The organism is Mycolicibacterium vulneris, assembly GCF_002104765.1.
Lineage (GTDB): Bacteria > Actinomycetota > Actinomycetes > Mycobacteriales > Mycobacteriaceae > Mycobacterium > Mycobacterium vulneris.
In genome coordinates, this window is record NZ_NCXM01000010.1 from 1 (window position 1) to 191494 (window position 191494).

At 64.5% G+C, this 191494-nt stretch carries 176 protein-coding genes, 7 pseudogenes and 1 riboswitch; of the genes and pseudogenes, 57 read left to right on the top strand and 126 right to left on the bottom strand.

Translation table 11 applies throughout. The features are described 5' to 3' along the window. Positions 1–202 precede the first annotated feature (202 nt). Positions 203–430, bottom strand: coding sequence for a hypothetical protein (locus B8W69_RS11195; protein ID WP_085289893.1), 228 nt, complete (start codon positions 428–430; stop codon positions 203–205). A gap of 357 nt (positions 431–787) precedes the next feature. Between B8W69_RS11195 and B8W69_RS11200 the strand changes: the two genes are divergently transcribed. Both B8W69_RS11200 and B8W69_RS11205 read left to right on the top strand, forming a co-directional pair. Continuing rightward, a complete protein-coding gene (locus B8W69_RS11200; RefSeq protein WP_085289894.1) occupies positions 788–1180 on the top strand; it encodes a hypothetical protein in 393 nt (130 codons plus the stop codon). Positions 1181–1293: 113 nt separating this feature from the next. Next, positions 1294–1587, top strand: coding sequence for a hypothetical protein (locus B8W69_RS11205; RefSeq protein WP_085289895.1), 294 nt, complete (start codon positions 1294–1296; stop codon positions 1585–1587). 26 nt (positions 1588–1613) lie between these two features. Here B8W69_RS11205 and B8W69_RS31355 read toward each other — a convergent pair whose 3' ends face one another. The 3 genes and pseudogenes from B8W69_RS31355 to B8W69_RS32220 form a co-directional block, all read right to left on the bottom strand. Next, entirely contained in the window at positions 1614–1811 is a 198-nt protein-coding gene (locus B8W69_RS31355) for a hypothetical protein (RefSeq protein WP_245843198.1), read from the bottom strand. Positions 1812–1876: 65 nt separating this feature from the next. Then, positions 1877–2263: pseudogene (locus tag B8W69_RS32100) on the bottom strand (PPE family protein, SVP subgroup); the annotation flags it as partial. Between the two features lie 164 nt (positions 2264–2427). After that, positions 2428–2511 (bottom strand): annotated as a pseudogene (locus B8W69_RS32220) (PPE domain-containing protein); the annotation flags it as partial. Between the two features lie 684 nt (positions 2512–3195). Between B8W69_RS32220 and B8W69_RS11215 the strand changes: the two are divergent. Beyond that, positions 3196–3464, top strand: a pseudogene (locus B8W69_RS11215) (helix-turn-helix domain-containing protein); the annotation flags it as partial. A gap of 231 nt (positions 3465–3695) precedes the next feature. Here B8W69_RS11215 and B8W69_RS11220 read toward each other — a convergent pair. The 6 genes from B8W69_RS11220 to B8W69_RS11250 form a co-directional block, all read right to left on the bottom strand. Beyond that, positions 3696–4868, bottom strand: a complete 1173-nt coding sequence (locus B8W69_RS11220) for an acyl-CoA dehydrogenase family protein (RefSeq protein ID WP_085289897.1) — start codon at positions 4866–4868, stop codon at positions 3696–3698. Between the two features lie 3 nt (positions 4869–4871). Next, a complete protein-coding gene (locus tag B8W69_RS11225) occupies positions 4872–6023 on the bottom strand; it encodes an acetyl-CoA C-acetyltransferase (RefSeq protein ID WP_085289898.1) in 1152 nt (383 codons plus the stop codon). Between the two features lie 254 nt (positions 6024–6277). Beyond that, complete coding sequence (locus B8W69_RS11230) at positions 6278–7888, bottom strand: PEP-utilizing enzyme (protein WP_245843199.1); 1611 nt, start codon at positions 7886–7888, stop codon at positions 6278–6280. Positions 7889–8066: 178 nt separating this feature from the next. Further along, complete coding sequence (locus B8W69_RS11240; protein WP_085290047.1) at positions 8067–9032, bottom strand: DUF7064 domain-containing protein; 966 nt, start codon at positions 9030–9032, stop codon at positions 8067–8069. A gap of 8 nt (positions 9033–9040) precedes the next feature. Continuing rightward, on the bottom strand, positions 9041–10177 hold the full coding sequence (locus B8W69_RS11245) for an LLM class flavin-dependent oxidoreductase (RefSeq protein WP_085289900.1): 1137 nt from the start codon (positions 10175–10177) through the stop codon (positions 9041–9043). 11 nt (positions 10178–10188) lie between these two features. Further along, positions 10189–11304, bottom strand: coding sequence for a phosphotransferase (locus B8W69_RS11250; RefSeq protein WP_085289901.1), 1116 nt, complete (start codon positions 11302–11304; stop codon positions 10189–10191). A 467-nt stretch (positions 11305–11771) separates the two neighbouring features. On the opposite strand from B8W69_RS11250, the gene B8W69_RS11255 reads away from it, so the two are divergent. After that, positions 11772–13478 carry a phytoene desaturase family protein gene (locus tag B8W69_RS11255; protein ID WP_110881900.1) on the top strand — a complete coding sequence of 569 codons (1707 nt, stop codon included), beginning with the start codon at positions 11772–11774 and terminating at the stop codon, positions 13476–13478. Positions 13479–13623: 145 nt separating this feature from the next. Here the strand turns inward: B8W69_RS11255 and B8W69_RS11260 are convergent, their stop codons facing one another. The 5 genes from B8W69_RS11260 to B8W69_RS11275 all read right to left on the bottom strand — a co-directional run bounded on the left by B8W69_RS11260 (position 13624) and on the right by B8W69_RS11275 (position 18241). Then, positions 13624–15309 (bottom strand): PEP-utilizing enzyme, encoded by a 1686-nt coding sequence (locus B8W69_RS11260; RefSeq protein WP_085289903.1) that lies wholly within the window; start codon positions 15307–15309, stop codon positions 13624–13626. A gap of 2 nt (positions 15310–15311) precedes the next feature. Beyond that, the gene (locus B8W69_RS11265; protein WP_245843201.1) at positions 15312–16376 is read right to left on the bottom strand and encodes a DUF7064 domain-containing protein; all 1065 of its coding nucleotides are present in this window, start codon (positions 16374–16376) and stop codon (positions 15312–15314) included. Between the two features lie 332 nt (positions 16377–16708). Then, on the bottom strand, positions 16709–16867 hold the full coding sequence (locus B8W69_RS30285; RefSeq protein WP_165762595.1) for a hypothetical protein: 159 nt from the start codon (positions 16865–16867) through the stop codon (positions 16709–16711). Between the two features lie 2 nt (positions 16868–16869). Further along, positions 16870–17160, bottom strand: coding sequence for a hypothetical protein (locus B8W69_RS11270; RefSeq protein ID WP_133057993.1), 291 nt, complete (start codon positions 17158–17160; stop codon positions 16870–16872). Positions 17161–17209: 49 nt separating this feature from the next. Then, positions 17210–18241 (bottom strand): hypothetical protein, encoded by a 1032-nt coding sequence (locus B8W69_RS11275; RefSeq protein WP_439330605.1) that lies wholly within the window; start codon positions 18239–18241, stop codon positions 17210–17212. A 220-nt stretch (positions 18242–18461) separates the two neighbouring features. Between B8W69_RS11275 and B8W69_RS11280 the strand changes: the two genes are divergently transcribed. Beyond that, positions 18462–19100, top strand: coding sequence for a TetR/AcrR family transcriptional regulator (locus B8W69_RS11280; protein ID WP_245843202.1), 639 nt, complete (start codon positions 18462–18464; stop codon positions 19098–19100). A gap of 93 nt (positions 19101–19193) precedes the next feature. Continuing rightward, positions 19194–20309, top strand: coding sequence for a phosphotransferase family protein (locus B8W69_RS11285; RefSeq protein WP_165762596.1), 1116 nt, complete (start codon positions 19194–19196; stop codon positions 20307–20309). Positions 20310–20380: 71 nt separating this feature from the next. On the opposite strand, the gene B8W69_RS11290 is transcribed toward B8W69_RS11285, so the two are convergent. The 5 genes from B8W69_RS11290 to B8W69_RS11310 all read right to left on the bottom strand — a co-directional run bounded on the left by B8W69_RS11290 (position 20381) and on the right by B8W69_RS11310 (position 26825). Further along, positions 20381–21271 carry a DUF7064 domain-containing protein gene (locus tag B8W69_RS11290; protein ID WP_085289909.1) on the bottom strand — a complete coding sequence of 297 codons (891 nt, stop codon included), beginning with the start codon at positions 21269–21271 and terminating at the stop codon, positions 20381–20383. Beyond that, on the bottom strand, positions 21271–22782 hold the full coding sequence (locus B8W69_RS11295) for a PEP-utilizing enzyme (RefSeq protein WP_085289910.1): 1512 nt from the start codon (positions 22780–22782) through the stop codon (positions 21271–21273). Before B8W69_RS11295 ends, B8W69_RS11290 begins: the two co-directional genes overlap by 1 nt. A gap of 517 nt (positions 22783–23299) precedes the next feature. After that, positions 23300–24454 (bottom strand): acyl-CoA dehydrogenase family protein, encoded by a 1155-nt coding sequence (locus tag B8W69_RS11300; RefSeq protein WP_085289911.1) that lies wholly within the window; start codon positions 24452–24454, stop codon positions 23300–23302. A gap of 144 nt (positions 24455–24598) precedes the next feature. Next, on the bottom strand, positions 24599–25204 hold the full coding sequence (locus tag B8W69_RS11305; protein WP_085289912.1) for a MarR family transcriptional regulator: 606 nt from the start codon (positions 25202–25204) through the stop codon (positions 24599–24601). Next, a complete protein-coding gene (locus B8W69_RS11310) occupies positions 25197–26825 on the bottom strand; it encodes a pyruvate, phosphate dikinase (RefSeq protein ID WP_085289913.1) in 1629 nt (542 codons plus the stop codon). Before B8W69_RS11310 ends, B8W69_RS11305 begins: the two co-directional genes overlap by 8 nt. Before the next feature lie 431 nt (positions 26826–27256). On the opposite strand from B8W69_RS11310, the gene B8W69_RS11315 reads away from it, so the two are divergent. After that, positions 27257–27994, top strand: coding sequence for a TetR/AcrR family transcriptional regulator (locus B8W69_RS11315; RefSeq protein ID WP_245843203.1), 738 nt, complete (start codon positions 27257–27259; stop codon positions 27992–27994). 19 nt (positions 27995–28013) lie between these two features. On the opposite strand, the gene B8W69_RS11320 is transcribed toward B8W69_RS11315, so the two are convergent. Both B8W69_RS11320 and B8W69_RS11325 read right to left on the bottom strand, forming a co-directional pair. After that, positions 28014–30029 carry an oxidoreductase gene (locus B8W69_RS11320; RefSeq protein ID WP_085289914.1) on the bottom strand — a complete coding sequence of 672 codons (2016 nt, stop codon included), beginning with the start codon at positions 30027–30029 and terminating at the stop codon, positions 28014–28016. Next, positions 30026–31243 (bottom strand): cytochrome P450, encoded by a 1218-nt coding sequence (locus B8W69_RS11325; protein ID WP_085290049.1) that lies wholly within the window; start codon positions 31241–31243, stop codon positions 30026–30028. Before B8W69_RS11325 ends, B8W69_RS11320 begins: the two co-directional genes overlap by 4 nt. Before the next feature lie 186 nt (positions 31244–31429). Between B8W69_RS11325 and B8W69_RS11330 the strand changes: the two genes are divergently transcribed. Together B8W69_RS11330 and B8W69_RS11335 are read left to right on the top strand one after the other, a co-directional pair. Further along, positions 31430–32077, top strand: a complete 648-nt coding sequence (locus B8W69_RS11330; RefSeq protein WP_245843204.1) for an NAD(P)-dependent oxidoreductase — start codon at positions 31430–31432, stop codon at positions 32075–32077. 62 nt (positions 32078–32139) lie between these two features. Further along, positions 32140–32925 (top strand): enoyl-CoA hydratase/isomerase family protein, encoded by a 786-nt coding sequence (locus B8W69_RS11335; RefSeq protein WP_085289916.1) that lies wholly within the window; start codon positions 32140–32142, stop codon positions 32923–32925. A gap of 2 nt (positions 32926–32927) precedes the next feature. On the opposite strand, the gene B8W69_RS11340 is transcribed toward B8W69_RS11335, so the two are convergent. The 9 genes from B8W69_RS11340 to B8W69_RS11380 all read right to left on the bottom strand — a co-directional run bounded on the left by B8W69_RS11340 (position 32928) and on the right by B8W69_RS11380 (position 45086). Beyond that, positions 32928–33584: a TetR family transcriptional regulator gene (locus B8W69_RS11340; protein ID WP_014711274.1), complete on the bottom strand. Its 657-nt coding sequence runs from the start codon at positions 33582–33584 to the stop codon at positions 32928–32930. A gap of 140 nt (positions 33585–33724) precedes the next feature. Further along, complete coding sequence (locus B8W69_RS11345; RefSeq protein WP_085289917.1) at positions 33725–35317, bottom strand: AMP-binding protein; 1593 nt, start codon at positions 35315–35317, stop codon at positions 33725–33727. 21 nt (positions 35318–35338) lie between these two features. After that, a complete protein-coding gene (locus B8W69_RS11350) occupies positions 35339–36376 on the bottom strand; it encodes an LLM class flavin-dependent oxidoreductase (protein ID WP_085289918.1) in 1038 nt (345 codons plus the stop codon). 31 nt (positions 36377–36407) lie between these two features. Further along, positions 36408–37604, bottom strand: coding sequence for an alpha/beta hydrolase (locus B8W69_RS11355; RefSeq protein WP_085289919.1), 1197 nt, complete (start codon positions 37602–37604; stop codon positions 36408–36410). Between the two features lie 101 nt (positions 37605–37705). After that, on the bottom strand, positions 37706–40066 hold the full coding sequence (locus B8W69_RS11360; RefSeq protein WP_085289920.1) for an acyl-CoA dehydrogenase family protein: 2361 nt from the start codon (positions 40064–40066) through the stop codon (positions 37706–37708). A gap of 15 nt (positions 40067–40081) precedes the next feature. Beyond that, entirely contained in the window at positions 40082–41224 is a 1143-nt protein-coding gene (locus tag B8W69_RS11365) for a cytochrome P450 (RefSeq protein ID WP_245843205.1), read from the bottom strand. A 169-nt stretch (positions 41225–41393) separates the two neighbouring features. Continuing rightward, positions 41394–42503, bottom strand: coding sequence for an NDMA-dependent alcohol dehydrogenase (locus B8W69_RS11370; protein WP_085289922.1), 1110 nt, complete (start codon positions 42501–42503; stop codon positions 41394–41396). Between the two features lie 51 nt (positions 42504–42554). After that, on the bottom strand, positions 42555–43769 hold the full coding sequence (locus B8W69_RS11375; protein ID WP_085289923.1) for a cytochrome P450: 1215 nt from the start codon (positions 43767–43769) through the stop codon (positions 42555–42557). 216 nt (positions 43770–43985) lie between these two features. Then, complete coding sequence (locus B8W69_RS11380) at positions 43986–45086, bottom strand: TIGR03857 family LLM class F420-dependent oxidoreductase (protein WP_085289924.1); 1101 nt, start codon at positions 45084–45086, stop codon at positions 43986–43988. Between the two features lie 122 nt (positions 45087–45208). Here B8W69_RS11380 and B8W69_RS11385 point away from each other — a divergent pair, with 122 nt between their 5' ends. Then, a complete protein-coding gene (locus B8W69_RS11385) occupies positions 45209–45868 on the top strand; it encodes a TetR/AcrR family transcriptional regulator (RefSeq protein ID WP_085289925.1) in 660 nt (219 codons plus the stop codon). 34 nt (positions 45869–45902) lie between these two features. Here B8W69_RS11385 and B8W69_RS11390 read toward each other — a convergent pair whose 3' ends face one another. After that, positions 45903–47600: a class I adenylate-forming enzyme family protein gene (locus B8W69_RS11390; protein ID WP_085289926.1), complete on the bottom strand. Its 1698-nt coding sequence runs from the start codon at positions 47598–47600 to the stop codon at positions 45903–45905. A gap of 18 nt (positions 47601–47618) precedes the next feature. Beyond that, the gene (locus B8W69_RS11395) at positions 47619–48482 is read right to left on the bottom strand and encodes an SDR family oxidoreductase (protein WP_085289927.1); all 864 of its coding nucleotides are present in this window, start codon (positions 48480–48482) and stop codon (positions 47619–47621) included. 165 nt (positions 48483–48647) lie between these two features. Between B8W69_RS11395 and B8W69_RS11400 the strand changes: the two genes are divergently transcribed. Next, on the top strand, positions 48648–49214 hold the full coding sequence (locus B8W69_RS11400) for a TetR/AcrR family transcriptional regulator (RefSeq protein WP_085289928.1): 567 nt from the start codon (positions 48648–48650) through the stop codon (positions 49212–49214). Positions 49215–49378: 164 nt separating this feature from the next. On the opposite strand, the gene B8W69_RS11405 is transcribed toward B8W69_RS11400, so the two are convergent. The 3 genes from B8W69_RS11405 to B8W69_RS11415 form a co-directional block, all read right to left on the bottom strand. Then, the gene (locus B8W69_RS11405) at positions 49379–51001 is read right to left on the bottom strand and encodes a class I adenylate-forming enzyme family protein (RefSeq protein WP_245843223.1); all 1623 of its coding nucleotides are present in this window, start codon (positions 50999–51001) and stop codon (positions 49379–49381) included. 65 nt (positions 51002–51066) lie between these two features. Then, entirely contained in the window at positions 51067–51591 is a 525-nt protein-coding gene (locus tag B8W69_RS11410; protein WP_085289929.1) for a pyridoxamine 5'-phosphate oxidase family protein, read from the bottom strand. A 54-nt stretch (positions 51592–51645) separates the two neighbouring features. Then, the gene (locus B8W69_RS11415) at positions 51646–53037 is read right to left on the bottom strand and encodes an aldehyde dehydrogenase family protein (protein ID WP_245843206.1); all 1392 of its coding nucleotides are present in this window, start codon (positions 53035–53037) and stop codon (positions 51646–51648) included. 240 nt (positions 53038–53277) lie between these two features. Between B8W69_RS11415 and B8W69_RS11420 the strand changes: the two genes are divergently transcribed. Next, on the top strand, positions 53278–54915 hold the full coding sequence (locus tag B8W69_RS11420; RefSeq protein WP_085289931.1) for a phytoene desaturase family protein: 1638 nt from the start codon (positions 53278–53280) through the stop codon (positions 54913–54915). A 41-nt stretch (positions 54916–54956) separates the two neighbouring features. Here the strand turns inward: B8W69_RS11420 and B8W69_RS11425 are convergent, their stop codons facing one another. Both B8W69_RS11425 and B8W69_RS31360 read right to left on the bottom strand, forming a co-directional pair. Then, positions 54957–55760, bottom strand: a complete 804-nt coding sequence (locus B8W69_RS11425; protein WP_245843207.1) for a class I adenylate-forming enzyme family protein — start codon at positions 55758–55760, stop codon at positions 54957–54959. Then, entirely contained in the window at positions 55693–56214 is a 522-nt protein-coding gene (locus B8W69_RS31360; protein ID WP_245843208.1) for an AMP-binding protein, read from the bottom strand. The genes B8W69_RS11425 and B8W69_RS31360 overlap by 68 nt, the downstream gene beginning before the upstream one ends. A gap of 96 nt (positions 56215–56310) precedes the next feature. On the opposite strand from B8W69_RS31360, the gene B8W69_RS11430 reads away from it, so the two are divergent. Continuing rightward, entirely contained in the window at positions 56311–57573 is a 1263-nt protein-coding gene (locus B8W69_RS11430) for a cytochrome P450 (RefSeq protein WP_085289932.1), read from the top strand. Between the two features lie 133 nt (positions 57574–57706). On the opposite strand, the gene B8W69_RS11435 is transcribed toward B8W69_RS11430, so the two are convergent. Beyond that, positions 57707–58381: a TetR/AcrR family transcriptional regulator gene (locus tag B8W69_RS11435; protein ID WP_085289933.1), complete on the bottom strand. Its 675-nt coding sequence runs from the start codon at positions 58379–58381 to the stop codon at positions 57707–57709. Positions 58382–58453: 72 nt separating this feature from the next. Here B8W69_RS11435 and B8W69_RS11440 point away from each other — a divergent pair, with 72 nt between their 5' ends. Genes B8W69_RS11440 through B8W69_RS11460 form a run of 5 tightly spaced genes read left to right on the top strand, consistent with a single transcriptional unit; the run spans position 58454 to position 64437 of the window. Continuing rightward, the gene (locus B8W69_RS11440; protein ID WP_085289934.1) at positions 58454–59626 is read left to right on the top strand and encodes a TIGR03857 family LLM class F420-dependent oxidoreductase; all 1173 of its coding nucleotides are present in this window, start codon (positions 58454–58456) and stop codon (positions 59624–59626) included. After that, entirely contained in the window at positions 59623–61041 is a 1419-nt protein-coding gene (locus B8W69_RS11445) for a hypothetical protein (protein WP_085290050.1), read from the top strand. The genes B8W69_RS11440 and B8W69_RS11445 overlap by 4 nt, the downstream gene beginning before the upstream one ends. A gap of 10 nt (positions 61042–61051) precedes the next feature. Continuing rightward, positions 61052–62572 (top strand): acyl-CoA reductase, encoded by a 1521-nt coding sequence (locus tag B8W69_RS11450; RefSeq protein ID WP_085289935.1) that lies wholly within the window; start codon positions 61052–61054, stop codon positions 62570–62572. Further along, positions 62547–63623 carry a phosphotransferase gene (locus B8W69_RS11455; protein WP_085289936.1) on the top strand — a complete coding sequence of 359 codons (1077 nt, stop codon included), beginning with the start codon at positions 62547–62549 and terminating at the stop codon, positions 63621–63623. The genes B8W69_RS11450 and B8W69_RS11455 overlap by 26 nt, the downstream gene beginning before the upstream one ends. A 7-nt stretch (positions 63624–63630) precedes the next feature. After that, entirely contained in the window at positions 63631–64437 is an 807-nt protein-coding gene (locus B8W69_RS11460) for an SDR family NAD(P)-dependent oxidoreductase (protein ID WP_085289937.1), read from the top strand. A gap of 18 nt (positions 64438–64455) precedes the next feature. Here the strand turns inward: B8W69_RS11460 and B8W69_RS11465 are convergent, their stop codons facing one another. From B8W69_RS11465 to B8W69_RS11475, 3 genes are read right to left on the bottom strand one after another with little or no spacing between them, the layout of a single operon-like run. Next, the gene (locus B8W69_RS11465) at positions 64456–65250 is read right to left on the bottom strand and encodes an enoyl-CoA hydratase-related protein (RefSeq protein ID WP_085289938.1); all 795 of its coding nucleotides are present in this window, start codon (positions 65248–65250) and stop codon (positions 64456–64458) included. After that, positions 65241–66275, bottom strand: a complete 1035-nt coding sequence (locus B8W69_RS11470; RefSeq protein WP_085290051.1) for an NAD(P)H-dependent flavin oxidoreductase — start codon at positions 66273–66275, stop codon at positions 65241–65243. Before B8W69_RS11470 ends, B8W69_RS11465 begins: the two co-directional genes overlap by 10 nt. 19 nt (positions 66276–66294) lie before the next feature. Continuing rightward, positions 66295–67407 carry a Rossmann-fold NAD(P)-binding domain-containing protein gene (locus B8W69_RS11475; protein WP_085289939.1) on the bottom strand — a complete coding sequence of 371 codons (1113 nt, stop codon included), beginning with the start codon at positions 67405–67407 and terminating at the stop codon, positions 66295–66297. 226 nt (positions 67408–67633) lie between these two features. Here B8W69_RS11475 and B8W69_RS11480 point away from each other — a divergent pair, with 226 nt between their 5' ends. Both B8W69_RS11480 and B8W69_RS11485 read left to right on the top strand, forming a co-directional pair. After that, positions 67634–68098 (top strand): SRPBCC family protein, encoded by a 465-nt coding sequence (locus B8W69_RS11480; RefSeq protein WP_085289940.1) that lies wholly within the window; start codon positions 67634–67636, stop codon positions 68096–68098. Continuing rightward, positions 68095–68880 carry an SDR family NAD(P)-dependent oxidoreductase gene (locus tag B8W69_RS11485; protein WP_085289941.1) on the top strand — a complete coding sequence of 262 codons (786 nt, stop codon included), beginning with the start codon at positions 68095–68097 and terminating at the stop codon, positions 68878–68880. Before B8W69_RS11480 ends, B8W69_RS11485 begins: the two co-directional genes overlap by 4 nt. Before the next feature lie 131 nt (positions 68881–69011). Here the strand turns inward: B8W69_RS11485 and B8W69_RS31365 are convergent, their stop codons facing one another. Together B8W69_RS31365 and B8W69_RS31370 are read right to left on the bottom strand one after the other, a co-directional pair. Next, a complete protein-coding gene (locus B8W69_RS31365) occupies positions 69012–69377 on the bottom strand; it encodes a hypothetical protein (protein ID WP_245843210.1) in 366 nt (121 codons plus the stop codon). Between the two features lie 5 nt (positions 69378–69382). Further along, on the bottom strand, positions 69383–69862 hold the full coding sequence (locus tag B8W69_RS31370; RefSeq protein WP_245843211.1) for an NAD(P)-binding protein: 480 nt from the start codon (positions 69860–69862) through the stop codon (positions 69383–69385). Positions 69863–69894: 32 nt separating this feature from the next. Between B8W69_RS31370 and B8W69_RS11495 the strand changes: the two genes are divergently transcribed. Beyond that, complete coding sequence (locus B8W69_RS11495) at positions 69895–70521, top strand: TetR/AcrR family transcriptional regulator (protein ID WP_181447373.1); 627 nt, start codon at positions 69895–69897, stop codon at positions 70519–70521. Here the strand turns inward: B8W69_RS11495 and B8W69_RS11500 are convergent. The 4 genes from B8W69_RS11500 to B8W69_RS11515 all read right to left on the bottom strand — a co-directional run bounded on the left by B8W69_RS11500 (position 70514) and on the right by B8W69_RS11515 (position 74441). Further along, positions 70514–71347 carry a mycofactocin-coupled SDR family oxidoreductase gene (locus tag B8W69_RS11500; protein WP_085289942.1) on the bottom strand — a complete coding sequence of 278 codons (834 nt, stop codon included), beginning with the start codon at positions 71345–71347 and terminating at the stop codon, positions 70514–70516. The two genes, B8W69_RS11495 and B8W69_RS11500, sit on opposite strands and share 8 nt — an antisense overlap. 52 nt (positions 71348–71399) lie before the next feature. Further along, positions 71400–72593: a cytochrome P450 gene (locus B8W69_RS11505; protein WP_085289943.1), complete on the bottom strand. Its 1194-nt coding sequence runs from the start codon at positions 72591–72593 to the stop codon at positions 71400–71402. A gap of 142 nt (positions 72594–72735) precedes the next feature. Continuing rightward, on the bottom strand, positions 72736–73836 hold the full coding sequence (locus B8W69_RS11510) for a homogentisate 1,2-dioxygenase (RefSeq protein WP_245843212.1): 1101 nt from the start codon (positions 73834–73836) through the stop codon (positions 72736–72738). Positions 73837–73883: 47 nt separating this feature from the next. Continuing rightward, positions 73884–74441, bottom strand: a complete 558-nt coding sequence (locus tag B8W69_RS11515; protein WP_085289945.1) for a MarR family winged helix-turn-helix transcriptional regulator — start codon at positions 74439–74441, stop codon at positions 73884–73886. Positions 74442–74552: 111 nt separating this feature from the next. Between B8W69_RS11515 and B8W69_RS11520 the strand changes: the two genes are divergently transcribed. After that, on the top strand, positions 74553–75668 hold the full coding sequence (locus B8W69_RS11520; protein ID WP_085289946.1) for a CaiB/BaiF CoA transferase family protein: 1116 nt from the start codon (positions 74553–74555) through the stop codon (positions 75666–75668). Between the two features lie 10 nt (positions 75669–75678). On the opposite strand, the gene B8W69_RS11525 is transcribed toward B8W69_RS11520, so the two are convergent. The 14 genes from B8W69_RS11525 to B8W69_RS11590 form a co-directional block, all read right to left on the bottom strand. Continuing rightward, on the bottom strand, positions 75679–75867 hold the full coding sequence (locus B8W69_RS11525) for a ferredoxin (protein ID WP_181447374.1): 189 nt from the start codon (positions 75865–75867) through the stop codon (positions 75679–75681). 22 nt (positions 75868–75889) lie between these two features. Then, complete coding sequence (locus B8W69_RS11530; RefSeq protein ID WP_085289947.1) at positions 75890–77449, bottom strand: aldehyde dehydrogenase family protein; 1560 nt, start codon at positions 77447–77449, stop codon at positions 75890–75892. A gap of 145 nt (positions 77450–77594) precedes the next feature. Further along, positions 77595–78464: an HTD2 family dehydratase gene (locus B8W69_RS11535; protein WP_085289948.1), complete on the bottom strand. Its 870-nt coding sequence runs from the start codon at positions 78462–78464 to the stop codon at positions 77595–77597. A 61-nt stretch (positions 78465–78525) separates the two neighbouring features. Next, complete coding sequence (locus B8W69_RS11540; RefSeq protein ID WP_085289949.1) at positions 78526–80142, bottom strand: FAD-dependent oxidoreductase; 1617 nt, start codon at positions 80140–80142, stop codon at positions 78526–78528. Positions 80143–80154: 12 nt separating this feature from the next. Next, positions 80155–80346, bottom strand: a complete 192-nt coding sequence (locus B8W69_RS11545) for a ferredoxin (RefSeq protein ID WP_085289950.1) — start codon at positions 80344–80346, stop codon at positions 80155–80157. Then, the gene (locus B8W69_RS11550) at positions 80346–81731 is read right to left on the bottom strand and encodes an aldehyde dehydrogenase family protein (RefSeq protein ID WP_245843214.1); all 1386 of its coding nucleotides are present in this window, start codon (positions 81729–81731) and stop codon (positions 80346–80348) included. Before B8W69_RS11550 ends, B8W69_RS11545 begins: the two co-directional genes overlap by 1 nt. Positions 81732–81748: 17 nt before the next feature. Further along, positions 81749–82540, bottom strand: a complete 792-nt coding sequence (locus B8W69_RS11555) for a coniferyl-alcohol dehydrogenase (protein ID WP_085079841.1) — start codon at positions 82538–82540, stop codon at positions 81749–81751. Positions 82541–82547: 7 nt separating this feature from the next. Then, on the bottom strand, positions 82548–83813 hold the full coding sequence (locus B8W69_RS11560) for a cytochrome P450 (RefSeq protein ID WP_085289951.1): 1266 nt from the start codon (positions 83811–83813) through the stop codon (positions 82548–82550). Continuing rightward, positions 83810–85348: an acyl-CoA synthetase gene (locus tag B8W69_RS11565; RefSeq protein WP_085289952.1), complete on the bottom strand. Its 1539-nt coding sequence runs from the start codon at positions 85346–85348 to the stop codon at positions 83810–83812. Before B8W69_RS11565 ends, B8W69_RS11560 begins: the two co-directional genes overlap by 4 nt. 4 nt (positions 85349–85352) lie before the next feature. Then, entirely contained in the window at positions 85353–85757 is a 405-nt protein-coding gene (locus B8W69_RS11570) for an SCP2 sterol-binding domain-containing protein (RefSeq protein ID WP_085289953.1), read from the bottom strand. 189 nt (positions 85758–85946) lie between these two features. After that, the gene (locus B8W69_RS11575) at positions 85947–87017 is read right to left on the bottom strand and encodes an ABC transporter ATP-binding protein (RefSeq protein ID WP_085289954.1); all 1071 of its coding nucleotides are present in this window, start codon (positions 87015–87017) and stop codon (positions 85947–85949) included. 176 nt (positions 87018–87193) lie between these two features. Beyond that, complete coding sequence (locus B8W69_RS11580; protein WP_085289955.1) at positions 87194–88312, bottom strand: phosphotransferase family protein; 1119 nt, start codon at positions 88310–88312, stop codon at positions 87194–87196. A 9-nt stretch (positions 88313–88321) separates the two neighbouring features. Further along, a complete protein-coding gene (locus B8W69_RS11585; protein ID WP_085289956.1) occupies positions 88322–89968 on the bottom strand; it encodes a phytoene desaturase family protein in 1647 nt (548 codons plus the stop codon). Further along, positions 89968–91014 (bottom strand): DUF7064 domain-containing protein, encoded by a 1047-nt coding sequence (locus tag B8W69_RS11590; RefSeq protein ID WP_085289957.1) that lies wholly within the window; start codon positions 91012–91014, stop codon positions 89968–89970. Before B8W69_RS11590 ends, B8W69_RS11585 begins: the two co-directional genes overlap by 1 nt. Positions 91015–91312: 298 nt before the next feature. Between B8W69_RS11590 and B8W69_RS11595 the strand changes: the two genes are divergently transcribed. Next, on the top strand, positions 91313–91960 hold the full coding sequence (locus tag B8W69_RS11595; RefSeq protein WP_085289958.1) for a TetR/AcrR family transcriptional regulator: 648 nt from the start codon (positions 91313–91315) through the stop codon (positions 91958–91960). Between the two features lie 51 nt (positions 91961–92011). Here B8W69_RS11595 and B8W69_RS11600 read toward each other — a convergent pair whose 3' ends face one another. The 10 genes from B8W69_RS11600 to B8W69_RS11645 are packed head-to-tail and all read right to left on the bottom strand — an operon-like array spanning position 92012 to position 101869. Then, complete coding sequence (locus B8W69_RS11600) at positions 92012–93208, bottom strand: acetyl-CoA acetyltransferase (protein WP_085289959.1); 1197 nt, start codon at positions 93206–93208, stop codon at positions 92012–92014. Further along, entirely contained in the window at positions 93201–94559 is a 1359-nt protein-coding gene (locus B8W69_RS11605) for an OB-fold domain-containing protein (RefSeq protein WP_085289960.1), read from the bottom strand. The genes B8W69_RS11600 and B8W69_RS11605 overlap by 8 nt, the downstream gene beginning before the upstream one ends. Positions 94560–94605: 46 nt before the next feature. Then, the gene (locus B8W69_RS11610) at positions 94606–95817 is read right to left on the bottom strand and encodes an acetyl-CoA C-acetyltransferase (protein ID WP_085289961.1); all 1212 of its coding nucleotides are present in this window, start codon (positions 95815–95817) and stop codon (positions 94606–94608) included. Further along, a complete protein-coding gene (locus B8W69_RS11615) occupies positions 95814–96068 on the bottom strand; it encodes a hypothetical protein (RefSeq protein WP_041297803.1) in 255 nt (84 codons plus the stop codon). The genes B8W69_RS11610 and B8W69_RS11615 overlap by 4 nt, the downstream gene beginning before the upstream one ends. A gap of 7 nt (positions 96069–96075) precedes the next feature. Then, positions 96076–96606: an aromatic-ring-hydroxylating dioxygenase subunit beta gene (locus B8W69_RS11620; RefSeq protein ID WP_085289962.1), complete on the bottom strand. Its 531-nt coding sequence runs from the start codon at positions 96604–96606 to the stop codon at positions 96076–96078. After that, positions 96603–97874, bottom strand: a complete 1272-nt coding sequence (locus tag B8W69_RS11625) for an aromatic ring-hydroxylating oxygenase subunit alpha (RefSeq protein WP_085289963.1) — start codon at positions 97872–97874, stop codon at positions 96603–96605. Before B8W69_RS11625 ends, B8W69_RS11620 begins: the two co-directional genes overlap by 4 nt. Continuing rightward, positions 97871–99520, bottom strand: coding sequence for a class I adenylate-forming enzyme family protein (locus B8W69_RS11630; RefSeq protein ID WP_085289964.1), 1650 nt, complete (start codon positions 99518–99520; stop codon positions 97871–97873). Before B8W69_RS11630 ends, B8W69_RS11625 begins: the two co-directional genes overlap by 4 nt. Next, positions 99517–100302: an enoyl-CoA hydratase/isomerase family protein gene (locus B8W69_RS11635; RefSeq protein ID WP_085289965.1), complete on the bottom strand. Its 786-nt coding sequence runs from the start codon at positions 100300–100302 to the stop codon at positions 99517–99519. Before B8W69_RS11635 ends, B8W69_RS11630 begins: the two co-directional genes overlap by 4 nt. After that, entirely contained in the window at positions 100299–101102 is an 804-nt protein-coding gene (locus B8W69_RS11640) for an enoyl-CoA hydratase/isomerase family protein (RefSeq protein WP_085289966.1), read from the bottom strand. Before B8W69_RS11640 ends, B8W69_RS11635 begins: the two co-directional genes overlap by 4 nt. Next, a complete protein-coding gene (locus B8W69_RS11645) occupies positions 101099–101869 on the bottom strand; it encodes an enoyl-CoA hydratase/isomerase family protein (protein ID WP_085289967.1) in 771 nt (256 codons plus the stop codon). The genes B8W69_RS11640 and B8W69_RS11645 overlap by 4 nt, the downstream gene beginning before the upstream one ends. 294 nt (positions 101870–102163) lie before the next feature. On the opposite strand from B8W69_RS11645, the gene B8W69_RS11650 reads away from it, so the two are divergent. Continuing rightward, complete coding sequence (locus B8W69_RS11650) at positions 102164–102961, top strand: SDR family NAD(P)-dependent oxidoreductase (RefSeq protein ID WP_085289968.1); 798 nt, start codon at positions 102164–102166, stop codon at positions 102959–102961. Positions 102962–103060: 99 nt separating this feature from the next. Here B8W69_RS11650 and B8W69_RS11655 read toward each other — a convergent pair whose 3' ends face one another. From B8W69_RS11655 to B8W69_RS11730, 15 genes are all read right to left on the bottom strand, one after another. Next, positions 103061–103576 carry a hypothetical protein gene (locus B8W69_RS11655; RefSeq protein ID WP_085289969.1) on the bottom strand — a complete coding sequence of 172 codons (516 nt, stop codon included), beginning with the start codon at positions 103574–103576 and terminating at the stop codon, positions 103061–103063. A gap of 192 nt (positions 103577–103768) precedes the next feature. After that, complete coding sequence (locus tag B8W69_RS11660) at positions 103769–104194, bottom strand: hypothetical protein (RefSeq protein ID WP_245843215.1); 426 nt, start codon at positions 104192–104194, stop codon at positions 103769–103771. Continuing rightward, positions 104191–104781, bottom strand: a complete 591-nt coding sequence (locus B8W69_RS11665) for a hypothetical protein (protein ID WP_439330603.1) — start codon at positions 104779–104781, stop codon at positions 104191–104193. Before B8W69_RS11665 ends, B8W69_RS11660 begins: the two co-directional genes overlap by 4 nt. Before the next feature lie 39 nt (positions 104782–104820). Continuing rightward, the gene (locus B8W69_RS11670; RefSeq protein WP_439330604.1) at positions 104821–105399 is read right to left on the bottom strand and encodes a hypothetical protein; all 579 of its coding nucleotides are present in this window, start codon (positions 105397–105399) and stop codon (positions 104821–104823) included. Between the two features lie 87 nt (positions 105400–105486). After that, positions 105487–106203 carry a hypothetical protein gene (locus B8W69_RS11675; protein WP_085289971.1) on the bottom strand — a complete coding sequence of 239 codons (717 nt, stop codon included), beginning with the start codon at positions 106201–106203 and terminating at the stop codon, positions 105487–105489. A gap of 33 nt (positions 106204–106236) precedes the next feature. Next, the gene (locus tag B8W69_RS11680) at positions 106237–107190 is read right to left on the bottom strand and encodes an MlaD family protein (RefSeq protein ID WP_085289972.1); all 954 of its coding nucleotides are present in this window, start codon (positions 107188–107190) and stop codon (positions 106237–106239) included. Beyond that, complete coding sequence (locus B8W69_RS11685; protein WP_181447375.1) at positions 107187–108182, bottom strand: MlaD family protein; 996 nt, start codon at positions 108180–108182, stop codon at positions 107187–107189. The genes B8W69_RS11680 and B8W69_RS11685 overlap by 4 nt, the downstream gene beginning before the upstream one ends. Next, a complete protein-coding gene (locus tag B8W69_RS11690; RefSeq protein WP_085289974.1) occupies positions 108179–109210 on the bottom strand; it encodes an MlaD family protein in 1032 nt (343 codons plus the stop codon). The genes B8W69_RS11685 and B8W69_RS11690 overlap by 4 nt, the downstream gene beginning before the upstream one ends. Positions 109211–109299: 89 nt before the next feature. Continuing rightward, entirely contained in the window at positions 109300–110262 is a 963-nt protein-coding gene (locus tag B8W69_RS11695) for an MlaD family protein (protein ID WP_085289975.1), read from the bottom strand. Further along, positions 110259–111320, bottom strand: coding sequence for an MlaD family protein (locus tag B8W69_RS11700; protein WP_085289976.1), 1062 nt, complete (start codon positions 111318–111320; stop codon positions 110259–110261). Before B8W69_RS11700 ends, B8W69_RS11695 begins: the two co-directional genes overlap by 4 nt. Next, on the bottom strand, positions 111317–112402 hold the full coding sequence (locus B8W69_RS11705; protein WP_085289977.1) for an MlaD family protein: 1086 nt from the start codon (positions 112400–112402) through the stop codon (positions 111317–111319). Before B8W69_RS11705 ends, B8W69_RS11700 begins: the two co-directional genes overlap by 4 nt. A gap of 22 nt (positions 112403–112424) precedes the next feature. Further along, complete coding sequence (locus B8W69_RS11710; protein ID WP_085289978.1) at positions 112425–113189, bottom strand: ABC transporter permease; 765 nt, start codon at positions 113187–113189, stop codon at positions 112425–112427. A 110-nt stretch (positions 113190–113299) separates the two neighbouring features. After that, positions 113300–114256: an MlaE family ABC transporter permease gene (locus B8W69_RS11715; protein WP_085289979.1), complete on the bottom strand. Its 957-nt coding sequence runs from the start codon at positions 114254–114256 to the stop codon at positions 113300–113302. Positions 114257–115802: 1546 nt separating this feature from the next. Next, on the bottom strand, positions 115803–116162 hold the full coding sequence (locus tag B8W69_RS11725) for a YciI family protein (RefSeq protein ID WP_085289980.1): 360 nt from the start codon (positions 116160–116162) through the stop codon (positions 115803–115805). Between the two features lie 213 nt (positions 116163–116375). Beyond that, positions 116376–118007: a 2-oxo acid dehydrogenase subunit E2 gene (locus B8W69_RS11730; RefSeq protein WP_085289981.1), complete on the bottom strand. Its 1632-nt coding sequence runs from the start codon at positions 118005–118007 to the stop codon at positions 116376–116378. 256 nt (positions 118008–118263) lie between these two features. Here B8W69_RS11730 and B8W69_RS11735 point away from each other — a divergent pair, with 256 nt between their 5' ends. Next, a complete protein-coding gene (locus B8W69_RS11735) occupies positions 118264–119034 on the top strand; it encodes a TetR/AcrR family transcriptional regulator (RefSeq protein WP_110881902.1) in 771 nt (256 codons plus the stop codon). Between the two features lie 50 nt (positions 119035–119084). Here the strand turns inward: B8W69_RS11735 and B8W69_RS11740 are convergent, their stop codons facing one another. The 5 genes from B8W69_RS11740 to B8W69_RS11760 all read right to left on the bottom strand — a co-directional run bounded on the left by B8W69_RS11740 (position 119085) and on the right by B8W69_RS11760 (position 124319). Continuing rightward, entirely contained in the window at positions 119085–119621 is a 537-nt protein-coding gene (locus tag B8W69_RS11740) for a chromate resistance protein ChrB domain-containing protein (RefSeq protein WP_085289983.1), read from the bottom strand. A gap of 6 nt (positions 119622–119627) precedes the next feature. Continuing rightward, positions 119628–121340 carry an AMP-binding protein gene (locus B8W69_RS11745; protein ID WP_085289984.1) on the bottom strand — a complete coding sequence of 571 codons (1713 nt, stop codon included), beginning with the start codon at positions 121338–121340 and terminating at the stop codon, positions 119628–119630. Continuing rightward, positions 121313–122605 carry an alpha/beta hydrolase gene (locus B8W69_RS11750; protein ID WP_085289985.1) on the bottom strand — a complete coding sequence of 431 codons (1293 nt, stop codon included), beginning with the start codon at positions 122603–122605 and terminating at the stop codon, positions 121313–121315. The genes B8W69_RS11745 and B8W69_RS11750 overlap by 28 nt, the downstream gene beginning before the upstream one ends. A gap of 22 nt (positions 122606–122627) precedes the next feature. Further along, a complete protein-coding gene (locus tag B8W69_RS11755) occupies positions 122628–123017 on the bottom strand; it encodes an acyl-CoA thioesterase (protein WP_245843217.1) in 390 nt (129 codons plus the stop codon). A 114-nt stretch (positions 123018–123131) separates the two neighbouring features. Further along, on the bottom strand, positions 123132–124319 hold the full coding sequence (locus tag B8W69_RS11760) for an acyl-CoA dehydrogenase family protein (RefSeq protein ID WP_085289987.1): 1188 nt from the start codon (positions 124317–124319) through the stop codon (positions 123132–123134). 187 nt (positions 124320–124506) lie between these two features. Between B8W69_RS11760 and B8W69_RS11765 the strand changes: the two genes are divergently transcribed. The 4 genes from B8W69_RS11765 to B8W69_RS11780 all read left to right on the top strand — a co-directional run bounded on the left by B8W69_RS11765 (position 124507) and on the right by B8W69_RS11780 (position 129485). After that, positions 124507–125475: a VOC family protein gene (locus B8W69_RS11765; RefSeq protein WP_085289988.1), complete on the top strand. Its 969-nt coding sequence runs from the start codon at positions 124507–124509 to the stop codon at positions 125473–125475. A gap of 48 nt (positions 125476–125523) precedes the next feature. Further along, positions 125524–126405 carry an NAD(P)-dependent oxidoreductase gene (locus B8W69_RS11770; protein WP_085289989.1) on the top strand — a complete coding sequence of 294 codons (882 nt, stop codon included), beginning with the start codon at positions 125524–125526 and terminating at the stop codon, positions 126403–126405. 40 nt (positions 126406–126445) lie between these two features. After that, positions 126446–127435: a fumarylacetoacetate hydrolase family protein gene (locus B8W69_RS11775; RefSeq protein WP_085289990.1), complete on the top strand. Its 990-nt coding sequence runs from the start codon at positions 126446–126448 to the stop codon at positions 127433–127435. A gap of 70 nt (positions 127436–127505) precedes the next feature. Continuing rightward, complete coding sequence (locus B8W69_RS11780; protein ID WP_085289991.1) at positions 127506–129485, top strand: heme-binding protein; 1980 nt, start codon at positions 127506–127508, stop codon at positions 129483–129485. Between the two features lie 221 nt (positions 129486–129706). Here the strand turns inward: B8W69_RS11780 and B8W69_RS32225 are convergent. The 7 genes and pseudogenes from B8W69_RS32225 to B8W69_RS11815 all read right to left on the bottom strand — a co-directional run. Beyond that, positions 129707–130103 (bottom strand): annotated as a pseudogene (locus tag B8W69_RS32225) (helix-turn-helix domain-containing protein); the annotation flags it as partial. A 171-nt stretch (positions 130104–130274) separates the two neighbouring features. Beyond that, a complete protein-coding gene (locus B8W69_RS11790; RefSeq protein WP_085289992.1) occupies positions 130275–131693 on the bottom strand; it encodes an FAD-binding oxidoreductase in 1419 nt (472 codons plus the stop codon). A 90-nt stretch (positions 131694–131783) separates the two neighbouring features. Further along, positions 131784–132026: a hypothetical protein gene (locus B8W69_RS11795; RefSeq protein ID WP_014711184.1), complete on the bottom strand. Its 243-nt coding sequence runs from the start codon at positions 132024–132026 to the stop codon at positions 131784–131786. Beyond that, positions 132023–132676, bottom strand: a complete 654-nt coding sequence (locus B8W69_RS11800; protein ID WP_085289993.1) for a VOC family protein — start codon at positions 132674–132676, stop codon at positions 132023–132025. Before B8W69_RS11800 ends, B8W69_RS11795 begins: the two co-directional genes overlap by 4 nt. A gap of 105 nt (positions 132677–132781) precedes the next feature. Beyond that, positions 132782–132976 carry a ferredoxin gene (locus B8W69_RS11805; protein ID WP_085289994.1) on the bottom strand — a complete coding sequence of 65 codons (195 nt, stop codon included), beginning with the start codon at positions 132974–132976 and terminating at the stop codon, positions 132782–132784. A gap of 2 nt (positions 132977–132978) precedes the next feature. After that, positions 132979–134172 carry a cytochrome P450 gene (locus B8W69_RS11810; protein WP_245843218.1) on the bottom strand — a complete coding sequence of 398 codons (1194 nt, stop codon included), beginning with the start codon at positions 134170–134172 and terminating at the stop codon, positions 132979–132981. A 45-nt stretch (positions 134173–134217) separates the two neighbouring features. Continuing rightward, positions 134218–135147 (bottom strand): PDR/VanB family oxidoreductase, encoded by a 930-nt coding sequence (locus B8W69_RS11815; RefSeq protein WP_085290056.1) that lies wholly within the window; start codon positions 135145–135147, stop codon positions 134218–134220. Between the two features lie 702 nt (positions 135148–135849). Here B8W69_RS11815 and B8W69_RS11820 point away from each other — a divergent pair. The 4 genes from B8W69_RS11820 to B8W69_RS11835 are packed head-to-tail and all read left to right on the top strand — an operon-like array spanning position 135850 to position 141248. Continuing rightward, entirely contained in the window at positions 135850–138003 is a 2154-nt protein-coding gene (locus tag B8W69_RS11820) for a thiamine pyrophosphate-binding protein (RefSeq protein ID WP_110881906.1), read from the top strand. A gap of 50 nt (positions 138004–138053) precedes the next feature. After that, positions 138054–139265 (top strand): CaiB/BaiF CoA transferase family protein, encoded by a 1212-nt coding sequence (locus B8W69_RS11825; protein WP_085289997.1) that lies wholly within the window; start codon positions 138054–138056, stop codon positions 139263–139265. 20 nt (positions 139266–139285) lie between these two features. Then, a complete protein-coding gene (locus tag B8W69_RS11830) occupies positions 139286–140182 on the top strand; it encodes a hydroxymethylglutaryl-CoA lyase (RefSeq protein ID WP_245843220.1) in 897 nt (298 codons plus the stop codon). 25 nt (positions 140183–140207) lie between these two features. Then, positions 140208–141248, top strand: coding sequence for an adenylate/guanylate cyclase domain-containing protein (locus B8W69_RS11835; protein WP_085289999.1), 1041 nt, complete (start codon positions 140208–140210; stop codon positions 141246–141248). A 105-nt stretch (positions 141249–141353) separates the two neighbouring features. Here B8W69_RS11835 and B8W69_RS11840 read toward each other — a convergent pair whose 3' ends face one another. From B8W69_RS11840 to B8W69_RS11850, 3 genes are all read right to left on the bottom strand, one after another. Continuing rightward, positions 141354–142244 (bottom strand): hypothetical protein, encoded by an 891-nt coding sequence (locus tag B8W69_RS11840; RefSeq protein WP_085290000.1) that lies wholly within the window; start codon positions 142242–142244, stop codon positions 141354–141356. Between the two features lie 444 nt (positions 142245–142688). Then, entirely contained in the window at positions 142689–143348 is a 660-nt protein-coding gene (locus tag B8W69_RS11845; protein ID WP_085290001.1) for an NUDIX hydrolase, read from the bottom strand. Beyond that, positions 143345–144214, bottom strand: coding sequence for an SDR family oxidoreductase (locus tag B8W69_RS11850; RefSeq protein ID WP_085290002.1), 870 nt, complete (start codon positions 144212–144214; stop codon positions 143345–143347). Before B8W69_RS11850 ends, B8W69_RS11845 begins: the two co-directional genes overlap by 4 nt. Before the next feature lie 343 nt (positions 144215–144557). Here B8W69_RS11850 and B8W69_RS11855 point away from each other — a divergent pair, with 343 nt between their 5' ends. Beyond that, a complete protein-coding gene (locus tag B8W69_RS11855) occupies positions 144558–145220 on the top strand; it encodes a TetR/AcrR family transcriptional regulator (protein WP_245843222.1) in 663 nt (220 codons plus the stop codon). Between the two features lie 955 nt (positions 145221–146175). Here B8W69_RS11855 and B8W69_RS11870 read toward each other — a convergent pair. Both B8W69_RS11870 and B8W69_RS11875 read right to left on the bottom strand, forming a co-directional pair. After that, positions 146176–146562 (bottom strand): hypothetical protein, encoded by a 387-nt coding sequence (locus B8W69_RS11870; RefSeq protein ID WP_085290006.1) that lies wholly within the window; start codon positions 146560–146562, stop codon positions 146176–146178. A 46-nt stretch (positions 146563–146608) separates the two neighbouring features. Continuing rightward, positions 146609–148144: a glycoside hydrolase family 183 protein gene (locus B8W69_RS11875; RefSeq protein ID WP_085290007.1), complete on the bottom strand. Its 1536-nt coding sequence runs from the start codon at positions 148142–148144 to the stop codon at positions 146609–146611. Positions 148145–148944: 800 nt separating this feature from the next. Here B8W69_RS11875 and B8W69_RS11880 point away from each other — a divergent pair. The 3 genes from B8W69_RS11880 to B8W69_RS11890 are packed head-to-tail and all read left to right on the top strand — an operon-like array spanning position 148945 to position 152170. Then, the gene (locus tag B8W69_RS11880; RefSeq protein ID WP_085290008.1) at positions 148945–150171 is read left to right on the top strand and encodes an acetyl-CoA acetyltransferase; all 1227 of its coding nucleotides are present in this window, start codon (positions 148945–148947) and stop codon (positions 150169–150171) included. Between the two features lie 2 nt (positions 150172–150173). Further along, complete coding sequence (locus B8W69_RS11885) at positions 150174–151688, top strand: carotenoid oxygenase family protein (protein WP_085290009.1); 1515 nt, start codon at positions 150174–150176, stop codon at positions 151686–151688. Further along, positions 151688–152170 (top strand): VOC family protein, encoded by a 483-nt coding sequence (locus B8W69_RS11890; protein WP_085290010.1) that lies wholly within the window; start codon positions 151688–151690, stop codon positions 152168–152170. The genes B8W69_RS11885 and B8W69_RS11890 overlap by 1 nt, the downstream gene beginning before the upstream one ends. 4 nt (positions 152171–152174) lie before the next feature. Here B8W69_RS11890 and B8W69_RS11895 read toward each other — a convergent pair whose 3' ends face one another. The 8 genes from B8W69_RS11895 to B8W69_RS11930 all read right to left on the bottom strand — a co-directional run bounded on the left by B8W69_RS11895 (position 152175) and on the right by B8W69_RS11930 (position 160090). Beyond that, positions 152175–152609 carry a hypothetical protein gene (locus B8W69_RS11895; RefSeq protein WP_085290011.1) on the bottom strand — a complete coding sequence of 145 codons (435 nt, stop codon included), beginning with the start codon at positions 152607–152609 and terminating at the stop codon, positions 152175–152177. 46 nt (positions 152610–152655) lie between these two features. Beyond that, positions 152656–153426, bottom strand: a complete 771-nt coding sequence (locus tag B8W69_RS11900) for a VOC family protein (RefSeq protein WP_085290057.1) — start codon at positions 153424–153426, stop codon at positions 152656–152658. An 88-nt stretch (positions 153427–153514) separates the two neighbouring features. Beyond that, positions 153515–153988, bottom strand: coding sequence for a type II toxin-antitoxin system Rv0910 family toxin (locus tag B8W69_RS11905; protein WP_085290012.1), 474 nt, complete (start codon positions 153986–153988; stop codon positions 153515–153517). A gap of 2 nt (positions 153989–153990) precedes the next feature. Continuing rightward, positions 153991–154176: an antitoxin gene (locus B8W69_RS11910; RefSeq protein ID WP_085290013.1), complete on the bottom strand. Its 186-nt coding sequence runs from the start codon at positions 154174–154176 to the stop codon at positions 153991–153993. A 66-nt stretch (positions 154177–154242) separates the two neighbouring features. Then, complete coding sequence (locus B8W69_RS11915; protein WP_085290014.1) at positions 154243–156624, bottom strand: cation-translocating P-type ATPase; 2382 nt, start codon at positions 156622–156624, stop codon at positions 154243–154245. After that, complete coding sequence (locus B8W69_RS11920; RefSeq protein WP_085290015.1) at positions 156621–158204, bottom strand: serine hydrolase; 1584 nt, start codon at positions 158202–158204, stop codon at positions 156621–156623. The genes B8W69_RS11915 and B8W69_RS11920 overlap by 4 nt, the downstream gene beginning before the upstream one ends. Positions 158205–158243: 39 nt before the next feature. Next, the gene (locus B8W69_RS11925) at positions 158244–159353 is read right to left on the bottom strand and encodes an MBL fold metallo-hydrolase (protein ID WP_085290016.1); all 1110 of its coding nucleotides are present in this window, start codon (positions 159351–159353) and stop codon (positions 158244–158246) included. Positions 159354–159358: 5 nt separating this feature from the next. Then, the gene (locus B8W69_RS11930; RefSeq protein WP_085290017.1) at positions 159359–160090 is read right to left on the bottom strand and encodes an enoyl-CoA hydratase; all 732 of its coding nucleotides are present in this window, start codon (positions 160088–160090) and stop codon (positions 159359–159361) included. 27 nt (positions 160091–160117) lie between these two features. On the opposite strand from B8W69_RS11930, the gene B8W69_RS11935 reads away from it, so the two are divergent. The 4 genes from B8W69_RS11935 to B8W69_RS11950 all read left to right on the top strand — a co-directional run bounded on the left by B8W69_RS11935 (position 160118) and on the right by B8W69_RS11950 (position 164713). After that, positions 160118–161608, top strand: coding sequence for a carboxyl transferase domain-containing protein (locus tag B8W69_RS11935; protein ID WP_085290018.1), 1491 nt, complete (start codon positions 160118–160120; stop codon positions 161606–161608). 81 nt (positions 161609–161689) lie between these two features. Next, on the top strand, positions 161690–162538 hold the full coding sequence (locus B8W69_RS11940; RefSeq protein WP_085290058.1) for an endonuclease domain-containing protein: 849 nt from the start codon (positions 161690–161692) through the stop codon (positions 162536–162538). Between the two features lie 115 nt (positions 162539–162653). Continuing rightward, on the top strand, positions 162654–163364 hold the full coding sequence (gene prrA, locus B8W69_RS11945) for a two-component system response regulator PrrA (RefSeq protein WP_007777113.1): 711 nt from the start codon (positions 162654–162656) through the stop codon (positions 163362–163364). Between the two features lie 11 nt (positions 163365–163375). Then, positions 163376–164713 carry a sensor histidine kinase gene (locus B8W69_RS11950; protein ID WP_085290019.1) on the top strand — a complete coding sequence of 446 codons (1338 nt, stop codon included), beginning with the start codon at positions 163376–163378 and terminating at the stop codon, positions 164711–164713. 4 nt (positions 164714–164717) lie between these two features. Here the strand turns inward: B8W69_RS11950 and arfC are convergent, their stop codons facing one another. The 3 genes and pseudogenes from arfC to arfA form a co-directional block, all read right to left on the bottom strand. Beyond that, positions 164718–165197: a channel accessory protein ArfC, sunset domain variant gene (arfC, locus tag B8W69_RS11955; protein ID WP_085290020.1), complete on the bottom strand. Its 480-nt coding sequence runs from the start codon at positions 165195–165197 to the stop codon at positions 164718–164720. A gap of 29 nt (positions 165198–165226) precedes the next feature. After that, a pseudogene (gene arfB, locus B8W69_RS31380) lies at positions 165227–165307 on the bottom strand (channel accessory protein ArfB); the annotation flags it as partial. 11 nt (positions 165308–165318) lie between these two features. Beyond that, on the bottom strand, positions 165319–166218 hold the full coding sequence (arfA, locus tag B8W69_RS11960; RefSeq protein WP_085290021.1) for a channel-forming protein ArfA/OmpATb: 900 nt from the start codon (positions 166216–166218) through the stop codon (positions 165319–165321). Between the two features lie 86 nt (positions 166219–166304). On the opposite strand from arfA, the gene B8W69_RS11965 reads away from it, so the two are divergent. Together B8W69_RS11965 and B8W69_RS11970 are read left to right on the top strand one after the other, a co-directional pair. After that, complete coding sequence (locus B8W69_RS11965) at positions 166305–166568, top strand: DUF2630 family protein (RefSeq protein WP_085290022.1); 264 nt, start codon at positions 166305–166307, stop codon at positions 166566–166568. Next, a complete protein-coding gene (locus B8W69_RS11970) occupies positions 166565–168139 on the top strand; it encodes a phytoene desaturase family protein (protein WP_110881907.1) in 1575 nt (524 codons plus the stop codon). The genes B8W69_RS11965 and B8W69_RS11970 overlap by 4 nt, the downstream gene beginning before the upstream one ends. 17 nt (positions 168140–168156) lie before the next feature. Here the strand turns inward: B8W69_RS11970 and B8W69_RS11975 are convergent, their stop codons facing one another. Continuing rightward, positions 168157–169455, bottom strand: coding sequence for a citrate synthase (locus B8W69_RS11975; protein ID WP_085290024.1), 1299 nt, complete (start codon positions 169453–169455; stop codon positions 168157–168159). A 159-nt stretch (positions 169456–169614) separates the two neighbouring features. After that, positions 169615–170277, bottom strand: a complete 663-nt coding sequence (gene pdxH, locus B8W69_RS11980; RefSeq protein ID WP_085290025.1) for a pyridoxamine 5'-phosphate oxidase — start codon at positions 170275–170277, stop codon at positions 169615–169617. Positions 170278–170348: 71 nt separating this feature from the next. Between pdxH and B8W69_RS11985 the strand changes: the two genes are divergently transcribed. The 4 genes from B8W69_RS11985 (at position 170349) to B8W69_RS12000 (ending at position 174054) form a co-directional block, all read left to right on the top strand. Continuing rightward, positions 170349–171470 (top strand): citrate synthase 2, encoded by a 1122-nt coding sequence (locus B8W69_RS11985; RefSeq protein ID WP_085290026.1) that lies wholly within the window; start codon positions 170349–170351, stop codon positions 171468–171470. 51 nt (positions 171471–171521) lie between these two features. Then, entirely contained in the window at positions 171522–172988 is a 1467-nt protein-coding gene (locus B8W69_RS11990) for a serine/threonine-protein kinase (RefSeq protein WP_085290027.1), read from the top strand. Continuing rightward, positions 172985–173500 carry a hypothetical protein gene (locus B8W69_RS11995; RefSeq protein ID WP_085290028.1) on the top strand — a complete coding sequence of 172 codons (516 nt, stop codon included), beginning with the start codon at positions 172985–172987 and terminating at the stop codon, positions 173498–173500. Before B8W69_RS11990 ends, B8W69_RS11995 begins: the two co-directional genes overlap by 4 nt. 95 nt (positions 173501–173595) lie before the next feature. Then, positions 173596–174054 carry a VOC family protein gene (locus B8W69_RS12000; protein WP_085290029.1) on the top strand — a complete coding sequence of 153 codons (459 nt, stop codon included), beginning with the start codon at positions 173596–173598 and terminating at the stop codon, positions 174052–174054. Here the strand turns inward: B8W69_RS12000 and B8W69_RS12005 are convergent. Together B8W69_RS12005 and B8W69_RS12010 are read right to left on the bottom strand one after the other, a co-directional pair. Further along, on the bottom strand, positions 174051–175739 hold the full coding sequence (locus B8W69_RS12005) for a 4Fe-4S binding protein (RefSeq protein WP_085290030.1): 1689 nt from the start codon (positions 175737–175739) through the stop codon (positions 174051–174053). The genes B8W69_RS12000 and B8W69_RS12005 overlap by 4 nt on opposite strands. Positions 175740–175757: 18 nt before the next feature. Next, the gene (locus tag B8W69_RS12010) at positions 175758–176783 is read right to left on the bottom strand and encodes an AurF N-oxygenase family protein (protein WP_085290031.1); all 1026 of its coding nucleotides are present in this window, start codon (positions 176781–176783) and stop codon (positions 175758–175760) included. A gap of 245 nt (positions 176784–177028) precedes the next feature. On the opposite strand from B8W69_RS12010, the gene serC reads away from it, so the two are divergent. Both serC and sepH read left to right on the top strand, forming a co-directional pair. After that, a complete protein-coding gene (gene serC, locus B8W69_RS12015; RefSeq protein ID WP_110881909.1) occupies positions 177029–178147 on the top strand; it encodes a phosphoserine transaminase in 1119 nt (372 codons plus the stop codon). A gap of 122 nt (positions 178148–178269) precedes the next feature. Continuing rightward, positions 178270–179043, top strand: a complete 774-nt coding sequence (gene sepH / locus B8W69_RS12020; protein ID WP_085290033.1) for a septation protein SepH — start codon at positions 178270–178272, stop codon at positions 179041–179043. Positions 179044–179315: 272 nt separating this feature from the next. Here sepH and B8W69_RS12025 read toward each other — a convergent pair whose 3' ends face one another. From B8W69_RS12025 to B8W69_RS12035, 3 genes and pseudogenes are all read right to left on the bottom strand, one after another. After that, positions 179316–179594: a DUF2537 domain-containing protein gene (locus B8W69_RS12025; RefSeq protein ID WP_085290034.1), complete on the bottom strand. Its 279-nt coding sequence runs from the start codon at positions 179592–179594 to the stop codon at positions 179316–179318. A gap of 10 nt (positions 179595–179604) precedes the next feature. Further along, positions 179605–180463: pseudogene (locus B8W69_RS12030) on the bottom strand (TrmH family RNA methyltransferase). Continuing rightward, positions 180460–180891, bottom strand: a complete 432-nt coding sequence (locus B8W69_RS12035; protein WP_085290035.1) for an Rv0880 family HTH-type transcriptional regulator — start codon at positions 180889–180891, stop codon at positions 180460–180462. Before B8W69_RS12035 ends, B8W69_RS12030 begins: the two are co-directional and overlap by 4 nt. 201 nt (positions 180892–181092) lie before the next feature. On the opposite strand from B8W69_RS12035, the gene B8W69_RS12040 reads away from it, so the two are divergent. Beyond that, complete coding sequence (locus B8W69_RS12040) at positions 181093–181368, top strand: DUF2530 domain-containing protein (protein ID WP_085290036.1); 276 nt, start codon at positions 181093–181095, stop codon at positions 181366–181368. Between the two features lie 20 nt (positions 181369–181388). Beyond that, on the top strand, positions 181389–181844 hold the full coding sequence (locus B8W69_RS12045) for an SRPBCC family protein (RefSeq protein ID WP_085290037.1): 456 nt from the start codon (positions 181389–181391) through the stop codon (positions 181842–181844). Between the two features lie 191 nt (positions 181845–182035). Here B8W69_RS12045 and B8W69_RS12050 read toward each other — a convergent pair. Beyond that, a pseudogene (locus B8W69_RS12050) lies at positions 182036–182821 on the bottom strand (DUF3027 domain-containing protein); the annotation flags it as partial. 142 nt (positions 182822–182963) lie between these two features. On the opposite strand from B8W69_RS12050, the gene B8W69_RS12055 reads away from it, so the two are divergent. Beyond that, positions 182964–184613 carry an MFS transporter gene (locus B8W69_RS12055; RefSeq protein ID WP_110881904.1) on the top strand — a complete coding sequence of 550 codons (1650 nt, stop codon included), beginning with the start codon at positions 182964–182966 and terminating at the stop codon, positions 184611–184613. Next, a complete protein-coding gene (locus B8W69_RS12060; RefSeq protein ID WP_085290040.1) occupies positions 184610–185110 on the top strand; it encodes a DUF2771 domain-containing protein in 501 nt (166 codons plus the stop codon). The genes B8W69_RS12055 and B8W69_RS12060 overlap by 4 nt, the downstream gene beginning before the upstream one ends. Before the next feature lie 17 nt (positions 185111–185127). Here the strand turns inward: B8W69_RS12060 and B8W69_RS12065 are convergent, their stop codons facing one another. The 3 genes from B8W69_RS12065 to B8W69_RS12075 all read right to left on the bottom strand — a co-directional run bounded on the left by B8W69_RS12065 (position 185128) and on the right by B8W69_RS12075 (position 188679). Continuing rightward, positions 185128–186132 carry a glutathione S-transferase family protein gene (locus B8W69_RS12065; RefSeq protein WP_085290041.1) on the bottom strand — a complete coding sequence of 335 codons (1005 nt, stop codon included), beginning with the start codon at positions 186130–186132 and terminating at the stop codon, positions 185128–185130. Between the two features lie 58 nt (positions 186133–186190). Beyond that, positions 186191–188143, bottom strand: a complete 1953-nt coding sequence (locus B8W69_RS12070; protein WP_085290042.1) for an acyl-CoA dehydrogenase family protein — start codon at positions 188141–188143, stop codon at positions 186191–186193. 128 nt (positions 188144–188271) lie between these two features. Continuing rightward, entirely contained in the window at positions 188272–188679 is a 408-nt protein-coding gene (locus B8W69_RS12075; RefSeq protein WP_065030451.1) for a cold-shock protein, read from the bottom strand. 165 nt (positions 188680–188844) lie between these two features. Here B8W69_RS12075 and B8W69_RS12080 point away from each other — a divergent pair, with 165 nt between their 5' ends. The 4 genes from B8W69_RS12080 to B8W69_RS12095 all read left to right on the top strand — a co-directional run. Beyond that, entirely contained in the window at positions 188845–189252 is a 408-nt protein-coding gene (locus B8W69_RS12080; protein ID WP_085290043.1) for a YccF domain-containing protein, read from the top strand. Beyond that, entirely contained in the window at positions 189249–190331 is a 1083-nt protein-coding gene (moaA, locus tag B8W69_RS12085; protein ID WP_085290044.1) for a GTP 3',8-cyclase MoaA, read from the top strand. The genes B8W69_RS12080 and moaA overlap by 4 nt, the downstream gene beginning before the upstream one ends. After that, positions 190324–190614, top strand: a complete 291-nt coding sequence (locus tag B8W69_RS12090; RefSeq protein ID WP_085290045.1) for a MoaD/ThiS family protein — start codon at positions 190324–190326, stop codon at positions 190612–190614. The genes moaA and B8W69_RS12090 overlap by 8 nt, the downstream gene beginning before the upstream one ends. 235 nt (positions 190615–190849) lie before the next feature. Continuing rightward, a riboswitch (cyclic di-AMP (ydaO/yuaA leader) is annotated at positions 190850–191035 on the top strand. A 13-nt stretch (positions 191036–191048) separates the two neighbouring features. Further along, positions 191049–191494, top strand: a 446-nt coding sequence (locus tag B8W69_RS12095; protein ID WP_165762597.1) for a transglycosylase family protein, incomplete at its 3' end; no start/stop codon positions are given.

The window sequence follows — 191494 nt, forward strand, 5'->3', positions numbered from 1 at the left end:
CCGGCGAGGTACGAAACAAACGGGCCCTGCGGACCAGGACCAGGACCAGGACCAGGACCAGGACCAGGACCAGGACCTAAACAAACAACACGAGTGTCAAGGATCAACCGAAACAGAAACGTCAAGAATCAACCGACTCTGAACAGGGGCACGTCAGAGAGGGTTTTCTCGGTTAAACAGCCACGTCGGGTACCCCGAGGTCCTAGGCGACCGCGCTCGGGTCGCCCTCCTCAACTTCCGCGCGAGCCACCAGCAGCGCGCCTGTGAGCCGCTCGAATTGGCAGTCGTGGCACAACACCACATCAATCCCGGGCAACCGGCGGATTACAGCATTTGATTTGGTGGCCACTCGCTGGCAGTGACCGCATTTCAGATACGCGGCGGAGTGTTCGATGATGCGGGCTGCGACGAGGGCGGAGGGGTCGACCATGTAGCGATTCTCCCCCGCGCCTCTTGTCGTCTGCTGAGAGGCAGGCCAGCAATCTCCCAAGAATCAGTTAGGAATCTGCTGAGCGCGGCCACCCTCCAGCCCCAGTCCTCAATCGCGGGATAGAACGCACACGGGTCTCTCATCTCGTCGTGCGGGGGCGGAGGTTGATCTGGCCGTGATGGCGACACCCGTTGCGCGACAACCGATTACGATAACCAACGGCAACCTGGAGTAACTACCGACTCCTGAAGCCGGTGTCGCAGGTTCAAATCCTGCCAAGGTGGCACTTCGCGTCTCTGGCAGGTAGCCGGTCCGTAAGAGCTGTGCATCGACGGCTCGCCAGAAGAGGATGGTCCCATGGCCACCACACCGAACAGCGCCCTCATCCCGACATTCGCCGCACTGCGCTTTGCCACCGGCGTGGTCTCGTGGGCGGCCCCGATCAGAGCTGCCCGCCCGTTTGGACTGGGTTCTGCGAACCAGCCGCTTCTCACCCAGCTCTTCGCGTCTCGCGAACTGACGCTGGCCCTGGCCGTCGCGGATCCCGCATCACCGCGGCTGCGCACCCGCGCATTGCAACTTGGGCTGCTCACCGACGCCCTGGACATCGTCGCGACCCTGCGCGGCATCCGGCACGAGACGCTGCGGCCGGTCGGTGCGATCGTGACCGGTGGCGGCGCGGCGGTGTTCCTCGGAATGGGCCTTACCGCCCTGGCGAACCAGAAACGCGCCGCCGTCCCGGCGCCGTAAGCGGTAGTGAGTTGGGTCACCTCGGGCGCCAGCACGGGCAGCCTTTCGGCCGCTCACGTGTTGCAACGCGCCGTCACTGGTTCAGACGGTGGCCCTCACCCAGCGAGGCTGACATGCGGCAGACCATCATTCGTCAACGCCCGGATGCCCGTTTCCCCATAGCCGAGACGCTGGGGGTCATCGCGGGCATCATCCTGCTGGTCGCCCTGGGAGACGTCGTGATTGTGTTGGCCCTCGCGCTGGCCGTCGCGGCCATCGCGGCCGCGTCGTGGATCCGCCGCATGGCCCTGCGTCGCGCGCTGAGCAGCGAGGTGACCTTGACTTCCGTGTCCCACCTGCCGACCGGGAACCGCGCGCCGAAAAAGGGGTCGGCGCACGCGCCGTGGCATCGCTACAGCGCAGCCTAGGCACCGTCTCACCTCAACCGACACGATTAGTCGGCCAAGGACAGGTGCACGGCGTTTACACCCGGCTTCTTGGCCAGCTGATCCAAGAGGCTTTCCAGATGCGCCTTGTCGGTGTGCCAGTGTTGCACCGCCTCGGGCGCCTGCTGCAGTTCCGCGAGGACGGTCTTGAGCTTCCCCGGGGTTTTGCCGTCGTTGTCCGATGAGCGGCGAGCCGGGTTCCGCACGGCACCTCCGGCAAATCCGCGGGGCACGGCACCGCCGAGCGCGCTTCCGCCAAGCCCGCCAAGGCCATCTCGCCCGAGAGGCCACCCGCCGCCGCGACCGTCGGTGCGGCGCCGGCGCTCGTGTACTCCAACACGGTGGCGGCGAGCTTGACGTCGGGGCCAGCCGCGGCCCAGCCCGGCGGCACGGACAACGCCCCGCGAGACCCGCGCTCCCGGCACTCGCCGATACGGCAGAGGCGCCGGCCGCGCCCACCGCCTGCGTGCTCGAACCCAGGTCGGCGAGCAGCGGCCCCCCAGTTCGACCGCCGTGTCGCTCCACGTCCGCGCCGTCGCCACCATGCCCAGGCTGAGGCTGAGCAACGTGTCGTTGACCGGACTAGTGGCCTTGGTGACGAACTCGACGTTCGAGGCGACCCTCGCCAAACGGCGTGGAATTCAGGTTGTTCAGCCACGTCGCCAATGACGACGCCTGCGACGCCGAGCCCCCGCGGGAGACGCGGCAGGCGAAGCAAGGCCTTGCAGGGTTCGCGGGGTCGTCGACATCAACTGCGATATGGCCGAATGCGCGTTGGTGGGTGCCCTGCCGGCAGCTTGGGCAACCGCCCCCGATTGACGTGCCGCTCCAACGGGATTGGGCCGCCCCCGGACCGGCGTACATCCGGCCGGAGTTGACCTCGGGCGGTAAGACTCCGAAATCCATTGGTGTACCTCGTATTTAATGGCACGGCGATCACACTTACGCCGTGCTCATATTGATCTGCTTAGCCTGTGGTTTGACATTCGCGTTCAGGCACAACGCGGCCCGATGTGCTGTTGGCACCCCAGAGGCGCAATGCCGACGGTCCGGCTGGCGCGCCTAGGTGTGAGCCGGCCCAGCTAGGCGACATTGATGTTGTGACACAAGGCAATTTGACGGGTTGACCGCGCGATTTGCTATTCGGCCACGGCGATCTTCGCCGTGATTGATATGGCGATGTTTGTCGGAGTTGCTGCGCAACGCCGATCACGACACAAGAGGCCCGAAATCGGGGCCTTAAGATCCCCGGTTACGCCACGGCGATCCCGCCGGCGTTGCCGGTAGGACTCGACGCGGCGATTGTGCCAGAGGTGCCCACCGCAAACACCGACGGTGAGCCCTCATCGAGAGTCCTCATTGCAATGCTCCTGCATGCACAGCCCTGTGCCGCAACAGATTCCCCGCTCTACCAGTAGATGACCAACGCGACCGTACTTTTCGTTGTCACGCCCTGTCCAGTTTGCGTTCATCGACCGCGCTCAGCATCGCGGCCCTTCTCCGGCGCCGGCATCCCAGCGACCGGTTCCGTTGGCGGCGGCAGCGCGCTGTCGAAGATTTCGACGCGTTCAGCCGGCGCGCGGGCGACCCGTGTCGGGTTGCGTCCAGCAGAGTGGTGCCGAAAAGGTAGGGGTGTCGCGTCAGACGGTGCACTCCTGGTTAGCCCGCTATGATGGCGCGGGCCTGGAGGGGTTGGTGGATCGGTCGCACGCGGTGCCCCGATGGAGTTCTAGCAGATGGACATCGTCGGGGGGTTCCCACTGGCCGACGGGACCTGCGCCAAAGCGTTGACTGGGATCGATGATCACTCCCGGACGTGTCTGGCGGCGCGGCTGATGGCGCGTCCGATCCGTAGGGCGCGGAATCTCTCTGAGCGCCCCCGAGACTCCGGTCTGGATTGCCGGTCAACGAGATCACCCCAATGGTCAGCGCCACATGAGATCAGCGCGAATCCGTTGTCATTCAAGTGAGGCATTGCCGTAGCGGGGGTTGCGTCACCCCGCTACGGCAAAGTTCGGGCAAACCCGCTGCCGGGCTCGTGTTGCGTTCGCGCTGGTGGACGTCAACAAGCAGATGAGATGCGCGCCATTTCATCTCCGTTTGGAAGTCGGTTCCGAGCCAGCGATCTCGCGGCCGATGAGCTCCTTCATGATCTCCGTCGTGCCGCCGTAGATAGTCTGGGCTCGGGTGTCGAGATAAGCTCGGGCCACGGGGTATTCAAGCATGTAGCCGTATCCGCCGTGTAGTTGCAGGCACCGGTCGATGAGGCGGTGTTGAAGCTCGCTGACGTACCACTTGCCTTTTGCCGCATCAACTGGTGAAAGTTCGCCCGCGTTGAACGCTTCTACCGATTTGTCGACGTAGGCTTCCGCAATATCGAGCTCCGTTGACATCTCTGCCAGTTCGAAGCGGATGTGTTGCTTTGCGGTCAGCGGCTGGCCGAATGTCTTGCGTTGTTGGCAATACTCGACCGTGAAGTCGAATATCGCACGTGTGGTCGAGATCGCTTGTGCCGTAACACCTAATCGCTCGCGCGGCAAATGGCTCATCAAGTATTGGAGGCCACTGCCTTGCTCGCCGAGCAGATTCTCGACTGGAACGCGGGCGTCGTCGAAGAATAATTCGGCAGTGTCTTGGGCCGGTAGCCCGATCTTGTCCAGCTGACGTCCGTGTCTGAATCCTGGGGTGTCGCGCTCGACTACGAACAAGCTGAAGCCTCGCGAGCCCGCCTCCTGATCGGTGCAAGCGGCTACCACGATGAGGTCGGCCATGATCCCACTGGAAATGAACGTTTTCTGCCCGTTGAGAACCCAGTGGTCGCCGTCGCGGCGAGCACTGGTGCGGATCCCTCGGAGATCGCTGCCGGCACCCGGTTCCGTCATAGCGAGGGCGCCGATCAATTCACCGGAGGCGAAGCCCGGCAACCACCGTTGTTTCTGTTCCTCAGAGGTGAGATCGAGGAGGTAGTGCAGCACGAGGTCGTCTTGGAGGCTGATGGTCAAGCCGAACGACAACGCGTTGATTCGGGCGATCTCCTCGCAGACCACCATTCGGTAGCGGTAATCGTGTTCACCGGCACCCCCGTACCGCCCGTCAACCTCCAATGCGTAAATGCCCGCTTTGGCGGCGTGGGCGAACACATCGCGGTCGATCCGGTGGGCTCGGTCCCAATCGTGTTGGTACGGGACAACTTCTCGGGCTAAGAACTCCTTGACCGTTTCGCGGTAGGCCTCATGGTCAGGGCCGTAGAGTGTTCGGCGCACCGCCTATAGCCTCTCGATGATCATGACATTGGCTTGGCCGCCGCCCTCGCACATGGTCTGCAGTCCGTAGCGGCCCCCGGTACGTTCCAGCTCGTGCAGGAGCGAGGTCATCAAGCGGGCGCCGGTGCACCCGAGGGGGTGGCCCAGAGCAATCGCACCGCCGTTGACGTTGACGCGATCCGGGTCTGCCTCGAGTTCTGCCAGCCAGGCAAGCACCACCGGTGCAAAAGCCTCGTTGATCTCAACTAGATCGATGTCGTCGATCGACAGTCCCGTTCGCTTGAGTGCGTGCCGGGTAGCCGGGATGGGAGCAGTCAACATGATCACCGGGTCGGCGCCACGCACGGACATGTGGTGAATCCGGGCCCGCGGTGTCAGTCCGAACCTGTTGACGGCATCTTCCGATGCGATAAGCAGTGCCGCCGCCCCATCGGAAATCTGACTGGCCACGCCCGCGGTCAGCACCCCGCCCTCAATCAGGGTCGGCAGGCTCGCCATCTTCTCCAGTGAGGTGTTGGCGCGCGGCCCCTCGTCCACCGTGACGCCCGCATACGGCGTTATTTCCCTTGTGAATCGGCCGTCGGCAATAGCTGCCACGGCGCGCTGGTGGCTGGTTAACGCAAATTTCTCGTTGTCCTCGCGGCTCAGCTTCCACTGACTGGCGATCATCTCCGCACCGCGGAACTGTGAGATCTCCTGAGTGCCGAACCGGGCCTCCCATCCCCGGCATCCGGTCCATGGATCGCTCGCGCCGAAAGGCTCACCTGCGCCGAAAGCGCACAAGATTGGATACTGGCTCATTTTCTGCACGCCGCCCGCGACGATCAGGTCGGCAGTGCCGCTCATCACGCCTTGCGCGGCGAAATGCAAGGCTTGCTGGGCCGATCCACACTGGCGGTCGATCGTGACGCCGGGAACCGACTCGGGCAGGCCAGCCGCAAGGGCCGCTGTCCGTGCGATGTCGCCGGCCTGGGAACCGATGTTGTCCAGGCAGCCCAAGATGACGTCATCGATCGACTCGGGGTCGATGTCGTGTCGATCGACGACAGTACGAATCACGTGGGCGGCCATGTCGGCGGGGTGCTCGTCAGCGAATCCACCACCGCGCTTGCCCACAGGTGTACGAGCTGCGTCAACGATAAATGCTTCAACCATCCGGTTATTTTAACATAAACTCAAAAATCAATTGACCGTTCCGGGTGTGAGCTTTGGCGGGATTGCAACCGGGCGAGAAACGGGCGCAACACTCTTCGCGCCGGAGATCGCGACTACTTACGCGAGCACGGTCAGCCGAGGTCGCACGACGTGGTCGGCGGATTCAAGGTTCCCAGGGTGTCGCTGCCACGCTGACCGTGACAGGCCACCATCAGTCCGACGAGCGTGATGGCGGGTCCTCGGAAGCGAAACATTCAGCCGATCACTTCGACGGTGCCGACATTGCCGTTGACCCGGAGCAGCGCACCGTCAGATATTCGATGACTGCCGGTCTCGGTACCGCAGACACACGGAATGCCGATCTCGCGGGCGACGATCGGGCCATGACTCAGCATGCCCCCGTGATCGGTGACCACTGCGCCGGCAACCATGAACAGTGACACCCAGGACGGGTCGGTGGTTTCGCACACGAGGATGTCGCCGTCGTCGATGTCCACGTCGCCGGGGTCACGCACCACCCGCGCCCGTCCCTCGACGATGCCGCCGCTAGCGGCCACACCGGCCAATATCCCTCCGACATCGAGCAGTTCGCCGGTAGCCGTTGCGAGTTTGGTGATCTCCGGGCCGCCCGACCATGCCTTAGGCAGCCGAATATCTTGACGTTCGGCGTACTGCGCCACCCGATCGGCGACCGCGGCCCGCTGATCGCCGGATATTCCAGCTACCAGGTCTTGATACGAGAGGTGAAAAACATCCTCGGAGTCGGTGATGATGCCGCGTTCGACGAGCAGCGCACCCAGCCTACGTGCCGTCGCACGGGTGACGTCGTAGGTGAGCAGGTAACCGGCTTTACCCTGTTCTCGCAGAGCCAGGAAACGCGCCGCCAGTTTGACGATCATGGCAGTAAGGCGACGCTTGAATCTAGGAGTCGCGGCCAACAGTTCGGCGAGCGCCCGCTGGCGGGCGGCCGCTTGCGCGGCGCTGCGGTTGCGTGGTGCACGCGGGCTTGCGGCGTCAATCGCCCGATAGTCGTCAAGGCGCGCCAGGACGGGAGCGGGGTTCTCGCGCCACGTGACGCCGATCAACTGCCCCTCGTTTGGGCCGTGGTAGCCGTGCCGGTCCGTGAATTCGCCGACCCTTATCTGGTTGTGCGCCAACGCCCACAGATCGTGTGCGACCTCGTTTTCATCGGAACCGACGCCGGAGAGCAGTTGGGCTTCCAGTCCCGGCTTACCGGCGGCGGCAGCAGCAGCAGCGACTTTCTCGGCGATCGAGGAACTGATCATCGCAACGCCCATGTGAATCTTCATCATGTCCTCGAAGCGGCGCCGCGAGTCGGCAAGCACTGCCAGGCAACCGTTCTCGTCGAGATTGGGGATCCTCGACAGCTGATCGAGCCGCCATCTTCGGAGCTCGGCGAACATCGCGTTATGCCGCTTGGGGGTGCGCAGCATCCAGCGCGGGGCTTTCACCATGATCGCCGGGTAGCGCTTCCGGCTGTTCTCGTCGACGGTCTCAGGCCGCGCATACCCGAAAAGCTGCTGCTCGACGGCTTTTGCGGTAGTCCCCGGCATGACATTGGCGATTTCGCGGAATTTGTCGATATTCCCTGCGCCCCAACCGGAGAACACCGTGAGGAAGCAGTCCTCAACATCTTCGGGCACCCGCAGCTCGTTACGGGCGAAGACCCCCAGGTCGACGAAAAGACGCCGGAATGACATCTCCATCGGCTCAAACGCGAACGTCATGCCGAACAGGGTGAACACGCCGGGAAAAGCCTCGGCGATGTTGCCGGTAGTCCACCGCACTCCCGGACGCGGATCGACCGTGTCCAGCCTCTCGAGCATGTCGCTTACGCGCGTCACCTGGCAATCCCCCGCGCAGCGTGCTGCTGAATTTTTCGCAACGTCAACATACATTTCTCGGTGACGAAACCTGCTGCGGTAGAAGGTATCACCTCAGTCGTAGTGTTCGTGTCCGTGCTAGTCGTCGCCTCGGTCCGGGCGGGCATCCGCGGCGATTTTTGATCGAAGGCGCTCATGGTCATTGCCTTCTCGTCAGGCCGTTGGCGAGCGCAGCGTTGATTGAAGTGCCGACTGGCGCGCTCCCTAATCGAGCGTTGTTGCTGATTTCGAAATCGCAGATCCCCCAACGGTCGCCGCCGTCGGGAAATCGGACGTCGCAGATGGAGTCGACGTAATAGGCGTTGTGCAGATGGGCCACGACGGCGTCGACGGGTTCGGCCCGAAGCTCGAAGACATCTCCGTCGGGCATCCACCAGCGGACTTCGCCGCCTCGGTGCGTCAATCCATCGGGCTCGAGAAACGTCACAGCGTCAACGTCAGACGCGTAGTTGACCTCTCCGTCGCGGACGAGGTAGCCAACCCTGACCATCGTCTCGTCGGCGGCATGCCAGATGATTGAACCGAAAGACAGGTCCGGGCCAAAGGTTCCAGAGATCCACCGGTGGCTCTTCAGGGTCATCGTCTTGCGTAAACCCCACGAGTGGTCGCGATGGTACATCCCGTCAACGTCGAAACTCCGGCCATCGATGCGGGCGCTACCGCGGATACGACCCGACGTCTCGTAGTGGTCCTTGGCGAAATCCTCAGTCATGCTCCCCTTGGGTGGGAAGAAGTCGGTCAGGGAATAGAAGTTGTCCATGCGCAAGTCGACGTGCACGCCGGGTTCATTGATCACCAGCCTGGGTGCTCCAGCGTCGACATGCCACTCCGAGCCGCCAGAGCGAAATCCGCGTGGTGATGCGGCCGGCTCGAAGGGAAGTTGAAAATCGTTGCGACGAAAGCGGATACCGTCGGTGGTGGCCACGAAGCAGTGTAACGCCGACCGACCACCGCCCGGTCGGTTCGGTTCGTGGCCGATCCGGCTGACTCCACCGATCCCGGCGGCGCGGTCATACCAGTGCACGAACACACTTTCCTGCCAGTCCGGATCGTCGCTGGCCGGGTCGTGGCTGCCCTCGTCGTCGTAGGAATACTGCTTGCTTATCCCCCGCGTCATCCGTGTTTCTTCAAACGGGCACAGACTTCGAGGTTCCTGTGCTGTCCGAGTTGTGCGTCCGCGGGATCGAGGATGAGCGGCAGGATGTCGCAGACGCTGACCCAGGTGGCCCCAGCCTCAACGTATTGCGCCACCTGATCGGCGACGGAGGCCGGGGTGCCGTATACGAATGATTTCTGAGCCATCTCATGTGTTGTGCGGCTGAGCAAACCGTCGATCTCGGAGTCGGTCCATTGAACCGGGAGCAGTTTGATGGCGTAATGCCAGTCCCTCGGCAGCGGCGGTTCCATTCCCTCTGCGTCCCATGCGCTTTGGTCGACACGGCCGAAGACTCCTGCCATCCAGCGCATCAGCGGATTGTCTAATGCCTGTTCGAGGAGTTGCTCATCTTCATGGATCAATGACATGAACCAGATGCCGAATTCGAAGGCTTCCGGGTCACGTCCTTTTCGCTCCAAGTCGGTCTTCAGCGTGGTAACCGTTTGAGCCCACGAATCCACGTTCGGAGCGACGCAGGGCACGATGGCAGAAAATCCGTCGGCGTACGTGGTGGCGAGGTCGAGAAGCTTTGGGCCTCCCCCCAACGCCCAGACGGTAGGTCGGTGACCACGCGCTTCACCCAGCCAGGCGTTTTTGAAAGTCCAGTGATTGCCTGCCAAGTTGACGGGTCCGTCGGTATTCCAGAACGCGTCGAAGGCCTTGAACTGATCTTCGAGACGTTCTAGACCCTCTGACCTCCGCCACCCAAAAGGTGTTATCTGTTTGGCCTCGCCCGCTCCGATCATGATCTTCGCGCGACCGTCAGTGAGGTTGGCCAGAGTCATCATGGTTTGGGTCAACTCCGCAGGCCCGCGCCGGATGGCGTCGGTGCTGATCGTCATGCCGAGGCCGGGAGCCTTCGCCGCGAGGTAGGCGCTCATCGCGAACGCGTCGCAGTACGAGTCCAGGTCGGGCAAGACCGACGCCATGGGGGTATTGCCGGGGCACCACAGCTGTCGCGGCCAGAAATTGGTCATCTGATCCCAGACGAGCAGTTCGTCGACGGCGCCGCTGTCCAAAGCGGCCCCGGCCGCCTGCCCGAAAACCGCAGGGGGCGTGTAGCGATCACACGAGAATGCCAGCGCCGTGGTCACAGGTCGGCGGCTCATTTCAGCAGCTCCATCGAGTCCAGGTCGCGAATTTGGTGGGCGTATGCGGCGAACATGCCGGCGAACAGCGCGTCGCCCCGGTCGGATCGCTCGAGTTGGACGGCCATTGCTATCGAGAGCATGAAGCCGTAGAAGGCACACCAGCGATAGCTCGCCCACGCGTCGTCGAAGGAGAAGTCCTTGACACCGCCAGATACCAGCCCGTCCTGGTATCGCTGTAGCAGATCACGCTCGTGCCCTCGCCGATCCTCCAGCGAAAGACAACCGCCTAGGTAGACGGCCACATCTATCAGCGGCGGACCGAGTTGGGCGGCCTGCCAATCGATCACAGCGGCCGGCTGGTGGGGCACCCTCGGGAAGAACACATTGTCCATGCGGTAGTCACCGTGAAGAACCGTCTTGCGCCCCTGATTCGTTCGCTCCGCCCATGAGTTGGCGTGGGGTGCCACCTGCTCGGCGAGAGCCACATCGCGAGAGTCGAGGCGGTCGCCGAAGCGCTCGAGAAAGCTCGGCAGCATCGGCTCGACGCCGGCGAAGAAGTTCTGCAGGCGTTGCGGCTTGGCCAACCACGTCAGTGCGGCCAGGCTGGGGTCAGACCACCTGGGCGCGTGCAGCGTCGTCAGCCCGTCCAGCGCCTGCGCGGCTTGCTCCACGGTGCCACCGGCGATCATGTCTCCGGGTGCAGCGATCGAGCTGAGATCTTCCAGCAGCAGCGTGAAGCGCCCGGTCTCGGGCTCGATGTCAGCCTGGTAAACCAGCGGAACTCGGACGCGGACGGTGGGCGCGATCTGTTTGTAGAACCCCACTTCGGCTTCGTAGAACCCAAGGGTCATGCCGAGGCCTCGACTCCCGGCATCAGTTGATGGCAGCTTCAACATGACGGAGGAAGGTGCATCCGATTCCATGCTGTCGTAGGCGAGATTCAAACGCGCGACCAGTCCCAGTTGACCGACATTCATGAGTTCGCTGGTCACTTCCGTGACCTCGCCCTGGTGCAGCACGCCGGCAGCCTGCAGGGTGCCGGTGAGCCAGGCCGGTGTTGCCTGATCAATAGAATCAATGACGGCTGTGCGTCGGCGTTGCGCATCGACGGTAGTCGTTGGTTTGACCATGGTGGCAGCGCTCCCGGCTTCGGTGACGTGAGTTGACTCGCTTATTAAATCTATATTCAAGTAAAAAGTCTTGTACAGGACGGGGACAAAATTGCCGTTCTGATGCTTCGCGGTTCAACCGGTCGGACGATGCGACCCTGGGCCCCGGGGCCGGCCTCGCGAGGGGCGACGGTGCCGGGCATTCGCCGTTACGTCTCGACCGTGCTGCCACCGCGCCCCAAGTGGGCGTCGGCAGTGGGTTGTGCTCTGGATCGCATTGAGCATACAGTGTGTATGGTGCAACAGAACCGTGGCGATGGCCACGGTGCCGACGACCCTTGTTCGAGTGTTCAGGCAGGCACGCACTTGAGCGGGATTCGGTAGGGCGCCAACCCACTTCGGCCGCAACCGTGGCTCGCGGTGGCAGTATTTAGTATTAGTTAGATTCGCTGAACGCGTCTCGCTCTCGGACGATCGAAGGACTGGTGATGAAGGACGCTCTCCCGCCGCGCGAAGCCGACGTTGTCGTTGTGGGATCGGGACACAACGGGTTGGTCGCCGCGGCGTATCTCGCGAAGGCCGGGCTGGATGTTCTCGTCGTCGAGGCGTCCCCGACCGCCGGCGGTATGACGTCGACGAATTCCTTCGCCCCAGAAGCGCCTGAGTACACGATCAATGAGGCGTCGATTCAGGCGTCGTTGTTCCGCACCACGACGATTGACCGCGATCTTGGGCTGTCGCGTTATTACGGTCTGCGGCAGACGGTTATCGACCCCGCACACTTTCAACTCTCGGCTGACGGCGCATCGCTGGGATTGTGGCGCGACCCCCGCAAGACCGCCGCAGAATTGGAGTACTTCTCGAAGAAGGACGCCCGCGCACTACTCGAGCTCTACGAGGTAATCGACGCGGCCGTCGAGATCGGGCTGCCCATGATGCAGACCAACGTCCGTGAGCCGGAGATCAAGAACATCTTGAAATCGGCACGCGCGGTGCTGAAGAACCGGAAACAGCTCGCAGCGCTCGGTCGGTGGATGTCGAGCTCTCAAATGGAGGCGGTCGAGGAGAGCTTCGAGCACGACATGATCCGTGCACCGATGCTGGCCAGTCTCCCGTTCATGCCTTTCGACGCTGATATGTCTGGCTGGTCGCTAATCTACCTGGGGGTGCTGAGCAAGTACGGCGTGGCCATGTTCCACGGCGGCACCGGATCGCTGCCGAAAGCGCTGATCAGCGTTATCAAGGACAATCATGGTGACGTGATCACCAGCTCCCCCGTCGAAGAGTTGATCATCACCAACAACCGCTGCACCGGCGTACGTGTCAAGGGCGGGGTTGAAATCCGCGCTCGGCGTGCCGTTCTCACCGCATGCAGTCCGAAGACGACGCTGACGCGGTTGCTCCCGCGTGGCGTTCTGGAACCGAAGAAGCAGAACGCCGCCGACCACATCCCGACCCGCAAACGCGGTATCGCCGACGCAAAAGTCAACGTCGCGCTGTCCGGACGCATCGACATGTCCAAGCATGAAAAGTGGCGCGGCGACGGTATCGATATGCGGCAGGCGTGCAACTGCTACCACACGTACGAACAAGCCGTCGAGGCCGCCCGCGCCTGCGTGCGGGGCAAGGTGCCGGAGGCCATCCCGGGCCTGGCCCAGGTGACGAACTCTTTCGATCCGTCGATGTCGCCTCCCGGTAAGGACCTCTGGTGGTTCTGGACCGGCCTCACCCCGTCTTATCCAGAGGACGGCTGGGACGTGGCCCGCAAGAAGATCACCGACAGCATCATCAAAGACGCCGACGAGTACTACAAAGGCGTCGAAGACCTGCAGGTGGCCGTGCGTCCCTTAGTGCTGCCCGACATCGAAGAGCGGTTCTGGGCGATCGACGGCTCGGTCTACCACGTGGATCCAACCATCAGTCGCTTCGGCCCGAACAAGCCGGTCGCCGGATTCGCCGGATACAAGACACCAATCGACGGTCTCTACCTGACCGGGTCCGGCACCCACCCGGTCGCCGGTATCAGCGGCATGCCCGGCCAGAACGCTGCGCGAACCATGCTCAAGGATTTCCACATTCAGAAGAAAGGTGAGCGCATAGCGGGAGTGCTGAAAGAGTTGGTGAGCTCACGCAAGACAGCAGACGCCGACCCCTATTCGAGCGGTCAGAACGACCCGTTCCCGGTAGCGCGTTGATGTGAGGCGCCGTCCCGATCGCTGACGGGACGGCGCCGTCCAAGTGCAGCCAAACCGCAGATTCTGGGATGACGCGCAGATTTGGCCGAAAAGCGAAAAAGCTCTTCATGTTCGGGCAAGGCCGAATTCAGCGAAAGACGGCGCTCTAACCAGTCGGCTGTGCGTCGGCACGCGACGGGTCGTGCAGGATTTCCACGCGGCCAGTCGTGCCGTCAACCCGCACCCGCATCCCGTCACGCAGCGTTGTGGTGCCGGTGCGGGTGCCGGCGACGCAGGGCAGCCCCAATTCCCGGCAGACGATGGCGGCGTGGCTCATCGCGCTGCCGACGTCGGTGACCACCGCTTCGGCGAGCGCGAATAGCGATGCCCAGCTGGGATCGGTCGCACGGCACACCAGGATGGAGCCCTCGTCGATGTCGGCGTCATCGAGATCACGAACGACGCGCACTACTCCTTCGGCGGTACCGGCGCTCACCCCTAGACCTTCCACGACGTCGGGCTGGTGCTCGGGTGCCGGCCCGGTGGCCGCGGCAGGGGCGGCGGCAATCTCGGGCACGCCACGCCATACGTGCGGAAGAACGATCCGGTCGAACGTTGCGTGGTCGGATCGACGTTGACGGACGAGATCAGGCCAGTCGTCACGATCACCACGCACGATCTCATCGATCGTCAGGAACATCACATGCGCGGGATCGTCGAGCACACTCGCCTCGGCAAGATCCCGACCGACGACGCGTGATGCGGCGCGGGCGACGTCGACGGCTTGCAACATGCTGGCTCGGCCGGTTTCGCGCCACGTCGGCGCGTGCGCCGCGAATCGGATGAGCGTGCGTGCCGGGATCGATCGGATCGGGCCGAGCGCCTGCTCCAGCCGGCGGACTGCGGCGACATGCTCGCTCCGCCGTCGCAACACCAGGGCGTCAATGTCTTCACCGCCGCGGCGGGACCGGTAGGCGGCGGCCAGATCGGCGACGGGCTGGGGATTCTCCCGCCATACCGTCGATTCCACCAGCCCCTCGCGAGGGCCGTGGAAGCCGTGCCGATGCAGGAAATCCTGGACCGTGATCGTGTCGGCTGACAGGCTCCACAGATCGCGGACCAAGTCGAACTCGGCAGTCCCCTCATCGCTCTTGATGAGTTCATGCTGCACGCCGTCCAGCCCGGCCTTGGCGGCCAATGCCTCGACGCGGCCCATCAGACCTTGGCACGCCATGGAGAGAACCATGTGAGTGACCAGGATTTCCTCGAACCGCCGGCGCGCCTCGGCCAGTGCCTGCACGGCCGAATTGCCCACCAGCGCCTCGGGTTCGAAGACCGTAGCCCGCCACCAGCGGGCTGTATTCTGCGCGCACGGTTCGAGCTCGCGCATCGCGCGACGCAGTGCGCGGGGAAATTTCGCCGCGACGAATGGATAGCGTCGCATCTTGCGTAGTCCAGTGAGCTCGGGCTCGCCATCGCGCTCGACCGACCCGAACAACTGGGCTTCCATGGTTGCCGCTGAGCCTCCCGGCACACCCGCCGCCATCCGGCCTAACAGATCCACGTTGGCGATGGCATGGCCGTAGGCCACCGAGAGGAAGCGACCGTCGACGTCGTCTGGGATCGGGCGCTGCGATTCCGGCAGCACACCGAGATCCACCCAGCAACCGCGCATGGTGGATTCGGTGGGCGGGAAGTACATGGACCAGGTCAGCGGGGTGATCGTTCCGGGCAGGCCTTCATCGACGTTGGCGGTGGTCCATCGCCGCTTGGCTCCCGGATGATGAACCGGGCTTGCGGCCAGTTCTTCCTCGGACAGGTCTAGGTCGGATTCCGACTGATTCAGTGACACCCTCACCGCTCCTCAGTTGAGGGAAGCGCAGACGGTCGGTAGTCACGCTCGATGACGCCGTAACCGACTTCGCCGTCAGGCGCCACTACACGAACGGTGCTCTGCGTGACGACGAGAGGGTCGGGCTGGGTAACGACGTGGACTCCATTGATGTTCTCGTTGGGCTGTAGATACGTCAACGAATAGCCGTGCAGCCACGTGGCTTTCAAAACCTCGGAGGAATGGTCCGCCCGCTGCAGGGTGATGTCCATCGAACGTGGTTCGTGAGTCGCGACCGAATGTAAACCGGTGACTCGGACATCGGTCCCCACCTCACAGACACCGGCCTCCTGAGTGCAGAAAGTGCGATGGTCGACCCTGCCGTCCTGACGCCAGTTCACCAGGCCGTTGACCACGCGACCACTCTCGGGAAACACCAACAAGAGGAAGTGCAGCCCACCCAACTGCCCGACGTCCCGTGGCCCGCTGGAATGGTCCCGAATTGCGACGCCGTCGACGTCCCAACGCTGCGAGCCCGCGGTCAGCGAGCCCTTCGTGCGGAACCCCTGGTTGTGGTGGAAGGAGGCCCAGCTCAGGCGGTCGATCCCCAACGCGCCGTGCAGGTCCCACACCGGGGCGGCGGCTTCTAATTCCAGGTCGAAAGACAACCGGCGCGCCGGTCCGGCGCCCACCGGGCCTGCCGCCATTGCGCTGAGGTCACAGATAGCCCCAGCCCCGTCAAAGGCCAAGCGCCAGCTGCGCAACGGAGTCGTGCACGTGACTTTGAGGTTTCCCGTCGCCGGACCCCGATTGTCTGTTGCTCGCCCCCACGACCGATCGACCAGCAACTCACCATTGGGCAGCAACGCGATTACCTGAGCCCACCACAGATCGAGGTCGCTCGGCCACCTGCCGGTGTGCACGAATACACCGACATTCTCCCGGGGAGACCATGCGTGGAAGAACATCGTCTCGCTCCAGCCCGGTGCATCAGCCGGCGCTGTATGCAACAGGTCCATTTCGGGTTCGACATTGAAGGGGTTGCTGCCAGTGAGTAACCGGCTTTCAGCGGTTACGGGATGAGCCACAGGCGCCAGATTATAATCTGGATTAAATCTACGCAACACCTTGCCGACTTCGACGGTATGCCTTGACGAGGACGTCAAATAGCTACCAGAACCGACAGAACAAATCAGCAGATAACCTCGAATATCCGCCCAGATCCGTTGGGGCAGAACGTATATCCATGAATTGGGTGCCGATGGCGACGAATACCAACACCGCAACAAAGCGCCGCGGTAATCAATTGCCACACGCCGCCACGACGTCCACCAAGGACATTGTGAGCCTGGGAATGCTCTCGGCCGGCAGTCGATTGTTGTAGGGCGGTCATCTCCGCGATTCGTTTCACGCGGCTTCGTCAGCGGGAATAAGCGCCGGGACGGCGTCGTCGCGCGAGGGTTGCGATACTCACCCACAGTTGCCAGGTCATGACTAGGAACCACACGCCGGAGAACGCCGCGACCAACCAGAACACCAGCAGGCCGCTCCACGCGAAGACCCCGTTTTTGGACAGCACCACTAACTCCCGGCGCGAAGAATTGCCCACCAAGACATTGAAGTATCCCAGCCACCGCGGCTAAACCTCATGCGCCGCAACGAAATCGCGAATCCGATGGCAAGGCATTGGATTGTCGCGGCAGGCCAGTTCATCATGAATGGCAGCAGCAGACCGACCATAATGATCGCCGGAAACAGTAGGAGCACGAACACCGCACCGCAGGCGGCCATCGTTCGCTGCACACCCTGCGTCATCGCAGCATTCCCTTCGATCACCGGCTGAGGAAGCCCGGTTGCGTCAGGCGTGCCCACGGGTCAGTCGTGGGTCGCCCAGGATGACCTGAGCGACCCACGACGACGATCAGACGGCGGTTCTGTCGCGCCCAGGATCCCGGCTCGCGCCGTTCGCGAAGACCAAGGTCGGTCCGACGAGCAGCGCCTGAGTTGGATCTTCCGGGTCGGTGGCAATCCCGTCGCCGGCTCGCACACCGCCTTCCTCGCACATCTTCTGCCACATGGCTTGGCGCATCGCACGGCTGGGCGTGACCTTGCCGTAGGCGAAGATCCGCCACAGTGTCCAGTGTGGCGCCGGCAAGTCGTTCGGCCGACCGACGAGATGATGAAGCACGAACATCCAGCCGACCATCATCGCCATCATGATGGTCGTCGCCACCCAGCGGACCGCGACAGGCAGTGTCGAGTTGCTGGCCAGAATGTGCACCCACCCGACACCGAAGTAGTTGAACATCATGCCGCTCGGCGCCGCCAGCAGCAGCCAGAACTTCTTAGCGCCCTTCAATCGGGGCACCGCATACGCCAAGATTGCGCCGACGGTGACAAACGACGCACCGTTGATGAATCCCCACCAATAAGGGAAGTTCAGAAACTTGTACGGCTGCACGCCGTAGTAGGTGTAGACGCCCAGGTTGATGCCGATCGTCTCCATCAACGCATCTGTGAAGATGCCCAATCCGAGCATCATGACAAAGTGCCGGGCGTGTGCGCCATTGCGGATCACGAAGTAGCAGAAGTAGGACTCCAGGCCGAGGAACGCGACGTAGCAGAGCGGAATCAGGGCCGGCACCGTGATCCCGAAGTTCGTGAACGCCGGCACCAGGTTCTTCGCCCAGTGCAGATGGCCCAACATGTCGAGCATGGGCTCACACAAGCTGCACAACAGGCCGCTACCGATCACCAGCAGTGGGGTGTAATTCCGACTTCGCATCGCCGCGCGGATGGCCCATGGGAGCGCGAAGATGACGACCGCGGCCCCGGCGATGAAAAAGAAGGCGAATTGCGCCGGCGCGCTGCATTCGAAGTCACCCGGGCTCGGCACGATATTGGGTGGCCATCCCTCGTGACCTACCAGCGGCCACGAGCTGACGCTGATCATCGAACTCATCCGAATCTGACCTTTCCGCCTATCCATCGGCATTCTGTGCAACAGCGAGAGACACCCCTGGGCGCCAGTGACGGCGCTGACAGCTCCCCGCAGGTGTGGACCGGCTCACACTAACACAATGTCCATACAGCGTGTATACCTAATTTGAAATTAGCTTAAAATCGCTGTCCGCCACCGCTGAGGTGGGCAAATCGGGAGTAAGGTGGCGGCGATGACCGAAACGACGAGGCGAACGCTCGGTCGACGGAGAGTCGCAGACACCGACAGCGCCTCAGCACCCGAGAACATCCTGGCCGCCACCACGCGCCTACTCGCACGCCAATCGTTGACGGACATCAGCGTCGCGCAGATTCTCACTGAAGCAAAAGTATCGAGGGCGACCTTCTACTTTTACTTCGCCTCCAAGTTCTCCGTCGTCAGCGGCCTGCTCGAGCGCGCGATGGAAGACATCTTCCAGACAGTGCAGCCGTTTCTTGCTCGATCCCCCGAGGACTCGCCAACGGATGCCCTGGAACGCAGCATTCGGGCCGTGACACACGCCTGGCATCGACACCGACCGGTCTTCCAGGCGACCAACCATCACTGGCATGCCGAGCCCGAACTGCGCGATCTGTGGCTGGCGATAGCCGAACGGTTCATCGCCGCCGGCGCGGCCGAGATCGAACGCGAACGCGCCGCCGGAATGATCACCTCGCCGATACCAAGCAGAATGCTTGCGGCAACCCTGTTCTGGGGCACCGAACGAGTGCTGCACATCGCTGGGCTCGGTGTCGAGTCGAGCCTTCGCGACGAGGAGAGCGCGGTCGACGTTCTGGTGGCCATGTGGCGAGGCACCCTGTACGCGGTCTGAATGCCGCCCGCAACTCAGCCCTTTAGTTGGCTATCGAGGTATAATCTAATCCCAGTTAAATTTTGTTGGATCAACATCAGATCGAGGATGATCATGGCGCTGAAGAACAAACTGGACGCGGATGCCGTCGGTGAACACCTTGCCGCCTGGCTGCCGACCGTGTTCGACGCCTCCGGGCCGGTCAAGGTGTCGAACGTGATAATTCCGTCGGCGAGTGGAATGTCCAGTGAGACGGTATTATTCGAGGCCAGCTGGCGGAAGCACGGTGAGCTGGTGGAAGAGGGTTTAGTCGTTCGGATCCCCCCTCAGGACGGCGGATTGTTCGAGACCTACGATCTGGGCCGTGAACTCAGGGTGATGTCACTGCTGTCGGCGCACACCGATGCCCCGATTCCCCGGGTCCTGGCCCACGAGACCACCGGCGACGTTCTCGGTTCACCATTCGCATTGCTGGAGCGGGCGTATGGCGAAGTGCCTGGCGATGATCCGCCCTTTGTGACCGCGGGCTGGGTGGTCGACCTGACCGCCGAACAGCGCGCGACCATGTTCGACGAGGCTCTGAAGGTTATCGCGGACATCCAGCGGGCGGATCCGGTGACGCTCGGCCTGACCGAGCTACTGCACGCCGACCTGGGCGACACGGTCATCGAGCAAGAACTGCAGTACTGGCAACGCTTCTACAGCTGGGCCGCCGGCGACACACTCAGCCCCACCATCGATAAGGCCTTCGAGCTGCTGGCGGCCTCCCGACCGACACAGGACAACCCGCTGGTCGTCTCCTGGGGCGACGCCCGATTCGGAAACCTCATGTTCGGCCCCGACCAGAAGGTCACCGGTGTCTTCGACTGGGAAATGGCCACCCTCGGCCGCCCCGAAGTCGACCTGGGCTACTTCTTGTTCTTCGACCGCGTCTATTCGGCCGGGATCGGGCTGCCGCGCCTGGAGGGCTTTCCGGACCGTAGTGCCGCTATAACACGTTTCGAGCAGCTCACCGGCCGCACAATGCACGACCTCGACTGGTTCGAAGCGTGGGCTGCGCTTCGGGGCGCGATCCTGCTGCTGCGCGTCGGCAAGCAGATGATCGAGCTGGGCCTGCTGCCCCCGGATGCGCCAATGCCGTTCAACAATCCGGCCTCACAGGTCTTGGCCTCCCTGCTCGATCTGCCCGCACCGACCGGCGCGGTCGGGTGGATCACCGGGCACCGCTGACACGTCCTCGGCCCCGTTGCCGGTCGTCCTGGTCGGCGCGGGTGCTCGATGGCTACGCGTAGGACACTCGATCAGAACACTCGGTGCAGGATGCCTTGCTCGAAAAATCCCGCACCGGAACTGTTTTCGCTGTCCAGCGACATGAAGTCGTCATAGGTTCCAAAAGACGGGCCCTCGGAGTCTGCGCCCATTGGCACAAAGAATCCGGCCAGCCTCGAGGACACCGTCACCAGCCGGCTGCGACCCTCCGCGTCTCGCAGACGGGCCAACCGGAATTGTCCGGCAGCATCGCGCCCGAATGCGACGTCGACGATCGTGACCGATCGATTCGCGTTGATAAGGAACCCATCCGACCGTAGCGAGCCGTCTGCTCCCAGAAATTTCATGACGGTGACGAAAGTGTCGCCGATGACGGCCACCAGACCCGCATACTCGATCCACTGCGCGGACTCGTCACGGAAACCCCAGGTGCGGTCGCGCATTCCCTGCGCTCGCACCGGTGACTCGACGCCGTCGAGCACCAGGGTGCCGTTGATCTCGCAGGCCTGCTGGAAGTGCTGCAGCGGCTTGCCGGGCACCAACTCGGGAACAACCCCACTCACCGCATAGTCGGCCGCGACGAACAGCGGAACATTGGCCAAATCGGCCTGTAACCGCTCATGGCGCACTGCGATCCGGCCGTCGAGCCCGAATTTGATTGACGCGCTCTCAAAGCTGCCCGGTGGCAGATCTTCGATGATTTCCAGAACCTTGCCCTGCACGGACACGCTGCACCGGGCCCGCCGGGCGCCCGTTCCGTTGGGTGATGTGGAGACATGGAATGTGCCGAACACCTGGTTATGGGTGTCCCAGAAGGACAGGTAGGCGTTGTCTTTCCAGACCGGGTCGGTGGGTCCGGCGGCGTCGGCGTGGATGGGTTCGGCCAGTGGCCCCCATGCCTTGGTGATTTCGGCAGCGGTCATCAGGTGGTAACTCCTATTCGTTGCAGGATTTCAACGGTTCCGGCGGCACCGTCAATGCGGATCAGGTCGCCGGTCTGCAGAGTGGACGTGCCGCGGGCGGTGTTCATGACGCATGGGATGCCGAGTTCGCGCGCGACCACCGCGGCGTGGCTCATCATGCCGCCGATATCGACGACGAGCCCACTGGCGAGAAACATCAGCGACACCCAGGACGGATCGGTGGTGCGCGCGATCAAGATGTCACCGTCGTTGATCTCGGCATCCGCGGGTTCGTCGACCACCACCGCGCGACCTTCGACGACGCCTCCGGATGCGCCGACACCAGCCAGGGTGGTCACATCCTCGGCCTCTCCGCCGGTCCGCACGACCGGTTGCGGCTGACCCTTCCACGACGCTGGGACCGCGACCTGACGGTACTCGTCTCGAAGCTTTCGGCGCTGAGCCACAATGGTTTTGACGTCGGGCGGCAGGCTGGCGGACAGTTCTTCTGCGGTGAGATAAAATGCATCGTCGCGATCGCCGAGGACACCTTCAGCGACCAACTGGTCCCCGAGATGTCGGGCACAGGCCCGCACCACGTCGAGGCTTTGCAGGTATGAAACTTTCCCGACACCGCGCAGCGGCAGAAATCGGCGGGCGAGTCGCAGGACCAGCCGAGACTTGAGCCGTTGCGCACCCCTGAACGACGCGTAGAAGCGGCTCTCGGCTGGCTTGCCCGCGCGGCGCTGCGCAGCGGGATCGCTGTCGGGCGCCGCCGTATCGTCCATCGCCCGGTATTGCGCGATTAGCTTGCGCACGGGTTCAGGGTTCTCCCGCCATGTCACGCTGGACAACTCGCCCTCCCCCGGACAGTGGTAGCCGTGCCAGAGCAGAAAGTCCGAGAGTTCGAGGCTGCCGCGCGAGACGCTCCACAGGTCGGCCAAAACCCGGGCCTCCTCGTGAGAGCCGTGACCGCGCAACAGTTCAGTGGCATCCACGCCGGCCATGGCGGCCAGGTTGGTCAGTTGCTCGTGCAACGGCTGAATAGCGCAGGCGCTGACCACGGCCTGCACGGCGAGTGTTTGCTCGAAGCGGAAAATCGCCTCTGCCATCAAAGATCGGAGCTGCTCGCCGGACAGCGAATCGATCATGCCGATCGCGCTGCGCCACCAAGCGTCAGTTTCGGTGCGTAGCCGCTCGATTCGCCGCGCGATGTACAGCAGCGTCCGGGGGTAGCGTACGGCGATCCACGGGAGTCGCCGGATAGACGGCCTGCTGACGAAGTCATCGGGAACAAAGCCGAAGAAGTCCCGGGAGAGCGCTTCGCCTGACTGCCCAGGGATCAGATCACCCATCGCGCAGAGGAAATCCACCCGCACAGCCATGCGGCCATAGAAGGCACCAGTGATCCGGTGCTCGTCACGCTCTGGGATGGCCGCCTGATTGGCCGGTAGCACACCCATGGCCACGAACGGGGCACGCAGTCCGATTTCGCTGGCCGGAACCCACACGCTGGCGCACAGCGGCGTCATCACACCCGGGACGGCCTCAGCCAGGTTGACCGAACTCCACGACGCATCCGGAGGCGAAACAGCATGTAGGGCAGACGCCGCCACAACGCCGGCCGCTTCCGCCACGAGAGCCTCCCGTTACTGGAGTATCAGGATTTTTTTATCCGTATTAGAAATATCATATGCGCTCGTCCCGCGGAGGCATAGTGCGAAACCGTTGATTGACGCGGGAAGCTCTTCCATTCCCGTGACGTCGCCCGCGCACTGCTCGCGTCCTCATCCTGCTCGGGGCCCTACGCAGGAGGGTAATGGGGCCCGCCCAACGGAGCTCCAAACACGGCCATCCGGCTGCTGGCGCGCGAGCGCAGGCACTACCGACCGAGGCTACCTGTGCAGACGTTCGTCTTGCCGGATGCGGGCCGCAGCATCAATTACCCGCCCAACGCGCCGTCGTGGTATGACCATGCACAGCAGTGGCTCGAGGCCACCCCTAATGAATCGCCAACGCTGAACGCCGACCGCCAAACCCGGTCGAGTGTCAAATACCGCCGCGCGAAACAAGCTGACCTGCAATGACATTACGCTGAATTTCGTTGGTTCCCTCGCCGACAATCATCAGCGGCGCATCGCGGAAGTACCGCTCGACGTCGAACTCGGTCGAGTACCCGTAACCGCCATGAATCCGGACGGCATTCAACGCGATCTCCATTGCCGTCTCCGATGCGAAGAGCTTGGCCATGCCGGCCTCCATGTCGGTGCGCTCGCCGCTGTCATAACGGTCAGCCGCATAGAGAGTGAGCTGCCGAGCGGCGGTGAGCTTTGTCGCCATGTCGGCCAGATAATGGCCGATCGCTTGATGCTTCCAGATCGGCTGACCGAAGCTCTCCCGCTGCTGGGAGTAGGCGAGCGCGTCCTCAAGGGCGGCGGTGGCCACACCGAGCGCGCGGGACGCGACTTGGATCCGGCCGGTCTCCAGGCCCTTCATCATCTGCGTGAAACCCTTGCCGGGCACTCCGCCGAGGATCGCGGATTCGGCGACGCGGTAGCCGTCGAAGGACAGCTCGCAACTCTCGACGCCCTTGTAACCCAGCTTGGGCAGATCGCGCGAGACCGTGAGTCCCGGGCCGGGTTCAACCAGCAGGATAGAGATGCCGGTGTGCCGCGGCGCCGCCTTCGGATCCGTCTTGCACAGCAGAGCAATCAGACCTGATCGGCGCGCATTGGAGATCCAGGTCTTCGCACCGGTGACCACAAAGTCGTCACCGTCACTGACCGCGGTGGTCGTCATGTTCTGCAGATCTGATCCGCCGCCGGGCTCGGTGAGCGCCATGGTCGCACGGATATCGCCGGATGCCATCGCCGGGAGGTAGGCTCGCTTCTGCTCCTCGGTCCCGAACAGTGTCAGCAATTTGGCCACCACGGTGTGCCCACCCATGGCCCCGGCCAGGCTCATCCAACCGCGCGCCAATTCCTGCGTGACCAGCACATAACACGCCATCGACACCGGCGAGCCGCCGTATTCTTCGGGGACCGCCAGTCCGTATATCCCGATCTGTTTCATTTGTTCGATCCACTTCTCGGGGTACTTGTTGTCGTGCTCGACCTCGCGAACGGTCGGCTTGACCTCCCGATCGATGAACCCGCGCACGGTCTCGACGAGTAGGGTCTCTTCATCGGTCAATACAGTGCTCACGCCATCACCTCTCGGGCCAAATTTTATTCTAGATTAAACCGGACTGGTGCGAGCACTCGACGCTGCCCACCCCTCCCTTTCCGTCGGCCGGAGATGACGTGGGCCAAACGGTGATCGATGGCCGAGCCCGACTACGCGACGCGTTTAGCTGGCGTGCCCGGCGCGTGCCTCATCCTCACGGGTGAGACCTGAGGCCTCGATGAATTCCTGATGCAGTTCAAACCATACGGTGTGGTAGGAGTCGACGATCGGCCTGGCCAACCAACTGGTATCGCCGGCTTTGACCTTCGCCAAGGCCGACTCGAGTTTGTCGGCGTACGCGTTCAGCCGACTCAGATATGTCGCAGCAGAATCGATGACGGGTCGTACCATTCGATGGACGTCATCGAGACGCGCAATCACAGCTGCGTCGTAGTCGAGGTCGTCGTGCGAGTTCGGTTGGCCGTCCTTGATCTGCCAGTCTGTTATGAGAGCTTTGAACTCGTTGTTGGCGTCACGGAAACTGTCGTAGATGCTGGCCAGTACATCTTGGTCGACGCCCGACCGCTCCTCAGCCAGAAGAGCGTTAAGCCGCTCGCGTCCCTCGGGACTGATCCGGACAGTCTTTCCCTCGATGACGAGACCCTCTGAAATCAGCTGCGCCAGAGTCGATGCGACCGCGGCAGGATCTTCACCGACGGTGGCGATCAAATCCGGCTCACGCACCCGACCCTTGAGGCGGATCGCTTGCAGGACAGTCAAATCAGACATCGGTCAGTACCTTTGTGTTGTTGTCGAGTTGGTGCGCGACCAACATGATGATGAGCGGGTGCGGGGAGACGACGTCGGTGAGGCCGGCAGCAAGCGCCTTCGCCACCGCTGATGGAGACGAATCGGTAAGCACCGGGTAATCGCCCACCGCATGGCCGCGAATCGGGCTGACGCGGCGCGCGATCTCGGCTAGCTCAGCAAGATCCGGGGAATCGGTCTCGGACCACGCGGTGAGTTCCAGGATCCCCTCGCGCACCTCACCCTCGGCCCCATCAACCGTTATCAGCTTGCCCTCGAGCTCTGCGACGACCCCGTCTCCGCATCCGACGACGGCCGGTCTGCCTATCTCGCGGCTCACCACCGCGGCGTGCGATGTTGCGCCACCCGTCTCCGTGACGATTCCCCGGGCAGCCAGCATGCCCTGGACGTCGTCGGGGCTGGTGGCTGCACGCACCAGGATCACATCTTCCCCCTCCTCGGCAGCATCGAGTGCCTCGTCGACGTCGGAATAGGCTTTACCCGATACCACGCCGGGGCACGCCGGCAGTCCGCGTGCTAATAGTGGTGCGGCTAAACGGGTTTCAGGGAGAAGCGCCGGTGAGAGAAGCGTCTCGATCTGGCCCGGTGTCACACGGCGCAGTGCCTCCGCATCGTCGATCAGCTCTTCGTGGCGCAACCGCAGCGCCAGCCGTACCGCAGCCTGAGCGGACCGTTTGGCCGCCCGAGTCTGAAGCAGCCACAGTTTGCCCTCCTCCACGGTGAATTCGATGTCCTGGACGTCTGCGGCGAGCCGCTCCAGGGTCTGCGCCGCGATCATGAGTTGGTCGTAGACAGCGGGCTGCTCATCCCGCAACGCCGCAATAGGTTCGACATCGACGTTGCCTGAGACGACGTCCTCACCTTGGCCATTGGCCAGCCACTCACCGAATGGTTCGTCGGCTCCGGTGATTGGATTGCGCGAGAACAGCACCCCGGTACCTGAATCGCGTGCGAGATTGCCAAACACCATGGCTTGCACGACAACTGCTGTTCCTGCGTCGGCATCCAGGCCATGGTGTTTTCGGTACGTGACGGCCCGGGGGCTATTCCATGAGGCAAAGACGGCTTCGATCGCTCCCCGCAGTTGCTCCCACGGATCCGCCGGTACCTCGACCTGTGGGTCTCCTCCCAGCACGATGCGCCGGTACATCTCATTAAAGCGTTGGCGAGTGTCGCGGGCGAATTCAGCGGAAGCGGCGAATGCGAGTGCCTTCTCGACGTCATCGTTGATCCCGAGGTCGAGCACGGTGTCCATCATCCCGGGCATCGATAGAGCGGCTCCGCTGCGCACGCTAACCAACATCGGCCGTGGGCCGCGGCCAAAAGTGCGAGACGTCTGATTCTCGAGCCCCCGGACTTGCTCACATACTTCGGCCCACAGCCGGTCGATGCACTGAGTGCGACCGGCGAAAAATTCCGCGCACACGCTGGTCGTGATACAAAATGCTGGCGGCACCGGCAATCCCTGCCGTCGCATCGCATCGATGCCGTACCCCTTGCTTCCAAGCACCTCACGGCTAAGGCCGGCCCGGCCGTCCAGCGCGACGACCGAGGGACTCGCTCCCTCACCTATTTTTGACATGAGATTAGATTCTAGATTAAAGGCCGGAATTTTGACACAAGATTAGATTTCTAGCGAAGTTCAGGACGCAGTGCATGACTCGGCCACTGGAGCTGGGCCAATCGCGTTGACATCGGCGATTCTTGTTCACGACCAAAATCGTTCGACCAGCATCATTAATCATGATGCGAGCCCTCCCTCGAGTGATGGCGTACTGCTTCGGTCTCACCGATCGATGTCCATATCAGCGGCACATCCGTCGGGTCTCGCGGGGTTGAAGCCAGGCTCCATGTCGTCGCCCAGGCTCTTCAGGCCATCGACTTCGAGACATCCGCTCGTTGCTGCGGTTAGCAAGAAGAGCGCGGCATTGCCGCAGGGTTCTTGCTGATGCTTTGTGCTTGGTGGCCGGAAAGGCGGCGCAACCTACAACTTGTGTTGAATACTATTGAACCGTGCCTAGAAACCCGCCTTCTACGAAGTCCGACACTGACAGCGCAAACTCGAAGTCGCAACGGACGCGTGCGCGAATTCTCGACGCAGCCGCCCGTGTGCTCAGCGTCAAAGGTTTCGCTGGGACGCGGCTGACAGATGTAGCGGATTACGCCGAGATACAGGCACCGGCGATCTACTACTACTTCCCATCCCGGGAGGATCTGATCGAGGAGGTGATGTATTGCGGGATCCACGATATGCGGACGCACCTACGGACCACGCTGGACGCACTGCCGGCCGGCACAGCGCCCCTGGATCGGATCATGGTCGCGGTCGAAGCTCACCTGCGGCACGCGCTCGAACTCTCCGACTACACCACCGCGTCGATCCGGAACTCAGGACAGATTCCCACCCGGCTCAGCAAGCGGCAGAAGAAGGAGGAGGCCGCCTACGGACGGATTTGGCAGGGTCTGTTCGCCGACGCTGTCGCAGAGGGTGAAGTCAATCCCGAGTTGGATCCGCAGTTGGCCCGATTCTTGGTGATGGGAGCGATGAACTGGACTGCGGAATGGTGGGACCCTCGCCGCGGATCCGTCGACGCCATTGTGGCCAACGCGCAACTTTTGGTCCGAAGTGGTCTCACCTCGGCGACCAAGACATCCGCACCGGCAACGCAACGCTCTGCTAAGCGTGCGCCGACATCGGCACGACCGACCGGCGCCCGCGCTCGCTCCAGCGCCCGTCGGCGATCTGAGTGACGCTGCCCGACGAGACCGCTTAAGTGGCACTTCCACCCCAGCCGTATCGCGCGACTGGCCTAATCCAGTCTGGGTGAAGGGAGTCGACGGACTGCCGCCCCTCGACCACCGCCACCTCCAGCCGGCGCGGTGAGCTTGCGTCGCCGATCACCCGAACTATGGGGCAAATTCCGACCAGTTCCTGCTGAAAGGCCCGATCTGGTGTCCCTCCGCTCATGAAGACCACATCGTCGAAAGCAAGTTGCTGCACTCGTTGCGGGGCCTCGAAACAGGCCACCTCGGCAGAACCGGGTGACAGTCGGTGGATCACCGTTCGCGGGAAGAACGTGAAGTCGCCCTTCAAAAGCTTCGCTAGAAGCGGGCTACCAACCATTTCCCACCGCATTTCCAGGTTCGCCGCTACCAGCGAATAACGGCTGACCATGAGGACGCGACGGCCGCTGTCGACGAGCTGTTGTGCGACGTCAGTGCTCTCATAATGGCCGATCTCGTCGAGCATCAACACCGTGTCCCCGAGACTGGCTCCGCGCAGCACGTCCCAACCGGTGTGGACGCTGACCGTGCTGATCCCGGGAAGCGGCAGGCGTGGCTGCAAAGTCTGGAATCCGTCACGGCGGGGCGTGATGCCGGTAGCGACGATCACGGCGTCCGGCCCCATGCGCCGCACCGTCTGGGTGTCAGCAGAAGTCCGTAGCCGCACATCGATGGCATGCAAGCGCATCTGGTGCTCGTAGAAATCGAGCAAACTTGCGATCTCCGGCCGGGTGGACGGCACCAGCCGGAGCTGTCCGCCCAGTGCGTCGTCCCTTTCCAACAGAGTCACGCGGTGACCGGCAATGGCCGCGCTGCGGGCCGCTTCCATGCCGGACGGGCCACCGCCGATCACAACTACCCTCAGGCCTGGCGCGTGGCGCACGATGGTGCCGTCGTCGTGGGTCAGCTCTCGACCGGCAGCGGGGTTGACCGTGCACATGGCGCGACCGCGGGTGTTGAGTCCGCCCGCACAGCTCTGCAAACACGCGATACACGGGCGTATCTCGGCGCCGCGACCGCTTACCGTCTTGGTTATGAGCTCGGGCTCGGCGAGGGTGGCGCGAACCATGGCGACGAGATCTCCCACGCCGGAAGCCACTATCTGATCGGCCTGTCGCAAAGTGGCGATTCGACCGGCGACGATCGTCGGCAGCGTTGTCACTCGGGTCATCCGTTCGCTGACAGGCAGCATGTATCCGGGTGGTTGATGCGCGGCGCCGATCAGCAGGTCGCGCGCGTAATGCGATCCCAGCGACACGTCCCAGAAATCGACCAGGGACTCACGCTCCAGCATCGAGATGAGCGTGATGAGGTGCGACGGTGTCGTTTGGTCCTCCGGACCGTCGGGAGACATCCGCAGTCCAACGGGATAGTCCCGTCCGACCGCGGTACGGACCGCGCGGAGAACCTCCACGAGATATCGGGACCGATTTTCCAATGACCCGCCGTAGTCGTCATCGCGCAGGTTGGTCGCCGGGGAGAGAAAGCTCGAGAAGAGGTAGCCATGTCCGGCGTGCAGTTCGATGCCGTCAATCCCCCCTTCGCGCGCGCGCAGCGCGGACGTGACGAAGGCTTCGGTCAACTCGTCCATCATCATGCGGGTCATCGGCACAGGCAGCATCCCGAGGCCCGGATCGGAAACGTGCGACGCGGCCCACGGCGCTGAGCTATCCAGGGTCAGCTGGGTCGGACCGCCATGCCAGATCTGCTGAAATAGCTTCATGCCCTCGGCATGCACGGCAGTGGTGAGCTTTGTCAGACCCGGCAGGACGCGGTCGCTGGTCAAATCGAGCATTGCCGGCGAACTCCAGTGGATCTGCGCGATATCGGCGAATGCGAGCGCTACCCCACCACGGGCCCGAGCCAGCAAGAACGCGATCATGTCGTCACTCACCAACTGGTTCACCGCCAGCCCGCTGCCCTGGGAGGTACGGACCACCCGATTGCGCAGCAATACGGGCCCGATGTGTGTCGAGCTCAGCACATGCTCGTAGCCGCTCATCGCGGGACCGGCGTGAAGAGCACCTCTAGCTTCGCGGGCCCCCGGGTATTGCCGCCTCCCCGCCATTCAATATCGGTCGGCCCGCCCTCGTCGGACAATCGGTAGTCGGGAATGGTCGCGAGGATCTCCTCGAGGACGATCAACATCTCCGTCACCGCGAGGTGCTCGCCGAGGCACCTGTGACGCCCGGACCCGAAGGTGAGGTGGGGGTTCGGCGTGCGATCGATGTTGAAGGAGAACGGTTCGCTGAATTTTGCCGGGTCGCGGTTGGCCGCACCGAAATTGAGCATCACCTTGTCACCGCGGTGTAGCAATGCCCCCGCTCGATCGTGGTCGTCGACGACGGTGCGGGCCATGTGGATGATCGGCGGGTCGATGCGCAGCGACTCGTGCACCGTGGCTTTCATCAAGGCGGGGTCGCTGACTAGGCGGTCCTTGAGACCGGGCTCGGCGGCAACCCGGAATAACATGCTGCCGATGCCGTGGACGGTCGTCTCGTGTCCGGCCAACACCGTCAGTTGCACCATGCCCAGGGCGATCTGCGGCGGGATCTCTGCACCGTCGATGCGGGCGTTCACGAGTTTGCTGAGTGTGTCGTCGGTCGGGTTGGCACGCCTGTTGCGGATCAGTTCTTCGAGCCAATCTTCCAGCTCCTTGGCCGCCGCTCTTTTCGCCTCGATGCCCACCTTCGCCGTCGACAGGAAATTTCCGGTCAGGCGGCGCGCCATCGACCAATCCTCGCGCGGGAGTCCCAGCGCAAGGCCGATCGCCAGCGACGGCACGATCTCTGCCACAGATTGCACGAGATCGGTATGCCCATCGGCCGAGAACGCCGCTATGCAGTCCCGAACTATCTCGCGTAGCTGCGGCTCCAGAGCCGCGACGGCGGGGGCGGTGAAAAACGGCATGACCAGTTTGCGGTACGGGGTGTGCTCCGGCGGGTCGAGTTCTGCCGGGACGACCGGCATCGATGCACCTGTTGGCGGGATCATGATGCCTGCAGTAGTGGTGTAGCGCTGGTGGTCGCGCGCCACCTCGAGCACATCGTCATAGGTGGCGAGCAGCCAGAAACCACCGTATTGCTCACTCCACCCGACCGGGCAGTTCTGCCGAATCGTCGCAAGGGTTTCATGCAAGTGGGACTGCACGGTTGGGTCGGCGAAGTCGTAGTCGATCGCTGGGCAGCGAACGCTCCCCGGGACATCGGTGGTCATCGAGTACTCCTCACCGCGAGTCATTCAAGGGGGCAGCGCGGAAGCCGACCGAGGCAGATGCCACATTCGCCGCTGTGCGCCCTCGCGGATGTGCGGCCGCGCAGGGGCATTGTGATTCGAGCCATCACTAATCTAACGTCGTTAGGTGAGGATCGCAAGCAATCGCTGGACAGAATGGAGCGTCTGATGCATGTGCTGCTGTTAGGGGCGACCGGGAAGGTCGGTGCGCCGATCCGCGATGAGTTGCGGGAGCGTGGCCACCAGGTGACCGCGGTGGTTCGCGACGGATCGCGACTGCCCCCAGCTGACGCGTCCCTACATCACCGGATCGGAGACGTCTTCGACGGCGCATTCCTCGACGACGCTGCGCAGGGCACCGAAGTCGTGCTCTGCTCGGTGGCGCTGCGTGACGACGCCCAGCGTGAGCGGACACCCGTGACGCTGATACGTCGCGCCGCCCACGCCGCCGGCCGCGCGGGCGCCCGCCTCATTGCGCTCGGCGGTGCGGGTAGCCTCCGAACGGCCTCAGGTGTCGACGTGGTCGACACGCCAAGCTTTCCCGAAGTCGCCAAGCGAGAGTCACTGGGATTTCGTGCGGCGCTGCATGATCTGATCGACGATGCCCCCGAGGACCTCGTGTGGACCGTGGTCTCGCCGCCCCTCGCTATCGAGTTCGACGGGCCGCGCACGGCCAGCTACCGAACCGCCTACGACGATCTCATCGTCGACGAGGCCGGCGCCTCGCGCATCTCCGCCGCCGACCTCGCCGTCGCCGTGGCGGACGAGGTGGAGAAGTCCCAATATCCGCGCCGACGATTCACCGTTGGATATTGAAGGTCCACGCCAAATACCAATCGCTGCTTGATTAGGCGGGGGTACGTCGATAAGCTGCACGGATGACAGTCCGGCACGGGGACCTTCGACTCGAGCGCCACGGCAACGTCGCAGAGATCATCTGGGCAACGCCCAAGCTGAACTTGTTCACCCCACACGTGGCCGAGGCGTTCGAGGCGATCCTCGGCCAGCTGCCCAGCGACATCCGGGCTCTGTTGCTGCGCGCCGAGGGCAAGGTTTTCTGCGCTGGGGTTCGGGTCCAGGAATTCACCGTCATGGACGACCGGGCCGGCACGGATTTCAGCAGGCGCCTACTCACGTTGATCCGCCGGATCGAGCAACTGCCCATACCGACGGTGGCGGTCGTCCACGCGCTCAACCTCACGATCGGTCTGGAACTGGCGTTGGCATGCGACTTCATCTGGTCGGCCGAGAACGTCAGGATGGGCCTGGTCGAGGCTACCGTTGGCATCACGCCGGCGGCGGGCGGCACCCAACGCCTGGTCGCGCGCGCCGGCGTGGCACGAGCCACCGAGATGGTCTGCACCGGACGGACCTACGACTCGTCGCGATTGCGCGAGTGGGGTGTCGTCGACGAGGTCCTGCCATCCGACCAGCTCCTCACCCAGGCCCGCGCCTTCGCCGATGAATTGGCCGCGGGCCCCACCGTCGCGACAGCGATTGCGAAACAGATCATCGCCGTGGCCCGCGATCGCGGCGTGGCCGCCGCCGACGACATCACCCCGGATCTGGCCGGACCCGTTCTCATCAGCGAGGACGCGGCGATCGGGCTAGAGACCATGCTGTCGCAAGGGCCGGGCGCCAAACCCGCATTCGTTGGTCGGTGACGCTAGGCGCGCTTACCGAGCTCGGCGGCAGGCAACCACCGTGCCTGACGTTCCTTCACCGCCGTGTCGATCGCGTCCAGAATGCTGTTGGTGACCAGGTCGTAGATCTCGTCGAAGGACAGTCCACGTTCCGACAATGCTTTGGCCAACGCCGGATATTGATCGGCGTCGATGTCGTGCCGACTCTCGGGCGTGTATCCCTGCGTTTCGTGCAAGGCGCTGCCGATGGCGAAGAGCTCGAGAGCATCGAGCAAGGGCATCACCGCCGCGCCCGGAACGCCCTCCTCGACCAACCGCTGCGCCGAAGTATCAAGCATGCGGGCTCCCATTCCGAGCGAGCGTTTGCCGACGATCAGCGGGACCAACGCGGGGTGCTTGAGTAGCGCGGCACGCAACTTCCGGGCATTTTCGGGCAGCCAATGCCGCCAGTGGTCGTCAGATTCCTCCGGAGCGCGGACATCAGCCAGCGCGAATTCCGCTGCGCCGATGAGGATTTCATCCTTGTTGTCGAAGTGGTGATACAGGGAAGCTCCGTTGACTCCGAGGGCGTCGGCTAACCTACGGATGCTGAGCCCTTCGAGTCCATCTTCGTCGATGATGGCCAGGGCCGTCTCCAAGACTTTCCGCCGCGAGATCAGCGCCACCTTCGGTCGAGCCATGCGTGCTCCTCCCACGATGTTGCTGACAGCTTAACCAAACGCCGTACCTGCTGCTGAGCACCGCAACGGCGGTGTCATCATCATGGCTCTCGCGCTAAGGAGTGGTCCACATTGTCGCGGTGATTCGTTGGACTCGGTCGTCACCGCTGTGCCGACGCCACGGTCGAACGTCCAGAGCCGTACTTCTGCTTCAGCTCGGCCTTCGGGATCTTGCCGGTGACGTTGCGTTCGAACGGCTCCACGACCAGGAAGTCGGCGGGCACCTTGTATTTGGCTAATCGGGTCCGACAGTGTTCGGCGATGGCCGTCGCGTCGAGTTGCACACCGGGCCGCGGCACGATAAGCGCGCGACCGACCTCGCCCCAGCGCTCGTCAGCGATCGAGATGACCGCGGCGTCGGCGACGTCGGGATGCTCCGCAATGACGCGCTCGACCTCGGCCGGATACACGTTCTCGCCTCCGGACTTGTACATGTCCTTATAGCGGTCGACCATCGTCAAATATCCGTCCTCGTCTTGGACGAGGGCATCTCCGGTGCGGAACCATTCACCCGCGAATGCTGAGGTGTCGTCGCGGTCGCGGCGCCAGTAACCCGGGGTGACGGCCGGGCCGTGCGCCCAAACCTCACCGGTCTGGCCGGGCGCGACGTCCTCGCCGTCGGGCCCGACGATCCGAATAGCGGTGTACTGCACGGGAAGTCCACATGAGCCGAACTTCGTCAGCGTGGCCGTGGGCGGAACGATGCTGACGATCGGACCCATCTCGGTGGAACCGTAACCGACACTCAGCGGCAACCCACGATCGTGGAAGGCTTTGGTGACCTCCCAGTTCAGGAAGCCGCCGCCAATCTGACCGTGCACCATGTGGTTGAAGTCAGCGTCGGCGAATGCGGGAACAGCACTCATCATCTGATACATGACCGGCGCCCCGGAGAAATGCGTGAAACCTCTGTCCCGGTCAGCCAGCAACTCGACTACTCCGACCGGATCGAATCTGGGTGCTACCACCACCGTTGCGCCCAGTGCCAGCACCGGATTCGTCATGCTGTTGAGACCGGCCGCGTGAAAGAACGGCAACACCGCCAGATAACGACTGGACGACGACAGTCCGTAGGGCTGCACCGAGTTCAGCAGCTGGTAATGCAACGTCTGATGGGTGCAGATCGCGGCTTTGGGCCGGCCGGTCGTTCCTGAGGTGTAGAGGAGTTGCACCGGATCGGTGATGCGGCTTATCGGGCGGGCGGCTCTCGGTGCGGCGGCCGCGGCGCCGGCGACGATGTCGTACGCGCAATCGGCTGGAACGCCAGACTCGTCGGCTCCGACGACGCCGGGGAAGGATGCCAGCCGCGGGATCCCGGCTGCCGCCGCGATGTCGACAGCCACCTCACGCATGCCGGCGTCGTGGATCAACACGATCGGATCCGAATCAGTGCACAGGAATTCCAGTTCCGGGCGAGCCAGCCGGAAGTTCAGCGGGACGAAGATCGCGCCGAGTCGCATACAGGCGAACTGCACAACTAGCACCCAAGGGTCGTTGTTCGCCAGCACGGCCACCCGATCGCCCTGAGCAACCCCCAGGTCGTCGGCGAGCGCGCCGGCCAGACCTCCAACCACCTCGTCGAGCGCGCGCCACGTCATGACCTCTCCGGTCGTGACGTCCTCGAGCGCGGGTGCGTGGGGCCTGCTGCGGCTGTGATAGCTGACCGCCTCAGAAGCCAGGGGGTGAACGCTCATAATCTCCGTCCTGCGGCCTCGTCAGTCAAGCTGCGGAATGACCGCGCTACCGATGAGTTCGACCATCTCACGGTATTCGCCCGCGGGCTGGCCACCCATGTCGATGTAGATCAGGTTGGTGGTGCTGGACAACAGCTGCGCCCAGGTGTTGAGCCGGTCGGCGACCTCTGCCGGACTACCCACGATCGCGGGGCCACGCGTGGTGAGGAATTCGAAGTCGAACGGCTTGTTGATGAATGGCGGCGGGTCCGGGTTGACCCTGCAGATGATGGTTTTCATCAGCTCGAAGTAGTTGCGGTAGCGCGGTTCCCACCGCTGTCTGGCCGCCTGGCTGGTTTCGGCGACATTGACATGCCAGCAGGCGCCGACCCGGGGCTGACGCGAGTGGCCGCACGAGGCGAACTTTTCCAGGTAGCTTTCGACCACCGGCTTGAACATCTCCGGATTGCCGAACGCCGAGGGCAGCATCAGATCGAGACCGAGTCGGGCGGCCAATTCGAGCGACGATTCCGAGGCGCCACCGCCGATCCACAGCGGTACGGCGCCGACCGGCGCGGGTTGAAGCACGAAGTCCTCGATCGGCGCACGGTGGCGCGATCCGGGCCAGTCGATCTTCTTGCCCGCCCACAGCTGGGTGAGCAGTTCGATGTTCTCGGCGAAGAGCTCGTGGGAGTCGTCCAATCGGTTGCCGAACAGCGTGTAGGTGGAGACGAAGAAATTGCCGCGCCCAGCGACCACCTCGCAGCGCCCTCCTGACAACGCGTCCACGGTCGCATAGTCCTCGGCCACCCGTATCGGATCGAGGTTCGCGGCCAGCGTCACCGCGGTCGATAGTCGCAGGTGCTCGGTGCGCTCTCCGATCGCCGACAGGATCACCGGCGGTGCCGACGTCGTGTATTCCAGTCCGTGGTGCTCGCCGATATGAACGCCGTGGAAACCGACGCTGTCAGCTGCCACGGCAGCTTCGACGATGCCGCGATGCCGTTCGGCCGCGGTCTCGGTTTCACCGGTGACAGGATCGGTGACCACATCCCCCAGCGACATCAAGCTCAAATTCATGTTGGCCTCCTGTAGGAGCAGAAATGGTCGGTCAGGAAGTGGCGAAGCCGTGCCGCCGCATCCAGTCGTGGACATGATCGGCGGCTTTTGACAAGTGCGACCGCTGGTCGTTGCCGGTGAAGTAGTGGTTCGCGTCGACCAGGTCGATGCGTTCCTTGTCCTGGTGGCCGATCGCGTCGAACACCTGCTCTTGATGGCTGGTGGGCACGGCGTCGTCGGTGCCGTTGCACATCATGAGGATCGGGACCGACACCCTTGGTGCGGCGTCGCCTGCGTCGACCTGTGCGGTGTCCAGGCCCCACTGGGATAGCCAACTGCGCGCAGTGGTGAAGCGCATCAGCGCGCCCGGGCTGGTATTGGCGATCTCGGGGTCGCCGAGGTAGCTCCAGCGAGGCCGGCGTCCGTTGGGTTCGATGGTGGGGTCCAGCCAGCGAGGATCGGCCATGGTGCCGTGTACGACAAACGCGTGCTCGGCGTGTGGGCGGCCGGTCAGACGAAATTCATCCAACTTGTCCTGAGCGAACGCGGTGATCCGACGGTTGCGTTCACGTTGCCGGTCCCGGTATGCGGCCAGAAAATTGGCCGAGTATGGCGGTTGGTTCGGGTTGGCCGGATCGTAGAGATCGAACTCGGCGTCTCGGTTTCGCTCGGGCACCAATTCGTCGGTAACCGAGGCATCCAGGAATTCGGTGAGCAGCCGATGGCGACTGCGGGGGGCGGCCAGCAACATCACGCCGTCGGCGTGCGTCAGCGTGGTTTCGGCCAGCGGCGTCGGCTCCCCTGCCGCGGTCTGGGTGATGCTAGGTTTTTCCGCTTCGGCCTGGTAGCCCATCATCGGTGAGCCGCCGCCACTCCACCCGGCCAACACAACCTTGCGGTATCCCAGCCGTTCTCTGGCGTCGCGCACGCAGGCGCCGACATCGAGGAGATGGTTTTCCATCTGCAGCGCCGAGTCGCCCAACGTGTATCGATTCGCGCAGCCGATGACATGCAGGCCGGTCCGCGCCAACTCGGGAAAGAACGGCAGGTAGGCCGGCGAGCCGATCGGGTGCGACGCCACGATCACGGTGTCGGAGTCACGTTCCCCGCGCAGTAGCTGGGCCTGACGCACGACATTGTCGCCGATAGTCCCGTACACGTCCTTGCGCGCCGCCCGTTCTGTCGACACCACCAGATAGGGCGTCCGCCGGTACTTGGACCGCTCAACCGAGACTGGTTCGGCGGTCATAAGTAGCGCACTTCCTGCATGTTGCACATCGCGTCCCTCATTTCTGGTAATGACGACCACAGCATCGTAACCATACATCGTTTGGTTTGTGAAGTCGCGGGTCAGGAACGTCGCGTCTCGCGCCACGGGATGCCAGTGTCGACCCGAGGCTCACCAGGCAGGCCGAGAACGCGCTCTCCGAGGATGTTGCGCAGGATCTCCGAGGTTCCACCCTCAATAGAGTTGGCCAACGAGCGCAGATAGGCCTTGCGGACATCGGCGCCGCCGTACGCCGACGATGCGGTCGGCGCGGTCTCTGCGTAACCGTCGATCAGCAGCCCCGCCGTGCCCGAAATGTCAACGCCGAACTCATATATCGCCTTGTTAAGCTCGGCCATCTGCAGTTTCGCGATCGAGCCCTCGGGCCCGGCTTCCCGGCCGGCCTGCGCGGCCCTGACGTTGGTCAGGCGAGCGGCTTCTGCCTGCACCCACAGCAGCATGAGCCGCTCGGTGGCGACTCCCGTCACCCGTCCGGCCGCCGCCGCCGCACGGTAGGTCGCCACGGCTCGGGCGATCGTCCCGTGTCCGCGGGGCGTGATGCGTGCGCCGATAGCGATCCGCTCACTGGCCAAAGTGGTGATCGCGACCCTCCAGCCCCCGCCGACCTCACCGAGGACATTGGCCGCCGGAATGCGGACGTCCGTCAGGAACACCTCGTTGAACTCGGCCTCACCGGTGAGCTGACGCAGTGGCCTCACCTCGACCCCCGGCGTGTGCATGTCGAGGATGAAGTACGTGAGCCCTTTGTGTTTGGGAACGTCGGGGTCGGTACGCGCGAGCAACAGCCCGAACCGAGCGACGTGGCCGAGCGACGTCCAGATCTTCTGGCCGTTGACGACGAACTCGTCGCCGCCGGACACCGCACGGGTCGCCAATCCGGCCAGATCAGAGCCGGCGCCCGGCTCGGAGAACAGCTGGCACCAGATCTCCTCGCCGGAGAAACAGGGGCGTAAATAGCGGCGCTTCTGCTCTTCAGTGCCGTGCGCGTGAATGGTCGGCAAAGCCATACCCAGCCCGATTACATTGCGCGCCTGATGATCCGGACAGCCCGCAGCAGCGAACCTGCGATCGACGACCGACTGCAGCGAGCTGTCGAGGCCGCGCCCACCATACCCGGGGGCAAAGCTCACGACCGCGAGACCGTCATCGAAGCGAGCTTCACGGAGTGCGCGATCCGATTCGCCGTCAGCCGGACCGGTGACCGGGTGTCGCCGCAGAAAATCAGCAACGGCATCTTCGACCGCGTCGACTTCAGGCGACGGGTCACCGGGCTCCGTCTCCTTGAAGGTGCCTTCAGCGCCCGGCAGTCCGGAAGCGCCAGCAATGTCGAGCAATTCGGCAAGCCGGGCGCGGTGTCTGGACGGGGATCCGAATAACAGCTGAGAGCTCTTGGCGCGCTTGAGATAAAGATGCGCGGGGTGCTCCCAGGTGAACCCGATACCGCCGTGGATCTGGATATTGTGCGTCGCCACTCGCGTATACGCGTCCGAACACACGCTGCGGGCCAGGCTGGCTGCGACGGACAGGTTGGCCACATCGTGCACGGCCGTCCATAAGCCGTGGTAAACCACCGACCTCGCCGATTCGACATCGACGAGCATGTCAGCGCAGCGGTGCTTGATGGCCTGGAACGAGCCGATCGCCCGGCCGAACTGCACCCGGGTGGCGGCGTGCCGCACCGCGAGGTCGAGGGCCCGTGTCGCACCCCCGAGTTGTTCGGCGGCCAGATAGAGGACCGCCAGGTCCGCGCTGCGCTGCAGAGCGTCTGCGGCGCCACCATCGACGCCCAGCAAGTCAGCCCGCGCGTGGTCGAAGGTGACTTCAGCCAGCTTGCGGGTGGTGTCCATGGTGCTCAGCGTCTTGCGCTGGACCCCGTCGGCATCACCACCGACGGCCAGCAGGCATGAGCCCGCTGCACTGCGGGCGGCGACGAACAACACATCGGCCGCGAGCCCGTCGACCACTATCGCGGCGGTACCGGATACCTCCCACTGACCGGCGTGCTTTGCCGCGGCCAATGTACTGTCCGCGGGGCCGGGGCCCGACCACGCCAGGGTCGCGATGGTCGTGCCGCCGGCGATTCCCGGCAACCATCGAGCCGCGGCGGCGGCGTCATCCAGCGCGAGCAGAACGCTCGCGGCCATGCCCACGCTGGACAGGAACGGCCCGCCGAACAACGCGGCGCCCATCTCTTCGAACACCACGCCGAGCTCGACCGCTGTCGCACCGCTGCCATCGAACCGCTCGGGAATTGACAGGCCCTGCAGCCCCAGCTGATCGGCCGCGCGACGCCAGACCGCCGGTTCGAAGCCGATCTCGGTCTCCATGCACCGGCGCACCGACGCTTCATCCGAATGCTTGTCGAGGAAGTCACGCACCACCGCGCGCAGCTCCTCGGCCTCCTCCCCGGGAAGGAAGTTCACACGTCTACCTCCGCGTCAGTGGACCACGTCGAAAACCAACGGCAAACTCTCCGGGCCGTTCGCGATTCCCGCCGCCCAATGGACCTCGGCCTCGGGCTCGGCGAGGCGCAAGTTCGTGATCCGTTTGAAGAGCTCGTCGAAGGCGATCGCGATCTGGATTCTGGCGAAATGGGCTCCCAGGCAACGGTGCAACCCGAGCCCGAACCCGACATGGCCGCCGCGACGCAGATCGAACCTCAGGTGCGAGGCATCCTCGAAGTGCGTCTCGTCGCGGTTCGCCGAGTCGAACCGCACCAGGATCTGCTCGCCCGCTTTGATCTGCAATCCGCCGACTTCGACGTCCTTGGTGGCTGTTCGCCCGAGACAGCCGACCGGCGAGGTCAGCCGGATGAGCTCATCCATGTCCTGGCGGATCCAGGCTGGGTCACGGAGCCGCGTTTCCAACTCGGGATGAATTGCCAACTGATGGGCGATACCGCCAAGCGCACCCCGCGTGGTATCCAGGCCTCCGAGGAACAGCACGGCCACGACGCCGAGTCGCTCCATCTCGGTCAGGTGTCTTCCGCCTTCGACGGTGCCGGTGGAGATGGCGTTCATCACTTCGTTGGCCGGATTGGGGTTTTCTGTCTGTTCGGCGAGGTACTGCACGGACAGCGCGACGAGTAAGCCGTAGGCCTCGTCGGTTCCTTCGACCGCGACGCGGACCACCACGTCTTGGGCGTGCGCCATTCGCACGGGGTCGTCTTCGTTGAAAACAGCGCGCGACAGGGCATTTCCGACGAACGGCCCGGCGAATTCCCGGACGAAATCGAACCGACCGTTGCCAATGAATCCATCGATCAACTCGGCTGCGTTCTTGCGCAGTTCAGGCTCGAACTTTGTCAGGAAGGTGCGAGTGAAAAGCGGGTTGAGAATCTTGCGCAGATCAGGCTGATACGGCGGATCGGCGTCCAGTGGATTCAGTCCTACCGGAGATGGCCGAGGCGCCACACCCTTCGACGAGAAGGTGTACGGATCTTCCAGAATTCGTCGCACATCCTCGTACCGGAAGACGATGTACTGGCCACCGCCGTCGGCATCAGTGTGCGCGACAGGGCATTTTTCGCGGGCGTACGCGAGTACATCCCACTTGATCTTCTCGTGCGCGGGATCCCACATGTCAAAGTGCGGCAGCAATTCTTCGTAATCGATCCCTGGGTTGGACACCATCCACCACGCCCTTCATCGCCAACGTAGTCATCCGCGCAGTTCGCGCGGCAGCGTAAATCAGATGAAACTATCACTGTTTGGTTAGGGCCGCCATGGCGAAATAGTTTTCGCCGAGTCTTCAGAACGTGATCATGCCGCGCATGATGGTTCCGCTGAGCAAATCGTCGTAGCCCTCGTTGACCTGCTCGAGGCTGTAGGTCTTGGTGATGAGTTCCTTGAGCTTGAGTTCGCCCCGTTTGTACAACGAGAGCAGACGGGGCAGGTCGGCGTGCGGGTTGCAGCCTCCGAACACGTTGCCGACGATCTCTTTCTGGCTGAGGATCACGTCGACCAGCACGACGTCGACGTTGGTCACGGTAGGTGGCGCGACGGATGTCAGGCAGGCGCGACCGCCCTTGCGGGTCAGCAGCATGAGGGGCATCAGCATGTCGCCACTCATCAGGCTTGCCGTCATGATGGTTTTGTCGGCCATGACACCTCGGGTCAGCTCGGTGACTAGAGGCATCGCTTCCTCCATCGACGCGACCGAGTGGGTGGCACCGAGCAACTCGGCCTGCTGCCGGCGGAACGGCACCGGATCGACCGCAACGATGACCTCGGCGCCGGCGATCCGCGACCCCTGGATGGCACTCGACCCGACGCCGCCGCACCCCACCACGACGACGGTGTCTCCCGGACCGACCTGTGCACGATTGACCGCCGCCCCGAATCCCGTTGCTACACCGCATCCCACGAGCGAAGCCAGCTCCAGCGGGATGTCGTCAGCGATCTTCACGCACGAGTCTTGGTGAACCACGGCGTACGGGCTGAAAGTGCCCAACAACGACATCCGGGCCAAACCTTGTCCGCGAGCATGGGTGCGCGGTTTGCCGTCCACGATCGGCATTCCGGCCATGATGACGGCACCGTAGTCACACAACACCGAATTACCGCTCGCGCACCACCGGCAGTGCCCGCATGCCGGCATGAAGGCCATCACAACGTGGTCACCCGGGTTGAGCCGCGTCACCCCGGCGCCGACCTCTTCCACGACACCGGCGCCCTCGTGTCCACCCACGATCGGAAGACCAATTGGCATGTCTCCCTTGACACCATGGTCGTCGGAGTGACATAGGCCGCTGGCGGCGAGCCTGACCCGCACTTCGCCGGGCAGCGGGTCGTCGAGTTCGACTTCCTCAACACTCCATTTCTGCCCGACTTCCCACAAGACCGCCGCTGTTGTCTTCACTGGTTCTCCTTCGTGGCTGAAAATGCTAGGGAACCGCGGCAATTCGCGGACTTATCTGATATCGAATTCGATCGGCAATGCGTAGAGAACACGGCTCATTCCAGGTCGCCTCGCAATCTCCGCCCCAGGAGCAAGCCGCAGATTCGTGATCCGTTCCAGGAGCGTGTCGATCGCGATCCGAATCTGCTGACGGGCAAGGTGCATGCCGATGCAGCGGTGCACACCCATTCCGAATGCGACATGCGGGTTACGTTCTCGGTTGAAATTGAGTTCGTCAGCGTCATCGAAGATTTCGTCGTCGCGGTTGGCACTGGCGAAGTGCACCAGTACCCGATCACCCGCGTGGAGCTGGGCACCGTTGAGATCCACGTCGCGTGTCACGATGCGCCCCATGGCGCCCACCGGCGAACTGTAACGGAGAAACTCGTCTAAGATCGTGCGTTCCCAGCCCGGCTTGCGCAGCAACTCCTCGAAGGAGCGGTCGGTAGCCAGCTGTAGCATCATGTCGCCAATGGCGACCTTCGTGGTGTCGAGGCCACCGATGAACAGAACTTGAACCACGCCCACGCGTTCCGCATCGGTCAAGGGACGGCCGGCGACCGTGCCAGTAGTGACTGCCTCGACGATGGCTCCCGGGCCGGAACTGGCAGTGCGCTTCTCGACGAACTGCACCATGAGCTGGTAAAGGTCCAAAACCCCTTGGGGGTCACCGGTGATGAAGCGCTCGTTGCATTCGGCAGCCTCGCGGAAGAGTTCCCCGTCGTCGTCTTCGAAGATCACCGATGCCAGCACGTTAGTGACGAACGGGCCGGCGAAGTCCCGCATGACTTCGCAGCGGCCTGACCCGATCCAGGTTTCCATTGCTGAGCGAGCGATCTCACGGACCCGCTCATCGCTGGCGGCAAGCCGCTTCGGATGGAAGAACGCGTTCAGCAGTTGCCGGAAGCCGTGCTGCAGCGGCGGATCGGTGTCCAACGGAGGCAACGGCACCCCGGCGTTGCCGGCGATGTTGGTGTACTCCGTGGAAGAGAAAGTCTCTGTGTCGGTCAGCACGCGCCGGACGTCGTCGTACCGGGTCACGATGTGATAGCCACCTGTGGCCGAAGTGTGCGGCACGGGACAGTGCCGGCGTGCGTAGCCCAGTACCTCCTCCGCTCGCTCTGCGTGTTCCTTCAAGAAAAAGTCGAAGTTCGGCAAGAGGACCGCGATCTCACGGTCATCGAGCTCCTGGGCGAATTCGGCTTCGCCGCTCGTCGTGTCGTTCATAGATCGGTTCCTCTCGCCGTGCTCCACGGCAGCCTGACGCGACGGCCGACGATCACGCCGTCAGCTTCGGTGCGATCCGTATATCCGGACATGCGAAGTAGTCCAGATCACAATCAGCATTAATCTAACGATGATTGGCTAGCGCAAGCAAGTCTCATCTATGGCCTGTATCCCGGCGGGGTGCCGAGCACGGTCCGCCGCCGGGTCCGGCCAGAGTCAGACCCCAACCGCCGCCGGCTTGGCTGCGCGTTCACGCCAACAACGGATGAGGTCCGCGTTTTCGTCCGGCGTGCTGCCGTAGATCGCGATCTCGTCGACCCCTGCCGCACGGTACTCGGCGAGCCGGTCGGCACAGTGCTCGACGGAACCGATCGCGCACGACTCGGCCATCCACTCGTCGGGCACGAGCCGTGCCGGCTCCATTAGCTCGGCACGGTGGAAATCCTGATCGGCGTTCTTACCCATCAGCTGTTTGTGCGTCCGCAACTTGCCCAGCACCGACTGGCCCCAACCGTTGGAGTTGGTCAGCGCCTCGCCGTGCCCGGGCCACTCGAGGTAGGTGACCGCACGTGCGTGCGCGTAGGCGCGCGTGCTGAACTCGTCCAGCTCGGCGGCCACCACGATCGGGTGGCAGATACGCAGCGAGGCCGGGTCGCGATTGCGGTCGGCGCAGGCGTTGCGCAGCCGCTCCACCACCGTGCGCACCGCATCGACGGTGAGGAAGGGATAGAGCATCACGGCGTCGAACGCGTCGTGGGCGACGGCCTTGGCGAACTTCGGTCGGCCGTACCCGCACGCCCAGACCTCGGGCTTGGGAACATCACCCAGCGCATCGATGGTCCGCAGTTGGGTGCCGTTGTAGTCGACCACGCCGCCTTGCCAGAGTGCTTTGACGGTCTCGGCGTAATGAACGAAGTGGTCGTAGGACAGTTCCGGCATGTCCGGTAGCGGCACGCCGCGCCCAAGTCCGAGCACGAACCGCGGCCCGTAAAGGGCGTTCATCGTCGCGCCGAAGCTCGCTGCCACCATGGGGTGGCGCGAGGACGCCGACCACACCCCGGTGCCGACGCCGAAACGTGTTGTGCGCGCAGCGATGCCGCCGAGAATGGCGCCGGAGTCCTTGAGGTCGAAACGTTCGCTGAGCCAGCCACGGCGAAAGCCGAGGCGCTCGGCGGCCTGCGCATCCGTCAGCGCGGTGCTGATGTGGGTGAAGCCGCGCTCCCGCTTGGTGGTCACCCGCCCGCAGATGAGGTAGATGCTGAGGTCGTCGACGACCGGCGCGAGTTGGCCGCTCGGGTCGTGATCCACGGTATCCATTTGCTGTGCTCCTCGGTGACGTCGGCGCGTGCAGCCGTGATCAATCCCATTGACCACCGGCATCTTTCAATCAATAACAGTAAGAGTACTTGTACGCAACGCGGCAGTGCGACAATTTGCAGATGCCGGCATCGCTGAAAGGTGGAGGCCAACTCACCCGTCGAACCGTAATCGCGACCGCCATCGCGCTGATCGAATCCGACGGCGTCGACACGTTGACCATGCGCAAGCTTGCCCGTGCCTGCGGAGCGGCGCCGATGTCGCTGTACCGGCACGTCGCCACGAAAGAGGAGCTGTTGCACGCCGTCGTGGATGCCTATCTCGCCGACGTCGAACTGCCGTCTACGGACGACCTGCCCTGGGATGAAGCGATTGAACGGGTCGTACTGATCGTCGCGGCGGCATTCGACGCGCACCCACAGCTAGCGGAGATTCTGGCAGTTCAACCGATCGACGCCGCCGCGGTGTTGGACGCGATGGAACGCATCGCCCGAGCCTTAAGGTCCGCGGGATTCGACGACGGCGCGGTCAGAAGCGGATTGGCGACACTGAGTGCCTTCGCCACCGGCTACGCGCACCGGCGTGCCGCGAATCGCCGCGCCCCGGATGTCCGCGCACGCCGTTTCGGTCGCCTCGCCGAGGAGCCGGAACGCTTTTCGGCTCTATTGTCGGTCTCCGCGGGGGAGGGTCTCGACACCCCAGAAAACTTTCGCGCCGGGCTCGGATGCATCATCGACGCCCTGCGGCGTGAGGCGCCGGGCCCACGACGTCGAGTCGGGTAGCCGACAGGCCCCCGCAACCTAAATCGTCACTGCCTCAACGATTGGTCGCGGAACTGAGCTGTTCGATCAGCTTGTGTTTGCGGACTTTTCCGGTCGGTGTGAGCGGCAGGTCCTCGGCGCGGTAGAACACCACCCGCTTGGGCACCTTGAACCGCGCCAGATTGTCTCGGCAGAGGTCGAGGACGTCGTTTTCGGTAATTGTCGCGTCCGGAGCCGGAACGACGACCACCCAACCGGCCTCACCCCAGCGGTCTTCTACCATGCCAACAGCGAAGGCCTGGCTGATCTCGTCGTGGGATGCCAGCAGATCCTCGATCTCCTTGGGCATCACCAGTTCGCCTCCGCTCTTGTACAAGTCGCGGCTGCGACCGGTCACCTGCAGGTAGCCGTCGGCCCGTACCCGTCCGAGGTCTCCGGAGAACAACCGCCCCTGCCGCAGCGTCGCGGCGGTCTCCTGTGGACGATTCCAGTACCCGAGCATCACCGTCGGTCCGGACGACACCAACTCGCCTTCCTCGCCGGGCGGCAGATCCTTATGCGTCTCGGGATGCACTGTCGCGTAATGCACCAGAGCATCGGTGCCTGGAATAGACGCGGCACCGGCCATTTTCGCCTTCCCGGCGGTTTCAGCGGTGAATTCCAACGGGTCTTCGGGTCGTGTCAGCGTCATCGCCCCGCCGCACTCGGTCATCCCGTAACCGGTGACGATCTCGCTGACACCGAGACGGTCTTCGACGTTGCGCCACAACCAGATCGGCGCAGGGGCCGACCCGCAGAGCATCGCCCGCAGCGCGGTGAGGTCGTAATCGCGGCGTGCGGCACTCTCGACCAACGCGACCGCCATGGTCGGCACGCACAGGATGTCACTGGCGCGGTGCCGGTCGACACCGGCGAAGTACCCTTCAGGACTGAACGTGGGCTGCAGAACGACCGCACCACCGACGAACATCGCCGAGAGCAAGCCTTCGATATAACCGAACATGTGATAGCAAGGCAACGAGAACAGGATTCGCCGCCCGTCCTCATAGGCTCGTGTCAACGCCGACGCGTAGGCGGTACGCAACACCGCGTCGTGGGTGACCAGTACGCCTTTGGGTGAACCCGTCGTGCCCGAGGTGTACAGCATGTCGCCGGGATCGGTCGGGTGGGCCGTTAAATCGTCGGCAGCACCGCGGTACTCGTCGCCGAGGTCACCGAGTCCGGGCACCGTCAGGCAGCCGGGGCGTGCCCGGCGGTCGTTATCGAGCAGCACTACATCGAGCGCGAAACCGGACCGCGGTGAATCCCAGCCGGACATGATCTCGTCCAGCATCGACTGATAGTCGAGGCCACGGAAGCCGGTCATGGTGACTAGCACGCGGCACCCGGCGTCATTGAGGACAAAGCGCAATTCGTCCTGCTGGTAGAAGAAGTTGACCGGAACGGCGATGGCTCCGACCCGAGCGATAGCGAACTTGACCGTCACAAACTCTGGGTAATTGGCCATCACCATGCCGACCCGATCGCCCGCGCGGACACCGAGTGCCGCGAGGCCGTCGGCCAGCCGACGTGACTCTGCCGCCACCGCAACGTAACTGAGTTCTGCATCGTCGGTGAGCACCAAGGGCCGCTCGCCGTACTGCGCAGCGCACCAATCAAGCCACTCGGATAGGGTGTGAGATCGCCAAACGGGGAATCGCGCGCGAAGCAGGTCCCGTCGCGCAGCGATGCTCGCGGTCAACGACTTACCCACACCATGTCGGCCGCTTCCCTACCCCACCGGGTTGGTGCCGAGTTTTGCATGAGACATGTCGCTGATTTCGGCCCAGCGCTTGGTTATTTCGTCCAGAGTCGGCGGTGTGCCGAATGTGACGCCGTCGTTTTGGAACTGCGCGACGCGCTGCACCAGGCCGCCGCCGACGACGAAAACCGAACCGGATTCCTGGTTCTCTTCTGAAACCAGGTAACCGACGGCCGGCGCGACGTGGTCGGGGTTCAGCTTGTCGAGCACCTCCTGGGGTGCGACATCAGCGGTCATCCGAGTGGCAGCCATCGGCGCGACCCCGTTCGCGGTGATCCCGTACTTGGCGCCTTCGATCGCCAGGGTGTTGAGCAAGCCGACCAGTCCGAGCTTGGCGGCGCCATAGTTGGCCTGACCGAAATTGCCGTAGAGCCCACTTGTCGACGTCGCCATGACGACGCGGCCGAACTTCTGCTCGCGCATGTGCGGCCACGCCGCACGGGTGACGTAATAGCCGCCGTAGAGGTGCACTTGAATGACCGCGTCCCAGTTCTCATCGGTCATCTTGTGAAACGCGCCGTCGCGAAGGATTCCCGCGTTGCTCACCACACCGTGCACACCCCCGAAGTTATCGATCGCAGTCGCAACGATCGCCTCGGCCCCTTCCCGGGTGGCCACACTGGAATAGTCGGCGACCGCACGGCCACCGGCACCGACAATCTCGTCTACGACCTTGTCCGCCATGCTGGTTCCCGATCCGGAGCCGTCCCTTGCCCCGCCGAGGTCATTGACGACGACGAGCGCTCCGTTGCCCGCCAGGAAGTGCGCATAGGACCGACCAAGGCCCCCGCCGGCCCCGGTGACGATGACAACCTTGTCCTGCAATCCGGGCACTTATGATCCTCCAGTCGGTCTCAGACGCTGACAGCTTGGTTTAATGTAGATTCAAATTTTCACTCAAGTCAACCGGCGTCGGGCAGAGTCGCGAAGATCTGGCGGGTTTCGAATCCCTTGCGCACGCCCACGCACCCCGCGACGCTGCAGCCGACTAAAGTGCCAATGATGGCGAACGGCGTCTCCCGAGGGGCCTACTTCGACACGGGTCTCGACGTCCTGTCCGACCTGGGTTACGGCGGGCTGAAGTTGGCCGAGGTGTGTCAGCGGCTCGGGATCAGCACCGGTTCCTTCTATCACTACTTCGAAAACTGGCCCGCCTACACCCGCGAACTGGTCGAGCACTGGCGCCAGGTCAACACCGTTCGGTTAGTGGAGTGGATCCGGACTGAACCCGATCCGCGCCGACGCATCGACCGCATCATCGACATCGGCCTGAATTTGCCCCACGGCGCTGAGGCGGCTATCCGCGCGTGGAGCAGCACGGATGCCCACGTATATGCGGTACAAGCCGCCGTCGACAAAGAACGCCACCAGATTCTTCGAGAGTGCGCATTCGAGATTCTGCGCAACGACCGGCAGGCGCAATTGTTCGCCGACTGGGCGGTCTACCTGCTGGTGGGCTACGAGCAGGCCACCTTGCCTCCCGACCCCGCCGCGCTCGAGTGGATTGTCAGCCAGTTGCTCGACGCCTTGGACGCCGACCGATTTTCTTCGGTGCCGCGCAGCTGAGCGACGCGCTCATATCGCCAGCGCGGCTTGATGGGCTTCCTTGAAGCTGTCGAAGGCGGTTCGCGGTGCTCCAGTCACGGACCGGTCTTCTCCGGTGTGAACACCATCAGCAACGACTCGACCCCCCACATCCCGAGGATGTTTCGCACCAGCTGTTCAGCGCATCAGCATTTCTCGATTAGCGGCGACTGACATCGTGACTCCCTCTGGTGACTGGAACTGGTGGCCAGGGAGTCGCGGTCGGGTGACCGGAGAGCGACCGCAGCCGAGTGGTAGTGCTCGCGCAACGCCACCTTGGCCACTTTTCCGGTGGCATTGCGGGGCAGCGCATCGACGACGTCGAGGTGTTTGGGGTACTTGTAGCGGGCGATGCGGCCCGCGCATGCCTTTTGCAGACCCTCCAGAGTCACGTCGGCGCCCGGGGTTGCCACCACGACCGCCAGGCCCACCTCGCCCCACTTCGGGTCGGGCACACCGATGATCGCCGCCTCGGCGACCTCGGGCAGGTCGATGAGAACGTTCTCCACTTCGGCCGCATAGACGTTCTCGCCACCGGACTTGTACATGTCCTTGTAGCGCCCGGCGATATAGAAGTAGCCGTCGGCATCGCGGCGGGCCGCATCGCCGGTGCGAAACCAGCCGTCCACGAAATACTGTTCGTTGGGCAGATTCCAGTAGCCAGGCGTGACCGCCGGCCCCTTCAACCACACCTCGCCGACCACGTCATCCGCGACATCGGTCAGTGAGTCGGGATCGACCAACCGCACCGCGGTATGCAGCACCGGCTTGCCGCACGTCCCCGACAACGCCCGCTCCAGTCCCTCCTCGAGCACCAGCGCGGCCGGCCCGGTCTCGGTGCCGCCGTACTGCGGGTGCAGCGCGACACCCTTGGCAGCGAAGGCCCGCAGCTGCTGCGGAGTGGTGGTACCGCCGCCCAGGACGATCTTGCGCATCGTGCCGAAGTCGGTGGTGCCGAATGTCGGATCGTCGACGAGGGTCTGAAGCAGCGACGGCGCGGTGGTCAGATGGGTCACCCCGTTGGTCTGGTCGCCGATGTAAGCCAGGATTGCCGCCGGGTTCCAGCGCGCCATCGTGGTGACCTGCCCGCCATGCATCAGTATCGGGTTGGCCAGCACGTTCAACCCGCCGGCATGGAACAACGGCATTGGGTTGAGCATGTTCACATCCGGGGCCGCGACCCGAGCCGCGGTGAGGATGTTGAATGCGTTCCACATCATCGAGGCGTGCGAGACCAACGCTCCCTTCGGCGTGCCGGTGGTGCCGGACGTGTAGAGGATGTGCGTGATGGCGTCAGGGTCGTGGGGTTGCGGCGGCAGCGGAACGAGTCCATTCCCGGGCTCGGCGCTGGTCAATGTCTCCAGCTCGAGAATGGTCTGCACGCCCGCGGCGTCGGCCACGTCGCGCGCGGGTTCGGCCCAGGTTGCGTCGTGGGTCAGTGCGGACACGGCAGCGTCGATGCACTGGTGCCGCATCTCCGCGGTGACCAGCCGCCAGTTCAGCGGCACCATGACCACACCCGCCCGCATCGCGGCGAACTGCAGCACGAAGGCCCGTGGCGCGTTGTCAGCGACGACGGCGATCCGGTCTCCCGGCCGCAATCCATGTGCCAGCAGCGCGGCAGCGGCCAAGCCCACTCGCTGCTCCAGCTGGGCCCAACTCACCTGCTCGCCTGTGTCGGCGCTGGCCAGCGCGATAGCGTTCGGCCGGACCAAAGCGTGGTGCGCGACCCAATCCGACACCGGAAATCGGAAAGTCCTCGACGGCATTGTCACCACGCACGACCTTCTGAAGTCGGCGTCGTGACAACGATGCACGGACGATGCATACGTCGTCAGCCCGCCCTTCTCCTACGTGCCCGATGGCCATCGAAGGCATTCGTCCGCACGGTGGGGACGAATTTGATCACGACGCGGCCCGGGTGATCGGCTGCGCGGGCATGGGCCTGCTGCGCCTGCTCGTCGTGCGGGTCGTAGCGTCGGGCGATCTCGGCCAGGAACCACAGAATGCGTTCGCGGTCGCGGACGACCTCGCTAATTCCTTTGAAGGACAACGACTTCGAATGACCCATCGATGTGCCCATCGAAGAGATGACCACGCACGAGCGGGGATCGCGCACGATCGCTTTGACGCGAACCCGGGATTCCTCGGCGCACAACCAGATTGCGCCTTCAGCGTGGATGAATGCCTCGGTCAGCGCGACCGGGTCGCCAGCGCGGTTCGTCCAGCAGAAGGTGCACTCGAATTGCTCTGCCAGCAGTTGCGCGACTTCCTCGTCGCTGAGTGTGAACGCGCGGGCATCAGCCAGCGAGTCGACCTGCACGTCGCCACGTGAGGGCGGCGAGGAACTTCGGGTCATCGAGCATGTCCTTCCGTGCGGCTCAACAGGTTTCGTGACACGTCCGACGTGACGTCAGGCCCGTGCGGTATGCACCACTTGAGGCTCGGTGAACGCCAGCAGCCCGTCGACCCCGTTCTCCACACCGATGCCGCTCCATTTGGCGCCACCGAACGGCACCGTCGGCAGCAGCGCCGCGTGGGTGTTGACGAAGGCTGTACCGCACTCGAGGCGCTCGGCCACCTCACGCGCCGCCACTTCGTCGGAGCCCCACACAGAACCGCACAGGCCGTACATCGTCGCGTTGGCCCGCTCGACCGCTTCGTCGACCCGCGAATAGCGCAGGATCGGCAGCACCGGACCGAACTGCTCCTCATCGACGACCGCGACACCCTCGGCGACATCGGCGAGGATGGTGGGCTTGAAGTAGTAGCCCGGCCCGTCGATCGCGTCGCCACCGGCGACGACCCGGGCACCGCTGGCCACGGCGTCCTGCGCCAGACCTTTGACGCGTTCGAATTGCGGTCGGGTGGACAGCGGACCCATTTGCGTGGCCGGATCGGTCGGATCACCGACCGCGATCGCCGACGCCGCGGTTCCGAAGGCCTCGATCGCCTCGGCGTACACCCCGTCCGGCACGTAGATCCGCTTGGGCAGGGCGCATGCCTGGCCGGTATTGAAGAAAGCCACGCCGAGCAGCGCCGGAATCACCGAAGCCAGATCGGCATCGGGCAACAGGATTGCGGCGTCGTTGCCGCCGAGTTCCAATGTCAGCCGCTTGAGGTCGGCGCCGGCAGTGACGGCGACACTCTTGCCGCCGGCGATCGAACCGGTGAAGGTGATTTTGCGGGGTATCGGATGCGCCACCAGCGCCCGCCCTAAATCGTCTCCACCCGAGATCACATTCAGCACGCCGGGCGGCAATACCTCGCCCATGATCTCGCCCAGCAGCAGGGTTGCCATCGGGGTGAAGGGTGAGGGCTTGACGACGACGGTGTTGCCGGCCAACAGCGCCGGCGCGATCTTCCACATCGCCAGACCCAGCGGGAAATTCCACGGCGTGATCGCTCCAACAACACCGACGGGCCGCTGGGCGACTTCGATGAGCGCGCTGCTGTCGTCCTGCAGGATCCGGCGCGGGATTTCCATCTCGGCGAACACCTGCAGCCACGCGACGCAGATCTGCACCTCACTGGCGGACAGCGGGGCGGGCTTGCCCGTCTCCGCGGTCAGCGTGGTCGCGAGTTCGTCGTGGGCAGCAGTAATCGCGTCCGCCAGCCGCAGTAGCGCTTTGCGTCGCTCGGCTTCGTCCAGCCGCCACGAACACCCGGCGGCTTGCGCACCTTCAAGCGTGTCATTGAGTTGCTCTACGGAGCACTCCGGCGCCTGACCCGCCACCTCGCCCGTCGCGGGATTGACCACGTCAAAGGTTGCCTGCGCGCGGACTTTATTCCCGTTGATCGTCATCGCGACCATAGTTCTCGCCGTCTCTTTCTCGAGTGAGGTAGCAGGCAGTCGAATGCGGCCCGGCGATGGCGCCAGGTGACCGCAGTCACAGGGTGTAAAGCTAACACCGATGGGTTTAGTCCGAAAGCGTCGGCGCCGTCCGTAACACTTCCTGCTTCAAAGGCATTGAGTATGCCTAACGTTGTTTGATAACCTCGGCGGCTGGCGCTGCTCGAACACATCGGGGTGAGGAGACAGTCAGTGAGCGGACCCTTGTCCAGAGAGCGCGACGCGGATGTCCTCGTTGTCGGCGGCGGCCACAACGGGCTGGTAGCCGCGTGCTATCTCGCTCGAGCCGGGCTCGACGTCCTGGTGCTGGAAAGCCGCGATGTACTCGGAGGTTGTACGACCACGGAGATCCTGATCCCCGAAGCGCCCGAGCACTGGTTCAGCCCATGCGCCGACGACGTCATATCGCTTCGCGCCTCGACGGTGCCCCGGGATCTCGAGCTGGCTAGGTACGGCTACCACGAGATCGACGTCGATCCCCCATACGTCGCGCTCGCCCCCGACGGCGGGTCGCTCGCGTTCTGGCGCGACGTCGGTCGCACCGTGGAAGAGGTAGCGCATTTCTCCCGGCGCGACGCCCGGATGTTCGAACAGCTCATCGAGCAGCTGATGCCGATATCGGATGCCGCGATCGAACTGATGGCGACCAATCCGACCCGGCCCGATCTGGGTCGCGTGCTGCGCGCCGCGCGCATGCTGCGCCGCCCACGGGGTATCCCCACCCTCGCCTCGTTGGCCACCGTCTCGGCCGCTCAGGCGATTCAGGAGCGGTTCGAACATCCGCTAGTGCAAAGCGGCCTGGCTCAGCTTGCCAACTTCGGTTCGCCGATCACCATGGAGCACACCGGGATCAACTTGCTGATCGTCCCGCTGATCATGCGTGTCGGCATGGCACGCCCGCGCGGCGGGATGGGCATGCTGCCACGGGCGCTCGAACGCTCCCTGGTCGCCGCAGGCGGCCGGGTCCAGACGTCTGCCCGCGTCCAAGAACTGCTGGTCGACGGCGGTCACATCGCCGGCGTGCGGCTGACCACGGGTGCGGAGCTGCGCGCCCGCACCGTGCTGACGGCGACCGAGCCGACACAGGTGTTGAACAAATGGCTACCGGACGGTGCTTTGTCAGAACGCATGGCCGCGCGCGCTTCACACATACCGACGCGTAGCGGCAACTGCGCACACTTCAAGATTCAGGTCGCTTTTCGCGGCAAGCTGCAGTTGAAGCGGCACAACGGCGCGCGCACCGACGGACTCGATTTACGGACGCCCACCCACGTCGTGGGAAGCATCGACGATATCTGCCGGGCGATCACCGACGCGGGCAGCGGCCGACTGCCCGACCCACTGCCCTACGCGAGCATGATCAACACCGCGATGGACTCAACCCTGGCGCCCACCGGGCAGGACTGTCTGAGCTTGTGGTCGGGATGGGTGCCGTTGGAACCCGCCGAAGGGTGGGACGACATGAAGGCCGCCACGGAGAAGGCTCTGGTCGAACATGCAATGAGTTACCTGGACGGCTTCGAGTCTTTGGAGGTCGCCCGCTGGGTCGAGTCACCACCGGAGATGATGGCACGAACCAGCGTGCCCACCGGCAACGTCTACCACGTCGACATGACCATGATGCACCTCGGCCCATTCCGGCCGGCGTGGGGTTTCGGGGGCTACCGGACACCGGTGCCGGGCCTATATCTCAGCGGCGGCGGCACCCACCCGGGGCCCTCGGTATCCGGCCTGCCCGGTCAGCAAGCTGCCCGCACCCTGCTGCGCGACCTGCGCAAAGGGAGAACACGCACGTCGGACAACGCACGACTGGCAGAGCACGCGACCTGATGTCGGCCGTCGGCACGACCGCCGGAGCGGCCGGGCGACTCTCAATTGCTGCCGTAGTCCAACTTGAGCTGCGCCCTGGACACCTTGCCGGTCACGTTGCGTGGCAACTGATCTACCACCGACAGTCGCTTGGGCAGCTTGTAGCGCGCCAACCGCTGCGCGGCAAAGACGTTGAGCTCGTCGAGGGTCACTGCGGTGCCCGGGGCGGGTACCACGACCGCCAGCCCGACTTCGCCCCACGTCGCGTCGGTGACGCCGACAACGGCGACGTCGTGGACATGCGGATGCAGAGCGAGCACCTGTTCGACCTCGGCCGGGTAGACGTTCTCGCCGCCTGATTTGAACATCTCCTTGGTGCGTCCCGACGGGTAGTAGAAGCCGTCGACGTCGCGGTAGGCGGCGTCGCCTGTCTTGAACCAGCCGTCCTCGGTGAAGTATGCGGCCTTGTCCTGCCCCCAGTAGCCGACGGTGATGCTCGGACCGCGCAACCAGATTTCGCCCGTCACCCCGGTTTGGACGTCACGTCCGGCGGAATCGACCAACCTGATCTGGGTGTGTGGTGCCGCGCGGCCCGTCGACCCCTTCTTGGCGACGCCGATGTTCGCCCTTTCGTTGTCCAAAACCGTTGCCATCGGCCCCATCTCGGTGCCGCCGTACTGAGGCTGAAGCGGAAAACCGTGGTCGGCCCACCGCTGTAGCAGCTCCGGTCCGGCGACCGCCCCGGCGATCACCCCGTGCCGAAGGTGTGACAGGTTCGCACTCGAGAAGCCGGGCAGGTCAGCGATGCGCTGGTACATCAGTGGAATCGCGGCGAAATGCGTGATCGGCGGCTGCTGGCTCAGCATCTGCTGCAGTGGTGGCGACCTCGAGAGCGGCCTCTGCCCAGACACCGTCGTAAACAATGATCCGTGGCTGAGCGTCCAGACATATCTCTTCGATCTCAGCGGTATGCAGGCGCCAGTTGAGTGGGACGAACAGGGCCCCGAGGCGCATGCACGCGAATTGCACCTCGAACACCCGGGGATGATTCTCGGCGATCAGCGCAACCCGGTCACCGTGACCGACGCCGAGTCCGCGCAGCGTGGCGGCAAGGCCTGCCACCCGTTGCTCGAGTTCGGCCCACGTCGGTCGGGTTCCGTCTTCGGCGCAGCCGAACGCGAGCGCATCCGGGCGGTGCTGCGCGTGGTAATCCACCCAGTCGGTGGCGAAGAAGGCCAATTTTGCTCCAATTCGCGACGGAGTTACCAAACGACGTATGAATGGTACTAAACGACGCGCATGCTCGCGCCGAAGCCGCACGGCGAGCAGGGTATTCTTGTTTTACCAAACGCTGATCGGTATCGTCCATCCCAATGACGCCGGACGAAGAGGCCCTGTCGATAACCGGAGATCACCATGACGCAGTTCGACCACCATTCCGAAGATTTCGCGCAGAACTGGCGAGAGATTTACGCCAGCATGCGCATCGAATGCCCGGTGGCGCACAGCGACCAGCACGGTGGCTTTTACGTCCTCACCCGCTACGACGATGCGAAGCGGGTGTTGCGGGAGTCCGACACTTTCGTCTGCGGACGCGACCTGACATTTGGTGACACCGTCGTCAAGGGCGGGGTGACAGTGCCGACCAACCCGGTCCGGATGGGGATGATGGAGATGGATCCTCCGCAGTCACAGGCCTACCGACAAGTGCTGGCACCGTGGCTGTCACGCAAGGCCGTGGAGAGATACCGCCCCCGCATGCAGGAGATCGTGTCCTGGATCGTCGACCGGGTGATCGAGGCCGGTGAGATCGATTTCGTCGACGACATCGCCAACCCGCTGCCTGCGATGGTCTCGCTCGACTACTTCGGCTTGTCGCTGGAGAAATGGAGTGACTACGCGACAATTCTGCACAAGGCCGTCTACCGTGAGCCGGGCTCTGCGCGCGACCTCGCCGTGCTGCTAGACGATTTGCGCGCCACCGTCAAGGCGCGACGCGCGACGGCGCACACCCCGGCGACCAATCTCACCGAGGCGCTGCTCAATGCCGAGGTCGAGGGCGTGCCCATCGACGACGAAACCGTCACCGAGATGGTGTTCATGCTGCTCAACGGGGGTGTTGACACCTCCACTGCGCTGATTGCCAGCATGTTCCTGTACTTGGACGAGCATCCCGACGAGCGGGCTAAGTTACAAGCGGACCCCGGGCTGATCCCCGCTGCGATCGACGAGATGCTGCGCTATTTCACGCCCGGTCCCGGAGTCGCCCGCACGGTCGCCCGCCCGGTCGACATCAACGGCCAGCACCTCGAACCGGGCGACCGGGTATGGCTCGCACTTGGTTCGGCGAATGCCGATCCCGACACCTTCACCGATCCCGAGCGGATCAATTTCGACCGCGACCGTGGCAGCACGCACCTGGCATTCGGGTTCGGCATGCACCGCTGCCTCGGCGCGTTTTTGGCTCCGGTGGAGATCGCCATCCTCCTCGAGGAGGTGTTGCGCCGGTTGCCGGACTACCACATAGATCGGGAACGGGTCCGGCACTATCCGACGATTCCGCTGGTCAACGGCTACCTCGCGATGCCGGCAACATTCACACCGGGACCACGGGTGCTGAGCGGCTACGCCGAGGCGCTGCCGATTCGGCTGGAACCCGAGGTCGTGGGACGAGGCTGATCGTCGATGCCTCGACGGCGCACGCTATTCCCGATCTAGCGTCGGGTCGGCGATGACACTCCGATCGAACTCGCTCCGCGCGCCGCGCGGACGGCAGTGGCCGCGCCTCAGCGCCGTCGACCGCCGCCCAGCGTCACCCGCCTTTGGCGAGTTCCGCCTGCAAACCGGCCATCAGCAGTTCAAGACCGAAGGTGAAGGCCTCGTCGTCCAGGTGGATGGCGTAGTCCGTTGCCAGGCCGGACAGGCTGGGAAACTCGGTCTCGGGCAGCTCTCGGATGCGCTCAGGCAAGTCGATCGGCGCCGCCACCGCCTGCGCTTCCGCGAAGCCGAGCGCGTAGTTACACAGCACGCCAAGGGTGTGCAGCGCGGTCACCTCGGTAAAGCCGGCATCCAACAGGGCGGTCAGCATCCGCTCACGCAGATGGAACAAGCCGGGGGTCGCCGAGTGCTGACTCAGCACGATGGTCACCAGGTTCGGGTGGCGGCGGCCGACGCCGTGCAGATGGCGCGCCTCGGCCCGCAGGCACTCATCCCAGGTCGGAGCCGTTCCCGCGGTGGGATGGGCGTCTGACATGAGCTGCGCGACAAGGCCTTCCAGAATTTCTTCTTTGCTGCGTACGTATCCGTACAGGGTCATGACCCCGACGCCGAGATCATCGGCGACCCGACGCATCGTGAAGGCGCTCGGCGGGACCGAGTCGATAACCCGCAGCGCCGCCGCCAGGACATCGTCACGTGTGAGCCGGGGACGCGGGCCTCGCTTTGCGGGCAGGGTCGTCGACTCTCTTGACACTCCCACACCGTACACAGTACGGTCCGAGACAGAAATTCCGTACAACGTACGGTAATATGCTAAATACTCAGCGAGGAGTCCGGACCGATGACCGTTACCGCAGATAAGGGACAGGTGGCCAGCGTCGAACTCCCGCCTGTGACAGACGATTTCAGCGCCTTCATCATCGCCGGCGCGGTGAGTTCGGACGCCAGCAAATTTGAGCGCGAGACCGAAGGCCGGACCCCGGCTCAAGGCATCCAGGACGGGGTCGATGCCGAGCAGATCGGCTTTCGACGCGTCTTCATCTCGGAACGATGGGATCTGAAGGAAGCCGACGTCATCCTCGCCGGGATCGGTGCGCTGACGACCCGCCTCGAGCTGGTCACCGGGATCATCGTGCCGACCACGCGACATCCCTGGATGCCGGCCGCACTCGGGGCCACGATGCACTCGTGTTTCGGGCCGCGATTCGTGCTCGGGCTCGGCCGCGGTGACGCCGGCGCGTTCCGCGGCATGGGTATCCCGATGACCACGACCAAGGCAATGGTCGAAAGCGCCAAGATCACCCGGCAGCTATGGGCAGGCGAGTCGGTGTCCTATACCGGTCAGCTCGGTTCGTTCACCGCGTTGGCTTTCGCCGAGACGTATAACGGACCGCAACCGCCGATCTGGATCGCGGGCTTCTGCCACGAACGCGGGGCGGCGGCTGCCGCCGAGGCGTTCGACGGGGTGATCCTGCCGCCCATGCTGACCCCTGACGCCGTCGCCGACGCGGTCCAGCGCATTCGCACCGCGTGCGAGCGGATTGGTCGCGACCCCGCAGAGATCCGCATCGTCGCCCCGGTCGTGACCGCCCCGGACATGGCCGAGATCGAGACCAAGTCCATATCGGCCGGGAGGCTTGTGACCTATCTCCAGTACCCGCTGTACGGCGACGTCCTTGCCACCGCGAACCACTGGGATCTGGAGACCGTCAACCGCATGCGCAACCACGAGCAGTTCCACAATCTCAACCGCGCCGCGGACCTGACGTTCCATCGGCACGAGATGCTGGGGCCGGCATCGGTGCTGCCGTGGAGCTGGATCACCGACTGCAGCGCGGTCGGCACCGTCTCCGAATGCGTAACGTCGCTGCAGCGTTTCATCGACGCCGGCGCCGACGAGGTCACCACATACGGATCCACTCCCCGGCAGAACGCGGCGCTGCTCGCGGCATGGAGGGAGCGACCACAAGCGACGACCTCGGTCGCGGCGAGCTCTCGGACCCACGCGTCGTGACCGTCGCGGCGGACGCCCGGCAGTTCGCCAACGCCCCGGCCGAGTTCTTCGGCCATTCATGGCACGCGATGCAGCATGTGCCGGTCGACGAGCTCGCTGCTCTGCAGCTGGAGGCATTGCAGCTGCGCTTCGGCGAGCTCCGTCACACCATTGCGACGCTCACCCGGCTCGCCGACGAAGCCGGGATCGACGCGGTCGGTCAGCTCAATGACGTTGTCCCGCTGCTGTTCCAGCATTCGGTGTACAAGTCCTACCCGGCCGCGCTGCTAGTGCGGAGTCGGTTCACCGAACTCACCCGCTGGCTTGATCGGCTGACCACGATCGACCTCGCCAGCGTCGACGTCTCCGATTGCGAGACGATCGATGCCTGGCTCGACACACTGGAGGCTGCTACGGCACTGCGGGCCGTGCACTCCTCGGGCACCACGGGGACGATGTCGTTTCTGCCGCGTTCGACACACGAGTGGGATCAGATGGGCCGGGCGTCGCGGTGCGGGCTGTTCCAATACAGTGACCCGCTCGGCGTGGGGGGCCGACACGACGGCGAATGGTTCGAGCTGATCTGGCCGCTGTGGCGCTCGGGCCGCAGCGCGATCACCCGCTTTCCCGGCATGGCCCTTCCCCACCTGCTCGGTTCGGAGGACCGGCTGCATGCGCTGCGCCCGGGGCGGATGAGCTCGGACGCGGCCTATCTCGCCGGACGGGTACGCGCCGAAGCAGCCCGCGGCGAGCTCGCCAAGCTCGAGATCAGCCCCGCGTTGCGGGCGCGGCGGGAGGAGTTCGAACGCGAGCAGCGCGAGATGGCGGAATCGCTGCCGAAGTTCATCAACGAGATCAGCCGGGATATGCGCGGACGCCGGATCTGGATGCTGGCCACCTGGAACGTGCTGTACAACATGTCCAAGGCGGGACTCGACGCCGGCCTGGAGAACGTGTTCGCCTCCGATTCGCTGATCACCACCGGCGGTGGCGCCAAGGGCAGGGTCGTCCCCGATGACTGGGAGGAGACGGTCCGGCGGTTCTCCGGCGTGAAACACATCCAGCACAGCTACGTGATGTCGGAGATAACCGCGCTCAACAAGATGTGCGAACGCGGCCGCTACCACTTCGAACCGTGGACTATCCCATTTGTCCTCGATCCTGTCGACGGAGCGCCGTTTCCGCGGACCGGCGAGCACACCGGGCGGATGGCGGTATTCGATCTGCTCGCCGCCACCTACTGGGGCGGTTTCGTCAGTGGCGACGAGTTCACCCTCAGCTTCGAGCCATGCGGATGTGGGCGGACCACCGCCCACGCCGCGCCAACCATCGAGCGCTACAGCGACAAGCACAACGGAGACGACAAAATCACCTGTGTCGCCGCTGAGGACGCGCACCGGGCGGCGCTGGAATTTCTCACCGGCGAACTCGTGTGACCGTCCGCCAATGAAAAACACCATGACCGGATTCGCCGCACCCGCGATCATCCGCGGGCAGTTGATCGACGACGACCTCGTAACATTCGGCGGCCGCGGCGGCACCGCCGCCTTTCGGGCACCGGACCCGCACCGCCTGCTGGGTTCTTTGGAGCTGTCGGACCCCAGCCAACTGCGCGAGGTTCAGGACCTGCCGTTCAGCGAGATCGTCGCCTACCTGGCGGCCATCGGTGACGCGCTGGCGCTGCCCCGAAATGCCCACATGCAAGAGGCGCTGGAGCTCTCCGCGCAGTTCTCCGACATGACCCCTCCACTGGTCCGCTCATCGTTCGAGCAGCTGCCGGCTCTGTTCAGCGCCGCCGCGGTGCGCGAACTTGCGGAGACCACAATCGGGATCCCATACCTCGAGGGCTGGGTCCCTCGGGTGATGACCGACGGCCGGACCGCGTCGGTCCGGGCGTTCGGCACCCGCACCGTACACATCATCGCCGGCAACAGCCCACTGATCGCGGCGCTGAGCATCATCCGCAACGCGGTCGGGCGCTCGGACGCGATCATCAAAACCCCGTCCAACGACCCGCTGACCGCGCTTGCGATCGCCCGCACGATGCGCGAGCTCGACCCGGCGCACCCGATCACCCGTCATTTGTCCGTCGCGTACTGGAAGGGTGGGGATACCGGGTTCGAGGAGCGGCTCTTCAAGCCCGCCGGCGTCGAGAAGATCATCGCCTGGGGCGGCCTCGCCTCGGTCACCCATGTGCTGCGCTATGTCCAGCCGGGGCTCGAGCTCATCTCGCTCGATCCGAAGCGCAGCGCGACGATCATCGGGCCGCAGGCGTTCGCGTCCGAGGAGGCGTTCGCCGATGTCGCGTTGCGTACGGCCACCGACATCGGTGCCCTCAACCAGCTCGGGTGCGTCAACGCGCGCACCGTCTACGTGGCGAGTGGCACCGATCCGGACGGGCTCGAGCGGGCGAACCGGCTCGGTGAGGAGATCTACGCCCAACTGCAGCGGCTGCCCGAACACCTCACTACCCCGGCGAAATGGTCGGACCCAGAACTCATCGCCGACATCGACGCACTACGGTCGAGCCCGGATTGGTACCGCGTCTACGGCGGTCGCGACGGCGAGGGCGCGGTGATCGTCTCGCAGCTCGACGAACCGGTCGAGTTCTCCCGCCGGCTGTCGGGCCGGGTCGCCAACATCGTCCCTATCGATGATCCGGCCGATGCGATCCGAGAAATCAATGCCTACACCCAGACCGTCGGAATTTATCCGGAATCCTTGAAATCCGATCTGCGGGAACAACTTCCGCTGCACGGCGCCCAGCGCCTGGTATCACTGGGCTACGCGGCCCACCCGAGTGTCTCGCTTCCTCAAGACGGGATCGAACCGATGCGTCGAATGGTCAAGTGGATAGTTGACGAGAGTTGCGAACCCGATCTGGTCCGGCCCTTGTGGACAAGCAACAGACAAGCAACAGCACGGGCGGCAAGGAGCTGGGATGACGGGGATCGTCGATACAACTGATGGGCTGACCCCCCAGTGGTTCACCCGGGTGTTACAGAGCAACGCCACCCTCGGCGGGCAGGACACGGTCACCTCGGTCGAGGCGGCAGTGATCGGCACCGGGCAGGCCGGGTTCGTCGCTCGCGCACAGTTGGGGTACGCCGGTGGCGCCGCCGGTCCGGCCTCGCTGATCGTGAAACTGCCCTCGGCAGATGCCAGTTCGCGGCAGATGGGTGCGGCGATGGGGATTTACGAATCCGAGGTTCGCTTCTACCAGGAGATCGCGCCCCGGCTCGGTTGCGCCATCCCCGCGATGTACTGGGGCGACGTGGAGCCGGCCAGCGGGCGTTTCACGTTGGTGCTGGAGGACCTGCAGGCAACGTCCAACGTCGGCGACATGGTCGGCGGCGGCACGCTGAAGCAGGCCGAGTTGGCGATCGGCGCGCTGCCCGGACTGCAGGCGCCGATCTGGAACGAGCCGGGGCTGGCCGACCTGCCGTGGGCCGGGCTCGCGCGCACCGAATTGCTGTTCGCTGCCGTCGAGCCGCTGATCGAAGCGTTCATCGCCAGATTCGAAAACCGGGTCGACTCAAACCATTTGGAGCTGGCCAAACGACTCGCTCCCGCGGCGGCGGGCAGCGCGCAGCGGCTGTGGTGCGCACCCTTCGTGATTGCCCACGGCGACTACCGCCTGGACAACATGATGTTCGCCCGCGTCGACGGCGCGCCGCCGATCTCGGTGATCGATTGGCAGGGGGCCCGGCTCGGACCGCCCCTGCTTGACGTCGCGATCTATCTCGGGTCATGCCTGAGCGTCGACGAACGCCGCTCTGAACAGGATCGTCTGTTGCATCGCTACCACGACGGCCTGTGCGCGGCGGGGGTGAACGACTTCTCCTTCGCCCAGTGCGAGGACAGCTACCGCATGAGCTCGCTGTATCCGTTCCTGCTGACGATCGCCGTGTCGATGACGCTCCAGCAGACTGAGCGCGGCGATCAGATGTGGGCCCAGATGTTCACCAACTCGGCGTCGATCGTCGCCGACACCGGCGCTGACGCGTTGCTGGGCTGACCACGACATGGCAATCCCGACTCCACGTCCCGGCGCCGCTGCCCTGATCACCGGTGCCTCCTCGGGTATCGGCGCCGAGTTGGCGCGCGGGCTGGTCGCACGCGGTCACAACGCCATCCTGGTTGCGCGCCGTCAGGACCGGCTGGCGGCGTTCGCCCGCGAGTTGTCAGATGGAGGCCGCCGGCGTATCGAGGTGATCGCCGCAGACATCAGCGACCCCGACAGCCGCGCCGGACTGCTCGCGGACGTTGCACAGTGCGGCCTCGACGTCGACGTGCTGGTGGCGTGCGCTGGGTTCGGCATGGGAGGACCGTTCATCGATGCCGACCCCGACCGGATCCAGCAGCTGATACGCACCAACGTCGAGGGAACTTTCCTGCTCACTCGGGCGCTCGCGCCCGCCATGACGGCGCGGGGCCGTGGGGCGATTTTGTTGGTCTCATCGATGGCCGGCAACCAGCCGATGCCGAACTTCGGGGCGTACGCCGCGACGAAGGCGGCGGTGACCTCGCTGGCCGAATCGCTGCACTGGGAGCTCTCGCGCGACGGCGTGACGGTGACGGCGATGTGTCCAGGCGGTGTGCGCACCGAGTTCTCCGAAGTTGCGGGCATGCTCGGCACCGAAAGCCGCACCCCGAAAGTGCTCATGGCCGAGCCCGCCGAGATCGCCGCGGCCGGGCTGCGGGCGCTTGCACACAACAAACGAGTCGTCATCCCGCGACGAACGGTCCGGGCTTTCGCCTGGGTGGGCGGCCACGCGCCACGGCGGCTGTGGCTGCCGGTGGTTGGCCGGCTGATGGGCGACGGGAGCTGAAGCCCGACCGCCGGTTCATCACGACGTCGTGGCGGTGTCGCCGAGATAACTCTCGCGGTCGCCGTCCAGAAAGGTTTGGCGAGCCTTGCTGCTGTCGCCGAGCATGTTGAGCTCGAAGGTGTAACTCAGTTCTTGCCGGTAGAGCCGGCGCAAATCACGGCCCGCGGTGTTGTTGAGCGCCAACTTCATCGCGCGGATGACCCGTGGCGCCTTTCGCGCGATCGTCGCGGCGACCTCGTAGGTTCTGACCAGCGCGGCGTCGACCGTCGCTTCCACGTGGTACACGCTGCCATAACTGTGCAACTCGGCGATGTCGAACGGCTCGCAGGTGAACATCGCCGAACGCAGCCGGCGTTCCGGCAGCAGGCCCAGCGCCTGCACCGCGCCGGTCGTCGCGCCGTTGTCCGCCTCGGCGAGCACGAATCGTGTTCCCCGGGAACCGATCAGCACGTCGCAGGTGCCGGCCAGCAGCACCCCCAGGCCGACGCAGTAGCCGTGTACGCAGCCGATGACCGGAACCGCGCACTCGGCGATGGCCACGCTAGTGTCCTGGGACCCCCGAGCCTGACCGAGGATGCCGTCGAATCCCGGCAGGCTCTGCACCTCTTTGAGGTCACCGCCGCCGCAAAACCCCTTGCCCTGCGCTCGCAACACCACGGCCCGGACTTCTTCGCGACGCTCGTAGCTGCGCAACAGTTCGGTCAGCTGGGCCAGGTCGCCGATCGAATAGGCGTTGACGGGCGGGCTCTCAACAACCAGTTCCGCGACACCCGCCAGTCGGCCGCTGTCGTGGACGGTCTCGGTTACCGGCACGCAGGTTCTCCCAGCGCCACCCCTGCCTCGCCCAGCAGTCCGCGCGCCTGGGTCACGATCCGCCCGACCAGGTCGGCAACCGTCGGGATGTCGTGTATGGCCGCGGACACCTGACCGGCCACCATCAGGCCTTCGACCACGTCGCCCTCGCGCTGGGCCTTGCGGATCTGCTCTTCCTCCCACACCTGAAAGTCCTCGGGAGACATGGTCTTTCGCACGTCCTCCATGAGCTCCAAACCCTTGTTGCGCAGGCCACGGATCGGGGCGTAGATGCCGCCGTAAACGACATCCTCCCACTCCTTCGCGTCGACGATGCGCTGTTTGTACGCCGCGTGCCACTGGTGCTCCTGGGTGGCGATGAACCGGGTGCCCATTGCGGCGGCGGCGCCACCCATCGCCAGCACCGCGGCCAGCCCGCGGCCGTCGCAGATCCCGCCGGATACCACGACGGGGATGTCAAGCGCGTCGATCACCTGCGGGGCCAGCACCATGGTGTGCACCCCTTTGGCGTGGGTGTGCCCGCCCATTTCGTAGCCCGAGGCGATGATGACGTTGGCACCGCTCTCGGCGGCCTTGAGCGCGTGCCGGACCGACCCGACCTTGGCCATGTGCACCAGGCCGGATTCCCGGATGGCTGCGCCGAACTCACCGGCGAAGCCGGCCGAGGTGACGATGGCCCTAAGCTGGTCACCGGTGCGTCCGCCGTCGCGTTTGACCGCGATGGCCTCGTCGATGCAGATGCGGCTGACCAGCAGGAGCTCGCCGCTGGCCGTCCGGCCGACCGGGACGTTGACGGCAAACGGACGGTCCGTGCTGGACGCCACGTGCTCGATCGCCGCGCGGAATCCCTCGCGGAGGAATTGCTCTGAGCTGTTCACGATGGAAGGACAGCTGACGGTGCCCAGCCCGCCGGCCGCTGACACCGCGCCGGCCAGCAAAGTGGTCGGCGACGGGCCCATGCCGTCCTGCATGATCGGGTACTCGATCCCGACCATGTCCTGAAAACGACGCCACATGGTCGTCATGGGTTCCTCCTGCTCGAAATCAGCGGCCGTCCTGGTCACGGCCAACGGAAACGGTCTTCGGATGGGGCATCGGGTGACGCACGTCTGGCGCCTCGTCCGGGGCCTGGTCTCGCACCCAGCTGACGGCCTGCGTGTAGGCCTCGATCAGTCGGTCCTCGGCCGGGTAATCGAACCTCGCCGGATACAGCGGGTAGTCCTCGCTGGTGACCGGGTGCGCCTCGAGCCACTCGACGGCCTCCACCATCGCGTCGCGGGCGGATATGACCTCGCGGTAGCCCAGCTCGCGCTTCGCCTTGTTGGTGTCCAGCAGGATGTGCGGCCGCCCAGTCGGGGGCAACAGTTCGATCAGCGCCGAACCCGCGAGTTCGCCGGGAATGCCGACGAATTCGAGCTCACCGCCCATGATCTGCGCGATCGCCTCGGCCCACTGACGCACGGTGTATTGGTCGTCGTCGCCGGCGTTGTAGGCCTGGCCGTTGGCGACGTCGGGGTTGTCGACGGCGCCGAGCACGACCTCGGCGGCGTTACGCCCAGCGGCCCGGGAGATGATCCAGAAACCGTTGTCGGGCAGGATCATTCGGGTCCTGCCGTCGCGGATACGGCGCATTACCGACCATTCCCAGGGCACCAGGTTGCGTGGGCCGTAGATCGCGGGGTACCGGATCACCGTGCCGCGGAACGCGCCGGACGCCGCCCGATCCAGGACGGCGCGCTCGGCCGACCGGATCAGCTTGGCGAAACGCGGCACCGGTTCGGTGCCGTCGGCCAGCGGGCCATCCTCGCGCGCGTTGAGCGCCATGCCGTACGGCGTGACGGTTTCGGGCTGCAGACAACCGCGGTAGGCCGGCACCCCGCCGATGCTGATCAGCTGCCCGCACCGTCCGGCGAAGACCTCCGCGATCGCAGCGACTCGCCCGTACATCGCCAGCACCACGTCGAAGGACTGGTCGCCCACCGCCTCGGTGATCGATTCGGCAAAGTGTGGGTCGGCGTGGATGTGCGGAACGTCCGGCAGGTCGGCCGGCTCGTGCACGCCGCGGTGCAGCATCGTCACGTCGTGACCTCGTTGCAAAAGTCCCTGCAGCACCGGGACGCCGGTTGCGCCGCTCCCGCCGATGACGAGCGCCTTCATACCCCACCCACCCTATCTACCGAACCGAACGGCAATTGGTTCTCTATACAACCACACGCCGGGCCGCCTTGCCATCAGCCTCCTCGACGAGGGCGCGGTCGCGGTGCAAGAGGGCCATGTGACGACTCGGCGCAGCGATAGCGTGGGCATTACGCAGGTAGCCCGGTCGACCGCAGATATGATTGAATTTCAAATCATACAATGTTTGGTTTAAGCGGAGGGTCGCATGAGCCTTGCCTACGTCAGCACCATCATCGACACCGACGTCGACACCGTGTGGTCGGTGATCGGCGACTTCCACGGGCTGCCCGCTTGGGTCACCATGGTTCGGTCCAACACGCCCGAGAACGGTGCCGGATCGGGCGCGGTGGGTTCGGTGCGCAACCTCACGCTGGAGCCCGGCGGCGGCACCGCCCGGGAACGGCTGGTGCGCTATGACGCACCCGCCCGCAGCTATTCCTACGATTTCGCCGACGAGATACCTTTTCCGGTGTCTACCTACCGCGGCACCATCCGCGTGCTGCCAGTGACCGACTCGAACACCACGTTTCTCGAGTGGTACGGCGAGTTCGACTGCGAGCCAGCTGTTCTCGACACGATGACCGCGACCTTCCGGGCGATCTACTCGCAATTCATCGAAGATCTGCGCCAATACCTCAAAGGCCGGGATTTGATCGTCCCCCGAGCATGAGCGGCGAGCTCGACGGCCGGGTCGCGCTTGTCACCGGCGCCGCGTCCGGGATCGGCGCGGCAAGCGCGCAGGCGCTGGCCGAGGCGGGAGCGGCAATCGCGGTCACCGACGTCAACATCGACTCCGCCGAAGCCGTTGCCGCAGCCATCGAGCGGACAGGTGGGCGTGCCCTCGCGCTGCGACTCGACGTGGCCGACGAAGAACACTGGGCCGCCGCGATGCCGGCCGTGCGCGCCCGGTTGGGGCCCGTCACAATTCTGCACAGCAACGCCGCCGACGTCTCGATCTTCGACCGCGACAACGACTTATTGACGTTGGAGGTCGCGACGTGGGACCGCGCATTCGCCGTTGCGGCCCGCGGATCCATGCTCAGCGCCAAATACACCCTGCTGGACATGATCGAAGCCGGCCGGGGCAGCATCATCTACACCTCGTCGGTCAAGGGGCGCTCGGGCTCCACCCGCCAGGTCGCGTACTCGTCGGCGAAGGGCGCCATTGAGTCACTGACGCGCATCATCGCGACGACATACGGCCCGTCAGGTGTGCGTTGCAATGCGATCGCGCCGGGCGTTGTAGATACGCCGGCTGCGCGCGCGAACGTCTCTGACGAACTGCGCAGGCTGATCATCGAGGGCCAGGTAGTGGGTCGGCTCGCCGAACCGGCGGATATCGCCCGCGTCGCGGTCTTCCTTGCGTCCGATGCCGCCGCGATGATCACCGGTCAGGTTCTTGTCGTCGACGGCGGGATGACCGGACACATTCCGGCGCTGTCGTCACGGTGACGCAACCGGCCACTGGGCATTGGGGTCAGGCGCGCGTGACGCTTCGCGCCGAGGGCGACATCGCGGCTCGGATTCGCTCGGTCACCAAGCGCGCGGATTGCACGCAGCCGCTCTGGCCTGCCGTGGCCCACTCACGCACGCCGTCTCCGACATTGAAAAGGTTTGCGATCGGGGTGGTTTGCGGCAGATCGCAGCCGGCGATGGCTCGCTGTGCGGGCAGTCCTCTCCTGCGCAGATCTCGACCGACAAGATGCGGGCGGAGTCGAAACCGGGAAATGTTCGTGCAGATCCGCTTTCAGCAACGCGACCTCGTGGTCGGCGTCGAAATCGCCGGTCGCGGGGTGCGGCGTAGAGGCCGCCGCGTACAGGTTCCATCCCGCGGGCGCCATCTTCGGACACGTCGCGGTGAGATTGGCCGCGTAGGCCAGCCGGCGGGTGGGGCCGAAGAACACCAGCCCGATGACCGAGCCCAACGGCTGCTCGCTGGCGAAATTCACGGTGATCAAGGTGCTCGGATTCGACTGTGCCCGAATATGTTCGGCGTAACCACCGGGCAAGTTGGCGTCGCCGCACATCCGTACCGTCGCAACCGGTCCGGCGTTGCTGCGCGGCGAGCGACGGCGCCGACTAGCGCGAGCAGCGCGCGAAAAATCAGGCCCGTCAGCCCGCTCATCATGGGCACATCCCAGCGGCCCAGCCGCAGCACTAGGGGTCGTTTGGGCGTCCGCGCGTTGATGGTAAGGCCGAGATCCTCGAACAGATTGGCGTTTTCACCACCGAGCTCGATGATCAGGGCACCGGTGTTGACCCGGAATCCGTCGACATCAATGGTGGAAGCCCGCCCGCCGACACGGTCGTATCTTTCCACCATGAGGGTCGTGAAGCCGCTCGCGTTCAGCCGGGCCGCGGCGGCCATTCCACCGGCCCCGGCGCCAATCACTATCACGTCGTAGGTCGCCAGGCTCTCTGCGTGGTTGGTCACCAGCGCCTCCCGCAGGTCGTAAAGTTGCTGGGATGACTGAACCTGGCGCTCGCCGCGGGCCCGGCCGTCCGTTGGGCGCCGACGGAGCCGAAACCCGGCTCAAGATTCTGCACAGTGCCCGAGAAGTGTTCAGCACCATAGGATTCGACCGTGCTAGCCTTCGGCAGATCGCCGAGGAAGCCGGCTTCACCCGCAACGCGATCGCCAACTATTACCCGAGCAAGATCGAGTTGTACCGGGCCGCTTTGGCATCCGTGCACGAGGTGGTGATCTCGGAGATCCTCGGCCCGGCGCTGTGCCAGACCGGCTCGATCGACCGCCGGATCGTGGCGGTCTTCGACCGTGCGGTGGCGACCATCCGGATTGACCAGACCTTCGTGCGCTTCTTCGTCACATCGACGGCCGACGCGATCCATCACCCGGATCTGCGGGACCAGGCCATGCAGCCTCTGGTCGCGGTACGCGAGCACTTTGCTGCGGCACTGGCAGCGGCGCAACGCGACGGCGAAGTCGACGCCGGCATCGACACCGAAGCCACCACGCAGGTCCTGGTCGACTTGCTCTGGGGACTTGCAGTCGACGCCGGTTTTTACTCTGACCAACACCGGACCCGTCGAACACTGGAGGCGCTCGAGCGGATCGTCGTGGCACTCACTTGATGGAGGCACCGGCGTCGATCGGCAGCGACACCCCCGTGATGTAGCGAGCTTCATCGCTGGCCAAAAACAGCACCGCATTGGTGACGTCGATACTTTCGATCCACGGAATGGCCAGTGCGTTCATCTCGGTAGCCGGTACCGCGAACTTCTCCCGGGTGGGATTCGGGTCATCGGGCAGGAACACGCGGTATGTCGGCTCATTCTGGATCATGTCAGTGTCGACATTGGTCGGGTGGACGCTGTTGACCCGAATGTTGAACGGCGCCAACTCAAGTGCCAGTGTCTTCATCAACCCAACGACGCCGTGCTTGGCCGAGACATAGTGCGCTAGTCCGGGTTGGGCGATCAGGCCAGCGATGCTACTGGTCAGCACGATGGATCCACCGTTTCCGGCAGCGATCATGTGCGGTATGGCCGCCTTGGTGGTCCGCCACGATCCGCTGAGATTGATGTCGATCATCTCTGTCCAGGTCTGCTCCGTCAGTTCGAATGACGGACCGACAGAAAGGATGCCGGCGTTGGCGGACACGATGTCCAGACGGCCGAGTTCGCTCACCCCCTCGCCGACTGCCGCTGTCAACGCCTCGCCGTCGCGAACGTCGACCTGGCGAGTGACCACGCGTCGGCCTCGAGCTTTGATCTCGCGGGCGGTCTCGTCCAGATCAGCAGGAGTGGCCAACGGGTAGGGCGCAGACTCAACCTGGGCGGCGATGTCGAGCGCGATGATGTCGGCGCCCTCCTCGGCCAACTGCAGGGCGTGGCTGCGCCCCTGTCCGCGGGCGGCGCCGGTGATCAGTGCGACCTTGCCCTCGACGCGTCCGGTCATGGGTTCTCCTCGTTGAGAGATGTTGTGGAATAGAGGGATTGACAGCGAGTGTCTAGACCTTGTCGAAAATCAGCGGTACACGGTCCGGGTAGTTTGCGATGCCGGGCACCCACTTCAGGTCGGCCGGGTCTGCGTCCAGCCGGAAGTTGGTGACGCGAGCGAGCAATTCCTCGAACGCGATGGCGATCTCCACCCGTGCCAGGTGCATGCCGATGCAACGGTGGATTCCCAGGCCGAAACCGGCGTTGCCACCGCGGGGCGGATCGAACTGCAACTGGTCGGCATTGGGGAATTTGACGTCGTCGCGGTTTGCCGAATCGAACCGGATGAGCAGGCGCTCGCCTTTTTTGACCGGGCACCCGGCGATCTCGGTGTCCTTCATCACGGTGCGCCCGAACGTCCCCACCGGCGACGTCAGGCGGATGAACTCGTCCATGTCGTTGCGCACCCAACGGGGGTCTCGGACCCGTTGCTCGAGTTCGGGATTGAGCGCCATGTACATCGCGATGGCGCCGATCGCAGACCGGGTGGTGTCCAGCCCGCCGAGGAACAACACCGAGATCGCACCGAGTGCCTGCTCGTTGGTCAACCGCTCGCCATTGATGGTCCCGGTCGCCAGCGCCCGCAGGATGCCGTCTTCTTCCGGCGGATTCTCGATCGCCGCAAACAAGTACTCCGCCGAAAGCATCCCGAGGTTCATGAACGACTCCTCGGTGCCGTCCTCGGTGACCCGGTACACGATCTCTTTTGCGCGTTCCATCTTGGTCATGTCGTTCTCGTTGAACACCATCCGCGCCAAGATGCGGGAGACGAACGGGCTCGCGAACTCGCTGAGCAACTCGACCTTGCCGTTTTCGATGAATCCGTCAATCAGCTCGTTGGCGGTTTTGCGCATCTCGTCGGCGTAAGTCAGCGCGAACTTGCGGGTCAGGTATGGGCTGAGCAGCGCGCGGAAGCCGGTGTGCTCGGGCGGGTCGGAATCCAGCGGACCCAACCGCACCGGAGCGGGAGCCGGCGATCCGCCCACCGAGGAGAACGTCTCGGGATCCTCGAGCACTCGCCGGACATCTTCGTAGCGCGTGATCATCCACATCGGCCCGGTGAGCTCGGTCTCGGTCCGCACCACCGGACAGTGCCGCCGCGCGTACGCGAACGCGTCGTACTTCCACTCGACGTGGTCGCGATCGAACGGATCGTAAGACTCCAGCAGCGCGGCGAGGTCGCGGTCAGTACGTGCAGAGGTCATCGCATAGCTCCCCAAAGGTCGACAGCTTCGTCACCACCGTCACTGTGTTCAAACACTGTTCGGTATTAATTGGCCACGATGCCATATGTCTTACATCACGTCTAGGCCGGGGTGTGACGTGGATCGTCAAGACGGCGAGAGGTCAGCCCTGCAGCACCGGGTCGAGCTTCAGTGGGCGCGAGGCCTCGACCATGATGATTTCCCACTCGATGCGCGGGTGCTGCTCCCACTCCCGCCGGGACTTGATCCGCGCCCGATCAGGGAAGCCATGGTGGATGCCCTGTGGATCGTGACTGACCAGGCCGGCCTTCAACGGTCGGCCGAGAGACTTGCCGCCGTGAATAAGCGCGATCTCGTCATAATCGGCGTTCCGGTGGAACCACGGGATGCGTTCGACACCCTGCACCGACTCGAACGGTCGCGGCAGCAGATTGATGATGTTGATGCCCTGTGCCACCAGGAAGCAATGCATCGACGGCGGGAGGTGCAGGCTGTCAGACATGATTACGTTCCAGTCGCGAATGTTGAACACGAATGGGAAGTAGTCGCCCTTCCACCCCTCTACATCGCACGGGTGAGAGGCGGCGTAGATCGATGAATATTCGCCGTCGTACTTGACCCTGATCTCGTACTCGTGCTGGTCAGACGTCACCGGCACCGGTTCGGGTACGCGCACGACATCTGGGTCGAATGGAGCGTGCCGGCCCAGGCCGACGTACGTCGGCGCCCGCAACTCGCCGACTGTTTCGATGCCGAACAGCATGGTCTCACCGGGATCGACCACCCAACGATGGGTGACGGCTTTCGGGAGCACGACGTAGTCGCCCTGCGCGTAGCTGACCGGCCCGAATTCAGTCTCGACTGTCCCCGAGCCGCGGTGCACGAACCAGCATTCGTCGCCGTCGACGTTGCGCCGGTAGAAGGGCATCGGTTCGGAACGCCGGGACAGCCAGATCGTCGCGTCGGCGTTGTAGTAGAGCCGCTGCGCTGCGCCCCGGGCGTCGGTGAGGTCGTCGGTCTTGATATCGGTCAATACCGCGGAGGTGGACTTGAAGCGGCCTTCGGTGCGGAAGACCGTCGGGTCGTTGGAGCGATACAGAACCGCTTCACGTCCGTCGAAGCCGTGCCGGGTCAGTTCGTCGTCTTTGAGCAACGTCCCGTTCGAACTCGAGTCCGGCAGGTCGCGATGGGCCTGCCGGCTTGTCTTGCCCTTGCTGTGCTGGATCAGGGTTCGCATCTGCATGCCCTGCAGCATACGAATATGTCAAGTTTTTGACAATCGCTATTTGGTTATGGGGTCCGCCGATCCGCGACGGTGGCCAAAAGGCGGCTGAGCAAGCGCTGTTCGGACGCGTCCAGGACCGAGAGCCATTGCCGCTCGCGGTCGGCCTGTTCGCGGATCGCATCGCGTAGCTCCGTTCGTCCTCGCTCGGTCAACTCCAGCCGGACCAGCCGCCGATCGTGGCTGTCTCTGACGCGGTTCACCAGGCCGTCGCGCTCCAAAGTGTTCAGCGCACTCGAGATCGCTGCGCGCGATCCGCCGGATAGCCGGGCCACGTCGCGTTGCTCAACAGTGCCGAACACCCACAGCACGTTCATGATCCGAAAGCCCGACCATGTCCACCCACGCCGGCGGTGCAAGACCTCGAAGTCCTGCGAGATTCGGGTGTGCAGCCGAGAGAGGTTGAACACCAACTCCGCGTGCTCGGAAGCGTCGGCACCGACCGCGCCTTCCGCACGCAACCGCTGCGTGAGCAGCGCCCGATAGGCCTCGACGCTCATCGGGTTGCTCGCGTCGGACTGCGCCCGGCTGCCCCGGGGATCCTTCGACTCCATCCCAGCCCTCATCGGCGCGAACCTACGCGCTGCCGTCCGACCCCACAACCAAACTTTGTTTGATAGTTTGATCGCGTGACAGGCGATTCCCCAGTTTCGACCGAAGCTCCCCCGCTGAGCGGGGTGCGGGTCCTCGACCTCAGCGCACTCGGGCCGGGCCCGTTCTGTTCCATGTTGCTCGCGGACTTCGGCGCTGATGTCGTCACCGTCGAACGACCGGGTGCCCCGCTGCCCTTCGATCCGGCCTCAAGTCTGTCCCGGGGCAAGCGCTCAGCGGCCATCAATCTGCGCGCGCCCCGCGGTGCCGAGGTGATCGCCCGACTGGCCGACCATGCCGACGTGCTGCTGGAGAGCAATCGTCCCGGCACCATGGAGCGGCGCGGGCTGGGCCCGGACGTATTGTGCGCGCGGAACCCCCGGCTGATCTATGCGAGGTTGACCGGATGGGGCCAGGACGGGCCATACAGCGACCGGGCCGGGCACGACATCAACTACACGGCGGTAGCGGGCACCCTCGGCACCATCGGCTCCGAAAAGCCTGTCGCGCCACTGGCCTACGTAGGAGACCTGGCGGGCGGATCGCTGGTCACCGCCCTCGGCATCATGATGGCGCTCTTCGAACGGAATAGCACGGGCAAAGGGCAGGTGATCGACGGCGCTATCGTCGACGGCGCAGCCATGCTGGCCGCGATCCACCTCGCTGAACTGAATAGCGGGCTGTGGTCCGGTCGCGGCAAGCACCTGTTGTCCGGCGGGGCGCCGTTCTACGGCGTTTACGAATGCGAAGACGGCCGATTTTTCGCCGTTGGCGCGATCGAGCCCAAGTTCTACGCGCAATTCTTATCCGCGTTGGGCATCGAGGACGTCGCCTTAGCCGCTCAACTGGATCCGACCGGCTGGGCGCAGCTACGGGAGCGGATCGCCGAGGCGTTCCGGTCCAAAGCCCGCTCGCACTGGTCGGCGGTGTTCGCCGGCATCGATGGCTGCGGCGCGCCGGTGCTGGACCTGGACGAGTTGGCCGACGACCCACACTTGCGGGCCCGCAACACGATCCTGGCAAACGACGACGGGACAGTCACCGTGGCACCGGCGCCGCGGCTATCCCGCACCCCGGCGCGGCTGCGACCGGCCCCGGCCAGCCGGGGCGCCGACACGTCAGCGGTGCTCGGCGAGGCCGGCTTCACCGCAGACGAGATCCGCGAGCTGCACGCGGACGGCACCATCACCACGGCGGCATGACGACCGACTCTCAGTCGGATAGCCGGATCGCGTTCTCAGGGCAGCTGTAGACCGCTTCGTCGACGTCGGCCGATGACCCGGCCTCGTCGTCCAACACCTTGCCGAAGCCGTCGTCGTCCATGTCGAAATGGGTCGGGGCGATCAGGACGCAGCGACCATGGCCCTGGCATTTGGCGCTATCGATCGTTATTCGTGACACACCTATCTCCGCTCCTGAGAGGTCATTTCGGTCCGCGCAGCCCAAGCCGGCGACGCCAGTCGTGGGCTCCGGTGAGCCGGATCAGCCGCTTCTGCAGGCGACTCATCCGAGGCACGTAGGGATACCAGTGCGGCTCGGACTTGAGCCGGAACCGCTCGGAGACAATCGCCTGTTGCCGGCAGAATTTCAAAATTCCCGCGGCTCCCCCGTTGCGACCACCGACGCCAGAGGACTTCCAGCCGACCATCGGCAACGGGATCAGCATGGTGGCCGTCAGTGCGCTGTTGATGTTGACCGCGCCGGTCTCGAGTCGGCGCGCCACCCGGTCAGCGCGTTGCTCGTCGGCAGTCCAGACACTGGCCGCCAGCCCGTACGGCGAGTCATTGGCGAGGCGGATCGCCTCCTCATCGTCCTTGACCTTCATGACCGGCAGCGTCGGACCGAATGTTTCCTCGCGCATGCACAGCATCGAATGATCGACCCCGGTCAGCACGGTCGGTTCGAAGAACAAACCCTCGTCGTTACGCCGGCCGCCGGTAACCGCGACCGCCCCGCGTTCGACGGCTTCGCCGACGTGGCGCTCGACAATCTGTACTTGGCGTTCGTTGGCCATCGCACCGATCTCGGTGGTGTAGCTGCCGTCGGGATCCATGCCTTGCCGCAGGGCTCGGACCTTGGCCACCAGCTTGTCGACGAACTCGTCGTAAACCCGCTCCTGGACGTAGATTCGCTCGACGGACACGCAGATCTGGCCAGAATTCCACAGGCCGCCCCAGACTGCGCCGCTGGTCGCGCGATCGATGTCAGCGTCGTCCAAGACGATCATCGCGTCTTTGCCGCCCAACTCCACGCTGTGCGGGATGAGGCGTTCGCCGGCACGAGCGGCGATCTTTCGCCCGGTCGCGATCGATCCGGTGAACTGGATCATGTCGACTTCGTCAAGCACTGCGGTTCCGGCCGCTCCACCACCGGTGACACACGCGATCACTGGGGGTGCGCCGAGTTCCTCGATCCAGCCGCGGGTGGCCTCTGACCAGGTTAACGGTGTCACCTCGGACGGCTTGAAGAGCACCGCGGCCCCGGCCATCAGTGCCGGAATGCCGTCGATGATCGGAGTGGCCAGCGGACCATTCCACGGTGTGATGATGCCGACGAGTGGGTGCGGCCGGATGAACACCCGAAGGTTCTTCGTCAACGACATCGGGCCGTCACGCTTCACCGCCCGATCCGCAAGGAAGTCGGCCGCGTGCTTGGTGAAGTAGTTGATGGTGTCGACGGCCACCGCGATCTCCATCGCCGCATCACCCCACGACTTGCCGGTTTCCTCCTGCATGATGCCGACCAGCCGGTTTTCGTTGTCCAATATCCAGTCGAGGAATCGGAGCAGATGCTTCTTGCGGCCGTGCGGCCCGAGCTCCTCCCACGCCGGCTGGGCGGCGCGCAGCCGGGCGGCCACCTCGTGCACCTCGGCTGCCGACATCTCGGGAACACTGCCGACAATTCGTCCATCCGCCGGACAGCGCACCACGATCCGGGCCGCTGCCGTGCCCGGATCCCCGACCTCTCGCGCGGTTGCCGTCATCGTGGACTGTCCTTTCCTCGCGAAACCGTCGAGCGCAGCATCACCGGATCCGAAGAATACCTAACGCTGTTTGGTGGCCGATGGCCAGCATGACATATGTTGCGCGCAACGTCGAGAGCGTCGGAAAGCAGAATGCCGAGCGACTTCAGCGCAATTCAATGTCAACGGTGGCGCGGTCGAAGCCGTCGTCGCCAGTCGCCGACAGGGCGACAGACGTGCTGTCCGACGCCAACCGCTTCAGCTGCGCGGATTGCCCGCAGAACAGCGGCGCCACATTCCGGTGGCGCACGCTGTGCACACCGGCGTCCGGCGTTTCCAACCGCACGATCTCGGCAAGCGCCAACGTCACGAGCGGCCCGTGCACCACCAGGCCCGGATAGCCCTCGACACGGGTCGCGTACGGCCAGTCGTAGTGAATGCGATGGGCATTGGCGGTTGCGGCACTGAATCGCATCAGCAACGACGGATCCGTTACGAACTCCCACTCCCACTCGCCGGTGCGCCGAAGCGGCGACGGTGTCGGAGGCGTGATCGCGGCGTCAGCGGGATCGGAACCGCCGGAGGTCTGCGACGCCGCCTCCCGGAAGATCAGGTTCTGACGCTCAACGACCGCCAGGTCGGAATGGTCGTTGTACAAGTGCGTCGTCACCCGCACGATGACCAGAGAGCCGGACCGGCCGGTCTTCTCCTCAACGCCATTCACCCACGACTCGCGTCGTATGACGCGACCGACCGTGAGCGCAGCGTGAAATTCGATCTCACCACCGGCGAACATCCGCCGTGGCAAGTCGATCGGCGGCAGAAAACTACCGCGTCGCGGATGGCCGTCGGACGACAGCGCAGAGGATGAACACCACTGCGGTAGCGCGACCCAGTGCCAGAGCGGCGGCAACTCGTCACCCGGTAACGGGGCCGGGTTGCTGTCGTCGAAGAGGGCCGACAGGGCCGCCACACGACCAGCGTCCACGACCACGTCCTCGCGGACGGTGTGCGGCTCCCATCGCGAGTCAATCACTAATGCACTATGGCTCATAGTCTTTCGCTACTTGTGTTGAGGCGGTGATCTGCAAGGGAAATTAGCAGGCCGCGTCGCTGGAGTTGGCGGCGCTGAGCAGTTCGGCGATGTCAACGAATTTCACGCGTGGCCGCGAAGTTTCGAGACCCCGTTCGCGTTCGGCGGCGTCGATGGCACGCCAACCCTGCCAGTCGACGGGCTGGGCCCCTCGTTCCGCGAGCAGATCGGCCATGGAGTCCCGGTCTGCGACCTCACGATCCAGCAAGCCCGAATCGTAGTCCTCCCAGAGCTTTTGGACCGTCTGCTCGGCACAGCTCCGATTGGTCCCGATCACGCCGCGGGGACCACGCTTGATCCATCCTGTGACATATACGCCGGGGATGTGCTGGCCGTCCTCGCGAAGTACTCTGCCGTGTTCGTTGGATACCACGCCGTTGGCGTCGTCGAAGGGCACACCGTCGATCGGCACACCCCGCTGTCCGATCGAGCGCAGGATCAGGCGGCTCTCGATCACTTCGCTTTCCCCGCCTGCATGCACCACGCGAAGACTCTCGGCATGCTCTTCGCCACCCACTTCCACGGGTGAGACCATGAAGCGGAACATGATCCGCTTGTTCTGCGGCTGCGCCGGCCGTTGAGTGAACTCGCGCGCGATCTCCAACTTCATGCGTGTCTCGACGTCGTCGTCGTCGTGCGCATCCAGCTCGTCGCTGTCAACGATGACATCGACCCCCGGCAGGTGGCCCAGCGCCAGGAACTCACCGACCGAGAAGGCGGCCTCCCTTAGCCCTCGGCGCGCCAAGATGACCACTTCTTCAATTGCGCTGTCCGACAACTTATCCAACGCATGCTGCGCGATGTCGGTCTTCGCGAGATCCTCCGGGGCCATCAGCAAGATCCGGGCCACGTCCAGTGCGACATTGCCGTTGCCGATGATCACCGCCCGCTCTGCAGACAGGTCGAACGTGGTGTCAGCAAGGTCGGGGTGCCCGTTGTACCAGCCGACGAAGTCCGCGGCGGCATAACTTCCGGGCAGCTTCTCCCCCGGGATACCGAGGTCGCGGCCCTTCGGTGCCCCCACCGCGTAGATCACGGCGTGATGGTGCGCCAGCAGATCTTCGTGCGTGATCGTCTTGCCGACCTCGACGTTGAAGTGGCACTTGAAGCGCGGGCTCGCGAACGCGGGATCGAAGAGCTTGACCACCGCCTTGGTGTGCTGATGATCCGGCGCCACTCCCGTGCGCACGAGGCCGAACGGCGTCGCAAGCCGATCGAACATATTCACTTCCACGCCGGCGACTCGGGTCAGCTCCGCTGCGGCGTAACAGGCTGCCGGTCCTGCGCCGACGATCGCCACCCGTAACGAGCCCTGCTCCACGGCGGGGTGATCGGTACCGGCTCGCTGCGAATCCATCGCCAAGGGATGGTGTTCGAAGTAGCTCGAGTTGATGTCTCTGAACCGCTCCAGCTCCGGCGGCAGCTCCTCCTCATAGTAGATCGCGTCGACGGGACACGCGTCGACGCACGCGCCGCAGTCGATGCACGTGACCGGGTCGATGTAGAGCATCTCGGTGCCGGTGAATTCACCCGTGGCTCCCACCGGCCTGATGCAGTCCACCGGGCACACCGGCACGCAACTGGCGTCCTTGCAGCAACTCTGGGTGATGACGTAAGTCATTGCGAGTGCGTCCTATTCATCGATAGACAGCGCGCCGGTCGGACAGTTGTTCACCGCCTCTTCGACTTCTGCCCTTTCGTCCTGCGCTGGTTCGGAGTTGATGGCGTGCGCCTGGCCGTCGTCGCCGATCTCGAACACCGACGGTGCGGTGACCTCGCACAACCCGATTCCTGAACACTTGGTGGTGTCGACCTTGACTTTCATCAGAACAATCTCCGCATGATGTTGAGGGCGAGTCGGCTGTAGGGCGGGTAGACCAGACGCGGATCGGGTTTCGCCGTTTTGGACAGCACCGCGCGGCGGTGGCTGAGCGTTTCGAAGCCCCACCTACCGTGGTAGGCGCCCATGCCGCTGGCGCCCACACCGCCAAACGGCAGCGACGGCACCAGACAATGCATAGCAACGTGATTGATCACCGCGCCGCCGGATGGGATGCGATCAACTAGGCCGCGGCTAGCGTGTCCAGAGCCAAAAACATACAGTGCCAATGGTTTCGGTCGGCGGTTGACGAAATCGACTGCTTGGTCGACTGACTCGTAGGTGAGGATCGGCAAAACCGGACCGAAGATCTCATCGGCCATGACCGGGTCGCTGGGTGACGGATCAACGATGACGGTTGGTTCGATACGCAGCGTGCTGCTGTCCCAATGGCCGCCGGCGGCCACTTTGCCTTCGGTGCTGCCGATCAGCGAGACCAGCCGGTCGAACTGACGCTGGTTGACTATCGGTACCCCCAGATCACCTTCGTCCGAACGAAAGTCGCGAAGGTTGCCGACGATCTTGCCGACGAGTCCGTTGACGATGCTGTAATCAGCGAGCACGTAATCCGGCGCGATGCACGTCTGGCCGGAGTTCAGCAGCTTGACCCATGCGATGCGACGGGCGGCGACATCGATATCGGCATCGGCCGTGACGATCACCGGGCTCTTGCCGCCCAGCTCCAGCGTGACCGGGGTGAGGGTTGGTGCCGCCGCGGCCATGATCTTCTTGCCGACTTCGGTTCCGCCGGTGAAAAGAGCGTGATCGAAACCCGCCGCCAGCAAGTCTTGGGTGACCGCGGCGTCACCTTCGACCACACGTACAGCCTCGGGGTCGACGTACTGCCCGAGCTGTCGCGCCAACAACGCCGATGTGGCAGGCGCGAGTTCGGAAGGCTTGATCACGGCGCAGTTGCCGGCCGCCACCGCGGCGACCAGCGGCGCCAGACTCAGATACAGCGGATAGTTCCACGGTCCGATGATCAGCACTGCGCCCAACGGGTCGTATTGCACCCATGCCCGACCAGGGAGCTGCGCCATCGGCAATGGTTCCCGTCGCCGGCGCATCCACTTCTTCAGGTGCTGACGCGCATAGACGGCCTCGCCCTTGGTCGAGGCGATATCACCCAGCCACGCCTCCGCAGGACTGCGACCGAGGTCCTCGGCCAATGCCGCAGCGATCGCCGGCTCGCGCTCCTCGACGAACCGCTCGATGCCGCGTAGCTGTTCCAGTCGCCACTGCAAGTCACGCGTTCGACCGCTGTCGAAAACTTTCCGAACATCGGCGAGCACGTTGGCCTCAGCGGTGATCTTCGGTGCCGAGATAGTCACAGATCCTCCTGAGGGGTTCAGATTTCGGGCGCGGGCACTACGCCACTCGCGACCGCTCCGCTGATTCCGCCGTCGACCGCGATAGCCTGACCGTTGACCCAACGAGCGTCGTCGCCGGCCAGAAAAAGCACCACGTCGGCAACGTCGCCCGGATCGGCGTGACGCCCGAGCAGATTCTTCAATCCGTCGAGCGTGTCTTTGCCCATCGATTCTTCGAAGTCGACCAAGATCGGAGTTTCGACCGGTCCGGGCAGCACCGCATTGATCCGAAAACCCATCTCGGCCACCGCCAAACCCATCGACATGGTGTAGACGGTGGAAACTTCCTTCGAGAAATTGTAGGCGTTACCCTGCTGCGGGTTGGCCTTGAACCAGGCCGCACCCTCCTCAAAGGTGTCGGTAGCCAACAGATCCCGGATCAGGTCGAGCCGTTCCGGCCAGCCGAACCCTGCCGTCGACGACACGATGGTGATCGCGGCGCCCGGCTTCAGTCGTTCGAAGAACGACTCCGTCAAGTGACGGACCGCAAGGCTGTTGACGGCCAGCACCAGGTCGGCCGGCGCGGTGCCCGGTATACCGGCGATGTTCATCAAGCCATCGAATTCTCCGTCGAGTTGTTCCACCGCCGTGTCGATGCTGTGGGGGTTAGCCAAATCGACTTCGATGTGTCGGGTCACCGGCGCAGTCGGTTGGTTGCGGTCCAGGCAGTGCACCTCCGCTCCTGCAGACAGCAAACGTTCTGCCACCGCGTGTCCGATGCCTGATGCGGCGCCGGTGACGACGTAGCGTTTCCCGGAAAAGTCGGCCATAGCTCTCCTAGTCGATCGTGTAGGGCAGGGATTTGACTGCGGTGATGAAGTTTCCGGTCAAATACTCGGGCTCGCCAACGCGCAGGCCCGGCGCCCGGAAGATCAGCTCGCGGAAGATCGACTCCAGCTGCATCTTGGCCATGAACGCGCCCATGCAGAAGTGGGGGCCGCCTCCGCCGAATGCGACATGCGGATTGGGTGAGCGGGTGATGTCGAATACGTTGGGGTTGTTGAACACTCGCTCGTCACGGTTGGCCGAGGAGTAGACCATCGTCACCCAGTCGCCCTCGCGGATGTGCTGGCCGTGCAGCTCGGTGTCCTGAGTGGCAGTGCGCCGAAACGTCATGACCGGGGTCGTCCAGCGGACGAACTCGTCCATCGCGACTTTGATCCGCCCGTCGAAATCCTGTTCCAGCAAGGCTTTCTGGTCGGGAAATTCCTGCAACGCAATTGTGGTGAAGGTCGTGGTGGTGCGCGTGGTGTCGTTGCCTGCCACCGAGAGCAGGACGAAGTAAGGCCCCAGTTCGTCGTCGGTGAGCTGCCGTCCATCGACTTCCGCTTGGACCAGGGAGGTCATCAAGTCATTCTGCGGATGCGCCCGGCGCTTCTCGGCGAGACCGATCCCGATGTTGAGCAGCCCGACAAGGGAGTCGGTCAGCACTTCGCCGGGTTCACGACCGGCCGCGACATCGGGATCGGCCCATGCCACCATGCCCTCTGCCAGGTGCGCCGCCTCGTCGCGCTCGTCCTCGGGCAGCCCGAGCATCTCGTAGATGGTCCACATCGGAAGGCGTTTGGCCACCTGTTGTACGAAGTCGCCTTCCTTCGCCTCGATCAGATCGCTGACAATCGATTCCGCCTGGTGCTCGATCTGTTCTTTGATCTTGGCGACCTGACGTGGCGTGAAGACGGAACTGACCAGCCGTCGCAAGCTCGAGTGCTTCGCCCCGTCCATACCCAAGAAGGACTGCGTTGCGTCGAGCATCTCTTCGGGAACGGCCTCAAACGTAATGCCCTGCCCGGAGCAGAAGATCTCAGGGTTTTTGCTGACGTAGCTGAGGTCCTCGTGGCGGGTCACCACCCAGACACCGTCGATTTCGGGCTCCATCATGGAACCTTCGATCGGCCGGTGCCAGCTCACGGGGCGTTCGTCGCGAAGGATCTTGAATGCCTTCTCACGCTCGTCGAAGCTCTGCGCCCAGAATGCTTGTGACGAGATGTTTACCGGGTCGAAGGGCGGGCGGTCGGTTTTGGCTGGTGTCTCAGTAGTCATGCGGGTGCCTCCATGTAGCGGTCCTTGAGACTTCTCTTAGCGAGCTTTCCGGTGGCTGTCCTGGGCAGCTCGTCGACGAAGTCGACGGAGCGGGGTGCTTTGTAATGCGCGATGCGCTCTCGGACGTAAGCGATGATCTCGTCTGCCAATTCAGGAGATGGCGTTGCCTCGGAGCGTAATTGGACGACGGCTTTGACCTGTTCCCCCATCTCCGCATCGGGTACGCCGATGACCGCGACATCGAAGACCTTCGGGTGCAGCGTCAAGACGTTCTCGATCTCCTGCGGATAGATGTTCACTCCGCCGGAGATGATCACGAATGCTTTCCGATCGGTCAGGAACAGGTAGCCGTCGTCGTCGACGTAACCGATGTCGCCGACAGTGGTCCAGTTCTCGTGGGCCGGATGCCTCGACGAAGCGGTCTTTTCCGGATCGTTGTGATACTCGAAGGGCGCCACGTCGCGCTCGAAGTAGACAGCCCCGACACCACCCGGGGGCAACTCACGGCCCTCCTCGTCGCAGATGTGCAGGACACCCAGCGCGGATTTGCCCACCGACCCACGCTTATCTTTCCACTCCGCGGCGGTGATCACTGTGGTGCCGTGTTGCTCTGTCGCGCCATAGTATTCGACCAGCACGGGGCCCCACCAGTCGATCATGGCGTCTTTGACGTCTGGCGGACAGGGCGCTGCCGCGTGCACGGCCAGCCTCAGTGACGAGAGGTCGTAGCGGTTGCGAACTTCCTCTGGCAACTGCAGCATGCGGACGAACATCGTCGGGACCATCTGACTGACTGTCACTCGATACTTCTCGATGGCGGCCAGTGCCTGTTCGGCGTTGAACCGCTCCATCAGAATTACGGTGCCGCCCAATGCCTGAACGCCGCCACACCACTTCAGCGGGGCGGTGTGGTAAATCGGTGCGGGCGAAAGGTATACGTCATCGCTGGTGATCTTGAAGGCCTGGGCCAGCAGCCCCACCAGCGGATCTCCGGGCTCGTCAACCTGAATTGGAAGCAGGTGCGGCCGAATGCCTTTGGGCCGTCCGGTGGTTCCCGATGAATACAACATCTCCGAACCGCGCGGCTGATCCGTGATGGTCGGGTTGGCGCTGGCCAGTAGGTCGTCGTAGGGCAGATAGCCGGCGATCGCATCGCCGAAGGAGTACCAATGTCGTACCCCTGAAGCCCGATCACGCAGGTGATTGGCCAATTCCCGGACCCCGGCCGAGGCGAACACGACGCTCGCGCCGCTGTCCTGCAGGATGTACGCCGCTTCCTCTGGAGCCAGGTGCCAATTGACAGCGGTGATGTACAGGCCAGAACGTAATGCGGCCCAATAGATCTCGAACGCCTCGGCCGCGTTGTCCGAGACCAGCGCAATGACGTCGCCTCTGCGCAGGCCCATTCCGTGCAGCGCCGACGCGAGTCGGGTCGAATGATCGTCGAGTACGCCGTACGTCAGTGTCCGGCCCGACTCAGCCATGATCACAGCCGGTCGGTCAGGGGCAGACTGCGCGTGTGTACCGGGGAACATCGGCCTAGACGAGCAGGTCGTCGCGACCGTCGTTCTTGAGCCGCTCGATGTAGCTCGGATACAGCTTCTTTCCGAGCGGGGCCAGCTTGAGCAGGCTCGCGACGTTGCCGTCGACTTTGATCTTCTTCTTGGCCATTGCCAGTGGCAGGTTGACCTTGCCCTGCCAGTATCCGTTGCCGGTCTCAGCCGTCATGGACATCGTGGCGGTCGGCGGCGCCCCGCCCTCGAGTCCTTCGCGCACGGATTTGTTCGCCATGTCGATGACCACAAGCGCCTCGGGATCGGAGAAGTCGAACGCCACCACGAGTCCGGTGGCAACTAGCTTCGGCCCGATTTCTTCATCCTCGAAGGCCGTCACGAAAATCCCGCCGATGTATTTTGTGACCTCCGCCGAGTCCTTGAACCCCATTGTTTCGCGTCTCCTTAATCTCAGTTTATTTTAATTAAGATTCAAATTGTCGCCGAGTCAGGTTTCGTGCCACGAAATATGCTCAGCACGGTCTATGACCCCCGTCACAGGGACCTTACCATAAGTCGACTTATGGTAAGGCGCTGCTCCTCGTCACCACTAACCCGACATCCACCCTTGCGGCCGGAATCAGGACCCTCGCAGGATCGGGATCGATGCGGTATCGACCTCGTCGTGCTGGTCGGCGTAACTGTCGTAGTCCTGAGCTGCGGCGTGCTTGCCGGCTTTAGCGAACGATTCGAGGATGGCCTCCTGGGCATCCTCGGGCAGCAGGTGCAGGTTCTCCCGAACCCGGGCGTGACGACGGGACACAGCTTTGCGCTCGGGCATGCCCGGAGTACAGGTGATCTGTGGGGGCACGCCCTCGATCTCCTCGACACCACCGTCGTGGTGACCGGCCTCCATTTGGGCCTGCTCCTCGGCCATGGTGGCCTCGTCCTTTTCCTCGGACATGCCGATCGGCCCGATACGACGACCGTTGAGGAACTGCCGCACCACGGGCTCGTCGCTGGTCAGCAGCACTTCGCGGGGCCCGAACATGACCAGCTTGCGGCGGAACAGCATGCCCATATTGTCGGGCACCGTGCGCGCGATGTTGATGTTGTGCGTCACGATCAAGATGGTCGCGTCGATCTGGGCGTTGATGTCGATCAGCAACTGCGACAGGTAAGCGGTACGGACCGGATCCAGACCCGAGTCGGGCTCGTCACACAGAATGATCTGCGGGTCCAACACCAGCGAGCGGGCCAGGCCGGCACGCTTACGCATACCACCGGAGATCTCACCGGGGAACTTCTTCTCATCCCCGCCCAGACCGACGAGTTCCAGCTTCTCCATGACCACGTCACGGATCTCGCCTTCCTTCTTCTTGGTGTGCTCGCGCAATGGGAACGCGGTGTTGTCATACAGGTTCATCGACCCGAACAAAGCGCCGTCTTGGAACAGCACGCCGAACATAGTGCGGATGTCGTAGAGCTCCTTTGGCGAACACTCGGTGATGTCGGTGCCGTCGACCACGATCGAGCCGTGCTCGGGGCGCAGCAGACCGATCAACGACTTCAAGAACACCGACTTACCGGTACCCGACGGGCCCAGCAGCACGCTGACCTCGCCCTCCGGAATGTCCATCGTCACGTCTTCCCAAATTCGCTGAGCGCCGAACGACTTCGTCAGCCCCGTAACCGAAATACCGATACCCACGCCAAACCCCTCCTGTTTCGACACTTGCTCATCGCCGGTTCGCTCGGCGCGCGAGCAAACCGCTCAAGCGTGTCCGCCGGGGCCAGCATAGCTTCGCTGCGTCGACGTGGCAGCAGGATTTTTATCTTAAATAGAAAAACTTCGGGCTGGTGCACGACGCCCGCGATCGCGTCGCCTCACTGGCCACGATTGCCGATGAAGCTGATGCTGACCGCGTCTGGAGCGGTCAAACCGAGCAGCTTCGCGACCAGTTGGGTAGCGGGATTGCTCAGCGCCATCGTGGCATCCGGCGGTAGAAGTCCGGCACCGATCATCAGGTGCGCGGCCCGAACCATCAAGATCGCCAACCGGGTTCCGGCCAAGACCTCGTAATAATCCAGGTTTTGCAGCCGGTGACCCGTGATTTGCTCGTAGTAGTCGACCGTTTCGGCGTGATCGGGAATGCCCTCAGGCAGCGGCAGGCCCACACCGTCGGTGTGATGGCGCTGGAGGAACAGCCACCAGCCAATTTCTTGCTCACGGCTGGCCAGGACGACCATCTCCCAGTCGAGCACCGCCGCGGCCGCCAGGCTGTCGGAGAAGATGATGTTGCCGACCCGTGCATCGCCCCAATTGAGCACCTTCTCTGTATCGGACTCAGGCCGGTTCTCGTCGAGCCATGCAAGGGCGGCTTCGATCGTCGGGTTCGGCTCGCCCTCGGCCGCCCAGTCGAATGTCTTCCGCCAATAAGCCAGGCCGGCGTCGAGACCGCTGTGGTTCTCGGGTGCATCGAGGAACCCCAACCCGGCCCCGAGCCAGTCGACGCCGTGAATGGCGGCCATCGTGTCGATGCCGTTATGCCACATCCGACGTCGCTGCTCAGGCGTCAGGTCGAGCACCCACCCGGCCGCCGTAAACGGTGGGTCGTCAGCCGGGATGCGTCCGTCGATGCGCTCCATCACCAGGAACGGCGAACCGAGAATGGACGGATCTTCTTCGTAGAAGTAGGCCTCGGGGACCGGCACCTTCGTGTGTTTGCCCAATGCCTTGATGACGGCCCACTCCTTGCGCAGGTCGTAATCCCGGAACACTCCGGGGCCGTTGGGCTGCACCCGGGCGACCATGCCTCTCGTTACCGCCGCACCATCCTGCTGCCAATGCACGGTGAACAGTACCGTTTCGTTCGACAACCCGCCTGCACCGGGCACCTGCAAGTCGGCGATCGTGATCTGCTGGGCCTCAGGCATTTTCGAGGACAACCAGTAAGCCAGCTTGGCGGCTGCGACATCGGTGTCGATCACGTTCTTCAGTGCCATGAGATCTCCTTAACGAGAGTTCGAGATTCGCTGCCTGGCGCGACCGACCAAGCCGTTGGACCGCTTCATCTTTTTCAGTAGCCATTTGGCCGATTGCTGACCGGGAATGGCGCTGATACCGCCCGTGGGATGCGTCCCGGCGCCGCTGAGGAACAACCCCGGAACTGGCGTGTCGTAACTGCCGAAACCCGTTGCGGGCCGTAATGGTCCGAACCGCATCCCGGCTGGGTCGACGTGATACACGTTGCCGCCGGGCACATTGAAGCGCGTCGCCAGGTCCGGAATGTTGAACACCCGTCGCTCGATGACCATCGAGTCCAGTCCTTTGTAGAAGTCGGCTGCTGCGCTCAATGCGCGGTCTCCTATCTTGTCCCGGACGACCTCCCACGGCTCGTCCGGATGTGCCGGCGTGATGCCGGACCAGTACCAGAACGTGTCCTTGCCGGCCGGTGCCTGGCTGGGATCCAGGGCTGTCGGAATGATCCCGATGCCGCAGATCGGATCCGGCCAGCGACCGGCAATGGTGTCCTCCCACGCCCGGATATGCTCTTCGAATGTCTGCCAAGCGCAGATCGGTTCGCGCAGATCCAAGCCGTCATCTCGCCAAGCCTGGTGGCGCGGCAGGGACAGCTGACCGTCGAGTGCGACATCGATCTTGAGCGTCGCAGCCTCGACCACATCGACCGGGATGGCGTCCGCGCGTCGTTGCATGGTGTCGTCGAGAACCCCGCGCGGCAAAAGCTCACACAGCGTGAGTTTCGGGCTGCACGACGCCAACACATAAGGCGCGCGCACTACCTCGCCCCCTTCGAGTCGAACACCGCTGATCTGACCGCGGTCGAGCAACAACTCTTCCACGCGTGCGGACAGTCGTACCTTGCCGCCATGCGCCTCGAACGAACGCTGAATGGCCCCCGGCAACGCGCCCGAACCTCCCACCATCCGAGACGAGTTGGTACGCAAGCACATTGCGATATAGATCAATGCCCAACCGGTGCCATCCTGAGTCATCCAGCAAAACGGCGGCATCGACGCCAGTGCGGCGCGCAATAGAGGAGTGTCGAAGCGCTCGGTGATGATCTCGGCATGCGACCGGGTCAGGAAGCTGATCAGAGGCAGCAGATCCTTGCGCCGTCGCATCGCCACGGGTATCGCATTGAGGATCGCTTTACCTGATGGGTGGGTCGGGTGGCCGTTCATAAATGGCAGCGCGAGATCCATTGCCGCGTCCAGCTGTTGGGCGAACTCGAGATAGGCGCGAGCGTCTTTGCGCGAAAAGTACTTCAGCTCGTCAGCCGTACGCGCCGGGTCTTTCCAGAAAGCCAGCGATGGTCCGTCAGGATCGAGGTGCACGTGGAACGGATCGGCGATGACCTGCCGCAGGCCGTGGCGTTGCAGGTCCAGATCAGCCTCGACGGTGCTCGAGCGGAACAGCGAAGCCTGAATACCGCCTTCGTTGATCAGATGCTGTGGTGCATTGTCGAAGATGGCGTTGGTGCCCAGCATGCCGCCAGACGTGGGCGAGGCCTCCAGCACGACCACCCGAAGTCCCGCCCGGGCGAGGTAGGCCGCGGCCGTCAGCCCGTTGTGGCCGGCGCCGATCACTACGACGTCGTAGTCATTGTTCTTCGAATGAAACACTTCCCGCCCTCCCATCACGACTGCCACGCGGCCAGCGCACGGCGTTTCATCAGTTGCTGATACTCGGGAAACCACAGTTCTTGGTACGTCGCGTAGGCGATCCGGCCCTGTTCGTCGGTCCAGCGATAGACGCTGTCGTGGAAGGACGTGTTAGGCCACGCCGGCAGCGACGCGCAGGCGATCGCCTCGCCCTGAAACCGGTACACCTCGCCAAGCTCGTCCTCGGTGGTGATCTCTTGACGCATCGGCAGGTACGTTCGCTGGTGGTACTCGAGGACGTTGCGGCGTACCCACTTGATCGACCGGCTTTCGTCGCCGCGCTGAACCCAGGCGAAGTGGTGTGACGCGCGGTCGCCGACCTCGTAGAGCCCGGCCCACGCGGGATCGGTGTCCAGCGGTTCAAAGCTGATCTGGTTGAAGATCAAATCCGGACCGAAGTACATCGGTGACCAACCGACCGGCGGAACCGGGACTGCGCCGCGGCGTTCCACCCGGATCTGGCGCCACGATCGATCTCTCGGTGCGTAGCAGTTGACCGCATGAACGTCGCCGCGCAGTCGAAGTTCGCCGGTGACGTGCATGAATTGCTCAGTGCCGCCGGGCATCCGCGCCGATTCGTGGTGATCTTCCTCCCCCGGCATCACATGCCCTCTCGCCAGAAGCGGGGTTACCGCCTCGGCGATGACATCGATCGAGGCGGCTCCATCACCGCTGTCGTAGGTGAGCCGCGCGGTCTTTCCGGGCTCGATGAAGTCGATCGTCAGCCCGTTGTCAGTGGTGATCGTGTTTCCCGACACTTTGGGCCACGGCATCGTTATCTCGTAGTCCAGGAAAGCCATGTCGGTGTATTCGATGTTGTCGGTGCCCTGAAAGATGCAGACACCGCCTTGTGATAACGGGAACGCCGGCTGGTAGCGGACGTAGAGGAATACGCCGATCGCCGCCTCGGGAACCGAGAAGCCGAAGTAATGCGTATGGATGAGGTGTGGATCCCACTGCTCCCCTGCTGCGGGCAGCGGTAACAGCAGGTCGGTATCAGCGGGATGGGTGTGCAGCGGCATGAAAACTCCTATGCATCAACAGGTTTGATGGCAGACAGCAGCCGACGGGTGCACCCGCGGTAACCAGATCGAAGCACGCGCGACCGTGCTCCCGACGCCGCCACGCCGGACACCAAGATGTTCACGATTGCCTTGCCGGCGCTGGGCATCGCCGCAAAGACCGGCGGCCCGGGATCGCCGACAGCAGCGCAGAAACCATCAGAATCTTCCTACTCATGCGGGCCAGTTCACGGCGCCACCACTCGAAGCTAACATGGACTTGAATAGGATTTCAAGCATGAATGTGTATTCAGCGCGTATGAATTCGGGCGTGGCCCCTGCTCCCGAAAGCAAGACGCTGACCCGCGTCGAGCGTCAACGTCTCCGCACGCGGCAGTCGCTGATGGAAGCCGCTCGCTCGCTGATCGCAGCGAAAGGCGTTGCACGCGTGCGCATTCAGGACATCACCGAAGAGGCAGATATCGCCTTGGGCGGCTTCTACAACTACTTCTCTTCCAAAGAAGAGTTGCTGGAGGCGGTGATCACCGAGAGCCTGTCCAAACTCGCGCTGGCAACGATCAGCGACATCAACGCGGACACAGATCCGGCGATCGTGGTCGCGCTGGCCAACCTCAGGGTGATCCGACTGGCCTACGACGAACCTGACTTCGCCCGGCTGATCGTGAACATCGGCCATTCGGAGGCCCTGTTCGGCGAAGCGGTCCACCCCCATGCTCGGGTAGCTGTCGAACGCGGTATCGCGAGCGACCGCTTCGTTGTCGCCGACATCGAGGTGGTATTGACTGCCGTGATCGGCGGCGCCTTCGCTCTCATTCGCGAGATCCTCGACGGACGGCACGGTCCAGACGCTGACCGGGCATTTGCCCAGCACGTCCTCGCGGCGCTCGGAGTGCCAGCCAGCGAAGCCGAAACTATCGTTCGCACGGCCGCCGAAGAGCTGCTCTGATTCGGCCTGTCCTCCCGGAGACGAAAGACACGCCCAGCACAGCGCCGCGCTCTAGATCCCTTGAGTCGCGGCTACCACCGAAACAAAAGAGACACAACTGCCCGGACGCCCGCCCAGGTTGTGGGTAAGCGCGGTGTGCGGATCGGGCAGTTGTCGCTGGCCTGCCTCTCCGCGGAACTGCAGCCACGCCTCGTAGAGCATCCGCAGCCCGCTGGCGCCAACGGGATGCCCGAATGACTTCAGGCCACCGTCCGGGTTGATCGGCAACCGGCCGTCAGCGTCGAAGTCACCCGCCAGCACGTCTTTGCACGCCTGACCGGGGTCGGCGAATCCGAGATCTTCCATCAACACGATCTCGGTGGGAGTAAAGCAGTCGTGGACCTCGGCCAGAGAGAATGCGGTCCGCGGATCCACTATGCCCGCCTGCCGGTAGGCGTCCTGGGCCGAGCGCACAACCTCGGGGAAACTGGTGTAGTCGTAACCGGGATCCATCGCGCCGCGGCCCGAGCCGGCCACCAGTGAGAGCCCGAGAACATACATCGGCGTTTCGGTATATTCATGTGCGCGTTCGGCCGGCACGATTACTGCGCAGGCGGCGCCGTCGGACACCCCAGAGCAGTCGAAAACGCCGAGTCGTCCGGCCACCTTCGGCGCCTTGTCGATGGTTTCCCTGGCGACGGCAGAACGGAACTGCGCCTTGGGGTTACGGGCGCCGTTGGTGTGGTTCTTCCAGGCAACGTGAGTCATCGCCGCACGCATCTCGTCAGCGTGGGTGCCGTACTTCGCGCAGTAGGCCGGATCCAGCAGCGAGAAAGCCGCAGGTGCCGTCATCGACAGTTCGGGCGCGGTGCCGTCGTTGGGCGGATCTTGACGTAACAACCCGGAGAAGCCGGAATCCTTGAGCTTTTCCACCCCGACAGCCATCGCCACGTCGTAGGCACCACTGGCGACCGCGTAACAGGCGTTGCGGAAAGCCTCCGATCCGCTGGCGCACATGTTCTCCACCCGAGTCACCGGTTTGTCGCCGGTTCCCAGTGGCCGGCTCAGCGTCAGGCCCGACATCCCCGAGCTCAAGGTGCCCAGCCAATAGGCGTCAATATCGTTTGCCCTCAAGCCCGGAACCGACGCCATGCACTCGCTGTAGGCCTCGAGTAACAAGTCATCGGCAGAGTCGGCCCACCGTTCGCCGAATCGCGAGCAGCCCATCGCCACGACTGCGACCTTGCCCGCTATTCCCCTGCTAGCCATCGCCGCTCCCGTCCAATCGGGCTTTCCAGAAATAGTTGTGCACGTCGCCTGCGGTGAACAGGCGTCGGAAGGTGAATCCCACCGTTGAGCCGACCTGGATGCGTTCCGGCTCGGCATCGGCAACTTGGCAGGCGAATCGACCGCCACCGGACACGTCTACCACGGCCTGCACGACGGGCGGCGACGGTGAGTACGCCAGGTGGTCGACGGTATAGGTAACGACGGTCCCTCGCATGGCCGCAACGGGTATCACGCCCATCTGGTCGGTTGCACCGCAACTCTTACAGACACGGCCCGGTGGGAGATGAACAAATCCGCAAGCCTCGCAGCACGATCCGCTGAGGCCGAACTTCCACGGTGCAGACCGCTGCGCCGCCGGGCCCGAGGGCCGGTCCGGCTCCGGACGGCGCGGGGGTTCCATCTCGACCAACCCGCGCCACGACAGGTACGTCAAGTGCGCGACGGGCAGGCCGTCGGCCCGTTGCTGGGTGACCGGCTGTGGTTGACGGGCGCCCGGCAGCGCGGTCGTCGCCCGCAACAACATCGCGTCACAGCCATCGACTGCCCACAACACAAGGATGGTGTCCCCCGCATCGGCGGTATCGAGCACGCTGCACAGTGCCAGTACGGCATCACAGGCACCCGAGAAGCCTATGGGCGAGGTGACCACCGACTTCTCCCCTTTGACCAAGGTCGCCGCTCGCTTGACGATCGCGCTATTCGGGCAAGCGAGCACGACGTGGTCAACGTCGACTACACCGGCAGCTTTCAGAACGCGTTCGACGGCGGCGGGGATGAGCGCCGCGTAACGCTCGGCACCGAACCGCTCCTCCCATTGCTCGCCAGTCACCGAAGTAACCGCGCGCCAACGATCCAGGAATTCCGCTGTCAGCGATGTGCTTGCGACGACCTCGGCGAGAGCCTCATCGCTGTCTCCGAACAGCAATGCTGCCGCCCCGTCGCCGCCAAGCTTCTCGTCCGCCGACCCGGGCCGTCCCACCCGTATGTCGGCGCTCACCGCGAGGCCGCCGGTGCCCGCGGCGGCCAAGACTGCCGCGAACCCGCTTCGGCCCGTCCCGCAGAAGTCGACGGCCAGGCTGTCCTCGGCCAGACCGAGCGCGGCGTGGATCGCGGTGGCGTTGGTCTTGTCGGCGTAAGCAGGTGTGCTCGTGGCGAAATACAGCGCAGTGGTCATCTGCACGCCGGGTATCGCCGCTGCGGCCGCCACCGCCATCGTCGTGCTGTCCTCGTCGAACCCACCGACTACCCGGTCTCCCCGACGTAACCCGATGTCGTTGCCGGCCAATCGGTAGCGGGGCAGGTATGCCGCGTAGCCGACCAGATCCTTCATCGGCACACAACCTTCGCCTCGACTCGCCGCGCACCCTGGTCGCCGGTCATGACGACGCTCCACGGAATATCGCGGCAATACCCTGCCCGCCACCGATACACATGGTCTCCAATGCCAAACCGCCCCCGCGCCTGCGCAACTCGTGCAACATCGTAGTGAGTATGCGGACCCCGGTGGCGCCGATGGGGTGTCCCAGCGAAATGCCCGAGCCATTGACATTCAGCCGGTCTTCGACGTCGTCGAGCTTGACGCCCCATCCGGCCAGCACCGCCAATACCTGCACTGCGAACGCTTCGTTCAGCTCGATCAGATCCAGGTCATCGAAGTTCAATCCTGTTCGACCGAAAAGCTTTTCCACTGCACCGACCGGGCCGATGCCCATCCGTGACGGCTCACAACCGACGGCGGCCCAGCCCTCGAAATAACCGAGCGGTTCCAGGCCGAGATCGTCTAGCCGATCTTCGGCCACCACCAGGCAGGCTGCCGCGGCATCGTTCTGCTGGCTCGAGTTGCCCGCGGTAACGGTGCCGTCGGGCATCACTGTGCGCAGGCGGCTCAGCGTGTCCAATGTGGTGTCTGGACGGACGCCCTCGTCACGGTCGAAAATCAGCGCCTCGCCTTTACGCTGCGGCACCTGCACCGCGACGATCTCCTCGTCGAACAGGCCTGCCCGCTGGGCCGCCGCGGCGCGTTGATGGCTGCGCGCGGCATAGCTGTCGGCGGCTTCGCGGTCGATGCCGTAATCGGTGGCCAGGTTCTCGGCCGTCTCGATCATGCCGCTGATCGGGCCGAATCGCGCGGGGGGCTGCGATAATTCGCGTCCGCGGTCGAGGCGGTCGTAGAGAGTCTGGTTGCCCGAACGGGATCCCCACCTCGCCGTCGTGGTGTAGTGCTCGATGTTGCTCATCGACTCGACGCCGCCGGCCAGCACGACGTCGGCGGCGCCGGTCTGCACTGTCATCGCCGCGGTGACAACCGCCTGCAGTCCCCCACCGCAGCGCCGGTCGATCTGCAGACCGGGGACACTAATCGGAAGATCGGCATGCAGCGCGGCCCACCGTCCGATGCACGGCGCCTCGGAATTCGCGTAGGACTGCGCGAATATGACGTCCTCGATGGCGGCCGGATCGACGGCGCTGTGCTCGACGACCGCGTCGATCACTCGCGCAGCGAGGTCCTCGGCGCGCAACGGCCGTAGAGTGCCGCCGAAGCCGCCGACGGCCGTGCGCAGCGGGCTGACTATCGCCGCGCGCCTCACGCGTCGCCCCGCCAACGATCGGACGAGGGATTCATCAGGGCGGTCAATCGATCCTCAGGCAGCCAGACGATGGTCTCCAATTCCAACGCATCAAGGTAACGCACGCGACCAGATCGAAGGTCCTCCAACCTCAGCCGCGGAGAATTACCTCTGGTATCGAAATTTACTGACACTTGGGCGAACTCACTGCCGATAACCGGACCCACACCGGCCGCGCTCACGGCACCGCCGTCGCCGAATTCAATCGTCATCAAGGGCTCAGATCAGAAATCCGAGGGTAGGAATCGGCCGGTCTTTATCCACCAGATCCACCTTCTTGTACACCAGTCGTAACTCCCCGTCCAGGCGACGCACCCGGTACGTGACGCGGCCGCCCCACAGGTGATTGCCGCGAGCCCGCGATTCCAGCACCATGAAGTTGGCGCCCACCTCCAAGTCGACTCCGCCGCTGGGATTTAGCTGAGTACCGAGGATTTCGATGTTGGACAGCAGACGACGAAGATTCGACGGCGGCGCCTGGGCATAACGCTTGCCGGTGCGAACCTGCTTGAGGCGAGTCGCGATGCGACTGCGGTTGTCGTAGATCACCGACATCGCGCGCAGCGGATCATCGGTCGAGGCGACCGGAACCCAATAGAGCGCGTCATCGGTCCACAACGCCTCCCAGGCGTCGTAATCGGACTCGTCTGCATAGCGCGCTTCCCGGTACAGGAATTGCTCGACCTCCCAGCGGTCGAAGCCCTCAGGCAGTCGCCCTACGGTGGCGGCGTCATCGCGTGTGCTCGTCACGATTCAGTCTCCATCAGCATCTTGTAATGCGACCAGAACCCGCGCATCCCAGTCTCATCGGTGGCTCCGCCGATAGTGAAGCCGTTCTCGTCGACGCTTTCGCGACTGAGTCCACGACGAACGTCGAGCCATTCTGGCGTCAGGTTCTCCAGGCCCAGTTGGTTACGCTCATACATCTCGGTGTCGTCGGCCAGCAGCATTCCGGCCGGCCCGACCGAACCCATGCACTGCGACACCATTCGCTTGTTCATCTCCGGCGCGCCGGCCAGTTGCACAGCCGTGGAGTACTGGATGCACTCACCCACCGACACCGGCTGGATGTTGAATACCTGGATCTCCGCGATGAACAGGTTGGGGAAGATCATCACGTGCGGCCCACCTTCGATGAGGATTTCATCTGCCGCATCGCCGTATCGCTTGCGGATCGCCGCGACGTAGTTGGGCACCCGGTCCTCGCTGGTGCCGAACCACCGCAATGGCTGGGCGAACTTGCGGAACTCCGGCCGCAAGTCGTTTTCGCTATGACCGTTTCCCAGGTCTCGGGTCACCGCGGTCGACGATTCGCTGTACAGAGCACCGATCGGGCTACCGGTGACGCCGAAGATCGAGCCGTGCACGAACTGGGGGTGGTAACCGTCGGTTTCGTTCTCCGCCAACAATTTCCAGTTGGCACGGGTCTGATGCTGCAACCAGCCAGCGGTGAGCTGGACTTCGCCCTCCGGCGACAGCCTGACCAGCCGGTCTATCTCACCGGCGGCCGCGCCGAGGTGCTCGACAAGGCTGGGGCCGTCGGCGGCGAAGCTGCCGAACACGAACCCGCGGTAGGTATCCATTCGCGGCACCCTGCCCATCGGCAAGTCCAGCTTGCGTTCACCGTAGCCCTTGAAGAACGGGAACCCTACGAGTTCACCGTCGTTGCGGTAGGTCCATCCGTGATACGGACAACGGAAGGTCGACGAGTTGCCCTTTGCGTCGTCGCAGACCTGATTGCCTCGGTGCGCGCAACGATTGAGCAGTAGGTGCAGCTGCCCGTCGCGGTCGCGGGTCATGATGACGTCCTGCAATCCGAGGCGCTTGCGCACATAGTCGCCCGCCTGGGACACCTCGCTCTCGTGACCGACGAAAACCCAGGACCGATACCAAACCTTGCGTAGCTCCTCGGCAAAGATGGTCGGGTCGGTATAGAGCGATCCATGCACCTTATCGCGTTTGATCAACTGGTCGTAGCGACTGCCAGTCGCGGAGGCTGACTCGATCAACGAAGTCATTGTTGGGGCTCCTCTCGGGAGATCTCACGCACGCTACCGTTTGCGATGAGGTCGGGTAAGGCGAACTTGCGCACCTTGCCGGTGGGCGTTCTGGGAAGGTCTTCAGCGATGAACCAACGCTGCGGAATCTTATGCGGCGTCAAGTGTTTACGCGCATGCGCATGCAGCCGATCAACGAGATCTGTCGGCAGCGGATCGTGGGCCTCGATCACCGCGCCCACAACCTCGCCCAGGCGGTCATCGGGAAGACCGAAGACGTGCACCTGGGCGTTCACATCATGCGTGGACAGACATGCCTCGATTTCGGCTGGGGCGACGTTCTCGCCGCCGCGGATGATGAGCTCTTTGAGCCGGCCGGTGATGGTCAGGTAGCCACGCTCGTCCATCGCACCGATATCCCCGGTGTGCACAAAGCCGTCCGCGTCAACCGTCGCAGCTGTGGCCTCAGGATCGTGCAGGTATCCGATCATCTGCTGATAGCCGCGCGCGCAGATCTCACCCGGCTGCCCAACCGGTAAGACCACACCTGTGACCGGGTCGATGACCTTGCAATCAACCTGCGGCAGTGCGCGACCCACGGTATGGAGCTGATCGGCACGTGGGTCGTCGGGCCGCGTTGCAGTGAGAACCGACGCGAGCTCGGTCTGACCGAAGACGGTCACCACTGCCGCGCCGAAAGTGCGTTCGGTCGCCTCGATGAGCTCCGCCGATACGGCAGACGCCCCGCCGAGGCAGACGGACAGCCGGGGTGGAGGATTGGTGGCGGTGCGCTGCGCTGCGAGGAGACTCGACAGAATCGTGGGTACGAAGAACAGCACCGACGCCTGTGCGCGACGCAGGCTCTCCAGCACCGCAGTGGGCTCGAACTGGCCGATCAGCACCTCGGTACCGCCGATCCACAACGGACCCAGCGTGCTGACCACGCAGGCGGCGGTGTGAAACATCGGCAGCGGGTTCACGGTCACCGCGCCGGCGGGGATGCCCGCAGACTGGACAGTTAGCTTCGCGACGTTGATCAGCGAACGGTGCCGCAGCAGTACTCCTTTCGGCGTGCCGGTGGTACCCGAGGTGTACTGCAGCATGACTGCTTCATCAGGGTCGGTTGGAGCTGCGGCGATCACCGCGCCGTCGACAGCGTCAGCTCGCCACTGCAGTCGGGACGACAAGCTGATGGTGCGCAAGGCCGGGAACGACCGGGCGATTTCGGCTACGACGGCGGCACAATCATAGTCGCGGCTGCGGTCAGCATGGATCAGCACCGAGGCACCAGAATGCCGCAGCGCGTAGTGCAGTTCGCTGGCACGCATCGCAGGGTTGAGCGCGACAAGGACCACGCCGGCAAGGGCGGCACCGTACTGAATTATCGGCCACTCCACCACATTCGGCGCCCACAGCGCGACATAATCACCCGGCTGCGTCAACCGGGACAGCGCGGTCGCTACTCGGGAGGCCTCATCCAACAGCTCTCCATAGGTGAATCGCAGCTCCGCTCCATCGCCATGACGCGGGCCGACCAAGGCCTCCACACCGTGGTGGGTGTGGGCCCGCTCGGTCAGCAGGCCACCGACGGTGTGGTCCACCAATTCCGTTCCGGTGTCGGCGTCCAGGTACGACCAGTCAAGGCGCCCATCTAGTTTCGCGCTCACCCCGCCGGCGCTCCGAATTCCGGACGTCGCTTGGTGCGGAAAGCGTCGATCCCCTCGGCGAAGTCGTCGGTGCCGAACAATTGCGCCTGGTGCTGAGCCTCGCGATCCAAAACGTCGAACGGATTCATCGAAGGTCCCTGTGCGAGTAGGGATTTTATTACGCCGTAAGCGTGCGTGGGGCCGGCGGCGAGTCGCTCAGCATCGATTAATCCGGCTTGTAGCGCAGATCCCGGCTCGGCGAGCGCATCAACGAGACCCACGCTCAATGCCTCGGTCGCGTCAAACGGCGTCGGCATCATCAGCATCTGCCGGGCGCGGGCCACACCGACACGGGCCGGCAGCGAGACGAACGTGCCCATGTCGCCCGCCAGGCCCACATTGGTGAAAGTCGTCGCAAAGCGTACGTTTCGGGCGGCGACCACACGGTCGCACGCGGCCGCGAGCGCGACGCCCGCACCGTAGGCGGAGCCTTCCACAGCGGCGACGACGGGCTTTGGGGTTCGCCAAATCGCGCGAATCACCTTTTGTGCCAGCTGAGCCCGTTCCAACGCCGCCTCGGGCTCCATACGCTGCATTGACGTGATGTCGCCACCCGAGCAGAATGCCGGCCCCGCACCTGTGAGCACAATTGCACGGATCGCGGTGTCGGCGTCGGCGCGCTCGAACGCGCCGGCAAGCTCGACTCGGACCCGAAGATCGATCGCGTTGCGCTTGTCGGGCCGGTTCAACGTGATGATCCGCACCGCACCGCGGTCTTCGGTAACTACACAATCGGCGTTCATTGTCCGGTGAATTTCGGCTTGCGGCGTTCGATGACAGCCCGCAGGCCCTCGAGTGCGTCGGCGGTTCCGGACAGTTCGGAGACCGTGCGCGCCTCTTCGGCCAGGCGTTCTTCGACCGACGACCCCAATCCGCTCCACACCAAACGCTTGGTGGCCGACAGCGCCCGGGTCGGCAGCGTCGCCAGCTCGGCCGCCAATTCCTCTGCACGATTGAGCAATTCGTCATCGTCGACGACTTCGGTGATCAACCCGATATCAAGCGCCTCGTCGGCTGTCAGAGTGGGATTCGTCAGCAGGATCCGCAACGCCTGCCGCAGACCGACCAATTGCGCCAGCGTCACTGATGAGCCGCCGTCGGGTGCCATGCCGACCCGGACCGCGCCGGAGAAGAATCTTGCTGATCGCCCCGAGATGACGATGTCGGAAGCGCACACCAATCCCAGTCCCCCTCCCCCGGCAGCGAAGCCCTGCACGGCCGTCACCACCGGCGCCCGAAGCTGGATCAGCGCGGCAGTGGCCAATTGCAGCCATGCCGTGGCCTCGCGCAGATAATCGGGGAGGTTTGCACCCTTGGATTCGAAGGTGTGGATATCGCCGCCGGCACAGAAATTGCGCCCCTCGCCGGTGAGCAGCACCACGCGTACCGCGGGATCCGCATGACACGCCAGCACCTTCTCATGCAGGACCTTGAGGAACTCGACGTTCATCCCGTTGGACGCCTTGGGCCGGTTCAGGCGCAACCTGGCAACGCCGTCCGCGACATCTAGGGCGACCGGCGCCGCAGTTTCTTTGACACTCATCGTTTGACTCCTCGCTGTCTGAACGCGGCCGCCCCGTTCTGTCCGGCACCCTCGCAGATGTGGTTGACCACCGTGTCGATTTCGTCATCCAATCCCAGCGGCGATGCCACCTCGACCCCGGCGTAGACGAGACGCTTGATCGACGTGACAGCCTCTCGGCGCCGCCCGGCCAACTCGGTGACGAACCGTTTCACGCCCTCGTCGAAACCGCCTTGCGGAAAACTTCGATAGGCCAAACCGTGGCGTACCGCCTCGGCGCCAGAGAGTCGATCGCCGGAGAGCAGCAGTCCCAGTGCCTGCTGACGCCCCACCAGCCGGGCCAGCCGCTGGCTGCTACCGCCACCGGGAACCATCCCGAACTTGATGTGGTTGTCAGCGATTTTGGCGTCGTCGCTGACCAGCACAATGTCCGAGGCCTGCATCAGCTCGAAACCGCCGGCCATCGCGACACCCTCGACCGCCGCGATCACCGGAACCTCGACGCGGGCAATGACTTCGCATGCACGCCGGAACCCCACGAAAAGTTCCCGCAGCGCATCAGATCCCTTCGACCGTAGGCGCTCTACTTCCTCGAAATCGCCTCCTGCGCAGAAGTTTCCGTTAGCCCCCCGGATGACGGCAACAGTGACGTCGGGGTTGTCACCTACCTCCAGGATGGTCTGTGTCAATTCCTCGTTCAACCCGACGCTGATTGCATTCAGCTTCTCCGGTCGATTGAGCGTGACCCACGCTATTCCATCGACGACATCGCGTCGCACCAGCGTCATCGCTTGGGCCCTCCGGTGAACTGCATTACGGTAACGGTAAATTCGGCCAGACCAGCGGTACCGCTCACGCGACGCCCTTGTCGGCTATCTTCCTGTGGGCGTCGAGCCCCATCACCGGTCGTAGCGCCGGACGGCCGAAGCCGCTGTCGTTGCCAGTGGTAGCGCAAGCGCACTGGTCGACCAACGACTCAGCCATCATGACCTCTCTCTATCGAATCCATTTACTACTATTTCTAATCCACGTTAAACTAAGATGACGGCGGTCACAACAGCCGCCCCGATGAGGAGCTCGGAATGGACCTTGGACTGAAAGCTGCCCGCGTGGTAGTGACCGGCGGCGCTTCGAACATCGGACGCGGCATCGTGCATGTGTTCGCCTCGGAGGGTGCTCGAATCGTGATTAGCGATATCGATAAAGCCCAGGCGGACCGGGTTCGTCGCGAAGCGCAAGATAGGGGCGCCGCCGAGGTCGAAGTTGCGATAGGTGATCTTACGGCTCCCGACGAAGCCGAGTCCGCAATTGGCGTCTCGGTCGATAGTTGGGGCGGCATCGACGTCTTGGTCAACAATGCCGGTTGGAGTGTGCCCGGTTTCATCGCGACCGACACCGACCGCGAAAAGTGGGAACGCACCATCGAAGTCAACCTGTTCACCGCGATCGCGGCCACGCAGGCCGCGATCGGCCCGATGAAGGAGGGCGGCGGCGGCGCGATCGCGTTCATCGCGAGCGACGCTGCATTCGGTCAGATACGTCAAGGCGTTTACGGTGCATCGAAAGCAGCGATGGTCGCCCTGGCCCGCACCGTGGCGCGCGAACACGGCCGCCACGGGATCAGGTCCAATGTCATCTGCCCGGGCCTGGTCATTCCCGAGGGTCCGGAGGCGATCGGCGAATCGAGTCTGTGGTCCGTCGGCCAGGATGAGGTGTTCAACCAGGATCAAATCGACTACATGATCAAGGGCACTCCGCTTCGCCGCTTGACCAGCGCCGAGGACGTCGCGAAGGCGGTGGCGTGGTTCTGTTCGCCGACGGCGGCGCGGCAGGTCACCGGGCAACTCATCTCGGTCAGCGGCGGCTACACGATCCCGTAACAGCGGCCATCCCGGCAAGGGCGAGCGCCAGTATCGGCGCGCCGGCAGCAGAGCCCGAAAGCAGTCGCGATTTCGGGTTCTAGGTTCGCGAACTCGTCACTACGAGTAGCACGGGCCGCCGCCGGGCGGCGCACACGATGCCGGCCCGAGCTGAACCCAGGCCAGGTCTATCCACGGCGCCGATAGCCAGGTCTTGGTGGGTTCGATGACGAACCTCATTGGGCCGCGCTCACAGTAGGTTCTGTTGTCGCCAGTTGCCGCGCAGCTCGTTCCCTCGTGGTCGATGCGGGAGTGCGGCGGCAACGGTTTGTCGGCTTGGTTGCCGGGAAACCGCGCCGCTACCGACCAGTCATAGTGCACTGCACGGTCTCCCTCGATCCAGCCGATATGGCCGATTCCCGGACCGGTGCCGGGAATATCGCCGGCACAGCCGAAGCTGCCCCGGCGCCAGATCCCACACGTCTGTCCTGTCGGGGACAAGAAAAACACTCCGCCCGGAGATGCGAAATCTTCAGCGTTGACCTCGTCGTAAAACCGGATATCCGGAAAGGGGTCAGGCCCGGCGCCCGGTGCCGGATCGGCCTGCGCCACCCCGGGATCGCCGAGGGCCAGCATGCCTACCCCGACAGCGGCCACAGTGCGGAAGAGGCCATCTCTGATCCCTCGACCGAGTCCGCGTCGGCGTCGAACAGTTCTTGGCTTTGACCTAATCACCAATTTTCCCGACCACCTCTCACGGCCCGCTTAGCGAAACGATGGAAATCTGCTCTGGCTACTAAGGCGATAAGGGTGGGTCTCATCGCGGGCCTACGTAATACGTGGCGTAACGCCGTAGCAAGCGGCATCACCGACATCAAGAGTGTTCTGGCAGAGGAGCTTGCCCTGGTAAAAGATGCGCGCGCTTACCCATTTGGACGGGCCCGCGCTCGGCCGCCAATCCACGCGAACCTGGCTTCCACCCGGTGGCGGAGCTTTTACCGAGGCTATCGTCGCGTCAATTCGCCAGGGCAGCGGCACGTTCGGTATCGCCACCCGTCCTGACGAATCCTCGTATTCGATGTTTGCCACGGTAATCACGTCGGACACGACTTCATAGGTGACGGATTCATCAGCCCGCGCAGTCGATGGGTTTATGAGCGCGGAAATGCTGATCGCCGCTAAGGCGCCGATCGACCCCGCGGCGCGCCGGAGACCGCGACTCCGCCGTTGCGCGCGCTGACCAGCCGGGATCATTTGCCCGCCAGGACGACGACAGCAAGAGAGAGTCCGGTATCTGCATTATGGAGAATGCTGACACCGAAATCGGTGTAGGAGCAATTGGCCAATGGCGCTGGGCCCGTCTCTTCCAGCGTCTTGAACACACCTGGGCTTACATTCAAGCTAACGCCGGCGCCCTGCGTAGTCCCTTCCAGTATCGCGCCTTTGATCGCGTCGGCGTCGCTGTTGTGCCCAGCGCCCTGCAGCGACCACGATTTGCCCGCGCTGCTGCCGAGGTCCTTGAGGATGGGCAGTGCGCCTGTCGGCGAGTCCGCAGGGGAATTCCTTGTCGTGTGGCTGACGTAGGCGTCGGTCGAGCGGTTCACGATCTCCGCAGCGTGCTCGTCGATCGGGTCATACCGCATCGGAGGGCAACTTGTGCCACTGCGCGCCGACATGACGGCTTGTTGGAGCGCGGGAGACGGATCGGCAGTGCTCAGCGGAGCGCACAGTACGGCGCTACTCAAAGCCGCGGCGAGCGCGACCAACGTCGCGCCGACTGCCGGCGCGCGACCTTGACGTGCCGGTGCCGGCACAGCCGTGCCGACATAGATTCTCAGCACGTGTGCCTCCTCATCGAGATGCCGCCCACCAGACCACGTTCAGTCGCAGACATGGGACCGCTGGATCTTGCTGCCGTAGTGCATTACCCGCTGAAACGATGGTCCGGTGAACCAGGTCGGCTGATGGCCCTTGATGCCCGCGCTGACGTTCGACAGGTTCTGCCAGAGAATGTAAAAGCTTTGACCCTCGTAAATCGGGAAATACATATCTCCTGCGTGGTCATAACTCTGAGTCAGCGACTGAGCACGGGGAGCAAGGAAGTCCACCGACTGATCAATATTCTCAGTCATGGCAGCTTGCCGCTCCGGGATCCCATCAGCGTCCCAGTTACCGTTCCTGCGCAATACGCTGTTGTTGAATCTCTCGATCTGGAGCTTCAAATCCGCGTAATCCGCATTGAACCATCCACACATTTCTCGCTCGGCATTGATATCCGCGTCGGTGACGTTCCCCCGAGTCTGGTCGAAGGGGAATGGAAATTTGGGCTGCCAATTTGCCATGGGCTTGACCGCCGCCAACGGCGAAGGCACCGTGTCGCGGCCCGGTGGATCTAGCGGATCAGCGCCGGCGCGAGCCACGAGAGCTGCCGTTCCAGAGAGAACGAGCAGCATGCACATCAACACGAGACTGCTCCGGAGACGAGTTCCGATCCGGCCGGTTGCTACGGATTCCATCCCTCAGCACATCCTTTGAAACATCGCCCGTTATTTCTGTCCAAGAGCTGCGGCGATGCCGCCGACGTCGCTGATTTGCCAGTCTTTGTTGCTGTCGATTGTGAGACTGTATGTCGCGGTCGACTGCAGTCCCTCAGGAGCTTGCATTGTCTTGGTCAGAACGCTGACGAAGGAGTCGACGACATAGGTTCCGCCCACATCTGAGCGAACTTTCGCGGCCAAGGGCCGCGCGGTCGAAACCCATTGCAGCGGAGTAAGGATCTGTTCCATTTCACCCGCGGCCTTGGTGAGCTTTTCCTTCAGTTCCGGGGAGGTGCCCTTGACGAGTTGCACCTTCCAAGCGTTGAGGTCCTGGAAGTTCATCTCGGCGGCATGCACGGCGTAGTCCTGGGCTATTTCTTCCGCATGCTTCTTGTTGCTGGTAGCGCGGGCTTCCGCACTCAATTTGTTCTGCGCGCCGATGTACAGCCACGCCAGCACTCCGATCGCGCTGGCAGCAATGCAAATAACGGCCGCCATCACCAACGTGCGCACCGATATCGACACCCGCGCGCGGGACTCGTCAGAGGCCGTCTTGGACTTACGCTTGACGGTCGCGGCTTCGTCAGGTTCTGAAGTTGTTTCTCCTGGCTTCTCGTCGTTCTTTGCCGGCTTCTTGTCGGCTTCTGGCTTCTCGTTCACTTCTGAATTCTCGTCGTCGACGACGTCGGACGACGCATTCTCGATGTCGTGGTCAGTGATGGACACGGCTTCCCCTCAAAACTTCGATGATTGCCCGGCCTACCGGTCGGGAACGGCAACGTGCAGTGTAATCGCGCCCTCCTTCGGAATGCTCTTCAATATGTTTGAGAGAATTTGTCCACTGTCGAAATTCATCAGAGCTCCGCCGATGCCTTTGAAATGCGGCAAAAGCGTCTCCGTCAGAACTTTGATGTCAGGAGCCCGCGTGTCCAGGAATGCCTGAATTCGGTCCAGGTAATCACCGAACAGCGCCATGTCTCGCGGGTTATTCCATTCCAGGGTATGCATCATGCCTTGATAAGTACCGGCGGCCCCGAGACCCGCCGCTCGAATAGGCGGAATGAGGTCACCGAGCAGGGGTCCAACCCAGCCCGCGTTGCGCAGCAGCGCCTGCAAATTGTCGATCACTTCCTGTCCCCGGCCATGCATGCTGGTCGCCTGACTCCGGAGTAGCGAGCTCGCATGTGCGAGGTTGGGCAGCACCTGCTCAGGCGCGGGCAGAGCAGCGTCGGCCTCGCCCAGAATCCGTTTGAGCTGGCCGGGATCGAGCTGGTTGAGCACACGCACCACGCTGGTGGCCAGCTCCGAGATGGACGGCGGCGCTTCTATCGACTTCGGCGAGATACGTTGGCCGTCCTTGTATACCGGGCCTCCGCTCGTCCGTGGCGCCAGTCCGATGTAGGCCTCACCGAGCGCGGACAGATTGTCCAGCCGCACGTCGGTATCGACAGGAATGTGGTGATCGCCGTCGACGTAGAACTGCACGGTGGCGTCGCTAGTCGCCGTGTTGATTTCGGTCACCTTGCCGACCGGCTGGCCGCGGAGCAGCACATTCGAACCGACAACGAGGCCCTTGATGTCGGGGACCGCCATACTCAGGTTGGTCCGCTGAGCAGGCGGGCCGGTCCGAACACCGAACGACCAGATCACGCTAACGGCGAAAGCGATGATGACTCCGAACATCGCGAACGACAAGGCGCCCTTTAATTTCATGGCGTCGCTCCAAGAATCCGCAGCACGTCCTGCACGTTGTCGATGAGCTCTTTCCCGTCCGGCCCTTTTATCGACGTGATGTTTATCGCCGGGTACTTATCTGCGGGAAGGAAGTAGTCCGTGAGTAGCCGCTGCCACGCGGGCGCTTCGTTCTCGAATGCCCATTTGCTCTCTTTCAGGGCTCCAAGCGCACCGCCGAGCGACTTCAGCAGGGGCACAAGCCAATAGCCACCGCTGTAGATACTGCCGATCGAGGGCAACACGGTAGCGATGTAAGACCCGACTTGGAATGAGCGTTTCCAGCCCAGCATCCCCTCCGTCGACCAGAAGTACTTGTATTCGGGTAGGTGGTTATACATGACTTCGGCTGTTCCGGATACGCCCGTAAGCCACTGATCGACCATGTCCATGTTGTTGCTCAGGTCCGAGAGGTCGGTGTCTACCCGCTTCACCAGGTCGCGGAATTCACCGCTTCGTGCCGGCGTCACCCTGTTGATCCCGATGATGGTGTTTTGGGCACGCTGAATGGATCCGCTGCCGACGAAGTTCGCCAAGTTGGCGATCGTGTCCTCCAGTTGGGGAGGAGACGTGGTCTGTGCCAACGGAACTGTTCCGGCCGGACGCAGTGCCGGCGCCGGCGGACCCGACTCAGGACGCTCGAGCGCGACATAGGTGTCACCGAGCACCGTGGCTTGCTGCAACGTCGCATGCACGTTTGCCGGCACCACCACGTCGGGGTCGATCCGCGTTACGACGTCGACGTGATCGCTCGCCAGATTGATCTTGGTGACCAGTCCCACGGTCGTACCATCCTGCACGACCTTCGCACGGTCGGGCAGGCTCAGGACGTTGGCGAACTGCAGGACGATTTCGTAACCGTCGCCGTAGCTCTTCCCCGGTTGCGGTAACGAGTTGACGGTCATGGAAGCACACGACGGAACCAACATGGCACTTGCCGCGACGGCGACAGCCGACCATATCCGCCGGCTCATCGCTTCGCCGCCTGCTGTAGCACATACTGCAGTAGCGCGACGTCGACGGCAAAGGGCTGACCGTTGACATCAGCGCAACTGCCGGGCATCGACGCGTTCATCATGCCGCAGAGCGCTAGCCCGTCGTGTGTTCGAACCCGATACAGCGGGGGCCGATAGGCGAGGTTAAACGTGTGGAAATCACGCCTGTTGAAGTGATTGGCGATCGTGTTGATCCACCACGGCACCGGGGTGAAAAGATCCGACAACGCGGTCGCGTGGGGAGTCAACTTCCGCACCGTGACGCTGACCGTGTCGAGCGCTTGCTGTGTCTCGTCGCCCAATCTGGTTTGCAGGATCGCCACCAACTCGGCCAGTGGCCCGAGGGTCCCCACTCCCCCGCCGGGACCGGCGAGCCCTGTCGTACCGTCCAGCGCCAACGCCAAGTCCGGCGTCGTCTTGCGCGCGTCGTACATGATCTGCTTCAACGGCGGCATCAGTTCGCGCAGTACACCGGTCAGCTCAGCGGTGTTGCGGATGATCGAGCCGATGTCACTGATCGCTTCGTCCGGGCTGTCAAGTAGCGCGGACGTCCTGGTCACAAGCTGGTTGATCCCGGCACCGTTGTTGTGCGCCAGTTCGTCAAGGCCGCGAACTGTGTCACCGACGTTCGTCGACCCGTTGGGGTTGATCGAGTTGAGAAAGGTGTAGGTCGATCCAACCACCTGCGAAATCGTCTTGGCCGAAAACGAGTGGTCAAGCCGAATGCACTTGCCGGCCTCGAGCCGTGGACCGGAACTGTAGTTGCCGACCAGTTCCAACGAACGGTCGGCAAGGATCGATGGCGACCGGATGACTGCCCTGACGTCGGGCGGGAGTGGCCTGCTCTGTGTGATAGAGAAGTCGACCCGGACCTGGGTGGGGCCAGCGGCGATGGACGTGACCTTGCCGACCTGATAGCCCATCTGGGTCACGGGGTTGCCCACGTACAGACCGATGGTGTCTGGGAACATCGCGCAATAAGCGACGCTCTTCTCGCCGCCCATCATGGCGCACGACGAGGCACCAGCGACGGTTGCAGCGCCCGTGAGTGTAACTACGGCGGCACGAAATATACGGCGAACCATTCGGGAGACCATCAGCACGGACTCCCCGCCATAGGGATGCAAAGATCTGTGGCAAGCAACTCGGGCGGTGCGTTCTGCGCGTCCAGCATCCGCTCGATCTTGTTCCTGATCCGCCGAAGTCTGGGAATGATTCGGCTGTTGTGGTCCTTCCACCGGGTGACTCTGTCCTGCCAGTCGCGAACCTTCTCGATGAACTCTTCGCGGTGGTTCACCCAGAAGTCGCCGAAGGGACGCAGGAACGCATCACCGACGTCGCCCATACCTTTCAGGGCTTCGCCGAAACCCTTGCCGTACAGAACGAGCGTCTCCTCGAGGATGGCAAGCTTGCTCACCAGGACCTTCAATTCCCCGGTGAAATTACGCAGCGCCTCGATGTACTCATCGGAAAGATTGAGGATCGAAGTAACCTGCCCCCGCTGGCGCTCGATCGTGGACGTGAGGGCATTGCCCGCATCGATAACGGCGGAAAGAGTCTGCACGTTTGTGCCGGTGAGTCCCTCCTGGATTTGATCCAATGATTCACGAATCGGCTTCGGATTAACTCGCTCGGTGATTTTTGTCGAATCGGTCAGCGCCCGCATCAGGCTGTATGGCATCGTCACGCGCTCTACCGGGATCGGATTTGCACCCAATGGCTTTCTGCCCAGCGATACCAAATTTACATAATAACCGCCGACCACCGTGAGCATCCGGACCTGAATTTGTGACTGATCACCAACAAATGCGTCGTGGTCCACGGTTGCGCGAACCTTGACCTGATTCGGTTCGATTGACAGATCTTTCACTTTGCCGACCGTGATCCCGGCAATCCGCACGGTATCACCTGGATGGATCGCCGCCGCATCATCGGTGTAGAAAGAGATCATCTTCTGGCCCGGAGGACTGATGTTGATTTCGGCAGCAGTGAGCGCCAGAACGGCGACCAGTACCAGCGCGGCGACACCCCAGAACGTCGAACTCTTGAGAATTTTCATCGATTGCACAAGATCACCCTTTGGCCATTCAAGAGCACGTCCATTGAGTCGGGCAGTTGCGCGCGACCCCGCGAACAGGGCAATGGTGTATCAGGCGCCCCTGGCGGGGGGACGTTATCCCACATCACCGGTATCAGCTTGAGGACGTCGCGACTGTAGTCATCGAAGCGCGTGATTGCCTTGTCGAGACCGTCGGCGATGTCACTCCGCGAGGAGTCGACGACGTCGATTCTGCCGTCGGGTTGCTGCACCCGAGTGGCGGGCCCGAGCGGAAACCCTGCGTTGGCAAGGACTTGGAGAGTGGGCTCGGTGAAGGCAGGGCCATACAGTTCCGACTTACGAAACTCGTCCATGACCGAGATCGCCGCGTCCAACGGCTGATTCAACCACTTCAGGACCTGGACGAAATCTTTCGAATGCCCGCCGAACGTGTCTGCCACAGCGTCGAGGTTGCGCATCACCGTCGCGATGACTTGTTCGCGGTCGGACGCGAACTGGGTCAGCTTTCGGACGCTTTCGAGCATCGGCTTGAGTCCGCCCTCACCCGACAGATACGTCGCGGCATTCTCGGTAAAGGTGTCGATATCGCTGGGACTCAAGGTCGCGATGACGGGCTGCAGCCCGTTGAACAGAGTGGTGATGTCGAACGACGGTTGCGTCATGGTGATCGGAACATGCGACACAATGCTCGCCGCCGGCGCCGTCTCGGACGGATTGACGACATCGACGTAGCGCAACCCGGTGAGCGCCTGGTACTTGATGGCCAACCGCGACGTGGACACCACTGCGTAGCGCTTGTCGAGACTGAACTCGACCGTTGCGACGCTCTGTCCAGCCCTACGCTCGAGCGCCAGCGATTTGACTTTCCCGACCCGCACTCCCCGGACGCGCACGTCAGCGTCGACGTGCAGGCCCGACGCATCCGTGAATTGAGCTGTGTAGGAGCGCGTGGCTGCGGCAACTGGTTGTCGCAGGACATTGACCAGGACGATGAACACCGCAAGTGCGGCGGCGGCGGCCAAAGCAAATCGCCATAATGCGGCCTTGGGCGTGATCACTGGGCTCCTATCGCACCGAGCGGGGCAGCCACACCGGGTAATTCATCGAGCACGATGTGTGTCTGTATCGCCCGCTGTTCAGGGGATCCCGCATACAGATTTTCTAGTCGAGTTCGCAACTCCACCAAGTCAGAGGAGATATTGGCCGGTGTTATCAGACCGGGCACTACATCGGTCAGAGTTTTGACCAGATCAACCGCAGGCATCAAATCTTGCGGGTGGGATGACAATAGCTTGCCCAATGCACCGAAGAATCTATTCGCCAGCAGGTCAAGCGTCGCTATAGACCTCTTGTTCCAATATTCATCTGTTTGATACTGGCCGAGGGAAGGGGCAAGGTTGACAAAATCTTGACCGGGAAGGCAGCCGTCGGCGGTCTGCATGAACCTCACGAATCCAGAGTTGTGATCGAAGTTATAGCCAGCAGAAGTAATCGAGTCCAGCGTGCCTGGGAATGCAACACTCACACCCGTCGTGTTTCTCAAAAGCTGCTCGGTACTTACCGTCTGCACCTTGGTCACCGCCTCGGCCGCGACCACGATTGTCTCGATGAGTGGATTGAGCCCGTCGGTGAACCGCGTGGCGCGGTCCATCACACGCACCAATTGCGGCGTCACTACGCCGCCGGTGATCTCACCCAGACGGTAGAGCAACGCCTGCAGCGTGAAGTTTCCCTTTGGAACGGTGTCGATTCGCGAGCCATTCCGCAGCGGTGCCCCGCCCGTGCCGGCAACCAGGTTGATGGCGGTGACACCGAAATAATTGGACGGCCGGAAGTCAACGTTCATCTTGTCTGTTAAACCGGCAGTAGGTCCCGATCGGACGTCAGCGTTGAGCCGGACACCACCGTTGGCAAGGCTTGACACGGAGGTGACTTGGCCGACGTTGACTCCGTGCATTATCAGCGCGGTACCCGCGGTGACTCCCTGACCCAGATACGGCAGGTCCATGACGATCGAGATACGGTTCGCCGGGCGGCCACGGAATGGATTCACGGCGATCAAAACGCCCGTCACCAACAAGCACAGCGCGAGCACCGCGCCGATGATGGTCAGCCGGCGCGCTTCGGCAGCCTCCGACATCCGGAATAGCAAAGCTTCTCCCCTAGCCCTTGAACTCGAATTTCGGTGTCCAGCCCCAAATCATGACGGTCGTCATAATGTCGAGGACCATGATGGTGACGAGACTCGCGCGAATTGCGCGTCCAGAAGCCTGCCCGACCCCAACGGGCCCGCCTGATGCGAAATAACCGTAGTAACAGTGAATCAACGTGGCGGCGGCGCAGTAAATAATCGCCTTGGCGAGCGAATATGCAATGTCTGTCGGGGAGAGGAATTGAACAAAGTAGTGATTGTATGTTCCGGCTGGTTGATTGTAAGAAATGCGAATCACCAAATCCGAGGTAAAGAACGCGACCATCAACTCGAGCAGAAAGCCGGGTACCACACATATCATCCCGCCGACGAGACGAGTGCCCACAACGAAGGGTATCGATCGCAGCCCCATCGCCTCGGTGGCATCAATTTCGTCCGCGATCCGCATGGAGCCGATTTCGGCAGTCATACGGCAGCCGGCTTGGGAGGCGAACGCGACGCCGGTGACCAGCGGTGCCATCTCTCGGACGTTTCCCCACCCGCCGATGATTCCGGACAGCGCGCCGAGGCCGATCAAATTGAGCGTCGCAAAAGCTTCGATGGCCACCATTGCGCCGATGGTCACACCAAGGATCGTTAGGATGCTGATCACGCCGCCGTCGACGACTATCGAACCCCGGCCCCACGCCAGGCTGTTCATCACTCGCACTGTTTCCCGTGAATACCGCCGAATAGTTGTCGGTAGCAGCCACACGGTCTGGGCGATGAACACCACCCATTGGCCTGCGGTTCTCAGTGTCCCATTAACAAATCTGACCGGTGCCCGGCCAAGATTCAGATACTTTGACGGGACGGCCCGAGCGCCTGGCAGTATCGGCTGCGCCACTATGCCACCGCCATGGGGAAGAACATCGTCTCCAGCTGAGTGATCGCCAGATTTGCGGTCACGATGCAGACGACGTTGAGTACGACAGCGGCGTTGACTGCATCTGCGACACCACGCGGTCCGCCCTTGGCCTCCATGCCCCGCATCGAGGAGATTATTGCGACAAACGCGGCGAAGGTGATGGTCTTGCCCATCGCAAACCAGACGTCGACCATCTTCGCAAACGAACCGAATGACAGCCAGAAGCTTCCGGGCGTCACGTCGTTGACGGTGACGGAGATCGTGAAGGCTGCTGCCACTCCGGATGCGATGACGATGGTGCACAAGATCGGCGCGATGAGTACCAGGGCCAGAAAGCGCGGCACGACCAGACGCTGCACCGGATCGATACCGAGTGTTCTCAGTGCATCGAGTTCCTCGCGGATCGCTCTGGCCCCGAAGTCGGCGGCGATCGCCGAGGCCGCGGCGCCGCCCATCAGCAAACCCGCGGTCATTGGTGCGCCCTGGCGAACCACACCGACCCCGATTGCCGACCCGATAAGTGAGTTTGCCCCCACCTCGTTGACGAGGCCGGACACCTGGACAGCGATCATCGCGCCGAAGGGCACCGCCATCAGCACCGCTGGAACTGCCGTCACCTTGAGCAGGGTCCAGGCCTGCACGATGAGCTCACCGACGGGTAACCGCATCGAAATTGTGTCGATGACGGCATACCGCAAGACCGCGGCCGCCATCAGTACAGCGCGACCCGTGGTCGCCGTGCTGCGCGCCGGAATCGCGCCGACTCGCGATGCAGCCTTGGCGACGCTGGCGCCGGGCTGCGTCAGTACCGCGCGCCAGCCATCCGGCGGGGCGCCGTTGCCGAAAGGTGCGCGATGCAGGGCGCCGCGGTGCCCGCTGTCGCCGTTTGCTGACCCGGCGCGCGTAGTCGCCGCCGTCGGCGTCTCTGTTGCCATCGAAAACTCGCCTCCTCCCCGTCGCGCTGACCGCTGTCGTTTGCCTTGTGCTCCGGCTCACAACGCTGCTCCTGAGGCAAGGTACACCACATCGGAGCATTTTTGAACACAGTCTCAAAAATTCTCGATAGAACTTCCAAGGAACGAGACGGCGCGACGCCGACACGCGTAAAGCGGTTCCCGAGTCGGCCCGCAAGACGAAGTACGGCTGAAGGGCAGATGAGTCGATCCCGTTGAGGCGCAAGGACATTCACGCGATCCGGCGCTCAGCGCGGACATGGGTGTCGTCGACGACGCCGATCGCGTCGCTCTTCGACCACGCCGGACAGGAGGCCTCATCGGGGCGCTCGACAGGCCGCGGCGCCGCCTGGCACGCCCTTGCGGGCGGAATTCCTGGCTGCTTGCGGATCTAGGCGCGGCATAGCCCTACTCCTCGTACGACGGCCCTTGAGAGACACCGCGGTGCCAACGCGAACGCTGACTGTAACCGCTGTCACAGTATATTTCGCCAACGGGGTTGTCAAATAGTCGGCACCATCGTAATCTGGCATTTGGCAGCGTTGAGGTTAGGCCAAATCATCGCCGGTGCGATACACCAACCGCTGGAATGGCAAGTCCCCCATTACCCCGCGGCAGGCAGCGGCCGAAGGTATCGGTGTCGGTAGTGGCTGCGGAATCGAAGTTGGACCCGATGCAGCACGCTCCTTGACAGGAAGTCCGACCTGGTCAGCCCGCCGATCGCCGACGACGTTCCAAGACAATGGCGTCGAGGCGCGCATCAGCTAAGTAGGCTAAGTAGGTTGGCGGCAACCAGCCCCTTGAGCCCACTCCCGATGACCACCACGTCGCGATCGCGTGCCGCCGTCTTGGGGGGAATCGACGCGTCCTTGGCGACACACATTCACTGACTTTCCCCATGGGCGGTGCGTCATCCAACTGCAGCGTGCTCCAACGATGACGCCGACTGGAGCGCGGCAGCCCGATGCCCGTATAGCCATTGACGCGTAGGTCCATAATCGTTGACTTCCGTTGTCGGAGAGTGCATCTAGTTCCGCACCCGCTGAACTCGTCGCATCGAGCTATTTCCATTCATACGTTGCGCGGATTACTGCACGCTTTAGCGAGTTACTGAACAACTGAAATCCCCAGATTGGCGGGCGTCGAGCCGACACCTGTCTCGAGCCTGGCCATTCTCACGGCGTGCACGGCGAAGTAGTTGGCGGTGCGGGTGCCGTGACCGGTCATGGCGAAACTCTTTGTCTCTGTCGGGAATCCGAACCATCTCAGGTGAGGTGAGATGTCTGACCGACCGGCTTCCATGAGCCACTTGCTTGGCCGTCCCCGAGTTCACCGCCATCCGCCAACGACTCAGAGACGAGTGAAAAAGATGGCACGTCGTCCGTCGCATCGAAAGGAGTCGGCGTGACACCTCTTTTCGCCATCGGTCAGCTTCTACCGCGTCGCGTGGCAGCGGAAGGCTCGCGCGCCGAAATGCGTTCGTAGAGCTGATACGGCGCGGAAACCAAAGAGTTCAAGCATCACTGAGTTACTCGGCGCCGGCCGGCTTGACACCGGTTGGGGTCAGATACGAGAAGTCGCCCGCGGTAATCATCCATGGCAGCACGTCGGCGACGACCAAACCCGACTTGGTCGCCGGATCGTTTTCCGCGATGCGGGAAGCCTCAGCCGCGTCGATGTGGGGACTGAGGACCATCAGGCCACCAGCGCCTTGCGCGAGCAGCGGTCCACTCAGCAGGATCGCCCCCGTCTCTTCGAGTTGCTGGATGTATGCGAAGTGTTCGGCGACGCCGTCCTGTTCGGTGGGCGCGACCTCCGGTCGAAAGTTCGGGCCTGGGAGGTGCCTGACTACGAACAGAGTTGGACGGTTGTCGAATTGGTCCGCCATTGCTTCATACCTTTCGCTACCCGATGACGAGGGCGCTCACTATCGGCAGCTGCGCCACCCACCAGACGATGCTACGTTTGTGTTGATAAATCAACTGCATCGTAGATCTCCCAACAATTGTTGCTCAGGTGCTCTGTGGCCAGGCTGTGGCCGTGTCCGATCCTCCGATGAGGCCAGAATTTATGGCTCAGTCCGTAGGCCGCCACAAAGGTGTCACCCGCGCCCCTGCTCTAGATCAAGTTCGTCGGCGAAATCCGCAGCCTCGAGGCGACGCTTGACCGCACTCAAGAAACGGCCGGCATCGGCGCCATCCACCAGTCGATGGTCATAGGTCATTGACAGGTAGCAGACCGACCGCACGCCGATTGACTCATTGCCGATGGCGTCGAGCACCACCCTGGGTTCCTTACGGATCACCCCGGTGGCCAGGATCGCCGCCTGGGGTGTCACCAGGATTGGTGTGTCAAACAGCCCACCCTCACTGCCGATGTTGGTGATGGTGAAGGTTCCACCTGACAATTCGTTTGGAGCCAGGTCGCCAGAACGCGCCCGCGCTGCGACATCGACGATTGCCCGGGCCAACCCGCCCAGCGAGAGGTCACCGGCATTGGACACGACAGGTGCCAGCAGTCCCCTCGCCGTATCGACGGCGAAACCAAGGTGTTCGGCGTCATGGTAGGTGATCGCTTTCGACTCCTCGTCATAGCTTGCGTTGATGTTGGGATGGGTTTTCAACGCATCGATCACGGCGCTCGCGATAAACGGAAGGAACGTCAAGTTAACTCCTTCGCGCTCGGCGAAAGCTTTCTTGGCCCGCGCCCGAAGCGCCACGATCGCCGTCATGTCGACCTCGTGGGTCTGCGTTAATTGCGCTGTGCCCAAAAGCGATTCGTGAGTCTTAACGGCGGTCAGCTGACGGATCCTGCTGGCCTTCTGGACCGTGCCGCGGACCGGCGCATCGGCACGCGACGGTGAAATTTGCTGACTGCGGTCTGCTGGGTGCCTGCGTCCGGCAGTGGTGCGCCCGTCGACAGGTGCCGGCGCGGGCGGTGCGGCGGGCTCGGGGACGAGCCTGGCCGCAGGGTCGGCACCGGACGCGGGGTCGTCACAGGGCTCCGCGTCCGCTACGAACTGCGGTGCCGGCTCTTGTGCCGTCTGACTTTCTCGTTGGGATTGTGGCGGCGGCGCCTCTGATGCTCGCGGCGGCGCGGATGAAAGCGTCCTAGCCGCGCCGATCTTTCCCAGCTCGGCACCGACTTGGACGACCTGGTCTGCTGCGGCGGTGATCGCCAACAGCGTTCCCGCAGCCGGCGACGGGATCTCCGTATCGACCTTGTCGGTGGAGACTTCTACGAGCGCCTCATTCACTTCCACGTAGTCGCCGACGTTCTTCAGCCAGCGAGTCACCGTGCCCTCGGTGATCGACTCGCCCAGCTCGGGCATCGTCACCGACAACGTCTCAGCGTCCTCGCTGGCGGCCTGCTCTGGAGCGTCGAGCTCCGATCCGGACTGCCTGTCGGGAGCGGGCGCCTGGACGGGCTCGGGCGGCGCGGCGACACGAGTCGGCGGCGGCCCGTCGTCGACCATTACGTCGGGGGCTGCGGCGTCAGCTTCGCCGATGAGCGCCAGATCGCTGCCCACCGCGACGGTTTCATCCTCGCGCGCGAGGATTTCTGTGAGCACGCCCGCCGCCGGGGAGGGTATTTCGGTGTCAACTTTGTCTGTCGACACCTCCAGCAGAGGCTCGTCGAGGGCGACGGTGTCCCCCTCCTGCTTCAGCCACCGGGTCACTGTCCCTTCCGTGACGCTCTCGCCGAGCGTCGGCATCTGGACGGTGATGGCCATGTGTCGACTCCTTGAGTTCGAGCAATTCTGAACGAGATGAGTTTACACATACGACTGATAGTTGACTGTAGCGTTGATTCGATCATTGGCGGGACACCACCTTGCGGTTCAGAGACGCCCGACGAAGGGCTGTTCACGGCTCCGCAGGATGACCCATGGCTGCCGCGCGTCTTTGGCCAGCGTGGCTTGGGGACTCTTGGCGCACCACGCGTTCGGATCTCCATAGATTGAGCGTTTCGGCAATTAGGATGGGTCAATGGCGAAAGCGACAGAGACTGCGTCGGGTTCCGGGGCGCGTGAGGCAACCCGGGATGGCAACGCGCAGTCCACGCCTGCAGCCAGCATGCGCAAAGAGCTAGTCGAAAACCAGATGTACGAAACCGCGGCCAAGCTTTTCGCCGAGCGCGGCTTCGCCGGCACCAGCCTCCAAGATATCGCCGATGCCATGGGCATCACCCGTCCGGCTCTCTACTACTACGTCAAGAGCAAGGAAGATCTGCTTTCCAGGCTCGTCACCGAGATCACGGCAGGAAACACGGCGCAGATCCTGCGGGTGACAACCAACAAGACGATTGACCCTGTGCAGAAACTGTCCAAGGTCGCCTATCTGATGGCGCATAACCGTGCCCTGCACCCCACGCGCTTCTTACTGCTGGCTCGTTCCGAAGCCGAATTGCCCGAAGATCTGGCGAAGGTTCACGAGACCACCAAACGCAAGATGTTGCGCAACCTCATCGAAGTCATCCAAGCTGGTATCGACGCAGGCCAGTTTCGCCCGGTGAATCCGCGGATCGCCGCGTTGGCGGTGATCGGTATGTGCAACTGGGTAGCGTGGTGGTTCCACGAAGACGACGCGGCCAGCGCTGATCAGGTCGCCACCGACATCGCCGACATGGCAGTAGCGAGCGTGCTGCAGGCGGAGAACAGGGTGACAGCGGCGACTGGACCGCGAGCCGCGTTGTCGCTGCTCCGTCAGGATGTCGCCTACCTCGAGCGCTTGCTCGACGATGCCGATAAGAAGCGCTGATCCCTACGAGCAACGCCGCCAGCACCGGTACGGTTCGCGATTGGCCGCCGTCAAGCTTGCCCGGAAGACAGTGGAGATTCCTGCTGCCACTGCGATCTGAGCGAGGCCATACGTTCCCAGAAAACTTCTCGACCGCTCCTGGCGTCGAGCCGCCGAGCCCACAACGCGGCGAAAAGCGCGTCGTATGCCTCCATCGACGCATCGATGATCGCTTGGTCGTCGCCGCGCTGAAGCATAAGGCCCTCCGATAAGAGAGCCCATGCAACGCCGAGTTGGATCACCGAGTCCGGGGTATCGCCCTGATCTTCTTGCAGGACGTGGTGCACGCCCGCGCGAATGACAGCGGCCATATCCTCCAGCACCGGTGATTGCAGGCGGTAAGCGCGCAGGATCTTGTCGAAAGTCGTTCCGTCGTGATCATGTATCCCCAACGCTGCGCCCGGCAGTGCGAACGGTGTGGCGTCTTCGGGCCACGGCCCGTCGGCATCGACAAAGAGAAATTGCGCCTCCGGATCCACGAAGCGTTTGATGAGCCACGGTGAGGCGACACGATCGAGGTGCACTGTCTGGCGCGTGACCCATTTCATCGACGATTACCCTTCGTCGGCGAGCAATGTCGCGATCTCTTCGCGAAGAATCGCCTTATTCACTTTGTGGATATTGGTCAGCGGGAGTTCAGTTCGGATCTCAAGGCGCTCAGGCCATTTGAACTTTGCCACGCCTTGATCCGAAAGGAATTGCTTGATGGTCTCGAGCTCGATTGCCTCGGATCCCTGACGTAAAACCACGAAGGCGCAGGCCCGCTCGCCTAAACGCGAGTCGGGCATCGCCACCAGTGCCGCACGCTCGATCCCCTCGTGCCTGAGGAGTAACAGCTCGACCTCTTCGGCGTTGATCTTCTCGCCACCCCGATTGATCAGGTCCTTTATCCGGTCCTCAAGTCGGTAGTAAGACTTGGCGCCGTCGAGAATCTCTGTGACGATGTCGCCCGTACGGTAGAAGCCGTCGGAAGTGAAGGCTTCGGCGTTGCGTTCCGGGGCAGCGAAATAACCGCGGATGGTGTATGGACCCCTGGCGCACAGCTCCCCCGATGTTCCCGGCGGTACCTGTCGCTCACTGCCGGGGTCGAGCACCCGCACCTCGTCCCCGGGAGAGATTGGGGTTCCCTGTGTACCGTGCCGGATCTCCGCTGAAGCATCGCGCGGGGAGAACATGCACATGCCCTCGCCCATGCCGAACATCTGAATGACCTTGCACGCTCCGGTCTCGTACTCGTCGACCACGGCGCTGGGCACTGAGCGGTCGGCCCAGGCGACCGTGCGCAGGCCCGCCAGGGCCGCCCGCAGTCGTGAATCAGCCTCAATGACACGCGCGATCGGCCGTGTCATCAGCATGTGGGTGATGGTTACAGTCGACGCCAACCGCAAGAAGGCCGCGGTGTCCGGGGGGCTGGTGGCAAAACACGCCCCGACTGAATGTGCCGCGTGAAGCGCACAGACGATGCCTGCGTTGTGGATCAACGGAAGCAGATGCACGGCAACGCTGGTCGAGTCCATATTCGTCGCGTCGCCCCACTGAGCGGCGTTGTACCAGTATTCGGTGCTGAGGCGCGGAATGAGTTTGGGCACACTCGTTGTTCCGCCGGAGAGTTGCAGCACCGCCAGACTCTCCGGGGAGAGTTGGCGTTGAACCTGCTCTATGGTGAGACGTCGCTGCTGACCTGTAGATTCGTTGGCTTCGGCCAGCGATTCGATCGAAAGTTCGTCCGAGGCAGGTGCGGTCGTTCCGACCGTGAGCTTGATGCGCAGGCTCGGTTGTGCGTGTGCGATTTCTGTTGCGAGGCTGCGCAAATCATGACCCGTGAACCCGGGCTCGTACAGGTGCGCGGCCGGCGCACACTGCCCGGCGATCGCACTGATTTCGTGCCAACGATGCTGGGCCAGGGTCGCCACCGGAACGAGGCCGGCTTTGAGCACGCCGTACCACCCCAGTACGGCCCAGATGTGGTTGGTCGTCTGGAACAAGACACGCTCGCCGGGCTTCAGACCCGCCTGAAGCAAGCCGGTCGCAATCCGATCGGTGAGATCTCCCAGCTCGGCGTAGGTCATGCTGACACCGGGATCGACCACAGCGAGCCGATCGGAAAAGCGTTCGACAGACTCCTGCAGCTCCTGACACAACGTCCGAGGCCTCCAGAACCCGGCTGCCCGATAGCGAGCGGCCAACGAATCAGGATAGGGAGTTACCTTGTCGGCGACGTCCGCGTCTTCGATTCCGATCATCGCGAAGCCCGTTCGCTGGCCCACGTGGTTATCTTATGTCCCGCCAACGGCATACCGTCAGGCTCGCCATCGGCGAGCGGTCGACCGAAGTGGTCGGCGCGAATCGGATGATGGGTCACGTCGACAGACGCTGCGCTGGCCATCGCCTGGCTGATGTCGCTGGGAAACACCGAGCAGTCACCGGTGAACTCAATGATGAGTACTGGCGCGGATACACCCGCCAGGGAGCGGGCCACCGATGCGTTGGCCGACAGACCAGACCATGTCGACAGCCAGGCCTCGGGTGTGGTCAGCCGACCGAACCCGTTGACGCCGTAATTTGACACTGACGGCTTGGCGCTGATCACTGAACCGTAGGGCCGCTCGGATTTGTCCAGCCGCAGGTCCGTACAGCGGAGGTCCGCGTCGGTGCGGTAGGTGGTGATGACCGGGGTGAGGATGCTACGGCGCTTATCCGCGCGAGTAGCGGTACCGGCCTTGATCTTCTTGCGGGCCGACAGCTGCTCGGCAATCAGTTCGCGCGCCCGCGCGTCGATGCGGGCCACCCGCTCCGCCTGTGCGTCCCGGTAGGCGATAACAAAAGCCTCTGAATACTGTGAGCCGCCCTCTTCAGCGGTTCCAAAGCCATTAGCAGGATCGAAGGGATCCAGGCCCGGATCGACCGAGAAAGGATCGGCTTCGTCGGTAACCGATGGATCGATGGCCGCTTGCAAGAGCTTGCCTTGGCCCGGATGCGGAGCGATGAGTACCAGGCCGTCGGGCGCAGGCATCGGCGCATCCCCGAGCTTCGTTGGCGCGCCGCCCGGGGTACGCGAGATTCGCGAATCCGGTTGCGCTTCTGATTGTTCAGCGTAGTACGAGTAGAGGCCGCCGCCTCCCGAATGGCCGATCAGGAAGATGTGCTCGAAGCCTTCCCGCCGCAGCCACTCCATCGCTGCGGCCACGTCGAGTAACGCGTTTTCGTGCACAAGCCGCAGATCGTTGCCGACATCACGCCCCACCTGTGCCCATACCGCGTTCCCCGATCTCAGTAACTCGGGGATCAGCGGGTGTTGACGAAGGTCTTGACGTGGATGCATCAGGCAGAACACGGTGCGTGTGCGTTCGCGTGGTTGATACAACGTTCCCCGGGTGACTTCGCCGTCGAAGGTAATCAGGGTTTCCGAACGCGCGGATACGCCATCGGGGAGGCGTGCGGGCCAAAAGTCGATCGCTAGCGCCGCACGGCCCCTGCCCGAGGGTTGATAGCCGGCCGGTGCCGGAGCATGCCCGGTGGTGGTTTGAGTCATCTGTCCCTACCTAGTGCTGCTATTACGTCCGTATTGCCGTATTGCTCAGTGCTTCAGATAATTTGGGAAGCAGGCGGACCGATCGGAGACCGGACCCATTGACAGCGGCCTGAACCTGCTTCACACGCACAATCACCGCCGGGTTCGTTTCGCCGACCTTGGTGAATTCGGAACGAAAAGTGACCGATCGTGCGGAGAGCGTGTCGACCCACAATGTGGCCTGCACTCGATCATCGAGCCGCAGCGCCGACGCGTATTCCATTTCGCACCGCACGGCGGGCAGACCATACCCGTTGGCCAACGCGTCGAAGGTTCCGCAGCCGACGTCGGCGAGCCAAGTGGAAACCAGCCGCTCGGCCCATAGCAGCGGGGCTCCGAAGTAAATAACGCGCGCCGCGTCAGTGTCGGCCATCACCACTCGAAATGAGCTGCGTGTCAACAGAGACGAGCTATCGGGGGCTCGGTCTGAAATAGACACGCGGAATTCGCTCCTCGGTGCAACGGCGGTGATCGGTGAGCCGACAGATCAGAAGAACGGCACGTCCGGAGCCAGTCCGCAGCGGACCCGGCCGTGCAGTTCGGCATTTGTGCTGAAGACGAGGAACGAGTGCACCGTAAGCGCTTCGATGTCATCCACGATGCGGCCCATCGGATTCGACAGAGTCAGAGCGCTCGCGCCGGCGGCTTGGCGGATGACCTCGATCGCTTCACGGCTGCGGCGAAAGCACCAGGCTGCATCCGACCGGATTCTCACCCGGCTCGCCACATCGGCGAGGTTCTCAGAGACCTTCAAGGCGGTCTCGACGGCCCGCTCGGCATGGAAACGCGCCTCGTCGATCTTCATGATCGCTTCATCCATCTGCAGATGCGTGACCACCGCGTCGGACTGCTTGGCGTAAGTCGTGTACGTGATACCACGCTTGTGAATTCTTGATGCAAACAAATCCATTGCCGCCCTCGCCATTCCGAGTGGGGCACCGGTGGCTCCGGCAGTAAAGAAAGGGATATGAGGCACCTTGAAGTAGCTATCGGAGGCAAGTGATTCAGAACGGGTGTCCGCCATGGCGGCAACCGCGATCGGCTGCACCATGTGCTCAGGAACGAACAAATCCTCAACCGAGAGCGTGTTGGATCCCGATCCGCGCAGACCACTGACGTGCCAGTCGTCAGCGGCCACCATGTCGGAGCGTCGGATGATGAAAGTGGCGGGCTCGGGATCTTGACCATCGCGAACGATCATCGAGGCCATCAGGCCCCAGTCAGCGTGATGCTGGCCGCTGCAGAACCGCCACGAGGCCGTGATGCGATAGCCGCCATCGGTGGGAATGGCCTGCCCTGAGGGTGTGAAGTTCGAACACATCAAAGGCGCACCATCGGCGAACACCTCGTCTAGCGCCCGGTCGGGGAAGGTGCAGCTCATATAGATGCCGCCGTTGTAGATGCTGGTGACCCACGACGTTGATGCACACCCACGCGCCAACTCTTCGCCGATCCTGATGAAGGTCTGCAGCGACACCTGGTAGCCACCGCGTGATCGAGGCGTCGTCAGCTTGAACATGCCGGCGTCACGAAGCGCCTCGATGACCGTGTCAGCTGGCCGGGTCAGTTGCGACGCTTCGTCGGCGTGCTCGGCGAGCAGCGTGGACAACTGCGCCGCCTTGGCGATCAGCTGCTCCTCTGTATCCGGTTCCAGGGCCTCGTCAGTGGTGGTCATTGCGGACACAGAATTCCTCCCAGGCGATGGTCTTGTGCGCGAGAATCGCTGTAATGCCAGTCACGTTAAGGGCACCCAACGCTATTGTCAAATAGTCGGCGTCACCGTAAGCTGAGACCTGCCGGCTGGTGGCAACACCGAATAAATCAGCCGCGTTGCGACATCAACCCGACATCAGGAGGCAGCGTTGTCACCGATCGGCATCGAGCGTGTCAACTACATCGCACTGAACGCTAAAAACCCGGAAACGGCCGCGGCATTCGCGGCTGAAAGGATGGGATTCTCGCTCGTCCACGCCGATCCCGACGGTACTCACTATCTCAGTGCGCACGGTGTCGATCGATACTCCCTGGTCTACAAACCCGGCGACGATCACGGGCTACACCACGTGAGTTATCTGGTGCACGATGCCAAGACACTCGACGCCGCGGTCAGCCGCTTGGAGGCAGCGGGCGCCAAGGTATCCAAACTTGAATCGGCCGGGTGGGAGGGAGCGCCCGCGGTCAGGGTTTTGACGCCGGCCGGTCACTGTCTCGAGTTGACGACAGGCGTGAGCACTGCAATTCCGGTTGCCCATCTCATCGAGGCACCTGAGACCGGCGGCCCCGAACCAGTTGTCGCCGATCATCTCGGACTTGGAGCCGCCGATTTCGAGGCCGAGGAAGCCTTCATGCTCGACACGCTCGGTCAGCTGTACTCCAGCCGCATCATGGGCCCTGGCGGAGTACAGGTGATGGGTTTCATGCGGTCCCCTGGCCGCTACCTTTATCACGATGTGGTCTTGGTGAGGACACCGGACACTGCGCTGCACCATTTGCAGTTCAGCATGAAGAATGTCGATTCCTTTTACGCCACCGCAGAAGCTCTGCAAGCCAACGACGTACGCATCGAATGGGGCCCGTTGCGGCACGGTCCAGGACACAACATCGCTCTCTACTTCCGCGACGCCGAGGGCTACTGGTTCGAATACTCGGTGGAAGAGGAGATCATCCTCCACGACCCGACCTACGTGCCGCGCACCTGGACTGTCGCCGATTCGCACGCCGTCGATGAATGGAACACCGGCGCACCCCCGGCCGAGCTGATGGGACCGCCCCCACCCGATGCGTTGCTGGGAGCGGATCTCAACGAGACCTTTGCAGTCACCGACAGCTGATACCGGAGCGGCGGGTCTTCGTCGTGGTCTTGATCAGAGGAGTTTCACATGAGTGCGCTCACCGTGGGTTTCATCGGCGTGGGTCGGCTGGGCTTACCCTTGGCAAAGGGGTTGCTTGACAACGGGTTTCGTGTCATCTCCACCAAGCGCGGCCGATCCGAGGAATTGATTGCCGCCGGCGGCGCTGTTGCAGGGGACGGCTCGCCCCGCGACGTGGCCGAAGCCGCCGACGTCATCGTGACCTGCATGCCGTCCGCAGCGGCGTTTCAGGACGTCATCGACGGCCCAGACGGAATTCTTCGCGCCAGCGCGGTCCCAACCGTCATCGAGTGCAGCACCCTGCCCTTGGATGTCAAGCAAGGCACACGAAAGCTATTGATCGACAGGCATTCTCAATTTATCGATGCACCAGTGAGCGGTACGCCACCGATGGTGGCTATGAAGATCGCGATGATCTATGCCAGCGGCGACCGGGACGCGTACCTCACTTACGAAGCGGTACTGCAGGCCATGTGCCCTAAAGTCACCTATGTCGGGACCGAATTCAACGGTTCGAAGATCAAGTTCGTCGCCCAGTTCTTGGCGACCATCCATGTCACGGCCGCCGTCGAGGCGATGGTGTATGCCCAACGTGCCGGCCTCGATCTCAGCCAGGTCGCCGAACTCATCTCAGCGAGCCCCGGCGCCACCTCGGGGCAGTTTCAGATTCGCGCCCCGATGATCGCCGCCGGTAACTTCGACGCAACACTTGTCACCGTCGACATGACCTTGAAGGATGTCGACGAGGTCATTGCGTTCGCCCGAGAAATCGGTGCTCCCACTGACTTGTCGCAGATCGTCGCCGATCGCTATCACCGGCTCAGCGATGCAGGCCGCGGCAACGCTGAGCCGGCTGCGCTGTTCCGCGCTCTGTGTGACGGCGAACAATGACCCCCTCCCGACGGCTCGCCGACGATCGAGGCGAGCGAGGATGAGGCTCGTCCGCGCACATGGTGGCGCCACCGGCCTGATACTCGAGGCCAATGGGCGCCTCGAGGTACTCGACATCTCTGCAGCCGGCGAGACGCTGCGCGCTGCGAAGCCCCACATCGCCGACGAGGTTCAGGCTTTGTTTGATGACAAGCGGCAGAGCTGGCTGCCGATGATCGAGCGGTGGACCGAGGCGCGCGAGACGCTTCGGTTGCTTGCCGAGCATGCTTTTGGGTGTTGGGACAGCAGAACTCATGATCTCCCGCTGACACCCCTGGATGAGTTGGAGCTCGAACCCCCGTTGCCCGATCCGGGCTCTCGGATCTTTGCGATGGGCGGTAACTTTCCGGCCCACGCCTCGAAGATGTCCGGAGTGCTGAATCTGCCGGAATCCGTGACGAATTCAGCTGCCCACGATGCGCCGCCCTGGGGGTTCTACGTGATTCCTGGCACGGTGGTCGGACCGAACCGCACAATCGTACCTCCGTCAGGAACCAAATTCCTGGACTACGAAGCTGAAGTGGCCGTGGTGCTCGGCAGCGATGCGCACGACGAGCTATCCGCTCGTTTCTGGGGATATACAGCATGGAACGACTTCAGTATCCGCGACACAGCCCTCGGCGCTTCACAAACTGACCATGGACCCTTGACCTGGTCGTTGACTAAAAACTTCCGCACCGGGAATAGCTGCGGGCCCTGGATGGTCGTCAACTACCCGCCCGTCGACAATCTTTCGATCACCTGTCATGTCAACGACGAGTTACGACAGTCGGGCAGCACCGCCCAGATGGCCCATTCGTTCGGCCGAATCGCCAGCTACATCAGCGAATTCGTTCCACTGAGCGCTGGCGACATGATTCTGTCCGGCACCCCCGCCGGCACCGCGATCGAAGGCGGAGTTGACGGCGCATTCCTGCAGGCCGGCGATCACGTTGATGTTCGGATCGATGGGGTCGACACGTTGCGCAACGTGATCGGCGCCGGTGACTGATCGTCTTCGCTTGATCGGAAGCCTCTTCCCATCACCTGCACAAATCTTCTGACGGAGGCATAGAGACACCATGCTCGTAAAGATCATCGGCGGTGGGCCCGCCGGCGCATTAACCGCCAGATTGGCAGCCTTGCGTCACCCCGACTGGACGATTGCGGTTTTCGAAACGCTGCCGCCCGATGATACTTTCGGATTTGGCGTCGGTCTGACCAGAGCTCTGTTGCACGCGGTGCAAGTAGCCGATCCGGTGGTCTTTGATCGCTTGATGGCGGCTACCTTCCCCTTCTCTTCCGCCAGCTTCCGCCTTCCCCAGGGCACAACGCAATTCGGGCAGTTCCATAGCGGTGCCATCAGGCGCTCGGAACTGCTGCGGATACTGCTCGAAAGTGCCGCAGAGGCCGGCGCCGACGTCAATATCGGCAAGAGCGTACATGTCGACGATTTGACGGAAGAAGCCGATATCGTCGTCGGAGCCGACGGGCTATCGAGCTCAACCCGCGCACGATTCGCGCCGCAGCTGGGCGTCCACCAGTCCAACGGCCGCGGCGCCTTCATCTGGTGCGCCGCTGACATCGAGTTGGACGGCACGGTCTTTCATCCGGTGCAGACGTCGGCTGGGACTTTTGTGGCGCATGCCTACCCCTATGCCCCCGGTCTTTCGACGTTCGTCGTCGAAGCCAGCGTTGACACCCTAGAGCGCGCCGGGTTCGTCAACCGCACGTGGGAATCGGAATCCTCCTCCGATGAGGAGGCTTTGAAGTATCTCTCCGAGGCCTTCGGCGCGTTGCTCAAGGGCGGCCACTTCTTCGGTAACCGCTCACGCTGGACACACTTCACCACGTTGGCATGTGACCGTTGGTCCTACCGCAACGTCGTGCTGTTGGGTGACGCGGTGGCGACCGTGCACCCGTCGCTGGGCTCGGGCACCAAGGTTGCCCTCGAAAGTGCCATCGCACTTGTCGACTACCTGGACACCGTCGAGGGCCAGCCCGTCTCTGATGCCCTAGCCGGGTTCAGTCGCAGTCGGCGGCCCAGTGTCGCACGCCTGCAAGAGCGAGCGGCACGAAGCCAACTCTGGTGGGAGTCCTTTTCCCAGCGGCTGCACCTCTCGCCATCGCGCGTGGCAGTGGCCTATCTAAGTCGCGCCGGCGTGGTATCGCTGGACAGCTTGGCCAAGACAGATCCGGCGTTGGCGGCCAACGCAATTGCGGACTTCGCTGACATTCCTGTCAACGATGTACCCGATTCCAACTTGACAGACTGGGTTTTGAATCTCCCGCTGCATACTGAGGCGATCAAGCTCGACGACCGCAGATTGCCGCCGCCGTCCGGACACGACGCGGCGTCGGGCGTGGCGACGATCGAGGTCAACTCCGGGGACGCCTGGGGGCCGCACGGCGAAGACTATCTAGATCTAGCACGCGAATACTTGCGGTCCGGCGCCACCGTTATCGCGTTGCACGGTGGCGATACACGCTCCGATGTGATGGATCGGTTAGCCGTCGCAGAGCGCATCCGCAGGGAAACGGGCAGCGTTGTCGCCGTCCGAGCTCGCCGAGACCACCAAGACATCGTCGCGGACGGCATTGTCGCCGGGCGAACAGACCTCATTCAACTCGAGGAAGTAAGGAGCCGTCCCGTGTCGAAGTTCAACAGCAATTCTCTGCTTCCCGAAGGATCGGTGCTGGCGATGCTCAAGGCGGCGGTCAACGCGGCGCGCGAGCTCGAGGCGCCGTCGGGTGTGGCAATCGTGGACGCTACGGGTCTGTTGCGAGCCTGGGTGCTGATGGACGGAGCCACCCCGCTCGCCGTGGAAGTCGTGCCGAAAAAAGCACGCACTGCCGCGTTCAGTGGCCTACCCACCGGCGATGTGCCGGCCGAAATCTCAGCCCAGCTCGCCACGGCGTCGCAAACATACGTCGCGTTGCCTGGCGGATTGCCGATCGTCATCGACGGCGCCATCGTCGGTGGAATCGCCGCCGGAGGTGAATCGGCGGAAAACGACGTCACGATCGCTCAGGCCGGGCTCGACGTCCTGGCAACGCTTTAGCCCCGTAACGAGAGCCGAATCGGTCCAGTTCGGGCTTATCGCAAAGCATCCCGGGACGGTTTTCCTCGGCGACGCACGGCCGGGGCGATCGCGACGCGTCACCGGTGAGGGGAACGCGCATCTGAGGCGGTTGCCGCCGCATCGGGCGCGGTCATCGAATGCGTTCAGCCAGGCGGTTTCAAGGTTTGGTTGCAACAATGGTTCCTGTCGGGGATGGCAGTAGCCGAGTGCCCCGACTTAACGTCCCAGCCGGCCCGGCGGGCCCCGAAGCGATACCGGGCCCGATAACGGCCTACACACCTTCGCACGACACCGTTGTGGGCAATCTTGCGCATGATCGTCGATGGGGCCCGGCCCAGCGGGGATGCCATCGAGCGGATCGACTCACCTTAAGCGGTGCCGATCATGATCTGTTCGCGTTCATCAGCCGACAACCGCAGCCGTTTCTGCCCGTGGGGTACTGACGATTGCGGATTCACATCACCAGACCGGCGAGACCGCTTGCTATCAAGCGTCGCCAACACGCCGCCGCATCCCCGGCATCCTTAGAAGGCACCCGGCTGCGGTCAACTCCCAATGCCGACGTTGCTCCGACAACAGCTGAGGCTGGCCCGTCATCAACACCCCTGACTACGAAGTGTTGCAATCACCCATTGAGCCCATGCCAGCGCCAATCGTAGGGTTCACCGACCCTGACCGGTAGCCATGACTGGCCACGTCGTTCACCAGGCGGCGACGCGTCGATGCGGGGGTTGGCCTTACCTGTAGCGACGGCCATCAAAAGGACGGTCAAACGGCACTAGTTGGGGTCGGATCGATATTCTTGTTGTATCGCAGCATGTTCTGCGGATCCCATTTGATCTTCGCATCGACTAGGCGGCGATATTTTTCGGGTGATCCCCACGCACCTTTGCGCCACGCGGAGCCGAGGTCGGTTGTGAGATTGATGTAGCAGTTATCCCTGAACTCAGGCCGCAGTTCAGCATCGAGGGCGTCAGCCCACGCCATGAACGTGGCGTCGTCGGAAGGGTCATCCCATTGCGTCGCCACTTCCCAGAACCAGGTGGCGCCCTCTCGGGAGAAAGCGCAGGAATCTTCCTCGAAGTCGTCGCTGATCGCACCGCCGAGGGCCCAAAGGTTCTGCACGGTGCTGGGCGTCGGAGGTGCCGTGGGAGCAGGGGCGATCCCCGCGTGCTTGATGGTCGCGTCGATCGCACTGTCGGAAAGCTCGCTCAGGTACCCGCCCTTGGTGTACACACGTCGCCCGTATGGCGCGATAACGTCGAGCATCGAATTGGCTGCGGGCCACGGAACCGGTTGCACAGCAACGGTAGCCGGCCTACCCAAACTTGCTAGTTGTGCCATCACCCGATCGGAGTCGCTTTGTGGACCGGTGAACACGACGACGAACATGAGAACGTCAGTGCCGTGTGCTTCGACCGGCACCGGCGGCAGGGGGGGACACTGGGTGAGGGCAGCAATCAGCGCCAATTCCCTTGGCGCCGTGGGCATATACTCGCGGAGAGACTGAAGGACCTCGGATGCCTGATCCAGCGAGAACGGGATCATGCCGGCTGACACCATCTGCGGTATGGGATGGGCCTGGAACTCGAAGTTGACCACCACGCCGAAGTTGCCGCCTCCACCGCGAACCGCCCAGAACAAGTCTGGGTTCTCGTCGGCGCTCGCACGTACTAGGCGCCCGTCGGTCGTGACGATCTCGCATGCGAGAAGGCTGTCTACAGTCGCGCCGCGGGCGCGCATGTTGTAGCCCACGCCTCCGCCGATTGTGAGCCCAGCGACCCCGGTGGTGCTCACCGTCCCGGCGGGCACCACTAGACCATATTCGGCGAGCGCTCCATCCATCTCGCCCAGCAGCACACCGGCGCCGAGTCGCACCCGACGCGAGTCGGGTTCGACGGAGATCTGCTTGAACTCACTGAGGTCGACAACCAGTGCATCGTCGGGCATCGCGCTTCCGTCCACCCCGTGCCCGCCGGCCCGGATCGCAAGACCGCGCCCCTGCTCGGCAGCGAATCGCACGGCGGCGATGACGTCATCGGCGTCCAAAGCACGTGCGATAGCCGATGGCTGTTGATCGCCCATCCGGGTGTTGTAAATGGCGCGCGATCGCACGAACATTTCGTCGCCGGGCGTATATACCGGTCCCCGAAAGTTGGAAAGGCCTTTCAACACAGGCACCGACATGTCACTCCTCCGAAATGTAATCGCGGTTGATGGCCAAAGACCTGCCGAGGTGCAAGTTGTTCTCTCGTCAGATCGATTGGTTGCCGGTCGTCACTCCGGCTGGATATGCAGCTGGTCGCTGTCGAACTGGGTCACCTTGCCGTTGCTCAGTGCGCCGATCGCGCTGAACCAGACTGCGCGTCGCGCACGCGCTTTCTTTCGGTCGATGATCAACGAGCCTTCACTGCTGATCTCGACATAGTGGCCGATCACCCGCGCATGGTCGGCGACGGCGCTGCCCTCGTCGATGACGGGTTTGAATTCGGGCACGTTGAGCACATACAGGCGGATCACCGAATGAGCTCCGCGGCCGGTGAGACATCCTCGCTGTGTTCCAGGATAAGTTCGGCTTTGCGCGCCCACAGCGCCGCCAGCGAAGGCTTTTCCGACGACGCAACCACATCGAGCAAAGCTTGCACGGTCAACTCGGCATCATCATCGTCGGCAACGGTGGTCGCCCTCGTGGGATAGGTGAATTCGACCAGATACCCGTTGGGGTCATGGGTGTAGATCGACTCGATCGTCTCGTGCTTGACCCGCATTTCGACACGCCAGTCGTTGGACTGCAGACGGCGTTGGTATTCCTCGAGGACGTCAACCGAATCCACATGGATCGCCAAGTGACGGGAATCTCGGAAGAACCCCGGAATCTCCGGCCCGTGGGTGGCGTACGCGTCGCCGTCGGGACTGAACCGCTCTACCCCGAAGTAATAGAAGAACGCGATTCGATCGCCTTTGCCGATGTCAAAGAAGAAGTGTACGAAATCCGGGTGGTCCGCTGGACCCCAGCCCACTGCGCAGACCGAGTGCACGATCGGAAAACCCAAGATGTCGTGGTAGAAGCGGACGGTGCCTGCGGGGTCGAACGTCGGGAATGCCGCGTGGTCAACGCCGCGCGCCAAGTGCTGAAGCCCCGTGGGCGTGCTGTCAGCCACGTGTTCCACCTTCCTCGATCCAGGTGCCGCTGTCGTCCAGCCTAGGCGGCACTGGACCGCTCGTCAACACCATCGTCAACTATTAGTCTTATCCGTAAACCCCCTGTTGCGCGCTTATCCGTCGATGATGACCGCTTTGGTTGGGCACAGCTTTTGTGCGAATTCGACTTCTCCTCGCATGCTCGCGGGGGGGCTTTCCAGTACAACGTGTGCGTATTCGTCGGAGTCCGCCATGTCGAAGACCTGCGGTGCTGCGCTTACGCACTGCCCGTGGCCCTCACAGAGTCCGGTATCGATCCTCACCTTCATGGTCACGACTTGAACACCGCGGGAAGCGATGGGATCGCCGCGGTTTCGGTCCCGCGGAACTCGTAAACCGCAGACGCGGGATCGACCAGGGCGATTTCGGGAGCCCGCGTCAGAAGCTCTTCGAGCGCCACCTTCATCTGCATGCGGGCAATGGGCGCTCCTGGGCAGGCGTGGATGCCGAAGCCGAAAGTCAGGTGCCTGCTACGTCGAGACTGCTTGCGATCGAGGGAAAAAGCATCGGGATCGTCGTAGACCTTCGGATCACGGTTAGCCGCAGCCCAGCACAAGAGCACCGACTCGTTCTCGGCAATGTCAACGTCACCGATGGTCGCCGGCTTGACCGCACGCCGGAATAACCCGAAGAAGGGGGGGTGTAGACGCAGTGTCTCTTCGATGGCTACGGGAATAAGGTCGTGGTCAGCACAGAGCCGAGCTTTCACTTCGGGTGCCGATAGAACGTCGCACAGCAGACTTGACAGAGCCGCCACGGTGGTGCCGTGACCGGCCACGAGGAAACTACTCATGGTCATGGCGATCTGCTCGACACTGAGCAACTCGCCATCGATCTCGGCGGTGGACAACTCGGTGAGGAAGTCATCGCGCGGCTGGTCGCGTCGCGCGAGGACCTCTTCGACACCCAATTGAGCCAGGGCCATGAAAGTGGCGCCCGCAAGCTCTTGGTCGCCCAGGCTGCCCACCATCTCTAGTGCCTTTGCGCGGACGGCATCCCGCTTCTCGGCGTCGAATCCGAGAAAGTGACACAGCGCCAACAAGGGCAATTCTTCGGCGAAGTCCGCGACGAGATCGAAAGTGCCACTCTCGCGCAGCCGGTCGATCAGTGCGACGACATCGGACCGGACAAGAGGTTCGATCTGGGCGGCGGTCTCGTTGTTCAATATCCGGCTGAACAGCTCGCGCCATGAGGTGTGTTCGGGTGGATCCTGCTCCAGCGGTGGAAAGGCGGGTCGTTCGGCGAACGGGCGCGTCACGCTCGGTGACGATGCGTAGGTCTTCCAGTCACCCTGGACAGCCTTGACGTCATCGTAGTTCACCAGGAGCCGGAAGCCGCCTTGCTTGTCACTGCGGCCGACAGGGCAGGCTTCTCTGGCTTCGGCAAACAGTTCATAGGCGAGTTCAGGTGTGGTCTCGTCTGAGGAGAAATTGCGCAGTTTCTCGATGAGATCTTCGTGGGACACGGACAACGGAGGTGGCCTTTCACTCGATTACTAAGGGCGCTGTGTTCAGATATCGATCGTCAATTTTTTTCCGAGGCAGCGTGATACGCAGATCATCATCGACTCGTTCGATGCGCGCTCCTGAGGGCTGAGAAACGAGTCCCGATGGTCTGGTAGGCCTTCGAGAACGTCTACCTCGCAGGTGCCGCAGGTGCCTTCCATGCACGAGCTAAGCAGCTCGAGCCCGGCCTCTTGGGCGACTTCGAGAATGGATCTGCCAGGAGGCACGGTAAGGGTGAGATCCGAAGTACTGCAATAGACTTCGAATTCTGACTCGGGCTCGAGTATCGCGTTCTGCTTGGGCGCGAAGCGTTCGACGTGCAGTGTCAGGTCGTCTCGGGTCTCGCAAATTTGCTCCGTGGCTTCGATCATCGGCTCCGGCCCGCAGCAGTACACCGCCGTCCCCGGCTCTAGGTCAGCACATATAGCTTGGAGGTCAAGCAGGCCCTCTTCATCTTCAGGGTGGCTCACGACTCTATTTCCGTAACTGGAGAGCTCGGCGAGAAAGGGCATCGCTGCGCGTGTCCGCCCGCCGTAGTGCAACTGCCAGTGCGCGCCCCGGCGCGCAAGCTCGGCCATCATGGGTAGCAGCGGCGTGATGCCTATGCCGCCGGCGAGAAAGGCATACCGTCGCGCGTCGCCGACGAGCGGAAAGCCGTTTCGCGGGCCGCGGACAGTCAGCACCGAGCCCTCAGTCACTTGGTCGTGCAGTCGGATGGACCCCCCTCGGCCGTCGGGCACGCGACGCACAGCAATCTGCCATCGGCGAACGTCGTCGGGGTCTCCGCACAGTGAGTACTGGCGAACGGTTGCCTCGTCGATGATCACGTCGATGTGTGAACCTGGGGTCCAGATCGGCAGTGTCGCGCCATCTTCGGCTCGTAGCGTGAGCTTGACGACGTCGGCAGCGGCATGCTCGACGCTCTCGACGGTCAATTCTGCAACGGCCTCGCCCCGAGGTGGCGCGGCCGCACCCGTGGGGCTCAGTGAGGTTTGGGTCACAGTCATTGAACTGATAGTAAACTATTCGACGTTGCCGTAGCAATGCATTCAGGCCAATGCGGGCGTCGATCATCGACGGGGCCGCCAGGAGGTGTCTGCGGGTCGCTCGAGTGATCCGGTGCCGATGCCGGTGAGCACTCCGCGCTACCGGGCGCCAAATTTGATCGTTCTACGGGTATGATTATTTTTCGACAAATAAGTCAGGACCGAGGCGCACGGTGACCCCGCGGCCGCGGCCGGCTCCACCAACGGCCAATTGCGCGTGACAACAGACAAGAGGTGCTGCTTGTTCGAGCCTGAAAACCGTACTGCGGGGGGCGCTGCGCACGCTGCCCGGATCCTGCATCGCAGATCGTGCAAGCGCCTACCTGGCCCCGGCCGCACCCGATCCACTCCCGGCGTCGGCTGCCGGGCGCATCGCCTCGCACGTCCGCCTGAACTTGCCCTACTTGCCCGCCAGGAGTGCCCGTGACAACTGCTCAGGTTGATGACCACACGACATCAACAACCGAACCCCTTCAGCGGATCGCCGGCCACGTGCGGTGGCTGGCAACTGCGATCGTCCATCACGCGAACCACGTTCGGGCAAACCCCAGCGGCCTGAAGGTCGGCGGGCATCAGAGTTCATCCGCGTCGATGGTCGAGATAATGACCGCGCTCTACTTTGAGGAACTCAGAGAAGGTGATCGGGTCTCGGTCAAGCCGCACGCGTCGCCGGTCCTGCACGCGATCAACTACCTGTTGGGTTGGCTCGATGAGAAGTACCTGACCACGCTGCGCGATTTCGGTGGGCTGCAAAGCTATCCCAGCCGATCGAAGGATCCTGATCCCGTCGACTATTCGACGGGATCAGTCGGCATCGGCGCCACCGCACCAATCTGGGGGGCCTTCGCGCGCCGCTACGTCGATGCGAACTTCGGCGACACCGGCGCTGGCCGCCAGTATTCGCTCGTCGGAGACGCCGAACTGGACGAGGGTGCGGTCTGGGAAGCCATTCTGGATCCCTCTGTTCAAGAGCTGGGCGAAATCGTCTGGATCGTCGACATGAATCGTCAATCGCTGGACCGCGTCGTTCCCAACATAGCCGCCGGCAGACTGGCCACGATGTTCGACGCCGCTGGTTGGCAGGTCATCGATGTCAAATTCGGTGCGCTGCTAGAAGAATTGTTCACCCGCCCGGGCGGTGCCGAGCTGAGAAGCCGCATCGTCGAGATGGCCAACCCCGAATACCAGCGCTTGCTACGCTGTCCGGCTGACGAGCTGCGCACCCGACTGCCGGGTGACGGCGCCGGCTCGGCGGCGATCGCGCAACTTATCAGCACCCTCGACGACGAGACCGTCGTCGCGGCCATCAGCAACCTCGGTGGGCACGACCTCACGGCCTTGCGGAATGCATTCGCACAGATCGACGACACTCGCCCCACGATCATCATCGCCTACACGATCAAAGGGTTCGGCCTTCCCACTCAGGGACATCCGCAGAATCACTCGTCGCTACTGAGCGTGGAGCAGTTCGGGCAACTCGCGGCCGCCACCGGCCAGGATGCTGCTCACCCATGGTCAAGGTTTGCATCCGACACTCTAGAGGGCCAGATCTGCGAGGCCGCCGCTCAGCGGTTACGCCGCTCGATCGGCAAGCGCAATTCGCCGCCGGCACTGCCCGTAGAGATCGGACGTACTCCGCTAGCCATCACCACCACCCAGGCGGCGCTGGGGCGTACTCTGCTCGACCTGACCCGCGAGGCCCCCGAGGCCGCCCGCCGGGTCGTCACCGTCAGCCCCGACGTCAGCTCCAGCACCAATCTGGCCGGCTGGTTGAACAAAGTCGGTGTGTGGTCGGCGGCCGAGCGGCTCGATTGGTTCGCCGACGACGCGGAAACCATCATGCATTGGCGCGAAAGACCGACCGGCCAACACATGGAGCTCGGCATCGCTGAGACGAATCTCGTCGGACTCATCGGCGAACTCGGCGCCACTTGGAGCCGTTGGGGAGAGCCGCTATTGCCAATCGGTGTCGTGTACGACCCGTTCGTGGAACGCGCGCTCGAGCCATGGTCCTACGGCATTTACGCCGGTGGGCAATCTATTCTCGTTGGCACACCCTCCGGTGTGACGTTGGCCGCCGAAGGTGGCGCACACCAGTCGATCAAGACACCATCGATCGGTTTGGAGCAACCGGGCTGCCAGAGCTACGAGCCGGCTTTCGCCATCGAGGTCGAGTGGATGTTGTTGCACGCCCTGTCTCGATTGGGGCGCCCCGACGGCGAATCCGCCTACTTGCGCCTCTCGACGCGTCCGGTCAAGCAGGAGCTCGCCGATTTACCAACCGACCCGGCCGCGCGGGAACGTCGCCGCCAGCATGTCCTGGCGGGCGCATACACCATTCGAGCCTGCTCCAGCCCGCAGGCGACGATCGTGGCAATGGGTGCCGTCGTGACCGAAGCCCTTGACGCCGCAACCCGATTGGAACAACTCGGGGTGCACTGCGAGGTCATCGTCGTCACGTGCCCAAGTCGGCTTTTCGAAGCCGTTCAGGCCCGACGAGGTCTTGCCGATGCGCCCTCGTGGATCGTCGACCAGGTGTTCCCGGCGCAACGCGCCGCACCTATGGTGACCGTTCTCGACGGGCACCCCCACACGTTGGCATTCTTGTCGACGATCAACCGGGTGACGACAAAATCGTTGGGAGTCAGCAGGTTTGGACAGGTCGGGTCTCTGGACGCCGTGTACCGCTACCACGGCATCGATACCGACAGCATCGTCCGGGCAGCTCTGGACCTTCAGGACTGACCGGAACCAACCTGCGCAGTCGCCCGACCACACACCCCACAGAAGGAACGATGACCGAGAATCTCACGGGTCCGCTCGCCGGGATACGCGTCCTCGAACTCGGCAATTTCATCGCGGCGCCCACCGCCGGTCGGATCCTCGCCGATTTCGGCGCCGACGTCATCAAAGTCGAGCGGCCTGGAGTCGGAGACGAACTGCGTCGATGGCGGTTACACGCAGGGTCGACGTCACTGCTGTTTCGCACCCTTGGCCGCAACAAGCGCAGCATCACCCTGGATGTCGGGACGCCGCAAGGCAAGCAGGTCGCGCTGCGGCTGATCGAGAAATCCGATGTGATCCTCGAGAATTTCCGGCCGGGCACGCTCGAGAAATGGGGCCTTGGACCCAGCGAGATCAAACAAAAGAATCCCCAAGCCGTCCTTGTCCGCATCTCGGGCTATGGGCAAACCGGACCGTACCGCGACAGGCCTGGATTCGGTGGCGTCGCTGAAGCCATCGGCGGCCTGCGCCATGTCGTCGGTTACCCTGATCGCCCACCAGTGCGGGTAGGCATCAGCCTTGCCGACACCGTCTCCGGCCTCTACGCGGTGATCGGCGCGTTGATGGGCTTACTGCAACGAGGCCGCGAGCCCAGCGGCGAAGTTGTCGATGTTGCGCTCTATGAAGCCGTGTACTCGCTGATGGAGTCGCTGGTGCCCGACCACGACGCCTTCGGTATCCGTCGCATGCCAGAGGGAGCCGGCCTACCCGGCATCTCTCCGTCGAACACCTTCGCCTGTGCCGATGGCAGATACGTGGTCATCAGCGGTAACGGCGACGCCATCTTCAAGCGGTTGATGAACACCATCGGACGCCCCGACCTCGCGGAGAACCCAGAGCTTTCGGACAACGCCGGGCGGGTCGCCCACAATCAGGAATTGGAGGACGCGATCGCAGGCTGGGCTGCGACCCTGCCGTCCGACCAGATCCTCGCTGAACTCGAAAGGGCCGCAGTACCTTCCGGCCCGATATATCAAGCCAGCGACATCCTTGCCGACCCGCACTTCGCTGACCGGGGGATGCTGGAAACACACTGCGTCGATATCGGGCATGATCGCCCGCAGCCGGTCGTGTTCCCAGGCATCGTGCCGGCGCTGCAGAACCGCCCCGGCGCCACGCGATGGCTAGGACCGGAACTGGGAGCGCACACCAGCGAAGTTCTCCGCGAACTGGGCTTCGACACCGAAGCCGAAAATGAGTTGCGCCAACAAGGAGTGATATAGCGATGCCTGCAGACGACACAGTGGTGGTCACCGAGGTCTCGTTGCGTGACGGCTTGCAGATCGAGCCCGTGATCGTTCCCACCGACAAGAAGGTGGCCTTCGCTCATCGACTCGTCGATGCCGGCTTCACACAGCTCGAAGTCGGTGCCTTCGTCAATGCGGCCAAAGTACCGGCCATGGCCGACTCCGCGGAGGTGGTCCACCAGCTCGGCGACCTTCCGGTGGCCCTGCATGCGCTGGTGTTCAACCTGAAAGGCGCCCAGCGTGCCATCGCCAGCGGATGCCGCAACGTGCGATTCGTCGTGTCGGCCAGCGACGGGCACAGCCATGCCAACGCGGGAGTCGCGACCTCTGATGCACTCGACCGCGTCGACGAAGCCGCAGAATTGTTGCGCGACAACGATGTACACCTCGAAGCCACCATCGCAACCGCTTTTGTCTGTCCCTTCGACGGCGACACCGCGGTCGAACGGGTGTTGTGGGTCGCTGAGCGACTTATGCGTACCGGCATCGATGTCTTGCATCTCGCCGACACGATCGGCGCGGCGTCACCCGGCGATATCAGACGCACGATCAGTGCCGTCAGCGCTGAGTACACCGATGTGCCACTGGGACTGCACCTGCACAACACCTACGGCATGGCGGCCGCCAATGTCTGGGAGGGGCTACAACTGGGAATCCGAAGGTTCGATGCCGCGCTCGGCGGTCTTGGTGGCTGCCCCTTCGCACCAGGAGCCGCCGGCAACATCGGCGCCGATGATTTGGTGCACTTCCTACATCGCGAAGGTTTCGTTACCGGCGTTCAGCCAGACCGCCTGGCGGAAGCGCGCGAGGAACTGACCCAATTGATTGGGCACCCGCTCGATTCGTCCCTCGCTCGTGCCGACAAGCCACCGGCCATGCTGCGGATCGCCTGACGGCTAGCGACGTGTAGGCCGGCCAGTGTCTGACGGTGTAGGAGCAGAACCAGCGGATACCGGGCCCCGCGGTGCCAGCGGTGCACGCCACACCGAGCTCCTGACGGATGCGATCTTGGGCGCGCAGCGGGAGTTCACCAGTCACGAGATCGCCTCCGCAGCAGACGTTCCGGTGTACCGAGCCCGGCGTTTCTGGCGCGCGCTCGGGTTGGCGAACCCCGAGGACGGTGGCGCAGAATTCACCTCTGCCGACGGCGATGCGCTACGGCGGCTACTCCTTCTCATTTCCGACGGCATCGTCGACGAGAGCCACGCACTGCACATAACCCGATCACTGGGTGGGTCAACGGCACGGGTAGCGCGCGCATTCGTCGAGGCGATGCTCGATCCGCTCGCGCCCGACGTGGATGGGGCTGAACGCACATTCGCCGTCGGCGCTGAGGAACTCATCCGTGCGCTGAGCGACATGGAGAGCCTTCTGGTCTACAGCTGGCGACGACAGGTCACCGCAGCGCTGCCGGTGCTTCAACGGCGCGGTCCACGCAGCAGCATCGCCGTCGGATTTGCAGACCTGGTTTCCTTTACGCACCTCAGTCGCCAACTCTCCGATCGCGAACTCACCAGTCTCGTCACACAATTCGAGGAGCGAACAGGCAACCTCATCACCGCCTACGGCGGACGGATAGTGAAGTCGATCGGTGACGAAGTCTTTTTTGCCGCCGACTCCCCTGCCGTCGCGGCCACCATCGCGCACCGGATAGCCGAAAACGTCAAGCGGCGCCGTATCCCCGGAATACGGATTGGACTCGAATACGGGCCCGTCATCACCCACGGCGGGGATCTATTCGGTGACACAGTGAATCTTGCGAGTCGGCTCACCGCAATGTGCGCGCCGAACCAAATCGTGGTCGGCCCAGCATTAGCGGCCGCCTTGGCGCCGGTATCAGGCTTCGAGATCGAGCCGCTGCCGGCTACCGACGTGAAGGGCTTCGGCCGCATAATGCCGGGGGTGCTGAGGGCATGCGGCCGTGAGTCAGGCCGGGACGCGACGACCGTGGTGCTGTAGCAGGTTTCCCGAGTTCAACTCATCACGCATCTGCGGCAAAGCCCTTCCCCGGCGGCGCATTCCGGAAGACACCAACCGCGCCGACGCCACGCTGGGCGGCTCTCTTCACGCACGAGAGTTGGCCTGCGGCCAAGCGGCTACTGCCGTCAGGTTCCCTTCGTCAATGGAGCCACCCAGGGCCGCTTTGAGCAACCCGAACTTGGATCTGACATGCACCTCGTCGTCGGCGCGCCCAACGACGAAAGACAGCGCCCACACGAAGGTCAAGGCCAATCCCAAAGTGACCAGCCAGGCCGCATGGGTCATCCACAGTGGCGCGTTGCGGTTGAGCGCCGTCCACACCGGCCATGCCGCCGCACCATTGCCGATCCCGTCAGCCATGGGTATGAAGGCGATGACGAGCGCCAATCTCCAACCCGGCAGGTGTGGACGCAAACGATAGATCAGACTCCCGGCGGTCAGTGGCATGAGCGGATTTACGCACACCCACCACAGTGGAAGTCCCCAGAAATTCAATGGCTGCGGTCCGTAGTATTCGTAGGCCCCCATGAGGACTCCCGGACTTTCGAGCCAGATATTGATGAAGACGTCGATCAGATAGATCGCGAAGACCATCCGGCGGGTGATTCCCACGCTGAAGATTCGGTAGGCAAGGTAGGCCAGTCCGCCGACGTACCAGATGTAGACGAAGTTGATGAACAGCGGGAAGTCTCTGCCCATTGAGAAAAACGTCGTCGTGGCTGCCCCCTGCCGGATGTAGCAAAGACCGAGAGTGTCGACGATCGGCTCGAACAGACAAGCGATCCCGCCGCCGACCAGACAGTACGTCAGTAACGGCCCGCGTCCGTTCAGCAGGTGTTTGATGGCGAAAAAACAGCCGATCAGGACTGGCACCCCCAGAAAAATCGTGAACAACACCTCGGGCAGAAAGGGCATCGGAGTCTTCGGGTGCACGGGGACGGGGTGCGCGGCCAGGATCAGGTAACGGGGGGTCATTCTCTCTCCATCGCCCGTCGATGCGTGTGGATGCTCGATCAGGAGTCACGTGGCCCTCGGCGGGCTGTTCGGGGCACCAACCGCACTCCGCCGGCTCAGCATAACGCCCGACTGAACGTATTTTCAAGCCTGAACTGCAATTCATAACGCTGGCCGTCGCCGCGGTAGTACGCCGAGTTCGGAGTGCTGGACGCAGACGCCACCCGACACACAGCAGCCCCGATAGAGAAGGTTTCTAATATGAAATAAACCTTCAGACCTGAGTCCCGGCGCGATTGCGCCAACAACTCAATGCGCAGAAAATCGGCGAAAGCCGCTGCGATGGAGGATGATCGGCAGGACGTCAGGATGAAGTGAGTTCCCAGCAACCGCGCACCATGCATGTGGTCTTCCGCGAGCGGACTCAGGCCCAAAGTGGCCGGATCGCCAACTTCGGCCAGGTGGTCACGGCTCGATCCGCGGCTCTACGATGGCCGCCACTCGGGTGGCGCGCCCACGCAGTACCACTTCCGCGAATTGATAGAGCACCGCTCCGGTAGCAGCGTGGATGACGATACCGAGCAGCGGGAACTCGATCAACCGCATCGCGGTCTCGGGATCTTGTGGAAATCGCGGCGTCACCAGCAGATCGGCCAGCGGTACGAAGTACGCGTTAGCGACCTCGTCAGGGTTGGGTTGAACCGTTGGGTGACCGTCCGCCCAGCACACGATGGTGCTCATGAGATACCCGGAGCGCGTCACGTAATCATCGAGTCGCCCCAGCACATCCTGACGCTGCAACACGATCCCCGTCTCTTCGGCGAGTTCGCGTAGCCCGGTGGCAATTACGTCCTCCCCCGGCTCAGATCGCCCGCCCGGCAGCGCGTACTGGCCAGGATCACGACGCAATCCCGGTGCTCGCTCAATGACCCAGATACCGAATTCGTCGCCATGACGGTGAACGACGATCACCACGGTCGCCCGGCGCAGCCCGTCGCCGCCGAGCACCCGATACGAGAAGCGTTGCAGCGCAGCGACGATGGCATCACGTACCAAGCCCGAAGGCACCGTTCCCACTTCCGGGCCTGCGCCGTTGACCGCGGCGTCGGTCGATGGGTCAATCACGGCGTATTCACCGGCGGACCGTATTCTCGTGCGACCACGTCTTCGATTGTCGCCGGGGGCCGTCCTAGGAGTTGGGTCAGCACGAACGGGTTGCCGCGAAATCCGTGCCGGTCGTAATGGGCGTAGGTGGATATCATGTCCGCGGCCGCTCGCGGGTCTTCAGCCGCTCGGGGTGGCAGCGGGCCGCTGGCGACCGGAACTGTGCACGCCTGCAGATCCTTTCCGCACGCCCGGCCGAGCGCTTCGACCGCCCGGCGCATCGTCACAGCCGGGCCGGCTAGCTCGTAGCTGGCATAATCGTGTGCGCCAAGCTCGAGCAATGTCCGCAAGGCCACAGCGGCCCAGTCATCGAGATCGATGATCGAAATGTCGGCGTCGATGTCGAACGGAATCCTCACGGTGTTGCCCTGCGTCGAGCCGAACAAGGCCAGCGCCACTTGCGCATACATCGACGGCTGCAAGATGGTCCAGCTCAGAGAGCTGGCGCGCAGCACCGCTTCCACACTGGCCTTGCGCTGGTGGTTGCGCAGGAAGGGCGTATTGGCGTGCAGCACCGAGTGATAAACAAACCGCTCCACGCCCGCGGCTTCGGCTGCGTGAATGGCGTTGATGAGATATTGGTCCTCACGAGGATGCAAGGCAGGCGGGATTGCATACACCACGGAGGCATTCGCCATGGCCGAAGCCAAGGTCGAAGGTTGGCCCAGGTTCGCGACGATCGGGGCAGGCGCTCCGGCCTCGACCAAGCGGGTCGTCCCCACTTCGCTGTGGCTGACAACGCGATAGTTGGCTCGCGCGGTATTTAGAGCGCGAACCAAACGGAGACCAGCCGCGCCGGCTGCACCGATGAGAACGATCTCGCTCACCGCACTCCATTCCCCGCTCGGCGACGCGAATTGCTGCGCTGGCGACTCTGCAACCGCCCACGCGGAAATCGCACGGCGGCGAGCGGTGGACCCGGTCCCTGATTGGGTCGTTGACGGGCTTGAAGGGTAACCGCTGCCCCACAGCGTGGTCAACGAGCTGGTCAGGAATTAATCATACGCGTAAGCTGCTGATGAACCTGCTGGGTTCCGCATTCGGTAGATCCAGCGCGAGGAGATCGGGGAGACGGTGGGACCCTCCGACGGCGCTAGGCCGGCGCGTCTCAAGCGGCAACGCTCAGAAGAGAATTCATCGAGTCTGCGTAGGGATCTCGTTGAGAACCGAATGTATGCCACTGCAACCGAATTGTTCGCACAGCGCGGTTTTGCCGGAACCAGCTTGCAGGACATCGCCGACGCAATGGGTATCACCAGACCTGCGCTCTACTACTACGTCAAGAGCAAGGACGATCTGCTGGCTCGACTCATCGCCGAGATCACTGCAGGCAATACCGCGCAGATCTGCGAAGTCGCAGAAGATGCCACCCTGGACCCGGTCGCAAAGCTCTCGCGGATCGCCGAGATCATGGCGCTCAACCGAGCACTGCAACCGTCGCGGTTCGTCTTGCTTGCGCGCTCCGAAGCGGCTCTTCCGACCGACCTGGCCACGATCCACGAAACAACCAAGCGCACAATGCTGCACACTCTCATCGGCGTGATCCGTGACGGCGTCGACACTCGCCACTTTCGCTATGTGGAGCCGCGGTTGGCGGCGTTGCAGATCATCGGCATGTGCAACTGGGTCGCATGGTGGTTTCACGAGGAGGACGCGTCAAGCGCCGAGATCGTCGCTGCCGACATCGCCGATCTCGTCGTTGCGGGTCTGGCGCAGTCAGGCGAACGAGCGCCGGCCGCGAGCGGGCCCCGCGCGGCGCTGGACTTGCTGCGCCGCGACCTGGACTATCTCGAACACCTCATCGGTGACTCCGAACAGCCCGAGGCGATGTAGCGTTTCCGTGCCTCCTCATCATTCCCGAAATGGCCTGGTTAGCTTGGCATTTGAAGCGGGCACAGACCTCGTTCAATCCGCAGCAGCTGCGGGCCTCACCACAACGCCCCGAGAGGCTGATGAAACGAAGCGCGGCGCTACAGAAGTTGATCCCTGCCACCTCATCCGTCGCCGATCTCCAGCCATGGCCGAGCCCCGGTACTGTTTCACCGACGAATTCAAGCCGATGACGGCTCAGAGCCCTTCGTGGACCTTGCCAGACGATTCCATGCCGCGGCCCCCGGCGGCCACGCCAAGGCTGGTCGAGACGGTCGGTGAACTCGGCGCTGCGTGGTTCACCGAGGTGTTATGCGGGAGCGGTACTTTGCAACCGGCCAGACGGTAACGGCTGCGGATGTCCAATTGATCGGTACCGGACAGGTTGATATGTCGGACTTGTTTCGACAGTTCGGAATCTTGGCCCGACAAGAGTGCAATGACGTCGATGCCAGTGACTGCTTCCGCCAGGCGTTCGACGTCGCGGAGCGGATGGGCGACGGCGGCGAGCCCTGGACGGCCTTCGTCGGAGAGAACGATTCAGATCCCACAAAAGTGCGGAGCAGAGGACTAGCATCTATACCGTGCATGTGAGGGAAGAAACGTAGCGCCCGTCGCTCCGTAGGGCATGAATCGAGCCTGCGATGCGGAAGCTGGTCGCGACACTGATGGCCGTTGGGGCCGTGATGCTCAGCGGGGCTGTCGCCCGCGCCGAGAACCGGCAGCCGCCTCCTCCTCCCGCCCCCTCGTTCTACGCACCGAAGTGCCTGAGTTTCGACCCGAACCCACCGGCGCACTGGAACTGGCTGCCCTGCGGATGGACAACGGACGGCAAGCGGTGGTTTCCGCCGCGGCCGTAGCCGATACCCCCTGACGCAGACCGGCGACGACGGCCGCGCGAAAAACCCTCAGGCGCTGGCTAACTCGCTTTGAGGTGCCCGCCTCCCCGGCAGCTAACGCCGCAGACGCCCGCATCCCCCCGGGCGTCTGCTAGCGAAAGTGCCTGGTCGATCGGAACACCACTGCAATCGAGGCCGTTGACCACGAGGCCCAGGCTGATCGCGCCGTCGGCACGGGTGCCTTCGATGCATACCTCGATGTCTCGGAGCCCCGGCCTGCCCGCGGTCCAGAAGTCCGGCCGGTGGCCGTCGAACACCGTGTGGGCGTCCGCACCTTCCACGTCCTCCCGCGAGGATAGCTCTCGTGCCGACGACACCGGCACATCGTCGGGCAAGGCCGCCGCCGCGAGAGGAGTGAGCGGGTCCGCGAGGCCGCAACAATCGTCGTGATACTTCAAGGCGATCATCGTCGCCCTCCTCTCACTGGGCCATCGTTGTTCGACGGCAACGGCTCTACGGCAGCACGGTGTGCATCAGCATCACGTCGTATGCCGACCACAACGACAGGTTGAAGTACAGGTCTCGTCCGGACGACCAGGGGTGGATCATCGGCGCATAGATACCGCCGGGCATCTGGAAAGAGGACACCAGCGGTTGCTCGGGACTCCATGGCCCTTGCGGCGTCGGTGCGGTCCTGGCCACGACGTCGTTGCTGCCGCCGTCGGTGTAGAGCACCAGGTATTGCTTGAGATAACTGTTGTACTGAGCCGACATTTCGCCGACCGGCCCCGGGAAAATCGGTGTCGCCGCGCCGGGATTGTTCGCCACCCAGTGGCCGCCGTTGTCGCCGTTCCAGTACTGGTACTTGGTCAGGTCGGGCAGTTGATTCGGTGGGACGCGCGAGAGGAATGCCGCGCCGCCGCGTCCCGACGGGGTGCCGAACTGGTAGAGGTAGCCGTCGTTCCCCTTCATGAACGCGCCCATCTGGAAGTTTTCATTCCCCGGCGTAAACCCGGCTCCCGGAATGGCATCCGGTGAGGCAGTGCGAATGGTGGTCGGGAAGATCCCCCAGTTCTGGCCATTGTCGTTGGACCGGGCGATCGCCGAGTAGTTCGTCGACCATTCGCCGTCACGGCCCCACTGGCGGATGGACATGTAGCTCATGTACTGGGTTCTGCCCATGGACATCGCCGCGGTCGGGATGATGCCCGTCTCGTGCGCCGCCTTGTGGATGGTGTTGACGACCTGCTTGGAAAGTCCGGGCGCCCACACCGGCGAGCCAGAATATCTGTCGTTCGGCACACCGTCGGCGATGTGAATCCCCTTGGACAGATCGTGGTCGTTGCTGCGGAACAGGGTGTTGTAGCGCCATTGCTGGCCGTGCACCTTGCAATAGCCGAAGGTGTCCCCGAAGGCCATCAGTACCTGGCGATTACCGGGATCGCCGTTGTCCCAGGCGATCCCGAGGTCGGTGCCGGAGATGCTGAAACGTTGCAGGGTCTTGTTGGGGCCGTTCGGTCCGGTCACCCAGTCGACGAGCGATGTCGGAGCCCCCGCTATCGAAGGGGGCGGCGGTCCCGGCTCGGGTTGCGGCTGTGGTTGTGGCCGCGGCATCGGCGCGGCGTTCGGGCGCAGCTGGTTGGCGTTCGGCGGCACCGGGACGCCGGGCGCGGGAGGATTGGGCCCGGGCGGCAACACCTCGGCTTGCGGGTACATCGGCGCGGACGGGTCGGGCCCCTCGGCTCGCGGGTGCACCGGTGCGGAGTACTGCCGGCCCGGCGCGGCCGGCTTGAGCAATGACGAGATCAGCGGACCCAGCCGCGGTAGCGGCGCCTGGTCATTCGTGTGCGAGGGTCTGCGCCCGGTTGGCGGCTGGACGACCGGCTGAGGTGCGGGCATGGCCGGCGGCGCGGCGGGAGGATCGACGTTCGCTTCGGGCGCCCCGCACGGTGTGGCGTTTGCAATTGGCGCGGGCCCGATCACGAGGACGAATCCGATAGCGGCCGCCGACGCCATCGATAGCGACACACTTCGCAGGAACGCCGACATGTAGCACCTTTCGAGGGGTAGGACACCGCGTTGACGTCCTCTAGCTGGCCCATGTGACGATAGTGATTTACGGGGCGGATGTGACCAGTGATGAGCTGATAGGTATCCATCCGTGACCGTGTCGCAACGCAGCGATCCCCGCCGTCAGCGCACCCTCGGGGTGATTAGCTCACCGCTCATATGGGCAGCTGGAAAGCGTTGTCAGCTTTGCCGCAGCCGCGGCCACACTGGACCACCCGGCTCCCGGCACGGTGCCAGGATGGACTCCGGAACCGTCCCACCGGGGCCTGGTGCCCGTACGCCTGAAGCCGGCTTGTCGCTACGACGCGGGCACCGCTTCACCCGATCCCGCGGCAGCGGCGCGGGGGCTGCGGGGTGCCGGCGGAAGCGACATCGACTTTGCTGGGGGCCGCCGGACCGCCGCCGAAGAGCGGCGCGACCCGCCGATCCCCATTCGGTACGGGCGCACCACATTGCCGCAGCTCAGCCTTGCGCGCGAGGGCACCGTCGAGCACTCTGTTGCACACACGCAAAACGAGATTCGTCATTCGCCCCGCGCAACGCGAAAGACATGTCACACTCAAACAGATTGGGTCAGCATGTTTGTCGACCGTCATCGGTGGCAATGATCCAACAGAGGCGAGTGCGTCGGCCGGCCTTCGCGCCCGTCTAGGTCCCGTCGGTTCAGCCCGAGAGCCGACGGGGCCGCCCTTTTTGGGCCCTTTCGCCGACCTACGCCGGTCGCACTCCGGTCGCCAATAGGCCTCAACAACCCCGCGGTGCGGGAGTACCGTCGGCGTATGGATCGGTCGCCCGGCGTATGGATTCTCGGCGGTTACCAAAGCGATTTCGCTCGCAACCTGACCAGAGAGGGCCGCGACTTCGCCGCGCTGACGGCCGAGGTCGTCGACGCCACACTGATCGCCGCCAGGATCGATGCGGGAGACATCGGGGTGGTGCACGTCGGCAACGCCTTCGGCGAGATGTTCGCGCGGCAGGGTCACCTCGGGGCGATGCCGGCCACGGTATGCGACGGCCTCTGGGATACCCCGGCCTCGCGGCACGAAGCGGCGTGCGCGTCCGGCAGCGTGGCGGCGCTGTCGGCGATGGCGGACCTGCGCTCGGGCGCGTACGACAGCGCGCTGGTGGTGGGCGTCGAGCTGGAGAAGACCGTCCCCGGCGACACCGCCGCGCAGCATCTGGGCGCCGCCGCGTGGACCGGTCACGAGGGGGCCGACGCGCGCTACCTGTGGCCGTCCATGTTCACCCAAGTGGCCGAGGAATACGACCGGCGGTATGGCCTGGACGACGCGCACCTGCGCGCCATCGCCCGGCTGAACTTCGCCAACGCGCGGCGCAACCCCAACGCCCAGACCCGCGAATGGAGCGTCCCCGATCCGATCACCGACGACGACGCGACCAACCCGATCACCGAAGGCCGGTTACGCAGATTCGACTGCAGCCAAATGACCGACGGCGGTGCGGGATTGGTGCTTGTCAACGACGCCTATCTGCGCGAGCACCCCGATGCGCGCCCGATCGGGCGCATCGACGGCTGGGGTCATACCACCGTCGGGCTGGGCCTGCAGCAGAAATTGGACCGCGCCGACGGCGACCCCTATGTCCTGCCCCACGTGCGGGCCGCGGTGCTCGACGCGCTGCGTCGCGCGCAGCGCGGCCTCGACGACGTCGACGGATTCGAAGTCCATGACTGTTTCACCCCCAGCGAGTACCTGGCGATCGACCACATCGGGCTGGCCGGCCCGGGCGAATCGTGGAAGGCCATCGAGAACGGTGAGATCGAGATCGGCGGCCGGCTGCCGATCAACCCCAGCGGCGGACTGATCGGTGGCGGACATCCGGTCGGAGCGTCCGGCGTGCGGATGCTGCTCGACGCGGCCAAGCAGGTCAGCGACGCCGCAGGCGAGTATCAGGTCGAAGGAGCCCAGACCTTCGGCACCCTGAATTTCGGCGGGAGCACCGCCACCACAGTGAGTTTCGTCGTCAGCGGCACCGAAGGCGTGTGACCATGGATGTTGAGATTGTCGGCAAATTCCTGTCCACCTTGCCCGAAGATGACGACCACCCCTACCGCACCGGACCGTGGCGTCCCCAGACCACCGAGTGGGACGCCGACGACCTGATCGCCGTCGAGGGTGGGATTCCCCGCGACCTGGACGGCGTCTACCTGCGCAACACCGAGAACCCGCTGCACCCGGCGTTGAAGACCTATCACCCGTTCGACGGCGACGGCATGGTGCACGTGGTCGGCTTCCGCGACGGAAAGGCCTTCTACCGCAACCGGTTTATCCGCACCGCCGGCTTCCTTGCCGAGAACGAGGCGGGCGAGCCGCTGTGGCCGGGTCTGGCCGAGCCCGTGCAGCTGGCTCGGCGCGAGCAGGGCTGGGGCGCACGCACGAAGATGAAGGACGCGTCGAGCACGGACGTCATCGTCCACCGCGGTGTCGCACTGACCAGCTTCTATCAGTGCGGCGACCTGTACCGGATCGACCCGTACTCGGCCGGCACGCTGGGCAAGGAATCCTGGAACGGCGGATTCCCGGCCGAATGGGGCGTGTCCGCACATCCCAAGGTAGACAACAGAACCGGTGAACTGTTGTTCTTCAACTACAGCAAGCAAGAGCCGTACATGCACTATGGCGTGGTCGACGAGCGCAGCGAGCTCGCGCACTACGTCGACATCCCGCTGCCCGGGCCGCGTCTCCCCCACGACATGGCATTCACCGAAAACTACGCCATCCTCAACGATTTCCCGCTGTTCTGGGATCCCCAACTGCTCGAACACGACGTGCACCTGCCACGCTTCTATCCCGACCTCCCGTCGCGCTTCGCGGTGATCCCCCGCCGCGGCGGCACCGCGGACATTCGCTGGTTCGAGGCCGAACCCACGTTCGTGCTGCACTTCACCAACGCCTACGAGGATGGCGACGAGATCGTGCTCGACGGGTTCTTCGAAGGCGATCCGTCCCCGCTCGATACCGGTGGAACGAAGTGGGAGAAGCTGTTTCGTTTCCTGGCCCTGGATCGCCTGCAGGCCCGGCTGCACCGCTGGCGCTTCAACCTGGTCACCGGCGCGGTGCGAGAAGAGCGGCTCTCGGAGTCCATCACCGAGTTCGGCACCATCAACCCCGAGCACGCCGGCGGCGCCTACCGCTATACCTATGCCGCCACCGGCAAGCCCGGCTGGTTTCTGTTCGACGGCCTGGTCAAACACGACCTGCGCACCGGGAGCGAGGAGGGGTTCTCGTTCGGTGACGGCGTCTACGGCAGCGAGACCGCGATGGCTCCACGCGTGGGTGCCACCGGTGAGGACGACGGCTACCTGGTCACCCTCACCACCGATATGAACGCCGACGCCTCCTACTGCCTGGTGTTCGAAGCCGCCCGGATCGGCGACGGTCCGGTGTGCAAACTTCAACTGCCCGAACGTATTTCCAGCGGAACCCACTCGACGTGGGCACCCGGCGCCCAACTGCGGCGCTGGGACACCGCCGACTCGGCCGCCGCCGCGGTCGGGCTGTGATGAGCGCCGGGAAGCACCACCACACGACGCACTGGCCGCTGCAGCTGGCACCCATCGGTGCCATCCGTTTCGCGCGCCGCTCCGCGCATTTCGCTGAAACAGTGCAGTTTTATCGCGATCTCGTGGGGCTGCCACTCTACGAGACGTTCGGGGACAGCTACGGAAGCAACGGCGCGATCTTCGGGTTGCCCAGCTGGAACCTCACCATGGAAATCGTGGAGGCCGTCGACCCCGTCGCGGTGGGCCAGCACGAACAGCTGTGTCTGTACTTTCCCGACCAACAGGCACAACAAGCGGCCCTCGCGCGGCTGCGGGCGGCGGGCGTCGAGTCCGTCGAACAGCACCCCTACTGGGAGGCCACCGGCGCGGTCACCTTCCGCGACCCGGATGGACGTGAAATAGTGTTCGCGCCCTTCGTATTCGGTGTCAACGAACCCGACAACAGCGCCGCATCGGGAACGCACGAATTCCCGTCGTCCTAACCGTTCAGCGGCCGGACCGCCCGGAAGCCACCGCGGCGATGACGGCCACCAGCGAGCACGCCACCGCGCAGACCGCGGCGCCGGCGCCGACGTACAGCCCGTATTCGGCCGACACCGGAGGGTTGACGTTGAGCTTGTAGTACCACACCGTCAGCGCCACGATCAGCAGCGAAATCAGCAGCGCGGCAACCGAAGCGAGCTTCACCGACAGCCCACGGCCCATCATCGCGCCGACCACCAGCAGCGTCGAGGCCAACAGCACGATGAGCTGGCCCGCACCGAACCCCCGGGGCAATTCCAGGTTGCCGTGAGCGCCGCCGATGGCGTTGGCCCAGCCCCCGCCGTTGACGGTCGTCCGCAGCCACGGCAGCCATGCGCTGGCCGACAGCACGACGGCGAAAAACGCCACCAGCCAACCGGGGCGCAGTCGGCGAGTCATGGTAGCGAGGTTATCGTGCCCCGCCACCGGCCCGTCGGCGGACGCGCTAGGTCTGCAGCGAGGACAGGTTGAAGACCGCACCCAGGGGATCGCTCGCGGCGGCCAGCCGCCCGTACGGGGTGTCCTCGGCGCCGCGCACCACCATGCCGCCGTTGTCGGCGATCACCCGCAGCGTCTTGTCCACGTCCTCGGCGCCGAAGAAGATCACCCAGTTCGACGGGATGTCCTGCGGCAGGAGTGCGGCGCCGTCCATCACGCCGAGCAATTGCTCGTCACCGAATCGTGCCGTGCTGTAGCGGAATTCGTCGGTGTCGGACTCAGTCTCGGTCTGCCATCCCAGGACGTCGCGGTAGAAGTCGAGGGCCGCGCCGTAGCCGCGTGTGGTCAGCTGGTGCCACACCGGGGCACCCGCGGCCCCGATGAGCTCGAAGCCACGATGTTCCAGCGGCTGCCACAGCCCGAAGACCGCGCCGGCGGGGTCGGTCGCGACGGCCATGTGGCCCTTGGCGGGCACCCGCATCGCCATGCACACCGCACCACCGGCGCCGGTTACCGCGGCGACGGTGGTGTCGATGTCGGCGGTGTGGAAGTAGGTGGCCCAGTGGTCGGGCGACCCGGCTTCGGGCCGGTTGGCCATCATGCCGGCCACCGGGTGGCCGTCCTTGGCGGCGTTCACGTAGCCGCCGTACTCGGATCCGGCGGACTCGAAGGTCCAGCCGAAGACCGTGCCGTAGAACTGCTGCGCGCGGGCGACGTCGGACGTCGTCAGATCGATCCAGCATGGGGCGCCCAGCGGGGCGATGTCACGGATGGGCACGGTGACCTCCTGGTGGTGTTCTGGCCCCGAGGGAAAGGGCTTCACACTATCGACTGCCGCCCAGCCCAAAACTCATCGGCGCCGGCGATCAGCGATGAGACCCACTATCTCCGTTCGTGCTCGGGTCGGCGCGGGTGAACACCGTGACGAAGTTCTCCAGCGATTGGTCGATGTCGCCGCGCAGGGCGGCGGCGACGATCATGCCGATGGGGCCGAACAGCGCCGGGCCGCCCAGGTGCACGTCGAAGCTGACGATGGAGCCGTCATCCTTGGGCTGGATCTTGGCCATCAGCTTGACCTTGACCCCGCCGACGCCGTCGCCGTTGAGCGTCATTCCCTCGGGAGGCTTGTAGCGCACCACCGTCCATTTGATCCGGCTGTACATGCCCTTGACCTCGACGATCGACTCGACGATCGTGCCCTTTTCGATCTCGTCGGGCAGGGTGCTGCGCCACACCCGGTGGATGGTCAGCCAGTCCTTGTATCGGGACAGGTCGGAGGCGTGCTGCCAGGCCACCTCGGGTGGCAGCGGGACATCGATGGATCCGGAAAGCTTCGCCATTGCTACTGCTGGTCGCCGGTGTCCGCGGCGCCGGTGGCCTTCCTGGCCTGCTCCTGCACCTGGTGGATGGTGTCGGTGTACTTGCCCTGCGTCTTGTCGTCGACGAACTCGCCGGCCTTGTCTATCGCCATTTCGACCTTGTCGGCGTTCTGCGACAACAGGTCTTTCGCCTTGTCCAGGAATCCCATGCGCCCTCCCTTTTCCCGGCATCGTACTTGGCCGGCGAGGGCGGACTGCGGGTGAGTTCGGCGCGCTCAGCGCCACAACCGCGGTTGCACGCCGAGCACTCTGGCGCGGATCCACCACGCGGCCTCGAGGACGGCCGCACCCAGCACCCCGATGCCCAGCGCGGTCGACGTCACCGCGACATTGGACGGGTCGAGCAGGAACTCCTTGCGCGCCAGCGGCAGGCTGAAAATCACGACATAGGCCAGGCCCGAAGCGATTACCAGCGCCACCCGCCACCACTCGTAGGGGCGGGCCACCACGGCCAGCACCCACAGCGCGGTCATCAGCAACGTGATCAGGGCCGCGGCGGACGCCTGATCCTGCTGGGCGAAGGTGGCGTGGCGACCGTGGTAGGCCAGCAGGTAGGAGGCGAACGTCGCGGTGCCGACGATCAGCCCGGAGGGCAGCGCCGAGGTGAGGACCCGGCGCACGAAGCCCGAGTGGGCACGTTCGTTGTTGGGTGCCAGCGACAGGATGAACGACGGTATTCCGATGGTGAACCAGGCCGCGATGGTGACGTGGATGGGCTGGAACGGGTACAGCAGCGGATCGGCCTTCAGCGGTTTGGAGAGCAGGCATTCGATGCCCACCAGCAACGCCAACAGCACCGAGTACACCGTCTTGGTCAGGAACAGGTTGGCGACGCGTTCGATGTTGCCGATCACCCGGCGCCCCTCCCCGACGACATAGGGCAGCGTGGCGAACCTGTTGTCCAGCAGGACGATCTGCGCGACCGCGCGCGCCGCCGGGCTGCCGGCGCCCATCGCGACACCGATGTCGGCGTCCTTGAGGGCCAGCACATCGTTGACGCCGTCGCCGGTCATCGCGACGGTGTGCCCGTGCGATTGCAGGGCGTGGACCATGGCGCGTTTCTGGTCCGGCCGCACCCGCCCGAAGGTGGTGTGGGTGTCCAGCGCGTCGGCCAATTGCGCGGGCTCGGAGGGTAATTGGCGCGCGTCCATCGTGTCCCCGCGCAGCCCGAGCTTGCCCGCGACGGCACCGACCGAGACCGCGTTGTCACCGGACAGCACCTTGACCGAAACGCCTTGTTCGGCAAAGTATTCCAGCGTCTCGCGCGCGTCCGGACGCACCTTCTGTTCGAGGACCACCAGCGCGACGGGGGTGACGCGGCCCGGCGCGTCGGGGTGGTCGACGGCGACGTCCCCGGCGCCGACCAGTAGCACCCGCAACCCCTGCGCCCCGATCCGTTCGGCCTGTTCGGCCGCCGCCGACCCCGGCTCGAGCAACACGTCCGGCGCCCCCATCACCCAGTTGCCGTGGCCGTCGAAGGAGACGCCGCTCCATTTGTTGGCCGACTTGAAAGGCGCTGTCGCCGTGGCGGTCCAGCCGGGCGGTTCGTGGTAGGTCTCGGCGATGGCCCGCATGCTCGCGTTGGGTCGCGGGTCGGCGGCGGCCAACGAGGCCAGCACGTCGGCGATCTCCTCCGCCGGCGGGTCGAGTTCGTCCACGGTCGCTACCCGCATGCCGCTTTCGGTCAGGGTGCCCGTCTTGTCCGCGCAGACCACGTCGATGCGCGCGAGCCCCTCGATGGCGGGCAGCTCCTGCACCAGGCACCGGCGCTGACCGAGCCGGACCACGCCGACCGCGAAGGCGACCGATGTCAGCAGCACCAGCCCTTCGGGGACCATCGGCACCAGTGCCCCGACCGTCCGCAGCACGGCCTGCCGCCAGTCGGCGCGCGTGGTGAACAGCTGGGTGTAGATGGTGAGCAGGCCAGCGGGCACCAACAGGTAGGTGATGAACTGCAGGATGCGGTTAATACCGTTGCGCAGTTCGGATTTCACCAGGGTGAACTTGCTGGCCTCCTCGGCGAGCTTGGTGGCGTAGGCGTCCGGCCCGACCTTGGTGGCGCAGTAGGCGCCGCTGCCCGCGACCACGAAACTGCCCGACATCACCGCGTCGCCGAGGGTCTTGGCGATCGGGTCGGCCTCACCGGTCAGCAGCGACTCGTCGACTTCCAGGTTCGCCTCTTCGAGGATCTCGCCGTCAACGACGACCTGATCGCCGGGGCCCAGCTCGATGATGTCGTCGAGCACCACCTCGCCGGGCGGCACCGCCCGGGTTCCGGATTGCCTGCGCACCAACGGTTTCGCTTGCCCCACGATGGCGAGCTTGTCCAGCGTCTGCTTGGCCCGGATCTCCTGGACCATGCCGACGACACTGTTGGCGATGATCAACAGCCCGAACATCCCGTTGATCACCGAACCCGTCGCGAGCACGATCAGCAGCAGCACCCCCAGGATCGCGTTGATCCGGGTGAAGACGTTGGCCCGGACGATAGCGGTGATGCTGCGCGTGGCGCGATCCCGTACCGCGTTGCTCTTGCCGTCGGCCACGCGCTGAGCGACGTCGGCGTCGGTCAGGCCGGCGGCGGGAGCGAGCGTCATCGGGTGAAGGTTCCCAGCTTGTTCGAGTCGTAATACTCCAGGTTCAGCGTATTGCCCGCGAAGACGGCCTTGGAAATCGTTCCGGGTGGCGCGTTTTCGTCGGCCAGCGTGAAGGTGAAGGTGTCGCCGTCCCAGTGCGTGAGGGTGGCCGTCCGGTTTTTCGGCCCCATCGCGAGTTGCAACGCGCCGTCGTGTTCGGTCACCACGGCCGGTCCCCAGTAGTCGCCGGCGTAGCTGCCGGCGTAGTCGCCGAGCGGTCGGGCCGGGGCGGGGTTGGCCGGAGGCTGCTTGCCGATCAGCGAGCCCACCGGGTTGTTCAGCCAGCCGATCGCCTTCTTGTACAAGGGACCCCAGTCCTCGCGGATCTGACCGTACTGGACGAGATCCATGAATTCGGCGGTCAGCGTTTCCGGGATGCCGTAGGGCGCTGCATTGGTCAGCGCGATGATGCCCAAATCCTCTGACGGCAGCACCACGAAATTGGTCGCCGCACCCAAATCGAAAGCGCCGGAATGGCTGTACTCGGTGCGCCCCGAGGAATCCACCGAGGAGTTGAAGCCGTATCCGTAAAATCCGGTGCGCGCCAGCGGTGTTTTGGCGGGCGACGACACCGTCTGCGGGCTGGTGGCGGGCAGCAAGGCTTCCGGCGACGTGATCCGCCGGCCGTTGTAGGTTCCGTTACCCAGCAACATCAACAGCCAGCGCGCCATGTCGTTCACCGATGAACTCACGCCGCCCGCCGGCGACTGGGGATCGGGGTCACGCTGAAAACGGGCCTGCCACTTGTCGTCGATCTTCATGTGGTTGACCGCGTGGTTGGGCCGGACGATGAAGTCGGCGAACCGCGAACTGGTCGACGTCATTCCCAGCGGGCGGTAGAGCACCTCGTCGGACAGGTCCTCCCATGGCTTGCCCGCGGCCGCCGCCACCGCCTCGGCGCCTGCGGTAATCCCATAGTTGGTGTAGGCGTAGCTGATTCGGAACGGATCCAACGGCAGGTACTTGAGCCGTTCGAGCGTTTGCCGGCGGTCGTAACCCAGGTCTTCCAGCTTGTCACCGGCGTGGTCCGGCAGCCCGGAGCGATGCGAATACAGGTCGCCGACGGTCACATGGCTAGTGACGTAAGGATCGCTCAGCGTGAACCACGGGAGCTTGGACGCGACGGGCGTGTCCCAGCCGATGACGCTGTCGCCGACCTCGTGCGCGATTACCGTCGCGCCAACGGATTTGGACACCGAGGCCAACTGGAAGACGGTGTCGGCGTCCACCCTGTTGTCCTGACCCTGCCCCTTGCTCACGTCCTTGATGCCGAAGCCTTTGGCGTACAACACCTTCCCGCCGTGCACAATGGCCACCGCCATCCCCGGGATGCCGCTGCTTTTCATCAGGTCGTTGACCAGACCGTCGACCTTGGCGACGGCCTCATCGATGCGGCCGGCGGGTATCGACACGCCGGAGACCTGGTTGGGCGGAACGTCAGACAGCGTGGACGGCGGACCGGCTGTCGGCTGCGCGGAGCCGCAGCCCGCCAACCCGAGCAGTGTCGCGGCGAATGCGGCCGCGGTCGCACGTGTGGTCATGCGCGAACCCTAACGCGGTGCCATCCGCGCCGCGTCAATCTACAGCCGCCACCAGGGGTCGGATTTCTCCAGCACCGCGGGATCGATGCGTTGACCGGGCAGCGGCACCGCCACGTCCACCCGCTCGGGCGCGGCGGCGGCCAGCAGGCGCTCAACCGGTTCCGCCCACGGGTGCGGGGCCAACCGGAAAGTGCCCCAATGGATCGGGATCAGCAGCCCGCCGTCGGTGACGTCCAGGTGCGCCCGCACCGCCTCCTCGGGGTTCATGTGCACGTCGGGCCACGCCGTGTTGTAGGCCCCGATGGGCAGCAGGGTCAGGTCGAACGGCCCGTAATCGGCGCCGATCTGCGCGAAGCTCTTGGTGTAGCCGGTGTCGCCGCCGAAATACGCGCGATGCGTCGGGCCGACGAACGCCCACGACGCCCACAGCGTCGTATTGCGGTCCAGGAAGCGTCCCGAGAAGTGCCGCGCCGGTACGCACACCACCGTCAACTCGTCGACCTTGGCGCTCTGATGCCAGTCGAGCTCGACGATGCGGTGCTCGGGGACGCCCCACATGCGCAGGTGGGCCCCGATGCCGAGCGGCACAAAGAACGGGGCCCGCTGGGTGCGGGCCAGCGCCCTCACCGTGTCGATGTCGAGGTGGTCGTAATGGTCATGGCTGATCACCACCGCATCGACCGCGGGCAGCGCCTCGAGTTGGATCGGCGGCGGGTGCAGCCGCTGCGGGCCGACGACGTCCGACGGCGAGCACCGGTCGCTCCACACCGGATCGGTGAGCACTCGATAGCCGTCGATCTCCAGCAGCGCCGTGGAATGGCCGAACCAGCTGACGGCCAGGCGGCTCGGGTCGGTCTCGAGGATGCCCGGCGACGCCAGCGGGATCGGCCCCTTCGGCCGGCTGCCGCCCCGGTTCCCGATCAGCTCCCACGCTACGAGCCGCAGTTGCTCGCGGTCCATCTTGGTATCGGAGGCCGGCTCGAGGTTGACGAAGACGCCGTCGCGGTAGTGCGGCGACCCGGCCGTCACCGCCGCGATCGAGGCGGGGTGCGCGCCGAGCGCGTCGGGCGCGCCGTGCAGCGCCCGCACCAGCCAGCCGCCGGCCGCCAGCGACGCCGTGCCGGCGACCAGCCGTAGCGTCCCCCGCATGTTTGTCAGGCCCCCTGGAACTTCGGCGGTCGTTTCTCGATCCGGGCGACCTGGGCTTCGACGACGTCCTGGCTGCTCCAGGCCTTGTCGAAGAGTTCCTTGTGCACCGGCCCGGCCTCTTCGATGGCGCCGTCGTCGTTGAGCACGCGCTTGGCGTGCTGAATCGCCAGCGGCGCCAGGCCGGCGATCTCGGCGGCCCAGGCCTGCGCGTCGGCCAGTGTCCCGATGCGGTTGGCCATCCCGGTCTGCAGCGCCACGTCGGCGGTCAGCTTCTCCGCGGTGAGCAGCATCGCGCGGGCGCGGCCGTGGCCGACGAGCGAGGACAGCCGCCGGATGCTCCAGTTATCCAGGGCCAGGCCATATTTCGAGGTCGGGAACTGGAAGAACGCTTCGGGCGCGACGACCCTCAGATCGCATTGCATGGCCAGCTGCAGGCCGGCGCCGATGGCCGGCCCGTTGATCGCCCCGATCACCGGGATCAGCGTGGCGTCGAGCACCTTGTGCAGCTCGATGAGCCGGTCGGGGTAGTCGGCGGCGAAGGCGTCACCGCTGAGGTCCGCGCCGGCGCAGAACACCGTGCCCTGACCCGTCAGCACGATCGCGCGGGTGGAGCCGTCGCCGGCCTTCAGCACGGCCTCGCGCAGCTCCTCGACCAGCTTGGAGTTCAAGGCGTTGCGGCGCTCGGGGCGCTGCAGCTCGATGGTCATGACGGCTTCAGCCTGGGTAACACCGATCATGGCAGCCACCCTATATAGCCTCGTCACGTGAGTCGTATTACGGCTGGTCAACTCCGCGATGCGGTGCTGGACGAAAATTCCTTCGTCCGCTGGGACAGCGAACCGCTCGCGGTGCCGGTCAGCGCCTCCTACGCCGAAGAGCTGGCCCGCGCGCGGGAAGCGACGGGCCTGGACGAATCGGTGCTCACCGGCGAGGGACGCGTCTTCGGGCGCCGAGTCGCCGTGGTGGTCTGCGAGTTCGGCTTCCTGGGCGGGTCGATCGGGGTGGCCGCGGCCGAGCGGATCACCGCCGCCGTGCAGCGGGCGACGGCCGAGGGCCTGCCGCTGCTGGCGTCGCCCAGCTCCGGCGGCACCCGCATGCAAGAAGGCACGGTCGCGTTTCTGCAGATGGTGAAGATCGCCGCGGCCGTCCGGCTGCACAAACAGGCGCACCTGCCCTACCTGGTCTATCTGCGCAATCCGACCACCGGCGGGGTGTTCGCGTCGTGGGGTTCGCTGGGTCATGTGACGGTTGCCGAGCCGGGCGCGCTGATCGGCTTCCTCGGGCCACGCGTCTATCAGTTGCTCTACGGCGAACCCTTCCCCGAGGGCGTGCAGACCGCGGAGAATCTGCAGCGACACGGCGTGATCGACGGTGTCGTCCGGCTCGATGAGCTGCGCCGGACGGTGGACCGCGCCATGACCGTCATCGCCGACGCTCCCGAGCCGCTGCCCGCGCCTGCGCCACCCGAACCGACGCCCGACGTCGCGGCGTGGGACTCGGTGGTGGCGTCGCGACGGCCCGACCGGCCCGGGGTCGGGTTGTTGCTGCGGCACGGCGCCACCGATCGGGTGCTGCTGTCCGGGACCGGCCAGGGCGAGGCCGCGACCACGCTGTTGGCGTTGGCCCGATTCGCCGGCCAGCCCGTGGTGGTGCTGGGCCAACAGCGGCTGACGGGCGGCTTGGTAGGGCCCGCGTCGCTGCGCGAGGCCCGGCGCGGCATGGCGCTGGCCGCCGAGCTGCGTCTGCCGCTGGTCCTGGTGATCGACACCGCGGGTCCGGCCCTGTCGGCCGAAGCCGAACAGGGCGGGCTGGCCGGGCAGATCGCGCAGTGCCTGGCCGAGCTGGTGACGCTGGATACCCCGACGGTGTCGGTGCTGCTGGGCCAGGGCAGCGGCGGGCCGGCGCTGGCGATGGTGCCCGCCGACCGGGTACTGGCCGCGCTGCACGGCTGGCTGGCTCCGCTACCGCCGGAGGGCGCCAGCGCGATCGTCTTCCGCGACACCGAGCACGCCGCCGAACTCGCTGCGGCACAAGGCATTCGATCGGTCGATCTGCTGAAGTCCGGAATTGTTGACGCGATCGTGCTGGAGCATCCCGATGCCGCCGACGAGCCGGTCGAGTTCGCGCAGCGATTGTCGCGGGCGATCGCCGCCGAGGTGCAGGCGCTGCGCGAGCTCCCCGCCGGCGAGCGGCTGACCGCCCGGTTGCGGCGCTACCGCAACATCGGATTGCCCGACGACGACCGCGACACATAAACCACGCACAAGACACGCCGCCACACGTGTGCGTGGCTTATGTCTCGCAAACCGCTCGGCCGCGCATCGCGTCTCATGGGCATGGACGACGCCTTCGTGGGCAGCGAAGCCCTACGTCAAGGAAAACTGACCCGGTATCAGTTGCTTTCCGGTTTTCGCGCGATTTACCCGGACATCTATCTGGCGCGTCACACCACACCTTCGCTCCGCACACGCTCTGAGGCGGCGTGGTTGTGGTCGCGACGACGCGGCGTCCTCGCTGGGTTGGCGGCAGCGGCGCTGCACGGCGCGGATTGGATCGACGACAAAGAGCCGGTCGAGTTGATCTGGCGCAACCAACACGCCCCCGAGGGCATATTGACTCGCAATCTGCGTCTCGCGGACAACGAAATCACTTACGTTGCAGGCCTCCCCGTGACTAGCCCCGCGCGGACGGCATTCGACTTGGCACGGCAAATCCCCTTCGGAGACGGTGTCGCGCGACTCGACGCACTGATGCGCGCCGCGCCGTTTTCCACCGAAGACGTGCTGCTGTTGGCCAAGCGACACCATGGCGCGCGCGGTTTGCGGCGGCTGAGAAAGGCGCTACCGATGGTCGATGCGGGCGCGGCATCTCCGAAGGAGACCTGGCTGCGGTTGCTGATAGTCCGGGCCGGGCTACCGACTCCCGTAACTCAGATACCAGTGGTCATGCATTACCGGACGGTGGCGGTGCTCGATATGGGCTGGGAACGCTTCAAAGTGGCTGTCGAGTACGACGGAGACCAGCACCGGACCAGCCGGCGCCAATACGTGCGGGATATTCGTAGACTTCACGAATTGGAGGATTGCGGGTGGATCGTCGTCCGGGTGGTCGCAGAAGACCGATCCGCAGCCGTTATCGACAGAGTTCGGGAGGCGCTGCGGCGCCGCGGATATCGCGACACATAAGCCACGCACACGACACGCCGCCACACGTGTGCGTGGTTTATGTCTCGCGCGGCGCGAAACCGCCGGATAAGACAGCGGTGTAGCCTCCCACAGCCATAGCCGGCAATCAGGCAAAATGGGCGGCATGGACACTGGAGCTAGCTCACCGCGCGTCTTGGTCGTCGACGACGATTCAGATGTGCTCGCGTCGCTCGAACGCGGTCTGCGGCTGTCCGGATTCGAGGTGTCGACGGCGGTCGACGGCGCCGAGGCCTTGCGCAGCGCCACCGAGACGCGCCCGGACGCGATCGTGCTCGACATCAACATGCCCGTGCTGGACGGCGTCAGCGTCGTCACGGCGCTGCGCGCCATGGACAACGACGTCCCGGTCTGCGTGCTGTCCGCCCGCAGCTCCGTCGACGATCGGGTCGCGGGCCTGGAGGCCGGAGCCGACGACTACCTGGTCAAACCCTTCGTGCTGGCCGAGCTGGTCGCACGGGTCAAAGCTCTGCTGCGCCGCCGCGGCGCCACCGCCACGTCCTCCTCGGAAACCATCACGGTCGGGCCGCTGGAAGTCGACATCCCCGGCCGGCGCGCCCGGGTCAACGGCGTCGACGTCGACCTGACCAAGCGGGAGTTCGACCTACTGGCGGTGCTGGCCGAGCACAAGACGGCGGTGTTGTCCCGCGCGCAGCTGCTCGAGCTGGTGTGGGGTTACGACTTCGCCGCCGATACCAACGTCGTCGACGTCTTCATCGGATATCTGCGCCGCAAGCTGGAGGCGAACGGCGGCCCCCGGCTGCTGCACACCGTCCGCGGGGTGGGATTCGTACTGCGCATGCAATAACCGACCGGCCCATGAAGTTCCTGTCCCGGATTCTGACCCGTACGCCATCGCTACGGGCCCGGGTCGCGGTCGCGACGGCCATCGGCACCGCCATCGTGGTGGTGATCGCCGGAGCGGTCGTGTGGTTCGGCATCACCAGCGCCTGGAAGGAACGCCTGGATCGCCGTCTGGACGAGGCGGCCGGTTTCGCCATCCCCTTCCTGCCCCGGGGCGTCGACGACATTCCGCGTGCCCCTAACGATGAGGACACCGTCATCACCGTCCGGCGCGACGGCCAGGTCAAGTCCAACTCGGACGTCACGCTGCCGCCGCTGGACGTCGGCTATGCCGACACCTACATCAACGGGGTGCGCTACCGCGTCCGAACCTTGGAGGTCCCAACGCCGCAGCCGGCGACGGTGGCAGTGGGCGCGACCTACTACGACACGATCGCCCAGACCAACAACCTGCATCGCCGGGTGATCCTGATCTGCGCGCTCTCGATCGGCGCGGCGGCGGTATTCGCTTGGCTCCTCGCGGCTTTCGCGGTGCGACCGTTCAAACGTCTGGCACAGCAAGCCCGGTCGATCGACGCCGACGAGCGGCCGCAGGTGGCGGTGCGTGGCGCCAGCGAGGCCGTCGAGATCGCCGAAGCCATGCGCGGCATGCTGCAGCGCATCTGGACCGAACAGGACCGGACGAAGGACGCCCTCGCGTCGGCCCGCGACTTCGCCGCCGTCTCCTCGCACGAACTGCGCACCCCCCTGACCGCGATGCGCACCAACCTCGAGGTGCTGTCCACCCTGGACATGCCCGACGAACAACGCAAAGAGGTGCTGGGCGACGTCATCCGCACCCAGTCGCGGATCGAGGCCACGCTGACCGCCCTCGAGCGCCTGGCCCAGGGCGAACTGTCGACGTCCGACGATCACGTGCCCGTCGACATCACCGAGCTGCTCGACCGCGCCGCCCACGACGCCGCCCGGATCTACCCCGGGGTCGACGTTTCGCTGGTGCCCTCACCCACCTGCATCATCGTCGGGTTGCCGGCCGGGTTGCGCCTCACCGTCGACAACGCGATCGCCAATGCCGTCAAGCATGGCGGCGCCACCCAGGTGCAGCTGTCGGCAGTCAGCTCGCGCGCCGGTGTGGAGATCGCCATCGACGACAACGGCAGCGGTGTACCCGAGGATGAGCGCCGGGTGGTGTTCCGTCGGTTTTCCCGCGGATCGACGGCGTCGCATTCCGGGTCGGGGCTGGGCTTGGCGCTGGTTGCCCAACAGGCCCAGCTGCACGGTGGGACGGCGGCGCTGGAGAGCAGCCCACTGGGCGGCGCGCGGCTGGTGCTGCGGCTCCCTGGCCCGAGCTAGCGCCCTATCGCCGCCGTGGGTTGTCCGGGCTGTCGCGCCAGGGCGTGAAACCCGCTTGCCGCGCGGACTTCTCGTCGCTGAACCAGACCTCGGCGGCGGTCGAGTCGTAGCTCGGATCGTCGGGCGTGAAGTACACCTTGCCGTCCACACGGGCTTTGATCAGGTATCCCGCCGGCCCCAGGCCGTCGGGACGGGCGTCGGCGGAGCCCGGGCCGTACGGCGCCCGCGGCGACGGCGGAATCTTGGTGGTCGGCGACTCCCTGGCGACCGGGATCTTCGTGGTGCGCCGTTCGGTGACCGGAATCTTCGTGGTGCGCTTCTCGGTGACCGGGATCGCGGTGGTGGCGGGTTCCGGCGCCGCCCCCTTGCTCGGTGACTTCGACACCGGCGCTTGGCTTTTGGCGGAGGTCATCATCAGCGTGAGCGTCAGCACCAGCCCCAGACCGAAGGACAGGCCGAAAAGCCACCAGTGCACATGACTCATCGCCGGGTCCCCTTCCCCGGGCGGTTGAGCAGGGTGGCAATCACCCACGCGACGGCCGAGCCCGCCACGAACGCGAGCAGGTACCACAACCACTGGATGACGAAGTCCACGCCGAATCTCCTTAGCTGACCACGATTTCGACCCGGCGATTCTGGGCCCGCCCGGCGTCCGTGCCATTGGGGGCGATCGGATCGGCCGAGCCGAAACCGGTGGTGCTCAAGCGGTCGCCGGGCACGCCCTGGGCTTCCAAGAACCCCGCGACGGCCTGCGCGCGCTCTTCGCTCAACGGAACGTTCAGGCTCGTGTTGCCGGTGCTGTCGGCGTAGCCGTTGATGGCCGCATGCGCGTTCGGGCACGCCTTGAGTTTGTCGGCGACACGGGCCAGGACCTGCTCGTCGGACGCGGTCAGACTGCCGACGTTCGATTCGAAGGTGAGAGCACCGTCGGTCAGGGTGTTGATCGCCGATTGCAGGTTGGTGCAGGACGCGGCGGCGGGCGACGGAGATGCCGCCGGTGCGTTAACGACAAGATTGTCAACGACATTCAGGTTGGACCAGATGCGCTTCGCGTCGGTGTCGATGGTGCTCTTCTGAACGGGCGATGCGGCCGTGCCCGCCAGCGTGATCGTGTCGCCGCCGACCGTGAGGGCGAAGTCGGCGATCGACGCGCTGTCGGAGAAAACGGGCTTGGCCTTGGCGAAATCGAGTGCGTCGACGGCGGGATCGATGCGGATCTGGTCGACGATGTTGAGGCCGGGAGGCAGCGCGCCGGTCAGCACCTTCAGCAGCGCCGCTTTGGCGGACTCGTCGGGAAAGTCTCCGGTCAGGGTCACGCTGTTGCCGTTGCGGACCATGGAGAACGCCGCCAACGAAAACTTCGGCGCAGCAGCGCTGGTCGGCGGTGCCGAGGACACACGACCGGACGGCGATCGCGCCGACACTTCGTAGCCGATTGCGGCTATCAGAAGCGGAATGACCAGCACGGCGATCAGCCAGGGCAGGCCGGGCCGTTTGATGCTCACAACGACCCTCCCTCATGTCGCCGGCGTTTGCCAGGCGATATGCAGCCTACCGATTCACCCCCTCCCGAGTCGGGCACACTGGAGCGATGGCCAACGGCAGTAAACCGACCGACAAGGACACCCTCGCCGTCATCCGTGAGCTGGTCGCCGAGGAGAAAGCCCTGCGGGCCCAGCTCCAGCGCGGGGACATCGACACGTCGGAGGAACATGACCGCCTCCGGCGGGTGGAGGTCGAACTCGACCAGTGCTGGGACCTGCTGCGGCAACGCCGGGCACTGCGCGAGACCGGCGGCGACCCACGAGAGGCGGAGGTGCGTCCGCCCGACGAGGTCGAGGGCTACCTGAGCTGAGCGGCCACGCGACCGACGTCGACGCCTTGATCGTCGGAGGCGGCCACAACGGCCTCGTCGCGGCCGCCTATCTGGCCCGCGCAGGTCTGCGGGTGCGTCTGCTGGAACGGCTGGACCACACCGGCGGCGCCGCCGTCTCGGCGCAGGCCTTCGACGGTGTCGGCGTTCGGGTATCGCGCTACTCCTACCTGGTCAGCCTGCTGCCTGCACGCATCGTGCAGGATCTGGGCGCCGACGTGCGGCTGGCCCGGCGGCCGTTTTCGTCGTACACACCCGACCCCGCGACCGGCGGCCGCGGCGGGCTGCTGATCGGGTCGGCCGCTGACAGCTTCGCCGCCATCGGGGCGGCCGGGGACGCTCGGGGGTTCGCCGACTTCTACCAACGCTGCCGGCTGGTGACCGAACCACTGTGGCCGACGTTGCTCGAACCGCTGCGCAGCCGCAAGGACGCCCGCAGGCACGTGACGGAATGCGGCGATCGCCACGCGGCGGCCGCATGGCGCGCCGTGATCGAAGACCCGATCGGACACGCCATCGCCGACGCGGTGCGCAACGACGTGGTGCGCGGGATGATCGCGACCGACGCGTTGATCGGCACGTTCGCCCGCCTCGATGACGCATCGCTGACGCAGAATGTCTGCTTCCTGTATCACGTGCTCGGCGGGGGCACCGGAGACTGGGACGTCCCGATCGGCGGCATGGGCGCGGTGACCACGGCCCTGGCCGCGGCCGCCGTGCGCCACGGCGCCGAAATCACCACCGGCGCAGAGGTTTACTCCGTCGATCCCACCGGGGAAGTGCGTTATCGCAGCGGCGGTGAAGACCACCTGATTCGGGCCCGGTTCGTCCTGTCTGGCGTCACACCGACGGTTCTGGCCGGGCTGCTCGGCGAAGAACCGGAGCCGGCGGCCGCCGGCGCGCAGGTCAAGGTGAACATGGTGCTGGGGCGGCTGCCCCGGCTGCGCGACCGCGCCGTCACGCCCGAACAGGCATTCGCCGGGACGTTTCACGTCAACGAGACCTGGACGCAACTGGATACGGCCTATTCGCAGGCCGCCGCGGGTCAACCGCCGAATCCCTTGCCGTGCGAGGCCTATTGCCACTCGCTGACCGACCCCAGCATTTTGTCGGACGGGCTGCGTGACTCGGGCGCGCAGACGATGACGGTGTTCGGTTTACACACCCCACACTCGCTGTTCGGCGGCATCGACCCCGACGCGCTGCGCGATCAGCTGACCGATGGCGTGCTGGCGTCGATGAATGCCGTTCTGGCCGAACCGATTCAAGACCTACTGCTGACCGACGCCCAAGGCCGGCCGTGCCTCGAGACCACGACCACGATGGATCTGGAGCGCACCCTGCGCATGAGCGGCGGCAACATCTTCCACGGCGGCCTGTCGTGGCCGTTCGCCGAGGACGACGAGCCGCTGGACACCCCGGCGCGGCAATGGGGCGTGGCCACCGCGCACGAACGAATCATGCTGTGCGGCTCGGGCACTCGCCGCGGCGGGGCGGTGTCGGGCATCGGCGGGCACAACGCCGCGATGGCGGTGCTGGCCTCGCTGCGCTAGCGGATGTGTCGCGATCGCTACTTGCGGGCGTCGATGGCGACGTAGTCGCGCTCGGTGTAGCCGGTGTAGATCTGGCGCGGGCGGCCGATCTTGCTGTCACCCTCGTCGTGCATCTCACGCCAGTGCGCGATCCAGCCGGGCAGCCGCCCGAGCGCGAACAGGACGGTGAACATCCGGGTCGGGAAGCCCAGCGCCCGGTAGATCAGACCGGTGTAGAAGTCGACGTTGGGGTAGAGCTTGCGCTCGATGAAGTAGTCGTCGGTGAGCGCGGCCTCTTCGAGTTGCTTGGCGATGTCCAGCAGGTCGTCGTCGCCGCCGAGCTTGGCCAGGATCTTGTCGGCCTGCTCCTTGACGATGCGGGCGCGCGGGTCGTAGTTCTTGTACACGCGGTGACCGAAGCCCATCAGCTTCACGCCTTCTTCGCGGTTCTTGACCTTGCGCACGAATTCGCTGACGTCGTCGTCGCTTTGGCGGATCTTCTCGAGCATCTCGAGCACCGCCTGGTTGGCGCCGCCGTGCAGCGGGCCCCACAGCGCGTTGATGCCTCCGGAGATGGAGGTGAACAGGTTTGCCTGCGACGACCCCACCAGCCGGACCGTCGATGTCGAACAATTCTGTTCGTGGTCGGCGTGCAGGATGAGCAGCATGTCCAGCGCCCGAACGATTTCGGGGTCCGCCTCGTAGGGCTCCGCGGGCAGCCCGAACGTCATCCGCAGGAAGTTCTCCACCAGCGACAGTGAGTTGTCCGGGTAGAGGAAGGGCTGGCCGACCGACTTCTTGTAGGCATAGGCCGCGATGGTCGGCAGCTTGGCCAGCAGGCGGATCGTGGACAGCTCGACGTCCTCGGTGTCCATCGGGTCAAGCGAATCGGGGTAGTAGGCGGACAGCGCGTTGACGGCGCTGGACAACACCGGCATCGGGTGGGCGTTGCGCGGGAAGCCGTCGAAGAATCGCTTGAGGTCCTCGTGCAGCATGGTGTGCAGCTGGATCCGCTTGGTGAAATCGGCCAGCTGCTCCTTGCTCGGCAGTTCGCCGTAGATCAAGAGGTAGCTCACCTCGATGAAGGTCGACTTCTCGGCGAGCTGCTCGATCGGGATGCCGCGGTAGCGCAGGATGCCCGCGTCACCGTCGATGTAGGTGATGGAGCTCTTGCACGAGGCGGTGTTGACGAAGCCGTTGTCGAACGTCGTGTAGCCGGTCTTGGACAACAGCGAGCCCAGCGCGATGCCGTCGGCGCCTTCCGTGGCGCTGACGATCTGCAGGTCGGTCTCGCCACCCGGGTACTTCAAAGTGGCGGTGTCGTCGGTGTCTGCCACGAGAACCCCTTTGCGCTCTGGCTGATATGGCTGCTGACTTGGTGCTTACTGCAAAAGGTAGTCGTTATGAAGATGAGGCGCCTGCCCGGGGTCGAGTCCGCTGGTCACGCCAACAATCGATCCCGTCACGGCCGCCGCGCGACGTGCATCATCCGCGGGTCAGGGTTGCAGGCGCTCCACCCGATCTCCGGTTATGCGGATGCGGTTGTGCAATCGATTTTCCCGGCCCTGCCAGAACTCGACCAGTTCCGGGGCAATGAGATAGCCGCCCCAGCCCGGCGGGACCGGAACCTGCTCGCGGTCGGCGAAGCGAGCGGTCACCTCCCCCAGCTGGTCGAGCAGGGCCGCCCGTGACGCGATCGGTTGCGATTGGTGCGATGCCCAGGCGCCCAGCTGCGACCCGCGCGGCCGCTTGGACCAGTAGTCCTCAGTGGCCTGCGCGGGGACCTTGGTCACCGGGCCGCGGATGTGGACCTGACGGCCTAGCTGGTACCAGGGAAACGTCGCCGAGGCATAGGGCGTCGCCGCGAGATCGTCGCCCTTCGCCGAGTCGTAGTTGGTGAAGAAAGTGATCCCGGTCTCGTCCACGCTCTTGCACAACACCGATCGGCTCGCGGGCCTGCCGTCGGCGGTGACGGTGGCCAGCACCAGCGCGTTGGGTTCGGCCACGCCCGAGCGCTCGGCGTCGTCGATCCACTTGCGCAACAACGAAACCCAGCCATCGCGCAGCCAATCCGCGTCGAGATCCGGACTGCCGTCTTTTTCCACTGACCCGTACTCCACACGCATTCTTTGCAGGTGCTCGTCTTCTGGTCCTGCCATCGCGTCAACGCTACCGGCGCTTGCTACCGGCCGGTAGCGTCGGCCCGATCGGGGGGTGCGAGAATTTTCCAATGACTGCAGTACCCGAAGACTTTGTCCCCGGCCTCGAAGGCGTGGTCGCCTTCACCACCGAAATTGCCGAACCGGATAAAGACGGCGGTGCGCTGCGCTATCGCGGCGTCGACATCGAAGACCTGGTGAGCCAGCATGTCACCTTCGGTGACGTGTGGGCGCTGCTGGTCGACGGCAAGTTCGGCCGCGGGCTGCCGCCCGCCGAGCCGTTCCCACTGCCCATCCACACCGGCGACGTCCGCGTCGACGTGCAGGCGGGCCTGGCGATGCTGGCCCCGATCTGGGGATACAAGCCTCTGCTGGACACCGAGGACTCCGTCGCCCGCGACCAGCTGGCCCGGGCGTCGGTGATGGCGCTGTCCTACGTCGCACAGTCCGCGCGCGGCATCTACCAGCCCGCCGTGCCGCAGCGGGTCATCGACGAATGCGAAACCGTCACCGCCCGTTTCATGACGCGGTGGCAGGGCGAGCCGGATCCACGCCACGTCGAAGCGATTGACGCCTACTGGGTCTCGGCCGCCGAGCACGGGATGAACGCCTCGACGTTCACCGCCCGGGTGATCGCCTCGACCGGCGCCGACGTGGCGGCTGCGTTGTCCGGGGCGATCGGAGCGATGAGCGGCCCGCTGCACGGTGGGGCGCCGGCGCGGGTACTGCCGATGATCGAAGAGGTCGAGCGCACCGGCGACGCGCGTGCCCTCGTGAAGAAGATCCTGGACAGCGGCGACAAGCTGATGGGCTTCGGCCACCGGGTCTACCGCGCGGAGGACCCGCGGGCCCGGGTGCTGCGCGCCACCGCGGAACGGCTGGGCGCCCCCCGCCACGAGGTCGCCGTCGCGCTGGAGCAGGCGGCCCTGGCCGAGCTGCGCGAGCGCCGTCCGGACCGGGCGATCGAGACCAACGTCGAGTTCTGGGCCGCGGTGATGCTGGACTTCGCCCGGGTACCGGCCACCATGATGCCGGCGATGTTTACCTGCGGCCGCACCGCCGGGTGGTGCGCGCACATCCTCGAGCAGAAGCGGCTGGGCAAGCTGGTCCGGCCGTCGGCCATCTACGTGGGCCCCGCCCCGCGCAGCCCGGAATCCGTCGAGGGCTGGGACCGCAGTCTCACCAACGCCTGAGCCCTTCGATCGGCGCAACGCTCTTTGGTGATCACTCAGTAAGATCGCTCCATGAGCTTGGGGAATGGTGCCGAGTTCGCCGGCTACACCATTCACGGGCTGCTGGGCTCGGGCGCGGCGGCAGACGTCTACGTGGCGCGGCATCCCCGGTTGCCGCGGCTGGATGCGCTCAAGATCCTGCCCGCCTCGTTGACTGGCGATGCCGGTTTTCGGGAGCGTTTCGAGCGGGACGCGGACCTGGCCGCCGCGCTGCGGCACCCCATTATCGTTGCCATACACGACCGTGGCGAATTCGACGGCCGGCTATGGATCGCCACGGACTACGTGCAGGGCACCGACGCCGGGCGCCTGCTGCGCGAACGCCACCCCCACGGCATGGCCGCCCGCGAGGTGCTGGAGATCGTCACGGCCGTCGCGGACGCGCTCGACCACGTTCACCGGCGCGGAATGCTGCACCGCGATGTCAAACCCGCAAACATTCTGCTGACCGAATCCGATTCGGAGCCACGCCGAATCCTGCTGTCCGACTTGGGCGTTGCCCGACAAGCCGATGACATCAACGGATTGATGACGACCGACGGCGCGGGCACGGCCGGCTACGCGGCGCCAGAACAGCTGATGGGTGGCGCTCTGGATGGCCGGGCGGATCAATACGCGTTGGCCGCCACGGCTTTTCACCTGCTGACGGGTGCCGCTCCCTTCGCGGACACCAGCCCGGCGGCAGTCGTCGCCAACCATCTCAACGCGCCACCACCGCTGCTGGCACACCGGCGCCCCGACCTGGCCCCGCTGGACCCGGTGCTGTCGAAAGCGATGAGCAGGGATCCCGCGCAACGCTTTTCACGCTGCACCGACTTCGCCCGGGCCCTCGGCGAGTCGATCAACGCCATTGCCGTGCACTGGAACCGGCCGGCCACGCCATGGCCGGCCGGCGCGACCGCGATGGGCACACCGCCGACCCTGACGTCCGGCCCTTGGGCCTCGATGCCTCCGATGCCGCCCTATCCGGTAGCGACGCCGGCACCCGGGCGAAGAACGGTCGCGGTGCTGGTGCCGCTGGTCCTCACGATGCTGTTGCTGTGTGCCGGCGCGTTCGCCGGGGCGCAGGTCTTGCGTCGGCCTTCACAACCATCGACCGCCGCACCGCAGTGGCAGCCGTACGTCGACTACGCCAAGCAATTCGCGGGCTGGCTCACCAGCCTGAGCTCGAAATCCGCCGACACCGACATCCAGCGCATCGTCGACGGGTCGATCGGCGAATTCCACGACGACTTCCTGACGAGACGCCAAGATTTCACCAAGACGGTCATGGATTCCAACGTGTCGACCCAGGGGACAGTGAACTCCGCGGTACTCGAGTCGATCAGCGGAACCAAAGCCCAGGTCCTCGTGGCCGCGACGGCAAAAATCACCAACAGCAACGGCGCGGCGCAAGACCCGCGAAACTGGCGGTTGGCGATGCGCGTCGAGAAAGTCGGCGACACCTACAAGGTGTCCAAGGTCGAGTTCGTGACATGAGATCGGGTTCGGCGGGACGCATCATCTGGTGGACGGTCGTGGTCCTCCTCGCCGTCACCGCGGTGGGCGTGGACGCGCTCGGCGCCTGGGAGATGCAGCTGAAAACCCGACAACCACCGCCCGTAGCGGATCAACTCTTCGACCGCCAGGCGGCAACCCAGGCCGCGAGCGCGGGAACGGTGAAGGTGCTGAGCTATTCGCCGGACACACTCGAACAGGACTTCAACGCCGCCAGCGCGATGCTGACCGGCGATTTCCTCGCCTACTACCGGCAGTTCACCAGCCAGGTCGTCGCCCCCACCGCGCGGCAGAAGCGGCTGACCACCACCGCGACCGTTCAGCGTGCGGGGGTTCAGAGCCTGACCACCAACGCGGCGACCATCCTCGTGTTCGTCTCACAGACGACAACCTCCGCCGACCAGTCCGCACCGACGACCACGTCCAGCTCGGCGAACGTCGGCCTCGCCAAGGTCAACGGGACATGGCTGATCAACAGCTTCAACCCGGTTTGACGAATTGCTTCGAACCGGCGCGATGAGAATTGCCGCGACAGATGGTCAATATTGGTGATCCCTCACGGGCGAATGCGACAGCAAGGAGAACCAGCATGGCGATCAACGTCGAACCGGCTCTGTCCCCGCACCTGGTGGTCGACGACGCCGCCGCGGCAATCGATTTCTATGTCAAGGCTTTTGGGGCAGAGGAAATCGGACGCGTGCCGCGTCCCGACGGCAAACTGGTGCACGCCGCGGTGCGCATCAACGGCTTCACGGTGATGCTCAACGACGACTTCCCGGAGGTGTGTGGCGGCAAATCGATGACGCCGACGTCGCTGGGCGGCACCCCTGTCACGATCCACCTGACGGTCACCGACGTCGACGCCGGCTTCCAGCGGGCGCTGAATGCCGGTGCCACGGTGGTGACGCCGTTGGACGACCAGTTCTGGGGCGACCGCTACGGCATGGTCGCCGACCCGTTCGGCCACCATTGGTCGATGGGGCAGCCGGTCCGCGAGGTCAGCATGGAAGAGATCTCGGCGGCAATGTCCGGCCAGGGAGCCGGTTAGCCGAGCAGCCGATCCAGCAGCCGGCGTCGTTGCGGCGGCGCCGGCTCCGCGGCGGCCGCGGCCGCGAGCATGGCGGAAACGTCGGTGAACTTGTTGCGGGGCCGGCCGTTGTCGCTGCCGCGTGCGATTTCGGCGGCGTCGATGGCGCGCCATCCCGCCGCGTCGATCGCGTCGGGCTGACGGTCGTGCACCAGGCGGGCCAGCGCGTCGGGTTTGGCGACCGGATCGGTCAGCTTGCCGGCGTTGAAGTCGGCGACCAGGGCCTGCACGGTCTGCAACGAGCAGGACTTGTTCGTGCCGATGAAGCCGCTGGGGCCCCGCTTGATCCAGCCCGCGACGAATGCGCCGGGCACCGGCCGCCCGGAGGCGGGGTCGACGACGCGGCCCCCGTCGTTCGGCACGACAGCCGACAATTCGTCGTACGGTAGGTCGCGAATCGGCTTGCCGCGGTAGCCGATCGACGTGAGCACCAGACCCGTGTCCAGAAGGCGCGTTTCGTCGGTGCCGGTGACGGAGAACTCCATGCACGTGGCGCGCTGGTCCCCCAGCACCCGGTTCGGGGTGAGCCGATACGCCAGCCTGATCCTGGGCCGGTCCGACGGCGCCGACTCGTCACCGAGCGTGCTCAAGATTTCCAACTTGCGCTTGGTCAGGGCGTCCGACGCGGTCGCGAGATCGGCCGCCACCAGCTGATGGTCGGCCGCGCTGAGCACCACCTCGGAGCTGCCGGTGAGCCCGATCAGCTCGGGCAACGTGAACGCCGACTGGGCGGGGCCGCGCCGGGCGGCGATCACCACCTCGCGCACCGCCGAACCCCGGAAGGCCGCCAGCGCGTGGTCGGCGATGTCTGTGCGCGCCAGGTCGTCGGGATCCGAGGTAAGCAGCCGGGCGACATCGAGGGCGACGTTGCCGTTGCCGACGATCACCACCCGCTCGTGGCTGAGATCGACTGGCAGATCGGCGAAGTCGGGATGCCCGTTGATCCATGCGACCAATTCGGTTGCCGTTCCGGTCCCCGGCAGGCCCATGCCCTCGATGTCCAGCCGGCGGTCGTCGGGTGCACCGACGGCGTACAGCACGGCGTGGTGATGAGCCAGCAGATCCGCGTGGCTCAGCTGGTTGCCGACCTCGACGTTGAGGTAGAACCGGAACCTGCGATCGCTGGCGACCCTGTCGAACAGCCGGGTGACCCGCTTGGTGTTCTGGTGATCCGGCGCCACCCCGGCCCGCACCAAACCGTAAGGCGTGGGCAGCTTTTCGAAAACGTTGACGCACACATCCCGCTGTGTCAGCAGTTCGTCGGCGGCATACATCGCCGCGGGTCCCGATCCGACGATGGCCACCGTCAGCGGCCTGCGACGGGCGCGCACCTCGGAGGCCGGGAGCACCGCCGCCAGCTTCGACGTCGGAGGCAGCTTCTCGCCCTTCGGCCGCTCCGGGTAGAAGGACGCGTTGATCTCGATGAAGGGCAGCTGCTTCGAGTCCAGCCGGGTGTCGGGCGCGATCGCACCGACGGGGCATGCGCTCACGCAGGCGCCGCAGTCCACGCACGCCACCGGGTCGATGTAGAGCATCTCCGAGGTGGCGAAGCCGGGCTCATCCGGTGTCGGGTGAATGCAATTCACCGGGCACGCGAAAACACAGGACCCGTCGTTGCAGCACGACTGGGTAATAACGTGCGGCATACAGGAACTCGCAGTTGGTTACGCGGCCGGGACCGCGGCCAGGTGCTGGCGCTGCGGCTCGCTGCGGTACCGCGACGGCTTGCCGTTGATCTTGCACAGCCGCCACATCAACCGCGCCGAGCGCGTCTCCATCAGGCCGGTGTCGTAGGCCAGCATCCGCACGTCACCAAACATGTCGCTCAACCACTTTCGCGATTCCGGCGACCGGAAGAACAGCTCCTTCTTGACGTCACGCGGGATGTCGAACTCGCGCCAGAACGCCTTGGGCGGCACCACGATTGCGCGACACAGCGCCTTCATGGTCAGCGGCAGGTACAGCGCGGTCCAGAATCGCTGCCGCTTGGTCAATTCCGGCACCCGCTTGCGCAGGAACTCGTGGGCGAACGAGATGTGGCGGGCTTCCTCGGCCACGTGGATCGCCATCACCCGCTCCATGATGGGGTGCAGCGACTTGCCCTCGCGCAGAACATTTTTCTGCGTGTGGTCAATGGGCTCCTCGCCGGCGAGCACACCGATGAAGAACGCCACCGGCAGCGGGCCGGCCACCAGCGGAACCAGCGGCGAGAGCCACTTGAGTATCCGCGGCATGCCGGGCACGTCGGCGCCGATACGGTTGACCATCTCCTGGAACATCATGGTGTGGTTGCACTCTTCGACCGACTCGTGCAGGCAGTACCGGTACTCCGGCGAGCCGTTGGGCACCCAGAACGTGTAGTTCATCAGGCCCCGGATCAGGATGGATTCGAAGTGCAGACCCACCTTGGCCACGTTGGCCTGGCGCCACATCCCGATCTTGATCTTGCGCTCGTCCCACTGCGCCAGATACCAGGGATGCCGGCCCAGCGGGTCGGTGTCCGGCAGAATCCACCGCGGATCGTTTTCCGTGACAGCGAATTCCGGTGAATCCCAATCGATGTCGGTGTACGGATTGAAGTTGCGCCGCACCGACCCCTCGGACAGTGTGGCAAGCATGTTGACGTATTCGGCGTCGTCGCGCACTTCCATGTTGCTTCGCCAACGCCGGACTAATCGCGTCCTAGCCATATCCAGGCCTCCCCAACGAGGTTTACATTTGGACGTGCCATGTCTAGACAGTACCGCAGGTACCGGATATTCACTAGACCCCTTCCGGCACTGTGACCTGACCGGTGGTCATGAATTTTTTATGCCCCAGATCACACGAGGCCAAACGGCCGGCCGCACCCGAACAGGCCTTTTGCGCCGGCGGACGGAGTCTGCGGTCGGGCCGCCGCACCGGCCCGTCAGGTGGGCTCACTACCCTGATGAGCATGGCTGACCAGCTCGAGATCCCCGCTGACATCAAACCCCGCGACGGCCGCTTCGGGTGTGGCCCGTCGAAGGTCCGGCCCGAACAACTGCAGGCGCTGACCACCACCGCCGCGCCACTGTTCGGCACCTCGCACCGGCAGGCGCCGGTCAAGAATCTGGTAGGCCGGCTGCGGTCCGGGCTCGCCGATCTGTTTTCGCTACCCGAGGGCTACGAGGTCATCCTGGGCAACGGCGGCGCGACCGCGTTCTGGGATGCCGCGGCCTTCGGCCTGATCGACAAGCGGTCGCTGCACCTGTCCTTCGGCGAGTTCAGCTCCAAGTTCGCCTCCGCGGTCGCCAAGAACCCCTTCGTCGGCGATCCCGTCGTCATCAAGGCGGACGCTGGCAGCGCCCCCGAGCCGCAGAGCGACCCGTCGGTCGACGTGATCGCCTGGGCGCACAACGAGACGTCCACCGGCGTCGCGGTGCCCATCCGCCGGCCCGCCGAGTCCGGCGACGCACTGATCGTCATCGACGCCACCTCGGGCGCGGGCGGCCTGCCGGTCGACATCGCCGAGACCGACGCCTACTACTTCTCCCCGCAGAAGAATTTCGCCAGTGACGGCGGCTTGTGGCTGGCCATCATGAGCCCGGCGGCGCTGGCCCGCGTCGAATCCGTCGCCGCCTCCGGCCGCTGGGTGCCCGACTTCCTGTCGCTGCCCATCGCCGTCGAAAACAGCCTGAAGGACCAGACCTACAACACCCCCGCGGTCGGCACCCTGGCGCTGATGGCCGAGCAGGTCGACTGGATGCTGGGCAACGGCGGGCTGGACTGGGCCGTCAAGCGCACGGCGGACTCGTCGGGCCGGCTGTACTCCTGGGCCGAGGAGCGCGCCTACACCACGCCCTTCGTCACCGACCCGAAGCTGCGTTCGCAGGTGGTGGGCACCATCGACTTCGCCGACGAGGTCGACGCCGCGGCCGTGGCAAAGATCTTGCGGGCGAACGGCGTCGTCGACACCGAGCCGTACCGCAAACTCGGCCGCAACCAGCTGAGGGTGGGGATGTTTCCGGCGGTGGACCCCGACGATGTCAGCGCACTCACCCAATGCATCGACTGGGTTGTCGAGCGGCTGTAACCAACCGGCAATCGGCGCGCAACCGCACAGCGTGTCAGCACAGGTGATGGGCGGTTGCTGGACTAAAGTGCGCACGTGACGGGTCCGTCGCTGACCTGCACGGAGCCTGCGAGGAGATAACCATGCGGGAACTCAAAGTGGTTGGGCTGGATGCCGACAGCAAATATGTCATCTGCGAGGGTGACGATCCCGCGGAGCAGTTCAAGCTGGCGGCCGACGACCGGCTGCGAGCCCTGGTCCGGGACGCAGCCCTGTCCTCTGAGCAACCGCAGCTCGAGATTGAAGTCACCAACATGCTGAGCCCCAAAGAAATTCAGGCCAAGATCCGCGCGGGCGCCTCCGTCGAGCAGGTCGCCGCGGCGTCCGGCTCGGAGGTGTCGCGGATCCGCCGCTTTGCCCACCCGGTGCTCTTGGAACGGTTCCGCGCCGCCGAACTGGCAACCGCCGCCCACCCGATGCTGGCCGACGGCCCCGCCGTGCTGACCCTGCTGGAAACGGTCAGCGCCGCGTTGGTGACCCGGGGCCTCAGCCACGACAAACTCAGCTGGGACGCCTGGCGCAACGAAGACAACCGCTGGACGGTGCAGCTCGCGTGGAAGGTCGGCCGTTCCGACAACCTCGCGCATTTCAGCTTCTCCCCCGGTGCCCACGGCGGAACGGTTACCGCCATCGACGACGCGGCCAGCGCACTGATCGACCCCACCTTCGAACGTCCGCTGCGCCCGGTGGCCCGGGTCGCCCACGTCGACTTCGACGAGCCCGCGAAGTCGCCCGTCGCGGAACCCGAGGCGGCCGTGGAGCCCGACGAAAAGCCCGTGCACACCCGCCGCGGCAAGCCGGTCATCCCGGCGTGGGAAGACGTGTTGCTCGGCGTGCGCTCGGGCGGGCAGCGCTAGGGCCAATGGTGGCGACCCGCTTCGCCCGGCCACGCCGCGCTCGCGATCACCACTAACCCAATGGTGGCGACCCGCTTCGCCCGGCCACGCCGCGCTCGCGATCACCACTAACCCAATGGTGGCGACCCGCTTCGCCCGGCCACGCCGCGCTCGCGATCACCACTAACCCAATGGTGGCGACCCGCTTCGCCCGGCCACGCCGCGCTCGCGATCACCACTAACCCAATGGTGGCGACCCGCTTCGCCCGGCCACGCCGCGCTCGCGATCACCACTAAGCCCGACCCGCGGCGGTCAGGGCCAGCAGCACAATCCACGCGCCCGCGACGCCTACCGCGGCGCCCAGCACGAACCAGCGCGGCACCGGGGTACGCCGCCACCCCCACAGGGTCGGTGCCAGTCCCCCGGCGGCCACGACGTTGAGCCCCACGGCCAGCAGCGCGTGCACCCGAACCAGCCCCAGGCTGAGCACCACGATCGCCGCGGCGGTGACCACCGCAACGAAAGCTGTCACCGTCAAACCCGTTGCCCAGGGGACGGATTCGTCTCTCATCAGCCGGAGCCTAGTCTGACTGTCCATCGCCGCCTCCCGTCGTCGAGCGGGCCCGCTCGTAGAACGCCAGCGCCGCCGCCGTCGCGACGTTGAGCGAGTCGGTACCCCGCGACATCGGGATGCGCACCCGCACATCGCTCAATCGCAAGGTGGCCGAGGTGAGCCCCGGCCCCTCGGCGCCCACGAGCAACGCGACGCGTTGGTCGCGCGCGGTCGTCATCGCCTCCGGCAAGGCACACGCAGTGCCATGCGGGGTCATCGCCATCAGTCGAAAACCGTTCTCCCGCAACGTCTTAAGCTCGCCGGGCCAGCAGGCTGCGCGGGCATACGGCACCAGCAGCGCATGGCCCATCGACACCCGGACCGCGCGGCGGTACAGCGGGTCGGCGCAGCCGCTGCCGAACACCACCGCGTCGACGCCGAGTCCCGCCGCGTTGCGGAAGATCGAGCCCAGGTTCTCGTGGTCGTTGACCCCTTCGAGCACCGCGACGGTGCGGGCCCCGGCGATCACGTCGGTGACGCTGGGTTCGGGCACCCGCCGGGCGGCCGCCAGCACGCCGCGGTTGAGGTGGAAGCCGACCACCTGGGCCATCACGTCGGCGGAGGCTCGGTAGTACGGCACGGCGCTTGCCGGCCAGGTCATCCTCGAGCTCGGCGAGGCGGCGGTCGGTGCCCAAGAGGGCATGCGGGCGGAAGCGCGACGCGAGCATGCGCTGCACCACCAGCACGCCCTCGGCGATCACCAGTCCCTTGCCGGACGGCAGATCGGGACGACGGTCGACGCTGTTCAGGTCGCGGAAATCGTCGAGCCTCGGATCGCCGGGGTCGTCAACGTCGTGAACATTCAGGGCTTCGGTCCGGTAACTCACGGGCCTTCGTCGACCAGGGCCAACATCAGATCGGCCGCGCTGCGCAGGGTGTCACGTTGTTCGCTGTCCAGCGTCGCGAGCCGCTTGGCCAGCCACTCCTGGCGGGCACGGCGATTCGCCTTGACCAGCTCGGCCCCGGCCTCGGAGACCGAGACGAGCACCTGGCGGCCGTCAACCGGGTGCGGCGCGCGGTCCACCAGGCCCATCTCGGCCAGCGATGCGATCACCCGGGTCATCGACGGCGGCCGGACCCGTTCGCGGATCGCCAGGGCGCCCGGTGTCATCGGGCCTTCGTTGCTCAGCATCGCCAGCGCCGACAGCTGGGACAACGACACCGGCGACGATGGGTTGCGAAACCGCAGTTGGCGGGCCAGCCGCATAACAGCCAGTGACAGGTCGCTGGCCAGCCGCGCATCGCTGTCAGGCATGGCGCGAGGTTACACGGAAGCCTGAGAAACCGGGACACGAACCGGTGAACGACGGGTGTGGATTCTTTTCGCTAAGCTTCGGAATTTTGCTCGAACCGCTTACCCGCCCCCCATCCCACCTTGCTGAGCGGATTCCGATCATCCGTTTCGCCAAGTGGGTGCGCCGCCCGCGAACAGCGGCGGCGGGCTATGTTAATCGCGATGTCTGCCGAACCCGGTGATAACCGCACCGCGCCGCCGCTGCCGGCCGCGCTGCTGCACGTGTGGCCCTTCATCGCGCTCGGCGCGCTGGGCTGGCTGGCCGCGGTGGCCGCCGCTTTCCTGGTGCCCGCCCTACAGGGTTGGCGTCCGGTGGCTCTGGCGGGGCTGGGCGTTGGGGTGCTCGGTACGAGCATCTTCCTGCTGCAGCTGGCCGCGGCCCGACGCGGTGCGCGCGGCGCCCAGACCGGGCTCGAAAACTATCTCGACCACAAGTAATTCGCACACCTGGAGGAGCGATGGTAGCCCCGCTGTTGCAAACACACGTCGACATCGACGCACCGGTGGCAACCGTGTGGGGATTGATTTCCGATCTGCGGCGAATGCCGCAGTGGAGCCCGCAGTGCCGGTGGATGAAGCCCTTCGGCCCTGTCCGTCAGGGCACCAGGACCCTCAACCTGAACCGCCGCAACCGGATGTTCTGGCCGACCACGTGCACGGTCGTCGAGATCGTCCCCGACCGCAGGCTCGCGTTCCGCGTGGACACCAACAACACCATCTGGACCTATGAGCTCGAGCCCAGCGGCGAGGGCACGCGGCTGATCGAGAGCCGTCACGCCGAAAACGGCGTCACCGCATTTTCGAACCTGTCAGTGAATGCGCTGTTCGGCGGGACCGAGAACTTCGAACATGAATTGCTCGACGGGATGAACGCCTCGCTGGCGCGCATCAAGGCCGCCGCCGAAACCGGCTAGTCCGGGGCCTCGGTCTCCGGCTGCCGCTCGGACTCCGGCTGCTGCTCGGGCTCCGCAGTCTCGGCTTGCGCCGTCTCACCCGCAGCGTCAGCCTGTTGCTCCTCGGGCCGTTGCTCCTCGGGCTGTTGCTCCGCGGCCTCGGCCTCCGGCTGCGCTTCGGACGCCTCTGCCGACTCCGCAGGCGGCGCGGACGGCTCGACCGGTGCCTGGGTGACGTCCAGCAGGCCGTCGTCGTAGGGCTCGTAGGCCGGCGACCCGGTGCCCGCCGGGGCCGGGGTGTCCGAGTGAGCACCGCAGCCGTACAGCTTGTCGACGATGTGCCCGTCGGCCGACAGTTCGTTGCCGCATACGCCGAACAGCGCGCCCAGGGATCCCGACAGCGGCAGGAAGAAGCCGCAGTCGCGGCACACCCGCTTGGTCGATCGCGCCATCGACGAGTCGGGGCCGTAATCGCCTGTGCGCCAGCGTTCGGCCGCCTCAGCGCGGCCCTCGACACTCATCACCCAGCGCCGGCCCAGCCCGATTTCCGCGGCGGTCTCGTCGACCTGGGGGTCACCGCTGGCGGTGTAGCCGGGAACCAGCCGGGGATCGTCGGCGGTGGGCGCCAACAGGTCGCCGGGGCTCAGGTCGCCGGGCCGCACCCGCTGGTCCCACGGCACCCATTCCGGGGCCAGCAATGCGGTCGGCCCGGGCACCAGCACCACCTCGCTGATGGTGGCGTGATCGGCGCCGGGGTAGGCGGCCACGACAACCGCCCACTGCCAGCCCTGGTAGCCGGGCAGATGCGCAAGGAACCGGTGGGTGGCGGTGTTCGGGTCTTCGTAGCCGACGCCCAGATAGTCGCCGACCATCTCCGGCCCGCTGAACTCCACGACCGCGGCCCTGGCCTGGTCCGCCGCGCCCGTGAGCACCGTCGCCAACCCCTCGGGCCAGTCGGCCACGGTCGCCACGGCGTACTCCACGGTGGGCTCCTCGATGGGTCGGGTCGCGCTGTCTTCTTTCTGCATTGCGGTTCCAATACTAGGTTGACGAGCCACGCCCCGTTACCTGCAGACGCATCCAGGCGGCATAGGGGAGAATTGGGACGTGTCTGGACGGCGGCAAAACAATCCGGGCCGGGTGGCCTCTCAGCCGGGCCGCCGGCCCCGCAACGGCGCTGCCTCCCAGCATCCGGGCGCGGCCAATTACCCCGCCGGCGGGGCCGCCGATCGGCGCACCCGCCGTCCGTCGCCGATGCCGAGCGCCAACCGCTACCTGCCCCCGCTGGGCCACCAGGCGGAGCCCGAACGCAACAGCGCCGAAGCGCCTCGCGGTCCGGCTTCCGGCGAGCGGATCACCGTCACCCGCGCCGCGGCGCTGCGCAGCCGCGAGATGGGTTCGCGGATGTACTCGATGGTGCAGCGCGCCGCGACGGCCGACGGCGCCGACAAGTCCGGCCTGACGGCGCTGACGTGGCCCGTGGTCGCCAACTTCGCGGTGGACGCCGCGATGGCCGTCGCGCTGGCCAACACGTTGTTCTTCGCCGCGGCCACCGGCGAGAGCAAGGGCCGGGTCGCGCTGTATCTGTTGATCACCATCGCGCCGTTCGCGGTGATCGCACCGCTGATCGGACCAGCGTTGGACCGGCTGCAGCACGGCCGCCGCGTCGCCCTGGCGGCGTCGTTCGCCCTGCGCACCGCGCTGGCCGTGCTGCTGGTGATGAACTACGACGGCGCCACCGGCAGTTTCCCATCGTGGGTGCTCTATCCGTGCGCGCTCGCGATGATGGTGTTCTCGAAGTCGTTCAGCGTGCTGCGCAGCGCGGTGACACCGCGGGTGATGCCGCCGACCATCGACCTGGTGCGAGTCAACGCCAGGCTGACCATGTTCGGTCTGCTGGGCGGCACCATCGTCGGCGGCGCGATCGCGGGTGGCGTCGAATTCGTCTGCACCCACCTGTTCAAGCTCCCCGGGGCGTTGTTCGTGGTGATCGCCGTGACAATCGCCGGCGCCATGCTGTCGATGCGGATACCGCGCTGGGTCGAGGTGACCGCCGGTGAGGTTCCCGCCACCCTGAGCTACCGCCAGGACAGTGAACCGCTGCGCCGCAGCTGGCACAAGGAAGTCAGCGGGGCGCTGCGACAGCCGTTGGGCCGCAACATCATCACCTCGCTGTGGGGTAACTGCACCATCAAGGTCATGGTGGGCTTCCTGTTCCTGTATCCCGCGTTCGTCGCCAAGGCCCACCAGGCCAACGGCTGGGCCCAGATCGCCATGCTCGGGATGATCGGCGCCGCGGCCGGGATCGGCAATTTCGTCGGCAACTTCACCAGTGCGCGCCTGAAGCTGGGCCGGCCCGCCGCGCTGGTGGTGCGCTGCACGGTGGCGGTGAGCGCGGTCGCGCTGGCCGCTTCGGTGGCCGGCAACCTGATGCTGGCCGTGATCGCCACCCTGGTCACGTCGGGATCCAGCGCCATCGCGAAGGCGTCCCTGGACGCGTCGCTGCAGAACGACCTGCCGGAGGAATCCCGCGCATCGGGCTTCGGGCGCTCGGAGTCGACGCTGCAGTTGGCCTGGGTCCTCGGCGGCGCGCTGGGGGTGTTGGTGTACACCGAGTTGTGGGTCGGTTTTACCGCGGTGACCGCGCTGCTCATCCTGGGCCTGGCGCAGACCCTGGTCAGCTTCCGCGGCAACTCGCTGATTCCCGGCCTGGGAGGGAATAGGCCGATCATGGTCGAGCAGGAGGGCAAGCGCCGCGGAGTCGGCGCCACGGCGGTGGTTGCCGAGTGAAATCCGGAAGCAAGCGTGGTGTGGCCGTGCTGCTCGCCTGCCTGGTGGCTGTGCTCTGCGTCGGCGCCGGCGCCGCAACATGGCTGTTGGTGGGCCGCTCCGGACCGCGGCACCCCGAGATCAGCGCGTATTCGCACGGACACCTGACCCGGGTGGGGCCGTACCTGTACTGCAACGTGCTCAACCTCGAAGACTGCGAGACGCCGCAGAACCAGGGCGAGCTGCGGGTCAGCGAGCGCTACCCGATTCAGCTCTCGGTGCCCGATGCCATATACCGGGCACCCTGGCGGTTGCTGCAGGTTTACGACGACCCCACCAACACCACCAGCACTATCTTCCGGCCGGGCACCCGGTTCGCCGTGACCATCCCCTCGGTCGACCCGCATCGCGGGCGTCTGGCCGGGATCGTCGTGCAGTTGCTGACGCTGGCGGTGGATCCCGCGGGTGAGCTGCGCGACGTCCCGCACGCGGAATGGTCGGTGCGGCTGACCTTCTGAAGGTCAGACCTTGTCGCTTAGGCCCCGTGGCCGGCGGCCACGCGTTCACCTTCGACCGGCGGCCCGGGAGGTGTGCCCGCCCCGAAGGGCTTGCCGCCCAAGCTCTCTCGCCCGTGCGGGGACAGCCAATCGGTCAGGTCCGGGCCCTTGGGGACGATCCGGGTGGGATTGATGTCGGCATGCACGATGTAGTAGTGCTGCTTGATCTGGACGAAGTCGACGGTGTCACCGAAACCCGGGGTCTGGAACAGGTCGCGCGCGTAGGCCCACAGCACCGGCATCTCGCTCAATTTGCTGCGATTGCATTTGAAATGCCCGTGATACACCGGGTCGAAGCGGGCCAGGGTGGTGAACAGCCGCACGTCGGCCTCGGTGATGTTGTCGCCCAACAGGAATCGCTGATTGCTCAGCCGCTCACTCACCCAATCCAGCGCGGTGAACAACCGGTCGTAGGCCGCGTCGTAGGCTTGCTGCGAACCGGCGAACCCGCACCGGTACACGCCGTTGTTGATCTCGGTGTAGACCCTCTTGCTCACCTCGTCGATCTCCGCGCGCAGCCGCTCCGGATACAGCTCGGGCGCCCCGTCGCGGTGGTAGGCCGACCATTCCGTCGACAGATCCAGGGTCATCTGCGCGAAATCGTTGGTGACCACCGCACCGGTTCCGACGTCGACGATCGCGGGCACCGTGATGCCCTTGGGGTAGTCGGGAAACCGCTTGAAGTAGGCGTCCTGCAGCCGCGGGATCTTCAGCACCGGGTCGACACCACCCGGATCCAGATCGAACGTCCAACTGCGCTCGTCGTGCGTGGGGCCGCAAAAACCAATGGAGAGAACACTTTCCAGGCCCAGCAAGCGGCGCACGATGATCGCGCGGTTCGCCCACGGACACGCGCGGGCGACGACCAGCCGATACCGCCCGGGCTCGACGGGATAGCCGTCGCGTCCGTCAGCGGTGATGCGGGTGGTGATGTAGTTGGTGTCGCGGGTGAATTCGCCCGTTCCGGCAACATAGGTGGCCATGACGACAATTCTGCCCCAGCGACGGCTGTCGACGAACCCGGAGAAATCGAACGCGGAGCTACAGCTTCGCCTCCGACGGCGCAGACACCGTCAAAAATCGCCGGGCCAAGTTGGTTTCGGTGGACTCGCCGGGCTCCCAGTGCGCGATCCAAGGCCCGGTGCCTTCTGACTGGTCGACGATCCCGTCCTCCAGCCAGGCGTAACGGCCGTCCAGGACGTTATGGGTCAGCTGAACATCGCTGCCGTCGGTGTTGGTCCACAACGCATGGAACAACGCTTCGACGCGGAGGGTCGCCTGCTGGCAGAACGTTTCGGCCAGCTCGTACGCCTGTCGACCGACGGTGGGATCGGCGACACGCTGGCCCTCGGCGCGCACGCACGCCGCGGACATCGCGAACAGCTCGGCACCGATATCGACGATGCGCCCGAGGAATCCCTGCCGTTGCTCCAGTTTGGCCTGCCAACGCGCCATCCCGTAGAAGGTGTTACGGGCCAGCTTGCGGGACGAGCGTTCGACGAACCGGAGGTGCATCGAGAGCGGGCCGAACTCGTTGTACGCCTTCGGTCGCTGACCTTCGCCAAAGACCAGCTGTGGCAACCACTTCGCGTAGAACCCGCTCGCACCGACCGCCGCGGCGGCCTTCTGCCGCAAACCGGCGTCGGGCTTGGCCAGGTCGCCGGCCGCTGCAAGGTGTGCATCGACGGCCTCGCGGGCGATGAGCAGCCTCATGATCTCGCTGGATCCTTCGAAGATGCGGTTGATCCGCAGGTCCCGCACCACCTGCTCGACGGGCACCGCGCGCTCACCTCGCGCGGCCAATGACTCCGCGGTCTCATAGCCCCGCCCACCCCGGATCTGCAAAACCTCATCGCCGATGGTGCAGGCCATCTCGCTAGCCCACAATTTGGCCAACGCCGCCTCGATGCGGATGTCGTTGCGTCCCTCGTCGGCCATCTGCGAGGACAGCTCCAGCACCGCATCAAGCGCGTAGTTGGTCGCGGCGACGAACGAGATCTTGCCGGCCACCGCTTCATGCTTGGCCAGCGGCTTGCCCCACTGCACACGCTCACCAGACCATTCGCGGGCGATCTTCAGAGCCCACTTGGACGCTCCCGTCGCGGTCGCAGGCAGCGACAGCCGTCCGGCGTTGAGTGTGGTCAACGCGATCTTGAGCCCGTCACCTTCGCGGCCGACCAAGTTTTCGCTGGGCACCCGAACCCGGTGCAGCCTGGTCACGCCGTTCTCAATACCGCGCAGCCCCATGAACTTGTTACGCCGCTCCACGGTGATCCCCGGCGAATCGGCCTCGACCACGAATGCGCTGATTCCACCCCGGTGCCCGTCGCTCTTGGGCACCCGGGCCATGACCACCAGCAGTTCGGCGACCACGCCGTTGGTGGTCCACAATTTCACACCCTCGAGTTCGTAAGCCTTACCCTCTTCGACGGGTGTGGCCGTCGAGGCCAAGCGCGCCGGGTCTGAGCCCACATCTGGTTCGGTAAGTAAAAACGCCGAAATAGCCCCAGCAGCACACCGCGGCAAGAACTTCCGCTTCTGTTCCGGGGTGCCGGCGAGTTTGAGCGGTTCGGGTACGCCGATCGACTGATGCGCCGACAGCAGTGCGCCGAGACTGGGATGAACGGTCGAAATCATCATCAGTGCGCGGTTGTAGGCAACTTGCGACATGCCCAGCCCGCCGTATTCGGACGGAATTTTCATGCCGAAACAACCCAATTCGGCCAGGCCCTTCACGTATTCATCGGGAATCTGCGCGTCGCGCTCGATGACACGGCCGTCGACGGTGTCCAGAAATCGCCGCACCTCGTCGAGAAACGCGCGGGTGCGCGCCTCGTCGGCATCAGACGGTTTGGGGAATGGGTGTATCAGCTCTAACGGAAAACGACCAAGGAACAACTCTTTGGCGAAGGACGGTTTATCCCAACCACTTTCGCGAGATTCCTCGGCGAGAGCTCTCGCCTGCTCCTCGGTGACCTGCGCTTGTTGTGACATCGCAGCCTCCTCGCTAACGACTCACACGACGTGTGGGTAGCCACTACTGGCCCGAATACCACACCTACGAATGTCGAAGTTACCACCCGGTAGCTTCATGGCGCAGTCGGTTCTGAGTCACCGGCCGGTTAGGCGTCGAGCTCCCGGGCCACGGCCTTGACCACCTCGGAAACCCGGCGGGCGGTCTTGCGGTCCGGGTAGCGCCCCTTGCGCAACTCGGGCTGCACGGTGCTTTCCAGCAGGGTGATCATGTCCTCGACCATGCCGTGCAGCTCGTCGGGGCTGTGCTTGTGCTCGGCGGGCGCCTCGCGACGCGTCTTCGTCAGGCTCGGCGGCGGCTCAATCAGCTTGAGGCTCAACGCTTGCGGCCCGCGCCGCCCGGAGGCGATGCCGAACTCCACACGCTGGCCCGCCTTGAGGCCCTCGACCCCGGCGGGCAACGCCGACGAGCGGACGTACACGTCTTCGCCGTCCTCTTGCGACAAGAAGCCGAAGCCCTTGTCAGCGTCGTACCACTTAACCTTGCCCGTCGGCACTGGTCTCACCTGCTTGTCTAACGAATCAGTTGAAATAGGCAACACAAGAAGCGTCCCGCCTGCGCAGGACGCCATATTAGGAGTTTGATCCTACTCGGATGCCCGGGTAACGAGCACCCCCGTTATCGGGTACTCGGTACCCTTGTTAGTACCCGCGGAGGAGATATGCGCTTAGTCCTTAACGTCATCTGGCTGGTCTTCGGCGGCCTGTGGATGGCCGTCGGTTACCTGGCTGCCGCGCTCATCAGCTTCTTGCTCATCATCACCATTCCGTTCGGCTTCGCGTCGCTGCGCATCGCCTCCTACGCGCTGTGGCCGTTCGGCCGCACCATCGTGGACAAACCGACGGCGGGGTCAGGCGCCCTGATCGGAAACGTCATCTGGGTAGTGCTGTTCGGTGTGTGGCTGGCGATCGGTCATCTGGTCAGCGCGGCGGCGATGGCGCTCACGATCGTCGGCATTCCGCTGGCGCTGGCCAACCTCAAACTGATTCCGGTGTCATTGATGCCGCTGGGCAAGCAGATCGTTCCGGTCAGCTCGCCGACTCACCACGCGCCGCCGGTGGCCGCATGACCCTGACGACGCTGGGCGTCCCGACTGTGCCGAGCCGCGACGGCGGCCCGGCCGTACCCGCGGACGCGCCCACCATCGGCCCGCTGGTCGATAGCTATGGGCGGGTCGCCACCGATCTGCGGGTGTCGCTGACCGACCGCTGCAACCTGCGATGCAGTTATTGCATGCCCGCGGAGGGCCTGACCTGGCTGCCGGGCGAGCAACTGCTCAGCGGCGACGAGCTGGCCAGGCTGTTGCGCATCGCGGTCACCCGGCTCGGGGTGACCAGCGTGCGGTTCACCGGCGGCGAACCGCTCCTGGCGCGCCACCTCGAAGAGGTGGTCGCCGCGGCCGCCGGCCTGCAGCCGCGCCCCGAGATCTCGCTGACCACCAATGGCATCGGGCTGGCGCGGCGGGCCGCCGGGCTGGTCCGGGCGGGCCTGGACCGGGTCAACATCTCGCTGGACAGCGTGGATCGACAGCATTTCGCGACCATCACCCGTCGCGACCGGCTCGACGATGTGCTGGCCGGCTTGGCCGCCGCCAAGGAAGCCGGCCTGACGCCGGTGAAGGTGAACGCCGTGCTCGACCCCGCCACCGGACGCGAGGATGTGGTGGAGCTGCTGCGGTTCTGTCTCAACCTCGGCTACCAGTTGCGCGTCATCGAGCAGATGCCGCTGGGTGCCGGGCACCAATGGCGCCGCGATGCCGCGTTGAACGCCGACGACGTGCTGGCCGCGCTACGCCCGCACTTCCGGCTTCGGCCCGACCCCGCGCCGCGCGGGTCGGCGCCGGCCGAGCTCTGGCTGGTCGACACCGGCCCCGGCACACCGAGCGGAAAGTTCGGCGTCATCGCGTCGGTCTCGCACGCCTTCTGCTCGACGTGTGACCGCACCCGGCTGACGGCCGACGGCCAGATCCGTAGCTGCCTGTTCTCCGAGCAGGAGACCGACCTGCGAGGGCTGCTGCGCAGCGGTGCACCCGACGACGCGATCGAGGCGGCATGGCGCATCGCGATGTGGGGCAAGCCCGCCGGTCACGGCATCAACGACCCGAACTTTGTCCAGCCCGTCCGCCCGATGAGCGCGATCGGTGGCTAGCCCCACGGGACAGACCCCTGTCCAGGCCAACGGAATCCAGGTGACGGTGCGCTACTTCGCGGCCGCCCGCGCGGCCGCGGGTGTCGAGTCGGAGAAGGTGGTGCTGCGCCCCGGCACTACGGTCGGCGAGCTGGTCGAGCGGCTCGCCGCTCAGGGGTCCCGCCTGGCCACCGTGCTGACCCGGTGCTCGTACCTGCGCGACGGGATCGCCGTCCGCGACGAGACCGCGGCGTTGCAAACCGGTGACACGATTGATGTTCTGCCGCCCTTTTCTGGCGGCTGAAACTGTGAGTTATCTCACGTAACGGATTCATAACGGCGCGGTCACGCTCCGATATCGCCCTTATTGACCTGCGCAAACACTATGCGTTCCTGCGGTTTTCGCGGATGGCCGGGAAGGAAACGCCGGGTTTCGCAAGACGTGACGAGACCAACAGAAACCGTTACCGTCTCCGAAGGCTCGCCAGCCATCCCGATTGGCGGACCTCCCCTCCCTATCGCGCCGAGCTCCATCCAATAGGCGGGGGCCACCGAACCACATGGATGGAGACGGGGGACCCACCGGTCCACCGTGATCGGATTGGAGCCGCTCGCGGCTCCTAGGGGTGAAGCCGGCGTCGTCTCGCATGACGACCGCGCCGGCCGGGTGGCCTCTCCAACCCGAACCCGACAGCTGACCTCGCAGGCGCGTGACGAGAGAGGAATACCCCGGCGCGTATGAGTGGACGTCACCGTAAGCCCAGCAGTTCAAACATCAGCGTCGCCAAGATCGCCTTCACCGGTGCGGTTCTTGGTGGCGGCAGCATCGCCCTTGCCGGCCAGGCGGCCGCGGCCACCGACGGCGAATGGGATCAGGTAGCCCGTTGCGAATCCGGTGGCAACTGGGCCATCAACACCGGCAACGGTTATCACGGCGGCGTGCAGTTCAGCTCGAGCACGTGGGCCTCGCACGGTGGTGGCCAGTACGCCCCGTCGGCCGAACTCGCCACCAAGGAACAGCAGATCGCCGTCGCCGAACGGGTGCTCGCCTCCCAGGGCCGTGGCGCCTGGCCCGTGTGCGGTGGCCCGCTGTCGGGTCCCAGTCAGCGCGACGTGCCCACGCCTGCCGGCCTGGACGCCCCCGGCATCAACGGTGCCCCGGCGCCGCTCGCCCCGCCCGCGGA

Coding starts and splice junctions, on each gene's coding strand:
- B8W69_RS11195 (WP_085289893.1), bottom strand. CDS start 430: ATGGTCGACCCCTCCGCCCTCGTCGCAGCCCGCATCATCGAACACTCC.
- B8W69_RS11200 (WP_085289894.1), top strand. CDS start 788: ATGGCCACCACACCGAACAGCGCCCTCATCCCGACATTCGCCGCACTG.
- B8W69_RS11205 (WP_085289895.1), top strand. CDS start 1,294: ATGCGGCAGACCATCATTCGTCAACGCCCGGATGCCCGTTTCCCCATA.
- B8W69_RS11225 (WP_085289898.1), bottom strand. CDS start 6,023: ATGGTTGAAGCATTTATCGTTGACGCAGCTCGTACACCTGTGGGCAAG.
- B8W69_RS11250 (WP_085289901.1), bottom strand. CDS start 11,304: ATGGTCAAACCAACGACTACCGTCGATGCGCAACGCCGACGCACAGCC.
- B8W69_RS11255 (WP_110881900.1), top strand. CDS start 11,772: ATGAAGGACGCTCTCCCGCCGCGCGAAGCCGACGTTGTCGTTGTGGGA.
- B8W69_RS11275 (WP_439330605.1), bottom strand. CDS start 18,241: ATGATCAGCGTCAGCTCGTGGCCGCTGGTAGGTCACGAGGGATGGCCA.
- B8W69_RS11280 (WP_245843202.1), top strand. CDS start 18,462: ATGACCGAAACGACGAGGCGAACGCTCGGTCGACGGAGAGTCGCAGAC.
- B8W69_RS11285 (WP_165762596.1), top strand. CDS start 19,194: ATGGCGCTGAAGAACAAACTGGACGCGGATGCCGTCGGTGAACACCTT.
- B8W69_RS11290 (WP_085289909.1), bottom strand. CDS start 21,271: ATGACCGCTGCCGAAATCACCAAGGCATGGGGGCCACTGGCCGAACCC.
- B8W69_RS11295 (WP_085289910.1), bottom strand. CDS start 22,782: ATGACGCCGCTGTGCGCCAGCGTGTGGGTTCCGGCCAGCGAAATCGGA.
- B8W69_RS11305 (WP_085289912.1), bottom strand. CDS start 25,204: ATGTCTGATTTGACTGTCCTGCAAGCGATCCGCCTCAAGGGTCGGGTG.
- B8W69_RS11310 (WP_085289913.1), bottom strand. CDS start 26,825: ATGTCAAAAATAGGTGAGGGAGCGAGTCCCTCGGTCGTCGCGCTGGAC.
- B8W69_RS11320 (WP_085289914.1), bottom strand. CDS start 30,029: ATGAGCGGCTACGAGCATGTGCTGAGCTCGACACACATCGGGCCCGTA.
- B8W69_RS11325 (WP_085290049.1), bottom strand. CDS start 31,243: ATGACCACCGATGTCCCGGGGAGCGTTCGCTGCCCAGCGATCGACTAC.
- B8W69_RS11330 (WP_245843204.1), top strand. CDS start 31,430: ATGCATGTGCTGCTGTTAGGGGCGACCGGGAAGGTCGGTGCGCCGATC.
- B8W69_RS11335 (WP_085289916.1), top strand. CDS start 32,140: ATGACAGTCCGGCACGGGGACCTTCGACTCGAGCGCCACGGCAACGTC.
- B8W69_RS11340 (WP_014711274.1), bottom strand. CDS start 33,584: ATGGCTCGACCGAAGGTGGCGCTGATCTCGCGGCGGAAAGTCTTGGAG.
- B8W69_RS11345 (WP_085289917.1), bottom strand. CDS start 35,317: ATGAGCGTTCACCCCCTGGCTTCTGAGGCGGTCAGCTATCACAGCCGC.
- B8W69_RS11350 (WP_085289918.1), bottom strand. CDS start 36,376: ATGAATTTGAGCTTGATGTCGCTGGGGGATGTGGTCACCGATCCTGTC.
- B8W69_RS11355 (WP_085289919.1), bottom strand. CDS start 37,604: ATGACCGCCGAACCAGTCTCGGTTGAGCGGTCCAAGTACCGGCGGACG.
- B8W69_RS11365 (WP_245843205.1), bottom strand. CDS start 41,224: ATGTGGGATCCCGCGCACGAGAAGATCAAGTGGGATGTACTCGCGTAC.
- B8W69_RS11375 (WP_085289923.1), bottom strand. CDS start 43,769: ATGAACGACACGACGAGCGGCGAAGCCGAATTCGCCCAGGAGCTCGAT.
- B8W69_RS11380 (WP_085289924.1), bottom strand. CDS start 45,086: ATGGATACCGTGGATCACGACCCGAGCGGCCAACTCGCGCCGGTCGTC.
- B8W69_RS11385 (WP_085289925.1), top strand. CDS start 45,209: ATGCCGGCATCGCTGAAAGGTGGAGGCCAACTCACCCGTCGAACCGTA.
- B8W69_RS11400 (WP_085289928.1), top strand. CDS start 48,648: ATGATGGCGAACGGCGTCTCCCGAGGGGCCTACTTCGACACGGGTCTC.
- B8W69_RS11405 (WP_245843223.1), bottom strand. CDS start 51,001: ATGCCGTCGAGGACTTTCCGATTTCCGGTGTCGGATTGGGTCGCGCAC.
- B8W69_RS11410 (WP_085289929.1), bottom strand. CDS start 51,591: ATGACCCGAAGTTCCTCGCCGCCCTCACGTGGCGACGTGCAGGTCGAC.
- B8W69_RS11415 (WP_245843206.1), bottom strand. CDS start 53,037: ATGACGATCAACGGGAATAAAGTCCGCGCGCAGGCAACCTTTGACGTG.
- B8W69_RS11425 (WP_245843207.1), bottom strand. CDS start 55,760: ATGCTGAGCCAGCAGCCGCCGATCACGCATTTCGCCGCGATTCCACTG.
- B8W69_RS11430 (WP_085289932.1), top strand. CDS start 56,311: ATGACGCAGTTCGACCACCATTCCGAAGATTTCGCGCAGAACTGGCGA.
- B8W69_RS11440 (WP_085289934.1), top strand. CDS start 58,454: ATGACCGTTACCGCAGATAAGGGACAGGTGGCCAGCGTCGAACTCCCG.
- B8W69_RS11450 (WP_085289935.1), top strand. CDS start 61,052: ATGAAAAACACCATGACCGGATTCGCCGCACCCGCGATCATCCGCGGG.
- B8W69_RS11455 (WP_085289936.1), top strand. CDS start 62,547: ATGACGGGGATCGTCGATACAACTGATGGGCTGACCCCCCAGTGGTTC.
- B8W69_RS11460 (WP_085289937.1), top strand. CDS start 63,631: ATGGCAATCCCGACTCCACGTCCCGGCGCCGCTGCCCTGATCACCGGT.
- B8W69_RS11470 (WP_085290051.1), bottom strand. CDS start 66,275: ATGACGACCATGTGGCGTCGTTTTCAGGACATGGTCGGGATCGAGTAC.
- B8W69_RS11475 (WP_085289939.1), bottom strand. CDS start 67,407: ATGAAGGCGCTCGTCATCGGCGGGAGCGGCGCAACCGGCGTCCCGGTG.
- B8W69_RS11480 (WP_085289940.1), top strand. CDS start 67,634: ATGAGCCTTGCCTACGTCAGCACCATCATCGACACCGACGTCGACACC.
- B8W69_RS11485 (WP_085289941.1), top strand. CDS start 68,095: ATGAGCGGCGAGCTCGACGGCCGGGTCGCGCTTGTCACCGGCGCCGCG.
- B8W69_RS11495 (WP_181447373.1), top strand. CDS start 69,895: ATGACTGAACCTGGCGCTCGCCGCGGGCCCGGCCGTCCGTTGGGCGCC.
- B8W69_RS11500 (WP_085289942.1), bottom strand. CDS start 71,347: ATGACCGGACGCGTCGAGGGCAAGGTCGCACTGATCACCGGCGCCGCC.
- B8W69_RS11505 (WP_085289943.1), bottom strand. CDS start 72,593: ATGACCTCTGCACGTACTGACCGCGACCTCGCCGCGCTGCTGGAGTCT.
- B8W69_RS11510 (WP_245843212.1), bottom strand. CDS start 73,836: ATGCAGATGCGAACCCTGATCCAGCACAGCAAGGGCAAGACAAGCCGG.
- B8W69_RS11515 (WP_085289945.1), bottom strand. CDS start 74,441: ATGAGGGCTGGGATGGAGTCGAAGGATCCCCGGGGCAGCCGGGCGCAG.
- B8W69_RS11530 (WP_085289947.1), bottom strand. CDS start 77,449: ATGACGGCAACCGCGCGAGAGGTCGGGGATCCGGGCACGGCAGCGGCC.
- B8W69_RS11540 (WP_085289949.1), bottom strand. CDS start 80,142: ATGACTTACGTCATCACCCAGAGTTGCTGCAAGGACGCCAGTTGCGTG.
- B8W69_RS11545 (WP_085289950.1), bottom strand. CDS start 80,346: ATGAAAGTCAAGGTCGACACCACCAAGTGTTCAGGAATCGGGTTGTGC.
- B8W69_RS11555 (WP_085079841.1), bottom strand. CDS start 82,540: ATGGCCGACTTTTCCGGGAAACGCTACGTCGTCACCGGCGCCGCATCA.
- B8W69_RS11560 (WP_085289951.1), bottom strand. CDS start 83,813: ATGACTACTGAGACACCAGCCAAAACCGACCGCCCGCCCTTCGACCCG.
- B8W69_RS11565 (WP_085289952.1), bottom strand. CDS start 85,348: ATGTTCCCCGGTACACACGCGCAGTCTGCCCCTGACCGACCGGCTGTG.
- B8W69_RS11570 (WP_085289953.1), bottom strand. CDS start 85,757: ATGGGGTTCAAGGACTCGGCGGAGGTCACAAAATACATCGGCGGGATT.
- B8W69_RS11580 (WP_085289955.1), bottom strand. CDS start 88,312: ATGGCACTGAAGAACGTGATCGACACCGATGTCGCAGCCGCCAAGCTG.
- B8W69_RS11585 (WP_085289956.1), bottom strand. CDS start 89,968: ATGGGAGGGCGGGAAGTGTTTCATTCGAAGAACAATGACTACGACGTC.
- B8W69_RS11590 (WP_085289957.1), bottom strand. CDS start 91,014: ATGCCGCTGCACACCCATCCCGCTGATACCGACCTGCTGTTACCGCTG.
- B8W69_RS11595 (WP_085289958.1), top strand. CDS start 91,313: ATGAATTCGGGCGTGGCCCCTGCTCCCGAAAGCAAGACGCTGACCCGC.
- B8W69_RS11600 (WP_085289959.1), bottom strand. CDS start 93,208: ATGGCTAGCAGGGGAATAGCGGGCAAGGTCGCAGTCGTGGCGATGGGC.
- B8W69_RS11605 (WP_085289960.1), bottom strand. CDS start 94,559: ATGAAGGATCTGGTCGGCTACGCGGCATACCTGCCCCGCTACCGATTG.
- B8W69_RS11615 (WP_041297803.1), bottom strand. CDS start 96,068: ATGACGATTGAATTCGGCGACGGCGGTGCCGTGAGCGCGGCCGGTGTG.
- B8W69_RS11625 (WP_085289963.1), bottom strand. CDS start 97,874: ATGACTTCGTTGATCGAGTCAGCCTCCGCGACTGGCAGTCGCTACGAC.
- B8W69_RS11635 (WP_085289965.1), bottom strand. CDS start 100,302: ATGAACGCCGATTGTGTAGTTACCGAAGACCGCGGTGCGGTGCGGATC.
- B8W69_RS11640 (WP_085289966.1), bottom strand. CDS start 101,102: ATGAGTGTCAAAGAAACTGCGGCGCCGGTCGCCCTAGATGTCGCGGAC.
- B8W69_RS11645 (WP_085289967.1), bottom strand. CDS start 101,869: ATGACGCTGGTGCGACGCGATGTCGTCGATGGAATAGCGTGGGTCACG.
- B8W69_RS11650 (WP_085289968.1), top strand. CDS start 102,164: ATGGACCTTGGACTGAAAGCTGCCCGCGTGGTAGTGACCGGCGGCGCT.
- B8W69_RS11655 (WP_085289969.1), bottom strand. CDS start 103,576: ATGCTGGCCCTCGGCGATCCCGGGGTGGCGCAGGCCGATCCGGCACCG.
- B8W69_RS11660 (WP_245843215.1), bottom strand. CDS start 104,194: ATGATCCCGGCTGGTCAGCGCGCGCAACGGCGGAGTCGCGGTCTCCGG.
- B8W69_RS11670 (WP_439330604.1), bottom strand. CDS start 105,399: ATGTGCATGCTGCTCGTTCTCTCTGGAACGGCAGCTCTCGTGGCTCGC.
- B8W69_RS11680 (WP_085289972.1), bottom strand. CDS start 107,190: ATGAAATTAAAGGGCGCCTTGTCGTTCGCGATGTTCGGAGTCATCATC.
- B8W69_RS11685 (WP_181447375.1), bottom strand. CDS start 108,182: ATGAGCCGGCGGATATGGTCGGCTGTCGCCGTCGCGGCAAGTGCCATG.
- B8W69_RS11690 (WP_085289974.1), bottom strand. CDS start 109,210: ATGATGGGCGGCGAGAAGAGCGTCGCTTATTGCGCGATGTTCCCAGAC.
- B8W69_RS11695 (WP_085289975.1), bottom strand. CDS start 110,262: ATGAAAATTCTCAAGAGTTCGACGTTCTGGGGTGTCGCCGCGCTGGTA.
- B8W69_RS11705 (WP_085289977.1), bottom strand. CDS start 112,402: ATGTCGGAGGCTGCCGAAGCGCGCCGGCTGACCATCATCGGCGCGGTG.
- B8W69_RS11715 (WP_085289979.1), bottom strand. CDS start 114,256: ATGGCAACAGAGACGCCGACGGCGGCGACTACGCGCGCCGGGTCAGCA.
- B8W69_RS11725 (WP_085289980.1), bottom strand. CDS start 116,162: ATGGCGGACCAATTCGACAACCGTCCAACTCTGTTCGTAGTCAGGCAC.
- B8W69_RS11730 (WP_085289981.1), bottom strand. CDS start 118,007: ATGGCCATCACCGTCCAGATGCCGACGCTCGGCGAGAGCGTCACGGAA.
- B8W69_RS11735 (WP_110881902.1), top strand. CDS start 118,264: ATGGCGAAAGCGACAGAGACTGCGTCGGGTTCCGGGGCGCGTGAGGCA.
- B8W69_RS11740 (WP_085289983.1), bottom strand. CDS start 119,621: ATGAAATGGGTCACGCGCCAGACAGTGCACCTCGATCGTGTCGCCTCA.
- B8W69_RS11750 (WP_085289985.1), bottom strand. CDS start 122,605: ATGACTCAAACCACCACCGGGCATGCTCCGGCACCGGCCGGCTATCAA.
- B8W69_RS11755 (WP_245843217.1), bottom strand. CDS start 123,017: ATGGCCGACACTGACGCGGCGCGCGTTATTTACTTCGGAGCCCCGCTG.
- B8W69_RS11760 (WP_085289987.1), bottom strand. CDS start 124,319: ATGACCACCACTGACGAGGCCCTGGAACCGGATACAGAGGAGCAGCTG.
- B8W69_RS11770 (WP_085289989.1), top strand. CDS start 125,524: ATGAGTGCGCTCACCGTGGGTTTCATCGGCGTGGGTCGGCTGGGCTTA.
- B8W69_RS11775 (WP_085289990.1), top strand. CDS start 126,446: ATGAGGCTCGTCCGCGCACATGGTGGCGCCACCGGCCTGATACTCGAG.
- B8W69_RS11780 (WP_085289991.1), top strand. CDS start 127,506: ATGCTCGTAAAGATCATCGGCGGTGGGCCCGCCGGCGCATTAACCGCC.
- B8W69_RS11790 (WP_085289992.1), bottom strand. CDS start 131,693: ATGTCGGTGCCTGTGTTGAAAGGCCTTTCCAACTTTCGGGGACCGGTA.
- B8W69_RS11805 (WP_085289994.1), bottom strand. CDS start 132,976: ATGAAGGTGAGGATCGATACCGGACTCTGTGAGGGCCACGGGCAGTGC.
- B8W69_RS11820 (WP_110881906.1), top strand. CDS start 135,850: ATGGTCGAGATAATGACCGCGCTCTACTTTGAGGAACTCAGAGAAGGT.
- B8W69_RS11825 (WP_085289997.1), top strand. CDS start 138,054: ATGACCGAGAATCTCACGGGTCCGCTCGCCGGGATACGCGTCCTCGAA.
- B8W69_RS11840 (WP_085290000.1), bottom strand. CDS start 142,244: ATGACCCCCCGTTACCTGATCCTGGCCGCGCACCCCGTCCCCGTGCAC.
- B8W69_RS11855 (WP_245843222.1), top strand. CDS start 144,558: ATGTATGCCACTGCAACCGAATTGTTCGCACAGCGCGGTTTTGCCGGA.
- B8W69_RS11870 (WP_085290006.1), bottom strand. CDS start 146,562: ATGATCGCCTTGAAGTATCACGACGATTGTTGCGGCCTCGCGGACCCG.
- B8W69_RS11875 (WP_085290007.1), bottom strand. CDS start 148,144: ATGTCGGCGTTCCTGCGAAGTGTGTCGCTATCGATGGCGTCGGCGGCC.
- B8W69_RS11880 (WP_085290008.1), top strand. CDS start 148,945: ATGGATCGGTCGCCCGGCGTATGGATTCTCGGCGGTTACCAAAGCGAT.
- B8W69_RS11885 (WP_085290009.1), top strand. CDS start 150,174: ATGGATGTTGAGATTGTCGGCAAATTCCTGTCCACCTTGCCCGAAGAT.
- B8W69_RS11890 (WP_085290010.1), top strand. CDS start 151,688: ATGAGCGCCGGGAAGCACCACCACACGACGCACTGGCCGCTGCAGCTG.
- B8W69_RS11895 (WP_085290011.1), bottom strand. CDS start 152,609: ATGACTCGCCGACTGCGCCCCGGTTGGCTGGTGGCGTTTTTCGCCGTC.
- B8W69_RS11905 (WP_085290012.1), bottom strand. CDS start 153,988: ATGGCGAAGCTTTCCGGATCCATCGATGTCCCGCTGCCACCCGAGGTG.
- B8W69_RS11910 (WP_085290013.1), bottom strand. CDS start 154,176: ATGGGATTCCTGGACAAGGCGAAAGACCTGTTGTCGCAGAACGCCGAC.
- B8W69_RS11915 (WP_085290014.1), bottom strand. CDS start 156,624: ATGACGCTCGCTCCCGCCGCCGGCCTGACCGACGCCGACGTCGCTCAG.
- B8W69_RS11920 (WP_085290015.1), bottom strand. CDS start 158,204: ATGACCACACGTGCGACCGCGGCCGCATTCGCCGCGACACTGCTCGGG.
- B8W69_RS11925 (WP_085290016.1), bottom strand. CDS start 159,353: ATGCGGGGGACGCTACGGCTGGTCGCCGGCACGGCGTCGCTGGCGGCC.
- B8W69_RS11930 (WP_085290017.1), bottom strand. CDS start 160,090: ATGATCGGTGTTACCCAGGCTGAAGCCGTCATGACCATCGAGCTGCAG.
- B8W69_RS11940 (WP_085290058.1), top strand. CDS start 161,690: ATGGACGACGCCTTCGTGGGCAGCGAAGCCCTACGTCAAGGAAAACTG.
- prrA (WP_007777113.1), top strand. CDS start 162,654: ATGGGCGGCATGGACACTGGAGCTAGCTCACCGCGCGTCTTGGTCGTC.
- B8W69_RS11950 (WP_085290019.1), top strand. CDS start 163,376: ATGAAGTTCCTGTCCCGGATTCTGACCCGTACGCCATCGCTACGGGCC.
- arfC (WP_085290020.1), bottom strand. CDS start 165,197: ATGAGTCATGTGCACTGGTGGCTTTTCGGCCTGTCCTTCGGTCTGGGG.
- B8W69_RS11965 (WP_085290022.1), top strand. CDS start 166,305: ATGGCCAACGGCAGTAAACCGACCGACAAGGACACCCTCGCCGTCATC.
- pdxH (WP_085290025.1), bottom strand. CDS start 170,277: ATGGCAGGACCAGAAGACGAGCACCTGCAAAGAATGCGTGTGGAGTAC.
- B8W69_RS11985 (WP_085290026.1), top strand. CDS start 170,349: ATGACTGCAGTACCCGAAGACTTTGTCCCCGGCCTCGAAGGCGTGGTC.
- B8W69_RS11990 (WP_085290027.1), top strand. CDS start 171,522: ATGAGCTTGGGGAATGGTGCCGAGTTCGCCGGCTACACCATTCACGGG.
- B8W69_RS11995 (WP_085290028.1), top strand. CDS start 172,985: ATGAGATCGGGTTCGGCGGGACGCATCATCTGGTGGACGGTCGTGGTC.
- B8W69_RS12000 (WP_085290029.1), top strand. CDS start 173,596: ATGGCGATCAACGTCGAACCGGCTCTGTCCCCGCACCTGGTGGTCGAC.
- B8W69_RS12005 (WP_085290030.1), bottom strand. CDS start 175,739: ATGCCGCACGTTATTACCCAGTCGTGCTGCAACGACGGGTCCTGTGTT.
- B8W69_RS12010 (WP_085290031.1), bottom strand. CDS start 176,783: ATGGCTAGGACGCGATTAGTCCGGCGTTGGCGAAGCAACATGGAAGTG.
- serC (WP_110881909.1), top strand. CDS start 177,029: ATGGCTGACCAGCTCGAGATCCCCGCTGACATCAAACCCCGCGACGGC.
- sepH (WP_085290033.1), top strand. CDS start 178,270: ATGCGGGAACTCAAAGTGGTTGGGCTGGATGCCGACAGCAAATATGTC.
- B8W69_RS12025 (WP_085290034.1), bottom strand. CDS start 179,594: ATGAGAGACGAATCCGTCCCCTGGGCAACGGGTTTGACGGTGACAGCT.
- B8W69_RS12035 (WP_085290035.1), bottom strand. CDS start 180,891: ATGCCTGACAGCGATGCGCGGCTGGCCAGCGACCTGTCACTGGCTGTT.
- B8W69_RS12040 (WP_085290036.1), top strand. CDS start 181,093: ATGTCTGCCGAACCCGGTGATAACCGCACCGCGCCGCCGCTGCCGGCC.
- B8W69_RS12045 (WP_085290037.1), top strand. CDS start 181,389: ATGGTAGCCCCGCTGTTGCAAACACACGTCGACATCGACGCACCGGTG.
- B8W69_RS12065 (WP_085290041.1), bottom strand. CDS start 186,132: ATGGCCACCTATGTTGCCGGAACGGGCGAATTCACCCGCGACACCAAC.
- B8W69_RS12070 (WP_085290042.1), bottom strand. CDS start 188,143: ATGTCACAACAAGCGCAGGTCACCGAGGAGCAGGCGAGAGCTCTCGCC.
- B8W69_RS12080 (WP_085290043.1), top strand. CDS start 188,845: ATGCGCTTAGTCCTTAACGTCATCTGGCTGGTCTTCGGCGGCCTGTGG.
- moaA (WP_085290044.1), top strand. CDS start 189,249: ATGACCCTGACGACGCTGGGCGTCCCGACTGTGCCGAGCCGCGACGGC.